The following is a 230,686-nucleotide window of genomic DNA, read 5'->3' as shown; positions in this document are numbered from 1 at the left end:
GCATGGTTATGCCTGTTTTTGCGTGTTTATGCGAGATTAGCCAAGGCTTTGCCCAAACACAACGCCGGCCCTGCGCATTGGCCGCCCGGGCCCAGGCTTGCTTTACTGAGGCAACCGGGGCGAATTCGTCCCGCCCACAAGTCATGGGGCACCCGGACGCCCATGAGTGAGGAGATAACGCGCGATGCAACGTCTCAGTGCCAAAGACTTCGCCCCCGAGCTGCTCGAGCTCTACGACTACTACGCCCACGGCAAGATCAGCCGCCGCGAGTTTCTCGACCGGGCGGCGGCCTTCACCCTGGTCGGGCTGACCGCCAGCGCCACCCTCGCCGCCCTGACACCGAACTACGCCCTGGCCGAACAGGTGTCGTTCACCGACCCGGCGATCGTCGCCGAATACATCACCTACCCCTCGCCCAAGGGCCACGAACAGGTCCGGGGTTATCTGGTGCGCCCGGCGAAGGCCGAAGGCAAGTTGCCGGCGGTGGTGGTGGCCCATGAAAACCGCGGGCTCAACCCGTACATCGAGGACGTCGCGCGGCGCCTGGCCAAGGCCGGTTTCATCGCCCTGGCCCCCGACGGCCTGACCTCCCTCGGCGGTTACCCCGGCAACGACGACAAGGGTCGCGAACTGCAACTGAAGATCAATCCGGAAAAGCTGATGAACGACTTTTTCGCCGCCGTCCAATGGCTGCTCGAGCACGACGCCAGCACCGGCAAGGTCGGTATCACCGGCTTCTGTTATGGCGGTGGCGTGGCCAATGCCGCGGCCGTGGCCTACCCGGAACTGGCGGCGGCGGTGCCCTTCTACGGGCGCCAGCCGGACAGCGCGGAAGTCGAACGGATCCAGGCGCCACTGCTGCTGCACTACGCCGAACTGGACACCCGCATCAACGAAGGCTGGCCGGCCTACGAGCAGGCGCTGAAAGCCGCGGGCAAGACCTACGAAGCCTACATCTACCCCGGGGTGAACCACGGTTTTCACAACGACTCGACCCCGCGCTACGACGAGGCGGCGGCCACCCTGGCCTGGGACCGAACGCTGGCGTGGTTCCACAAGTACCTGGTCCAGGCCAGCGGCTGACAGCGGTTTGCAGGCGACGGCGCGAGCGCGCCGTCGCTTGTGCTCGGCGGCTCAGCCCTTGTTCAGCAACGCGGTGGCGATCACCGTGCCCATGGGCGTCGGTTGCGGGTCGTTCTGGTGCGCGACCGCGTTCACCGCCCAGTCCTCCAACTGCACCCGGCCCTTCTGGAAGATCATCATGTGGGTCGAACCGCCGAACTCGAAATGCCCGATCTCGGTGCCACGGGTGATGTTCACCGGTGCCGCGCCTTGGTCGACGATGAACGGAGGCTCGATCACGCAGGTCGAGACCTCGACCATGCCGATGCAGATCAGCGCGACATAACCGCAGGTCGGGTGCTCGAAGACAAAGATCGCCCGGGCGGCGACATGCCCCAGGTACGGCTGCGACTCGGTGCCCTCCCAGGTGCCCTCGTCTTCGCCCTGGGCCGGACGCTGGGCGAAATAGGTGCCCGGCTGCACCCAGGAGCGCACCAGCTTGCCATCGAGCGGGGCGTTCCAGCGGTGATAGTGGGTCGCCGACAGGAAGCCCTGGTAAGCCTGCCCACCCTGGAACGGCGCGGCCCACTGCTCCTGGCCGCCGAACAGATCGAGCAGCGAGTAATTGACGTCCTTGATCCAGAACTCGGTCTCGAACGCCACATCGTTTTCGTACTGCCAGGGCGTGGTCTCGCAGCCGATATCGACCTGGGTCAGCGGATTGCCCTGGAACGGCCGCGCGCCGGGCACGAACCTGCGGATGAAAAACGCGTTCCAGGAATCGAAGCCGTAGCCGGGCAGGTTCGGGTCATGCTCCATCTGCGTCCAGACCCCGGCCTCATGGGCCGCCGCGGAGATCCACGAGCCCTCTTTTTCCGGGTCGTTGATGTCCAGCTTGTCGAGGGAAGCGCTGCTCTTGAGGAAGGCGTTCCAGGCATTGAGGACCTTCTTGAACTGCTGGTTGAAGGTCGTGTCATGGAACAGCGCGACACCCGCCTCGGTGCCCATCGACACCGCCAGGAAAGCGTTCATCGGCGTGCCGACCTGCGCCGTGGTGTTGAACGACGAGGAGGTGCTGATGATCTCGTTGAGAATCTCGAAGAAGCTGTCGTAGCCGGCGATCCACAGTGCATCGCCGTCCGTGCCCTTGATCTGCTCCTTGGTCGCCTCGTCCAGGGTCGCCACGTAGGCGTTGGACTGTTCGATCATCGAGTTGACCCACATGCGGTACACGCTGTTGTGGGTGACCCAGGTCTTGAACTCGATGATTTGCGTGCGCATCGGGGTCAGGGTGCCGGCCTTTTTCTTCTCGGCGATCAGGTTGCGCAGCGGCACCAGGAATTTGGCCGTGGCCCATACCCGGTTGGGCACCCAGAAGCCCATCTGGATCGGCCCGGCGTTGGCCAGCGTCAGGCGTTCGGCGCCGGTGCTTTCCAGGCGTGCCTGGCGCGACGGCTGTTTGGGGTTGTTGAGCTGTTTGTCGTACTGAGTCATGTCTTTACTCCTTTAAAGAGGCGGCGCCCGGGCTGCGATGGCCCGGGCGCGACCAGACCGCGATGAGGTACTGGCCAGCAAACGACTGCTCCAACAGGCGTTCATGTCAGGGGGCGACAAGGGTCTGGTACGGGGTTGAACGACACTCCGTGTCCTTCTCGCAATGCCGGTCCCGGGCAGAATGCGGCGGCCGAACGGCCATCTACAGGCGCGACTTGCCTGGACAAGTAAAGCTGCTCTGGCGGGTTTCTGGGGGGCGCCCAGAAAGTTCATGTAACCGGTCGCTTCACGCCCCCGGCTCGGCTGGCGATGGGCGCATGTTCGGCCATCAGCTCGGCGACCCAGTCGATAAACACCCGCAGCTTGATGCTGATATGCCGATTGGGCGGGAACGCCACGTAGATCGGCATCGGCTCGAGCCGCCAGTCCTCGAACAGACGCACCAGCTCGCCCCGTTCCTGATGCGCCCGGGCCATGTAGTCCGGCAGCCAGAGCACGCCCAGGCCCGCCAGGCCGGCGGCGAGGTAGGCATTGCCATCGTCGACCGCCAGCACATAGCGGCCCTTGATCTGCAGGCTCTCGCCGTGGCCGTGCATGGCATAGGGCAAGGCCTTGCCGGTGCGCGCCCAGAGAAAACCGACGATGCGATGCAACGAATCCTCCAGTTCGCGCGGATGCGCGGGGGCGCCGAGGCGCTCCAGGTAGCCGGGCGCCGCATACACGCCCAGCTGGAGGTCGCCGACCCGCCGCGCCATCAGCGACTGGTCCGTCAACTCGCCGCCGCGCACCACGCAATCCACGTTCTCGCCAAGCACATCGACGATGCGGTCGCTGACGCCCAGGTCGATCTGGATGTCCGGGTAGCGGGCGTGAAACCCGGGCAGCGCCGGCACCAGGATCATGCTCGCCAACGGGCTGGGCACATCCACCCGCAGGCGTCCCCTGGGCAGCGCCGAGGCACTGGACAGGCTGGTCTCGGCATCGTCGAGGTCGGCCAGCAGGCGCACCACACGCTCGTAATACACCGCGCCGTCGGCGGTCAGGTGGACCCGGCGCGTGGTGCGGTTGAGCAACTTGACCCGCAGGCGCGCCTCCAGCTGCTGCACCAGTTGCGTCACGCTGGTCTTGCTCATGTGCAGCGTGTCGGCGGCCTTGGTGAAGCTGCCCGCCTCCACCACCCGGGCAAAGGCCTGCATCGCATCAAATCGGTCCATTTCCACCCCGGCTAACCATTGGATTGTTTGGATTCCACAAACAGTGATGGCTACGGTTGCTGGTTTATCGGCCCGGCGCAAGTGCCTAGAGTCAGCTTCATCGTTCATTCCAGGTCGGCTTCGGCCCTTATCGATGGAGGCAACACATGACTCAGCGCGACGTGGTTTTTCCGCCCGAACGCCAGGCACTTTACCAGCGCAACCGCTACTCGCCGGCGATCCGCTCCAATGGCTTTCTGTTCGTTTCGGGGCAGGTCGGCAGCACCGCCGACGGCTCGCCCGAGCCGGACCTCGAGGCCCAGGTGCGCCTCGCGTTCACCAACCTCAACACCATCCTGGCGGCCGCCGGCAGCTCCTTCGAGGATGTGATCGATGTCACGGTGTTTATCGTCAATCCCGAAACCCGCTTCGAAACCATCTGGAAGGTGGTGCCGGAGTTCTGGGGCCAGGCGCCGCACCCGACGCTGACCGCCGTGGGCGTGACCTGGCTCTATGGCTTCGACTTCGAGATCAAGGTCATCGCCAGACTGCCGGAAAGCACCGCCGGCTGACTCACACCCCTCGACCGGGTCACGCCCGTGGCCCGGGATTCCACGGCCGGACCGGCCTCGCGGCTCCCATTCCCACGCCCATTCCCACGCCTGACCCAGCATCACCCATCTGCTGAGCAATGATCTTTTGTCAGCCCCGCGCGGCCGAGCGTTAACTCTCGTCCCGCGAAGTCCTTTGACGGACCCCGTCACAAAATCAATAAGAGGGTTGGCCGATGCAAAGCAATGGCGCGTTGCTGTGGGTGTTGTTAGCCGCGATCGTGATGATCGTGGTGTTGATTGTCAGGTTCAGGGTGCATGCCTTTCTGGCGCTGATCGCCGCCTGCGGCCTGGTCGGGTTGGGCTCGGGAATGCCCTTGAATGCCATGCTCGAATCGTTCCAGAAGGGCCTGGGCGATACCCTGGGGTTTCTCGCCGCGATCATCGGGCTGGGCAGTATCCTCGGCAAGATGCTCGAAGAGTCCGGAGGTGCCGAACGCATCGCCCGGACCTTGCTCGACACCCTGGGCGAGCGGCGCGCCTCCTGGGTGATGATGCTGGTGGGGTTCATCGCCGGCATCCCGGTGTTCTTCGAGGTCGGCTACATCCTGCTGATTCCGCTGGTGTACGTGGTGGCCAAGGCCACCCGCCTCAACCTGCTGCACCTCGGCGTGCCGCTGGCGGTGTCGCTGATGTGCGTGCACTGCATGCTGCCGCCGCACCCGGCGGCCATGGCCATTACCCACTTGCTGGGGGCCGACGTCGGCAAGGTGATCCTCTACGGCCTGATCGTCGGCCTGCCCACCGCCATCGTCGCCGGGCCGCTGTGGATCCGCCTGGTGGCGCGCAGCCAGGCCGAACCCTGGCAGGCGGCCTTCCTCGAGGAGCGCTGCGAGGCCCGTGGCGAACGAGTGCTGCCGGGCTTCTGGCTGACGTTGCTGACCATCCTGCTGCCGCTGCTGCTGATGATCGGCAAGACCTTCGCCAGCGCCCTGCCCGCCGGCTCGACGCTGTCCGGGCTGCTGTCGTTCTTCGGCAACCCGCTGGTGGCGCTGCTGATCGCCGTGGTCTTCGCCTACTGGTCCCTGGGGCTGCGCCGTGGCCTGGGCATGCAAGACCTGCTGGGGCACACCCAGAAAAGCCTGCCGCCGCTGGCCAGCATCCTGCTGATCATCGGTGCCGGTGGTGCCTTCAACGGCATCCTGATCGACAGCGGCGTGGGCAAGGTGCTGGCCGATTCCCTGACCCGGCTGGACATCAACCCCGTAGTCCTGGCTTGGCTGGTGGCGGGCCTGATGCACTTCGCGGTGGGCTCGGCGACCGTGGCCATGATGAGCGCCGCCGCCATCGTGCTGCCGACCCTGGGCGTCGACTCCGGCTACAGCAAGGAGATCATCGTGGTCGCCATCGGCGCCGGGGCCATCGGCTGGACCCACGTCACCGACTCAGCCTTCTGGGTGGTCAAGGAATACCTCGGGGTGTCGCTGACCGATGCCCTCAAGACCTTCACCAGCGCCACGGTCCTGGCCTCGGCGGTTGCCCTGCTGCTGACCCTGGCCCTCTCTCATTTCGTTTAAACCTTTGCCACAGGAAACTTCCCCATGATCGCAGGCCAGCCACTCGCTACCTGGACCCGCCGCTTCCCGCTGCTCGAAGAGCTTATCGCGTTGCGCGAAACTACCTGGTTCACCGCCACCCGCGCGCCCCTGGCCGATGGCCTGGGCGACGTGCCGCTGAGCGCCGCCGACGTGGCCGACGCCAGCGCGCGCCTTGCGCGTTTCGCCGCGTATTTTCGCGTGGCCTTCCCCGAGACCTTGGCCAACAACGGCATTCTCGAATCGCCGATCCAGCCGCTGCCGGCCTTGCAGGCGGTGCTGGCCGACCGCTATGGCCAGGCCCTGCCCGGCGCGCTGTGGATCAAGCAGGACAGCCACCTGCCGATCTCCGGGTCGATCAAGGCCCGCGGCGGTATCTACGAGGTGCTCAAGCACGCCGAACGCCTGGCCCTGGAGGCCGGCCTGCTGCGCCCGGACCAGGACTACAGCGTGCTCGACTCGCCCGAGGCCCGGGCGTTCTTCAGCCACTACCGGATCGCCGTCGGCTCCACCGGCAACCTGGGCCTGTCCATCGGCCTGATGGGCGCCCGGCTGGGCTTCCAGGTCACGGTGCACATGTCCGCCGACGCCCGCCAATGGAAGAAGGACAAGCTGCGCGCCCACGGTGTGAATGTCATGGAATACCAGAGCGACTACAGCATCGCCGTGGCCCAGGGGCGCCGACAGGCCAGCGCCGATCCGGCCTGCCACTTCGTCGATGACGAAAACTCCACCGACCTGTTCCTCGGCTACGCCGTGGCCGCCGAACGCCTGAGCCGGCAACTGGCGCAGGCCGGGGTCCGGGTCGATGCCGAGCACCCGCTGTTCGTCTACCTGCCCTGCGGTGTCGGCGGTGGCCCCGGCGGCGTGGCGTTCGGCCTGAAGCTGGCGTTCGGCGACGCCGTTCACTGTATATTTGCCGAGCCCACCCATTCGCCGTGCATGCTGCTTGGGGTGCACACCGGGCTGCATGACGAGGTGTCGGTGCAGGACTTCGGCATCGACAACCGCACCGCCGCCGACGGCCTGGCCGTCGGCCGCGCCTCGGGTTTTGTCGGCCGCGCCATGCAGCGGCTGATCGAGGGTTACTACACCGTCAGCGATGACGAACTGCATGCTCTGGTCTGGCTGATGGCCAAGCACCAACAGCTGCACCTGGAGCCCTCGGCGGTGGCCGGTGTCCCAGGCATCGCCCGGGTGCAGGCACAGCGTGACCAGTACTTGCAGCGCAGCGGCCTGAGCGCCGCGGCTTACGCCCGGGCCACCCACCTGGTCTGGGCCACGGGCGGCAGCATGGTCCCGGACACCGAGATGCAGGCCTACCTGGCGCAAGGCGCCCGGGTGCTGCAAGGCTCATAACCGACCCACAGGAGAAGTGCCGGCTTGTACAACCTACCGCCCCGACTGGACGCCAAGCTCAACAGCAGCCAGTTCTCGAACCTGTTCACCTTCCAGGTCGCGGCCCGCCACCTGAGTTTCAGCAAAGCCGCCGATGAGTTGTGCCTGACCGCCAGCGCGGTCAGCCATCGCATCGCCCGGCTGGAGGCGGAGCTGTCGATCCAGCTGTTCCGCCGGCTGACCCGGCGGGTCGAGCTGACCGAGGCCGGCGAACGGATTTTCGCGATCCTCCAGCAGACCCTGGGCGAGCTGTCCGAAGTCCTGGCCCAGCCGGTCGACGCCGACCTGGCCGGGCCGCTGACCCTGTACGCCCACCCGTCCATCGCCCATTCCTGGCTGGTGCCGCGCCTGGCCGAGTTCGGCCAGCGTTTTCCCGGGGTCAGGCTCGACCTGCGGGTGGGCAACGACCGCATCGACTTCCGCACCCGGCAGATCGACCTGGCGCTGTACTACGGCAATGGCGAGTTCCATGGGCTGGCGGCGCACAAGCTGATGCAGGAGCGGGTCGCACCGGTGTGCAGCCCGCAATACGCCGAACGCCATGGATTGACCGGCGTGGTCGAGCAACTGCAGCACTGCACCCTGCTGCATGACTCGCTGGCCTGGGACCATGCCACCTTCGATTCCGAATGGGCGCTGTGGATTCGCCAGCACGGCGATGATGTGGCCATGCCGAAGCGCGGGGTGACTTTCGATCGCTCGGACCTTTGCGTCACCGCCGCCATCCACCATGCCGGCGTGGCGATCGGGCGCGAGCATCTGGTCAGCGAGGCGATCGGGCAAGGCCAGCTGGTGCTGCCCTTCACCGGGTTTACCCGCAGCGGCGAATACGATTACTACATCGTCCACCCGGCCCTGGAGACCCTGCCGCGACGGGTCTCGGCCTGTATCGCCTGGTTACGCGAGTGTGCGGCGCAGACGCCGGGAACCTGAAGGCCGGCGCTGGAGGCCGGCTGGGGGGGAGATCAGCGGCTGGCGCCGCCGCCCTTCTTGCGCAGCGCCTTCAAGCGCTGGCTCGCCCGCTGCACCGCCGCCATCTTTTCCGGGCGCTTCATGCGCTTCCATTGGCGGATGTCGTCCTTGCTGCGCCCGCAACTCAGGCACAGGTCGCCGCTCAACTGGCAAACGGCGATGCAGGGGTTGTCGATTTCCTTGGCCATGCTTCAGCCTGGCTGCCGGTCGTCGCAGGTGCCGCCAACCATCAATGCTGCATCTTGCTGTGGTCGGGCATGTTCAGCGCGCGGGCCTGGGCCTCGACCTTGATCGACTCTTTTTCGCCCTTGGCATTTTCCACCACCAGGGTCAGCGGCACCTTGTCGCCTTCCTTCACCTGGGCCACCAGGTCGATCAGCATCACGTGATAACCGTGGGGGTCCAGGGCAACGGCCTTGCCGGCCGGCAACGCGACGAAGTCCGCCGGGCGCATGCTCATCACATCGTTGTGCATGCTCGACTGGTGAATCTGCACAATCTTGGCCACTGGCGACTCGACGCTGAGCAGCTTGCTGTCGTCGCTGGCGGTCAGGGTCATGAAGGCCCCGGTCGCCTGTTGCCCGGCGACGGTGGCGCGTACCCAGGCGTCGTCGACCTGGGTCTGGGCCGCGGCCTGGCCCGCCAGGCCCAGCAGGGACAGGCCGATCAGGATGCGTTTGGCGCGTTGGGCGATAGCGGTTTTATTCAGGGCCGGGTACATCAGCAGACCTCCATGACGGTCAGTAGATCTTCCGCGCACTCTTGCGCGGTAAGCGATTGGGACAAGCCAAGGCGCAACGTGCCCCGGGAGTCGTAGACAAAACTGGTGGCGGTGTGGGACAGGGTGTAGGTCGAACCGCTGGGGATCTTCTCGTAGAACACGTCGAATTCCTTGGCCGTGGCCGCGGTCTGCTCCAGCGTGCCGTACAGCGCGACGAACGACGGGTCGAAGGCCTTGACGTAGGCGTCGAGGACCTCCGGGGTATCCCGCTCGGGGTCCAGGGTGATGAAGATCACCTGCAGGCGGTCGCCGTCGCGGCCCATCAGTTTCTTGGCCTGGGCCGCGCGCGCCAGCGTCGTGGGGCAGATGGCCGGGCACTGGGTGAAACCGAAGAACACCATCGGCATCAGGCCGCTATAGCTTGAGAGCGTCCTGACGTTGCCCTCGGTGTCCTTCAGCTTGAAGGTACGGCCCATGATCTTGTCGCTCAGATCCTTGCCATATTTGTACGACAGCTGGCCCCGGGTATCGCAGCCGGCCAGAAGACCGAGACCCAACACCCCCATACCTGCAATCACCTCGCGGCGACTCAACAAAACACTCATTCGTTACCGCCCTTTGAGGAGCCGAAAGTCCAGACGACCCGCCAGGCGGCCCATCCGTAAAAGCCACGCATGGTAGCAAAACGCGGCACCCCGCTTCCTGCCAAATGGATGACAGGTTGTGTGCGACCTTGGTCGGGTGCGGCGTTTAGCCGCGCTTGCCAGCGGCGCTCAGCCCAGCCGCGCCAGGCGTTGTTGCCAGTTGCCGCCGTTGATGCGCTGGCACTGTTCTTCGCTGTCGTAGCGCACATGGGCCGCCAGCGCCTGCAACTCCACGCCGGCGTCATGCAGCGCCATGGCTGTCAGTTCGAGCATGCGCTCGCCCTGCCCGCAGGCCAGGGCCAGGGACTTGCTGGCCTGGGTGTCGAACACCCATACCACCCTCAGGCTGGCGGGAAACGCCGCGTAATCGACCACATGGGTCAGCCAGGAGAACCCGACGATTTCTGCCTTGGCGGTTTCGCAGGCGTCGGTGAGGCTGGCAGCCAGGCGGCGTTCGAGACGCGCCTGCTCGCGTTTGCTTGATGGCATGGAGGCTCCTTGGCTGCCCGGTATTAAGCGCCGAAGCCATGCAGTCTTGCCGCGAGCGCCCATCAATACAAGCCCCACGGCTGGCTGGCGCGGCTGTAATTCCGTAACATTCGCCGCCTTTCGACACTCCCTCGCAACCCCGGCCGCCCCTGGCCACCCTCTCAGGTAAACCATGAAACCCGCTCGCCTTCGCGCCGACGTCCTGGCCGGACTCACCACCTCTTTCGCCCTGGTGCCCGAGTGCATCGCCTTCGCCCTGGTCGCCCACCTCAACCCGCTGATGGGCCTGTACGGGGCCTTTATCATCTGCACCCTGACCGCGCTGTTCGGCGGCCGCCCGGGGATGATTTCCGGCGCCGCCGGGTCGATGGCGGTGGTGATCGTCGCGCTGGTGGTGCAGCACGGCGTGCAGTACCTGCTGGCCACGGTGCTGCTGGGAGGCCTGGTCATGATCGCCTTCGGCCTGCTGCGCCTGGGCAAGCTGGTGCGGATCGTGCCGTACCCGGTGATGCTCGGCTTCGTCAACGGCCTGGCGATCATCATTGCCCTGGCCCAGCTGGAGCACTTCAAGGCCGATGAACGCTGGCTCGGCGGCACGCCCCTGTGGCTGATGCTCGGGCTGGTGGCGCTGACCATGGCCATCGTCCATCTGCTGCCACGCCTGAGCCGCGCGGTGCCGCCGGCGCTGGTGGCGATCCTCGGGGTCGGCCTGCTGGTCTACCTGCTGGGCCTGCCGACCCGCACCCTGGGTGACATGGCCCATATCGCCGGCGGCCTGCCACGCCTGGTGCTGCCGGACATTGCGTGGAACCTGGAGACCCTGGGCATCATCGCCCCCTACGCGTTCCTGATGGCCATGGTCGGCCTGCTGGAAACCCTGCTGACCCTCAACCTCACCGACGAAATCACCGAGAGCCGCAGCTTCCCCGACCGCGAATGCGTGGCCCTGGGCGCGGCCAATATCGCCTCCGGCCTGTTCGGCGGCATGGGCGGTTGCGCAATGATCGGCCAGACCGTGATCAACCTCAGCTCCGGCGGCCGTGGCCGGCTGTCCGGGGTGGTCGCCGGGACGATGATCCTGCTGTTCGTGCTGTTTCTCTCGCCCCTGATCGAGCGCATTCCACTGGCGGCGCTGGTGGGGGTGATGTTCGTGGTGGCCCAGCAGACCTTCGCCTGGGGCTCGCTGCGGGTGCTGCACAAAGTGCCGTTGAACGACATGCTGGTGATAGTCGCGGTGACCATCATCACCGTGTTCACCGACCTCGCCATCGCGGTGCTGTGCGGCATCGTCATCGCCGCCCTCAACTTCGCCTGGCAGCATTCGCGCGAGCTGTACGCCGACAGCCATGAGGAAGCCGACGGCAGCAAGCTGTACCGGGTCCACGGCACCCTGTTCTTTGCCTCGACCACCTCCTTCCTCAACCACTTCGACCCGGCGGGCGACCCGGCCCAGGTGACCCTCGACTGCCGCCACCTGAGCTTCGTCGACTACTCGGCCATCGCCGCCCTGAAAACCCTGCGCGAACGCTACGGCAAGGCCGGCAAGCACCTGCGGGTGACCCACCTGTCCGAGCGCTGCAAGCAGTTGCTGAAACGCGCAGGCATCCAGCACGGCTGAGCCCTCAAGGTGGAGCCCTGCGCTCCACCTCGCCGACGCCACCGACATCACTGTGATATCATCACCACCTTTCCGGCCAGGGCCCGTGCAGCCCCATCCACCCCGGAAGACCTCATAAAAGAAGGCGCCACGATGCGCCTCCCGCCTGTCTTGCCTGCAAGAACCGACGACGCCCCGGAGCCTTTCCGAGCGCGCGCCGCTTTGCTGCGAACCTGCCGGATGCCGCGCAGGTTGTGCCTTTTGCCGCCACAAGGAACACAGTCATGCTTTTACGATCGATGAACATTTCCCGCCGTGCAGGCCTCAGTTTTGCCCTGATCGCGTTGCTCGCGGTTGCGCTCGGGGCGTTCTCCCTGCTGGAAATGCGGCGCATGAACGAGCAGTCGCTCGAGGTCGACAGGAACTGGCTGCCCTCGATCGTCGCGGCCAACGCCGTGGCCCTGACCAGTACCCAGATCCGTACCCTGACCCTGCGCCTGCTGGTCGTACGCGACAGAACCGAAGTCGAGGCCCTGCTGGACCGGATCAAGCAACTCGACGAGCAACTGTCGGCCCAGCAACTGGCCTACGAAAAGCTCAGTATCGCCCCCGAGGAAAAGGCTGCGTACGCGCGCTACCTGGGGGTCAGGGCGCTGTACCTCAAGGACCAGCAGCGCGTCCTCGACCTGGCGCGCCAGGGGCGCAAGGACGAGGCGATCGCCATCGTCGACGGCGGGCCGTTCCTGACCAATGCCGACGCCATGCTCAAGGAACTGCTGAGCGTGGTCGAGGTGAATACCCACGGCGGCGAAGTGGCCGCCACGCGCAGCAACGAAGTGTTCCAGAGCGCGGTCGGGCTGGTGCTGGCGATCCTGGCCATCGTGCTGGTGCTGACCGTCGGCCTGGCCATCGTGCTCACCCGCAGCATCGTGCGGCCGCTGAGCCAGGCCGTGGCAGTCGCCGAAACCATCGCCAGCGGCGACCTGTGCCATGCCATCAGCGTGACCGGCAACGACGAACCAGCGCGCCTGCTGCACGCCCTGCAACGCATGCAGAACAGCCTGCGCAGCACCCTGCAGAAGATCGCCGATTCCTCCAGCCAGCTGGCGTCGGCCGCCGAGGAACTGCATGCGGTGACCGAGGACTCCAGCAAGACCCTGCACCAGCAGAGCAACGAGCTGGAACAGGCCGCCACCGCGGTCAACGAAATGACCGCGGCGGTGGAAGAAGTGGCACGCAACGCCGTCAGCACCTCCGAAGCATCCCGGGAAACCGACGCCACCGCCCACCACGGCCGGCAGCAGGTGCAACACACCGTCGATTCCATCGGCGACCTGGCCGACGAAGTGACCCGCACCTGCGAGCAGGTCGAGCACCTGGCGGTGGATGTGCGCAATATCGGTCAGGTCCTGGAGGTGATCCGCTCGATCGCCGAGCAGACCAACCTGCTGGCCCTCAACGCGGCCATCGAGGCCGCCCGGGCCGGCGACGCCGGACGCGGTTTCGCCGTGGTCGCCGATGAGGTGCGGGCTCTCGCCCATCGCACCCAGCAGTCGACCCAGGAAATCGAAAGCATGATCAACACCATCGAAGAAGGCACCGAAGGCGCGGTCAGCGCCATGCGCCACAGCAACGAACGCGCCCACCTGACCCTGGAAGCCGCCCGCGCTTCGGGCCTGGCCCTGGACCAGATCACCCAGGCCATCACCTCGATCAACGAACGCAACATGGTGATCGCCAGCGCCAGCGAAGAGCAGGCCCAGGTCGCCCGCGAGGTGGACCGCAACCTGGTGAACATCCGCGACCTGGCGACCCAGACCTCGGCCGGAGCCAACCAGAGCAACGCCGCCAGCCAGGACCTGTCGCGCCTGGCGGTGGAACTCAACGGCCTGGTAACCCAGTTCAAGGTCTGACGGCCAACGGGCTCCCGCGCCTTGCCGCGCGGGGCCTTCAGTAGGCGTATTGAGCAATCACCTTGCGCACCCTTTCCAGTGCCACCCGCAGCTGATCCATATCGACCGAGCCCAGGGCCAGGCGAATCGCGTGGGGCACCGGCGCGGCGCTGACAAAGGGCTCGGCGGTGGACACCGAGACATTCTCCCGCAGCAAGGCCATGGCCACCTGATCGGCACGCACCTCCTCGGGCAGCGGCAGCCAGAGAAAATAGGACGCCGGATGCCCGATGTACGCCAGGCCGGCCAACACCTCCCTGGCCAGCGCCTGCCGGGCTTGCGCGTCCTGGCGCTTCTCGGTTTCCAGGCGCGCCACGGTGCCGTCGTCGATCCAGTTGCAGACCAACGCCGTCATCACCCCGGGAGTGTTCCAGGTGGTCGCGCGGATCACCCGTTCGATCTGCGGCACCCAGGCCGGCGGCGCGACGACAAAACCGACCCGCAGCCCGGTGGCGACATTCTTGGAAAAGCCCGACACATACACCGTCAGTTCCGGCGCCAGGGCTGCCAGCGGCGCGGGCGGATCCTCGGCGAGAAAGGCATAGGCGGCGTCTTCGATAATCAGCAGGCGATGCTGCCGGGCTATGTGCACCAGACGCTCGCGCCACGCCAGATCCAGCACCCAACCCATGGGGTTGTGCAGGGTCGGCATGGCGTACACCGCCCGCACCCGTCGGCTGCGACACAGCTGCTCGAAGGCCGCCAGGTCGGGGCCGTGCTCGGTCAGGGCAATCGACACCAGCTCCACGCCGTGGGCGTCGGCCACCACCTTGAACCCCGGGTAGGTCAAGGCATCGGTGGCGACCACATCGCCGGGCTTGAGCAGCGCCATCACCGTGGTCGCCAGGCCATGCTGGGCGCCGCTGACGATCGACACCTGCTCGGCGTCTACCCGCAACCCGCAAGAGACCAGATACCGCGCCACCGCGGCCCGCTCGTGGCTGCGACCACTGTGGGGCTGGTAGCGCAGCAGCGCCTCCAGGTCACCGGCGGCCGCCAGTTGGCGCAGGCCGCCGCGCAACACTTCGGCCTGCCCGGGCAACGCCGGATAGTTGAAATTCAGGTCCAGAGTGCCCGCCGCAGTGGCCTGCTGGTCGACGCCCTGGCCCGGCGGCAATGCGGTCTCGCGGACAAAGGTGCCGCGCCCGGTTTCGCCACTGATCAGGCCCATCGCCTCCAGCTCGGCATACACCCGCGAGGCGGTCACCAGGGCCAGCCCTTCCCTGGCGGCCAGCTCGCGGTGAGTCGGCAGGCGGGCGCCGGGCGGCAGGGCGCCGCCACGGATATCGGCGGCAAAAGCATCGACCAGTTGTTTGTAGCGGGCACGGGCCATAGCGAAATGTATCCATGACAATATTTTGATTGTATTGCTTAGCGCTCCTAGGATGGGGCCTGAGCAGCCCAGGCGCAATCCCGCCCTGTAGCGCGGCGCTTACCCTTGAACAGAGCTGAGCCCCTGAATGGAACGGACATCCCCCCTGCCACACCCCACCACGCAAAAGGCCGCGAGCGGCTGGCTCAACGGTTTTATCGGCGTGCTGATTTTCAGCGGCTCGCTGCCGGCCACCCGGGTCGCCGTGCTGGAATTCGACCCGCTGTTCCTGACGGTGGCCCGCGCCAGCATCTCCGGGGTCCTGGCCTTGTGCCTGTTGCTGCTGTTCAAGGAAAAACGCCCAAGTAGAAACCAGCTGTGGCCTCTGGCGATAGTGGCCCTGGGCGTGGTGGTGGGCTTTCCGCTGCTGACCGCGCTGGCCCTGCAGTATGTGACCTCGGCCCACTCCATCGTCTTCCTGGGCTTGCTGCCACTGGCCACCGCGGCGTTCGGCGTGCTGCGCGGCGGCGAGCGGCCGCGGCCGGTGTTCTGGCTGTTCTCGGTGCTGGGCAGCCTGCTGGTGGTGGGGTTTGCCCTGTCCCAGGGGCTGAGCGCCGCGCCGGCCGGAGACATCCTGATGCTGCTGGCGATCCTGGTCTGCGGCCTGGGTTACGCGGAAGGCGCCAAGCTCTCCCGCACCCTGGGCGGCTGGCAGGTGATTTCCTGGGCTTTGGTGCTGGCGCTGCCGGTCATGGCCGTGTTGAGCCTGTTGCGCGCCCCGCCGTCGTTTAGCAGCATCACCCTGCCCGCCTGGCTGAGCCTGGGGTACGTCGCGCTGTTCAGCATGCTGATCGGCTTTGTCTTCTGGTATCGCGGGCTGGCCCAGGGAGGGATCGCCGCCGTCGGCCAGTTGCAGTTGCTGCAACCGTTCTTTGGCCTGGCCCTGGCGGCCACCCTGCTGCATGAACAGGTCAGCCTGGGCATGCTGGGAGTGACCGTGGCGGTGATTCTGTGCGTGGCCGGGGCGAGGAAGTTTTCCAAATAGCGGTTCGGCCCGCCTCGGCGAGACGGGGCTGAGGTTTCCCCTCAGACCGGGGAGATGGTCGCCAGCAGACCGATCGCGATGGTCAGTGCCAAGAATCCAAACAAGAAAATCGCCATCTTCGCCATAAAGGCCTCCTGAACAATAGGTTTTCGCCAGCGCGAAAAGCAGAACGCAGCCTCAGGCTCCAGCCGGCGGACCGGTGCGCCTGAGGGGTGCGTTATTGTCAGGCCAGATCTGATCCCGATACAGACGCAGGTGACGAAGAAAAATACGGATCAGATGGCGGCGGACTCTGTCGGCCCATGGACCAAAGGTCCGGGTACATGAGGCAAAGCCGACATGCCTCGACCCAGGATCGCCGGCGCCCACGCCAGCATGGCAGCCCGGGCAACCGGCAATTGCGCGTGCCTTCCCCGGTTATTTGCGCGCCAGCTTGTAGCGCACGCAATCGTCGTAAAAACTCTGCCGCACCGTCGCCGGCTTGGCCCGCGAGGGGCTGTCGTAGGTCTGTTCGGTAATGCCCAGGGCCAGCATGCGCATCCAGCCCTTGCTGAACTTGTAGGTCTGCAGCTTCTGCCGCGCGGCATACAGCGAAACGCCCGACAGTTTCAGCTCCTGCGCCCGCGCCGCCGTCCCCGCGCCCCAACTGCACACATACCGGTCATTGGCCGGCAACTCCTTGCCCTCGGCCGCGACAGCCACGCTGACCAAGGCGAACGAGGTCAGCGTCATCCACACATTGCGCATTTTTCGATCTACCTAACCACCTGAAATTAAAGTGATTTTGGCGGTGATTAAGCGACCGCGGGGCCAGCATCGGACCTTATCGGAGAAGGCAATGTGCCTCTCTTTTACTGGCCACTTGTTCACTACGGGCGCCAGGCTCGGCAACAACCGCCGGTCCAGGTTCCTGGCGCAGGGGTTCTCGCCCCCTCCGGGCAGAAAATTACCCCTGCAAGCGTCTGGCTGGTATCGTGCGGCCCTGTGAAAACACGCCGCATGACTTGAGGAAATGGACGTTGAGCACTGAAGAAAAACTGACCGGGGATCTGTTCGAAGTCGACAAGCGCCTGGGGCTCAAGCCCGTGGTGGACTTCAACACCTATCTGCGCACGGCCTTCGGCGACGGCAAATGCACCTGCGGTCGTTGTGTCGCCAGCGCGGGTGTCGAGAGCGGTTATGCCTACCAGCACAGCTTCGACTTCGGCGGTAAAGTCACCCACCGCCGCTTCGCCACCACCGCCGGCAGCGACGTACTGCTGGTGCTGAAGAAGGCCTGGCTGTCCTACACCAAGGCCGAGCTGGAAACCAGCGGCAACCTGGCGCTGGACACCGTCAAGGAATTCGTCGAGCCGCAACTGCACCAGCGCCTGCTGCCCCTGCTGCTGGCCAGCGGGCTGGTCAAGGACATCGACGGCGACCTGCAGATACAGGCACAGGCGGCCTGAGGTTTTCCTTCTCCAACAATAAGAAAGGTAAGACACATGCACCCACTCTCCCTGCAAGACAGCACCGCGCCGGACGGCGTTTGTTTTGGCTGCGGCAGCCGCAACCCCCATGGCCTGCACATCAAGAGCCACTGGCATGAGGATGGGGTGCATGTGATGGCCGAGCACCTGCCGGACAGCCAATACTGCGGCTGGCCCGAGCTTGTATACGGCGGCCTGATCGCCATGCTGGTGGACTGCCACTCGAACTGGACCGCCATGGCCTACCACTACCGCGCTGAAAAACGCGCCCTGGACAGCCAGCCACGAATCAACTGCGTGACCGGCAACCTCGGCATCAAATTCATCAAGCCCACACCGATGGGCGTGCCCCTGACCTTGCGCGCCAGGGTCGAAGGTGAAGTCGGGCGCAAGAGCCGGGTGATCTGCGAGGTCTACGCCGGCGATGTGCTGACGGCGATCGGCGACTCGATTTTCGTGCGGGTCGATACCGAACAACTGGCCGCGGCGGCCCACGGCCGGGAAGCCTGAGCCGGATCAGGCTCGCTCACGATCTTGAAACCTTTGGGAACCACGATCCGAAGCAGGTAAAACCAGCTTACAAGGGGGACGCCTAGTTCTTGCTCGCGACGGCGGTTAACGATAACGCGTGTCGAGTGGATGAACGCGGCGCTCTCAAGTCCATCGCGAGCAAGCTCGCTCCTACACCAGCCCCACTCTCGTCCTTAACGGATCGGCATTAGCCAGAATCGTCCTGCTTGTCAGCCCGTAAAAAATAAAGACTCGCCCTTCAAACCTTTCAGATTCCTCCCAGAGTAATGCCTCGTCCTACCCAATAGGGTTGATGCCATCCCGCCTCCGGCTGGAAAACCGCAACGGATGGACAGGCAGAACCCTCGATGGCGCGCAACAGACTTCCCCCGATCAAGAATCCCCCTTCCGGCGACGGGCACCATGTCAGCTACCGAGACATGACCCCCAGCGAACGGGCGGAACAAGAGGCCAGGCAGAACGCCTATGAACGGATGCTGGTTCGCCAACAAGCCTACGCAGACAGCCTCGCCAGCCCACCCCGCAAGCAACAGGCGATGGCCGGCTGCACATTCACCAAATCCTGCAAGCTGCCCGACGGGGTCATGGACTACCTCAGCCCATCCGGGGCGATTCCCACCGACGCCATCAAGGACTATGGCGAGCTTGTCTTGCTGGGGGGCCGTGGCGCGAACGCGACGGGGAATATCCCGCTCAAGAAAATCAGCGGCACCCTTCCCCCCGTGCTGGGTAGCCTTGCGCTGGGTGGCGAGGCCGTGGCGTCCGCCGGGGCTAGCGTGGCCACCGGCGGGGTCGTCGCCGGTGCCCTGGCTGGCGTGGTGGCCATGCTCTGGCCGTCGAGCCTGGGCGACAGCGCCTTGTACACGCCAGAGCAACTCGACGCGCTGAAAGAAGGCCGCACCCGCGTGCGCCTGCATCTCGAACAACGGTCCGACGGCACGCTCAAGGGCTATGGCTACAACACGCAAAAGCAGCGTGGCTGGGAAATGGTCCCGGTGGTGCGCTTCGCTGCCAAAGGCCAGCAGCAAGTAGCCGACTTCGGCGACGGTGTCACCCTGATCTGGACACCCGCGGTGGACCCGTCCAGCACCTCCGGCATCCCCCCGCTGGAGGCCGCGCCCCAAGCCCCCCACATCTGGATCTTTCCGCCCACCGAACAGGCGGACACCCTCATCGTCAACCCGATCTACCCGCCGGAGTACAAGGACTTCATCCTGGTGTTCCCGCCGGGGTCCGGGGTTCGGCCGCTCTATATCGTACTGAGCGTGCGCAAGACGCCCGGTACGGTTACGGGTCGGGGGCAGGACGTAGAAGGTCTCTGGCTCGCGGGGGCCGACTCCGGGTTAGGTTCTCCGATACCTACAGGGATTGCTGATCAGTTGCGCGGGAGGGAGTTCAGAAGCTTTGATGCTTTTCGGGAGGAGTTGTGGAGGGCTGTAAGTGATGATCCAGAATTAGCTGCGCAGTTTAACAACAGCAACAAGGCACGAGTGCGAGACGGCATGGCTCCACGCGCAAGAGCCTCTGATACCGTTGGCGGGCGACGCTCCTTTGAACTGCATCACAAGATACCTATTTCAGAAAGCGGTGAGGTTTACGATTTAGATAACCTTGGTGTCGTCACGCCAAGACACCACATCGACTTGCACAGGAACAACAAACGATGATCAAGCTTGCAAGCTCTTTGTCCGAATACACCGAAAGTGATTTTCTTGAGCTACTCGAAGAAATATGCAATGCGGTGGGTACAGAGAAATATCAGGATGAGCTGTTAGAGCACTTTATTAAAATAACTGGCAATCCCGCCGCATCTGACTGGATTTACTATCCCGAGGATGGTGAAGACGATTCGCCAAAGGGAATTTTGAAAACAGTCCAAGACTGGCGTAAGGCCAATGGCTTGCCGGGTTTCAAGGAACCCTAAATCAATGGCCTCGAGGAGCCCTTTCAATGAACACATCAAAGCTGAATCAAGGACGATATGAATTTTTTCAGCCGTATCGCAGGTCTTTTTGACCGAACCCCCAAAGAGCAAATTACGGGCTATTCCCTGTCAGAACTCCAAGCGGTTTTCACCGACCCCCTTAAACACACTACTCCTGCCCTCCCCCTTCCACTACGCGCGGTTTCCTTGGAAGACACAGGCGTGCCGGCTTATTACGGGGCCTTGCTGATCGATGGAAGCGACAGGGATTCTTTCCAGGCACTTATCGAATCCAGTTTCACCCTGACCCACGAACGCAACTTCAACGACCTTCCCGTCAGGCAGTATGAAAACCTCCAAAACCACCAGCACCTGATCTGTTTTATCTCCACCCGGGAATTCAACGCCGTCACGGTACGCCTGGTAACCAACAGCACTGACTTTCTCGAAGCCATTCAGCGCCAGCGTTTCGCCGTTCCGCCGCCCTGGATAGCCTTCGAGGGTTACGACCCTGCATGGTGGGGAACGCAGTTGCAAGGTGCCCAGGGTTACTACAACGACCAGTACTTCCTGCCGTTTTTTACCGGTTTGAGTAAGGCAGAGAAGCTGGCTTATTACGCCCGCTACACTGCCAGCCAAGCGTGGGCTGCCAGCCTGATGTCAATCGGTGATGAGTGAGAGGAGCTGATGCCGCAGGCCGCGACCTCCTCCCCCCAACCACCTGGCCCGCTTGCCGAAAAGCGCAAGACTTCGCGCTGAAAAACCGGATAATGGCCGCCATTTCGTTTTGCTCGTTATTCGGTGTGCCCCATGGAAATCAAGGTCAACTTTCTCGACAACCTCCGACTTGAAGCCAAGTTCGATGACTTCACGGTGGTGGCCGATCAACCCATCCGCTACAAGGGCGATGGCTCGGCACCGGGTCCGTTCGACTATTTCCTGGCGTCATCGGCGTTGTGCGCGGCGTACTTCGTGAAGTTGTACTGCGACACCCGCAATATCCCCACCGACAACATTCGCCTGTCGCAGAACAACATTGTCGATCCGGAAAACCGCTACAACCAGATCTTCAAGATCCAGGTCGAGTTGCCGGCGGATATCTCCGACAAGGACCGCCAGGGCATCCTGCGCTCCATCGACCGCTGCACGGTCAAGAAAGTGGTACAGGCCGGGCCTGAGTTTGTGATCGAGGAGGTGGAAAACCTCGACGCCGATGCCCAGGCCTTGTTGATGCCGAGCGCCGAGGCACATACCACCTACATCGCCGGCAAGGACCTGCCGCTGGAACAGACCATCGCCAACATGTCCGGCATCCTGGCCGGCCTGGGCATGAAGATCGAAATCGCTTCGTGGCGCAATATCGTGCCCAACGTGTGGTCGCTGCATATCCGCGACGCGCAGTCGCCGATGTGCTTCACCAACGGCAAAGGCGCGACCAAGGAAGGCGCCCTGGCCTCGGCCCTGGGCGAGTTCATCGAGCGCCTGAACTGCAACTTCTTCTACAACGATCAGTTCTGGGGCGAAGAGATCGCCAACGCACCGTTCGTGCATTACCCGGACGAGCGCTGGTTCCAGCCAGGCCCCAACGACGAGCTGCCGAGCGAAATCCTCGATGCGTACTGCCTGAAGGTCTACAACCGCGAAGGCGAGCTGCGCGGTTCGCACCTGTTCGACACCAACTCCGGCAATGAAGAGCGCGGCATTGTTTCGCTGCCGTTCGTGCGCCAGTCGGATGGCGAAGTGGTGTATTTCCCGTCGAACCTGATCGAAAACCTCTACCTCAGTAACGGCATGAGCGCCGGCAACACCCTGGCTGAAGCCCAGGTGCAGTGCCTGTCGGAGATCTTCGAGCGCGCCGTCAAACGCGAAATCATCGAAGGCGAATTCGCCCTGCCGGATGTACCGGCAGAAGTCTTGGCCAAATACCCGGGGATTCTCGCCGGCATCCAGGGCCTGGAAGCCCAGGGCTTTCCGGTGCTGGTCAAGGATGCGTCCCTGGGCGGTGAGTTTCCGGTGATGTGCGTGACCTTGATGAACCCGCGTACCGGTGGCGTATTTGCCTCGTTCGGCGCGCACCCAAGCCTGGAAGTGGCGCTGGAGCGCAGCCTCACCGAGCTGCTGCAAGGCCGCAGTTTCGAGGGTTTGAACGATCTGCCGCCGCCGACGTTCGAAGGTCAGGCGGTCACCGAGCCGAACAACTTCGTCGAGCACTTCATCGACTCCAGCGGCGTGGTGTCGTGGCGCTTCTTCAGCGCCCAGTCGGATTACGAGTTCGTCGAGTGGGACTTCTCCGGCCAGGGTGAAGACTCCAATGCCCAGGAAGCCGCGACCTTGTTCGGCATTCTCGAAGGCATGGGCAAGGAGTCCTACATGGCCGTGTACGAGCACCTGGGCGCCACCGCCTGCCGCATCCTGGTGCCGGACTACTCGGAAATCTACCCGGTGGAAGACCTGATCTGGGACAACACCAACAAGGCACTGTTCTTCCGCTCCGACATCCTCAACCTGCACAGCCTCGACGAGGAAGAGTTGCAGGCGTTGCTCGAGCGCCTGATAGAAAGCGAACTGGACGACTACACCGATATCACCACCCTGATCGGCATCGAGTTCGACGACAACACCGCCTGGGGTCAACTGACCATCCTGGAGTTGAAGCTGCTGATCTTCCTGGCCTTGCAGCAATATGAAGAAGCCAAGGAGTGCGTGGAGATGTTCCTGCAGTACAACGACAACACCGCCGAGCGTGGCCTGTTTTACCAGGCGATGAATGCGGTGCTGGAGATGGAGCTCGACGAAGATCTGGACCTGGCAGATTACGAAGCCAATTTCCGTCGCATGTTCGGCAACGAGCGGATGGATGCGGTGATTGGCTCGGTGAATGGCGATGTGCGCTTCTATGGCCTGACGCCGACCAGCATGAAGCTGGAGGGGATCGACCGCCACCTGCGCCTGATCGACAGCTACAAGAAGCTGCACGCGGCGCGAGCCAGGGTGACGGCGCTGTCCAACTGATGGCCAGGCCGGGGATCAGCGCCCGCCGTTGAATCGACAGGCGCTGGCCCCACAGGCATAGGAAATGGCCCGGGCGATCAGCGGGCCAACCCGCCGGACCCACGCCGCTGCCGGCTCGAACCAGCTACTTCTCAGCGACCCTCCAACCCCTTCCCTGCTAGCCCCCGGCGACACCTTCCTCCCCCGGCGCCGTATTGCCGGCAATGGCAGCCCCGAGGAAGTACAGCATCCCGCCCGCGACGATAAACAGCATCAGCATGTAGAAGATGTATTGGGGCGGCTGCACCGCCAAGACCGTCCCGCACAGCACAGGCCCCAATGCCGCGCCCAGGTTGTTCAGGTTCTGCGCCCCGTAATACATGCCCCGCAAATGGCTGGGGGCGATGTTGTCGATGAACATGTATTCGGCGGGAAACACGATAATCTCGCCGAGCGTGAAAATGACCATGGCGCCGACCCAGAACACCAGGGTGGTCGACAGGGCGAAGCCCGCCAGCCCCAGGACAAACATAACCAGCCCGCCGGCGAGCCACAGGCTCAAGTGTTGCTGGGAGATTTTTCTGCCAATGAGGTATTGCAGGCTGATCACCGTCAGGGCATTGGTGGCCACGATGCTGCTGATAATCCGGTAGGCGGTTTCAGCTGTGGTGGTCACCACCAGGTACTGCGAGAGGTAGGCGCTGAACTGGCCGAAGACCACGGCGCTGAGCAGCCCGCCCAGGGTAAAGCACACCAGCCGGCGATCGCTCAGCAACAGCTTGCCCACGGCCAGGAATGGCGCGCGGGGCTGGCTTGGTTCAACGCCCGCCAAGCCCCTGTCGCCCCACACGAAGTAGACAAAAAAGAACCCTGCGCCCAGCCCCGCGGACAACAGAAAAGGCAGGCTGATATCCAGCCCGGCCAGCCCCGCGCCGAGAAAGGGGCCGACGGCATAACCGATATTGGTCAGCGTGTATTTGATCGAAAACACTTCGCCCCGGCCAGCGACGGGGAGCAGTCTGCCAAAACCCGATTTCACGGCAATATCGATGACCGCGTAGGCCAGGTTGATCGACACCAGGCACAGGTAGAACAGCCAGAGATCGCGCGCGACAAAGGTGCCGAGGAAACCCGCGGTGAACACGCCACTGCAGACCAGGATCAGCCTGTAGCTGGACATCCGGTCCACCAGGAACCCGCCATACAGGCTCAACAGCGAGCCAATGATCAGCGTGCTGCCGATGACCAGGCCGACATCGGCGATGCTCAAGTGGAAGTGGCCCGATAAGTAAATGACCAGATAAGGCAGGGTGATCGCGCGAGCGAGGGTCAGGATCAGGGACGCTGAAAGCAGCAGGTTTACCGTGGTCGGATAGTTTCTTAGCGTGGCCAGCATCCTTGCCTCATCGTTATTGCCATTATTTTTGTCGGGTTCGCGCTGTGGCAATCGCAGGAAAGCCGGCGCGGATCAAGCATACTGCTGAACCCAGTTCTCATTGCTGATGGTTTTTACCGGGTGCGTGGAGCCAGATTCACGAATAAGGAATGTCTATGTTTTCCTCCGAACGCTTGAAGGGCATCGATGTATTTGTCTGCGTGGCCGAGTCTGGCAGCTTCACGGCCGCCGCCGAGAAAATGCACCTGACAGGCTCCGCCGTCAGTAAAAGCATCGCGCGCCTGGAGGGCCGGCTGGGCACTCGCCTGCTGCATCGGACCACGCGACGCCTGGCGCTGACCGACGCGGGAATGACCTTCTATCGCACCTGTACCGGCGTGCTGGCCGACCTGGAAGACGCCGAGTTTGCACTGAAGGCCGAAGCCAACGAGGCCCGCGGCAGTGTTCGCATCGACCTGCCAGGGGCTTTTGGCCGCGCCCAGGTGCTGCCGATCCTGCTGCGCCTTGCCCAGGATCATCCAGCGCTGACGCCGCATATTTCCTTCTCCGACGGTTTCGTCGACCCGTTCAAGGAAGGCGTGGACATCGTTGTGCGTATTGGCGGCGCGGATGCCTGGCCCGATACGCTGGGGCAGCGTTGCCTGGCCCGCGAACGACACCTCTTCTGTGCCTCCCCCGCCTACCTGGCCAGGCAGGGCGTCCCGCTGACCGAGCACGATCTGCAGCAGCATCAGTGCATCGCCTATGGCTGGGTGGATGGCCGGATCAATCCCTGGAATTTCACCGACGACCAGGGCGCCACGACGCGCCGGCAGGTCGCCGCCCAGCTTGTGGTGGGCAATGGCGAAGGCATCGTGATGGCGGCCATGGCCGGTTGCGGTATCGCGCAGTTGCCGTCCTGGCTCATCCAGCGGCAGCTGGACGAAGGGACCTTGGTGGAGGTGCTTGCCCATCGGGCAAGCGAGGGAATGCCGATCAACCTGGCCTGGGTCAAAAGTCGTGAAACGCTGCCCAAGGTCAGGGTCCTGCTGGAGGCCCTGGTCACAGGGCTGACGCCGATAGACGACGGCTACCTGACCGCCAGCCCTGCCCGCTGACAGACAAGGATCGGCCAGCACCTGCCGCCGGCCGATAGCCCCCGCCCTGCCCTCAGAACTTCGTCAACACCCCCACCCGCAGCGTCCGCCCCGGCGCCGGCATGAAGCTCTGCGCCAGCGGGTCCAGGTAGTAGCGATCGGTCAGGTTCTGCAGCGATACGTTGAGGTGGGTGTGTTCCTTCAACTTGTAGTTGAGGAACAGATCGAACAGCGCCACCTCACGGTAGACCAGCTGCGGCGTGGTCGCGCCGGTCTGCCAGTTCTCGTCGGCCTTGACCGTCGGCCCCGAGCTGTAGGTGGCGCGCCCGCCGACGGTCAGGGACTGGTCAAAGAAGCGCAGGCCCGAGGTCAGGTTCGCCGAAAAGCGTGGCGGATTCTGGGTGTTGGAGTACGAGCCCATGAAGCTGCCCGGCGTGCAGTTCGGCGTGTTGCTCAAGTCCCGATAGCGATTGCTGCTGGCCCGCAGCCGTGCGGCGAAGGCCGAGTCGCAGGTTTCGGTCTTCAGGTAGTAGGTGGACGAAAAGTCCGCGAACACCCGACCCGCGTCGTAGTGCGATTGCAGCTCCAGGCCGCTGGTCTTGTAGCTGTCGGTATTGCTGAAGCGCATCTGCCCCATCAGGCCCGGGCTCGGGTCGTAGTAGCGGGTGATGTAGTGCTTGATGCTGTTGTTGAAGTAGGCCAGCTTGAGCGCCGCCGAGTCGTTGTCCAGCAGCAGGCCTTTGTGCAGCGTGCTGGCGCCGATTTCCCAGCTGCTGGAACGTTCGGGTTTCAGGCCTTTGCCCGGTGTGGTCTGCAACACGCCCTGGCTGGTTTCGAACAGCGAGGGCATGCGCAGACCCTGGGTGTAGGACGCATAGACGAAGGTGTCCGGCAGCACCTCGACATTGATGCCGAAGGCCGGTGCAAAGGCGCCGCCGCTGTTGCTCTGCTTGCCGGAATAGTCATAACCGCTGACCACCTCGCCCACCTGCGACGGATAGACCGTCGAGTCGGTCGCGCCGAAGTCGTTGTAGCGGATGCCCTCGAACGGAAAGTTGGTGTTGTTGAAGACAATGCCATTGTTCCGGCGCGGGTCCGTGGCGTCGGTGTACTGCCCGTTCGAATCCGGGAACCACAGCATGTTGCCGGAGGTGTCCGCGTTCGAGACCCGCAGGTACCTCAAGTCACGCTCCTCCCAGCGCGCCGTCGCTTGGGCGACGTGGTCCTTGCTGCGGTAATAGGTATAACGACCGCCGCCCCACAGGGTCAGGCTGTCGACCGGTTTGTACTCCAGCTTGCCGTTCAGGCTGAACTCCTGCCGTTCTCCTTCGCGCAGCATGCGGTTGGCGTTGATGTCGTCCTGGGTGGTGACCACGCCCTTTTGCGGGCGCAAGTCTTCGACCTGGAACGAGCCGCCCAGGTCCAGCTTGAAATCGCCATAGTCGCTCTGCAAATGCGAGGTGTTGGCCAGGTCACCGCCGATGCGGCGGTCGGCCTGCCGGCTCCATTTGCGGTCCGAGCGATAGGCTTGCGAAGCCGGCGCCGCTACCGAGGTCAGCTGGCTGGTTTGCGCGTCGGTCATCCACAGGCTGGCCGTCAGGTCCACCAGCGGATTGCCGTCCGGCAGGTAGTGGTAGCGCGCGGTGTAGGTGTCGATCTTGGTATGGCCCAGGGGGTACTGGTAGATGCCGCCGGTGCCGAAACGGAAAATGTCCGACGGCATGATTTCGCCGATGCGCCCGTCGTAGCGGCGGTAACCGAGGTCGAAAGTGTGACCGTCCGCCGGGCGCAGGGTGGTCTTGAGCAAGAGGGACTCAGTCTCCGAAGAGGAGTTCAGCACCTCCTCGCCGGCGTTATAGGTGGTGGCCACCGTCATGTCTTCACGGCCATGACGGTCATAGGTGCGATAACGGTCCTGGCCCTTCCTGCCGGCGAAATAGTTGCCCTGGTTGCGGTGGGCATAGGCCGCCACCACATCAAACAACTCATGGCTATAGGCGAACGCGGCACTGCCAGACTCGGCCTTCGAACCGAACAGGCCGCCACGGCTGCGGTGCGGTTCCGAGTACAGGTCCTCGGTCGAGGAGTGGCCGTCGCGGGAGGCGGGAGCGACGCCGTTGTTCCACAGGTCGCCCTTCAAGCGCAGGCCGATGTTCTTGCCGTCCTGCAGGATGTCGTCGACACCGAGGGTGCGCATCTTCACCGTGCCGCCGATGGCGCTGGAGGTCAGGCTCGGGCCCTTGTCGATGGCGATGTCGCTGATCAGGTCCGGGTCGATATAGCTGCGCTGCTGGGTGCCGGCATACCCGCGATAGACATCCAGCGCCTGTTGCGAGCCATCCACCGTGACCGCCACCCGACTCTGGCCCTGGATGCCGCGGATGTTCACATCCAGGCCGCCACCGTTGCGGCTGTCGCCGACCTGCACCCCAGGCTGGCCCTTGAGCACGTCGCCGACCGAGATCACGCCAAAGCGCTGCATGTCCTCGCCGGAGATATACAGCGAGGAGCGCGGCGCCGAGTACACCTCCTTCTGCTCCAGATCTTCGCCGACGACTTTCTGCGACGGCAGCACCATATCCCCGCCCGCCCGATACAACTCGAAGCTGCCGTCAACCTGGCGCTGATAGCCCAGGCCGGTTCCCGCCAGCAACCGCGCCAGGCCCGCCTCGGTGCTGAAATCGCCTTGCAGGCCCTGGCTGCGCTTGCCTTCTGTCAGCGTGGCGCTGCCCGCCATATTGATCCCCGCCTGCACGCCGAAACGCGACAGCGCCTGGTCCAGCGGACCGGCGTCGATGCTGTAGTGCTGGCGCTCGCCAGCCGCGAACACGGCCGCGCCGCACAGCGGCGGCAGGCTGAGGAAAAGCAGGCCAAAGGTGCGGGCACACAAGGCTCGGGCGGGGAAGATCATGCAAGGCTCCTAGGGGTTGGCACCCACCTGTCCCGGTGGGTCATACCTGAAGGCCAAGCCAGATCGAAAAAACTGCGCCCCGGGGAAAAAATATTTTCAGGCCGGCACCACGGTCACCCAATAACGGGTTCGTCGCTCGATGCGCACCGGCAGCGTATTGGCCACCAGCGCCAGCGCGGCATCGGTGTCGTCCAGCTGAAAACTGCCGGTCACGCGCAAGGCCGCGACCGCTGCGCTGCAACGCAAAAAGCCCGGGCGGTAACGCGAGAGTTCAGCCAGCAAGGTATCCAAGCGCATGCGTTCGGCCGGCAAGATGCCGCGCAGCCAGGCCTGGGCCATAAACGGATCAACGCGGCTCGGTGCCGCGACGCCCTGGCGGTCGACCCGGGTTTGCCAACCGGCCTGCAGCGGCACCGGTAGCCAATGGCGCCGCGCACTGACCTGCGCCAGGCCGCGCAGCACCGTGACCTGGGTGCCCTGGCGGTCGTGGCGCACCAGCAGATTGGCGCCGCGGCTGTACAGCACCGCGTCCGGGGTCAGCAGTTGCAGCGACGCCGATTCCGCCGGCGTATCCAGCGCCAGCTCGCCCTCGACCAACTGCACACTGCGCCGCTGCGCGGTCAGCTCCAGGTTCACGGCGCTGGCGGTGTTCAGCCACAGCGAGCCACCGTCCGCCAGGACCCAGCGCCGCCGCTCGCCGATACTCGTGCGGTAAGTCGCCAGGGCCGAACGCACCAGGGTGGAATCCGCGCCTTGCCAGGCAACCCCGCCGAACAGTCCCAGGGCGAGCAGACACTTGAGCACCTGCCGACGCCGCTGCGGATCGGCCCCGGCCGACTCCAGTGCCCGCCGCGCCGTGGCATCGGCCAACAGACTGGCCCCAGGCTGCAGCATCAGCGGCAAGCTGCTGACCCGCTGCCAGGCGTACTCATGCTCGGCGCTCGCCAGCCGCCACTGCTGCAAGGCCTGATGCTCGACATCACTCATCAACCCGGACTGTGCGCGGACCATCCAGTCGATGGCGCTGTCCCGCACCCGCGGATCAACCACGGCGCCACTCATTCAAAACGGCTCGCGTAACAGACACTGAACGCCTTGCCCATGGCCCGCTGCACCTGGGCCACGCTCAGGTTCAACCGCGCGGCGATCTGCGGGTAGGTCAAGCCGTCGAGCTGGGACAAAAAGAAAATCTGCCGCACCCGCGACGACAGCCCCACCAACAGCGAATCCAGCTGCAACAGGGTTTCGATCATCAAGTGCCGCTCTTCCGGCGAAGGCTCCTCGGCCACCGGCCGCGCCGCCAGCGCTTCCAGGTAAGCCCGCTCGATCGCCTGGCGCCGCCAGCGGTTGATCAGCAAGCCATTGGCAATGGTCGCGAGAAACGCCATGGGCTGGCGCAGCTCGCGCACATCCTCCTGCGAGCGCATCACGCGGACAAAGGTGTCGTGCGCCAGGTCCTCGGCATCGGCGCTGTGCCCCAACCGCCGATGCAACCAGCCGCGAAGCCAGCCGTGATGGTTCGCATACAACCGGGCGACGGGCGAGGCAAAGCTGTCGTCGTGCATGTCAGATCCACATTAATGATAATGCTTCTCATTTTAGAGTTTGACGCCAGGCGTTGTACAGCACTGAGGAAGTGGCTCGGGTTTTAGCAGAGCCCTGAAATGCCCTCGGCATAGCACATTTGCCCTATATGCCCCCCTCCAACGCCATGCTGAAATAAATCCCCCTATTGAGTCAGATTTAACAGGGGCCGGCCGTGCCAGATTCCCTGACTCCACGTTTTCTGACGTGCCCCGTTGAGGATCGCTGATAACCAGGGCGAAACACTATTAAGGAAGATATGCCATGAACAAAAACTACCTCTTTGCCCCCGCGTTACTGCTTCTGGCGGCTACCTTGGCCGGTTGCTCGACCAACCCCAATGTCTTGCAAATACACAAAGTCACCGCGGAAACGATCGGCCTGGCCTCCACCGACGAACTCACCATGGGCCCCGTCACCAAAGGCAAGGAAGACTTCCTCGGCGGCTCGGAACTGACCTTCAAAGCCACCACCGCCAAGGGCCGCGTCTTCAACTGCTCGACCTTCATGACCCCGGGGATCCTGCTCGATCCGCCGAAGTATTCACGGCTTACTTGTACTAACTGAGCGGGTTGCAGCGGCTTGAAGCAAAAGGCCCCGACTTGTCGGGGCCTTTTTGTTTTGAGCGAGCAGTAGATTGCCAGGGTTTCACTTAGCCTGATCTCAGGCCCGACTGTGCGGCGATCTGTGGGTAGGTGATGTTGCCCCAACTGGCCGCATTCAAAGGCGGATACAACGACCCACACCGCACCGTCTAGACTCCAACACTCCAGGGCCGAAGGTTCCTGGCCCCCAACGGCAGTCATTCCCACCGAGTCGACCCGAGAACACAAAATCATGTGTGAATCATGTGATTCAAACTCCGCCGCAAACACCCACGATCGTCGTCGTTTTCTTCGCTTCGCCGGACTGGGGGCAGGCGCCCTGCTGATAGCCGGCGTACTGCCAGACAGGCTGGTCCATGCCGCCGAAAAAACCGCCGCGCCGCCCAAACCACAGAACGCCATCAGCCCCGACCAGGCACTGCAAAGGCTGATCGAAGGTAATGAGCGTTATGTCAGCGGAAACTCAAAGACCCACGATTTCAAGGACGAGCGCGAAGCCCTGGTTTCCGGGCAAAACCCGTTCGTGGCGGTGCTCAGTTGCTCCGACTCGCGGATCGCTCCCGAATACGCTTTCGACACAGCCCGAGGCGATCTTTTCGCCATACGCGTTGCGGGCAACTTCGTAACCGGCGAAGGCCTGGCCAGCCTCGAATACGCCGTCGCGGTACTCGGCGCCCCGCTTATTCTCGTACTGGGGCATGAGAGTTGCGGCGCCATCGAGGCCGGCATAAAAGCCGTAAAAGACCACGCCGTTTTTCCTGGGCATATCCAGAAACTGACCGATGCACTCAAGCCTTCTATCGAGAAAGTGCTCAAGCAACCCGGGGCTCTTATGGAAAATGCCACGGTGCAAAACATCAAGGACTCGGTCGCCAGCCTTAAACAGGCCACGCCACTGCTCACCGATGCGCTCGACAAAGGCAGGTTGAAAATCGTAGGCGGCATCTACCGCCTTGCCACCGGTAAAGTCGAGTTGATTGCCTGAACCGGACAGTGCGCATCGCCTACCGATAAGCCGAGAAAGAGCCCTGCACACCGGCTGGGCTCTGCTGGTTTTCGCCGCCTGGATAAACGACCGGGCTTGCGCTGCCCGGCCGTTGGTTGTCGAGATTAAGCGTTCAGCGCCTGAGACTTATCGCCCAAGGTACGCAGCAGATCGCAGCCGTCGCTGAGCAGCAGGCCGATGGCAAAGCGGATCTGGGCGACATCTTGAGTGCCGGAAGCACAGTCGAGGATTTCCAGCAGATTGCGGGCAGCGCCGATACGTTGTTGGGCGCAGGTGTAGAGATCGGAGAGTGAGGCGTTGCCATCCAGGTAGAGGACGGGGTGGTCGGTGTCGTTGCGGGTGAGTGGAACGAGGTTGCAAATTTCTGTGCGGGTCATTGGTGAATCTCCATGAGTATTTAAGCCCTGCCCCACCCCGCAACCAAGCAGGGAGTCAGTTGATGGATGAGGCGCTATGCACATAGTTTTTGGCCCGCGATGACCAGTCATCAGTCAGCAATGACGTGCTGAACTATAGAAGCGGTATTCGCTTGAGGACAGTTTTTAGGTGGAAGATTGTTCGGTTTATCGTTTCAAAAATATGCCGTGATCAGCTTGTGAATGGCTACTTTCGGCCAAAATCGATCATTCGAAGACGCCTATGAATCCAAGAGCGATTAATTTTGTTAAAAAAACACCAAGACTACACCTGAGACGAAAGTGGAGACATAGGCCTGGTCATCGTTTCTGGTAGCTGCAGTCGGAAAAATCATCATAGGCATTCAAGAAATCTTCTTTTCATGTTATTCATAAAACTGCACCCATTGGTGTGCGGAAGCTGAACTAGTAAAATACGGAATAGATAAAAACCACGTAGGGACGGATTTATGATACCAATTTATGAGCAGGGGTCTGGCAACGGTATTGGCCATAGCGTTAAAACTTTTTTAGCCGAATTTGAAAAAATCGCTATTAATCATGTCGAAAAAGGCAGAGCGAAGTCTATCGCTTTCATTTTTTATGACTTTCAGGATCGCGATTTTAAGAGAGTTTTAAAAAGTGAAGGGGTGTTTACTCAGCTGGATAGACTTTCTGGGAAAGACCTAAGTATTTTCTATTTGCACTCAGGAAATGATCAGGTGCTTTCAAGTTTTAATTCTGTATTGCTCGCTGCCTTAGGCGCTGAAGCGGCTCGCAAACCGTGCGTTGTATTCTGTAAGGCGACTCAGGAAGGGCTTTCTGATATTTCTGTTGCTAATTTAGACAGCGCAGATTTGATTCATGGCTTTCATGAGCTCTACGGGGTGATTGAGTCGTTTTTAAATAGTCAGACTCCAGAAGTAAAGGCAATTGGCTGGGTTGCAAGTGGTGCAAAATTTCTATCGCTGGAAGTGGTTAAGGAGTTAATTAAGGCACTTATTAAAGCTGGTATGTTTTAATTTTTTGGTCTGCGCTGGTTACCGTATGCGGCTTAATTTTACGTGTTTGTTCAGTTGCTTCGACCCTTAGCTTCATAGGCCTCCTTATCGACTTTTTGATTGGGGCTAGCCACTCGTGAGCTTCCGCTCTGGCCGACTCCAGCCTGTCAACACCGGCAGGGGTCGGCCAGAAGCAGACTCTCACTAGACACTGCCTACTAGCCGAAAGATATGAGGTAGTGAATACTCCTCGAACTTATCCTTGATGATATAATTACGCAGACTTAGATTTAATTGAGGTTTGAGATGGAAGATTTTCCGCTAATTTTTGGCGTGGTAATGGGTGTGGCCCCAGCATTCCTTATACTTACGCTGATTAAAGGGCATGAGCCTTGGAGACTCACCTCGCTTTTAACAGGTATCATCTTGATTGTTGAGGCCACTTTAGTTTTAGGTATGATGACGGAATTTTCTTCGATATTTAGCTTTCTTAAAGACAGAGGGACAATGACAGAAGAAATGATTGAGCACGCCCAACGTAATAATTCACTGTGGACCGTAATGTTCCCAGCTATAGTTGGGGCAATCGGCGCGAACTATATAACCGCTTGGTTTCAGTCTAAGAAGCCATAGGCCAATCACTACATTAGCGACCAACTCTATGGATTGTGGATTCAATCGGCAGCATCAGACCGCAATCGACCCGCAGGCAATGATCCCGGCTTCACGCTAACGCAGCTCTGCTGCGACCTATCACATTAAGTTTTAGCGATTGAGAATTGTAACTAAGGATTATTTGTGGACAAGTCAAAATCTGGGACAAATGCCCTACTCTAAGATTTGAAATACCATAATTGAGGCGATGAGTTCGGCACCGTACTTCTGAATCACGGCACTATAAAATGTTGGTTCCACATGCTTCGCGAATGCCAGCCGCCCTTTGAGTGCATAGATATCTTCACCAGACAATTCGCCAAGTGAATACTTATGAATCAATGACCTGAAGTATCTTTTCCTCTCCCGACCTAGCGATACTTTGTTGTCATTTGTCAGCACAAGCCCAGTGATATGACGGTTATTTCCTTTTGATGAAAAAACAGTCTTGTCTGAATTTATTCTTAAAGTTGGGTAAGCGAGCTCGGCGCAGATCTTATTAACTATATCGAGAAGCCCAAACAACACGCCTTGAGTATTAGTAGTAAATGTAAGATCATCCGCATACCGAGTATATCTAACACCTATGCGAGCACATTCATCGAAAACCTTACAGTCAAATTCATACATCAAGGTGTTCGATATAAAAGGTGATGATGGTGCCCCAATACTAAGTCTGTGCAAAGGATCTTTCTTTCTAGCCCAGAAAAAGATCTTTTTTACTGCATATGCATCTTCTCGAGAAACACTTCCTCTATGTCTCTTTATGTGCGAAATAAGGTCGCTCGGGCTTATAGAAGGGAAAAAGTCTGAAAAATCCATTTTTAAAAGATATTTGCTATCTAGGTGCGCGGTAGCATTCTCCTTGATACTTACTCCATCTCTATATGCTGTGGCGCAATCATGGACAGGAAGCCCTTTCAAGTAGCTATCGAGAACCATGCGCTGCATCACTTTTAGCACCTCTGTAGGCTGCGCAATAATTCTTACCCCTCGACCGCTCCTTTTAGGGATTGTATATACCTTATATCGATAAGGCGCCGTATTCACAAAGGTTACTAATTCCGCTGTGCTAATCAGTAGCTTGCTTGCCAGCTCTTCTAAAATCAGCATCAATCCGCCCCCGCTGGTAAGATGACTGGCTCGGGAGCAGCTTTAGCGTAGGCCGACTGAATAACATGCATTCTTTTTGTCTCGCCATCATTAGTTGCATAATACTGCTGGGCTGCAAGCTTCACCTTAGTCGGTTCAAATTTACCCGCAAACTCCACCATAACTACATCGAGAGTAACATAATAATACTCGACATGCCCTCGCTTTGAACTGTCAATCAAGTTGAACTTACCAAGAAGAAAAAGAAGCCTTTTGAGCTTATCTCTTGAAATATTAATATCGATAGCCTGAAGATAAGCTTCAATCTCCATGAACTTTAAAGCCCTGAAAACTTTCACAACCTCATAGATTACAAAGGCGATATGTCCCTCATTATCTATATTGAACGCCTCTGAACCATCTCGGTTTGATATCGCACCTAAAATATCCTCTCTCATTTCTTTCAATGAGGTAGAAAGGCTTCCTGCCAGATCATCGTTATCCCATGGATATGAGCAGACGCTACTTTCCTTTACGCCTTGTAGATATCTTAACGGCCCAAGCCTTATGAAGGAGCTTTCCTCATAATGATCCTGTCTTACAAAAACTAGTATTTTATTTTTGAGCGCTTTGTTTTTCACGAACAGCCCCAGCTCAGCTAGCGCACCTGGACTTTCGAGAATTATAACTATCAGGGACGATATGTGAGCAATGTCACTCTCAAAGGCCAAGAGATCTTTATAAACAGCATCATGAATCCAGTCTTTAAAGTCTTCAGCAAGAGTAATACTGTCCGCGAGATGACATTGGGCTTTATGCAAATACTCAACAAGCGCCCCTCTAACAGAGATCGGCGCAGGCGATTTAATGTCGACCTGGCCGCCGCAGAGAAAAAGGATTGGATGAGTCAGGACGATACGGGAATTTTCGAGAGAAATATGCGCTAGCGACTCGAGCCTTTTATCGTCGAACTTCAAAGTCACTTTAGTCAACCCTAGTCCATGGCATTTGTTTGCGTCTCCAGGAGGTTCTCTTTACCAAGATATAGCGGCGAAGGCTCGCGTGGGCTTTGCGAGGAGTGCGAGGTACGAGTGCGACGAGTGAAGCCCACGCGAGCCTTCGTCGCAACTAATACCGTTCAATAAATTAGAGTCTGGCTATACACCGGACTAGAGCTCGAAAGCTCCTAAAACGCGTAAAGAGGACGCCATCTTATTAGGGCACGAGCTTTTGTCAAGCCTACTTTTCGGGTGATCCGTAGGCCTGTTCAATCAGCCTTGACGAGGTTCTAAGCACATTTTCCAGCGGGCGGCACGCTCTACAGCCCGTTCCGGACTCAAACGCAGAAACATGTCCATAACGTCTGCAGCGCCTTGGCACATATCCTCCGACTCACGTCCTCAGATTGCCTAACAGGTATGGTCGCAAACGGTCGCTCATGAACGTCTGCTATTGGCCGATTCTGTTGAAAAAGTCGGTCTGCCCAAACTGCCTGATCATTGACTGGTGAAAACGCCTTTTTTGCACGCTGCTACGTGAAATCCGAGTCCGGGAAGCCCTGCCAAAAGTAAAGATTTCAATCTCGGACGCGTACTTTTCTGATGCGCAAACCATGGCCGACTTTTTCAACAGAATCGGCCGGCAGCGAACGCTCCTCAACCAATCAGATATCTACATTACTCATCAGCATTCAAGAACCGAGAAATAGCTCAAGAGTGCCCCGTAAATCACAGCAGTGATGAGGGTAAGCAGCTATCAATAGCCGTTCAAGATTAAGAGAGTGCTTCAGAAGTTCGCCGGCGTATTCGCACTAATAATCTCCGCCTCATCCTGCCCAATATTCCGAAACTTATGCGGCAAGGTGGTCGGAAAATAATACCCATCCCCTGGGTTCAGCACGCTCACCTGCCCGTCCACCGTCAGTTCCACGGTGCCACGGGTGACAAGGCCGCACTCCTCCCCCTCGCTGTGCACGATCGGCTCGTCGCCGGAGCTGGCGCCCGGTGCGTATTGTTCGCGCAGAAAGCGCATCTGGCGTGTTGGCAGGGCGGCGCCGATCAGCAGCAGGCGGGCGCCGTCGCGGCCGAGGTCGGGTTGTTCGTTGGCGCGGAAGACGTATTGGTGTTCGCGCGGGGGCTGGTCGAAGGTGAAGAAGTCGGCCAGGGACATGGGGATGCCTTCGAGCAGCTTTTTCAGGGAGCTGACGGAGGGGCTGACGCGGTTCTGTTCGATCAGGGAGATGGTGGCGTTGGTCACGCCGCTGCGTCGGGCCAGCTCGCGCTGGGACAGTTTGTAGCTTTCGCGAACGAGTTTGAGTCGAGTGCCCGTGTCCATAGCAGCCTTGTGTGAGGTGTACGTGAGGGTGTTGCGCGTTGGAGTGCGGCCGGTGACTTTTAGTTGCGAAGTTCGCCGATCCAGTGGCCCCGGAACCTGAAAGGCGGCTATTAAATCACGTTTGTGGGTGGAGCTGTAGCGGTGGGCGACGCGGGTGACCGGCCTTGCCGTGGGCGGTGCCAGGCGTTGAAAACCGGCGGTGTTTTTTTCCGGCGCTGGAAGGGCCTACGGCCCTTATCGCAGCCTGCGGCAGCGGCTACAGGTGAAGCGGTTGCGGCGGCGAATTCGGCTGGAAAAAAGCCCGCGCGAACGCGGGCAAACGCAGGAACAGGGTCGCGATCAGATACCGAAACGATCGCGCAGTGCGTAGTACGCGGCGCCCATGGCGGTCAGCGGGGCCTGGAAGGTGCGGCCGCCGATCATCGGCATGTGCGGCAGCGAGGCGAAGGCGTCGAAGCGTTCGGCGTCGCCACGGATCATTTCGGCGATCAGTTTGCCGGCCAGGTGTGAGCAGGTGACGCCGTGGCCGCTGTAGCCCTGCATGTAGTAGGCGTTCTTTTCGATGCGGCCGAATTGCGGCATGCGCGACATGGTCAGCAGGAAGTTGCCGGTCCAGCGGTAGTCGATCTTCACGTCCTTGAGCTGGGGGAAGGTCTTGAGGATCTTCGGCCGGATCAGTTGCTCGATGTCGTTCGGCTCGCGGGCACCGTAGACCACGCCGCCGCCGTACAGCAGGCGGTTGTCGGCGGTGAGGCGGTAGTAGTCCAGCAGGTAGTTGCAGTCTTCGACGCAGTAGTTGTTGCGGATCAGGCTGCGGGCGACTTTTTCCGACAGCGGTTCGGTGACCACGATCTGCGAGCCGCACGGCATGCTCTTGCGGGTCACCCGTGGGTCGAGGTCCTGCTGCAGGTAGGCGTTGCCGGCGATCAACAGGTACTTGGCGCGCACCACGCCCTTGGCGGTGCGCACGATATTCGGTTCGCCGTAGGTGATTTCCAGCGCCGCCGACTGCTCGAAGATCTTGCCGCCCAGGCCGATGATGGCGCTGGCTTCGCCCAGGGCCAGGTTCAGCGGGTGAATGTGCCCGCCCTGCATGTCCAGCAGGCCGCCGACGTAGGCGTCGGAACCGACTTCCCGGGCGATCTGCGCCTGGTCCAGCAGCTTCAGGTTGTTATTGCCGTAGCGCTCCCAGCTGGCCTTCTGTTCGGCCAGGCCCTTGAGCTGCTTCTTGTTCATGGCGGCGAAGATCCCGCCCGGGCGGTAGTCGCACTGGATGTCGTAGTGCTGGATGCGCTGGCGAATGATGTCGGCGCCTTCGAAGATCATGCTGCCCAGCACTTCGGCGCTTTTTTCGCCGTAGCGCGACTCGATCACGTCGACATCGCGGCTGTAGGAGTTGACCAGTTGCCCGCCGTTGCGCCCGCTGGCGCCGAAGCCGACCTTGGCCGCTTCGAGCACGGTGACGCTGTAGCCCGCCTCGGCGAGGAACAGCGCCGAGGACAGGCCGGTGTAGCCGGCGCCGATCACGCAGACGTCGCAGTCGACCATTTCTTCCAATACAGGAAAGTCGGCGGTCTGGTTGCGGGTCGCGGCGTAGTAGCTGTTTACGTAGGTTTGCATCATGAAGTTCCCCAGCAGGTGCGGGTCGTAGCCCGCCCCGCCGTTGTTATAGGTGTTAGAGCTTGATCCAGGTCGCTTTCAGCTCGGTGTACTTGTCGAAGGCATGCAGCGACTTGTCGCGACCATTGCCCGACTGTTTGAAGCCGCCGAACGGCGCGGTCATGTCGCCGCCGTCGTACTGGTTGACCCACACGCTGCCGGCGCGCAGGCCACGGGCGAAGCGGTGGGCGCGGCTGAGGTTGCTGGTCCAGACCCCGGCGGCGAGGCCGAAAATGCTGTCGTTGGCGATCGTCAGCGCCTCTTCCTCGGTGTCGAAGCTGATCACCGACAGCACCGGGCCGAAGATCTCTTCGCGGGCGATGGTCATGGCGTTGGTCACGCCGTCGAAAATGGTCGGCTCGACATACAGGCCGCCGGTGCTTTCCAGGGTCCGCGCGCCGCCGGCCAGCAGTTGACCGCCCTGCTCCTTGCCGATGCCGATGTAACGCAGCACGTTCTCCAGCTGACGCTGATCCACCAGCGCGCCGACGCGGGTCGCAGGGTCCAGGGCATGCCCGGGTTTCCAGGCCTTGAGGGCCTCCACCAGCAGCGGAATGAATTGCTCGCGGATCGAGCGTTCCACCAACAGGCGCGAACCGGCGGTGCAGACTTCGCCCTGGTTGAAGGCTATGGCGCTGGCCGCCGCTTCTGCCGCGGCGCGCAGGTCCGGCGCGTCGGCGAATACCACGTTGGGGCTCTTGCCGCCCGCCTCCAGCCACACCCGCTTCATGTTGCTCTGCCCGGAATACACCAGCAGTTGCTTGCCCACCGCGGTGGAGCCGGTGAACGCCAGCACGTCCACCTCCATATGCAGGGCCAGGGCCTTGCCCACGGTGTGGCCGTAGCCCGGCAGCACGTTGAACACGCCCTTGGGGATGCCGGCATCCAGCGCCAGCTGGGCGATGCGGATCGCGGTCAGCGGCGACTTTTCCGAAGGCTTGAGGATGAACGAGTTGCCCGCCGCCAGGGCCGGGGCGAATTTCCAGCTGGCCATGATCAGCGGGAAGTTCCACGGCACGATGGCCGCCACCACGCCGGAGGCTTCGCGAGTCACCAGGCCCAGTTGATCGTGGGGCGTGGCCGCGACTTCGTCGTAGATCTTGTCGATGGCCTCGGCGTTCCAGCGGATCGCGTTGGCGGTGGCCGGCACGTCGATGCTCAGGGCATCGCCGATGGGCTTGCCCATGTCCAGGGTTTCCAGGAGCGCCAGTTCTTCCTGGTGCTCGAGGATCAAATCGGCGAAGCGGATCAGCACGCGCTTGCGCTCGGCCGGGGCCTTGCGCGACCACACGCCGGACTCGAACGCCTGGCGTGCCACCTGCACCGCCCGGTTGGCGTCGGCCTCGTCGGTGCTGGCAACGTTGGCCAAAAAGCGCCCGTCCACCGGGCTGATGCACTCGAAGGTGGCCGCGCTGGCGGCGTGGCAATACTGGCCGTCGATAAAGGCGCGCCCTTCGAGGGTCAAGGACTGGAAGCGCTGCTCCCAGTCGCTGCGGGATTTAGTCATGGCAAATACTCAACGCAGGAAAAGGAACGGCCATCAGACCGTGTGCAGGTACCAGTTGTATTCGAGGTCGGAGATCGAGTTTTCGAACTCGGCCAGCTCGCTCTCCTTACAGGCGACGAACACGTCGATGTACATCGGGTCGATGTACTTGGCCATCACCTCGCTGTCGTCGAGCACGCGCAGGGCGTCGCGCAGGTTGCTCGGCAGGCTCTGCTCGTTCTGCTCGTAGGAGTTGCCTTCCACCGGCGCGCCGGGCTCGATCTGGTTGGTCAGGCCGTGGTGAATACCGGCCAGTACCGAAGCCATCAGCAGATAGGGGTTGGCGTCGGCGCCGGCGACACGGTGTTCGATGCGTACGGCGTCGGAAGAACCGGTCGGCACGCGCACGGCCACGGTACGGTTGTCGATGCCCCAGCTCGGCGAGTTCGGCACGTAGAACTGCGCGCCGAAGCGGCGGTAGGAGTTGACGTTCGGGCAGAGGAAGGCCATCTGCGCCGGCAGGGTTTCCAGCACGCCGCCGATGGCGTGGCGCAGGGCGTCGTTGGTTTCCGGGTCGTCGCTGGCGAAGATGTTGTTGCCTTGCTTGTCGAGAATCGAGATGTGCACGTGCAGGCCGTTGCCGGCCTGGCCCGGGTACGGCTTGGCCATGAAGGTGGTGTCCATCTCATGGTCGTAGGCGATGTTCTTCACCAGACGCTTGAGCAGCACCGCGTAGTCGCAGGCTTTGATCGGGTCGGAGACGTGGTGCAGGTTGACTTCGAACTGCGCCGGGGCGCTTTCCTTGACGATGGCATCGGCGGGGATGCCCTGCTCTTTCGCGCCTTCGAGGATGTCTTGCAGGCAGTCGACATATTCGTCCAGGTCGTCGATCAGGTAGACCTGGGTCGACTGCGGACGCTTGCCGGAAATCGGCGAACGTGGCGACTGCGGGCGACCGTTCACGTTGTCCTGGTCGATCAGGTAGAACTCCAGCTCGAAGGCCGCGCAGATGGTCAGGCCCAGCTCGTCGAACTTGGCAACGACTTGGCGCAGCACTTCCCGCGGGTCGGCGAAGAACGGCTGGCCTTCGATCTCGTGCATGGTCATCAGCAGTTGCGCGGTCGGGCGCTTCTGCCAAGGCTCGACGCTCAGGGTGCCAGGGATCGGGTAGCAGATGCGGTCGGCGTCGCCGATGTCCAGGCCCAGGCCGGTGCTTTCCACGGTGGAGCCGTTGATATCCAGGGCGAACAGCGAGGCCGGCAGGTTGATGCCCTTCTCGTACACCTTGTGCAGGGCGGTACGTTCGATGCGCTTGCCGCGCACCACGCCGTTCATGTCTGCAATCAGCAGGTCGACGTAGAGGATCTCGGGATGGTTCTTCAGGAAGGCGTTGGCTTCGTTGAGCTGAACGGCACGCAGTGGGACCGACATGATGCACCTATGTGTTAATTATTATGTTCAAAGCGGTTTCGTGGCAGCAGTCAATCCGAAAGGAAAAGTGAAGTCAATAGCGAACACGGGGCCCACAGCGTTAAATATTTTGCCCTATATGGCCGCTCAAGCAGGCAATAGACCCATAGATACCGAATATCCGACGAACTGCGTTTAGAATTTTTTACACGAAAGTTGTTAATTAAAATCAACGAGGATAAGCTCTGGAAAAACTCGTTCCAGCGTGAATTTCGAGGTGATAAAAATGGCATTCAAGCCATTGATCGGCGTTACTGCGTGCGTCAAAGAGATCGGGCTGCACCCCTACCACGTCAGCGGCGACAAGTACTTGCGTGCTGTCAGCAGCGCGGCCGAGGGCCTGCCCCTGATCATTCCTTCCCTGGCGGACCTCATCGATACCGAGGCTCTGCTGCAGAACCTGGACGGCCTGCTGTTCACCGGCTCGCCGTCGAATGTGGAGCCCTTCCACTATCAGGGCCCGGACAGCGAACCGGGCACCGCCCACGATCCCCAGCGCGATGCCACCACCCTGCCCCTGCTGCGCGCGGCGATTGCCGCCGGCGTGCCGGTGCTGGGCATCTGCCGCGGCTTCCAGGAAATGAACGTGGCCTTCGGCGGCAGCCTGCACCAGAAGGTGCATGAGTTGCCGGGCTACCTCGATCACCGCGAGGCCGACCACCCGGACCTGGCCGTGCAATACGCCCCGGCCCATGCCGTCAGGGTGCAAGCGGGCGGCGTGTTCCAGGCCCTGGACCTGCCCCGGGAATTCCAGGTCAACTCGATCCACAGCCAAGGCATCGACCGCCTGGCCCCCGGCCTGCGCGCCGAGGCGCTGGCACCGGACGGGCTGATCGAAGCCGTGTCGGTGGAACACAGCACGGCCTTTGCCCTGGGCGTGCAGTGGCATCCGGAATGGCAGGTGCTGTCGAACCCGGTCTACCTGCGGATCTTCCAGGCCTTCGGCGATGCCTGCCGGCAACGGGCGGCGCAGCGCAACGGCCACTGACCAAAAGCCTCACCCACGAGATTGACTGCCACGCCCCCGGCCGGCGGCGGCGCGCCTTTGTGCGCCCGCCCCGGGCCGTGGGGCGGTTCAAGCCACACCCAGCACTACGAGAACCTGCTTTTAACAACAAGAACCAGCGTCAGGCCGCCAGGACGGCAGCGCCGAATAAACCCGCCCCCGCGGGTTTGTCATCCATCTATTAAGCCGGGCCGCTTTGGCCCGACGACTGACATCTGTTGGGAGTTCCACATGGCAAACGCCTCCAGCACGTACAGAAAGGCTCTGGAAGGTCACCCGCAACCGCAGAAGGTGCTGGTGAGAGTCGACCGCGTGACCAAGAAGTTCGATGAAACCGTGGCCGTGGACGATGTGTCCCTGGACATTCACCAGGGCGAGATCTTCGCCCTGCTCGGTGGCTCGGGTTCCGGCAAGTCCACCCTGCTGCGCATGCTGGCAGGCTTCGAGCGGCCGACGGAGGGGCGTATCTACCTGGACGGCGTGGACATCACCGACATGCCGCCCTATGAACGGCCGATCAACATGATGTTCCAGTCCTACGCGCTGTTCCCGCACATGACCGTGGCGCAGAACATCGCCTTCGGCCTCAAGCAGGACCGCCTGCCGGCCAGCGAGATCGACGCACGGGTGGAAGAGATGCTGCGCCTGGTGCACATGACCCAGTACGCCAGGCGCAAGCCGCACCAGCTGTCCGGCGGCCAGCGCCAGCGCGTGGCCCTGGCCCGCTCCCTGGCCAAGCGGCCGAAGCTGCTGCTGCTCGACGAACCCATGGGCGCCCTGGATAAAAAGCTGCGCTCGCAAATGCAGCTGGAACTGGTGGAGATCATCGAGCGCGTCGGCGTGACCTGCGTGATGGTGACCCACGACCAGGAAGAGGCCATGACCATGGCCCAGCGCATCGCCATCATGCACCTGGGCTGGATCGCCCAGATCGGCAGCCCGATCGACATCTACGAAGCCCCAGTCAGCCGCATGGTCTGCGAGTTCATCGGCAACGTGAACGCCTTCGACGGCACCGTCATCGAAGACCTGGAAGGCCACGCGGTAATCCACTGCCCGGAGCTGGAACAGCAGATCTACGTCGGCCACGGCGTCAGCACCTCGGTGCAGGACAAGTCGGTGACCTACGCCATCCGCCCGGAAAAGATGCTGGTCAGCACCAACCAGCCCGAGCACCGCTATAACTGGTCCCGGGGCAAGGTGCATGACATCGCCTACCTCGGCGGGCATTCGGTGTTCTACGTCGAACTGCCCGGCGGCAAGATCGTCCAGTCGTTCATGGCCAACGCCGAACGCCGCGGCGCGCGGCCGACCTGGGACGACCAGGTGTACGTCTGGTGGGAAGACGACAGCGGCGTGGTACTGCGCGCATGAATACCTCCAGCATGACTCTCAATCAGCGTTTGTCCCGTGTGCTGCCCAGCGGTCGCAAGCTGGTGATCGGCATTCCCTTCCTCTGGCTGTTCCTGTTCTTCATGCTGCCGTTTTTCCTGGTGATGAAGATCAGCTTCTCGGAAGCGGCCCTGGCCATTCCGCCCTACTCGGAGATCTACAGCTTCGCCGAACAGAAATTCCAGCTGCTGCTCAATGTCGGCAACTACGCGCTGCTGGTGGGTGACGAGCTGTACATCTCGGCCTACCTCGGCTCGCTGAAGGTCGCCCTGCTCAGCACCCTGATGTGTCTGGTGATCGGCTTCCCCATGGCCTACACGATCACCAAGGCCAGCAAGGAAACCCAGAACGTCTTGCTGCTGCTGATCATGATGCCGACCTGGACCGCGATCCTGATCCGCGTCTATGCCTGGATGGGCATCCTCAGCAACAACGGCCTGCTCAACGGTTTCCTGATGTGGAGCGGCCTGACCTCGGAGCCGATCGAGATCCTCAACACCAACACCGCGGTCTATATCGGGGTGGTGTACGCGTATTTGCCGTTCATGGTGCTGCCGCTGTACGCCAACCTGGTCAAGCACGACCAGAGCCTGCTGGAAGCGGCGTCGGACCTGGGTTCGAGCAACTTCAACAATTTCTGGAAAATCACCGTGCCCTTGGCCAAGAACGGCATCATTGCCGGTTGCATGCTGGTGTTCATTCCAGTGGTCGGCGAGTTCGTGATTCCCGAGCTGCTGGGCGGCCCGGAGACCCTGATGATCGGCCGCGTGCTGTGGCAGGAGTTCTTCAACAACCGCGACTGGCCGGTGGCCTCCGCCCTGGCGGTGGTGATGCTGGCGATCCTGATTATTCCGATCCTGCTGTTCAACCGCAGCCAGGCCAAAGAGATGGAGGGACGGGCATGAAACGTTGCGGATTTTCCAGCCTGATGCTGGTGCTCGGCCTGGTGTTCATTTACCTGCCAATGCTGATCCTGGTGATCTACTCGTTCAACGCTTCCAAGCTGGTGACGGTCTGGGGCGGCTGGTCGGTGAAGTGGTACGTCGGCCTGCTGGATAACCAGCAGTTGATGGGCTCGGTGGTGCGCTCCCTGGAGATCGCCTGCTACACCGCGATCGCCGCGGTGGCCCTGGGCACCCTGGCGGCCTTCGTGCTGACCCGGGTCACCCGCTTCAAGGGCCGCACCCTGTTCGGCGGCCTGGTCACCGCGCCGCTGGTGATGCCGGAGGTGATCACCGGCCTGTCGCTGTTGCTGCTGTTCGTGGCCATGGCGCAGATGATCGGCTGGCCGCAGGAGCGTGGCATCGTCACCATCTGGATCGCCCACACCACATTCTGCGCGGCCTATGTGGCCGTGGTAGTCTCCGCGCGCTTGCGTGAGCTGGACCTGTCCATCGAAGAGGCGGCCATGGACCTGGGTGCGCGGCCGTGGAAGGTGTTTTTCCTGATCACCATCCCGATGATCGCGCCGTCGCTGGCGGCGGGCGGCATGATGTCCTTCGCCCTGTCCCTGGACGACCTGGTGCTGGCGAGCTTCGTCTCCGGCCCGGGTTCCACCACCTTGCCGATGGAAGTGTTCTCGGCGGTGCGCCTGGGGGTGAAGCCGGAGATCAACGCCGTGGCCAGCCTGATCCTGCTGGCGGTGTCGCTGGTAACCTTCCTGGTCTGGTACTTCGGCCGACGCGCCGAAGCGGCCCGCAAGCGGGCGATCCAGGAAGCCATGGACTACACCGCCAACGAATCCTGGCAGCCAGCGGCCGCCAGCAAACCTGCTGCACCAGCGCCTGCGACGGCCTAGGCCATCGCGTTCACGACACACGCCGGCGCCTGGATCGCCAGCAAGCTCGCTCCTACAGACATGCACCGTCCCTGTAGGAGCCAGCTTGCTGGCGATGGCGCCCACCCTGACACACCGCATTGCGAATGCAGCAATTCTGCACAATAAGAAATGGAGTTGTAGTGATGAAAATGCTTGGCAGGACACTGTTCGCCAAAACCATGCTGACCCTGTCCTTGATGGGCACGATGGTGACCGGCGCTCAAGCCAGCGACAAGGAGCTGCGTGTCTACAACTGGTCGGACTATATCGCCCCGGACACCCTGAAGAAGTTCGAGGCCGAGACCGGCATCCATGTCATCTACGATGTCTTCGACAGCAACGAAACCCTGGAAGCGCGCCTGCTCACCGGCAAGTCCGGCTATGACATCGTGGTTCCGTCCAACAGCTTTATGGCCAAGCAGATCAAGGCCGGGGTCTACCAGGCACTGGACAAGTCGCGGCTGCCGAACTGGAAGAACCTCAACCCGGTGCTGCTGCAGAACGTCGCCGCCAGCGACCCGGACAACGCCCACGCCTTCCCGTACATGTGGGGCTCGATCGGCATCGGCTACAACCCGGACAAGGTCAAGGCGGTGCTCGGTAGCGACGCGCCGACCAACTCCTGGGACCTGCTGTTCAAGCCGGAGAACGCCGAGAAGCTCAAGGCTTGCGGCATCAGCTTCCTCGACTCACCGACGGAAATGCTCCCCGCCGCCCTGCACTACCTGGGCTACCCGGTGACCAGCAAGGACAAGGCGCAGATCCTCGAGGCCGAGGCGCTGTTCATGAAGATCCGTCCTTCGGTGACCTACTTCCATTCCTCCAAGTACATCTCCGACCTGGCCAACGGCAATATCTGCGTGGCCGTGGGTTACTCCGGCGACGTGCTGCAGGCCCGCTCGCGCGCCGAAGAGGCCGGCAACAAGGAAAAGGTCGCCTTCAGCATTCCCAAGGAAGGCGCCGGCAGCTTCTACGACATGATGGCCATGCCCAAGGACGCGGCCAACGTCGACAACGCCTACCTGTTCATGAACTTCCTGATGCGCCCGGACATCATCGCCGAGGTCACCAACAGCCTCGGCTACAGCAACGCCAACGCCGCCGCCACGCCGCTGGTGGACGAAGCCATCCGCAACGACCCGGCCTCGTACCCGCCGCAGGCCGTGCTCGCCACCCTGTACGCGGTGCCCGACCAGCCGATCGCCATCCAGCGCGTGATGAACCGTGGCTGGACGCGGATCAAGCTCGGCAAATGACACCCTCCGCGCCCGCCATCGCGGCGGGCGCCGCTGCCCTCTTCCGTTCAGTCGCGCCTTACCACCGCGACACCCCTGCGAACGGGCTCGCCTGGCTCCCTCGGTTCAGGTGACTCCTTGGCGCCCTCCTCGGGCGCCTTTTTTGCTTTTAGCCCCCACACAAAACCCTGTAGCCGCTGCCGCAGGCTGCGATCGACCCGAAGGGGCGCAACGATCTCAAGACCCATGAAGGCCCTGCGGGCCTTATCGCAGCCTCGCCGGCTCGGCAGCGGCTACAGGGCCGCTGCCAGGTTTCATGTAGCCGCTGCCGCAGGCTGCGATCGGCCCGAAGGGACGCAACGATCTCAAGACCCATGAAGGCCCTGCGGGCCTTGTCGCAGCCTCGCAGGCTCGGCAGCGGCTACAGGGCGCGCCCGGTAATGGGGCGTTTTCCGGGAAGAAACGATTCAGTGGCGTTTTTCCTTCTGTGGGTGCCGCTTTCAACCTTGCCCCTTCGTTCACTCTCTACGATTCTGTAGAGACCCCCTCGGGGCGGCGCCAGGCCGCCTTGGGCAAAACAACAGGAGCGCCCCATGAAGAGCGTCGCTGAAGTACTGAAGTTGAAGGCCAAGCACAACCAGCAAGTGCACACCATCGCGCCCCACCAGATGGTGCTCGAAGCACTGATGCTGATGGCCGAGAAGAACGTCGGCGCCCTGCCCGTGATGCAGAACGGCGAAGTGGTCGGGGTCATCAGCGAACGCGACTACGCGCGCAAACTAGTGCTGCACGGCCGCTCCTCGGTGGGCACGCCGGTCAGCGCGATCATGAGCTCGCCGGTGATCACCGTGGACTCGCACCAGAGCGTGGAGACCTGCATGGGTATCATGACCGACAGCCACCTGCGGCACCTGCCGGTGGTGGAAGACGGCCAGTTGCTGGGCCTGCTGTCGATCGGCGACCTGGTCAAGGAAGCCATCGCCGAACAGGCCGACCTGATCCGCCAGCTGGAACAGTACATTCGCGGCGAGTAAGCCCTCCCCTCACCACTACCATCCCCCCGCAGGAGCCGGCTTGCCGGCGAAGAGGCCCACCGGCCGGCTCCTGCACAGCCAAACCATTGCAGCATCCCGCCGACGCGGTTCGGCGCAATCGGGCACCCTAGCATCACCCCTCATCGGCTGTGGCAAGGCCAGGTTAGCGGCGTATACTTTGGCAAATTTTGTCAACAGTGGACAAAACCATGAGCACCATGAACATTTCCCTGCCAGAAGCCCTCAAGGCCTTCGTCGACGATCAGGTCAGCCAGCGGGGCTACAGCACCAGCAGCGAGTATGTACGGGAGCTGATCCGCAAGGATCAGGATCGACAGCACCTGCGCGGTCTGCTGCTGGCGGGTGCTGAATCGGCGCCTGGCGCTCCTGTGGATGATCGTTACTTCGACGCCCTTCGCGACAGGGTCCGTAAGGAATGAAGGCACAGCGGGTCATTCCAAGGGCCCTGGCCAATCAGGATGTAGAAGACGCTATCGATTACTACCTGGCTCAACAGGCCGAGCAGGCGGCCCTGGGCTTCATCGACGACCTGCAAGCCGCCTATGCGCATATCGCCCGGCATCCGGCCTCAGGCCTTTCCCGCTACACCCATGAGCTCGATTTGCCAGGGCTTCTCTACTGGCCATTGAGTCGCTATCCCTATCTGGTGTTCTACACCCGGCACGACGACCACATTGACGTGTGGCGCGTCCTGCACGCCATGCGGGACATTCCCGCCTCGCTGACGCAAAGCCCAGCACACTGAACGACCAGCAGCGTTCAATTGCACCGGCCTTGCCGGCTATCGCGAGCAATCGAGCGTCGACCGGCTGCTCCTACGGAGGCACGCCGCCGTTTACCCCGCGGTGAAAAACTGCCGCCCATCGCGCTTGAGCAAATCCAAAAGAAGCTGGGCCGCCGGCGACAGGTAACCTTCGGTCCGTACCAGTACCACGATGCTGCGGTGCATGCGGGTTTGCGCCAGCGGCACTTCCCGCAGGTGGGCGATGCCCTTGAAGTCGTCCAGGGTTTCCCGGGCCAGGAAGCTCAGCAGCCTGGTCTTGGCGATCAGCCGCGGCAGCAGGGAAATGGTGTTGGTCTCGATCTGCACCGACGGTAGTGGCAGTTGGTGGCTCTGGAACACGTTGTCGATCCAGCGGCGGGCCGAGACCCCGGTTCCCGGCAGTACCCAACGGTAGTCGCACAGGTCTTGCAGGCGCATCGGCGTGTCGAACACCGGATGGTCGCGGCTGGCCACCACCACGGCCTGGTCTTCGAACAGGGTGTGATGGCTCAGGTGCGGGTCACCCTCGGACAGCGGGCAAATCACCATGTCCAGGCGCCCCGAACGCAGGGACTCGCGGAGCACGTCGTCCTGGCCGATCACCAGGTTCAGGGTGATGTCCGGGGCGCGCTCCAGCAGGGTCGCGGTCATTTGCGGCAGCAAGTGCTCGGCCATGCTGGCGGCACAGCCCAGGCGAATATTGCCGAGCACGCCGCTGGCAAAATCGCGCACCTCGCGATGGGTCTCGGCGATGTTCTGCTGCAACTGCCGGGCGCGCTGTTGCAGCAACTGGCCCACCGCCGTCAGCTTGATCCGCCGCCCGTCACGCTCGAACAGCTTGGTGCCGAAGGACTCCTCCAGGCGCTGGATGCTCTTGGTCAGCGCCGGCTGGCTGCGATTGAGCTTCTGCGCCGCGCGCCCGAGGTGGCCGAGCTCGGCGATGGTTTCGAAATAGGTCAGGTCGCGCAGGTCCATAATCGATAAACCAGAGTTATTGGTTGATCACAATTAGAAACTGGACTTGATCAATTGCGCTATCAATAATTTGCTCCGAAGCGCTGGTAGCAACGGTCCCGCAACAGGAACGGCCAGCGCGCTGGAGAATGCCCTTGCCTCGTCCCTCGCCTTTGTCCCTGTCCGCCTGGCCCCTTGCCCTGCAATGGCTGGCGCTGCTGATCCTCGCCGGCAGCGCCGGGCAGTTGCTGAACCACTTCGAGGTGCCCGCCGGGCAGTTTCTCGGGCCGATGCTGGTGGCCATCGGTTTCGGCGTCAGCGGTGCCAGCATCCGCGTGCCACGCCAGGCCTTTCGCCTCGGCCAGGGTTCGGTCGGGGTCCTGGCCGCCCACTCCATGACCATGGCCGTGCTGGCCTCGATGGCCCAGTCCTGGCATGTGATGCTGTTCGCCACCGTGCTCACCGTCTGCCTCAGTGCCTTGGTCGGCCTGGCGCTGGTGCGCCTCGGCGGCCTGCCACCCAGCACCGCGGCCTGGGGCACCGCGCCGGGGGCGGCCTCGGCCATGGTCGCGATGGCCGACGACTTCGGCGCCGACTCGCGGGTGGTGGCCACCATGCAGTACGTGCGAGTGGTCTGCGTGGTGATGATCGGCGCCCTGGCCGGCCACTGGATCGGCGTACCGGCCGGCGGCAGCCAGGCCCACAGCACCGAGGTGGTCCTGCAGACCTTCACCCTGCTCAACCTCGGCCTGACCCTGGGCACCATCGTGCTCGGCGTGCTGCTCGGCTCACGGGTGCCGGCCGGGGCCCTGCTGGTACCGCTGCTGATCGGCGGCGCCTTGCAGATCTCCGGGCTGCTGCACATCACCCTGCCCGGCTGGCTGCTGGCCCTGGCCTATGGCGCCATCGGCTGCTACATCGGCCTGCGCTTCGACCGGCCGACCGTGCGCTACGTCTGGGCCCGCCTGCCGGCGATGATCTTCGGCGCGGTACTGCTGATCGCCCTCTGCGCGCTGTCGGCCTGGCTGCTGGCGCACTGGCTGGACAAGGATTTCCTCTCGGTCTACCTCGCCACCAGCCCCGGTGGCCTGGACGCCATGACGATCATCGCGGTGGACACCCACTCCGACGTCGGCCTGGTACTGGCCATGCAGACCCTGCGGCTGTTCGCGGTGATCGTCAGCGGCGCTTTTTTCGCCCGGCTGATCATCAAGTGGTCGCGCTGAATCCTGGAGCCGCGCGTCTTTAAACACTCTGAAATAGTAAATCCAAGCGCTATCCGCCCTTCCCTGGCCCCGCCGCCAGGCGCCTGAATACGGGCTTCAAGCCACCGTCCTGCAGCACCCCGGGCCGTTTCGCCAGCGACCCGGGAGCTTATTTCCTTCTCGAATAAGAAACGTCTTGCCGCCGGCTGTTGTTACCATGGCGCACATTTGCGTGAAGATTTAATGACTGGCAGGTTTTTCGTGAATTTCATCCGGCGTGTTTTCCATCATCCCCTGGCCCCCCTCGGCGCACTGCTGAGCCTGGTGCTGCTCGTGCCCCTGGTGGCGCGCGCGCTGCTCGGCTGGTCCGATCCCCTGGGCTATCTCTCCGACCTGGGCACCGCGGGCCTGTTGACCCTGCTGCTGTACCGCCGGCCCTGGTGGCTGGCCCTGCCGGTGCTGCTGGTGTGGAGCCTGCTGAGCATCGCCAGCGCCGAGCTGGTCAGCGCCGTGGGCCGCCTGCCCAATGCCTCCGACCTGCATTACCTGTTCGACCCGCAGTTCGTCGGCAACTCCACCGGCGGCGGCCTGGCCCATCCCTGGCTGGCGGCGGCGTTGCTGTCCGGGCTGGCGTTGTGGCTGGGCGTGCAATGGGCGGCCCGCGGCACCCGCGCCCCGCGCTTGCCGCGCCATGCCTGGACCGCCCCGGCGCTGCTGTGGCTGGCCCATGGCGGCGTGCAATACCTGAACCCCAGCGAAGCCGATCAATGGCGCCTGTTCAACCTGCCGCACCAGTTGATCGCGGCCGCCGCCGGCCAGGGCCAGGTACAGCTGGAGCAATGGCTGGAAGGCGATGTGCCCGAACTGCCGGTGCAGATGGCCGGCCTGACCCAGCTCGACCTCGACGGCGAGCCGCTGCTGGCCGCCCCGGGCCAGGCGCGCAACGTGCTGGTGATCACCCTGGAAGGCATTCCCGGGGCCTATATCAAGACCAACCGCGAGGCCCTGCACAGCCGCTACCAGGACAACCTGATGCCCAAGCTCAGCGCCTGGGCCGAACGCGGCATGAACACCCCGGACTACGTACTGCACAGCCACCAGACCATCCGCGGCCTGTACGCCATGCTCTGCGGCGACTACGACAAGCTCGACAACGGTACGCCCAAGGGCATCGAGCTGCTGACCCAGAGCCAGCGCAACCAGGCCTGCCTACCGGCGCAGCTGCGCAAGCAGGGGTTCAATACCCATTACCTGCAAGGCGCCGGCCTGCGCTTCATGGCCAAAGACAAGATCATGCCGCACATCGGCTTCGACTCGACCCACGGCCTGGAGTGGTTCAGCAACGCCAACTACCTGGACTTCCCCTGGGGCAAGGACGACAAGGCTTTCTTCGAAGGCGCGCTGGACTATGTCGGCCAGCTGAAAAAACAGAAGCAGCCGTGGATGCTCACCCTGCTGACCGTCGGCACCCACCAGCCCTACTCCGCGCCCGAGGACTACCTCAACCGCTTCGACACGCCCAAGCAGGCCGCGGTGGCCTACCTGGACGATGCCATCGGTGAGTTCATGGACCAGCTGGAGCGCCAGGGCGTGCTCAAGGACACCCTGGTGGTGATCACCTCGGACGAGTCCCACGGCATCGATGGCGTGCGCCTGGCCTCGTCCTGGGGCTTCAACCTGATGCTCGCCCCGGAGCAGGCGCAGTTGCCCAAACTCAAGTCCGGGACCTACGGTCATGTCGACCTGAGCGCCTCGGTGCTCGACTACTTCGGCTTCCAGGTGCCGGACAGCCTCAGCGGTCGCTCGCTATTTCGCGACTACGCCCTGGGCCGGGAGATCATGTCCTACACCAACGGCAAGCTGCGTTATCACGATGGCCAGGGCACCCTGACCGAGTGCGATTTCCAGCAGCGTTGCCGCTACTACTCAAGCACCGGCTTCATCGCCGACAGCGCCACCTTCAAGGGCCAGTACGGCGGCCTGCGGGCGCGCCAGATCAGCGCCCGGGCCGAAGGCCTGGACCGCACCCTGCTGCAATCGCCGCTGAACCTGCGCTACCAGTTCGGCAGCCCGGCGATCATCCCGCTGCAGGCGCAGATCAAGGATGACTGGGCCGACAACCTGATCGGCGCGCAGTACCTGGAAATGCCCAAGGGTTCGCTGACCCGCGTGCGCTTCACCGTGCGCTCGGCCGACCCGCAGCAGAACGCCTACATCCTGCTCAAGGGCAAGGAGCGCGAGCAGGACGTGGCCCTGGGCCTGCCGGAAGAGATGCTGGTCACCCCCGACCAGCCGCTGGAAATGGACTTCAGCTTCGCCAACCCGGAATCGCGCAAGGCCTTCTCCTTCCACCTCCTGGGCTACGGCCTGGGCGCGGTGGAAGTCAGTGACTTCAGCGTGATCACCGAACTGCCGGGGCAAGAGCAAGACAGCGAAGAACCCCAGGACGACAACCCGCACGCCTCCTGAATCGCCTCCCCGGGACGCTGGACGGCAGCACCACCGTCCAGTTCCCGCGCCCTTGTCTAAACTCCTCGTCAGGCACAAGGTATGGCCTCGCTGCGGTCCGCAGCGCCACCGCCGGAGTACGAGGACGCACATGACCGACACCCTGGACACCCCTCTGGAGCAGCTGCAGCGACTGATGGCCGAGCGCCCCTTCATGGTCCTCACTGGCGCCGGCATCAGCACCCCTTCGGGGATTCCCGACTACCGCGACAACGACGGCGTGCGGCGCGGCCAGCAACCGATGATGTACCAGGAGTTCCTGGCCGAACCCAAGGCCCGGCGCCGCTACTGGGCGCGGGCCATGCTCGGCTGGCCGCGGATCCGCCAGGCCCGGCCGAACGCGGCCCATGAGGCCCTGGCGCATTTACAGGCGCGGCAGAAAATCGCCGGCTTGATCACCCAGAACGTCGACACCCTGCACGACCAGGCCGGCAGCCGCGACGTGATCGAGCTGCACGGCAACCTGCACCGGGTGGTCTGCCTGGATTGCAACCAACGCAGCGATCGGCAGGCGATCCAGCAATTGCTGGAACTGCACAATCCCTACCTGGCCGGCGTCGACGCGGTGCAGGCGCCCGACGGCGACACCCTGCTCGACCCGGTGTTCGAGGAACGTTTCCAGGTGCCCCGCTGCCCTCATTGCGATGGCGAGCGGCTGAAACCGGATGTGGTGTTCTTCGGCGAAAACATGGCCCAGGCCACCGCGGCCAAGGCCCTGCACAGCATCGAGCAGGCTGCCGGCCTGCTGGTGGTCGGTTCGTCGCTGATGGCCTATTCGGCCTTTCGCCTGTGCAAGGTCATGGCCGACCAGGGCAAGCCGCTGATCGCCATCAACTTCGGCAAGACCCGCGCCGACGAGCTGCTGGACCTGAAGATCGCCGCCTCCTGCGAGCAACTGTTGCCGCTGCTGGCCGAGCGCCTGACCTCCTAGGCAACCCCCGACAGGCGCTCGGCCAGACCGGCCCCGCGCAGAATGTCGAACAGCGCCTGGGCCGCGCTGGACAGTTCATGCCCGGGGTTGGTCAGCACGCCGATGGCGCGTTCCACCACCGGGTCGCGCAGGGTGATGCAGCGCGCGCCCAGCTCGCGCATCTGTCCGGCGCACAGGGCCGGCACCGCGCTCACACCGAGGCCGCTGGCAACCATTCGCCCCACCGTCGCCAGTTGATGGCTTTCGAATTCCACCGGCAGTTTCATCTCCCGCGCCCGCAGGTGCTCTTCGAGCATCACCCGCACCGTGGACGGCCGTTGCAGGGTAATGAAGGGCTGTTCCAGCAGCGATTGCCAGTCGATGTCCTTCAGGTCGGCCAGGGGCGAATCGCTGGGCACCACGGCGACGAAGCGGTCGATGTACAGCGGGGTGAATTGCAGCGACGCGCTTTGCTGCGGCTCGAAGGCCACCCCCAATTCCACCTGGCGGTCGCGGACCATCTCCAGCACCTGCTCGTTGATCACGTCGTTGACCGTGACGTTGACCTGCGGGTAGCGCGCGCGAAAGGTCTTGAGAATCGGCGGCAGCAGGTTGCCGGCAAAGGACGGCATGGCCGCCAGGGTCACCCGCCCGCGCTGCAGGGTGAAGCGCTGGCGCAGTTCGTCCTCGGCGTTGTCCCAGTCGGCGATCAGGCGCCGCGCCAGGGGCACCAGCGCCTCGCCTTCCGGGGTCAGGGCGACGTTGCGCGTATTGCGGCTGAACAGGCGCCCGCCGAGGCCGTCCTCCAGGGCCTTGATGGTCAGGCTCAGGGCCGACTGCGACAGGTGCAGGCGTTCGCAGGCCACGGCAAAACTCAGGCTCTGGGCCACGGCCAGAAAGGCGCGGATCTGTTTGACGGTCATTGGAAGCTCCAAGAGAGACGCAGCTGCAAGCTGCAAGCTGCAAGCTGCAAGCTAGAAGCTAGAAGCTAGAAGCTAGAAGCTAGAAGCTAGAAGCTAGAAGCGGCTTGTGGCTTGTGGCTTGTGGCTTGTGGCTTGCAGCCAATTATCCTGTTTTATAAATCAATCAACCTTAAAAATAAACTTAACAAATGAATGCCTCGGCGCAACACTGCGGCTCACTCTCTTCATACGGCCAGCCAGCCGGCTGGCAACGCAAATACCAATAACAAGAGGATGTGCAGATGGCAGGTTTCGACAAGCGCGTAGCGTCCTATGAGGAAGCCCTCGAAGGTCTCAAGGACGGCATGACCGTGATCTCCGGCGGCTTCGGCCTGTGCGGCATTCCGGAAAACCTGATCGCCGAGATCAAGCGTCGCGGCACCCGCGACCTGACCGTGGTCTCCAACAACTGCGGCGTCGACGGCTTCGGCCTCGGCGTGCTGCTGGAAGACCGGCAGATCAGCAAGGTGGTGGCCTCCTACGTCGGTGAAAACGCCCTGTTCGAGAAGCAACTGCTGAGCGGTGAAATCGAAGTGGTGCTGACCCCGCAAGGCACCCTGGCCGAGAAAATGCGCGCCGGTGGCGCCGGCATCCCGGCCTTCTTCACCGCCACCGGCGTCGGCACCCCGGTCGCCGACGGCAAGGAAACCCGTGAATTCAATGGCCGCGCCTACCTGATGGAAGAGTCCATCACCGGCGACTTCGCCATCGTCAAAGGCTGGAAAGCCGACCACTTCGGCAACGTGGTCTACCGCCACACCGCGCAGAACTTCAACCCGCTGGCCGCCACCGCCGGCAAGATCACCGTGGTCGAGGTCGAAGAGATCGTCGAGCCGGGCGAGCTGGACCCGACGCAAATCCACACCCCCGGCATCTACGTCGACCGGATCATTTGCGGCACGTTCGAAAAACGCATCGAACAGCGCACCGTGCGCAAGTAATCGCCCGCCCAACGACTGACGGAGAATAAAAAATGGCTCTTACCCGCGAACAAATGGCTCAACGCGTCGCCCGCGAACTGCAGGACGGCTTCTACGTGAACCTCGGCATCGGCATCCCGACCCTGGTGGCCAACTACATCCCCGACGGCATGGAAGTGATGCTGCAATCGGAAAACGGCCTGCTCGGCATGGGCGCCTTCCCCACCGACGACGAAGTCGATGCGGACATGATCAACGCCGGCAAACAGACCGTCACCGCGCGCATCGGCGCGTCGATTTTCTCTTCCGCCGAATCCTTCGCGATGATCCGTGGCGGCCATATCGACCTCACCGTGCTCGGCGCCTTCGAGGTCGATGTGCAGGGCAACATCGCCTCGTGGATGATCCCCGGCAAGCTGGTCAAGGGCATGGGCGGCGCCATGGACCTGGTGGCCGGCGCGGACAACATCATCGTCACCATGACCCACGCCTCGAAAGACGGCGAGTCGAAACTGCTGTCGCGCTGCAGCCTGCCGCTGACCGGCGCCAACTGCATCAAGCGCGTGCTGACCGACCTGGCTTACCTGGAGATCGAGAACGGCGCGTTCATCCTCAAGGAGCGCGCCCCGGGCGTGAGTGTCGAGGAAATCGTCAGCAAGACCGCCGGCAAGCTGATCGTGCCGGCCCACGTGCCTGAAATGCAGTTCGCCTGAGGAGCAACCAGACCATGCAAGACGTCGTAATCGTTGCCGCCACCCGCACCGCGGTCGGCAGTTTCCAGGGTTCGCTGGCGAACATTCCCGCGGTCGATCTCGGCGCCGCGGTGATCCGCCAGCTGCTGGCCCAGACCGGCCTGGACGGCGCCCAGGTCGATGAGGTGATCATGGGCCAGGTGCTCACCGCCGGCGCCGGGCAGAACCCCGCGCGCCAGGCCGCGATCAAGGCCGGCCTGCCCCACGCCGTGCCGGCGCTGACCCTGAACAAGGTCTGCGGCTCCGGCCTCAAGGCCCTGCACCTGGGCGCCCAGGCGATCCGCTGCGGCGACGCCGAGGTGATCATCGCCGGCGGCCAGGAGAACATGAGCCTGGCCAATTACGTGCTGCCCGGTGCCCGCACCGGCCTGCGCATGGGCCACAGCCAGATGATCGACACCATGATCAGCGACGGCCTGTGGGACGCCTTCAACGACTACCACATGGGCATCACCGCCGAGAACCTGGTGGACAAATACGCCATCAGCCGCGAAGCCCAGGACGCCTTTGCCGCCGCCTCGCAGCAGAAGGCCGTGGCCGCCATCGAGGGCGGACGTTTCGTCGATGAGATCACCCCGATCCTGATTCCCCAGCGCAAGGGCGAGCCTGTGGCCTTCGCCACCGACGAGCAGCCGCGCGCCGGCACCACCGCCGAATCCCTGGGCAAGCTCAAGCCGGCCTTCAAGAAAGACGGCACGGTCACCGCCGGCAACGCCTCGTCGCTCAACGACGGCGCCGCCGCGGTGATCCTGATGAGCGCCGCCAAGGCCCGGGCTCTGGGCCTGCCGGTGCTGGCGAAGATCGCTGCCTACGCCAACGCCGGCGTCGACCCGGCGATCATGGGCATCGGCCCGGTGTCGGCCACCCGCCGCTGCCTGGACAAGGCCGGCTGGTCCCTGGAGCAGCTGGACCTGATCGAAGCCAACGAAGCCTTCGCCGCCCAGGCGCTGTCGGTGGGCAAGGAGCTGGGCTGGGACGCGAGCAAGGTCAACGTCAACGGCGGCGCCATCGCCCTCGGCCACCCGATCGGCGCCTCGGGCTGCAGGGTGCTGGTGACCCTGCTGCATGAAATGCTCAAGCGCGATGCCAAAAAAGGCCTGGCGACCTTGTGCATCGGCGGCGGCCAGGGCGTGGCATTGGCCATCGAACGCTAACGCTTACCGCGCACCACGGCCGGCCCTCGGACCCACGACATCCGGCGGCTGGCCGGCAATACGCCCGGCGCACCCCATGGTGCGCCGGGTTCATTTTGCGGCCCGGCAGACGCCGGACAGAGGCCGCTGGCAGCCACCCATCCGTCAGCTACATTCAACTCATGCGGCTGGCGAAACTCGTTTTCCGCTCCTTCCTGCCCACTGACTCACGGCTGAAACAGTCCAGGCCGGTGCGTGGAGCCTTATCCGTCGAAGCCGGATCACAGCGCTCAAGCCTGCATGGGCAGAGCCCGGTATGCCACCCAGTCCTTTGCCTGCTTCATCGACCCGATAACGAGGAGCGGAACATGCGCCCGATCAGATGCCTGCTCTACACCGGCTTTTGCATAGTGCTGGCGGGGCTGGCCAGCCTCCAGGCCAGTGCCGGCCCCTCCTTCGACGCGGACAGAAAAGGACTCGAGAAACTCTCGACCAACGCCGGCGCCGAGCTGCACCGAGGCTTGCAGAAATTCCACGAAATGCTGATGTACCTCGAACTGCGGGACACCCTGCATGCCACCGAGGCCAAGGCAGCGGCCCTGGAGCACTTCAACGAGTCGGTCGCCCTGTACAAGAAAGTCACTGCAAGCGCCCCCGAGCAGAAGATCCTCTACCAGCCCCGGGATGACAGTGAAAAAGACGCCATCAGCGCCTTCCAGAACCGCTTGCAAGAGTTGGATATCGCGGTGCCCGACACTGAGAAACAGCTGGCCAGCCTGGCCGTCACTGTGGTGACCAGGCATATCCATGTGCTGGAAAGGTCCAGCTTCAAGGCGACCAAGGCTGACTACCCATCCTTGCGCAAGGTCCTGCGCTCACAGGCCCTGTTGCTCGACCTGGGCATCCTCAGCTCGATTGTCTGGAACCTGTCGGCCGATCAGCCCGGCGGGAGCCATTAGCGCCTTGCCCCCCTGAGGCTGTCACTGCGACTTAGGCTTGCCCATCAGCAACAGCAGCGACAAGCCGGCAAACCCCGCTCCGGCGTAGAACGTCAGCGCCGCGCCATGGGCCTGCCACAGCCAGCCGGCGATCACGCTGGCCAGCAGCAGGGCCATTCCGCTCAACAGGTTGAACACACCGAAGGCCGTGCCCTTGAGGTCGGCGGGCGTGGTGTCGGCCACCAGGGTGGCGAGGATGCCCTGACTGAAGCCCATGTGCAGGCCCCACAGGGCGACGCCGAGCAGAACCAGCGGCACCGATTCGGCATAGGCCAGCACCAGGTCGGCGAGGATCAGCAACAGCAGGCCGACGCTGAGCAAGGCGCTGCGGTTGATGCGGTCCGACCATTTGCCGACCGGATAGGCCGAGACCATGTAGAACCCGGCCATGACCACCATCACCAGCGGCACCCAGGCGGCGGAGAAGCCCAGTTGCTGGGCCCGCAGCACCAGGAACGCCTCACTGAAACGGGCCAGGGTGAAGGCCGCGCCGATGGCCACCACCCACCAGTAATGCCGGGAAAACCGCCGCAGCGAGGCCAGCCGCAATGGCGACTGGAAGTGCCGGCTGCCAGGGGCGTGCTCGGGTTCGCGGATGGCGAAGACCAACAGGGCCACGGCCAGCGCCGCGGGAATCACCGCCAGCCACAAAACCTGGGCGATATCGTTGGCCAGCCATAGCATCAGGCCGATGGCCAGGATCGGGCCGAGGAACGCCCCCACGGTGTCCAGCGACTGGCGCAGGCCAAAACAGGCGCCGCGAATTTGTGCCGGGGCCACGTCCGCCACCAGGGCATCCCGTGGCGCGCCGCGAATGCCCTTGCCGATGCGGTCCAGCAGGCGCGCGCTGAACACCAGTTCCGCCGAGCTCGCCAGGGGGAACAGCGGTTTGGTCAGCGCCGCCAGGCCGTAACCCAGTAGCAGCAGTTCCTTGCGCCGGCCGATAAAGTCGCTGAGGGCGCCGGAAAAGACTTTCACGATCAGCGCCGTGGCTTCCGCCACCCCTTCGATGATGCCGACCGCCAGCATGCTGATGCCCAGGGTGCCGACCATGTACAGCGGCAACAGGCTGTGCACCAGCTCGGACGACACGTCCATGAACAGGCTGACGAATCCCAGCGCCCAGACCGTGCGCGGAATGCCGCGGCTCAGGGGCTTTCCGGTGTCGCTCATTGCAGGTTCCGACATGACAGACAGTCCTCAAGGGGTACAAACGCTACCGGTCGCTTCAAGCCTAGGCGCACAACGGCGGCCCTGCTGCCTTCACTCCCGTCGCAGCCGGCGCTCGAGGGCGGCGGCCAACACCGAGGCTTCCTGTTTCAAGGAGGCGCAGAAGGCCTCGACGAAAATCGATGACGGCCGGAAATCCGGGCGGATCAGCATGACCCGGTACGGCACCGACAACTGCAGCGGGCGGATCGCCAGGCCCCTGCCCGCCTCCTCCATGGCGCTCAGCGGGTTGATGATCGCCACCCCCAGTTGCTGGCGCACCATGGCGCAGACCGAGGCGGCATTGGTGGTCTCGATCACCACCCGGCGGTCGACGCCGGCCTGGCGAAAATGCTCGTCGAGGGTCTGACGATAAATGTCCAGGCCTGACAGGTTGATGAAATCCACCCCGCGAAAGTCTTCGCTGTGCAGCAGCGGCTTGGCCAGCAACGGGTGCCCTTCCGGCAGGATGCACACCATGTCGGCGCAAAACAGCAGTTCGCCCTGGGTGCCCCGTGGCAGGTGCTCGCTTTCGGTCAGGCCCAGGTCGTGGCGCTGGGCGCTGAGGGACTCTTCGAGCAAGGGCGATTCCTGGGCGGTGATGCTCAGGCCGATGCCGGCGTGTTGCTCCTGGAAGTGCTTGCACACCCGCGGCAGCAGGGTCTGGGAGAACAGCGGCAGGCAGGTCAGGCTCAATTGGCCGTGCTCGAAGCGGCGGATCGATTGCGCCACGCTGTTGATCCGCTCCAGGCCGACATAGGCGCGCTCCACTTCTTCCAGCAACAGCATGGCCTGGGCGGTCGGCAGCAGGCGGCCGCCCTCGCGGTCGAACAGGCTCAGCCCGGACAGGCTCTCCAGCCGCGCCAGCTCGCGGCTGACCGTGGGTTGCGAGGTGAACAGCAGGCGCGCGGCGCCGGTGACGCTGCCGGCCTGCATGATGGCGCGGAACACCTCGATATGGCGCAGGGAAATGTCCACCGCTCGCTCCTTGGTTTGAGACGTTGATTTACACAGTCCATATCAAAACTGAATCGAGACACAAAGAATAGATATTTTATTGAATACATCACCCTCGGCATCATGCAGGCCTCCCTCCTCGCCACAGACGATTGCCATGGCCATTCCCTTTTCTCCCGAGCAACTGACCGCCGCCGCCCGCCAGTACGGCACCCCGTTGTGGTGCTACGACGCGCGGACCATCAAGGTGCGCATCCAGCAATTGAAGGCCTTCGACGTGGTGCGTTACGCGCAGAAAGCCTGCTCCAACCTGCAGGTGCTGCGCCTGATCCGCGAGGCCGGGGTGCGGGTGGACGCGGTGTCCCTGGGGGAAATCGAGCGGGCCTTGCTGGCCGGTTTCAGCCCGCAAGGCGATCCGGCCGGCATCGTCTTCACCTGCGACCTGTTCGACACCGCCACCCTGCAACGGGTGGTGGAGCTGAACATCGAGGTCAACGCCGGTTCCATCGACATGCTGCGCCAGCTTGGTGAGAAATCCCCGGGCCACCGCGTGTGGCTGCGGATCAACCCGGGCTTCGGCCACGGCCATAGCCGCAAGACCAACACCGGCGGTGAAAACAGCAAGCACGGCATCTGGCACGAACAGGTCGGCGAAGCCCTGGCGGTGATCCGCCAGTACGGCCTGAAGCTGGTGGGCCTGCACATGCACATCGGCTCCGGCGTGGACTACGGGCACCTGGAACAGGTTGGCGCCGCCATGGTGGCGGCGGTCAAGTCCCTGGACCACGACATCGAGGCCTTCTCCATCGGCGGCGGCCTGTCCACCCCGTACCGCGTGGGCGATGAGCCGGTGGACGTGCGACGCTATGCCAATGCCTGGCGCCAGGCCCGCGAGGAAATCGAAGCCTGGCTCGGCCACGGCGTGCGCATGGAAATCGAACCCGGGCGTTTCCTGGTGGCCGAGGCCGGCTGCCTGGTCAGCGAAGTGCGGGTGGTGAAAGACGCCGGCAATCATCACTTCGTGCTGGCCGACACCGGCTTCAACGACTTGATGCGCCCGGCCATGTACGGCGCCTATCACGCCATGAGCCTGATCGACGCCAACGGCCAGGCGGTGCAGCGTCCACTGCGGCCCACTGTGGTCGGCGGCCCGCTGTGCGAGTCCGGCGATATCTTCACCCAGGACGACGAAAGCCTGACCCCGCAGTTGCTGCCCCAGGCCCGGGTCGGCGACCTGCTGGTGATCCACGACACCGGAGCCTATGGCGCCAGCATGTCCTCCAACTACAACAGCCGGCCGCTGCTGCCGGAGGTGCTGTTCGAGGATGGCCAGGTGAAACTGATCCGCCGGCGCCAGCCGCTGGCGGACCTGCTGGAACTGGAGATGGGGTTGTAAGGGCCTGAGACGCAACGTCACAGGTAAGCGGGGGACGATCTGCCTGTCCCCCCTTCCAGACATCGCCCCTTGATCGACGCCGGGACTTCGTGGCCAGACGCTGGAGTGCTGGCCACGCCAATCAAGAAGCCTGCCCCGACGCCGAGTACCGCCTGGCGCTAGCCCTCGACCACCACCAGGAACTGGCTGTAGCGATCGATGCCGTCCTTGGACAGCTCAAGCCCGGTCTCGCCCATGCGCGACATCCACTTGCCGTTGTCGCCACGCAGGGAAATCTGCCCGCTGGCGGTGTCGATGGCATAGGAGAACTGGCAGTACTGATCGATGCTGTCCTTGGACAGTTCAAGCCCCGTCGCCCCCATCCGCGACATGAACTTGTTGGTGTCGCCCTGCAATGCCAGCTTCTTGTCGTTACCGATCTGGATCAGGGTGACCCTGAACTTGCAGTACTGGTCGATGGCGCCCTTGGACAGTTCGAGCCCGGTCGCGCCCATCCGCGACATGTAGTTGCCCGAGTCGCCGCGTAGCGAGATGACAGTACCGTTTTCAATCACACGTTGAGGAAGAACGATCATGTTTGGCACTCCTTGCTGATTGGGTAGGTTCCTGGGTGTAACCACTGACGCAGCAATGCCTTGGCAACTCATGACCGTGCTCATCCCGGAGGGATATTCAACACCCCTGGATTGCCTGCCGCAGGCGCAGTGTAGTCGAGCGATTGCCGGCTCCCGGGACGCCCGGGAGACAACTGGACCAGCGGTTGCCGCGGCCCCGCCGCCCTCAGATCAAAGCGCTATGCACGGCCAGATGCAGACGCCACGAGGCTATAAAAAACCGCGGAGCGCCCATGCTCCGAAGAGCCAGGAGTCGAGTGCGGGGGCAGCTTCACAGCTGGGCTGTGAAGCCTGTCGGGGGGAAGGATTCAGTCTTGCTGGGGGTTCATGTACCGCGAGAAATTCTCGATGTAGTCGGTGAGGTTCTCTTCCATCATCAGGCGGAATTCCTCGACGAAATAATCCACCGCCTGCTGCTTGGCCGCCGCCAGTTCTTCGGCGTTGCGGCAACCGCAGGCGCTGACCCAGGCGGCGAAACGCGAGTTGGCGTACATCAGCGAGGCACTGGCCTTGCCGCGGCTGCTGTCGCCGATATGGGTGTTTGCCAGTTCGATGATCGCATCGGCGCGGTTGTAGAAATCCTGATCCGTTTCGTTGGCCAAGGGGCATTCCTCTTGAAAGTGGGCAGATGAGCGATAGGCGATGAAACATGAGCCTGAAGAAAGCCGGCGAGTATAAAAGCCTCGCGCCCAACCATCGACGGCTTTTGCTGCCTCGCGCCCTGCCGTATTCAGCCAGGCCAATGCCGCTCCAGCACCTGCGCCACCTGCGGGTGGCGGTCGATGCGCTCCAGCAGATCACAACACTCGGGGCGTTCGCGCCGCAGATGCTCGCGCGTGCCGCACCAGCGCGACACCACCGCCGCCTGGAAATCCAGGGCCGCCAGGGGTGAACCGCTGGCGTACAGCTGCGTGGCGAACTGATCGGCGAACACCTCCCAGTTGCGGTGCAGGCGCTCATGGGCCGCGTCCCGTACCCGCGCCCTCAGCGCTTCATCGGCGCCCTGCAGCCAGCGCTCCGGGTAATCGATCACGCTGATCGCCGAGTAGCAATTGGCGGCGATAAACACCAGGCCGCGAATGGCCTGCGCCCGGGCACTCTCATCCTCGGGCAGCAGCGCCGAGCGTGGATAACGCAAACCCAGCTCGATCAGGATCGCCGCGCTCTCGGTGAGGACACTGCCGTCCGGCAGTTGCAGGGTCGGGACCTGTTTCAGCGGGTTGAGCCGCGCCAGCTCATCGGCCCCGGGCGACGGCGCCCAGGACGAGGCTTCGACGATACGGTACGGCACCTGGCAACACTCCAGGGCGATCTCGACGATGGCCGAGCCGGAGCCTTGTGTCCCATAAAGTTGATACATGACCATCCCCTCGCTTGACTGGGCCTTACATCTGACGGGTGGCTTACGTGGGTTGTTCACTCCAGTGCTGGAAGTCCGCGAGGCGATAGGTCGGATGCTGGTGAACAGCCTCGGCCGGCACGCGCAGAACGCTTCCACGGTAGCTCAAAAGGTAAAGGCTCAGCGGCTCGGGAGCCCGCATGCGCCGCACCAGGAAATGGATCAAGCGATTGAGCATCCCAAAGCGTTCGATCTCCAGCCGCATCCCGGCCTTGACCTGTAAGAACTTGCCGCAAGCAGAGAACCGGGTCTGGTGATGGACAAGCTCAATGATGTAGGGATAGAACCTCGATGCGCAGCACCCCGTGAGCGCCCGTCGAACAGTCGATACGCACCGGTAAAAATGCCTCGATCACCCGGATATTGCTCTGCAGGTGCTCGCTCATGCGCGGGGTGGTGAAGCTTCCGCCGCCGGCCAGGGCCATGGGCAGCAGCAGTTGGTCCGCCAGGTGCTCGGCCACCGCCGCACCGGAATCCAGCCACTCGCGGGCCTGGTCGATGGCCCGATCGGCCACGCTTTCGGCCCGCAGGCTGCTCTGGCCAAAACCGCTGAACAGCTCGGTCAGGTGCTCGAAGACGAACTCCAGCAACAGCACGTTGCCCGGGCCGCATTGCTCATCCAGGCGCACCGGGCTCAGGTGTTCCCGAGGCAGCTCCAGGCGAGTGCCGACCCGGCGCAATTCGCGCTCCGCCACATGCTCCGGCAGGCCGGCGCTCAAGGCCCAGGCCCGACGCCCGAGCAGCTCGCCACGCTGTTCCAGGTGCAGGGGTTGCAGGGTCGAGGGCTGGATAAAGGCTTGCAGTTCGCCACCGCCGGCAGGAACGAAACCATGGCGCAGCAGCTGCAACTCCACCTGCCCACCCATGCGCCGCAGTTGCGGCAGCCAGGCCTGCTGGAGGAAATCCACCGGCGGCGCCAGCGGGTTGTGGGTGCCGCCGCTGATGCTCACGCGGCTGGGCTCCGGGGCTTGCAACAGGGCCGGCAGCAGGGTCTGCAACACCAGGGTGCAGCTGCCGGCGGTGCCGATGGCGAAACGGTAGTCGCCACCGCGAATCGGCCCCGGTTCGAAGGTCAGCGCCCGGGAACCCAGCTCGGCGCCCGAGACCCTGGCCGCGCAGACCTGCGCGGCCGCCAGCACCGCGGTCAGGTGCTGGCGCAGCAACCCCGGGCGACTGCGCCGGGCCCGTATGTTGTGGATGCGCAGGGTCTTGCCGGTGAGCATCGACAGGCTCAGGGCACTGCGCAGGACCTGGCCGCCGCCAATGGCGCCGTCCAGTTCGATGACTTCCTGTTTCATCACATTCCTCAGGCGTAGTGCCGGACGCTGTCTCGCAAGTAGGCGTCCAGCACAGCGTTGTCTTGATGGGTGCGCGCCAGCTTGGGCACCGGGCGCTCCAGTTCGGCGGCGATAAAGGCGTGCAGCGCCGGGCGCCGCGGCCCGTAAGCGGCCTCGTCGGCGCTGCGTTTCAAGGCCAGCAACTCATCCACTTCGTCCAGCAGTGGCCGATGGTCGACGGTGCCCAGCAGCTCGGCGAAGGTCATCGGTGGTCGGCCGCGCCCCTGATCGATCCAGCGCACCGCCAGCAACGGCCGGAGCACGTAGAAGTACTTCTTGAACCGCACGCTGTCGCCTTGCAGGTAGCCACGGAAGTTCTTCCTGGCCATCGACAGGTAATGATTACGGGCCGCCGGCGGACTGTAGAAGGCCTCCGCCAACTCTCGCAGGCGCGCGGTTGCCGCCGGCTCGCTGCGATACACCAGGGGCGAATCCAGCCACTCCAGCAGGGTCGGGTTGGACTTGCGCAGCAACCCGAGGGTCTTGCGCAATTCCCAGCCGCTGATGTCCAGCTCGTCGTCCAGCGGCCGCTCGATCACGTCCCGCCCGGTGTCCACCTGGATGAACCACTCGGGCTTCTCCACATAGACGAACCGCACATCGTAATCGCTGTCGGTGGAGGCAAAACCCCAGGCCCGGCTGCCCGATTCGCAGGCATACAACACCTGCACGTTACGCTCGCGCTCGATCCGCGCCAGCTCATCCAGTACCCGCTCGCGCATGGCGCTGCTCAGCGGGTAGCGTTCATTGAATTGCATGATTCCTTGTCCTGTTCAATCAACGATCGCCAGCACCTCAGCGCTGGCCTGATCGCCTTGTACATCGGTATTCACAACAGGCGCTTGAGCGATCCGCGAGGCACTTCACCGGCCTCCTCCATCGCCTGCAACCGCTGCGCCAGTGCTTCTCGCAGTGGCTTGGGGGTTACCGGGTCGAACATCGCGTAGCGGGCATCGCACCAACGGGCCAGGGCCTCGCGCCAATAAGCGGCTTCGCTGCCCGCCCGATCCAGGCGACACAGCAGGTATTGCAACTGGCGCCAGCCCGGCTTGAGCCCCAGCAAGGCCCAGCGACGCGCCTGCGGCAGCGCATGCCAGTGCTGGTCCAGACGCTGTTCCAGGGCCTCTTCGAACGCCGCCCAGGGCTGCTCGCGCAGCAGGCCGAGGGTGCAGTCGAAGACCTTGTCCGACGGATCGTCCAGGGCCGCCAGCTGCTGGGCCAGGCCACGTTCGCCGAGGGTTTGCAGGGCCAGCAGGCGCACCGTCAGCGCCTTGGAGGCCAGGGCTTGGTGCAGCATGGCGTCGGCCTGCGGCTCCCGCAGTTCCTTGACCAGCCCCAGCAGGCCCAGCCACTGGCGCTTGTTGCCCGGAGCCGGCTGCTGCAACCGGTCCAGCAGCACTTGCCGTGGGTCCAGCCCATGGCGTGGCGCGGCCCAATGGGCCAGGCAACGCAAGGCCCCCGAAGGGTCGAGCAGGGCCTGCGCCAGGTACCCGCGACAATCGGCCAAGCGTGACAACAGCAGCCGCAACGCCTTGACCCGCACACTGGCGCCACAGCTGCGCATCACCGCTTCCAGCAAAGGCACCGCCTGCTCGTCGGGCAGTTCGGCGCAGGCATCCACTGCCATCTGCCGCACGCTGACCTCGGGGTGGCGCAACGCCATGGCCAGCAGCGCCGGCCGGTCCTCGACGCCCTTGAGCAACAGCTCGAAGACAAAGCGCGCGGCCTTGCCCCGGCAATCGCCAAAGGCCCCTTGCACTTCGTCGCGCACCTGGGCCAGTTGCAACACCGTGGTGGCCCGCTCCAGAGTCGCGCCGTGGTCGGCCCGCTGCTTGCTGGTAAGGGCCAGCAACGGTGCCAGGGTCTGCAACAGCAGCCCGGCGTGCTCCGGCGCCCAATACGCCTCGACGGCCGCGGCCGCCTCCTGGCGAACCTGGGGCACCCAATCGTTGAGGCGTTCCAGCAAGGCGGCCAAAGCCTCGGCCGATGGCTGCGCGGACAACCCTCGCACCGCCGCCTGCCGCACGAACCCATTGCCGAAGCGGCTCAGTTCCAGCCAGGCGCTGTGCCTGTCCAGGGTGTCCAACACTTCCCGCACCCGGCGGGCTTCGTAGTCGCTCAGCTGGTAATGCCAGCTGGGCGGGGCCGCTATCACTGCGTCCATGTCGTGCATTGTTCTACCCCTTGACGCACACCACCTGACGCAGGGTGTGCAGCACTTCCACCAGCTCGCGCTGGGCGTGCATGACTTGGTCGATGTCCTTGTAGGCCATCGGGATTTCATCGATCACCGCGGTGTCCTTGCGGCATTCCACATGGGCAGTGGCGCGGATCTGGTCGGCCAGGGTGAAGGTGTTCTTGGCCTTGGTGCGGCTCATGGTGCGCCCGGCGCCGTGGCTGCAGGAGCAGAACGCCTCCTCGTTGCCCAGCCCGCGAACGATGAAGCTCTTGGCGCCCATCGATCCCGGGATGATCCCCAGCTCGCCCTTCTTCGCCGACACCGCGCCCTTGCGGGTCACCAGCACCTCTTCACCGAAGTGGCGTTCCTTCTGCACGTAGTTGTGGTGGCAGTTCACGGCCTCCAGCGCCACCTCGAAAGGCTTGTTGATCACCTTGCGGGTGGCCTGGATCACCAGTTGCATCATCAGTTCACGGTTGTGCCGGGCGAAGTCCTGGGCCCAGGCCACGGCCTCGACGTAATCGTCGAAGTGCTGGCTGCCTTCCTCGAAGTAGGCCAGGTCGCGGTCCGGCAGATTGGCGATGTGCTGGCGCATGTCCGCCTGGGCCAGGTGGATGAACAGGTTGCCGATGGCGTTGCCCACGCCACGGGAACCGCTGTGGAGCATGAACCAGACCCGGTTGGCCTCATCCAGGCAGACCTCGATGAAGTGGTTGCCGCCGCCGAGAGTGCCCAGGTGCTGGCGGTTGTTGCTGTTGGCCAGCGCCGGGTACTTGTCGGTGATCGCCTTGAAGCGTGGCTGCAAGGCCGCCCAGGCGTGGTCGGCCTGGCGCGGCACGTCGCCCCAGGCGCCCTTGTCGCGGCCGCTGCGCGGCGAGGTGCGGCCATGGGGCACCGCCTGTTCGATGGCGCTGCGCAAACCGTGCAGGTTATCCGGCAGGTCGGCTGCGGTCAGCGAGGTGCGGGCGGCGATCATACCGCAGCCGATATCCACCCCGACCGCCGCCGGGATGATCGCGCCCAGGGTGGGGATCACGCTGCCGATGGTCGAGCCCTTGCCCAGGTGCACATCCGGCATCACCGCCAGGTGCTTGAAGATGAACGGCATCTTCGCGGTGTTCATCAATTGCTGGCGGGCTTCGTTTTCCACGGGCACGCCCTCGGTCCACATCTTGATCGGCTTGCCGTTGGCGACTTCCAGCAGTTGGTAGGTCTTGTGTTCCATGTTCCTGACTCTTTTTTCTGTGGCTGAAAATCCAGCCTTGTTCGGTGGCCGGTGGTCCGGCATAAAACGGCGACCAGTGAAGGCGGAACATGCAGCGCGCTCTGCCACTGAGCTAGCCCCTTGCGGTTGGCGGGAATCGAACCCGCGACCACGCTGTCCTGTAGTTCCACCGGCATTCGCCGGGTCAATCGGTGCAGGCCAGGCCTGCAGGCAGCGACAAGAGAACAGGCACATGCGCTCTACCGACTGAGCTACAGCCTTGCGGCTGGCGGGGTTCGAACCCGCGACACGATGTAGTACCTGTGGCATTCGCTGCCATCCCGCTCGGGCGGGAGAAAAAACTGCGACGACAAGGGTCGATGAAACAGTGCACTCGTGTTCTGACCTTTGAACTACGGCGCCTTTTCAGGCACCGGCGGGACTCGAACCCGCATCACGAATCTGGGATGTAGTTCCATCAGCATTCGTCGCTGAAACCGCAAAAAAGGTGGCACGACAAATGAGGTGACTGATCGCCGGAATCGAACCGGCATAACCATGATGTACAGCCACTGGCATTCGTGCCTTCACAGGCCCTGACAAGATTTGCTGGGACGTCTTTGGATGTAGTCACAGCGGCATTCGGGGCCTATGAACAAAAATTCTTCGGCGTGCGCCGGGTGAGCGGCGCACGGTTTATCTCATGCCTTGCCGATCAGGGCGCCATCGCCTCGATCGCCTCGACCCAGTGCTGCGCACCGTAGTTGCCCGCGGTGAACTGCTGGATCACATCGAACACCGCGTCACTGAAACCGCCGACGTTGAGGATGTCCTCGCGGTCCGGCGCCTGGGTGGTGGCCCCGGGTTGCATATCGATGCACACCAGCCGCGCCTGCGGGTTGATGGCCTTGATCCGCTCCCACTGGCGCAGGGTTTCGGTGGCGCCATGGCGCCGCGCATCGATCCACGACTCGTTGTCCGAGACCAGGATCAGGGTGTCCACCTTGCACTTGGCGTTGGCCAGTTGTGCCAGGGGCGCCGAGCAGTTGGTCCCGCCACCGCCGATGGCCGCCAGTTTCTGCGCATTGCTCATCACGCTGTCCCGCGGGTTGAGGCGGATATCCACCACCCCGACCTCGAACGGCATGACCCGCGCCGCCGGCTGCTTGCGCAACACCGCTGCCGCCACCAGGGCCGCCACATCGATGCAACGCACCGCCGTGGTGGCGCCCTGGCGATAACCGGTGACCGGGCTGTGCATCGACCCCGAGACATCCGGGCACACCACCACCGCGCCTTGCAGCGCCGGCACGTTGGCCAGCGACAGCTCCAGGGCATCCTGCAACGCCTCGCGCACCGGTTGCGGCACCTCGTCCCCGGCCATGCGGTAGGCCGCCAGCAACTGGTACGGGTAGACCCGGGCCTTGGCCACCTCGGCGGCATCCGCCAGCCGCGCCGCCACATACTCGGTGCAACCCGGCACCTGGAACGCACCGTGGCGGGCCAGGGTATTGAGGTTCATGCGCAGCCCCTGCCAGCCCATATTGTGCGCCTGTTCGGCCCATTGCTCGCGGCTCAGGGTTTCATTGCCGAGCAACTGGAACGGCACCTGCGGCACCGCCGTGGTCGCACCGCTGCGAAAGGCCAGCAAGGCGCGGGTCAGCTCGGGCAACGCCTGCACCTCCACCGGCTTGCCGATCAACCAGGCGAAGAAGGCTGCGCGCCAGGCCTCGCCTGGCTTGGGGTGAACCATCTTGACCACGTCCGCCAGCGACGGCTGGTTGCCCACCGAGGCCTGCAACAGCTGGCGCTCGGTGGCGCTGTTCAACCAGTTCTGTACCAGACGCTTGGGCTGCGACCCCAGGGATTTACGCCCGGTCGCCCCGCTGCGCAGGATCTGCACGAAGTTGCGCAGCATCTTGCCGTTGTCCACCACCTGGGCGAACAGCTCCGGCACCAAGGCCGAGCGTTGCGCGGTCAGCGCCGCCAGCAGCAAGGCCGGCATGTCTTTCATATGACCCTGTTGCCGAGCGTAACGCGCGGCCTGGGCGACGAAACGGCTGTCGACTTCGTTCACCAGTTGCAGCACCGCTTCCAGCTGGCCTTCGGGCGAGGTGTAGAAAGTCGAGTTCAAGCAACCGGTCACCGCCAGTTGGGCCAGGCGGTGCTTGGCGTTGTAGGCATAGGCCGGGGCCTGGGCGGCGTTCAGGGTGTTGCTCGCTGGCGCTTTGGCCTGTTGGGTGTTGAACAGCTGGAAGTTGGCCATCTTGGCGTCTCGCTCTGTTGTCTTGTTCGTTGCCAGAGAGATTGCAGCCGCTGTGCCAGTTTTATTTTTCTCGGCGAATTATTTTTCAAATTATTGATTTATAACAATTTTATTTTTAAATGATTTTTCATTGGCGAGTCTTCGAGACAAAGCTGCTGATAATTTTATATCTTTGTTTATCGTTTTTTATCTTTAGGTATAAACATGTCAGGCAAGCCCACGGTCGCCATAGGTTTTGTCGGTTCCACCCTCGATCGCGTCGGCAAGGGCGCCAACCGCTGGAACCATTGGCGCCCCAGTGTCGGCCTGTGCCAGCAGCAGGACGTGCTGATCCACCGCCTGGAGCTGATCCACGGCATTGACGCCCGGGACGTCAGCCTGGCCGAGCGGGTGGCCAGCGACATTCGCCAGGTATCGCCGCAGACCGAGGTGCGCCTGCACTCCATGGGCCTGAAGAACCCCTGGGATTTCGAGGAGGTGTACGGCGCCCTGCACGACTTCACCAGCGCCTACCCCTTCGACACCGAGCGCGAGGACTACCTGGTGCACATCACCACCGGGACCCACGTGGCGCAGATCTGCTGGTTCCTGCTGACCGAGGCGCGCTACCTGCCGGCGCGGCTGATCCAGACCTCACCGGCGCGGCGCCGCGACCCGGAGCAGCACGCCACCGGCACCCACGCCCTGATCGACCTCGACCTGTCGCGCTACGACCGCATCGCCTCGCGCTTCGCCGGCAAGCGCCTGGAGGGCCTGGCCTTCCTCAAGTCCGGGATCGCCACCCGCAACGCCGCGTTCAACCGTTCCATCGAACAGATCGAGCGGGTGGCCCTGCGCTCCAGGGCACCGATGCTGCTGATCGGCCCCACCGGCGCCGGCAAGTCGTTCCTGGCCCGGCGCATCTATGAACTCAAGCGCGGCCGGCATCAGGTCCAGGGGCGTTTTGTCGAGGTCAACTGCGCCACCCTGCGCGGCGACGGCGCCATGTCGGCGCTGTTCGGACATATCAAGGGCGCCTTCACCGGCGCCCAGAACGCCCGCGACGGCCTGTTGCGGGCGGCGGACGGCGGCATGTTGTTTCTCGACGAGATTGGCGAACTGGGGCTCGATGAACAGGCAATGCTGCTCAAGGCCATCGAGGAGAAACGCTTCTTCCCCATGGGCTCGGACCAGGAAGTGGACAGCGACTTCCTGATCATCGCCGGCACCCACCGCGACCTGCGCGGCCGAGTCGCCCAGGGCCTGTTCCGCGAGGACCTGTATGCGCGGATCAACCTCTGGACCTTCAACCTGCCGGGGCTGGCCGGGCGGCGCGAGGACATCGAGCCGAACATCGATTTCGAACTGGAACGCCACGCCCGCGAGCAAGGGCGCCTGGTGCGCTTCAACCTCGAGGCGCGGCGGCGCTACCTGGCGTTTGCCAGTTCCAGCGAGGCGGCGTGGCTGGGCAACTTCCGCGAGCTGTCGGCGTCCATTACCCGCATGGCCACCCTGGCCGACAGCGGGCGCATCGACGAAGCCCAGGCCGAGGAAGAAATCGAGCGGCTACGGTATGCCTGGGGCTTGAGCCAGGAGCAGGATCCGCTGGCCACCCTGCTGGGCGACACGGCCGAACTCGACCTGTTCGACCGCCTGCAACTGCAGGCGGTGATCGAAGTCTGCCGCCAGGCCGACAGCCTGTCCGATGCCGGGCGCAAGCTGTTTGGCGTGTCCCGCCAGACCAAGGCCCAGCCCAATGACGCCGACCGCCTGCGCAAGTACCTGGCGCGCTTCGGCCTGGAGTGGAAGCAGATAGTTGCACCAGCGGACTAAGAGGGGTTGCCTGCGAGCGCTGCGCGCTCGATCGCAGCCTGCGGCAGCGGCTACACAAGCCCACTGCCCCTCCCGCCAACGGCACAGATCGCTTCCCCGGTAGCCGCTGGCGAAGCCTGCGATCGAGCGCGAAGCGCTCGCAAAAGCGCCCCACACACCTGCCCTCAGCCACCCGGCACCGCGAACACCGCGTTGGCCCTGGCCACTACCCGCTCGCCGACCTGTAGGGTGACGGTGGCAAAGGCCATCTGCCGGCCGCGCTTGGAATGTTCCAGGCGCACGTCGATCCACTCGCCGACCTGCACCGCGCCGAGGTAGTCCAGGTGCATGCTGGCGGTGATCAGCGGCAGCGGTGGGTCGCTGGCGAAGGCCATGGCGTAGCCCATGCCGATATCGGCCAGGGTGGCGAGGATGCCGCCGTGCACGGTGCCACGACCGTTGGCGTGACGGCGGTCGGCGCGCAGGCCGATCTCCAGCTGCAGGCCGCTGCCACGGCAATACACCGGTCCGATCAGCTCCAGCAGCGGGCTGCTGCGGGACAAGGGGGCATAACCTTCGGGTAACTCGAGCGAGCTCATGACGGGTCTCCGTTGCCGATGGCGATGACCGAGGCACGGGTCATCGGTCCCCGAGGTGTACCCCGAAGCGGTGCCCGCGCCCAGCCGAATCCATCCGGCAAATCCCTGGCGATAAGTCGCGGCGACACGACATCCGCCCCTCCCCGGGCAATCGACGATAAGATACGCAGCCGTCCCGCCTGCCCCGGGCACGATCATTTATTTCAAGGAGCGACCATGCACCCTCAGGACGACACCCCCACCCCGCTGCGCAGCCTCGCCGTGGTGCTGCTCAGCACCCTGCTGGCCGCCTGTTCCCCCAGCGATCGTTCGTCCTCGGTGGCGGTCGGCGGCGCCCAGGGCAAGGCCGGCGCGCAACTGGCCTATGAACATGAACTGAGCCTGTCGCTGCCCTCGGCGCAGATCGCGCCGCGCCTGGCCGCCACCCGCGAAGCCTGCGAAAACGCCCAGTTCGGCGCCTGCAATATCCTGCGTCTGCAACAAGGCCAGTATCACGCCCAGGTGATCCTGCGCATCGTGCCCGACGGCGTCGAACCGATAGTCGCGCTGGCCGCCCAGGGCGCCGAGATCGGTGAACGCATCACCAGCGCCGAAGACCTGGCCGACGCCGTGGCCGACGTGCAGCGCCAGCAGGAACGGCTCAAGGCCCAGCAGCAACGCCTCGACCAGTTGGCAGCGCGCAAGGACATCACCGTCAGCGACCTGATCGCCCTGAGCAAGGAACAGGCGAGCATCGAGAACGACCTGCAGGCCCTGGCCCAGGTCGCCGCCGGGCACCAGCGCCGGCTCGACACCAACCGCCTGACCCTGAACTTCGTGCCCACCGACAGCAGCCAGCGCGGCTCGAAACTGCAACAGGCCTTCGACAACCTGCTGGACAACCTCGCCTACGGCACCGCCGAAGCCCTGGAGAAAGGCAGCTATGTGCTGCCGTTCCTGATCCTGGCCTTCCCGCTGGTGATGATCTGGGTCTGGCTGTGGCGCCGGTTCGTGCGCCGTCGTTGAGTCGATGGAGCGCAACCCGATAAAAAGCCCGGCCTGATGTGCCGGGCTTTTTTATGTTGGCGTTTGGCAACGGCGGGGCCTGGGATTTTTATCGCGAGCAAGCTCGCTCCTACAGGTAACGCGCAAGGCATGAGACATGGGTGCTGGAGGATGCCGCCCTCTCTGTGGGAGCGAGCTTGCTCGCGATCCGCACCGCGGCCTGCCCTCCGAACTTGATGCGAGGCTCTATTCCAGGCCTTCCCGCAGCTATCATTGGCGTCGATGGTCACCATCGACCCAATGAAATTCTCAAAAAAAATCCGCCACGTAACATCTGCTCCATACCAACCAAACAACACCCCGGAGCACACCACCATGAAACGCCAAATTCTTCTCAGCATCGCTTTCTCGGTTCTTGCAGCAAACGCTTTTGCCGCGTCCTCGGCCTACCCGGTGGTCGCCGAAGGCGGCTCGGATCGCCTGATTGAAAAACGTCTCGCCGAAGGTGGCGCCGATCGCTTGATCGAACGCCGTGTAGCCGAAGGTGGTTCCGATCGCTTGATCGAGCGCCGTGTTGCCGAAGGTGGTTCCGATCGTCTGATCGAACGCCGTGTTGCCGAAGGTGGTTCCGATCGTCTGATCGAACGCCGTGTTGCCGAAGGTGGTTCCGACCGTCTGATCGAACGACGCGTCGCCGAAGGTGGTTCCGATCGTTTGATCGAACGCCGCGTTGCCGAAGGTGGCTCTGATCGTCTGATCGAACGCCGTGTCGCTGAAGGTGGTGCTGATCGTCTGATCGAACGTCGCGTTGCCGAAGGTGGTTCCGACCGTCTGATCGAGCGTCGCGCCGTATGATTGCGCGGTCCGCAGTACTCGAAAAAAAGCCCGGCCTTATCAGCCGGGCTTTTTTCATTTCAGGGCGTCGGGATTCCCCGATCGATCGCTATCACCCTCACCTCGCCATGCACCGCTGATACCGCTCGTCCACCCGTTTGGCGAACCAGGCGGTGGTCAGTTTGCGGGTGATCTTCGGGCTCTTCAGCTGGATACCCGGCAGGATCTGCCGCGGCAAAGCCTTGCCCTGGGCCTGATCGGCCAAGGCGAATACCCGCTTGTACAGCGTGGTGTCCTCGAATTCGAGGCTGTTGCCCTTCTCCAGCTGGTTGCGAATGGTCGGGTTGCGCATATCCAGGGATTTGCCCAGGGCGCGCACCGCCAGCTCGGTGCTGCCGGGCATGATCGAGTCGTAGCGGATCAGGTCGCCGTCCAGCGCCAGGGAAATCCCCGAGGCCACGCTCAGGGCGTTCTGGAACGCGGCATTGCGGCTGGAGTACCAGCCGGCGTTGAAATCGGCGAAGCGGTACAGCGGCTGCGGGTAATTCACCGGGTAACCGAGCAAGTGGGCGATGCCGAAATACATGCCGCCACGCCGGCTGAACACCTCGCGGCGGATCGAGCCGTCCACGCTATAGGGGTAATTGCGCGCCTGCTGCTCGGCGAAGTCGATGCTGACCTGCATCGGCCCGCCGGTGTGCACCGGGTTGAAACCGCCGAACAAGGTCTTGCCCATGGGCACGCTGCCGATGAAGTCGTCGAAGATCGTGCTCAGTTCCTTCTCCGTGCGCGCCCCGGCCAGGCGCTCGCTGTAGGACTTGCCGTTCGGCGAGCGCACCTGTAACGCCGCGCTGACCAGCATCGACGGCACATGCACCTTGGCCGCGCGGCGGTCGATTTCGCTGCGGGCGATCTTGCCCAGCCCCGGCACCGGCGGGTCGACCTGATAGGTGGACTCCTGCTCGGCCACCGCCAGCACCGCGCAGAGGTTGCTCTTGCTCGGCTCGATGCCCTGGGCGGTAAAGGCCACCTGGATATCCCGGGCCCAGCCCTGGCGATCGGCGACCTTGGCCGGCAGCAGGCGCGCCACCTGGGCCTGGACCTGGGCCGGGCTGGGCGCCGGCGCCTTTGAACCGAACTGACCGGCACAGCCGGCCAGGGCCAGCGAGGCCGCGACAGCGACCCAGCGAAGTGAATGCAGAGGTTTTATAGACATGGCTTCCCAGTAATTCCGAAGGTGGCCCGCGCTTGAAGTGCATGCGTCGCCGCGGATATCGACCCTCAAGGCGCCGCGCTGTTCCGTGCCAGCGACAGGCCATTTGAGCATTCCCCGTGACCGACGGCGAATTTCACCTAATCTGAAACCTCATCGCCCACAGAAAAACAACACAGGGGGCCCATCGTGAGCGTGCAACTCAACCACACCATTGTCTGGTGCCGCGACAAGCAAGGGTCGGCGGATTTTCTCGTGCAGGTGCTCGGCCTACCGCCGCCTGTGCCCTTCGGCCCGATGCTGGTGGTGCAGCTGGATAACGGCGTGTCCCTGGATTACTACGACAACGACCCGCCCATCGCCTCCCAGCACTACGCCTTTCTGGTCGCCGCCGACGACTTCGAACCGATACTGCAACGCATTCGCCAGCGCGGCCTGGCGTTCTGGGCCGACCCGGGCAAGCAGCGACCCAATGAAATCAACCGCCACGAAGGCGGACGCCGGGTGTATTTTGATGACCCCGACGGCCACCTGCTGGAAGTGTTCAGCCAGACCTGAGCGTCCTTTACCTGCCCTGGAGTCCCCTGCGCCATGCTCTCACCGGATTTTCTCATCACCTCGCTGATCGTCGTGCTGATCCCCGGCAGCGGCGTGATCCTGACCATTTCCACGGCGCTGGTGGCCGGCAAGCGCGCCAGCCTGTTCACCGCCATCGGCTGTACCGCCGGGATAGTCCCGCACCTGCTGGCCTCGGTGCTGGGCCTGTCGGCCATCCTGCACACCAGCGCGCTGGCCTTCCAGGGCCTGAAGTTCGCGGGGGTCGCCTACCTGCTGTACCTGGCCTACGCCACCTGGCGCGACCGCTCGGCCTTCGCCGTGGACACCCGCTTGCCCGCCACCAGCGCCAGCGGCCTAGTGCTCAAGGCCTGCCTGCTGAACATCCTCAACCCCAAGCTGACGATTTTCTTCCTGGCCTTCCTGCCGCAGTTCATCAGCCACGACGGCCCCTCGCCGGCCATGCAGATGCTCGGCCTGAGCGGTGTGTTCATGGCGATGACCTTCGCCGTATTCGTGGTCTACGGCCTGCTGGCCAACCTGTTCCGCAAGGCGGTGATCGAATCGCCCCAGGTGCAGAACTGGCTGCGCCGCAGCTTTGCCGCGAGCTTCGCCGCCCTGGGCCTGAACCTGGCGTTCGCCCAGCGCTGAAACCTGGTACACGAAACCGGCATGACATTGATCTCTCGACGAGGGCAAGGACATGAACCGCAGCGACGTACTGATCATTGGCGCCGGCCCCACCGGCCTGGTTCTGGCGCTGTGGCTGAGCCGGCAAGGGGTCAAGGTGCGCATCCTCGACCAGACCGCCGGCCCCGGCACCACCTCCCGGGCCCTGGCGGTGCAGGCCCGGACCCTTGAGCTGTACCGCCAGCTGGACCTGACCCAGGCGATCCTCGACCAGGGTCACCGGGTCCCGGCCGCCAACCTCTGGGTCAAGGGCGAACAGGCCGCCCACCTGCCCCTGAGCAGCATCGGCGCCGACCTGACGCCCTACCCCTTCCTGGAAATCTACCCGCAGGACCAGCACGAACAACTGCTGATCGAGCGTCTGCAGCGTTTCGGCGTGACGGTCGAGCGCCAGACCGAACTGCTGGGCTTCATCGACCACGGCCACCTGGTCAGCGCCCAGCTGCGCGGCCCCGACGGCCAGGAGGAAACCTGCCAGGCCTTCTACCTGGCCGGCTGCGACGGCGCCCATTCGACAGTGCGCAAGACCCTGGGCATCGACTTTCCCGGCGGCACCTATCAGCAGGTGTTTTATGTGGCCGATGTCGACGCCCGCGGGCCGGCGCTCAATGGCGAGTTGCACGCGGACCTCGACGAGGCGGACTTCCTCGCGGTCTTTCCGCTGGCCGGCGAAGGCCGGGCACGGCTGATCGGCACGGTGCGCGACGAACGTGCCGAACAGGCGCAAACCCTCAGGTTCGAGGACGTCAGCCGGCGCGCCATGGACAACCTCAAGGTCCAGGTCGACAAGGTCAACTGGTTCTCCACCTACCGCGTGCATCACCGGGTGGCCGAGCGCTTCTTCAGCGGCCGCGCCTTTCTGCTTGGCGATGCCGCCCATGTGCACAGCCCGGCCGGCGGCCAGGGCATGAACACCGGGATCGGCGACGCCATCAACCTGGCCTGGAAACTCGCCGCGGTGCTCAACGGCAAGGCCGAGGAACACCTGCTGGCGACCTACGAGTTCGAGCGCATCGAATTCGCCCGGCGCCTGGTGGCCACCACCGACCGGGTGTTCAGTTTCGTCACCGCCGACGGGCCGATCGCCAACCTGCTGCGCACCCGCCTGGCGCCGCTGCTGATCCCCAAGGTGACTGCGGTGGAAGCGGCGCGCGAGTTTCTGTTTCGCACGGTGTCGCAGATCACCCTCAACTACCGCGACATGCCCCTGAGCTGCGGCAGCGCCGGCCATGTCCACGGCGGCGATCGCCTGCCCTGGGCCCACGGCGCGGTCACCGACAATTTCGCCAGCCTCGACTACCTGGGGTGGCAGGTGCATGTGTACGGCGTCACCAGCGACGCCCTGCGCGCCTGGTGCGCCGAGCGACAAATGCCGCTGACGGTGTTCGACTGGGAACCGGCGCACCAGGCCGCTGGCCTGGCGCGCAACGGCTTCTACCTGCTGCGGCCGGACACTTACGTGGCGCTGGCGGAGAAATCGGCGGACCCGAAGGTGCTGGAACGGTATTTCGAGGAGCGCAAGATTACGCTGTGAGGGGGGCAGATAAATTCGTCGACGGGATTATGCAGCGCCTGGATTGACGTCATCGCGGGCAAGCCTCGCTCCTACAAAATCGGTAGGAGCGAGGCTTGCCCGCGATAGGGCCCTTGAGGGCGATACATTTACATCTGGAACACCGCTGGAGCGCGTCAGATCCCGGCGAGCGCCAGGTCCATGGCGAAGTAGGTGAAGATCAGGTCGGCGCCGGCACGCTTGATCGAGCCCAGGCTTTCGCGCACCACCCGCGCTTCGTCGATGGCCCCGGCCAGGGCGCCGAACTTGATCATCGCGTACTCGCCGCTGACCTGGTACGCCGTCACCGGCAGGCGCGAGGCTTCGCGGATGTCGCGGATGATGTCCAGGTAAGCGCCGGCCGGCTTGACCATCAGCGAGTCCGCGCCTTCCTGCTCGTCCAGCAAGGACTCGCGCACCGCTTCGCGGCGGTTCATCGGGTTCATCTGGTAGCTCTTGCGGTCGCCCTTCAACGCGCTGCCGCCGGCCTCGCGGAACGGACCGTAGAGCGCCGAGGCGAACTTGGTGGAATAGGCCATGATCGCGGTCTGGCTGAAGCCGGCCTCATCCAGGGCGCGGCGGATGGCCTGGACCTGCCCGTCCATGGCCGCCGACGGCGCGATCACATCGGCACCGGCGCGGGCCGCGGCCACCGCCTGCTTGCCGAGGTTGACCAGGGTCTGGTCGTTGTCCACTTCATGGCCGTGCAGCACGCCGCAGTGGCCGTGGTCGGTGTACTCGCAAAAGCAGGTGTCGGACATCACGATCATTTCCGGCACCGCGTCCTTGGCGATCCGCGACATGCGCGACACCAGGCCGTTGTCGTTCCAGGTGTCGCTGCCGTTGCTGTCCAGGTGGTGCGACACGCCGAAGGTCATCACCGACTTGATCCCGGCGCGGGCGTAACGCTCGATCTCCCCGGCCAGCTTCGATTCCGGAATGCGCATCACCCCCGGCATGCTCTTGATCGGCACGAAATCGTCGATCTCTTCCTCGACGAAAATCGGCAGCACCAGGTCGTTGAGGGTGAACTCGGTTTCCTGGAACAGGCTGCGCATCTGTTCGCAGCGGCGCAGGCGACGGGGACGGGCTTGGGGGAACTGGCTGGACATGGGATTTCCTCAGGGCAGGCCAAGTAAGACGAGGCTGGGTGCGAAAAGACCGCAGCCAAAAAGAGCGAAGCTTATGCCTCAAGCCCCGACCGGCACAAACGCCGCGTCGCCAAAACTGTGTTTGCGCTTTGGTAACAATGCCGTGAAAGCAGGGGGTTACGCCTGTCAGGCAAATGCTCCACGGCGAAACTGTGGCGTCGATTTTCGATCTAAATAAGACACGCAGAGCTGCGCAGGCCGGCCTTGAAGACCAGTGCCTGCGGCACTTGCTCGCCGCGTGTGCAGGACCTTGCGCCCGATAGAAGCAGGCCCGGGCGAATCATCTGCCGGGGACGATATCGAGGATTCCAGTCGAGCTCCCTGGCAGCACATTCGCGCGATGGTTGTCGCGGGCACAAGAACCGGGTTTGCAGGCTGTGAGCCCGGTTGTCGTTCTGTCGTGGCGGGTCGCCACAGGGACGTTCGCGGCCCGCCCCTTGACCCGGGAGGAGAGGCGAAAATGACCAACTCCGTGAAAAAAATGCCGATCCAGACTGAAGACAAGGCCACCCGGCGCTCGAGCATGAGCGACCTGTGGCAACCCCTGGAAAAACTGCGGCAACAGGTCGATCACCTGTTCGATGACTTCAATCGCGGCCCCGGCCTGTCACCCTTCAGCCGCGGGCTGTTCGATGTGGATCCGTTCTGGCGGCGCGAGCTGATCGGCCGCGGCATGCCTGCCGTCGACATCACCGAGAAAGACGAGAGCTTCGAAATCACTGCCGAATTACCCGGCATGGATCAGAAGAATATCGAGATCAAACTCTCTGACGGCAGCCTGATCATCAAGGGTGAAAAGCGCGAGGAAACCCAAGAAAACAGAAAGGGCTACCACCTGAGCGAACGTCATTACGGCTCCTTCGAGCGGGTGTTCAACCTGCCCAAGGGGGTCGATGCCGAAAAGATCGAGGCGAGCTTCAGCAAAGGCGTGCTGAGTATCTCGCTGCCGAAAAAACCCGCCGCCATGACGGCGGACAAGGTCGTGCAGATCAAAGGCGAATGACCCAGGCCAACCAGCCCCTTGCCGGGAAAACGGCAAGGGGCTTTTTTTGTTTGACGATGACTCCAGCCCGGCACTTCGCTGGACTGCGCCTAAGCCAGATACAGCAGGTTTATCAATCACTTAGACGATTTCAACATAGGCCGGTGCTTTCCGAAACCTGACCCGGCTTCCGGTCGCGTGGCGTTAGGCAAGAGCGTGAGAGGTCACGTTTTGTCGTCTTGTCTTATAGAGTCGGCACAGGGGTGCTGCCGTTCAAGGCTGGAATCTTTGAAAACACGTCAGCCATAAAATCCATGAACACGATAGCCCGCGTGGGAAGCAGTCTATTGGCGACATAAACCATCTGCACGGGGACAGGGGGAGCCGCATGGTGGGTGAGAATGACCTGTAATCTCCCGCTGTTCAGCCCGCCCTCAAACAGCCACGCAGGTCCTTGCGCCACACCCAGGCCTGCCGCGACCGCCGCACTCACAGCGTCGGGCGAGTTGACCCTGAGCCTGCCGGCAATCGGAATGTCCGCGTCCCGGAATCGCCAGGTCGCCCCGGACGACAGTAAGGTGTAGATGATGCAATCGTGGTCGCGTAGATCATCCGGGGTCTGCGGAACTCCGCGTTTAGCCAAGTAGTCCTTGCTGGCGACGAAGACCCGGTCGTACCGTCCAAGAGGCCGGGCGCGCAAGGTGCTGTCCTCCAGCTGTCCTATGCGAATGGCGAGTTCGGTGCCTTCATTGACCAGGTCTACGTATCGATCATTGAGTTGGAGATCCAAGATCAATTGAGGGTAGCACTCCAAAAAGGCCGGCACATGCGGCAGCACAAACGCGTGTGCGAGAGCTGTCGGACAGGCTACGCGCAAGAGTCCCGATGGCTCGACGTTGTTCCTGAAGGACGATTCGGATTCATCCACCGCATCCAGGATGCGCCGGATGTCCGCATAGTAGCGTTCGCCCTCCGGCGTCAAGGAGAGCTTGCGCGTTGATCGGTGGAGCAAACGCGTCTGCAAATGATCCTCCAGAGCCGCTACATAGCGGCTTACATTGGGTTGCCCCAGCCCTAGATCGCGTCCTGCCGCCGAAAAGCTCCCAGTTTCTACAGCACGCGCGAAGCATGTCATCAAAAGAAATCGGTCCACTTCTCCACCTCAATTCATGCCTGATTTACATGAATCATATGCGAATAGGCAGTCTTATCCGATACGGGGCATGAGCGCATATTTCTCCATGTCGACCGCGGTGGTCGTCATTCACCGGAGAATTCAAATGTCGCGCTTGCAAGGTAAACGTACGCTCATCACTGGCGGCACCAGTGGCATCGGGCTGGAAACGGCAAAGCAATTCCTGGCGGAGGGTGCTCGCGTAATCGTAACGGGTGTCAACCCCGATTCGATTGCAAAGGCCCAGGCCGAATTGGGCCCGGAAGTGCCGGTGCTGCGCGCCGACTCGGCCAGCGTTGCAGCACAAAAGGAGCTGGCACACGTCATCAAGGAACACTACGGCCAACTCGACGTTGCCTTCCTCAATGCCGGCGTATCCGTCTGGCTGCCCATTGAGGAATGGACGGAAGATATGTTCGACCGCTCTTTCGACATCAACGTCAAAGGGCCGTACTTCCTGATGCAGGCGCTGTTGCCGGTCTTCGCAAATCCTGCTTCCGTCGTGTTGACGACTTCCGTAAGCGCGCATGCAGGCGCAGATCGCTCGTCCGTGTATGCCGCAACGAAGGCCGCATTGCTGAACATGTCGAAGACGCTCTCGACCGAATTGCTGGGCCGTGGCATCCGTGTCAACGCAGTGAGCCCTGGCCCCGTCGAGACTCCGCTTTACGACAAGCTCGGTATTCCGGAAGCTTATCGCGAGCAGCTCAACAAAGAGATCGCGGCAACCATTCCGCTTGGGCGCTTCGGTACCTCCGACGAGGTGGCCAAAGCAGTGCTGTATCTGGCATCCGACGAGTCGCGCTGGACGGTTGGCTCTGAAATCGTCCTTGACGGCGGCCGCCTGCTGAATGGCTAAGCGCGCAGCTCAAGAATTGCGCGAATGCAACATCGCCTGGGCTGGGTCAATCAGGTCCTGAACGCCCGCCTCAGCACTTGGCGACGAACCAGTCCAATCCAGACTGTGCAAACAGCGGTACGCGGGAAACCTCTGCCGCTGTTTCCGCTTGATAAACCATCCACCAGATTTTCGACGGCCTTGCGCGCATTTCGGCTTGGCGTGAGGCGCTTGAGGCGCGCTCCAGCGTAAGGGATGCCGTTGTCGAAGACTATGCCGATCGTTTCCAAACGCATCTGCGCCAACAACGAGCGCTGATCGCTGCCGCTTAGCCGAAGCGATCAATCAACCCAAGCCTTTCGATCAGGAGTCGGGAACATGACGAATCCTTCAAAAAGCGCTCTGCTCATCGTTGAGTATGTCAACGATTGGCTGGCCCCAACGGGTGGACAAACGTGCATGCTTCGAAGGTGCCAAGATCCGACCTAAGTTACTGTTCCGTATAGGTGTATGGTTCAAGTCTGTGTGTGTCGAGGACTTGACACAGGCCCTTTTTTGCCGACCGGCACATCCGCTCAGCGCGTCGTATTGAGCGCCACGGCCGCCAGGATCAGCGCCTTCAAGGCGGCCTCGTCAAGCTTGTCACCCTCATGCAGATCGATCGCCCGCCGGGTATTGCCCTCGAGGCTGGCGTTGAACAGGCCTGCCGGGTCGTCCAGCGCGGCGCCCTTGGCGAAGGTCAGCTTGACGACGCTCTTGTAGGTCTCGCCGGTGCAAAGGATGCCGCCGTGGGACCACACCGGCACCCCGCGCCACTTCCACTCCTCGACCACCTGCGGGTCGGCCTGGCGGATCAGCCCCCGGACCCGGGCCAGCCTCTCGCCGCGCCAGTCGCCCAGCTCTTCGATGCGCCCGTCTATCAGCTGTGAAGCGCAACCGCTCTGCTCTGCCGGCGTGGCGTCGCTGCTCTGTTTCTTCATCCTGGTCATCCTCTGGAGGGGTCGCCCGACTTTGAGTATCGCTGACGGGCCATTTCCCTCCAGGTAACCGACGAGCGTCACACCGGTAGCCCGGTGCCCGGTTTGTTTTTTGGCATGGGGATTTCCGTCGTCAGGCGCCGCACGCCCTCGATGCGGGCTTGCTTCTGGCGTCGCTCGGATACGCTGGCGCCCCTGAGATTGAAGGCAGGAGGCAGTTGTCTTGACAGGAGGGCGTAGCGGGAATCGAGAGCCAGGCACGCCATCCATGCGCACCTGGTTTCTTTACAGCGGGGGGTGAATCAGTTCCACGGACGGTCGCCGTGCTCGTCCTTGACCCGGGTCGGCAGGCCCATCAGGTCCAGCGCCTTGAGGAACGGCTCGGCCGGCAGCTCCTCGACGTTGACCATGCGCTGCACGTCCCACTCGCCACGGGCCACCAGCAAGGCCGCGGCCACCGGCGGTACGCCCGCGGTGTAGGAAATGCCCTGACTGTCGGTTTCGGCAAAGGCTTCTTCGTGGCAGGCCACGTTGTAGATGAACACTTCGCGCGGCTGACCATCCTTGGTGCCCTTGACCAGGTCGCCGATGCAGGTTTTGCCGGTGTAGCCCGGCGCCAGCGAGGCAGGGTCCGGCAGCACGGCCTTGACCACTTTCAGCGGCACCACTTCCAGGCCTTCGGCGGTCTTGACCGGTTGCTCGGAGAGCAGGCCGAGGTTCTTGAGCACGGTGAACACGTTGATGTAGTGCTCGCCGAAGCTCATCCAGAAACGCACGTTGGGCACGTCGAGGTTCTTCGACAGCGAGTGCACTTCATCGTGACCGGTCAGGTACAGGTTCTGCGAACCGACCACCGGCAGGTCGTCGGTACGCTTGACTTCGAACATGGTGTTGCTGGTCCACTGGCTGTCCTGCCAGCTCCACACCTGCCCGGTGAATTCGCGGAAATTGATTTCCGGATCGAAATTGGTGGCGAAATATTTGCCATGGGAACCGGCATTGACGTCGAGAATGTCGATCGAATCAATGCGGTCGAAATACTGTTGCTTGGCCAGGGCCGCATAGGCGTTGACCACGCCCGGATCGAAGCCCACGCCAAGAATGGCGGTGACGTTCTTCTGCTGGCATTCCTCGAGGTGTTTCCACTCGTAGTTGCCATACCAGGGCGGCGTCTCGCAGATCTTGCCCGGTTCTTCGTGAATGGCGGTGTCCAGGTAGGCCACGCCGGTATCGATGCAGGCACGCAGCACCGACATGTTGAGGAAGGCGGAGCCGACGTTGATGACGATCTGCGATTCGGTCTCGCGGATCAGCGCCTTGGTCGCCTCGATATCCAGCGCATTGAGCGCATAGGCTTTGATTTCAGCGGGCTGTTTGAGGCTGCCCTTGGCCTTGACGCTGTCGATGATGGCCTGGCATTTGGAGATGTTGCGCGACGCGATAGCAATACGACCGAGTTCGTCGTTGTGCTGCGCGCACTTGTGGGCCACCACCTTGGCGACACCTCCTGCACCAATGATAAGAACGTTCTTCTTCAATTTCTTTATCTCTCCTTTCCGCCAGCTTACGAGAGGCTGGACAGGTAGTCTTCGAACCCAAATTCACGAACCACCTCGACACTACCGTCGAGTTGTTTCACTACGATGGACGGCATTTTCAGGCCGTTGAACCAGTTTTTCTTGACCATGGTGTAACCCGCCGCGTCAACGAACGACAGCCGATCGCCGATGGTCAGCGGACGATCGAATTGATACTCGCCGAAGATGTCTCCGGCCAGGCAAGACTTGCCGCACACCATGTAGGTATGTTCGCCCACGCTGGGCGCCAGCTTGGCGTTCAGGCGATAGATCAAAAGATCGAGCATGTGCGCTTCGATGGAGCTGTCGACCACCGCCAGGTGCTTGCCGTTGTAGAGGGTGTCGAGCACGGTGACTTCCAGCGACGCGCTCTGGGTGATCGCCGCTTCGCCCGGCTCCAGGTAGACCTGCACGCCGTACTTCTCGGAGAACGCCTTGAGGCGCGCGCAGAAGGCGTCCAGGTCGTAGCCTTCGCCGGTGAAGTGGATGCCGCCGCCGAGGCTGACCCATTCGACCTTGTGCAGCAGGTGGCCGAAGCGTTCCTCGATGGTGCCCAGCATCTGGTCGAACAGGCCGAAGTCGGCGTTCTCGCAGTTGTTGTGGAACATGAAGCCGGATATCTGCTCGATGACCGCCTCGACCTTCACCGGGTCCCACTCGCCCAGGCGGCTGAACGGACGCGCCGGGTCGGCCAGCAGGTAATCGGAACTGCTCACCTGGGGGTTGACCCGCAGACCGCGGACCTTGCCCGCGGACGCCGCGGCGAAGCGCTGCAGCTGGCCGATGGAGTTGAAGATGATCTTGTCGCAGTTGTCGAGCATCTCTTCGATTTCGTCGTCGGCCCAGGCCACGCTGTAGGCATGGGTCTCGCCGGCGAACTTCTGCCGGCCGAGCTTGAGCTCGTACAGCGACGACGAGGTGGTGCCGTCCATGTACTGCTGCATCAGGTCGAACACCGACCAGGTGGCGAAGCACTTGAGCGCCAGCAGGGCCTTGGCGCCGGACTGTTCGCGCACGTAGGCGATCTTCTCCATGTTGCCGAGCAGTTTCTGTTTGTCGATGAGGTAGTACGGCGTTTTGATCATTTCGAGGCCTCCGGCCAGGCCAGCCAAAAAAAGGATGCGCATTGTGCCTTCACTGAAGGCATATCGAAAGGGCGGACGGTCAGTTCGCTGAGTCAGGGCTTCGTCTCATGCTCGGAGCAAGCCGCCCGCAGGTCCGTTCCGGGCATCGCCGGGTACCCTCCGAGGACTGATGACAAATGCCCCGGTGGCAGGTCCGACCGGTCGAACCGCTTTGTGGCCCAGCTACGCAGACAGCCCGATGATTGGCGGTCATTTGCCGACTTGGGCAACCCTCCCCGGCCCCTCGCTTTGCGCGAACACGTATCTGTTTTTCCCCAGTTTCTTGGCCAGGTACATGGCCTGATCCGCGGCCCGTAACAGCTGATCCGCTTCCACCCCATGGGTCTGGTAGAACGCCGCGCCGAGGCTTGCGGAAACATCGGCCTTCACTCCCGAGATCATCAGCGGCTGGCCGACCACATGAATAATCCGGTCGAGAATCGGGGCCACTTCGTCGATCGATCCAAGGTCATCCAGGACCACAACGAACTCATCGCCGCCCACGCGTGCCAGAAGGTCACATTCCCTCAGACAGGACTGCAGGCGATCGGCGATGATGATCAGCAACTGGTCACCCGCCGCATGCCCCAGGTTATCGTTGACCAACTTGAAGCCATCCAGGTCCAGATAGCAGACCACCACCTTGGCGTTGCGCCCTTGCACTCTTTCGAGAATCGCATCGAGCTTCATGCCCAGCAGCCGTCTATTGGGAAGGTGGGTCAAGGGGTCATACATGGCGATTTCCTGCAGTCTTTTTCGCTGCTGGTCCAAGGTCGCCAGGGAGTAAGCGAGCCAGGCCATCAGCGTGGCCCCCAGCAGCACCAGAAAAGCCTGGAACAGCAGCAGACCGGTATTTCGCCAGTCGGCGATCCTGGAAACCCGAAGCTCCCACTGCGCCTCGTACAGGGTTACCGGAATGCGCGCGGCCGCCGCGCCCAAGGGCGCGGCGGATGCCTGGATCACCTCTTCCTGCCCGGTTTCCGGGTTCACCCCGGAAAACCTGTAGGCATAACCCAGCTTCTCCAGGGACGGTAAATCCGAGTCGGCAAAGGCATCCGGAAACTTCAAGGTCACGACCGTGTACCCCCAGAAGTACTTCCTGCCATTCGGTTCTTGCAGAAATACCGGCAACGTTCCTATCGCACCCTGCGGCCCCTGGATCAAGGTGAACGGCCCGCGGAACCGCAACTCGCCTTCGCGAACGTTCTTGATGACTTCGACCCGATCCTTGCCCTCGAAAAGATCATGGTTCTTGACCAGGATATTCGGAGCGGCCGGCTCTATTTGCCGAATCACGCCCTCCGGCGCCAGCGACAATGCAAAGGCGCCTTTGTACATGGGCAGCATGTAGCGCACCAGCCGGTTGAAATGCGGAACCTTGCCCTCCCCCTGATGAACCATGACCGCCAGGGTATGGGTCGATGACAAAGCGTGCTGTATGACTTTTTCGATCGAACTGGCGTAACTGCTGGCTACTTGAATGGTATGGGCCGAGTCAGCCTCGCGCGCGGCCGAATTCAATTTGACGACAACAAAAGCCCCCGCCAACAAACACAGGACAAACATCGACACCGAGACTTTTATCTTGTCGAAGCCAGAGAAAACCTTGGTTACCACTTCTTGCATCACCGGCACCCTGTTTTATTGCTATTGGTCGTAGGGATCTCGACTGGGGCAAAGGCGCTTGCCGCCCCGTCAGACACAGGAAATCATTCCTTATCCTTTGCTTCGGCCTTGAAGAACCCAAGCCAGGGCTGGGACATTACCGGGAAGTGCAGCCGTTGACCCTGGTAAAGTCCCTAGGTTCCATGCTCCATTTACCTATTCCAGCTCATTGCCGGGCGCCAGGCGCGCCGCACGATGCGGCACGACCTTACCCGGCTCCAGAAGCCTATCGCGGGGCCCGCACCGCTCAATCATCCTCTTGCAATTTGATGCCCCGGGCGTGCAGCAGGTGAGGCACCACCAGCACCAGCAGGGTCAAGCCGAGGAAGGCCGCGGCGATGGGTTGGGTGACGAAGATCGACCAGTCGCCCTGGCTGATGGACAAGGCGTTGCGCAGTTGTTTTTCCGCCATCGGCCCCAGCAGCATGCCGACGATCACCGGCGCGACGGGGAAGTCGAAACGCCGCATCAGCACCCCGCCCCAGCCGATCGCCAGCATCAGCAACAGGTCGAAGGACGAATGGCGCATGCCGTACACGCCGATGGAGGCGAACACCAGGATCCCGGCATTGAGGTACGGCCGCGGGATCTGCAGCAGTTTCACCCAGAGCCCGACCAACGGCAGGTTCAGCACCAGCAGGATGAGGTTGCCGATGTACAGCGAAGCCACCAGGGTCCAGACCAGCTCGCCCGAGGTCTGGAACAGCAGCGGCCCCGGCTGCAGGTTGTAGTTCTGGAACGCCGCCAACAGGATCGCCGCGGTGGCGGAGGTCGGAATGCCCAGGGTCAGCAGCGGCACCAGGGAACCGGTGGCGCTGGCGTTGTTGGCGGCTTCCGGGCCGGCCACCCCTTCGATGGCGCCCGGCCCTTTGCTGGCGGCAAAGTCCTGCGGGTGCTTGCTCAGCTTGCGTTCGGTGGAATAGGACAGGAAGGTCGGGATTTCCGCACCACCGGCCGGGATCGAACCGAACGGAAAGCCGATCAGGGTGCCGCGCAGCCAGGCGGGAATCGAGCGTTTCCAGTCCTCGCGGGTCATCCACAAGGACGTCAGGCGATGCCGGCCGGACGCTTCCTCCTTTTGATACAACAGGCTGTACAAGGCCTCCCCCACGGCAAACAGGCCGACCGCCACCAGCACCACTTCGATGCCATCGACCAGCTCGGGAACGCCCAGGGTGTAGCGGGCAATGCCCGAGGTCGAGTCGAGGCCGATCAGGCCAATGCCCAAGCCCAGCCCCAGGGAAGCGAATCCTCGCAGCATGGACGCGCCGAGCACCGCCGACACCGTGGTGAAGGACAGCACCAGGATCGCGAAATACTCCGCGGGGCCGAACTTCAGCGCCAGCATGGCGACGATGGGGGCGAACAGGGTCAGCAGCACCGTGGCGATGGTCCCGGCGAAAAACGAGCCGATCGCCGCGGTGGCCAGGGCCGGCCCGGCGCGGCCGTTGCGAGCCATGAGATTGCCTTCCAGGGCGGTGACCATGGACGACGACTCGCCCGGGGTATTGAGCAGGATCGAGGTGGTCGAACCACCGAACTGCGCGCCGTAATAGATGCCGGCGAACATGATCAGCGCACCAGTGGGATCGACCTTGGCGGTGATCGGCAACAGCAGGGCCACCGTCAGCGCCGGGCCGATCCCCGGCAACACGCCGATCGCCGTGCCCAGCAGGCAGCCGATAAACCCCCAGAGCAGATTGATCGGCGCCAGCGCCGCGGAGAAACCTGTCGCCAGGCTCAAGAGAATGTCCACCGTGTGACCTCCTTCGGGCCCGGTTCAGATCCAGGCGTTGACCAGGGGTGGCAGGGCCACGCCCAGCCCGGCATTGAACAGCCAGTAGATCGGCAGGGTCAGGGCGATGCCGATAGCCAGGTCACGCAGCGGACGCCGGCTGCCGAACCCCCGGGCCGAGCAGGCAAACAGCAAGCCGGCAGCCAGGACGAAACCGATCAGGTCGATCAGCACGGCCAGCGCCACCAGGCCGGCGGTGACCCAGGCCACGCCCAGCCTGCCACCGGGCAGGGCCTGGGCGGTTTCGTCGTCATGGGCGGCCAGTTCGCGGAAACCGCCGGTACAGGCCTGATAGCTCAGCAACAGGCCCACGGCGCCGAGGAAGGCGGCGACCGCGCTGGGATAGACATGGGCACCGAGGATGACGAAGCCCATCTCGGGCGGAAAGCGCAAGGCGCCGATGACCAGCACCAGGCTGATGGCGATCAGCCCCAGGCCAATCGCCAACTGCGACAGAACGACCCTGCTGCGCCCGGCCATCTCAAAGCAGCCCGACCTTGACCAGCATCGCTCGCAGGCGCAGGTGTTCCTCGTCGACGAACTGGCCGAACTCGTCATCGGTGAGGACGCTCGGCGACCAGGCGTTGGCTTTCACATTGTCCTGCCAGACCTTGCTGTGGGTGGCGGCCAGCACCGCGTCGGTGACTTGCTTGCGCTGCTCGGCGCTGAGGTTGGCCGCGCCATAGACACCGCGCCAGTTGCCGATGATCACGTCGTAGCCCTTCTCTTTGAGGGTCGGCGCATCGATGCCGGGAACGCGCTCCGGAGCGCCGATGGCGAGCAGGCGGAACTGCTTGGACTGCACGTACTTGGCCAGCTCGGCATAACCGCCGGTGATCACCGTGATGTGGCCGCCCAGGGTCGCGGCCACCACTTCGCCGCCGCCGGCGTAGGCGACGTAGTTCACCTTGTTCACCGGCACGTCCATCTTGCTCGCCAGCTCGGCGATGCCGATATGGTCGATGGAACCCTTGGAGCCGCCGCCCCACTTGATGCTGGCCGGGCTGGCCTTGAAGTCCTTGAGCAGGTCGTCGAGGGTCTTGTAGGGCGAATCCTCACGCACCGCCAGCACGTTGTATTCGGTGAACAGCCGGGCGATCGGCGTCACGTCCTTGAGGCTGATCTGCGGCTTGTTCTGCTCCACCGCCGTGACCATGATCGCCCCCACCACCAGCAGCGCATTCGGGTCGCCCTTGGTGCTGTTGGCGAACTGCGCCAGCCCCAGGGTGCCCCCGGCTCCGCCCTTGTTCTCGAAGGTCACGGACTTGGCCGTGCCGGCCTCGAGCAAGGCCTTGCCCAAAACCCGCGCGGTCTGGTCATAACCGCCGCCCACGGAGCCTGGGGCCATGAACTTGACCGTATCCAGGGCAAACGCCGGGGTTGCGAGGGTGAGCGTGGCGAGGCTGGCGGCAAGGGCCATGCCGCGGCTGAATCGACGCAGTGCTGTAAACATCAGGTTTCTCCCGAGACTATTGTTTTTGTTGATACCGGTTGAATGCGCCCAGGGCTGCCGCCCTGTGTGGCCTGCGGTTAAGTGTAGACGGCCGGCGCTTCGTGGCCGCCAGAGCAGCCTAGCTGAACAAAGCCCCCAGGGCCGGGTGCCGCCGCCAAGGGGCCGCCTGGGGAGGCTTGATTGGGAGGGGTTGGCCGGCATGGAGCCCGGCCGGCTGGAGGAAGGCCAGCCGCTTGTGCGGATATGGCCCGGTCATCAGTTATTACATATCAGGCCATGCAGCACGCCGAAGCGCAGCCCCGGTTCGGAAGGCGTCATATGGGTGACGCCAAACACCTTGAACGCCGCCAGCATCACCGCCAGGCCACCGGGCAGGATGCCCAGGCGATGGGATTGCAATCCGGCCAGCCGCAGGCGCTTGACATGCCCGGCCTCCAGCAGGCGCAACGACAGGCGCAACAGCCCGCCGTAGGTGATGCCGTCCTGGCCATAGTCGTTCAGGCCGTTGACCTTGAGCACCTTGGCCAGGAACCGGGCGGTGCCCGAGGAGCCTATGGCCTGCTGCCAGCCGAGCTGGCGATAACGCCGGGCGACTTTCTCGAACTTCAGGCTGGCCAGGTGTTCGGCTTCCTGCAGGGCATGAGCCGAGACCGCGCCTCCCGGAAAGTAGCGCGCGCCGAAGCTCCCGCTGCCAATGGCGATGCTCTCGGTCAGCAAGGGCTGGGCGCCCTGCCCGAGGATCAACTCGGTGGAACCGCCGCCGATGTCCACCACCAGCCGCATGCTTTCGCTGCCCGGCACGGTATGGGCGACGCCGGCATACACCAGCCGCGCCTCCTCATGCCCGGAAATGACATCGATGCGAAACCCCAGGTGGCGCTCCGCGCTGGCCAGGAACAGCGGCGCATTGTCGGCTTCGCGCACGGCGCTGGTGGCCACCGCCCGCACCCGCCCGGCCTCGAAACCGCGCAGCTTCTTGCCAAAGCGCGCCAGTGCCTGCCAGCCCCGGTCCAGCGCCAGCTCGTCCAGGGTGCCCTCCTGAAAACCCTCCGCCAAGCGCACCGGCTCACGCAGGGTCTTCACTTCCTGGATCATGAACCCGTGGCTGCGCCGGACCGGCTGGCCGATCATCAGGCGAAACGCGTTGGACCCAAGATCAATGGCTGCGAACAGAGAGGCGTCGCCTTTCATGGGGGGATTCCTGGCAGGTTCATCGACCGGCAGGCCGCGGCCTGTCGAGCACTCAAGACGGTTTGCGGCGATCTTGCCATGACGTCGATGACGCCAAGATGACAGCCGCCTGCCTTGATCCGCCCGGCAACCCAACTGGCGCCCACCCGCGACGGCCCCTGCCGCAGCCCGATAACGAAAGGCTTTTCGGCGGCAAGGGGACCGTCATCATTGGGTCATTTTCCGTGGCGATACTCGCGTTATCAGCAACGCGTGCTCTCCTTTAACGCTGCCATCTTGGGCGGCTTTTTTTTGCCCGAAAATCCTCGCGACAACCTTGCCGGATCGAGACAGCCTGCCTACCCATCAAGGGCTGCGACATCCACCGCCGCTGCTGCGACCGCGTCGGCACAAGGCTCGCCGCGATCGTCCAGGCGGCGGCGAGCGAACAGGGCCGCTGAACGCAGGGCTTGCCTGGCCGAACGCAAGTAGAACGCCTGCAACTGAAACACATGCCACCTCGCGGCATGCACTTCCAGGCGACAGGCCACGCCGCAGTGCAGCGCGCGCTCGGCCAGGCGTGTGGCGTCCGCCAGCAGCAATTCCTGGTCGCCCACCTGGATCAGCATCGGCGGCAGCCCGCGCAAGTCGGCGCTCAATGGACTGTGCAACGGGCTCTGGGCAGGCGCTGCATAGGCGCGCAGCCCTTGCTCGAGCCAATCGCGCCGCAGCATGGGATCGGCGTACTGGCGGGTAATGAGGGTCGGCCCGCTCAACGTCGTATCCGTCACCGGGGACAACAGCAGCAGGCCCGCGGCAAAGGGCTCGCCCCGCTGTTGCAGCGTCAGCGCCAGGGCCAGGACGAGAGAGCCACCCGCGGAGTCGCCGGCCAGCAGGATCTGCCGCGCCGAATAGCCTTGCGCCCGGATCGCCTGGTAACAGGCCAACGCATCTTCCAGGGCCGCGGGAAACGGCTGTTCCGGCGCCAGCCGATAGTCCGGGACCCAGACGGCCATCCCCGCGTCCCGGGCCAGGCGGCTGGTAACGCTGCGGTGAGTGGCAGGACCGCCCAGGCAGAAGGCACCGCCATGCAGATAAAGCATCACCCCACCCGCCTCGGCATGGCCTGGGGTCAGGATTCGCAGCGGTACGCCCGAGACCTGCGCCCGTGCCTGGGTCACGCCAGCGCAGCCCGGCATCAACCAGGACAGGCCGTTGACGATACGCCGCTGGGTGGCAATGCTTCGCGGCGGACCGATCAGCGCCCGGAAGCTCACCCGCAAGAGTTGGCGCAACACGCCGGCACTGAGGATTTCGAGGCCATCGCGGGGCTCGGCAATCACCCGCCCGTAGACCTGCCCCGACTCGCTGGCCAACGCCCTGGAAAAACCATAGGCGCGCAATGCCGAATAACGGGTCAGCCAGCGATAGGACAAGGTGAAGCCCGGCCAGTTGGTGCTGTTGTTGCCCGCTGCATCGACATACCAGCTCTTGCAAGCGCTCCACACGGAACCGGCCAGGCGACGCTGTATCCGTTGATGAAAACGCTGCTCAGCCCGGTCATCGACCTCGACGGTGGTGGCCGCAGCCTTCTGCATCGCGCGCCAGCAGCGCATGACATGGGATATCTGGCTTTCCAGCATGTAGACGATCGAGTTGTGCCCCAGGTTGGTATTGGGGCCATACAACATGAAGAAGTTGGGAAAGCCCGGCACCGCCAGCCCCAGATACGCGCGTGCGCCCTGCTCCCAGGCATGCTGCAGCTCCACCCCGCCGCGCCCGACGATCGTCATCGGTGCAAGGAACTGCGTCGCCGCGAACCCCGTGCCGTAGATGATCGCATCGACCTGGTGGTGCTTGCCGTCCAGCGTCTCGATGCCCTGCTCGGTGATGCGCCCGATCCCCTCGGTGATCAACTGCACATTGGGCCGGGCCAGGGTCTTGAGGTAATCGCTGGACAGCAGGATGCGCTTGCAGCCGATGGGGTAATCCGGGATCAGTTGCCGGCGCAGTTGCGGGTCACTGACCGACTGGTTCAACAAGCGGCGAAACGGCAGGCCGACCGCCCACTTCATCAGCCCCTTGAGGCGGGTAAAACCCAGGGCCCTGGATTCGTAGCGCAGATAAATGGCGGCGCGATGCAGCGCCATGCGCCACGGCCTCCTGGCGAACAGCTGCTTTTCTTCGTCGCTGTAGGCGCGATCGGGCCGGGGCAAGATGTAGGCCGGCGAGCGCTGGAATACCTTGAGCTGCGCCACCGGGTCGGCGATGGCCGGCACGAACTGGATCGCCGAAGCGCCCGTCCCTATCACCGCCACCCGTTTCCCCGCCAACGAGTAGCCGTGATCCCAGCTTGCGCAATGGAACACACGCCCCTTGAACGCCTGCATGCCTTCGAACGTCGGCAGCGCCGGCCGGCTGAGCTGGCCAGTGGCGCTGATCAGCAAGGCGGCGCGATGCTCCCGCCCACTGACTTCGGTGATGCACCACTGCGCGCTGGCCTCGTCGAATCGCGCCGCCCGCACTTCAGCGCCGAAGCGGATGTGCCGCTGCACCTCATACTTGCGTACGCAATGCTGCAGATACCCCTGTATTTCGGCTTGCGGGGCAAACATCCGCGTCCAGCCGGGGTTGGGTTCGAATGAAAACGAATACAGGTGCGACGGCACATCGCAGGCAGCGCCCGGGTAACTGTTGTCCCGCCAGACGCCGCCGACATCCTGCTGTTTTTCCAGAATGATGAAGTCCGTGACGCCGGCCTTGCGCAGCGCGATGGCCATGCCGATGCCGGCAAAACCGCTGCCGATGATCACGGCGGTGAGTGGCGCCGTCGATTGCAGGTCAGGTTCGAGTGGGGGCATGCAGCACCTCTTTTGTTGTTTTTTTCATGGGCAGGCACAGGTCTTCGCATGATCAGGTCCCAAGGCTTCCCGCTAATCCCGATCAGCGTAGCCTGCGCGCCCATGATGCTTGCCCGCCCTCGCCAGTCCCATGACGTAACGGGACAGATACTTTAGTATTCAGGCCAATTCCTTTCCCTGACCCGGGTAGCGAGCATGAACATGCTGGAGTTGTCGCGGGGACCGGCCAGTGCCCTGCTGATGGTGGATTTCGGCCGCGAAAGAGGCTTCTCGCCTGCGCAATTGCTGGCCGGTTCGGGCCTGTCGCTGGCCCGGCTGGCAGATCCCAACTTCGAGCTGTCATGCGCCCAGGAACTGCGCCTGATCCATAACCTGCTCAACCTGTCGGGACACCCGCAGGGGCTGGGCTATCAAGTGGGCGAGCGCTATCACTTCTCGACCTATGGGCTGTTCGGTTATGGCCTGATCAGCAGTGCGACCGCGGGTGACGCCCTGAAGCTGGCCCTGCGCTTCTTGCCGCTGACCTACGCGTTCACCCGGATCGCCTACCATGAGCAACCCCCGCTCGGCATCCTCACGTTCACCGAACCGGCGCTGACGGACGAATCGCTCAGAGACTTTGTGATCGAACGCGACATGGCCGCCGCCGCGGTGCTGCTCAAGGAAATAGCTGGCCGCGAGTTCTCGCTGGCGGGTTTTACCCTGCAAAAGAAACGCCCGGCCGATCAGGCGGCGGCCAGTGCCGGCAATATTCTTGGCGTGCGCCCCGCCTACCTCGCCGACCGCAACAGCCTGGCCTTCGATCGTTCGCTGCTGAGCCGCCCGCTCCCCCAGGCAAACACCGTCACCGTCGCGATGTGCGAGCAGATGTGCGCGCAATTGATGGAGCGCCGCAGCCCCCGCACGGGCACCGCCGAGTTGGTCCGCCAGTACCTGAACATCGCCCCCCTGGGCGTACCGCCAGACCTGCCGGGCATGGCCAGCCTGATCAATCTCAGCGAGCGGACCTTGAAACGACGCCTGCACGAGGAAGGCACCTGTTACCGACACCTGCTGGAGCAGTCGCGCAGCGCCGCGGCCCTGGAGTTGCTCGGCGACCCGACGCTGAAACTGACAGACATCGCCGAAAAACTGGGCTACAGCGACCTGTCGAGTTTCTCCCAGACCTTCAAACGCTGGTACGGCGTATCCCCCAGAAGCTATCGCCACGCGTCCAAGGCCACTTAGGCAACAGACAGGCCGGGCCTGACTGCAAAGCGCCCTCGCCTACAACGTCAGGCTGCCCTCGATACAGGTCACCACCGAGCCGCCGATCCAGATTTCATCGCCGACCTGCTCGACCTGGATGCGCCCGGCCCGGCCCATGCTCAAACCCTGGCTGACCACGTAGGACGCCGGCGCCAACCCAGCGCCCAGCAGCCATTGGGCGATGCCGGCGTTGAGGCTGCCGGTGGCCGGGTCTTCCGGCATGCCGTCGCCGGCGATAAAAGCGCGCACCTCGAACTGCGCCGCGTCGCCATCGCGCTCGGGGTTCCAGGGGGCGATCACTCCGACCGCAAGGCCCTTGAGCCGCGCATAGTCGGGTTGCAGGTCGAGCACCTGGCCGCGCTCGGCCAGCAGCACCGCCAGCCAGCCGGCGCCGTTGTCCACCCATTGCGCGTCGACGATGGCATCGGGCGCCAGCCTCAGGCCCTGGCGCACCTGCTCCAGCAATCCGTCATCGACCGGGCCGGACTTGAGCAACGGCGGCGCGAGAAACGCCAGCTCGGCGCCGTTGCGGCGAATTCGCACCAGGCCGACCGCGCACTCCTGGACGATCTCCTCGCCCTTGGGCACGCCGCCGGCTTCCAGCCAGGCATGGCAGCTGCCGAGGGTCGGATGGCCGGCGAACGGCAGTTCCTGCAGGGTGGTGAAGATCCGCAGGCGATAGTCGGCCCGCGGATCTTGGGGTTCAAGGATAAAGGTGGTTTCGCTGAGGTTGGTCCAGTTGGCGAATGCCGCCATGTGCGCGTCGCTCAACTCATCGGCGCCGAACACCACCGCCAGCGGGTTGCCCTTGAGCGGCTGGTTGCTGAAGACATCCACCTGCTTGAAATCGAATCGGCTCATTGCGGGTCCTTGTCTGAATGAACACGGCCAGGCCTGGAACCGGCCTGACCTGCAAAAAAGCATACCTGTAGCCGCTGGCGAAGCCTGCGATCGATGACGCAGTCATCGCAAAAGGACCCACGCGTTATGCCAGACAGAACGCGTCGTCAGGTTCTACGACGACTGCGTCGCCGAGCGCAGCCTGCGGCAGCGGCTACAGAGAAGGCAGTCAGACGGGCTTGGGGATTTCCAGGCCACGGATCACCGCCGGGCGCGCGAGGAAACGCTCGAGCACGCGCTGCACGTTGGGGAAGTCCTTGAAGCCCACCAGATCGCCCGCTTCATAGAAGCCGATCAGGTTGCGCACCCAGGGGAAGGTGGCGATATCGGCGATGGTGTAGCGCTCGCCCATGATCCAGTCGCGGCCTTGCAGGCGGCCCTCGAGCACGCTCAGCAATCGGCGCGATTCGGCGACGTAGCGGTCGCGCGGACGCTTGTCCTCGTAGTCCTTGCCGGCGAATTTATTGAAGAAGCCCAGCTGGCCGAACATCGGGCCGATGCCGCCCATCTGGAACATCAGCCACTGGATCGTCTCGTAGCGCGCCGCGGATTCCTGGGCCAGCAGTTGCCCGCTCTTGTCCGCCAGGTAGATCAAGATCGCCCCCGACTCGAACAGCGCCAGCGGCTGGTCGCCCGGACCGTGGGGGTCGAGGATCGCCGGGATCTTGTTGTTCGGGTTCAGCGAGAGGAACTCGGGGGACATCTGGTCGTTGGTTTCGAAACTGACGCGATGCGGCTCGTAGGGCAGCCCGATCTCTTCGAGCATGATCGAGACCTTGACGCCGTTGGGGGTCGGCAAGGAATACAGCTGAATCCAGTCGGCGTACTGCGCCGGCCATTTCTGGGTGATGGGGAATGCATGGAGATCGGTCATGACAGGCTTCCAATGACAGTCAGATGAAAGGCCGTGGCCCGGGGCCGGGCGCGACGGCGCTAGATTACAGGCATCGGTCCGCGGCGCGCATTCTTAAATTCGAAACATCCGGTGGTTAAGCTTCCCGGCAGCCAGACGGCGGTGCGGATAAAGTGACGGGCCCACGCTCGCAGCCCCACACCCGGATCGAACCAAAAGGCGTCCTGGGACTCTGAGCACTACCTCCGGGTAGAACACTCGTTCAACGACAGGGAAAACCACGCGAAGCGGGAGCTCGCCGTGGAAAGGTTTGTCAGCCTTAACCGATTGCGCTGAAGTACCGACGATCCATGAAGAATCTGCTGAGTTTCACCCAACGCCTGCAACGCCGGTCCTACGTGTTCTTCCCGGCGCTGCTGCTGACCAGTGCGCTGCTGCTGTCGCTGGAGTCCAGCGAAAGTCGCGCCCAGCCGGTGGACGGCACCCAGACCCTGGTCTTTTTGCGCCACGCGGAAAAACCCGCCGGCGGCCTCGGCCAACTCAACTGCCAGGGCCTGAACCGCGCCATCGACCTGGCATCCCTGCTGCCGGAAAAATTCGGCAAGGCCAACTACGTGTTCGCCGCCAACCCGACGCGCAATGTCGAGGAAGGCGAGCTCGACAACTCCTACAGCTACATCCGCCCGCTGATGACCATCAGCCCCAGCGCCATCAAGCTCGGCCTGCCGGTGAACATCGAGTTCTCGGCCAACGACACCAGCGAGCTGGCCGACGAGCTGCTGCATGACCGCTATCACAACTCGATCATCTACACCGCCTGGTCCCACGGCTACCTGCCGGAGCTGATCAACAAGGTGGCGCGCGAAGCCGTCGGCGAAAAACGCACCATCACCGACGACTGGGCCTCCAACGATTTCGACTCGCTCTACGTGCTGACCCTGACCTGGCACAACGGCAAGGCCACCCTCGACAGCCGCAGCTACAAGCAGGGCCTGGATAACGGCGAGGAAAACTGCCCGACCTGATGCGTCCGGCTCCCAGCTCCTGTAGCCGCTGCCGAGCCCGCGAGGCTGCGACAGACCCGCAGGGTCTCCAGCCCCCCACGAGCGTGCCGCTCGATCGCAGCCTGCGGCAGCGGCTACAGCAAGTTCAGCACCGACCGGGCCGCTGCGCTAAGATTCGCGACCTAACGTCATTGCCCGGAATCACTGTTCATGTCCAGCCTTGCCCCTGCCAGCCCCATCCGGGGCTGGTCGTTCTGGTGGAAACCCGCCCTGTTCGTCCTGGTGGCGTGCGTCGGCCTCTACTTCGTCAAGTGGTCGCCCTACTACGCCAAGGCCTTTATCGCCGCCGACAGCCACAGCATCGGCGCCTCGATCATCAACGATCAGCCCTCCTCGCCTCTGAACGCCGCCCTGGCCTACGCCCAGGTGTATTTCCTGGCGATCTGGAAGGCCGCGGTTCTGGCGGTGATCCTCGGTTCGCTGCTGCAAGTGCTGATCCCGCGGGACTGGCTGCTGCGCCTGTTCGGCCGCGCCGGTTTCGGCTCGACTCTGCGCGGCGGGCTGTTCGCCCTGCCGGGCATGATGTGTTCCTGCTGCGCCGCGCCCGTGGCGGCGAGCATGCGCCGGCAGAATGTCTCGGTGGGCGCGGCGCTGGCCTTCTGGATCGCCAACCCGGTGCTCAACCCGGCGACCCTGGTGTTCATGGGCTTTGTCCTGGGCTGGGGTTTCACCGCGCTGCGGCTGGTGGCGGGCATCGTGCTGGTGCTGGGAGTGTCGCTGGTGGCCCAGCGCATTGCCCGTCCCGAGCAACTGCCGGAAGCGGCGGTGGAGGCCGTGGTCGAGGCCAGCACGGGCAATGAAGGTGCGTTCTTCAGCCGCTGGGCACGCAGCCTGTGGCAACTGTTCTGGAGCACCATTCCGATCTATGTGCTGGCGGTGCTGGTGCTGGGCGCGGCGCGGGTCTGGCTGTTCCCCCATGTCGAGGGCGCGATTGGCGACAGCCTGCTGTGGCTGGTGCCGCTGGCGATTGTCGGCACGCTGTTCGTGATTCCCACCGCCGCGGAAATCCCCATCGTGCAGACCATGATGACCCTGGGCATGGGCACCGGCCCGGCGGTGGCCTTGCTGATGACCCTGCCGAGCATCAGCCTGCCGTCGCTTTTGATGCTGCGCAAGGATTTCGACGCGCGGGTGCTGATGACCGTCGCCGGCCTGACCATGCTGATTGGCGTGGTGTGCGGGTTGATTGGCGCGGCGCTGTTGTAACCAGAAGTTCGATGGCGTCCGCCCGGACGCCATCGCGAGCAAGCTTCGCTCCTACAGAAGCATCTGCAGGAGCGGCCGGTCGACGCTCGATTGCCCGCGATGGGGCCAAAGGCCCCGCCCTTCTACCGACTCAACCGCGCTGACGAGCCCGTTCGCGCAAATACTCCAGCACCGCCGCCTGCTCGCCGACGAACTCGATGCGCGCGCCCTTGCTTTCGCGCTGGAAGGCATACATCGGGTCGTAATATTCCTTGAGCAAGCCTTCGATCCAGGCCCGGTGCAGGTCCACGCTGCCGTTGCGGGCCTGCTCGGCCAGGGCGGCCTCCAGCAGCTGGTACAGGCGCTGGTGACGCTCGCCCCCCAGGCGCTTGCGGATGTTGTTCAGGCTTTCCAGCAGGCGCTCGGAAAACCGCGCGAAACCGTCCTCGCCATGCACCGCGACGAACTCCGCGCACAGGTCGATCACGTAGTCGCGCAGGATCCGCTCGACCCGCCCCTCCAGGCCATCCTCCAGCCAGACCATGGGGAAACGCTGCATGCCCTGGTACAGCGGCAACGGCAAGGCGCAGCTGCCAATCATGCGGTTCTCGTCTTCCAGCACGAACCCGCCGATGCCGCGCTCGCGCTTTTTCAGGATGTCCACCGCCAGGCGGTTCTCGAAGTCGATGTTCGACGGCTGGCCGCTGGCGCGCTTGCCGAAACTGGAGCCGCGATGGTTGGCGTGGCCTTCCAGGTCCAGGCCGTTGGCCAGTTGGTTGAGCACCTCGGTCTTGCCGATGCCGGTCATGCCGCCGAGCAGGACAAAATCACACTCGGCCACCGCTCCTTCGAGGGTGTCGAGCAGGAAGGTACGCATGGCCTTGTAGCCGCCGCCGACCCGCGGGTAGTCGATGCCGGCCTCGTCCTTGAGCCACTGCTGGACGATCTGCGAACGCAGGCCGCCGCGGAAGCAGTACAGGTAGCCGTCGGGGTGGGCCCGGGCGAAGTCGGCCCAGGCCTGGATGCGCTCGGCCTTGATCGCCCCGGACACCAGCTGGTGCCCGAGGACGATCGCCGCCTGCTGGCCCTGCTGCTTGTAGCAGGTGCCGACCCGCTGTCGTTCGTGGTCGGTCATCAGCGGCAGGTTGACCACGCCGGGAAAGGCGCCCTTGCTGAATTCGACCGGCGCGCGGGTATCCATCATCGGCCGGTCGTTGAGGAAGATTTCGCGGTAGTCGGTGATATCGATGGGCATCAGATCACCTCGACCGCGTTGCTCTGTCGTTCCACCAGCTCACCGATCGGCGCCAGTTCCAGGCCCAGTTCGGCGGCCAGCGCGAGGAAGGCCGCATTGCCTTCCGGGGTGACAGCGATCAACAGCCCGCCACTGGTCTGCGGGTCGCACAGCACCAGCTTGTGCAGGGCCTGGATACGCCCGAGCTTGTCGGCGTAGCTGTCGAAATTGCGCTGGGTGCCGCCCGGTATGCAGCCCTGGTCCAGGTAGTACTCGACCCCGGGCAGGCGCGGCACGCGATCGTAGTGAATGCGCGCGGTCAGGTTGCTGCCGTCGGCCATTTCCACCAGGTGCCCGAGCAGGCCGAAACCGGTGACGTCGGTCATCGCGGTCACGCCGTCGAGCTTGCCGAAGCGGCTGCCGGGTTTGTTCAGGGTGCACATCCAGTCGCGGGCCAGGCCGACGTCGGCGCTGCGCAACTTGCCCTTCTTCTCGGCCGTGGTCAGCACGCCGATGCCCAGGGGCTTGGTCAGGTACAGCAGGCAACCGGCGGTGGCGGTGTCGTTGCGCTTCATATGGCGCTTTTCCACCAGGCCGGTCACGGCCAGGCCGAAGATCGGCTCCGGGGCGTCGATCGAATGGCCGCCGGCCAGGGGGATGCCGGCCGCGTCGCACACCGCGCGGCCGCCGCGAATCACCTCGCGGGCGATTTCCGGTGCCAGCACGTTCACCGGCCAGCCGAGAATGGCGATGGCCATCAACGGGTCGCCGCCCATGGCGTAGATGTCGCTGATGGCGTTAGTTGCGGCGATGCGCCCGAAATCGAACGGGTCGTCGACGATCGGCATGAAAAAGTCGGTGGTCGAGACCACGCCGCGCTCTTCGTCTATGGCGTACACCGCCGCATCGTCGCGCGAGGCGTTACCGACCCAGAGTTTCGGGTCGAGGTTCTGCGCGCCGCTGCCGGCCAGAATCACCTCCAGGACCTGGGGAGAAATCTTGCAACCGCAACCCGCGCCGTGGCTGTACTGGGTCAGGCGAATCGGCTCGCTCATGGGGCACCTCTGGAAGTCGTGGAGCGGCGATTCTAGCAGAGCGACCCGAGCAGAACGTCAAGCACCCTTCCCTGCACTGCAGAACCAGCATCGAACGAACGCAGCCAGATAGTCAGCGAATATTCGACCCGAGGCCGCGAAGGTCGTTGGTTGCCATCACCTCGATGATTGAACGAGGGCGCATCGGCCCTGTGCCAGGCGCCAGCGCCTTCGCCCTTTCTTCGCGCACAACGCCCAGGCGCTGTGCAACGTTCTGACCGAAAAGACAGCTTATGGGTAGGTTTCACCTTTATTTCAATCAGATACTTCAAGTTGGTACAGCATATGCAAACGTTTGCGAGGTCAGCCTTCGAGAGCTTTCGCCGCCAGTTCGGCCAGGCCGGGCCACTCGGGCTTCAGAACCGCACGAACAGGGATTTTCAATGCACGTACCTTTCACCCCCTCCGCGTCCCGCCACACCTTGGTTGTTTCCTTGCTACTAAGCGCCGTTACAGGACTACTCAGCGCTACCGCCCAGGCCGAGGAAAAAACCCTCGACGACTCGGCCCAGGGCGAGAGCCTGAGCCCCGCCGCTGCGCCGGCGCAACCAGGCCCCTACCTGTCGGACTGGTACAACCAGGACCTGACTCTGATCGGCAGCAAGGACATCAGTTTCGGCCCGCAGCCGGCCGACGATATCTACCTGGAGTACGAGTACTTCGGTCGCAAGGGGCCGTTCGAGCTGTACGGCTACATCGATATCCCGAAGATCTTCAACATCGGCAACAGCCACGACAAAGGCGTGTGGGACCACGGCTCGCCGGTGTTCATGGAGCACGAGCCGCGGATCTCCATCGACTATCTGGCCGGACGCAGCCTGGCCATCGGCCCGTTCAAGGAGTGGTATGTGGCCTTCGACTGGATCTACGACCACGGCAGCAACAGCGCCAACCGCGCCAATACCCTGTACAGCGGTCTGGGCACCGACATCGACACCCATTCGCGGGTCAACCTGTCGGCCAACTTCTACGGGCGCTACCAGTGGGAAAACTACGGCGCCAGCAATGAATATTCCTGGGACGGCTACCGCGCCCAGCTCAAGTACATCGTGCCCATCAGCAAGTTCGGCAACGGCGCGTCGCTGACCTATATCGGCTTCACCAACTTCGATTTCGGCTCGGACCTGCACAAGGACAACCCGGCCCGTACGGCCAACGCCACGGTGGCCACCAACGTATTGCTGTATTCCTTTACCCACCTGCGGTTCACCCTGGTCGGCCGTTACTTCCACAATGGCGGCAACTGGCAGGACGGCAGCGAGCTGAATTTCGGCGATGGCGATTTCCGCGCCCGGTCCAATGGCTGGGGTTACTACGCCGGCATCGGTTATCAATTTTAAGAGCAGCTGCAAGCTGCAAGCTGCAAGCTGCAAGCTGCAAGCTGCAAGTCAAGAAGCATGGAGGTTTTATGAATGTGATGACCCGTCTGTCCCTGTCGGTTGGTCTGGCTGCCGGAACTCTGCTGTCCTGCGGCGCCTGGGCGAGCGAAACGGCTGCGGCACCGATCAAACCCAAGGTGATGCTGATCACCATGTTCGCCCCCGAGGCCCAGCACTGGATCGAGCGCCTGGAGCTGAAGCAGGAAGTGCGCGTACCCGGCCTGTCGGCGGAGTACCCGGCGATTCGTTGCAACACCAGGGACGTCTGCCTGCTGGTCACCGGCATGGGCCAGACCAACGCCGCGGCCTCGACCCTGGCACTGGCGCTGTCGCCGAAATTCGACCTGCGCAAAAGCTACTTCCTGGTCGCCGGGATCGCCGGCATCAGCCCTAAACACGGGACCATCGGCACCACTGCCTGGGCCCATTACCTGGTGGAATTCGGTACCCAGTGGGAACTGGATTCGCGGGACGCGCCCAAGGACTGGCCGACCGGCTACCTGGGCATCAATACCAAAGGCCCGAACGAGAAACCGCCGCTGGACTACAAGACCGAAGTCTTCGAGCTCAACCCGAAACTGCAGGCCAAGGCCTTCGCCCTGTCGCGTCGGGTAAGCCTGAGCGAAAGCAAGGAATCGGCGGCCTGGCGCCTCAAGTACCCGGCGGCCCCGGCCAACCAGCCGCCGGTGGTGACCCAGTGCGACACCCTGGCGGGCAACACCTGGTTCTCCGGCACGCGCCTGAGCGAGCGGGCCGAGGTCTGGACCCGCCTGCTGACCGACAACAAGGGCGAGTACTGCACCACCCAGCAGGAAGACAACTCGACCTACGAGGCCCTGCTGCGCGCCAGCCGCGAAGGCCGGGTGGACGTGCAGCGGCTGGCGGTGGTCCGCGCCGGCTCCGACTTCGACCGCCCCGAGCCGGGCGGCAGCGAGGTCGACAACCTGCTCAAGTACGCCGACCAGGGCGGTTTCGTCCCGGCCCTGGAAAACCTCTATCGCACCGGCAACCCGCTGGTGCAGGACATCCTGAAGAACTGGTCGGCGTGGGAGAAAGGCGTGCCGGGGGCGTAGTGAAACCGCCTGCGACTTTGGTTATGGGGTTGTCTGGGCTGACGCCCTCGCAAGCAAGGCCCCAGGCACGACACAGCCCCAACCTGTAGCCGCTGCCGCAGGCTGCGATAGGTCCGCAGGACCTCAGCGAACGCAAGATCGCCGCGCCCCTTCGGGGCGATCGCAGCCTTCGGCAGCGGCTACAACAAGCCACGCCAATCCTCTGCCCCGCACAAGACCCCGCCCTTACGGCAGCAAAATCACCTTCTCGCCGCTGCCCTTGTTCACCTCGTGATAACGCTCGACGCCCTGCTCCAGCGGCGATTCGAACAGCCCCTGCGGCAACGGTAACAGCCCCTCATCGAAGAACCGGCCGAACTGCTCGAGCATGGCCGCGCAGGCCTGCACGCCGTACAGCAACGAGTTGATCCCGACCACCGAACCGCCCTTGCGATACAGGCCCAGGGCCGGCAGTTGCACATGACCGTCCACCGGCGCGGCGATGATGGCGATGCGGCCGAACGGCGCCAGGGCCGCGACCGAGGCCGGCAGCCAGAAACCGGTGGTGTCGAAGACCACCTCGGCGCCGCCGGCGAACACCTCGTTGACCTGCGCCCCGAGGTCTTCCGGCTGGTCCAGTTGCACAGTCTGGAACCCCTGCGCCTGCAAGGCCTTGACCTGCTCCGGGCGCCGCGCGGCGGCCAGCAGCCGGGCTCCGCGAACCTTCGCCAGGGCCAGGGCGGCGCTGCCCACCGCCCCGCCGCCAATCACCAACAAAGTGGTGCCGGCGCTTACCCCGCTGCGTTCCAAGGCATCCCAGGCAGTGGTGTAAGGCACGCCCAGGCTGGCGGCCTGGGCGAAGCTCAGCTGCGCCGGCTTGTGCGCCACGCCCTTGGCCGACAGCGCCACGTACTGGGCATGGGAGCCGTCCGCATAGAACCCCAGCTCCTTGCCGGTGCCCCAGACCTCCTGCCCCACCCACTCCTGCGGCCCCTCCACCACCACCCCGGCAAAGTCCCGCCCGGGAATGCGCGGCAAGGTGGTGTAGGGAAAACGTCCGAGCACATTTTTCACGTCGCTGGGGTTGAGGCCGGCGGCCTTGATCCGCACCAGCACCTGATCGGCGGCCGGCACCGGGGTCGGCACCTCGACGTAGTGCAGCGACGACAGATCGCCGGTCTTGGAAAATTGCAGGGCGTGCATAAGCACCTCCATGGACAGGAACACATAAAAGAATCGAAAGGCCTCAGGACAACCAGTTGCTCACCAGCTGCCGGCCCATGGGCCACAGCTGTTCGCCGGCGAGCATGCCGAGCAGCCCGACCAGGGCGATGGCCGGCGGCGCCGGCGAACGAAAATTCAGCGCGCCATAAAGCAGGCCGACGCCGAGACCGATGGCCAGGGAGATGAGGTAATGCATGACGAACTCCAGGCAGTGCGCCGCGCCTCGGCGGCGGTGATTGGGCATGCCGGGAGTCTAGGGAACGCCGAACCGGGCAACCGGCCAAGCACTTCAGGATTTCGGCCAATCTGTGGGTATGAACGAGTAAGAGCGAAGCCTGGCTGCGATGGCCCCGACGTGGAATGTCTGGCATACCGCGTTATCGTTCATCGCGAGCAAGCTTCGCTCCTACGGGATTGCAGCGCCCACACACAATGGATGCCTGTCCGCCAAGCCCCCGTAGCCGCTGCCGAGCCGCGCGAGGCTGCGATCGACTGCGCAGCAGGCGCAAAGCCTGAGAATGCAGTGGGTCTGGATAAACGCGGTGGCCCGATCGCAGCCTCGCAGAGCTCGGCAGCGGCTACAGGGATGACAGGCACTCAGGCGCGGGCTTCGCCGGCCGCGTATTGCGACGGGGCCAGCCCCAGCTCGCGGCGGAACATGTCGCTGAAGCTGCCGGGGGAATACCCCAGCTCACGGGCGATAGTGCCGACCGGCACGCCCTGGATCAGCTCGGCGGCGGCCGTGGCCAGTTGCACCTGGCGGCGCCACTCGGCGAAGCCCATGCCCAGGCCGTCCTTGAACAGCCGCGCCAGGGTGCGCACGCTGGCGCCCGCCGCCTCGGCGTGGCATTCGAAGGGAATGTCCAGGGAAGGCGCGGCCATCACCGCCTGGCAGAGGCTGATCAGGCGCCGGTCGGAACTGTCCGGCAGGACGATCTTCAGCTGCGAGCGCCGGGCGCGCTTGAGCTCCAGCAGGGCCAGGCCCACCAGCGCGTCGTAGTACTCCGGCTGCGGCGCGCCGTCATGCTCCACCAGGCGCACGATCAGCTCGCGCAGCAGGTTGTCCACCTGCAACACCTGCACCTGGCTGTCGAGGGTCGCCGCCAGGCACGGGCGCAGATAGATATTGCGCATCTGCAGGTCGGTGACCACGCGGATCCCGTGGGGCACGCCCGGCGGCAGCCACACCGCCCGTTGCGGCGGCACCACCAGCGCCTCGTTCGGCGTCTCGACCCACATCACCCCGCTCATGGCGTACAGCAGTTGCCCCCAGGCGTGTTCGTGGGGCTCGATGAACAGGCCACGCGGATAGGTGCGCGCCAGGGGTTGCACCGGTACGTCGGTGTCGCTGAGGTCGGGAGGTGCGGCAAGGGCCATGGCCGGGCATCGTCGTCAAGCAAGGGGAGCCCATGGTAACCCCGCCGATCCGCCTGGAAAACCGCGAGGAAACATCCGAACGGGCGCCGCAGCGACAGGCAATAAGCCGTTCGAATGCTTGCCCGACTACTGCTCGACCGTTGATACCCTTGCTCGACAATCCGAGTGAATTTTTCCCTGCCCGCGCGGGTCACTAAACCATCACAGGGAGGATTGATAGCTCTATGAACAACGCAAAACTTTTCGTCATCGAATACACCCTGCACGGCACCCCCAAGTCCTTCATCATCCGCTCGGAGAAGATGGACAACGCCGAGGCGTGGCACTGGGCAAGCTGCGACGCCGGTGTCGGCCGCATCGGCCGCTTCGGCCTGGAACGGGTGAAAAAGACCAGCAAGCCCCTGGCGGAAAAATTCGGTATCGAGAACGTCACCTGGCGACCGTCGACCTGAGCCAAGCGAGGTCGATACCTTGTGCGGCGTGCGCTGCCAAAGCCACCGGCCAGCCGCCTGGCCAGCGAAACCGGTACCTGCACCTGCGCAATTGAAAGTGGAGCCACGACAGGCTCCACTGTTTTTTCGCCCCGCCACTGTTGCAGCACGTCAGTGATGCGCGCCCTTGGCGCAATCGCAGCCTTCGGTGGAGGCGCAGGGTTCGCCGTTGGCGTGGTGGCTGGCGCAGGCCTGGCAGCAGTAGTGCTTGCCGTGACGCACAATGGCATGGGCGCCGACCTTGCAGGTGCAGCCCGGACAGGCACAAGTCTCGTTGGACATAAGGTGACTCCTTTGTGGTGGTCGTCGACGACGCGGATGTTGCCGCGTCTCTAGCAGTGTAGTAACTGCCCATCGCCGCCATTGGCCCCTGGTCGCGGCGGCTTCAGTTCCAGCCTTCCAGGCGCAAGGTCGCCCGCACCAGGCGCTGCTCCTCGTTTTCGATCTCCCGCAGGTTGTCGCAGAGGCCCTGGATATGCGCGATGGCGGCCTTGCGCGCCTGCTCCGGCAGGCGGCCGGTGACGGCGTTGTAGAGCCGCGCGTGCTGGCGGTCGATCTGGCGCTTCTGCGCCTGGCGGTGGTAGAGGTTGTTGACCGAGGCGAACACCGAATTGAGCAGCAGGTCGGTCAACGAACGCAGGGTCTGCACCAGCACCGGGTTGTGCGAAGCCTCGCAGATCGCCAGGTGGAAAGCGTGATCCAGGCGCGCGTGGGCCGAGGCATCAAGGGCCTGGTCGTGGGCGTCCAGCAGCGCCTGGTAAGCACGGCCGATCAGCACGAAATCGGCCTCGGTGCCGCGCAACGCTGCCAGCCGCGCCGACTCGCCTTCCAGCAGGCTGCGCACTTCGAACAGGTCGTAGAGGGTGCGCGGCTGGGAACTGAACAGGTGCATCAGCGCCGAGGTCGTACCCTGCCCCGACAGTTGGGCGACAAACGAGCCCTTGCCCTGTTCGGTTTCGATGATGCCCCGCGCCCGCAGCAGCTTCAGGCCCTCGCGCAACGCCGTGCGCGACACCCCGAGTTTTTCCGTCAGGCGCCGCTCCGAGGGCAGCAGTTGGCCGGTCTTCAGTACGCCGTCGACGATCAGGCGCTCGATGCGTTCACACACCACATCCGCCACCTGGTGCCGGCCCGAATCGCTCCTGTGCATGCGCCCTCCACTGGTATGACCAGCTGTGAAGAAAAAACCCGATCAAGCGGACCGCCATGCCATCCTGCTGATATATCTGGCTTTTTATAAAAAACCCGGCATCGACGACAAAACAAACTGGTTCGACCAGCGCTCGGCCCCGTGGACAGTAAGGCCAGCCGGGCCAATGATGCAACTGAGCGGCCTGCCCCTGCCGGCCGCCTAATAAAAACAACTCAGGGTCGTCAGCCACCCATGAATATCCTCTACGACGAACGCGTCGACGGCGCGCTGCCCAGCGTCGATAAAGCGGCATTGCTCGAAGTACTGCGCCAGCGCCTGCCCGACCTCGACCTGCTGCACCAGACGGAAGACCTCAAGCCCTACGAATGCGACGGCCTCTCGGCCTATCGCACCACACCGATGCTGGTGGCCCTGCCGCGGCATATCGAGCAGGTGCAGGAACTGCTGCGGATCTGCCATGAGCGGCGCGTGCCAGTGGTCGCCCGCGGTGCCGGCACCGGCCTCTCCGGCGGCGCCCTGCCCCTGGAACAAGGCGTACTGCTGGTGATGGCGCGCTTCAACCAGATCCTGCATATCGACCCCGCCGCCCGCACCGCGCGGGTCCAGCCCGGGGTGCGCAACCTGGCGATCTCCCAGGCCGCCGCGCCGTTCGGCCTGTACTACGCCCCCGACCCGTCCTCGCAGATCGCCTGCTCGATCGGCGGCAACGTCGCGGAAAACGCCGGCGGCGTGCACTGCCTGAAATACGGCCTGACCGTGCACAACCTGCTCAAGGTGGAGATCCTCAGCGTCGAAGGCGAACGCCTGACCCTGGGCAGCGACGCCCTGGACGCGCCGGGCTTCGACCTGCTGGCGTTGTTCACCGGCTCCGAAGGCCTGCTCGGGATCATCACCGAAGTCACGGTCAAGCTGCTGCCCAAGCCGCAACTGGCCAAGGTGCTGCTGGCGGCCTTCGACTCGGTGGAAAAAGCCGGCCGCGCGGTGGCCGATATCATCGCCGCCGGCATCATCCCCGGCGGCCTGGAAATGATGGACAACCTGGCGCTCCGCGCCGCCGAGGACTTCATTCACGCCGGTTACCCGGTGGACGCCGAGGCCATCCTGCTGTGCGAGCTGGACGGTGTCGAAGCCGATGTCCACGACGACTGCGACCGGGTCCGCGCGGTGCTCGAACGGGCCGGCGCCACTGAGGTCCGCCAGGCCCGCGACGAAGCCGAACGGGTACGTTTCTGGGCCGGGCGCAAGAACGCCTTCCCGGCGGTAGGCCGGCTGTCGCCGGACTACTACTGCATGGACGGCACCATTCCGCGCCGCGCACTGCCGGGGGTGCTCAAGGCCATCGCCGCGCTGGCCGCCGAATACCAGCTGCGGGTGGCCAATGTGTTCCATGCCGGCGACGGCAACATGCACCCGTTGATCCTGTTCGACGCCAACCAACCCGGCGAACTGGACCGCGCCGAAGCCCTGGGCGGCAGGATCCTCGAGCTATGCGTGGCGGTCGGCGGCAGCATCACCGGCGAACACGGGGTCGGCCGGGAGAAAATCAACCAGATGTGCGCCCAGTTCAACAGCGACGAGCTGACCCTGTTCCACGCGGTCAAGGCGGCCTTCGACCCCGGTGGCCTGCTCAACCCCGGCAAGAACATCCCGACCCTGCACCGCTGCGCCGAATTCGGCGCCATGCATGTGCACGCCGGGCAACTGCCCTTCCCCGAGCTGGAGCGTTTCTGATGACGGCACACGCGGATAACGACGCCAGCGGCGAACTGCTGGAACAGGTCGGGCAGGCGCTGGCCGGCAATACCCCGCTGCTGATCCAGGGCGGCAACAGCAAGGCCTTTCTCGGGCGGATGAGCGCTGGAGAAGTGCTCGACACCCGCGGCCATCGCGGCATCGTCAGCTACGACCCCACCGAGCTGGTGGTGACCGTTCGCGCCGGCACGCCGCTTGCAGAACTGCTGGCCACGCTGGACGCCGCCGGGCAAATGCTGGCCTGCGAACCGCCGGCCTTCGGCGACGGCGCCACGGTCGGCGGCATGGTCGCCACCGGCTTGTCCGGCCCGCGGCGACCCTGGGCTGGCTCGGTGCGCGACTTCGTCCTCGGCAGCCGGGTGATCACCGGCACCGGCAAGCTGTTGCGTTTTGGCGGCGAGGTGATGAAAAACGTCGCCGGCTACGACTTCTCGCGCTTGCTGGTGGGCAGCTACGGTTGCCTGGGGGTGCTCACCGAGGTGTCGCTCAAGGTCCTGCCCAAACCCCGCCAGTGCCTCAGCCTGAGCCTGGAAATAGACAGCGCCAAGGCCCTGGCCCGCCTCGCCGACTGGGGCCAGCAACCGCTGCCCATCAGCGCCGCCAGCCATGACGGCCAGCGCCTGCACCTGCGCCTGGAGGGCGGCGAAGGCTCGGTGGCCGCGGCCCGCGACCGCCTGGGTGGCGAGCCGTTGGCGGCCGATTACTGGGCCAACCTCAACGAACAACGGCTGGCATTCTTCGACGAAGGCCTGCCGCTGTGGCGCCTGTCGCTGCCCAATAACACGGGACTTCTGGAACTGCCCGGCCAGCAGTTAATAGATTGGGCCGGCGCCCAGCGCTGGCTGAAATCCGCGGCGCCCGCGGAGCGCATCCGCGACCTCGCCAGCCGCGTCGGCGGCCATGCCACCTGCTACAGCCACGGCCTGGTGGACAGCCCGTTCCAGCCGCTGCCGGCGGTGCTGTTGCGCTACCACCGCCAGCTCAAGGCGCAACTGGACCCGCAAGGGATCTTCAACCCCGGCCGGCTCTACGCCGAGCTCTGAACGCAGACCCCAAGCATGCAAACCACCTTGAGCGAACAGGCGCGCCAGCTGCCCCGCGCCGCGGAGGCCGAGAGCATCCTGCGCACCTGTGTGCACTGCGGTTTCTGCAACGCCACCTGCCCCACCTATCAGTTGCTGGGCGATGAGCTGGACGGGCCGCGGGGGCGCATCTACCTGATCAAGCAGGTGCTGGAAGGCCACCAGGCCACGGCCAAGACCCAGCTGCACCTGGACCGCTGCCTGTCGTGCCGCAACTGCGAAACCACCTGCCCGTCCGGAGTGGATTACCACAACCTGCTGGACATCGGCCGCGCCGTGGTCGATGCCGCCGTGCCCCGGCCCCTCGGCCAGCGCCTGCTGCGCCAGGGCCTGCGCGCCCTGGCGCCGAACCCGGCGCTGTTCAAGGCGCTGCTCGGTACCGGCGCCACCTTGCGTCCGTGGCTGCCCGAGGCCGTGCAAGGCAAGCTGCCGCGCCAGGTGCAGCCGGCCAAGACACGTCCGGCCACGGCCCACGCGCGGCGTGTCTTGCTGCTGGAAGGCTGCGTGCAAGCCAGCCTGTCGCCCAGTACCAATGCGGCGACGGCGCGGGTCCTCGACCGCCTGGGCATCGCCGTGCAAGCCGTGAGCGAAGCCGGCTGCTGTGGCGCCGTGGATTACCACCTGGACGCCCAGGAGGCCGGTCTGGAGCGGGCCCGGCGCAATATCGACGCCTGGTGGCCGCACCTGGAAAACGGCGCCGAAGCCCTGGTGCAGACCGCCAGCGGCTGCGGCGCCTTTATCAAGGATTACGCCCACCTGCTGGCCCACGACCCGCGTTATGCCGCCCGCGCCGAGCGGGTCAGTGCCCTGGCCCGGGACCTGGTGGAAGTGCTGCGCGACGAACCGCTGGAACAGTTGCACGCCCACAGCGACCAGCGCCTGGCCTTCCACTGCCCGTGCAGCCTGCAACACGCGCAGAAACTCGGCGGCGCGGTGGAGGCCGTGCTCAAGCGCCTGGGCTTCGAGCTCACCGAGGTGCCCGACAGCCACCTGTGCTGCGGTTCGGCGGGCACCTATTCGCTGACCCAGCCCGAGCTGGCGCGGCAACTGCGCGACAACAAGCTCAATGCCCTGGAAAGCGGCCGGCCCGAAGTCATAGCCACCGCCAATATCGGCTGCCAGACCCACCTCGACGGCGCCGGGCGTACCCCGGTGCGGCACTGGATCGAACTGGTCGAGGCCGCCCTGCCACCCCTGAATGCTTCCCATCAATCAGCTACGCCCTGAAAGGAGCACGCCATGCACAGCAAAGCCGTACTGGGTCAGCGCGAAGTCCAGCGCATCCTGATCGCCGCACGGGACGAGGCCGAACGCAACCAATGGGCGGTGAGCATCGCCATCGTCGACGACGGCGGCCATCCGCTGGCCCTCGAACGCCTGGACGGCTGCGCGCCGGTCAGCGCCTACATCGCCGTGGAAAAGGCCCGCACCGCGGCCCTCGGGAGGCGCGAGTCCAAGGGTTATGAAGAAATGGTCAACGGCGGACGCACGGCGTTTCTCTCGGCGCCCCTGCTGACCTCGCTGGAAGGCGGCGTGCCGGTGGTGTTCGACGGCCAGGTGATCGGCGCGGTCGGGGTGTCCGGGGTCAAGTCCGGGGAGGATGCCCAGGTGGCGCGGTTCGCTGCCCAGGCATTGGATTGAGTCGCAACGGGCTTGCAAGGCGATGCAGCCGACCCAGGCGGGCCTGGGTCGGCTGCTGCACAGAAGAAAGCACTTCCGGGCGCCTATGCGTCTGGCCCCCAAGACAGAGGCGGCCCCCTCATCGTCAGAACCTGATACTGAGGCTTGCCTTCAGGCCGTGCTGACGCGTGCTGCCGGTGAACTGCCCGTCATAGGACAGGCCGAGACTGGTAGAGGGGGTGATCGCCACGTCGGCCCCCACTTCGACCAGCGCGGCGTTCTTGGCCAGTGGAGCGCCCGCGACGGTAAAGGCGTTGCCGGCCGAGAAGGCATGGGTCGACAGCGGCGTGGTATCGCCCAGGGCATGTCGCCAGCCCAGCGAGCCGCGGGCGGTGGTTTCGATCCCGGCGACATCCAGTTTCGTCGACGCCCTCAGGCCCAGCGTCGTGAACGTGGTATCGGTGCTCTGTGCCTTGCCATGGAGCGCCGCGGCCCCTCCTCGCTCGGAGAAACCTTTGCTGCGCTGGCGCGTATGCGCCAGGTTGACGAAGGGTTCGAGGGACACCGATGGCATGTCGATGCGGTAGCCCAGATCGCCAAAGGCCTGGAGCGTTCCAGCCCGGTAGTCGTCTTTCAGTTTGTCGGAGAAGCCGGGGAACGCAACCGAGCGGCTGGTCTCGATCTGATGCCAGGTATGGCTCAGACCGGTGCGCAGTCCCAGCGTGCCTTGCGGCAGGTTCCAGCGGGTGCCGGCATAGGCGCCCAGGTGGTAGTTGTCACTGTTGCCCGAGGAGGAGCGTTGCGCCACATCGGCACTGGTGCGGCTATAACCGGCGAGCACACCGAGTCGCCAGGTATCGAAGACCGGTGCATCGGCGCCCACCAGCATGCCTTTGGTCGAACGCTTGAGCGCCGCGGCATTGCCATCGCTGTCGGTGTGGCCCCAGGCGCCAAATCCCTGAGCCCAGGCGGCGGCGCGCTCGGTCGTCGGGCTGACCAGTTGCTGCTGCCCGTCTTCATAGGCAATGACCGGCGAAGAAGCGGCGGCCACATCGCCGAAGGCGGCACGCAGGCGATCGGTGGCGGCATCACGGACGATATGGCTTTCCTCGATGAGGGCCGACTTCATCGACGCATGGATTTCACCCGACAGTTGATCGAAGCTGCCGCGGATCAGGTCATGGTCGTCAGGAAGCTGTGCGATCGCATCGTAGACGGCGTGTCCGGCATCGAAGCCGATCGAGTCGATGGCGTTGGCCGTCGCGGTCTGGTTACGAGTCATGGCCACCGAGGCGAACGCCCGGTCCTTGCGGGTGAAGCTGAGGTCGACGGTCCCCAGGTCATAGTTGTAGAGCAGCTTGGGGTCCAGGAAAGCGAAGTCGGAAGTCACCTCGTCGAACGTACCGCCAAGCCCCTTGTCCGAGGCCAGGATGGTGTAAGTAGAGCGCAGCTTGTAGTTGCCTGTCGCGCCGATGTGGGCAACCGTGCCCCCGTCGAGCACGGTATTGCCGCTGACGTGGACCAGATCGGAGTCCTTGCTGTCCGGATCGACCTCGACGACGAAGCGCGAGCCCTTCTGGAAGACCAGGTCGCCATCGACTTTCAGCGTGCCGATCGAGTTGCCCGGCGACAGGCTGGCCGATTCGGCGATGGTGACGGTCGAACCGGCACCGGAGCCGATCGTGCCCGAGCCGGCCAGGGTGCTGCCCGCCAGTACCTGCATCGAGCCACCCAGCTTGCCATTCACCACCAGCTTGCCGTCTTCGACACGGGTCAGGCCGGTGAAGCCCGCGCTGTCTTCTTTCAGCAGCAGCGCGCCGCTGCCGCCTTTGACGAACAGGCCCGCACCGGACAGGGTGCCCGCATAGGCGGCATCGTTCTTCTGCTCGAATGCGAGGTGGGCGCCGGACGCGATGTCCGCGTTGCCGCTGAAACGCTCGGCCGCCGAGGCCAGGCCGCCCGAGCGGATCGACCAGTCGAGCGACGAATGTCCGCCGAGCGTCAGGTTGCCTGCGCCCTGCTTGACCATTTGCCCCTTGCTGTCGTCGAGCCCGGCGATGTTGCCAGCGAAGCCTGCGTCGCTGGCCTGGTCGAAGACCAGCGTGCCGGCATTGCCGATGTTTCCGGAAATCGAAGCGGCATTGCCGATCAGGGTGCCCGCCTGGACCAGGGTATCGCCATAGGCGTTGGCGGCATTGTCCAGACGCAGCGTACCCTCCCCGCGCTTGAGCAGGTCGCCGCTGCCCGAGACCTTGCCGGTCAGGCCAAGCACACTGGCGTCGGCCACGTCGAATTGCCCGGTCCGGGACAGGAGCATGCTGCGACCGGTGTCGAAACTGTCGGTCGTCTTGAGCGTACCGCCGGTGAACGTCAGGCCGCCGGCGGCATCGCCCAGGTTCGCGTCCCGTGCGACCTGCAAAGTGCCGCCCGCCAGCGTCGTGCCACCGCTGTAGCTGTTGTCGCCGGAGAGCAGCGTGGTGCCGCTGCCCATCTGGATCACCTGGCCCGTGCCAGAGATGGCGCCCGTGAACGTCAGGCTGTCATTGCGATTGAAGGCCAGTGCGCCGTGGTTGAGTACATCGCCAACGATCGAACCGGTGTTCCCGCCATTGCCGAGTTGCAAGGTGCCATCGGCAATGGTGGTCCCGCCGCTGTAGGTGTTGTCGGCCGAAAGCACCAGGGTGCCGAGCCCTGTCTTGGTCAGGGCCTTGCCGTTCCAGCCGGTGGCGGGGTTGGCGGCCTGGTCGGCCAGCGCGACACCGACATCGAAGGCATCCGTCAGGCTGGCGAGGGTGAACGTACCGTGGGCCAGGTTGTTGCCCGCGGTCCAGCTCAGGCCGTAACTGGCCAGGTATTGTTTCTGGTCGTCCGACTTGCGCGTATTGACGGTGAGGTAGTCCACCGTGCCATTGAAACCGCCCACCGTGATCTTGCCGAAGTCGCCGTCGATGCCGGTCCGGGTGTCTATCAGCACCTTGTCGAGCTGGCTCGCCTCGCTGATGCCGTTCAGATTGAACGTGACATCCTGGCCCAGCGTCATGTGCTGCGCCTGCACGGCGGGCTCCTGCGCATCGGCAGTAATGGACAGTACCGTCTGATCGGCCATTGCCAGGTCATATGCCAGGTCGAGGGTGGCAGGCCCCTTCACCGCGAGCGTGCTGCCCGCACCGCTGACCGAGAGATCGCCCAACTGGCTCTCGCGGCCCGAATTGCCGTCGCCGAACTGCAGGGTCCCGCCGGTCACCCGGGCCGATCCTCTTATCCGGTCCGCAATGACCAGCGTCCCATTGGATACCATCGTCATGCCTCTGTACTCGGCATTGTCGCCAGTCAGGCGGGTAACCCCTGCGATCTGATTCAACTCGGAGTAGCCGGCGTTCGTGGTGACGAGCTCGGCGCCGAACGTATGGTTCGTATCCGTATGATTGAAATTGATCGTCGCACTGCCCTTGCCGAACTTGACCTTGCCGGTATCCAGAATACCCGCCTGGGTCGCCGCCTCACCGGCCGCCGAGCCGATGTTGATTGTGCCGGAGGAACCCGCATCCCTCCCGAGATAGACAGCGTCGGCCGATACGACGCCACCGTCCACCAGATTGAGCGTGCCTTTGCCGACAAAACCGATGTTCAGCTCGTCGGTCGTCAACGAGGAATGCGCGCCGGCGACGGTGGCGGTACTGATGCTGCCGTCCAGGAGACCGATGTCTGTCCTGGCACTCGACACCCGGCCGCCCTGCTCGACGGTCAGCGTACCGTTGCCGGCCACGCCCACGTTCAGTTGGTCGTGAACCTCCAAACTTGCATTCGTGGTGACGTGGACCGCACCGGTGCCGCCTTTAGCGATACCGATGGCTGCATCATACTTATGGACGGAAACCTTGCCTTCGTTCTCGATCGTGAGCGTCCCGGTGCCACGGGTGCCAACTAAGAGGCTGCCCTCGTTCTCCAAGGCAGACCCTGGACCAGACACCCTGACCGTCCCTTTGCCGGTGGCCTCTCTGGCCACGTCGCCGCCCGCGCTGGTCACCTTGCCCCCGTTCTCGATGTCCAGGACACCTTCACCCTGACTGCCGACGTAGAGAGAGATCCGATTGGTCCAGGTCGATCCCGGCCCTGACACAGAAGCATCGCCACGGCTGCCCACGTCGGAACCGAGGACGCCAGTGAAACTGGTGACCGTGCCGCCATCGCGGATGTCCAGCCTTGCCTTTCCCTGACCTCCGACTAACAGATCGGAAGAGTTGTTCCAGAGCGAACCCTGGCCGGTCACGGTGACCGCACCCGAGCCTTGCGCATTGTAGCCAACGAAAGCGCGGTAGTTGGATACCCGACCGCCGTCCTCGATGAGCAGGGTCCCGGTGCCCGAGGAGCCAATGAGCAGCGAAACGGGCTTGCTGGCATCCTGCGGGTCGAGATTCGTCCAGCTCGAGCCCTGTCCCGACACCTTGACGGCCCCCTTGCTGCCCTCTGATACGCCGATGACGCCGTTCTTACTGACGACGCTGCCACCATCCAGGATGTTCAGCGTGCCGGTGCCGCCCCCTCCGATCTCAAGCCTTCCATCGTTACCGGAAGCGGTCATCGACCAGCTCGAGCCCTGTCCCGACACCTTGACGGCCCCCTTGCTGCCCTTTGATAGGCCGATGACGCCGTTCTTACTGACGACGCTGCCACCATCCAGGATGTTCAGCGTGCCGGTGCCGCCCCCTCCGATCTCAAGCCTTCCATCGTTACCGAAAGCGGTCATCGACCAGCTCGATCCTGGTCCGGACACCGTTGCGATGCCTTCGCTTCCAGCTTCGGCTCCAATGAAGCCTGGAAGGGCGCTGCTGACCTTGCTGCCTCCATCGACAATCAGCTCGCCCTGGCCGCGCTGGCCCACCCACAAGGCGGACGTTTTCCAGGTCGAGCCCCCCGTGATCCGGGCAAGGCCGAAGCTCCCCGCCTGGTCGCCAATACTGGCGAAGTCATTGGAGACCTGACCACCATCCTCGACATTCAGTGTTCCGTGACCTGCCGCGCCGATCATGAGATGGCCCGCATGGGTCCATGTCGAGCCGGCGCCGGCAATGGTCACGCTGCCCTGGCTTCCGCTCTCTGTGCCGATTCTGCTGGTAAAGCTGAACAGCTTTGCTCCGTCCCTGACGGTCAGGGTGCCGGCGCCCTGCTGGCCGATGTGAAGGACATCATAGACATTCCATTCCGTCACCGGCCCCGCGGGCAACGCGGGGGCGACATCACCGCTGCCCGTGATCGACGCGGCCAGGGCAAGTGTCGGGAGCGTTCCGAGAGAGGCGAATGCCATGACAGCAGCCGATACCGGTGTACGGACGGCCGGGCGGTGCTTGCGCGGAGATGAGCGGCCACCACGTTTTCCTTGCTTGCGAGTGTGCTCACCGACGACCTGCCAGAGGCCGAGGCCACGATTGAAAACGATACGATAGACATGATTCATGATGCTGTTCCTTTTCTGCTTTATCGCCCCCCCGAAAACAGGAACAGACTTGAGTCTTTCCCTGTTTTCAGAAGAAAAAAGCCCCACCCCGAAGTAATCTCGAGGTAAATACCGGGGCCACAATTGCTCCCCCATGAGGGAGTTATGGATGCACTATCGGATGGCGACAGAGGATGCCTGGGCAACTTGGCTGTCGCGTTCATTAAGGAGATGGCAAGGGGGACAGGCGAACCGACTTCAGATGTATGAAGCGGACTTTGCTGACACCGGGCCATATGACTTCATTGAGTCTGCCGGGCTGTTAAGTTGCTGGATCTGTGGCGGCAGAATCGATGAATACAAAGGGCTGACAGGCATATTTCAAGTTCATCAGCCCAACTAGCCATCCACGATCCATGAATGATGGGCGAGTTCAGTTTTATAATTGTTTCGCGCATTCCCTGACTAAGGACATAAGAAATTCCTTAAAAGAATATTCAGACACCTGTCGTCGGAGCACGCTGGGGCGCTACCCACCTGCAAGAACCCAAGTCCTCAAACGCAAGCAATAGCTATATAGAATCGGGGACAACCGTATGGAGGGTGCCAATACGAGCGAGCGGTATGCCGTCGCAATAACGGAATTTGTTTCAATATATGTGCAAAGAGTATCCGGCGTCGTAGCACGCCGAGTAGATATAACAAGTGATGGCAATCCGATACTAACCCAGCGATGAATGAGCCGATCAACAGGGTCAACTTGATATATCACACCACCGACTCTCCAACCCACTCAGCCCGGGTAGTTGTCGAAGAGCAAGTTGCGCCTGCCTGGCTCGACAAGAGAATGCCGAGAGTCGTAGTGCTGACGCAGACAATGAAGCGCTGAACTGACACTTGCTCTAGAACTTGCCACTCAGTTCAAGCATCGCGCCGAAATCCGTATTGCCTGTGGAAGTACTGCCTACCCAGAATGGGTTGGCATTGATCCAATGAAACCGGACATCCTGATATCGAGAACTTGGTGTATCGACACCTGATCGAGTCCGGCCTGACGACATCACTTGTATCTGGGCCCAAGGGCTGCTGTTTCACCTGGATCAAGGGCCCCCCACTTGCGGCTTACATCACCAACTGCGCGATCAACCAGGCGTTGGCGCCGCTGATAACGGCGAACAGGCTCCAGGCGAGGATGCGGGTCGGCCAACGGTTGACGAACACGCCCATCAACTGCGGGTCGCTGGTCATGCGGATCAACGGGTACAGGGCGAACGGCAGTTGCAGGCTGAGCACCACCTGGCTCAGCACCAGCAACTGGCCCACCGCGCCGTCGCCCATCAGCCACACGCCGACGAAGGCCGGCACCAGCGCCAGGCCGCGGGTGATCAGGCGCCGCTGCCAGCACGGCAGGCGCAGGTTCAGGTAGCCCTCCATGATCACCTGGCCGGCGATGGTGCCGGTGAAGGTCGAGCTCTGCCCCGAGGCCAGCAAGGCCACGCCGAACAGCACGCTGGCCAGCGCCCCGCCCACCAGCGGGTCGAGCAGGTGATAGGCGTCCTGCAACTCCACCACCTCGGTGTGCCCGGTGCCGTGGAAGGCCGCGGCGGCGAGGATCAGGATCGCTGCGTTGACCAGCAGCGCCAGGGCCAGGGAGCCGATGGTGTCGATGCGCGCCAGCTTGATCGCATCCCGCCGGCTGGCCTCGTCCCGGCCCACCAGGCGGGTCTGCACGATGGAAGTGTGCAGGTACAGGTTATGCGGCATCACGGTGGCGCCGAGGATACCGATCGCCAGGTACAGCGGCGCGGCTTCGCTGATTGCCGCCAGCGACGGCGTGAAGCCCCGCGCCACGTCCGGCCAGTAGGGTTTGATCAACAGCAGTTCGACGAAAAAGCACAGGCCGATGGTGCCCACCAGCACCAGCATGATCGCCTCCAGGCGGCGGAAGCCGCGGTTCTGCAGGGCGAGAATCAACAGGGTGTCGAAGGCGGTGATGACAATCCCGGTGGTCAGCGAAACGCCGAGCAACAGATGGAACGCCAGGGCGCAACCCAGGACCTCGGCCAGGTCGGTGGCGATGATCGACACCTCCGCCAGCAGCCACTGGGTGCGCGCCGTGCGGGTGCTGTAGCGCTGCCGGCAGAGCTGCGCCAGGTCGCGCCCGGTGGCGATGCCCAGGCGCGAGCACAGGCATTGCACCGCCATGCCCGCGAGGCTCGCCAGCAGCACCACGAACAGCAGGTTGTAGCCATACCGCGAGCCAGCCTCGATGGCGGTGGCCCAGTTGCCGGGGTCCATGTAGCCGATGGAAATCAGCAGGCCGGGGCCGGCGAAGCGCAGGATGCGCTTGAACAACGGCGCGCTGGGATCGACGACTATGGTGCCGGCGACTTCCGGCGGGCAAAAGGGGGCGGTACCGATTTTCGGGAGGGTGAATTTCACGCGGGCATCCGGAAGGCTGGAACGGTGGCCCAGCTTAGACGTTTCAGCGAACCGGCCCAAGCCTTGATAGCGCCCTGCTCCGGCCTTTTGCAGCCTGCCTCTGTAGGAGCGAAGCTGGCTCGCGATAGCGGCATATCAGTCACCACCACAGATGAGCCGGCCCCTTTTCCCAAACCACCCTGCACCGACCGGCCGCTCCTACAGCGCCAGTGTTTTCAGGCATGATGCGGGGCAGCCATCCGCGGAGCCGCGCCATGAACACTCCAGCCCAACCCACTGTCGCCCTGGCGATGCGTTCGTATTCCGGGCAGGTCGAGCTGCACCATCACGATTTTCCGCAGATCGTGCTGCCGCAGTCGGGGGCGATGGAAATCGAGGTGGACGGCCGTGGCGGCAAGGTCGATGCCAGCCAGGGCGTGGTGATTGCGCCGGGAGCCCGGCATAGCTTCCTGGCCGAGCGCCGTAACACCTTTCTGGTGCTCGACCTGGATAGCGCCGGCAACGAGGCGCCTCTGGCCGATAGCCGCTTCTTCGCCATCGACCCGCAGATCCGCCACCTGCTCGGCTATGCCAGCCACAGCGGCGCGTTGCTCAGCTCCTCCAGCCCGGTCGCCAGCGCCTGGAGCGCCCTGCTGCTGGCCTGCCTGGCCCGCCCGACGCCGAGCGCGCCGCAACGCCAGACGCTGGTGCGGGCCCTGACCTACATCGAGCAGCACCTGGGCAGCCCGCTGAGCGCCCGCGCCATCGCCCAGGCCGCGGGGGTCAGCGAGCGCAGCCTGTACCTGCTGTTCGAGCGGGACATGCACAGCACGCCTTTCGCCTACATTTCGACCCTGCGCCTGGACCGCGCCATCGACCTGCTCGGCCGTACCCTGCTGCCCATCAGCGAGATCGCCCAGCGGGTCGGCTACGCCGATCAGAGTGCCCTGACCCACGCCTTGAAGAAGGCGCGCAACCAGACCCCGGCCGCCCTGCGCAAGGCCGCTCGCGACGCCCAGGCGCAGGCTGCGACAAGAGTTCGGCAGGCCTGATCAATACCGCCGTCGCGGCGGCTTCTATGCTGGCCACACCGCCCTTGCCTCGGTGTGTCTATGACCGCGATCCACTCAACCCGCCTCGCCCCCTCCCGCAGCGGCGCCGCCACCGCCATCGGCGTGATCGCGGTGTTCCTCTGGTCATGCCTGGCGCTGCTGACCACCCTCACCGCCGGCATTCCCCCCTTCCAGTTGCTAGCCCTGAGCTTTGCCGTGGCCTGCGGCGCCAGCCTGGTATTGCTCGGCTTGCGGGGGCGCGCCGGTTTTCGTGGCTGGCGCCAGCCTTGGCCGGTCTGGGCCCTGGGGTTCGGCGGGATCTTTGCCTACCACGCGCTGTATTTCTTCGCCCTGAAAGCCGCGCCGGCCGCCGAGGCCAGCCTGATCGCCTACCTCTGGCCGTTGCTGATCGTGTTACTGGCGGCCAGGGCCGGCGGCGAACCGCTGCGCGGCCGGCAACTGACCGGTGCCTTGCTGGGGCTGGCCGGCACCGCGTTCATCATGCAGCAGCGCGCTTCCAGCCAGGTCGGCGCGATGCCGGTGGCGGGTTACCTGGCGGCGTTCGGCTGCGCCCTGGTGTGGTCCGGCTACTCGGTGCTCAACCGCCGTTTCAGCAGCGTGCCCAGCAGCCTGATCGGCGGCATCTGCGGGCTGGTGGCGCTGGCCGGGCTGCTCTGCCACCTGATGTTCGAAAGCCCGGTGCAACCGGACCTCAAGCAATGGCTGGCGATCCTCGGCCTGGGGCTGGGCCCGGTCGGCCTGGCCTTCTTCGCCTGGGACCACGCCACCAAACACGGCAACCTGGCCACGCTCGGCGCGCTGTCGTACCTGGCGCCGTTGATCTCCACCCTGCTGCTGATCGTCATCGGGCAAAGCCCGGCCAGTGTGTGGCTGCTGTTGCCGGCGTTGCTGATTATCGCCGGGGCGGTGCTGGCGACGTCGGGGGCGCGTTCTGCCCAGGGTTGAGGAGCGTCCGATAAGCCCCACGAAGCCGCGCCCGCGGCCTTTTATCCGAAATTTCGCGCCACCGCATATCCCGCTGGAGTGCCCCGCGACAGCCATGGGAAGATGCGCGCCCCAACGCGCTCACTCTGGAGAATCTGCATGTCCCTGTTCGGTAAACACGCCGCGGTCCTGGTCCTCGCGGCGCTGGCCGGTTTCAGCACCCTGGAGGTGTCCGCGGCCCAGCCGACGAACAACAAGGCCAAGGTCGAGACCGTCTCGATGCTTGGCGGCAAGTTCAAGTTCAGCCTGCCCAAGGGCTTCATCGCCAACCCGCTGCCGGCCGGCGACGAAGCCAGCGGCACCGCCGGCGCCACTGGCACTATGTACACCAACGCCAGCACCAAGACCGTGGTCATCGCCGCACAGAACCTGATCCCCGATGCGGTGCAGGCCAAGGACAACGACGCGCAGTTCCTCGACAGCGCGGTGTCGGGCTTCCTCTCGCAACAGGCGGCGGCCCTGCCGGACTTCAGCAAGCAGAGCGAAAAAAGCATGACCCGCGGCGGCCTCGGCCTGCGCCAGATCGACAGCACCGCGACCCAGGGCGGCGGCATGACCCAGAGCTCCACCCTGCTGGCCGGCTCGGGCAACCGCATGGCGGTGGTGCAGGTGATTTCGCGGATCGGCGACAAGGCCAATCACGACAAGCTGGTCAGCCAGATCGTCGGCAAGTAAGCGCAGCGGCACAGCGGCCGCGGCGGGTTCACGGCTTCAAGGGTTGAGGCTGAGCAACCAGCGGTTCAGGTCCTGGAGCTCGGTGTCGCTGATGGTATGGCCGATGCCCGGGTAGGCATGGAATTGCGGAGTCAGGCCCAGGCCGCGCAACAGGCTGTCGGCCTCGGAGCCGTCGCTGTAAGGCAGGCGCATGTCCGCGGTGCCATGGGCGATGAAGATCGCCAGCCGCTCCAGGCCCGCGCCGCTCTTGAGCTGCGAGCGCAGCACCGGCAGGATCTTCCCGCTCAGGGCGGCAATCCCGCGGACCGCCTGGGGATGGCGCAGGCCCAGCTCGTAGGCCATGATCGCGCCCTGGCTGAAACCCACCAGGAACACCCGGTCGGCGCGGGTGTGGTACTTGGCGAGCGCCTGCCGCACGAACTCGTCGATCAGCTTCGCACTGTCGGCCAGCTCGGCGGTCACCCCGTCGTAAGCGCCTTCGCCCTGCTTGTGAAACCACTGGTAACTGCCCTCTTCAACGGTCTGCGGCGCCCGTACCGAGAGGTAGGTGTAATCCGCCGGCAACCCATCCTTGAGGCCGAACAGGTCCTCTTCATTGCTGCCGTAGCCATGGAGGAAAATCACCAAAGGCCGGTCGCGGGAATCGGCCGGGGCCTGTTCCAGGTAGCGCAGCGGCAGGTCGTCGTGCAGCACCGTCTGCGCCTGGGCAGTGGCACCCACACACAGCAGCAACAGGGCCAGAAACTTGAACATGGGACGTCCTTGCGGGTGAGAGGGGCTCGCGGTCACCAAGGGCAAAAGCGTTGCCTGGTGGTCTGGCCGCGGAGCGGCCATCGCGAGCCAGCTCGCTCCTATAGTGAGGAGCAGTGAGGAACAGTGAGGAGCGGTTCGCTCAATCGTTGGTCAGCTTGCCGCTGCGGATCGGCTCGCGGCCGGCGACCTTGGCCTGCCAGATGCCCGGCTCGGTGTAGCGGCTGCGGTCCAGGGCGAACAGCACGCCGCTGGTGGCGGCGCGCACCACGCTGACAATGTCGTTCAGCGGGTCGACCACCTCGAAGATCGCATCGCCCCGCTCCACCCATTCGCCAGCCTCACGCAGGAAGCTGACCACCCCATGGTGCGGGGCGAACAGGTATTGGGTGCCTTCGAACGGCATGCCCTCGCAGCAGGCGTCCGGGGTCGCCGGCCATTGGCCGTCGATAAACCCTTGCTCGGCGAGAAAACCGAGGATCGCTTCACAGTTGGCCTGGGCCTGTTCGACCCGGGTGTCGCCCATGCTGCCCAGCTCCAGGGTGGTGGCGAGGTTGGCCGGGGGAATCGCCGCCCGCGGGAAGTCGCGGGCCAGGCGCAGCCAGGGCGTGGAGCAGGACTCGTCGAACGAGCTGCCGCCGGAGTCTTCGCAGAGCAGCGCCACGCCGGCCTTCAGCCGCGCGGCCAGGGGCTGCCACTGCGGCCAGTGCTGGGGCAACGCGTACAGATGGATCGCCGCTTCGAAATCGCAGTGCAGGTCGAGGGTGATGTCGGCGTCGCAGGCGTGGCGCAGCAGCAGGCGTTGCAGGGCCTGGAGTTGCGAGGTCGGGGCCGGCAGAGCGTCGAGGACGTCGCCCATGGTCTGGCGGATCAAGGCGACGTTGGCCGCCGCATCGCTGCCCAGGCGGTCACTGATCAGGTCGCCCACCGGGCCACTGAGTTCGACGAAGGCGCGGTTGAAGTTCTTCCCGCTGCCGCTTTCGAAACGTCCCAGGTGGCTGCTTTGCAGGTGCTGGTCGAGGCCGATGGGGTTGGCCACCGGCACCAGCTCGATCACGCCCTTGAGTTGCCCCTGGGCTTCCAGTTCGCTCAGGCGTTTTTTCAGTTCCCAGGCGGTGCGCATGCCCGGCAATTCGTCGGCGTGCAGGCTGGCCTGGATATAGACCTTGCGGCTGCCGCCGCCAAAACGGAACACGCTGAGCTGGCGCTGGGTGCCCAGGTGGCTCCAGGGCAGGGAATGGTCGATGCGTTGCATGAAGGGCTCCGGAAGAAAAATGGAGTTCGGCGGGGGCCGTAGCCTGAGGCATTTGCGCGGCCGTGAAAAGGTCGTCGTCCGCTGCCGGGTGGCGCGGGCTTCTGTAGCCGCTGCCGCAGGCTGCGATAAGGCCGAAGGCCTTCAGCGATCTCAAGGTCCCTGCGCCCCCTGCGGGGTCGATCGCAGCCTCGCGGGCTCGGCAGCGGCTACAGGAGCGCCCCATCGCACGGGGTAAATAGCACTCATGAAAAAGGCGGCCCCGGTAAACGGTAGCCGCCTTCTTCAGCGCAGCAGCGAATTACTCGCCGTAGACGTCGAACTTGAAGTACTTGTCCTGCACGGCCTTGTACTTGCCGTTGGCGCGGATCTCAGTAATGGCGGTGTTGAATTTCTCGGCCAGGGCGGTATCGCCCTTGCGCACGGCGATGCCGGCGCCGCCACCGAAGTACTTCGGATCGTTGTACTCGGGACCGACGAAGGCGAAGCCCTTGCCGGCGTCGGTTTTCAGGAAGCCATCGTCGAGGTTGACCGAGTCGGCCAGCAGCGCGTCGATGCGACCGGACACCATGTCCAGGTTGGCTTCCTGCTGGGAGCCGTAACGCACCAGGTTGATCCCGGCCGGCACCAGCACCTCGGTGGCGAAACGGTCATGGGTACTGGCGCGCAGCACCCCGACTTTCTTGCCCTTGAGCTCGGTCAGCGGGTCCTTGACCTCGGTGCCTTCCTTCATCACGAAGCGCGCTGGGGTGTGGTAGTACTTGATGGTGAAATCGACGTTCTTCTTGCGGTCGTCGGTGATGGTCATGGACGACAGGATGGCGTCGATCTTGCGCACCTTCAGCGCCGGGATCAGGCCGTCGAATTCCTGCTCGACCCAGGTGCATTTGACGTTCATCTGCTCGCACAGCGCGTCGCCGATATCCACGTCGAAACCGGTGAGCTTGCCGTCGGGGGTTTTCATCGAGAATGGCGGATAGCCGGCTTCGATACCGATGCGGATCGGCTTGGCATCGTCAGCCACGGCGGTCAGGGACAGCATGGACAGTGCCAGGGCACCGAACAGTACAAGCTTCTTCATTTATAACTCCCGTAGACGGAGGCTTTTATTGGCAGAAAGGTTCGATTGGGGGAAATCGAAGTGGCCAGCAGTCTAGAGCGGCGTCCGGGAGGCAAATTGTGTTTATGCGACAAATACTTATATAAAATCCACGTCCGCATTCAGGCGTCGGGCAAGCCGCCCTGCTGCCGCCGTCGGCGTACCGCGAACGGTTCGGGCGTGGGGAGAAGGTGGTCGCCGAGTGATGGGCCGAGCGGGAGAACGTCATCGCGGGCCAGCCTCGCGCCTACAGAAGCCTGTTTCGTTGGCGTGACTGAAGGGCTGCTCCCGTAGGAGCGAGCGGGCGGCGATCCGACTTGCCCGCGAAAGGGCCAGCTCAGCCCCCCTCAATCCTCCGGCTTGCGCAACAGGTAGGTGTCCATGATCCAGCCATTGGCCTGCCGCGCCGCCTTGCGCACTTGCTGGATCTGCCCCGCGACCTCCTTGAGCCGGCCGGCGATCAGGATTTCCTCCGGCGTGCCGAGGTAGGCGCCCCAGTAGATCTCCAGGTCCTGGTCCGCCACCTGGCGATAGGAGTCCTCGGCGTCGAGCATCACCACCAGGCTGTCGGCATCGCTCACCTGCCCCGCCGCCAGTCGCCGGCCGGTGGTGATCTCGACCGAGCGGCCGATGCGGTTCAACGGCACCTTGTGCTGCGCCGCCAGGGCCTGGACGCTGGTGATGCCGGGGATCACCTCGAACTCGAACGCACAGCGACCGCTGGCCAGGATCGCCTGCAAGATGCGAATGGTGCTGTCGTACAGCGCCGGATCGCCCCAGGCCAGGAAAGCCCCGGTTTCGCCGTCCGCCAGTTCCTCGTCGATCAGCCGCTCGAAGGTGCGCTGCTTGTCGCGGTTCAGCTCGGCGACGCTGGCCTGGTAATCCACCTCGGCGCCGCGCAGCCGCTCCGGGCTTTGCGCTTCGACAAACCGGTAGCCGGGCCGCTCGATGTAGCGCTCGCAGATTTCCCGGCGCAGGTCGATCAGCGCGTCCTTGCTCTGGCCCTTGTCCATCAGGAAGAACACGTCGCAGCGATTGAGCGCCTTGACCGCCTGCAGGGTGATGTAGTCGGGGTTGCCGGCGCCGATGCCGATGATCAGGAGGGTTTTCACGTGGGGCAGGTCTCGATGGCGAATCGGAAATGGAGTATGGCCGGGTTGTCGCGGCGCGTCACAAAGCGGCCGCCGGGCGGCCTATCGCGAGCAAGCTCGCTCCTACAAGGGGTTGCACTGTCTTTGCAGGAGCGAGCTTGCTCGCGAAAAAATCCCCAGGCCACGCCGAGCCAAGCCCGCTAATCGCGCTGCTCCAGGCGCAAGCGCCAGCGCCCGTTGAAGCGCAGTTCGACCTGGGCCAGCGGCTCGACATCGATGGCATTGAAACTGGCCAGCGGGCACTGCATGACGTGCACCAACGCCGCGCGGATGACCAGCGGATGGGTCACCGCCAGCACATGCCCGGGCTGCTCGCACAGCGACGCCAGCCACGCCGCGACCCGCTCGCACAGCTGCGCCACCGACTCGCCGCCATGGGGCGCCAACTGGCTGTCTGCCAGCCAGGCTTGCACGGCCTCGGGCTGCTCGCGCTGCAGAGAGTCAATGGACAGGCCCTGCCAGCGGCCCATGTCACAGTCGCGCAACGCCGGCACCGCCTCCACGCTGGCGCCATACAGGGCGGCGGTCTGCCGCGTCCGTTGCTCCGGCCCGCTGAGCAGCCGCGGCGCCCCCTTGAACGCGCCGGCCCGCGAGCCCGCCAGCGCCTGCCAGTCCATCTCCAGCGGTTCGTCCAGCGGGAAACGCGCCAGCTTCTGGGCGACGGTCCGGGCATGGCAGATCAGGGTCAAGCGGGTGGCCGGCACGGGGAATCTCTCGACGTTGAATGGACGCAGTGGGCAATGTGGCTGCGTTTGTATCATGGGCCGCCGAGGGATTCCCAACTTGTCGCAGCCGAACCTAGGCGCTGGCGATCCCCGGCCGGGCCAGGTACAGCACCTCGTAGCGTTCGGCGCCGCGTGCGCTGTCGGGCGCGCTGGCCGACAGGGTGAAGCGCACCAGCTCCCAGGCCTGCAGGTCGAGGGCGACGAACACGGCGAAGGTGTCCGGGTCATCGGCCAGCCGCTGGTTGTGTTCGACCTGCTCGGCCAGCAACCTGGCCCGGTCCGCCAGCGGATCGATCGCCAGCGCCTCGCGATAGAGCGTCCGTGCCTGGTTGGCGCGCCCGCGACGCCAGTCCAGGGGCAACCAGGACTCGATATGCGGGCGGCCGAAGGAGTCGATCACGCTGTCGAAACCGCTGCCCATGAGAAACCGCGCGGCGCCCGCCGGGTCGGCCCAGAGGTAGATCGAGGCGTACAGGTTATGCCGCGCGCCGTGCACGCCCCGCTCCTGCCCGGCGAAGACCTTGAACAGCAGCCCGTCGACCTCGTCCCACAAGGGCCCGCGATCTGCGGCTCGGTGGCGGATCACGCCCATGTCGTAATCGGCGGGCAAGCGGTGTGAATACTGTTTGGCCAACATGGCGGTGCTCCTGTGCTTGAGGGTGTGGCCAGCTTGCGCGGGGCCAGCCATTACAACAAGATATCGGTACATATATCTGCGATAAGCATTCGATATGAGCGAACCCGTCAAGCCGCTGGACATCGACACCGTGCACGCCTTCGTGCTGATCGCCGACTTCGGCAGTTTCACCCGCGCCGCCCAGGCGCTGGACACCTCCCAGGCCGCCATCAGCCTCAAGCTCAAGCGCCTGGAGGAACGCCTCGGCTATCGCCTGCTGGAGCGCACGCCCCGGCATGTGCGCCTGACGCCGGTCGGCGAGCAGTTCATGCAGGCCGCCCGCGACCTGCTGCGCGCCCATGAGCGGGCCCTGGGCGACATGCAGGCGGCGCCGGCGCGACGGCTGATCATCGGCATCAGCGACCACGTGGCCGGCGCGGAACTGCCGCACCTGCTGAGCCGCATCGCCGCCTACGATCCGCTGCTGATCATCGAGGTGCGCATCGCCTCCTCCCGGGACCTGACGGCGGCCTTCGACCGTGAGGAACTGGACGCGGTCATCGTGCGCAACGAAGGCGCGCGCCAGGACGGCGAAGTGCTGGTGGCCGAGCGCTTCGGCTGGTTCGCCGCGCCGGCCTGGCAGCAGGCTCCGGGCACCCCGCTGCGGCTGGCGACCATGGCCGCGCCCTGTGGCGTGCGGCATGTCGCCGTGCGTGTGCTGGACGACGCCAGTATTGCGTGGACCGAAGTTTTTATCGGCGGCGGCGTGATGGCCGTGTGCGCCGCGGTCAGCGCCGGGCTCGGGGTCGCGGCGCTGGCCCATCGGGTAGCGCCGGCCGGCGCGGTGGAAGTCGGAGAACGCCTCGGGCTGCCGGTGCTGCCGGTCAGTGAAATCATCTTGCTCGCGCGGCCCACCGACGCCCGCTCCGAGGAAACCTTGCGCGCCCTCAGCGCCGCTTTTCGCGGCACCCTGCCGCGCTGACGGCGCGCCCCAAAAAACCTCGAACCCCCAATAAAACTGGGCTTTCACGCTCCCTTTTGGCGCATATCAGGGCGCCTTTATTTTTCACTGGACATGTAGCGTAAATTACATAAATACTGTTTTCACTTTCAGTGAAACAAAAACGACATCCACTTGCGAAGGCGTTTTCATGCCGTCTCTCAGAGACCAGATCACCGACCCGGCCCTCGACCTCACGCCTTCGGAGCGCAAGGTCATCCGTGCCCTGCTCGACCATTACCCGCGCAACGGCCTGGGGCCCATGTCGCGGCTGGCCGAACACGCCGGCGTCAGCGACCCGACCATCGTGCGGCTGGTGAAAAAACTCGGTTTCGGCGGTTATGCGCAGTTCCAGGAAGCGCTGCTCAGCGACATGGACGCTCGCCTGCGTTCGCCCAGCACCCTGTTGCAACCGCGGGCCCAGGTGCCCCGGGACGATGCCTGGAGCCATTACCTGCAAGGCAGCCTGCGCAGCCTGGAACAGACCCAGGCCCTGACCCAGCCCGAAGACGTGCGCATCCTGGTCGACTGGCTGCTGGACAGCCGGCACGCGCTGTACTGCTACGGCGGGCGCTTCAGCAACTTTCTCGCCAGCTACCTGCTCAATCACCTGCGCCTGATGCGCCCCGGCTGCGTGGCCCTGGACGACAACGCGCAACTGCCCGACCGCCTGTATGACGTGCAGCGCCAGGACATCGTCCTGCTGTTCGACTACCGCCGCTACCAGAGCCAGGCCCTGCGCGTGGCCAGCGCGGCCAAGGCGCGGCACGCGCGGGTGGTGCTGTTCACCGACATCTATGCCTCGCCCCTGCGGGAGCTGGCGGACCTGATCATCAGTGCCCCGGTGGAGTCGGCCTCGGCCTTCGACACCCTGGTGCCGGCGCTGGCCCAGGTCGAGGCGCTGGTCGCCAGCCTGACCCTGCGCAGCACCGACCTGGACCGACGCCTGGAGGGCATCGACGCCCTGCGCAACGAATTCGCCACTCACCTGCTGGAGGACAAATAAGGATGGTCTGCCTTCCCCACCAATCGCCCCGCGACCTGCCATTCACCCTCGATCGCACCGCCCTGCTGCTGGTGGACATGCAACGGGCCTGGCTCGAGCCGCAGCTGGATCCGCATTTGCAGGTGCCGGACGCCGAGTACTTCCTCAAGCGCACCCGCGAGCAGGTGATTCCCAACCAGCAGAAGCTCCTGGCGGCCATGCGCGGCGCCCGGCAGAACGTGCTGCACACCATTATCGAAAGCCTGACCGCCGATGGCCGCGACCGTTCGCTGGACCACAAGCTGTCGGACATGCACCTGCCCAAGGACAGCCCGCAGGCGGCGATCATCGATCCGCTCGCGGCGCGGGAGAACGAAATCGTCCTGCCCAAGACCTCCTCCGGGGTCTTCAACTCGACCAACATCGACTACGTGCTGCGCAACCTGCAGACCCGTCACCTGATCGTCGCCGGCATCGTCACCGACCAGTGCGTCGACATGGCGGTGCGCGACGCCGCCGACCGCGGTTACCTGGTGACCCTGGTGGAAGACGCCTGCGCCACCTACACCGACGCCCGGCACCAGGCCTGCCTGAACGCGATCAAGGGCTACTGCTGGATCACCGACACCCAGACCGTGCTCGGCCGCCTGCGGGAGATGCAGGCATGAGCCGCAACAGCGAACCGTTGCGGCCGGTGGCCATGACCACCCTGCTCACCACCGACCTGATCGGCGTCAGCCGTGGCCGCTCGTTCCCCAGCGACGAACTGGACAGCTACACCAGCGCCGGCTGCGGCTGGGTGCCGGCCAACAGCGCGCTGACCCCGCAGGACATCATTGCCGAGCCCAACCCCTGGGGCGCCCGTGGCGACCTGCGGCTGATCCCCGACCTGGCCAGCCGGGTGTATGTCGGCAACGGCCCGGACGCCAGCGCCTCGCCGCTGGACTTCATCCACGCCGACATCCGCGAGACCGACGGCCAGCCCTGGGCCGCCTGCCCGCGCACCCTGCTGCGCAACGAGGTGCAGCGCTACGCCAGCGAGCTGGGGCTGCAGGTCACCGCGGCCTTCGAGCACGAATTCAACCTGCACAGCGCCACCGCGCAACCGGAACGCCTGGCCTTCTCCCTGCAGGCCCAGCGCCAGGGCGCGGACTTCGGCGGCTGGCTGCTCAGCGCCTTGCGCGCCGCGGGCGTCGAGCCGGAAATGTTCCTGCCCGAATACGGCAAGCACCAATACGAAATCACCTGCCGCCCGACCCAGGGCGTGGCCGCCGCCGACCGCGCGGTGAACGTGCGCGAGATCACCCGCGAGATCGCCCGGCAACTCGGCCATGGCCTGAGCTTCGCGCCCAAGACCGCGGAGCACGCGGTGTGCAATGGCGTGCACCTGCACCTGAGCCTGCAGGACCTGGACGGCGCGCCGGTGCTGTACGACCCGCAGAGCGCCGATGGCCTGTCGCTCCTCGGCCAGCGCTGGGCCGCAGGGGTGCTCAAGTACCTGCCGGCGCTCTGCGCCTTTACCGCGCCAACGCCGATTTCCTACGCGCGCTTGCAGCCCCATCACTGGAGCGCCTCCTACGCCTGCCTGGGCCAGCGCAACCGCGAAGCCTCGCTGCGCATCTGCCCCACCGTGAGCCTCGGCGGCAAGCCGGTGGCGCCGCAGTACAACCTGGAATTCCGCGCGCTGGACGCCACCGCCTCGCCGCACCTGGCCATGGCCGCGGTGCTGATCGCCGGACGCCTGGGCATTGAACACAAGCTGATCCTGAGCGCCACCACCGACGAAGTGCCGGACGAACTGAGCGCGCAGCAGCGCCAGGACCGCGGCATCGTCGCCCTTCCGGCTTCGTTGCCCCAGGCGCTGGACTGCCTGCGCAACTGTCCGGAACTGCTGCAAGCACTGCCAGCCCCGCTGCTGGACACCTATTTCGCCGTCAAACACAAGGAAGTCGAACTGACCGAGCACCTGACCCCTGCCCAACTCTGTGAGCACTATGCACACCTGTACTGAAACCGCTGAACTGGGGCTGTACACCCGACCGGCCTACCAGCTGCTGCGGGAAGATTCCGCGCACCCGCTGATCCTCGTCTGCGAACACGCCAGCCGTTATATCCCGGCGCAACTCAACGACCTCGGCCTGGACCCGGAAGCGGCGCGTGAACACATCGCCTGGGACCCCGGCGCCCTGGAGCTGGCGCAAAGCCTGTCGCAGACCCTCGGCGCCACCCTGCTGACGGCCAACTATTCGCGGCTGCTGATCGACCTCAACCGCCCGTGCCAGGCCCACGACAGCATTCCGTTGCAGAGCGAGATCTACCAGATCCCGGGCAACCAGCACCTCGACGAAGCCACCCGCGAGTACCGCCGCAAGCAGCTGTTCAGGCCCTTTCATGCGCGCCTGAGCGGGCTGATCGACGCACGCCTGGCCGCGGGCCGGCCGGTGCGGGTGGTGGGCATCCACAGTTTTACCCCGCTGTACTACGGCCAGCGCCGCACGCTGGAGATGGGCGTGCTGTTCGACCGCGCCGAGGGTTACGCCCGGCGCCTGCTGGAAGGCATGTCGGTCCACGACGTGAAGATCGCCGGCAACGAGCCGTACAAGATCGACGCCCTGGGCGACATGACCGTGCCGGCCCACGGCGATGCCCGCGGGCTGGATTCGGTATTGATCGAGGTGCGCAACGACCTGCTGCGCACCCCGCAGGCCATACAGTGCTGGACGGATTATCTGGCACCGCTGTTGTAGAAAAAGCTGTACATCAGGATCGAGCTGTCGTTGTAAAAAAGCTGTTTGCTGTACCGGTACAACAACTATAAAAACCGCCGTGGCGTGTCTTTAAACCTGCCAGGTTCAAATACATTGCCTGCCGCTGCAGGTCGTCCTTCGACCTCAGCGACAGGCTCCCGCCCCCCCTTTGGCTGACAAGGAGAACCTCTTCATGGAGATTGAAGAATTCGGCTACAAACAGGAACTCAAGCGCGGCCTGACGCTGCGCGACCTGGTGGTCTACGGGATGATTTTCATGATCCCCATCGCCCCGTTCGGGGTCTACGGCTATGTGAACCAGGAAGCACCGGGCATGGTGCCGCTGGCCTACATCATCGGCATGCTGGCGATGCTTTTCACCGCCCTCAGCTACGGCAGCATGGCCCGCGCCTTTCCCATCGCCGGCTCGGTCTATTCCTACGCCCAGCGCGGGCTCAACCCCCATGTCGGCTTCATCGCCGGCTGGCTGATGCTGCTCGACTACCTGCTGATTCCGCCGTTGCTGTACGTCTACGCGGCCATGGCGCTGAACCACCTGTACCCGGACATTCCCAAGGTCGGCTTCATCCTCGCGTTCCTGGTCAGCGCCACCTTCGTCAACCTGCGCGGCATCACCTTCACCGCGCGGATGAACATCGTGTTCCTCCTGGCGCAACTGGTGGTGCTGGGGATCTTCCTGTTCTACGCCTGGAACGCCCTGCACGGTGGCGCCGGTAACGGCCAGCTGACCCTGGCGCCGCTGTACCACCCGGAAAATTTCCACTTCGGCATGCTGATGCAGGGCGTGTCGATCGCCGTGCTGTCGTTCCTCGGTTTCGATGCCATTTCCACCCTGGCCGAAGAGATCAAGAGCGAGCCAGGCAAGAGCGTCGGCCGCGCCGCGCTGATCACCCTGCTGGTGATGGGCGCGATCTTCGTGGTGCAGACCTGGATCGCCACCGACCTGGCCGCCGGCATGGGCTTCAAGTCGGCCGACACCGCCTTCTACGAGATCGCCGAAATCGCCGGTGGCAGCTGGCTGGCGACCCTGACCGCGGTGGCCACCGCGCTGGCCTGGGGCGTGGCGGTGGCCATCACCTCGCAAGCGGCCGTGTCGCGCCTGCTGTTCGGCATGGCCCGCGACGGCAAGCTGCCGAAAATCCTGGCCAAGGTCCATCCCAAACACAACACGCCACACGTCAGCATCTACCTGGTGGCCGTGCTGTCGCTGCTGATCTGCTACCTGTTCATCAACTCGGTGGACACCCTCACCTCCCTGGTGAACTTCGGCGCCCTCAGCGGTTTCATGCTGTTGCACCTGACCGTGATCAATCACTACTGGCGTCGCAACCAGTCGGCCCAGGTACTGCGGCATCTGATTTGTCCGGTGATCGGCTTTCTAATTGTCTGCGCGATCATGTACAACATGGGGGTCGATGCGCAGAAACTCGGTTGCATCTGGATCGCCATCGGCCTGGTCTACCTGTTTTTCCTCAACAAGCTGGGCGCCGATACGGCGCTGGCCGATCCACTTTAATCAACACCCCCGGCCGCCGCGGCACCATGAAGGTGCTCCGGCGAATCCGAGTGGGCGCCGACAGGTGCCTGCGTGCCACCGCCCGCCCATGCGGGCAGTGGCAGTAATGCGTGGAAACCGACAGTGATTGTCAGGTTCGGCGCCCCGGGTTTCGCGACCAGGCGTCGATCATTTTGATACAGGAGTGCATCCATGCTGGTCTTACGCCCAGTTGCGCCAGACGATTTGCCGGAGTTGCAACGGCTGGCCCGTGAAAGCCTGGTGGGGGTGACGTCCCTGCCGGACGATCGACAACACCTTTTGGACAAGATTCTCGATTCCTGCGCCTCCTTCGCCGCCAACGTGCAGGCTCCGGGGCCGGAGAACTATTTTTTTGTCCTGCACGACCCGGCCAGCGGCCAGTTGCGCGGCTGTTCGGAAATCCTCGCCATGGCCGGGTTTTGCGCGCCCTTCTACAGCCTGCGCAACCGGCCCTTCGTCAGCAGCTCGCGGGAGCTGAACGTGCAGCACGGCGTGCCGACCCTGTCGCTGTGCCAGGACCTGAGCAACCACAGCCTGCTGCGCGGCTTTCATATCGACCCTGACCTGGTGGGCACACCCATGGCGGAGCTGCTTTCCAGGGCCCGCCTGCTGTTCATCGCCGCCCATGGCTCGCGCTTCGCCGACACCAGCATCACCGAGATCGTCGGCTACAGCAGCGACGACGGCCATTCGCCGTTCTGGGATGCCCTGGGCAAGCACTTCTTCGACCTGCCCTATGTCGAGGCCGAACGCCTGTGCGGCCTGCAAAGCCGCAGCTTCCTCGCCGACCTGATGCCGCAGTACCCGATCTACATCCCGATGCTGCCCAAGGCGGCCCAGGACTGCATCGGCCAGGTCCACCCGCAGGGTCGCGAAGCCTACGAGATCCTGCTGCGCGAGGGGTTCGAAGCCAACCACTATGTCGACCTGTTCGACGGCGGCCCGACGCTGTACGCCCGCCACAGTGGCGTCCGCTCCATCCGCCAGAGCCTTATCGCCAACGCCTGCCCGGGCCCGCAGAGCGGCAGCGGCCGGGCCTGGCTAGCGAGCAACGAGCGGCTGGGGCAATATCGGGCGGCCCTGGTGCACCTGGACCAAGCGCCGGGCGACCTGGTCAACCTTGACCCGCAAACCTTCCAGGCCCTGCACCTGCAAACCGGCGACCCGGTACGGCTGGTCGCCCTATGAAGAACCCCGGACACGTTTGCATTCGCCGCCTGAACAGGCGCGCAGAAGGAGCTGCATCATGATCGTTCGCCCGGTACGCGTGACCGACCTGCCCGCGTTGATGGCCCTGGCCCGGCGCGCAGGCCTGGGGCTGACCAGCCTGCCGGCCAACCAGGAGCGCCTGACCCACCGGATTCGCTGGGCCCAGCGGACCTTTGCCGAACAGGTGGAACGGGCCGACGCCGACTACCTGTTCGTACTCGAGGACGACGACCAGCAAGTGATCGGCATCAGCGCCCTGACCGGCGCCGTGGGCCTGCGCGAACCCTGGTACAGCTATCGGGTCGGCATGACCGTCAATTCGGCGCCGCACCTGGGCATCCGGCGGCAGATCCCGACCCTGTTCCTGAACAACGAGATGACCGGCCAATCGGAACTCTGCTCGCTGTTCCTGCGCCCCGACCAGCGCCGTGACACCAACGGCCGCCTGCTGTCCCTGGCGCGCCTGCTGTTCGTCGCCGAGTTCCCGCACCTGTTCGGCGACAAACTGATCGCCGAGCTGCGCGGCAAGGGCGACGAGAACGGCTGCTCGCCGTTCTGGAACAGCCTGGGCCGGCACTTTCTGCAGATGGATTTCGTCCAGGCCGACCACCTGTCCAGCCTCGGCCACAAACCCTTTATCGCCGAACTGCTGCCGCGCCAGCCGCTGTACACCTGCCTGCTCAGCGAACCGGCCCAGGCCGCGATCGGCCAGGCCCACGAAAACGCCGAGGCGGCGCTGGCCATCCTGCGCCACGAAGGTTTTGCCCATCAGGGCCATATCGACATCTTCGACGGCGGGCCGGTGATCGAGGCCGAGCTGAGCAAAGTCCGCGCGGTGCGCGAAAGCCAGGTGCTGCCGCTGCTGGTCGGCACCCCGGACGACGACGCGCCGACCTGGCTGATCCACAACCGCCGGCTGGAAAGCTGCCGCGTCACCCGCGCCCGCGCTCGCCTGGTGTCCGGCTGTCTGCTGGTGGATCGCCTCAGCGCCAAGCGCCTGCAAGTGCAGCCCGGCGACCTGGTGCGCGCCGTGCCGCTGCTGGCCACCCAGGCCAAGGCGGCCGCGGCCGAAAACTCAAGGACGGCGCTGGCCGATGCCTGAGCGGCGCCAAGGGCCGCATCAGGCTCATTCGAGCTTGAACCCGTCATCCAGCGGCACCCGGTAGCCGTTGGCCAGGCGATTGGTTTCGTTGGCCATGCCGATCACCGCCTGCAATTCACCGAACATCGCCTCCGTCATCCCTGCCTTGCGCGCCGCGGCGGTGTGCGAAGCGATGCAATACGGACAGTTGTTGGTGACGCTGACCGCGACGTAGATCAGCTCCTTGGTCAGCGGATCCAGCGCCCCCGGCGCCATGATCTCCTTGAGGCTGTCCCAGGTACGCCGCAAGGTCGGCGGATGGGCTGCCAGGCATTTCCAGAAGTTGTTCACCTGGTCGACCCGGCGGGTACGCATGATGTCGTCGAACACCGCCCGCACTTCCGGGCTGGCGTCGACGTATTCGGTGAGGTGGTTGCTCATTGAAGGCTCCGCTGTGGGGGACGAGGCCTTCGAGTATAGGCAGGGGGATCGCAGGCGCCCGCAGCCATTCCCCTGTAGCCGCTGCCGAGCCTGCGAGGCTGCGATAGGACCGCAGGTCCTCAAGCGGTCTCGAGATCCTTGCGCCTGCTGCGCAGTCGATCGCAGCCTCGCGGGCTCGGCAGCGGCTGCAGGGTCCGGCCATGCAGAAAATGCAGTGCGTCTGTTCCTGCAATCAATGCTTGGCCGACAGCTCCATGATCATCCGCGCCAGCAGATAGATCCGTGGCGCCACGCTCTCGACTTCGGCGTACTCCTCGGGGGTGTGGATATTGCCACCGACGATGCCGAAGCCATCCAGGGTCGGCGTGCCGACGCCGGCCGACAGGCTGGAGTCCGCCGCCCCGCCGCTGCCCTCGATGGTCAGCTTGCGCCCCAGTTCGCCGTAGATGCCCTGGGCCATGGCCACCAGCACATCGGACTTCTCGGTCTGCGGCATCGGCGGCAAACCGCGCTGCAAGGTGGTCTTGACTTCGGTGTCGGCGATCAGCTTGTTGGCCGAGACCCGCGCCAGATCTTTCTCGATGCGGTCGAACTCCTCCGGCACCGCCGCCCGCACATCCGCCTTGGCGGTGGCCTGGTCGGGAATCACATTGGTCCGGTCGCCGGCCTTGAGCACGGTGAAGTTGATGGTGGTTTTCTTCTCTTCATCCCCCAGCTTGCCCAGTTGCAGGATCTGGTGCGCCGCTTCCATCGCCGCGTTGCGCCCCTGCTCCGGTGCGACGCCTGCGTGAGCCGCCTTGCCCTTGACTTCGACCAGCGCCGTGGCGCTGCCCTTGCGCCACACCACCAGGCCATCGGCCGGGCGCCCCGGTTCCAGGTTCAAGGTCACGTCGTGGGCCTTGGCGGTTTTCTTGATCAGCTCGGTGGCGATCTCGGAACCGGTTTCCTCGCTGGCATCGAGCAGGAAGGTGATCTGTGCGTAGTCCTTGAACTTTAGGTTATCCAGGACCTTCAGCGCATAGATCCCGGCGACGATGCCGCCCTTGTCGTCCATCACTCCCGGGCCATAGGCGCGACCGTCCTGGATACGGAACGGGCGCTCGGCCGCAGTGCCTTCCTTGAACACCGTGTCCATGTGCGCCATCAGCAGGATCCTGGCCTTGCCGGTGCCCTTGAGTGTGGCCAGCACATGGCTGCCGCCGGCCGTGCCGTTGGGGACTTTTTCGATGCTGGCGCCAAGCTTCTTCAGCTCGGCGATGGCGATGTCGCTCACCTGGTCCAGCCCCGCCTCGTAGCCGGAGCCCGAGTCGATATTCACCAGGCGCTCCAACAGTTTCAGGGCGTCGCCCTGGTATTGCTGCGCATCGTTCTGCACTTGTGGGTGGGGGGCGGCGCTGGCGTGGGTAGCCAGCAGGCCAAGGGCGAGGGTCAGGCCGATACGGGCGGCCAGCAATGAGCGAGGGGAAGTCTGCGTCATGAATCGGTCCTTGTTTCGTGTCGGAAGGTGCCCGCCCACCCTACCTGACAAATTCGCCCCCCTCCATGCTGGCGCAATGCTCTGCGAACGGCCTTACAAGGAGTTCAGCAGGACCTTTGGCGAGCGGTCGCCGCGGCCGCAGCTGACCTTGTTGCGGCCGGTGGTCTTCGCCTCGTACAAGGCCTGGTCGGCATCGTTCAACCAGTCCAGGGCATCGCTATGGTCCGGGGAATAGGCGGCCAGGCCGATGCTCAGGCTGACCTCCAGGGCCGGGCTCTGCTCATAGCCCAATCCGCCGAAACGGCAACGCAAGGCCTCCATCAGTTCGGCGGCATGCTCCAGCGGCACGTCCGGCAGGATCACGCAGAACTCGTCGCCGCCATAACGCCCGGCCAGGTCGCTGATCCGCAGGTTCTGCTTGAGCAGCTTGCTCAGCTGGCGCAACACGATGTCGCCGGCGACATGGCCGTAGGTGTCGTTGATGGCCTTGAAATGATCGATGTCGATCAGCGCGATGGCGCCGCCCTGGTTCGGGTTCGTCCCCTGGCGCCGGCAACGTTGGAACTCGATTTCCAGCTGGTCCTTCCAGGCCCCGTGGTTGAGCAGGCCCGACAGGCTGTCGGTGCGGCTCAGGGCCAGCAATTCGCGTTTGTGCCGGGACAGGACATTGGCCTGCTGGTAGCAGATAAACCCCAGGGCCAGCGGATACAGGGTCAGCATCGGCAAGCAGGCATAAAGTTGCAGTGCACTGGTCTGGGCCTCGAACTCGATGCCAAACAGCAGCAGCCCCACAGCGATCCCCAGCGCTTGCGCCAGGCAACCGGCCAGGAAAAAGGGCACGCCACCCAGGGCGATATTGTTCATCGCCATCAACGACAGGGTGGTGGTGGTCGGCAGCGGATTGAAGTGCATGGCCGCCACCCAGAACCCGCCGAGGAAGGCATCCACCAGCAGGTTGCGATGCTCGCCGCGAAACGGCACTGGCGAGCAGCGCGCCCACTGATACGCCAGGTGCGGCCAGATGAAAGCGTTGAACGACATGAACGCCCAGACCCAGGGCGATGGATGCAGCGGGTACATGCCCGCGGACACGCAAAGGAAACCGAGGGCCAGCCCCAGAATTCGCGTTTTGTATAGCCTCCTGGCCAGTGAAAGTCCCTTTCCTCCATTGTGCGGCGTCAAGGCCAAGTCGCCTCCGTTGAACGGTACGCAAGCCATGGGATGCGGTGGTGTTCAGAAGTCTATCAGCGCAACGGCAAATCGCCATCACCGCTCAGCCCCCGGAAAGCACTGCGGGTTGCCTGAGTGAAAACCAGCGGATGCCATCGGTCCAGCTGCACGTAGCCACCCTGCCCGCCTGCATTCATTTGCAGAATGAAGTCCGGAAGAAACTTCGTTTGTCAGCACACCCCGCGCCAACCAGAATCAGGTCCAGCCAACACCGCTACCCTCTTTGTCTCACTACGCCGGGAATCCTTGTTTATGAGCCTGCAGAGCTTCGTCAGCCCAGACCTGATCCGCCAACGTTTTTCACGGGCGATGTCGGACATGTACCGCGAGGAAGTGCCGCTGTACGGTGCCCTGATGGAGCTGGTGACCCAGGTCAACGCCGGGGTCCTGGGCAGCGACGAGAGGATCGCCCGCCAGCTGCGCAGCACCGGCGAAATCCAGCGCCTGGACCTGGAACGCCACGGCGCCATTCGCGTCGGCACCGCCACCGAACTGGCGACCCTGGGCCGCCTGTTCGCGGTAATGGGCATGCAGCCGGTGGGTTACTACGACCTCACCCCGGCCGGGGTGCCGGTGCATTCCACGGCCTTTCGCGCGGTGCATGAAAGCGCCTTGCAGGTCAGCCCGTTCCGGGTCTTCACTTCGCTGCTGCGCCTGGAACTGATCGACAACCCGCAATTGCGTAGCTTCGCCGAATCGGTGCTGGCCCGCCGGAGCATTTTCACCCCGCGCGCCCTGGCCCTGATCGAACAGGCCGAAACCCAGGGCGGCCTCGACGACCGCGCCGCCGGGGAATTCGTCGAGCAGGCCCTGGAAACCTTCCGCTGGCATCACAGCGCCACGGTCACGGCCGGGCAGTACCAGCAACTGAGCGCCCAGCACCGGCTGATCGCCGACGTGGTGGCGTTCAAGGGGCCGCACATCAACCACCTGACGCCGCGCACCCTGGACATCGACCAGGTGCAAGCGCTGATGCCCGCCCACGGCATCACGCCCAAGGCGGTGATCGAAGGCCCGCCGCGCCGGGAATGCCCGATCCTCTTGCGCCAGACCAGCTTCAAGGCGCTGGAGGAAGCCGTGGCCTTCACCGACCAGCCCGACAGCCGCGGCAGCCACAGCGCGCGCTTCGGCGAGATCGAACAGCGCGGCGCCGCCCTCACTCCCAAAGGCCGGGCGCTGTACGACCAGCTGTTGAACGCCGCCCGCGACGCCCTGGGGGACTTTCCCAACGAAGCCAATGCCCAGCGCTACAACACCCTGATGGCCGAACACTTCCGCGCCTTTCCCGATGACCACGAGGCCATGCGCGAACAGGGCCTGGCGTACTTCCGTTACTTCGTCAGCGAACAAGGCCTGGCCGCGCGCCAACAGGCGGATCGACCGACGAACCTGGAGGCGCTGATCCACGCCGGGCATGTGCGGGCCGAGCCGCTGGTGTACGAGGACTTCCTGCCGGTCAGCGCCGCCGGGATCTTCCAGTCCAACCTGGGCGACGATGCGCAAAGCCATTACACCGGCCACTCCAACCGGCAGGCTTTCGAGCGGGCCCTGGGGCGCCCGACCATCGATGAACTGCAGCTGTACGCCGACACCCAACAGCGCTCGCTCCAGGCATGCGCCACGGCGCTGGGCCTGCCGGCGCTCTGATTTTCCGTCCCACAGCATCAGCCAGAACGGCTGATGCTAACCCTTTCCAGCAGCCACCACAGGGCAATGGCTACAGGGTGTTTCGGCAGCCCTGATCGACAACATGCCGATACGAAACAGCCCGCCTCGCCCACTCCTCTCCTGCTTACCTTTCCATGACCCCTTCAAGCGCACCGTCAGTCGCCCGAGGGTCATCACTTCTTTCAATCTTGTCTCTATATGGATACAGTAACTCATGGATTACGAGATCCTGCAGACGCAGGCCTTTGCCCGATGGCAACAGATCCGGACCCTTACTAACCGTTATTATCAATTTTATTCTTACAATTCAATTCCTTACTGCTTGTAACTATTTATAAATTTTTCGGGGTGCGTATTCTAGTGAATTCAGCCAATGGCAAGGACCTGCATGGCGCCACTCGAAATGCTGCTTCCTTCATCGGCAGCAGTCGACGCAAAGCCGCCGGTCATGACGGACAGCAATCGGCTGTGGATTCAACCGGTCAACGCAACACAACTAAATTCTGTGTAAGCAGAAGGAGTGTTGCAGATGAAGCAGAGACCTCGAATCTATTACACCGAAAGCCAGAAAAAACTGATGTGGGATCGCTGGCAGAAAGGTGACTCTCTCCAGCAGATCGCCCAACTGTTTGAACGAAACCACTCATCGATACTGAATCGCCCTGGTTTCTCTAGACACCCTGAAAGCTCATTGCATGACGCGCTTCCACCGCTCCCGGTGAATACTGACGACTGGGTGCTCGATCAGACCTTACAAGTCGTAATCCATTGCACGAACGCTTCGCTAAGCAATGGTGCCGAGAAAAAGTTGCCCTAGCCGACCTCATAGCCTTGGGCCTTGAGAATGTTGTGCTGAATTGCGTGCTCAATACCTTCGGCCACAACGTGCAAAAAAAACCCTTTCAAATTCAGATACCCATCTACGCTAGTAATGTCTATTTGACATTAGAAGATAGGAAGGAGCTCTATGCGCAAAATCGACCATCCGTGGCCATCCTCACAACCACCCCATAAGCCCCTGTGGTGACTGTACTTGATAATGGCCACATATACGTACTGTCAGACGCTGCGGCCGATGCCGATGGGGCGCCTAATGCCGACGTCATCGATGAACACGGGCAATTGGACACTTCACTACGTCGAAGCTGAGGTTGGCGCGGAGAGGGGGAATACGTGAATGCTTTGACCATCCCCTACTTTGTTTTACCAGGCAATTGGAAGGAGGTAACCGGCATCAAGTGCAACCTGGGGGACATTGCCAAACTATCGGTGAACGGGGCTTCGGTCTTTGCCATCTACGCCGACGTAGGTGGCGATGACAGTATCGGTGAAGCGTCGGTCCGGGCGATTGTTGAGCTGGGCGGCGACCCTTGGAGAAATCACAAGATCAAGGTAGGCCTGGGTTACGGCGTCACCTACGAGATCATTCCGGACTCCGCGAATTTGGAAGCTACTCGTTCCTTTGATGAAATTCAACAGTATGGAAGTGTGTTGTTTTCTTAAGCGATCGATTCGCCACAAACAACCAAAGCTACAGGGAGGCCAAATGGCCAAGCTTACGAGATCGAGTTTGATGTTGGCCGCTGGCCTGATTTCTGGCTGCGTAAACCCCTACCCTCTGCCAATCGTGAACGTATCCGAGCAGGAGGCCATCACGAGAGACGGCAGTAACGTTCGCATAATGAATCCAAACTGGATGAAAGGTGAGTCCTCCTTAGGGTTGAATACTGCTAAAAATCTGCCCGACTTTCGACTCAACCTGGAGATCTACCACAAGCTATATACCGCGCAATACGAAGGCCTGGTGAATACGATGAATGTCGGCGACGGAGCGACAGTTCTTGGAGGCTTATGGGGTGTTGCCGGCGCCTTATCCGGTACAAAGGCATGGATTTATCAAGGGGCAGGTTTGGCGGGGGGGTCGAACATTTACACTGATCACTATCAGATCAAGGTTCAGTCGGAAAACTACTTCAAGGCTAAAGAGGCCATTCGATGCATGTATGGGGTAGTGGGCGAAATACCTGATGGAATAGAGCTGTCAGCTTCAGGATTACGTAATATCAACATTGCTCTCAACGACGTCATCGCAAAGCTTTTGCGCGTCCAACGAGACGTTGTCTTAGCCCAACCGGATCTCGAGCAATTGAAAAAAGCATTAGCGAACACGCTTCAATCTGCTGCAGGCCAGGCCGAGATGCTGGTCTATACACCTGCCCAATTAGATGCAGACGTAGTTCCCAGGGTCCAAACCTGTGCAAAGGAATTTTAGGGGAAGCGATCGAAAAGACTACCAGTATCAGCTCTCTGTATTACTGCCCCCTTTGACTGGGTGAGGTATCACGCTGCCCCTGAAATCTTCTGTTCCAGCCACAACGTGGCCCCCTAGTTAACCTATGGTTAAAGGTAGTTTGATAACCACGAGCCCGTATGAAAATTAAAACCCTAACCATTTTGATTGGCATGATGGCGAGCCCAGTGTTCGGGAGCCCTGAGAGAACCCAAATACCCTGCCTTTACGACCCTGAGTCTTTGCCATTCAATGGAGACGCGGTAAGCCAAGCGTCATGTCTATTAAGGGAAGTCCTTTTTTGGGGTCATATTTCATCCGCAAAGGTGTCTCTACCAGATGTTTTTTTGGTCGAGTCGGTCAGAAAGTTTTACTAACCGCCCCTCAACTTAGGAACTACCTGGCCGCGCAGCAGATTAAAGAGAAGGATATCGGCGGCAACCTCGATCTACCCGTTTCGCAGGCCGAGACTCATAAAAATGGCCAGTTTCCCGCTAAGTATTTTGTAGTTCACGACACCAGTACTCCAATCCTCCTCAAGGCCCCTTTCCCAAAGGACATGGGTACCGTTACCTGGAAGCACAACGATGTGTCTGTTTGGCAGAAGGGTGAAAAGTCTAAAGCGCACGTTTTTATCAGCCGTCACGGACAGTCGGTTACTGCGATGCCTTTTGAGCGAGGCTGGCGCTCAACGAAGTTTGAGTTAACTTACAACAAGCGTTACCCGCACGTACCAGATGAAGAGGTTCGAGGCCGATTTCTGCATGTTGAGTTAGTGCAACCTAGGCGATCTGCCCCAGTGACAGACAAGAATGCATCAGAAAAGAAAATCAAAAACGGTGCGGTTGCCCCAATTCCCGGATTTACTGTTTCCCAATATCGTCGTTTAGCACTCGTTTACATTGCTGCCAGTCTGAGAGCCGGAGAGTGGCTCATACCAGCATTCCATGCGGACCTGGATTTGGGGATCGATGATGCCCATGATGACCCGCAAAACTTCCAGCTCAATCTCTGGGCTGATGAATTGCAAAGCTTGCTGAATGAAATTGAGAGCTGACCCGAGCTTTTTCCCTACCTGGCCCCCTAAAAGACATTTGCCCAGCGAAGGACAAGATTTCCGAATTCACCGCTGCAGATGTAGCGCTGAGTCAAGTGCGCCCTTTGTTGGCCAGGAATACCAAGCGCGGGCTGATCGTTTTCGATGTGAACACGGGAGACGAGTTTGGTAAGCATGGGGCGAGGTCACTTCGTCACTCGTTGTATTAGAGACCTTGAGCATCTTCGACTGAAGTGTTCAAGGGTCTGAATCAGTGGAATAATACTTCCCGCCCGAATCTGATTGTCCGTTCTTTTAAGGAATGGCAATATGCCAAGGCAATGCAGAGAGCACACAGGCACAATCAAATCGACAAATATCCACTCGCGACTGAAGTTGATGAGGTAATCCTTTTAAAACAAGGTGAGCTCGTAACGGTCCTCCTAACCTGCATCAAGGGAGCCCTCCGCAATTGAATGGTCAAAGAACCCGCTGCCCTTGCCCAAAGTTTTTCCAAAGGGATGAACGACGAATCGTTATTGCGTTAGTTCTTCTTATATCTCGGTACTTTAACCTCCAAAACTTGAGATTAAAATGCCGCGCCAATTGAGCCGTGCCACCATCGTCCAAAACCATTTTCGCCCCCGATGGTTGATCATCTAAATCGGCCGCAATAAATACCCACCCCCTACCCTTCGCCGTACAGCTACAACATCGCCATAATTTATGGACTAGCTTTATTTAGCTGTCTTCTCTTTCAACCACAAACTCAGGAGCACTTTGATGAATTCATCTGACCTCATATCAGTTCCCGCTCGTGCTCCCCCATTAGAAACACCACCTAAATATCCCGGAACCTCGCAATATACGGCTTACAAGCCTCAACCTGCTTCGCGCGTCCAGCAAGCAGTGTTACAAGCCTGCAACAATGGTTCATTCGTGTCTCGCTGCCTTAGGGTTATTTCACGTGATGGACAATCAAAGAACTTTGAAACCATCACCGGGCAAGATGGCCTTACGTTTGGCATCACCGACTTTGCGACCAACGGTGGTGTAGCAGAATTCATGGAACTTATTTACGCAAGCTCCCCAGAGTTATTCAACAATACCTTCAATGAGCACGTAGATAATTTGCTAGACCTGAATTGGATAAAATCCAACAACGCCGGCGGTAAAGGTAAAGCGGCTAACGACAACGGGCTTATCAAGTTAGCGTGGTTACGCAAAGGGTTGGACTTAATATTGACCAATCCTGTACTGCGGCCTGTTCAGCTGGAAAACTTCCGTAGGGGTAAGGTATCACCAAGCCTGACCACGTTTCAGGACAAGGGGTATGTCCAAGAGTTCACACTGACCACCATGATCGGTATCGCGAATAGCTTTGGTGTTTTAGGCATGCGTAAGGCTCTTGAATCCACCATTGAAGAGGTTGGAAACTTTGGCGATAGAACTGAAGCCGCGGTTGCTAGAGCCCTACTTGAACGGTACGTTTTGGGAGATCCACATCCTGGGATGAACGACACAAAGCTGATCAATGCCGCCTATAGAAATGCACAATTACCGGCTGAGTCTGGTCTGGGTCATCGCGGCAGAAGGGCCTACTGGCTCCTTAAGGTGTTTCCTCCGGCCTTGAATATGCCATTCACGGATCTGGGTGAGTTCTCGGCTACTCATAATCAATGAAAATATCCACTGTGACAGAAAGCAAAATATTAAGGGGAGGGTACACCCTGCCCCTTCCTTTTACTTGATACCACTGCATAGCTTACAAAGCCCCACACCGAGAGCCAAGAAGTTCTTGATATCGCTAATCAGGATTTGGCTCACCCTCTATAACCACGAACGCATTAGGTATGAGCATCTTTCCTTTTTCAGGAAAATTAACAACGTAATTTTTTAGGTCCTCTATTAGCGAAATGACCCTGCGCCTACTTGGTTTGAAATCAATTTGCTCAGTGGCATTAGGCAAAGTTGTGCACGGATTTAAGCAGCCGACACTAGACAGAAATCCCGAGCCGGGGTGTATGATGATTCCATATCGCGCACCTGTCTCGCCTAATAATATGCCTGGCTTTAGCTTAACTGATGGATTCAGTGAATCGGTGTAGTTGAAGGTAACAAATTTTCCGCTTCTTTGGGTGTACAATGGATAACGCCCCTCCTCCACTCTTCGATAATTGTCTTTTGGATAATTAGCCCCTGGGCCCCGCGTCTCTGCCATGCTTCCCGACATATCATTTTCGGATTGAGCAATTCCATCATGATAGACTTGATAGCTTCCAACAGTTCGACGGTTTCCTTTTGAGTTGGCTTGCTCAGTATGTCGAATTATATGTAGCTCCCAACCTGCACCTATTATAGGCATGGGGTCACTCCTTAATCGCAGTTAATAACTTCAGCTTGTCGATTTCATGTTTGAGTTTTTTATTAATAACGCCCGATCAATGACTGACAGACCTTGTGTCTTGATTTCCGATAGACCTTTGAAGCTAGCACCCTGCGACGCTTCAATACATCGAGAAAAGCGTGAGATGGACACCCTGCATGCAGTAGTCTGTTTGGCACCGTGAAGCTAAGAATCATGGCAATTATCGGCACAGGCACCCCCTGACGGGTTCTTTCGTCACTGTGCAGCAACTTGGTTCAGGGGTAACTCCCTCAGTTGTGCATGCAACATTTGTAGCAAAGTTGAGCATGGCTCGCTGCAATGCCACCTCTCCGGTACTACCGCATCCAGTAGCGGAGGAACCTTCCGCGGGCAATTGCGAGGGTGAGCCATCAAGGTCTAAACAAGACTTGTTTTTTACAATGACAGATACGTTGCATGCGTCGTCTGTAGGGGGTGCAGTCCAACCTCCCGGGAGCGTGGTATTTGTACGGCATTGGCTAAGAGGGCCTTCCCGTTTCTCACGCTCTGCTGTGGCTTCCTCTGGTGGCTGTCGAAGGCACCAGGTCAAATGCCCCTCATAGGAAACGGTCCAGCGTGCTCCTGTAAGGCCGCACCCTCGCGCGACCGACTCTTCTGCCAGCTCAACAGCATCCCGCGCATATACATCACACCGAGTTGCGTCTGGGTCTCCTTTACAGGCGCCAAGTTTGGCGCGTCGAATGCTTTGCTCGCTTTGCGCATACACATCGGGGACGCCAAGGCACCATTGCAGGTGCACATCGAGGTTATCTTGCCACCGTGCACCAAAGAAACCGCAGCGCCCAGATAGGTTTGAGCGCTGGTCGCCAACTGCGCTTTGCGCGTATCGACTGCAGGCGACAGCTTTAGTGTCGTCCTGACACACTCTGAGTTGATTAGCGCGGAATTCTGTTTCGCTTTTCAGCCATTGAGACGGCGCATTGCGGCACCATTGGTAATGCGCGTCGAAGTTGGCCTGCCACCGGGCATCCGCGAGATGGCAATTCAGGCTTTCATTCTGACGGAATGCTTCGACCGCTCCTTGTGCGTATTGCCGACATAGGGCGTCACTCTCCGCCAACGCAATGCAACTCCAAAGCAGGGCTACCAATACGGTATCTACTTGAGCTGCCACATAAATAATTGGCATGTCACTCGATGAACTGATAGCGGATGATTTCGCGGTCCACCTTGCTTTAACTCGAATCAACTCTCGTTTTAGTTCCTCGAGTGAGATGACCATCCTCTTTCCTCCAGTGTACACAGCGCTTCTCTTTCAGACCGAGTCCATCAGAAAGGGATACGGCACCACTCCGAACTGACTCAGTTCAGACTGAAAGTGAAAGCTGCTCACTGGAAAAAATACCCAAGGCTAAACAAGCCTCCAGTCTCGCCCGCGCTTGGAACGCTGTATCCCCGGCAGTCACTTTAATATCTAACGTAGCGAGGTATCGATTTCGGGCGAGTTGCTGGAGGTCTCGCACCGGCATTCCGTATGCAACCATACTGCTTTGCCCCGAACGCCAGCAAGCGTGGGCTCAGGAGGCTTAAGGAATTGATAAGGGTAGCGCAGGCCGCCAGCCTCCTAAGATGAAATCGAAAATGCTCCAATAGCCAAAAACGATTATCTATGAATTACGCGACCAATCAGGTGCATTAAGGCCAAGTAGCTGCGTAAGGATGAATGACCGCTTTTGGCCGATTCTGTTGAAAAAGTCGGCCATGGTTTGCGCATCAGAAAAGTACGCGTCCGAGATTGAAATCTTTACTTTTGGCAGGGCTTCCCGGACTCGGATTTCACGTAGCAGCGTGCAAAAAAGGCGTTTTCACCAGTCAATGATCAGGCAGTTTGGGCAGACCGACTTTTTCAACAGAATCGGCCGATTTCTGCCAGAGTCCGCCAAGAGCAGGCTGTGGACACAGTGACGGCAGTCTGATGATGTGGGTGCCGTGTGCGAGTCTAAAATGTTGGCTGCATTGCCAACACTGGAGTCGGCGCTGAGTCACCTGATAAAAGCAGCCCGCCTGTAAGCCCTCTAGAAGCGCTCAACAGACCTGCCAGCTCCGGCTTTATCACAGGCGCTGGAATTACGTCGTAAAGGCTTTATAAAGGCTCATCGGGCCTTTCTTAACGCGAGGCCGGGCTTGAAAAGGAGATAGAAATGAGCCAGTTGAACAAAATGGAACAAGAGGTTGTTTACCTATCTGCTGTAAATGAGCTGCTGCAGTCAATGGTCAACTATGAACTGATTACGCTGGGCGGAGAGGGAGAGCGTCAAAGCATCCAGTTCAAAACGATGACGCATCAGCAATTTTTCTTTATCGCACTTGTGGATTTCTTATCCATGACAGACGAGAAAGCACTAGTTCCGTCGACGCCCTATTTACGTGCGTTAAGGTCTATCACCGAAGCGCCATGCTTCGAAAAAAACGGCTCTGTTCTTGATCTAAAAAAAGCGGTGGACGCCTTCACCAAATGGCTTCATGTAGAAATTGCCGTCGAGCTTTGGTTGCCTTCGATAATTCTGGAAGTCGAAATACGTGTTCCCAGATACCTAGTACTGAAAATCGTTGGGAATTTATCCAAGCACAATTCTTTGCGCTCTGTTGGTGTAGCTGAGGAGCTACAACGTCTCATAAGGAAGGCGGGGCCTGCAGTTGAGTTGTACCAAGCAATGCTAGTCCAGGAGGAAATATATGACATCCTCCATGATGACGTTTGCGCGTATCACGCCAGCACTATCGCTGAGTTTTTGAATACGCTCTCATGGGGGATTCAAAATTACTTGATGCCTGAGTACTCTCGTAGTTTTACTCCCAATATCGATGGTTCCTCACTCTACGAATTTAAGTATCCACCGGCACTTGAACATCAATATGCGAAAATCTGCTATTGGAATCTAATGAATCAGGTTCGCTCAGCTCCGATTTTCAAACCATTCACTGTGATGGAAAACCTGAAAGGACGATACTGAATCGCCCCTGATTTCCTAGAAGCATCCGACGCCTGCTTGTGGCCGTTCTCTGCCGATCATGGTTGGAAAGCGCGCTGGTCAAATCCGATGCAATCGATGGTCAGAACGAATGCAAATGACTGGTCAGGTCGAATGCAAACGGGTGGTCAAGTGGAGTGCAATTTCGCAGCAGCAACCGCCCCATGAGCGACATTCGAGGAGCCCAAGTCGACACATTGATTTCCGCTGTGGACTTCCGTGCCCGTTCCATTCCATACATCCGCAGAGAGGTGCCGCCCGCCCAGGTTTACATCGCCATTTCCTAAATCAAAAGGCAGGAACAATGTTCAGGTCACGATTCGGATTTGATCAGGCATTAACAGCTTGCTTTCAATGAGTTCATCTCGTGCCCCTTCTGGGTCGGCTGTGAACAGCAAGACACGCAGATCCTCCTTCGCGCGGGAGAACGAGACATACGCGAGCTTCTGAGTTACGGAGCGTTGCCGGTCGGAGGGCTCGCCGGCAGTAAGCGGCGTTAGGGTCTTACTAAAGCTGTACTGGTTCCATGCTGCCTCGACATCGTCATAGACGACCAAGACTTTTGCGTACTCCTCGCCCTTGACCCCATGCTGGGTACTATAGGCCGTATTGTTGTTAAGATAATCGGCATAGCGAGAGACCGTCCAGGGCGTCATTTTGAACAGCGAGTCTGCGAGCCAATCTCCTTTGTCGAGGCCATGAAGATCCTCATCGAACGGCTCAGCCCGAGGGGCCCGATCAAGATGCTCGCGCAGCCTTTCGGAAGGTTGGATGATCTGCTTGTCAGTACAAAAGCGAAGAATCGCTCCGATCGTCTCGGTATCCCACAAATTCTGCAATTGGCCAACCAAAGCCTTCGAAGTCTCAATCATCAACTTCAGTGACTTTTCCGCGTTTAATCCATCGATCGCGAAAGCCGGGCTATCGCGACGAAGCAGATTGATAATTTTTCGATCGTCACCTTGGTTTTGAGCAGTGATAAGAGGGCAAATCGTCGAAAGAAATGGTTTGAGAAGGAAATGCACACCTTCCTCAAAGGCATCTTGTGCGCGAGACGATGCATAGTCGCCTGTGAAGAGACGGTTGAGATCCGCGAAGCCAAGCCGCCGCGCAATCATTTGACGTGCGAGGAAGAGCCTCATGACATCGTTGCGCCCTGCCCAGCCCCAGTCTTCGACTGCAGCATCCATACGTGCCAGCGCCCGCTCAATCTGCTCCTCTGAATAGCGCTTGCGTGGCTCCGTTGGATCTTCCGCTTTGACCAGCAGGAATTCGACACTACCTTCACATGCCGCATTTTCGCCAGCGGCATATTGCTCAACATCCCCACGATAGGCGTTGAGAAGCCGAATAACACTCTTTGAACAGCGGAAATTCTCAGCTTTCTTGATGACCTCACCGCCGTCGGGTGGCGCAAAATTCCCGGCACTCCGGTCATAAATCTGCTGCCAGGGGTCACCGAAATAGCCGATCACGGGAAGTTCAGCGCCGGCGCAGACGAGATTGAGCCCTGCGACGATACCCTCAAATGTGTCCTGTGCTTCGTCGACGAAGATATAAGGGAAACGTAGGCCGATGATCCGCCTGAGAGTTTCATTATTTGCAAGCAGATAGGTTGCAATCTCTATGACGTCATCGTGACCGATCTGTCCTTTGCCATAATCACTGAAGCTCGTGTCGGCATACTCAAAACGCTTGACTGATTCGAGGAGGGCAAGCTGCTCAGTCAGCCGTTTGATTTTTGCGCGGGCCTTCTGTGCCTTTTTGCTCTTACCCCCGTTATCGTCTTCCTTGGCCTTTTCTATAAGAGTCGGAATGCGACTTTCGCACAGCGCTTGCCGAATATCTTCGTGGAAGCGGCTGATCTGTCCCCACAGAAATCCGTGAAGAGTTGAAACTAGATATAGCTCGTCGAATCCCAGCCTTGCCTTGATAACCTCAACTGCGCGTTTGGTGAAGGTAATACAGGCAATGCGCTGACCATGCTTTCTAAGGGCATTTCCCTCGTGATCGCGAACCCGGCTAAGAGCATCGCCCAGTGAACTCGTCTTGCCCGCCCCCGCGCCGGCGATCATCGCGAAGCTGCGACGGCCATCTAGGCATTTGCGGACTAGAACATCCGCTTCACTTTCCACCCATGCAACCATGCTATGCCTCCGTCACGACATTGACTTCTGTTTCCGCTACTGCGGCGAGTGGTGGCGATAGGCGCGACTCAAGCCAACTCAATCCCTCGGCAATGTAGCCAGGGACGATCCATTCCTCGGTGCAAGCCAAGAGGTCCATGGCAAAGTCGGTCTTCTTGAAACTATCCGACCGAACCCGGTCGTAGACGTCCTGATAAGCGTCATTGAGAAGCGCTGGGACGGTGATACCGATGGATAACGCGCCGGACCGGAGCAGCCCGAAATTCTCGTAGACGATTGCCTCCTCCAAAGTGCGCGGGCGCAATGTTTCATTGGCAGCGCCATCCGCCACCAAAATATCCGTCTGGAAAGCAATACAACGATCCTTCTCGATGTGCTGTTTCTCAGCGGAGGTCAACGCGATCAGATCGGCGATTGTGGTCTGTCCGCACAGTTTCTTGAGAGAAGCATTGGAGGTTCTTGCTCCGACGACATCCGCCCGACAGGCACTGGGATAGCCGGTGGGCGCGACGGAATCGAGATCAGTGATAACAAGATAGGGGATGTGGAGGAAGCTGAGCAGACCCTCGAAGCGGTGGGCATAGGCGCCCCCCACCTCCAAGATTGTGAGATATACAGTCCGCAATCGCCCAGCGGCACGCTCGATCATGGACGGCATTAGCAGCTTTTCAACGGCGCCTTCAACGAGGATGGCAGCATCAGCAAAGAACAGATCACAGTGGGTTAGGCGTAAATAGCGTTTTAGGAAGGCCAGCGATTCTGACGGTGGGACGAGCCTGTCATCAATCGTCTCCGCTTCCGGCTGGAAGGCCCGAAGGCTGCGGACCACTGACGCATTGCGAATACCCGTCGCTACCGTCTCGCCCTCGATATGGCAGCGCTGGAAATAGCGGACTTTCTCGAAGTCCACGGCTTCCATGATATGAGAGGAGTGGGTGGTGACAACGAGTTGCGGCACGAGGTCAGGTTCGCCAGCCGCCTCGGCGGATTGGTTGATCACCTGCCAGATGTTGGAGATGAAGGTCTGTTGCACCTGCGCGTGAAGGTGAACCTCAGGCTCCTCAATAAAGATCATCAGGCATAAAGGCCTGTTCTCGGCGGTCATCACCCATTGAGAATGGAAGTGCCGAGCCTGAATAGCCATGTATATTAGGTTTTTGAAGCCAAGACCGTTATAAAGCTCAGGCAGCTCATGCTGCCGGCTGGGGTCAATGTAGAGCAACTCAGTGTTCCCGCGCAGCGCAGTTTCAGGGCTAAGCGAGGAGATGATCCGTAATTCTCGATCATTAATGGATGGCACGCCAAGGTGCTTGATGAGCGTGATCAGCGGATCAAACTGCTTGGCGTAGTGATCGGTCAGCTGTTTGTTGTTCGCATCGATCACGCTGTGAGCATCGGCGGCATGGCCGACCTGCTCAAGATTCTTCCGGTAGAAGGCGGCAAAGGCCGACGAAAGCCGGTTACTGCGGCTGCTGTCATCGTCGTTAATGTTGCGCTGCGCGTCGACGAACTCCACCCGTATGAGATGCTTCAGAAGCCGTTTGCCTTCGTCAGGATCGAGCTGACTCGTTAGGATCTCAGGAGATGCTCCGTCCTGGGACTTCTCGTCGAGTGAGGAGTAGCAAACCGCAAAATGTCGGCCAAGATTTCCGTCGAGCGCCAGATATTGCGACAGCGCCTTGGCTCGCGTTTCATCTTCCTTTAGCGGATAGGCGGCGTCGTAATGCTCGCGTAACCTCTTTGCGTCCGCGACCTCATACGACAGTCGAATTCCTACGCGCGTGAAATCCAAAAGTTTTGGCAGCAGTGTGAACACCCTGCCGAATGCGATGCTTTCAGGGTCGATGGTGAACCACAGGTCAAGACTAATCTTGGGGAGCTGCTCGGCATCCCCGGTTGTGGCAAATGCGTCGAAATCTGCCATTCGGGCGACCGAGAAGTCGTGAATCTTAAAATCGCGCCCACCAAGAAAGCAGCGAAAAATTGCGGTGGCAGAAGTCTTGCCGCTGTTGTTGGGGCCAACAAAAATGGATTCTCGCTCTTCAATGTCAATCTGAACATTTTCCAGGCGACGGAAATTCTGGATTGCAATACCGCTGACCCTCATAAAATCCTCCTCCCTGACGCATTGAGAGAGCAATCAGAAGCTGGTGCCGCTCGGCCCGCTTGAAATCCTAGCCTATCTGCTGACAGCTTGGATCCTTTTTATCCTTTCATATTCATCATAAGTCTGGGGTGGGCTCTCCTTCGTTTTTTATCTGTCTCAGACCTGCCGTTCGCCTACGTCTGGGATGGCTGTTCGCTGCTCGTCGCGATAGGTCGGAAGCGGTCGCTCTTGAACGGCTGCTCTTGGCCGATTCTGTTGAAAAAGTCGGGGTGGTTTTCACAGCAGAAAAGTACGCGCCTGAGATTGAAATCTAGAATCAGCGCAGAGGTATTCGGACTTGGATTTCACTTATCCGCGCACAAAAAAAACGTTTTCATCGATCGGCCTTTTGGCAGTTTGAGAAAAACGACTTTTCCAACAGAATCGGCCGTTCTCTGCCGCTCGCAGTTCGCCGAAATGAGGCATAGCCTGATGTGAGGCGACGCGTGTGAGAACGCAATTGCGAACGCCTGCCCGATCAGTTCGCCGGATCGGGCAAACGCCGGTATGGCGGATCCACTAGTGGCAGACAGTCCTGGAACTCCGCATAGACCTTGGCCATCTGCCCAGCCTCCGGCGGGACGCCGGCCAGGATGAGCAAGAGGTTGCCTGCCATGCCGAGCAACCCATTCGAGTGCCGGACCAGCGTCAGCACTAGCTCCTGGGGAAATCCCTGTCCATGCCGATTGATCGCATGGATCCCACCGTGAACGAATGAGCTCAACGGCCGCCAGGAGTAATGCTTGAACTCCTTCAGGTGTGCCAGCGGAGCATGCGGAGCTTTCTGCTCGATCTCTTCGAGCATCTCGCTTAGCATCGGGATCCGTTTCGCCTTCTTCGCGCTTTCGTGGGTGAGCTCGGACACCATCAGCTCCGTCTGGTTGTCGGTCGCCACGTACAGGATCCACAGAGCCCTGACCAGCGACTCGTATTGAACGCGCAGCAGCGCCGCGGCAGAGGTATACAGCCCAGCGGCGATCAAGTGCTTAAAGCTCTGCGCATGCTCGAATCCCAGGCTTGCCAACATCTGGCTGGCCTGTAGTCGGCTGGACGAATCGACCAGAGGCAACGCGAAAAAGCCCCCTAACATCTGCTGCAGCGCGGCCGATCGGGACAAAAGCTTATCCAGTGTCATGTGCGTACCTAGCATGTAAAAACTGAATTGCCGAAGACTCTATCGACACTTTGCAGCTTCTGCCGTTGGCCGATCTCGGCCGGCGGACCGCGCATAATTGGCGGTGTCATTGGAGCATTATCAGTAGCGGGTTTACAGAATGACTGCTGTCGGGATTACGTCAAATTATACACGGGGCCAGATCGACCACCTTGGAGTCGCTCTGCTTTGCCTTTAGAACTCGGTTCTCGGCTATCAAAACCTCGTTGATGGAGGCGAGGCTGGCGACCTTAGCACGCAGTTCCTCTATCTCCTGGCGAAGTGCGCGATTCTTCTCACGCTCCGCACGGAGATCCTGGTGCTTCACATCGCGTTGGGCGCGACTGGAGCGCCCCTGAGCATCGCGGATCGCCTCGGCGATTATAGGGTAGTGGTTGTGGATTAGCGCCGTCGAAACGCCTGCCTCTCGCGCCACAGCGGCGATAGTGACCTTGGTTTCCCCGGTATGTGCCCGACCACGCTGGATACGGGCGAGCGCGAGTTGCAGATCCCGCTCGCGGGCGTCCGAGGGCTTGCGTTTGGTCGTCATGCTAGGTTCGTCTCCGGGTTGTATCCAAGCTGCACGAGCACGTCACGGCAGCGCTCCAGGTCGCGCAAGATGCGCTGGCGGCCACCGTCACCAATGTCGTTGCAATCCAGCAACCCCTTCAGGTTGTCGTAGAGATGCTGATATATGCCAATGTGGCTGCGCCCAATCACGGCGTTGTGGCAATCGCCGCAGCGAGTCCGCTCTAATGTGTTGCCGACGCAACGGTCGTCGCTGGCGGTACACCAGGCGTGGCCATTGCTGCGGATCGCGGTGCTCTCGGCAATTGAGGTCACCATTGAGGCATGGCTCTTGAAGATGGCGAGGTTCGTCGGATCGCGCCGCCAGCGTTTGATCGAGTGACCGTAGCCTCCGGCCAGAGGTTCGTCCCCCATCCAAGTATCAACGACGCCGAACTTGATGTCTTCGAGTTCGGCCTGGATGTCATTGTACAACTCAATGTCGAGGTGCTGGCCCCAGTCATGGTCCATGGCGTAGCCCAGCGTCATGTCCATGGACCAGTGTGCATAGTGCTCGCGCAAGTAGCGCAGGTCGCCGAACTGGCTGTGCGCCGCGTAGTTGGCGAATTTGCGGCGGAATTGATGGCTGGCGAGGTTCCAGTCCAGCCCACCGCCCTGCGCGAACGCCTTGAGGGCATCGTTCCATGTGATGCCCGACAGGGTGCGAACCTGATTGCCCTTTGCAGGGCTTGCCCCGAGAAAGAGCGCATGGTGATGTTTATGCGCCTTGGCGATCTCTGGGTCGCGCGGGTTGACCCTTCGCCGCTCGGCAATCTCGGCAGCGATCATAGCTTGATACGGCTCGGCCCAGCGCTCCATCAGGCGCAACACTCGCACGGCGACCTCGGGGATCATCCAGTCGTGGACCCCAGTGTCGGTCTTATCCGACCTAGAACGCATCCAGTGATAGATCGTTCCCTCGTCGTCCTCAGTGCGGTGGTGCGCGCCCGACTGGACGTTGGCCAGTTCGTGGTTGCGGCAACCTGAGGTGCTGGCCAGCACGATGTAGCAGGCGGTTCGTAGATCAAGGATCGCCTGATTAAATGCCCCCAATCCACCCTCCCGACCCAAAGTGGCGAGGTGGCGGTTTTTAGCCTCTATGACTGTTCTAGTAACCTGCTTTCTCCGTTCTGCTGCGACGGCATCGAGGGCATCGCGTAGATCGAGTAGCGCCTTGCCATGTTGAACCTGCTCATAGGCCCTCTCGAACAGGGTGCAGAACACCTCATCCGGCATCAGCGGTGTTTTGCCGCCCTGCCTGCCAGCCGTGCCGCTGCCGGCCAGTGCATTTGCCGAGGTATCAGGCCAGGGATGCTGAGGGACCGGGTCGTGGGTGTACTGACTCAGCTCATGAAGCGCCTCGACTGCCATGAAGCGACGCTCAAGGGTGCTCTGAGACAGCGGCTTACCCTGGTTTCGACGCGTCTGCCGGTACGCCCGACACTCGGCAACGTAATTCGCGCAGACCATGGGGGTCACCGCGCTGAAGTGACCGAGCTTGAGCGCGTTTAGATGCCGTAGGAAGGGCAGCGCATTCTCAAAAAAATTGCGCAAAGTGCTCGCCCTGGGCCGCTTCTGCCCCGCGCGGCCGCGCCGCAGGTAGCGGTACAACAGGGCCTTCATCACTTCCTTAAATGCACAGGGCACGCGGCTGAAGTCCTGGTGCCGCAAGTTGTCTGGCACGTTGCTGGCAAAGCCGTCCAACTGCCAAATATCGTCGCCATAGCGGCTGAGGATGACCCAGTGTCCATCGACCTGGATGGCGCTCACGATGAGTGCATCGCGGTCGCTCTCGGGTAGCTCGCGTACTTCTCCCGGCTGTGACTCGATGTTCGCCCAAGACAGCGTGACCAAGTTGTTGTCGCTCATGCAAAGATCTCCAGCCTCTCCACCACATCGGAAGACCAGAACGGGTGCGGCTCGCGGCGCGCACGCTCGCGGGCGGCTTCAACGGCCTCCGGCTTGAAAGTCCCGCGCCGCAGCCCCTCGGCCACAATGTAGTCGTCAATCAATCGGGGTATGTGCGCGTATTCCCGCGTCCAACGCCACTTGTCCATGCGCGTACGCTCCGCGAATACACGGAAGTAGAAGCTGAATAGGCGGTGCAGATCTTCCGCCGTCACTGCGTAATGCTTGCAGCGCAGACAGTTGAGGAATGAGAAACACGCTGCCCCTTCACGTTTCGGTGCGTACTGGCCATTTACCGGGTCGCCACAGCGACCCATAGGGGTCGTCTGGTAGGTCGCGCCGATGGTGCGGGTCAGTAACTCTTGAACCAGTATCTCGCCCATGAACTGCCAGTTGCGCCTCGCGTCACCGCTAGGTGCCAAATAATTTCTCCCGGCGACCCGCGGCGTATTGCCAAGTGCGAAGGCCGTGGTCGCCAAGTCGCCCGCTAGTAACTCGAAAATTCGGTTGGCGAACGTTTTGCGTAGGCGAGAGACGTTGATGCGCAGCGGCTGACCGTCGATATCGGTGAGCCCGTGGTCGGCCACGAGTTTCTTGATCGCCAGCTTCAACGTCCCGTTAGTCAGTGCAATGACCCTGCCGCGGCCTGGGCCGCGGTGCACGCGATACAACCACACACGCCCCTTGAGGTCGTCCGGGGCCTCCGCGCGCAGCGATTCGCTGTGGGCAAGGACGCGCCGGATCAGGCGCTCGACATTGGTCTTGACGGTTGGCGTGGACTCCAACAAGTGTGCAGCAGCGCTCTCGGCACGCAGCGTCACCTTGTGGCTGGTGTGCCCGCGGCGCTTCCAAAGGACTAGGAATACGCTGTTGTCCTTGGGATGGGCGCGCAGGCAATCACGCTCCATCTCCAGCAGCGGTGTGGAGTTGCGCCCGGTGTGCAGCGCTACAGTCAACAGGGCATAAGCCAGCAACTCGCCGGTCACCGGGGTGTCGTCGCTCCAGATCGGCATGCTCACCTGCCTGAGCGCGGTGGTGAACGACTGCAGCTGGCGTTTCGGCAGCGGCGCTTCGCCCCTTTGCTTGCCGCTGTTCGGGAATGGGTTTCGTGGAAAAGTCGCATCGTCACCAGTGGTGACCAGCGAAATCAACCCACGCAGACCCAACGCGTGAAGGATGGATTTTGTGCTGGTGTAATGACTCCTCTGACTAAAGGTGGTAATGCCCAGTCCGGCGAGGTGGCCAAGAAAGCCGTCAATTACGCCACGATCAATGTCAGCCAGAGTCTGTCCGCGCCTGAGCGCGGTTGCGCGCAGTACTAAATAGTTGAGGAAGTGACGTAAACCACCTCTACAGAGGCTCACTACGCTACTGGCCTCGATCCCGCCGTCCTGCCGAGCCAGAAAGCGCTCGATCTGCCGCTGGCAGGCGTAGGTGATCGGATCGATGCCCGTGCCGTACCAAGGTGCGAAGTCGAAGGTCCGAGAGGCTGTGGCGTTGCGACCGAAGGCGACCGTAGTCATGGCCGGCGGAATTGCTTCGGGAAGAACGACGACACGACCCGCCGCGTCGCGGCAATGCTCGACCTGCGGGACGTTGAGGTCGGTCCTGTTGAATACCTTGCGTTTGCCCATCAGACCGCTCCCACCCCTTCGTTCAACTCATCGTCGTAGGCTAGTACCGCGTCGTCAGCCAGTTCGTTGACTAGGTGCAGGTACACCATCGTCGTCTGAATGGAGCTATGGCCGAGCTGCCGCTGCACGAACACCAGCGGATCCACGCTGCCGCGGTTGCGCTGGAGCGTGACTAGGGTATGGGTGGCGTAGGTGTGGCGCAGCATGTGGGTATGGACCCTGATACCGGCCCGCTTGCCGATTTCCCGGACGATGCGCGCGATGCTCTTGCCATCATCGGCGAAAGGCTCACCAAACTGGTTCAGGAACAGCGGCTCGTGATTGGTACGGGGGCGGCTCAATGAGGCCCGCTCACCGCGAACCTGCACTACGTAGCGATGCAAATCGGCTAGGAAGCGGCGACTGATGTAGATGTCGCGAGGCTTGCTGCCCTTGGTGCGCATGCCATGGCCATCGTGTGGATCGAGGTGAATCCGAATGTTGCGCTCGCGCCTACCGGCTTTATCCGGATCGAAGATGTAGGCAAGCGGGAAAGAGGCGATTTCCTCTCGGCGCAGTCCAGTCTGGAGGCTGAACCGAATCATCATTCGGTGATGCGGATTTTCCTGCGTCGCCAGCAACGCCTTGATCTCATCCATGCTCAGAAACTTCGGCAGCGCTCGATGCTTGCGCGGCATGATGTCGTTCACCATGGCCTTGCCGCCGCTGGCATCGACGTGGGCAAGGAAACCGGGGGCGCGTTTGACCATCCGTTCCTCATAGCCAAACGGCAGTCTGCTCACCCATCCCTGCTGCTGTGCATACTCGTAGAACTTGCACACATAGTGCAGCCGTTGACGGGTTGTTGATAGGGCCAACTTGCACTCCACCAGGCAGTAGTCCCGGTAGGCCGCTACAACACTCTTGGCCTCGCCACGGTCCACGTCACGCCAGTCAAGGCCATGCGCCTGGAGGAAACTAAAAAAGTCGTACAACGCACGTCCCGTGCTTGGCCATGACTTCCGTGACCCAATAGCTCCACGCAACAGGTAGTGGCGAAAGAATTCATTGGTGGGGACGCAACTATCCAGCGTGTCCCAAAGCAGGATCGGAAAGCCTGGGTAAGGACGACCGGCAATCACCAAATCCTCGGTAGCCCACACAAGCTCCATCACCCTCCCCCCAGCCTCTGACCTAACCCTATTGTGTCTAAAGCTATTTTTAGATCTTTTTTTTAATCATTACTTTATAAAGCTACTTAATTCCTAACCTTTAGCAAGCCCCGGAACACACCACGCTACGGGACCTGCGCGCCAGGATAGCCATCGCTCGGCGTATCGAGCGGGCTTCGGCGGGCAACCTGGGCGATGTGAAAAACCTCGGCGGCGGTCTCTCGGAAATGCGCGTGAATATGGGCGCCGGCTACCGCATCTATTTCACGCTTCGCGGCAATACGCTGATCGTCCTGCTGCTGGGCGGCGACAAGTCCACCCAGCCTGCCGATATCTGCCAGGCCCGTTCCCTGGCCAAGGAGTTCTGACATGTCCGACACACTGCTTGCCTTCGACATCGCCACCCTGCTCGACAGCGACCAGGCGATCAGCGAATACCTGTCCCAGGTCCTGGCCGATGGCGATACCGATGAACTGATCCGCGCCCTGGGCCATGTCGCCAGGGCGCGGGGCATGACGCAGATTGCCAAGGCCACCGGCCAGGGACGGGCCAGCCTCTACAAGGCTTTTGCCCCGGGCGCCAAGCCGCGCTTCGATACCGTGGTCAAGGTCATGCGCGCGCTGGGCCTGCAGCTGTGCACCACCGTGTCCCGAGGCTGAAGCCGACCCGGGCGGCAGGCAATGAAACAACAGGCTGTGTCGGTAAAGAGTCTTGCTGGAGAGAGCCGAGAGTGCTTGGCAACCGCTGGCAACAGGCGTCGAACCTGCGCGAGTCGCATGAACGCAATGGCGGAAATGGTGGGGCAGAAACCCCGAAGAGGGTGTTCGCCCAGTGCTCTGGCCTGGCAATCCATGCACCGGTAAAGAGCCCTTGCACCGGGCGAACGAGAACTATTTTAATCGAACAGGAAAAGAAAGTCCGTGCACATATTCTGAAGAATTCTGAACACAAAGCTGGCGGAATTTTTTTTATTTCGCTCACCTTCGTTCAACTCCCCGCACGGACCTCCCGAGATCCGCGCGCCGGCCGCCACAACGACCAGCGCCCGGTCTCAATCAACCTTCGTGCTGGGTCGTAACTTGCAACACGTCGGTATAGGTCACCACCACGCTCTGGCCGACCTTGAGGTCTTTCAGCCGGGCCTGGACTTCCGGTTTTTCCACGGCCAGGACCTTCTTGTTACCCGCCGGCCCCTGGAACGTCAGCTGGTTGTTCTTCAGGTCGATGTCGGTGATCTTCAGTTGCACCTGCACCTGGCGATAGGCTTCGCCGCCCGGGTTGGGGTTGTCCTTGGTGGCGCGAATCACCCCGGTGCGCTCAGCGGAATCCGGCAGGCCTTTTTCCACATTGGTGTCCAGCACCGCCACCACCGCGTGAGTGACCCGCACATTGACCTGGTCGCCCACCTTCAAATGCCCCAGGTCCTTGGCCTGATCGCTGAGTTGCACATGCACCGGTTGGCCCTGCGCGCCTTCCAGCACCACGCGATGCTTGGCGGCATCCACGGAGAGCACTTTGGTCACCAGTTCATCGGCCTCCACGGTACCGGCCAACGGAATGTCGGCGGCGTAGGCATGCAGGCTGGCAGCAGACAACAGAGTGGCCAAGGCAACGGCTTTGGCCAGAGAGTGAAGCGGCTTCATAGAAGTTCATCCCTGTAATTGAAGACAAGACCCGCGCCGTTCAGGCGCGCGGTGCCGCTTGAGCATAGACGCGGTCCGGAACGACGTTGGTAACTTCAATCGATTTGTTGCACGCAGCCAGTCTCAGTAACCGGTCATTTCCAGATAACCGCTGCCGGCATGGCTGCCGCTCAATTGCACCGGCCCTTCCCAATAAGGAATGCGCAGGTTCATCCAGGCCTTGGGGTTGAGCGCCTCGGCATTGATATCCAGGCCGCGACCGGGAATGCGCAAACGCCAGCGGGTGGGCAATGTGCGCCCCGCCACCTTGGAGTCCGCCAGCGGGGTGAGCTGGATATCGTCCTTGTGCAGGGTCTGGGTGCGGCCGTCGGGCTCGATCCAGGTGCCGGTGATGTAGGGCGGTTTGTGGTTTTCCCGCACGCGGAACAGCATCAGCCGTTCGCCGCTGTCCAGGTGCAGGGAGAACCAGTCCCACCCGCTCTGCCCGGCCGCCAGGGGCTGGCTGCTCCATTCGCGGTCGAGCCAGGCCGGGCCGCTGACCTGATAGGTCTGGCCGTCGATCTGCAGGCTGCCCTCGGCCTGGAAAAACGGCTGGCTGTAGTAATAGGACGCCTGGCCCTGCTCGGACTTGCGGCTGTAGCCCGCCTCGCCCTGGAGTACCAGGGACCGGTCGCTGCGCAGTTGCAAGCGGTAGGCGAAACCCGCGCCGCTGGCTTGCAGTTGCATGTGCGCCAGCGGGTCGGCGTCGGCGGACTGGCTGCTGAAACTCCAGTCGTCGATCCAGGCCTTGAACGGCTGCGCGGTCACCCCGGCCTGCCCCACCCCGCCGCGGGCGTAACGTTCGGCGGCGTGATGGGCAGTGGCCGAAGTCGCCGCGGCGTGGCCCAGCCAGACATTCGGCGCCTGCCAGCCGGGCTGGTCGGGTTCGGCGCGCAAGGCGCTGCGAAACAGCGTCCACTGCACGCCGAAGCGCTGGCCGTCGCTGGCCCTGAGGTCGGCGGTGAGGTACCACCATTCGATGCGAAAACCGTCATGCACGCCATGGTCCGCCGGGAAGCTGAACACCCGCCCCGGCACCACCTGGGTGAACGCCGCGGCGTCCTCGCCCAGGCCGGCGAAACCTTGCGCCGGCTCGTCGCCTTTATCGCAACCGCACAGGGCCAACACCAGCAACAGGCCAGGCAGCCGTTCAATCTTCATGGGCGAAAGTCCTGAGCAGATCCGCCGGTTGGCTGCGATACAACCGCAGCAACGGCCAGGCCGAGGCAAGCAAGGTGGCCAATACCGCCAGGGCCAGCAGCTGCACCAGTTGCAACGGAAACACCCGCAACGGCAGGCGCCAGCCGAAGGCCTGGACATTGATCACCGTGTCCAGGCACCAGGCCAGGGCAATGCCCAGGGGCAGCGCCAGGAGCAAGGTCAGCAGCGCCAGCAGCCAGGTCTGCCCGAGGTTGAGCAGCATCAGCTGGCGCCGGCTCACCCCCAGCGCCCACAGCGGCGCAAGCTGGCCCAGGCGGCTCTGGCTCTGGGTCAGCAGGCTGATAAACAGCGCCACGCCGGCCACCCCCAGGGTCAGGCTGTTGAGCGCGGCGGTGGCGGCGAAGGTGCGTTCGAATACCTGGCTCGACCAGCCCTTGAGCTGCGCCTGCTCGACCATGCGGCTGTCGTCGAGACCGAAGCGCTGCTGCAAGGCACTGACCAGCGGCGCCACGGCGGCTGGCTCGATGCGCAGATTAAAGCGGTTGGGCGTCAGCTGCGGCCAATGCGCCAGCAGGTGCTCGGCATTCACCAGCAGATGGCCCCTGGGGTTGCCGTAGTCGGCATAGATCGCCACCACTTGCGGCGCCCAATGCCCCCCGGGCACAGGGATATCCAGCCGATCGCCCAGCCGCACCTTGAGCCGGCGCGCCGTCTGCTCGCTGAGCATCAAGGTGTCGGCGCTGGCCAGCTGGGTCCAGGGCTGCTCGCCCAGGGCTTCGAGCAAGGGCCAGTGCTGGCGGTAGCTGGCATGCTCGATCACCCCGTACAGGTCCGCCGGCCAACCTTGCAGTTGCAGCGCCACCTGCCAGACCGGCAGCACCGCGGCAACGGCAGGCTGCTCGGGCAGCCAGCCTTGCAGCTCCCGCGCCTGCGCCGGGGTCTGCGGGTTGATGTACAGCTCGGCGCTCAGGCGCTGGTCGAGCCAGTCGGCGAAGGTCTGGCGAAAACCGGCGGTCATGCTGCCGGCGCCGATATTGGCGGCGAGCGCCAGCAGCAGCGCCATCAACGCCAGGCTCAGGGCCGGCAACTGCTGCCGGCAATCGGCGAGAAACCACTGCCCGAGCACCGAGCGGCTGCGCCCGAGCAGCGCGCTGAGCAACCCGTTGAGCAACACCGGCAGGCCCAGGGCCGCGCCCAGCAGCAAGCCGGCCATCAGCACGAAACCGCTGCCCAGGCTGTCGCCCCAGGCCCAGGCCGCGCCCGCCAGTACGATCAGGGCCGTGGCGACCCAGGCCTGACGCCGCAGCCAGCGTGCATGCGCCTGATGCCAGGCCTGGGGATCGGCCAGCGCCAGCAATGGCAAACGCGCCGCCCGCAGCAAACTGTTGGCGCCCGCCAGCAAGGCGCCGAGCAGGCTCAGACCGATGCCGCCCAACCACCACCCGGGGCTCAGGCTCAACTGCCCCGCCACCTCGGCGCCATACAGGCCGCGCAGGCTGGCGGCGACATCCGGCAGCAGCACGCTGGCCAGCAGGTAGCCGCTAAGCACCCCGGCCAGGCCACCGAGCAAGGCCAGGCCACCGAGTTCGACACACAGGCAGACAATCAGCATCCGCGCGCTGACCCCGCAGGCGCGCAGGGTCCGCAGCAGGCCGCGCCGCTGCTCCAGGGCCAGACCGATGGCCGCGTGGACGATAAACAGGCCGACCAGGAACGACAGGAAACCCAGGGCATCGAGGTTCAGGTGAAAGCTCTCGGTCAGGCGCGCCAGATCGTTTTCCTCACTACCGCGCTTGAGCACCAGCAGGCTCTTGAATTCATCGGGCAAGGCCGGCGCGCTGGCGGCGAAATCCGCCGGCAACAGCAGCCGTGAGATCTGCTGCGGCAAGCCCAGCAGCGGCTGGGCAAAACCGATATCCACCAGCAGCAGCCCCGGCGCCATGTCCGCCTGGCTGTGCAGCGGCGGCAGTGACTGGCCGCTCGCGGTCACCGGCCGATCGCCTTCGCGGTAGCCGAGGGCTTCCAGGGTTTGCGGGGCGATCCAGGTGCTGCCCGGTGGGCTGACGAATTCGACCATGCGCGCGGAGTCCAGCACCTGGCCGGCGACCGCCGCACCGGCCGGCAACGACAGCGGCTCGATCCCGAGCAATTGCAGGCGCTGCTGTGCATGGCTCTTGAGCGTCAGCCGGCCTTGCACCACCGGCGACACCGGCCAGCCGGCCCGGCGCAGGCCGACGAACAGGTCCTGGGAAAACGGCGCGCCGTTGGCCGTGGCCAGGCTGGCCTGGGGCGCGCCGCCGATCAACTGGCTGGCCTTGGCGTAACTGTCCCGCGCCTGACTGTTGAGCGCCTGCACCCCGGTCAACAGGCTGGTGGCCAGCCACAGCCCGGTCAGCACACTGAAGAACTGCACCGGGTGCCGCCGCCAATGGCTGAGCAGCGCCCGCAGGCTGTGCCAGAACACCCGCACCTCAGCGCTCGCCCGCGCCGGCCAGCCGCCCGCCATGCAGCAGCGCGATCCGCCCCAGGCGACTGGCGACGCGTTGGCTGTGGGTGACCATCAACAGGCTAGTGGGGGTCTCGGCCAGCAGCTCCAGCAACAGCTGCAGCACATCGTCGCTGGTGGCTTCGTCGAGGCTGCCGGTAGGTTCGTCGGCCAACAGCAGCCGCGGTTTGCCGGCCAGGGCGCGACCCAGGGCCACCCGCTGTTGCTGGCCGCCGGACAGTTGCTCCGGGTAGCGCCGCAGCAGATCCCCCAGGCCCAAGCGCTCCACCAACTGCGCCTGCCAACGCCCATCGAAACGCCCGGCCAGCCGCGCCTGGAACCCCAGGTTGTCCTCCACCCGCAGGCTGCCGATCAGGTTGAACTGCTGGAACACCAGCCCGACTTCGGTGCGCCGCCAGTTGGCCAGCTGGTTCTCGTTCATCCGCTCCAGCTGCTGCCCGCCGATGCGGATGCTGCCGCCATCGACCTTGTCCAGGCCGGCGATCAGATGCAGCAAGGTGCTCTTGCCACTGCCCGACTCGCCCATCAGCGCCAGGCTGCCGCCCTGCTCCAGGTGCAGGTCGACCCCCTGCAACACCATCAACGGGCCCTGGGGCGTGGCGTAGCTTTTGCGGACGGCGTGTACATCGAGCATGGGTGGGCTCTGGCAACGGAAGGAAGGCTCAAGGATAGCGCTTGTCAGAGCACGAGGGTTTGCGGCGCACCACCCCGCTCAGGGATATCGATAGGTAACACGGACTGTTCGAGGCGGGGATGGGCAGTGGCTGCCCATCCTGGCTAAAAGCGACCCCATGGAAGTGACTGCGACGCCGCGGCGGCCTGCTGGGTGAACCCTGTCCGGCGCAGCGTCGTTCCCGCAGGCCTGCTCCGCGAGCAAGCCTTAGTCGGTGGTCGTTACTTCGGTTGCTCCACGGTGCGCAGATAGGGCTTCAACGTCTTGAAGCCTTGCGGGTATTTCTTCCGGGCGTCCTCGTCGGATACCGAGGTAGGAATGATCACATCCTCGCCCGGGCGCCAGTTCACCGGGGTGGCGACGGTGTGCTTGGCATTCAGTTGCAGGGCATCGAGCAGGCGCAGCACTTCATCGAAATTGCGCCCGGCGCTCATCGGGTAGACCAACATGGCCTTGACCTTCTTGTCCGGGCCGATGATGAACACCGAACGCACGGTGGCGTTGTCCACGGCGGTGCGCGCGCCGCCACTGGCATTGGGGTGGATCATGTCGTAGAGCTTGGCCACCACCAGGTTTTCGTCACCGATCATCGGGTAGTTGACCGCATGCCCCTGGGTCTCCTGGATGTCGCCGACCCAGGCCTTATGGTCGCTGACCGGGTCGATGCTGAGCCCGACAATCCGGGTATTGCGTTTGTCGAACTCCGGCTTGAGCCTGGCCATATAACCGAGCTCGGTGGTGCACACCGGGGTGAAGTCCTTGGGGTGCGAGAACAGGATTGCCCACTTATCGCCGATCCACTCGTGGAAGTGCAGCGGACCTTCGGTCGTGTCGGCAGTGAAATCGGGTGCTTCGTCGCCAATGCGGATTGCCATGTTTGGTCTCCTTGCAGTGACTGGGAGGGGTAGTTGTCAGGGAACTGACGGCTGTTGCGGCGGCGTTCGGGTACGGCTGAACCTGTCGGCGCGAATGAGTATAGGAGACACATCTGGCAAGGCGAGCGCAGACAAAAAAGCCCGGCAGTCTCGCACTGCCGGGCTTTGGTCTCAGGGTAGGCCTTCAAAACCGGTAGTTGGCGCTCAGCTCCAGGGTCCGTGGCGCGCCCGGCGTGATCAGGTCCACCGAGCCATGCGCCGAGGCGTAATAGTCCTTGTCGAAGACGTTACGCAGGCGCAGGGCCATGTCCCATTTCGGCAGGTTGTACAGCAAGGCCGCGTCCACCGTGGTGTAGGCCGGCATGACCACCTGATTGTCCAGGGCGGTGTAACGGTCATCGACATAGTTCGCCCCCATGCCGACACGCCACTCCTGGGTCAAGGAACGCACCAGCCACAGATTGGCGCTGTGGCGCGGGGTCAGGGTCGGGGTCTGGCCTTCGTTGGCGACCCCGTTGGTGCGGCTGTTGGACTTGGTGATCTCGGCATTCAGATAGGCGTAGCCGGCATAGACCTGCCATTTGTCGCTCAACTGCCCGCTGGCGGTCAGTTCCAGACCATCGGTACGCTGCTCACCCGCCAGCACCAGCTTGCTCGGGTTCGCCGGATCGGTGGTTTTCATATTGGTGCGTTCCAGGCGGAACAGCGCCGCGGTCAAGGCCAGGCGACTGTCGAACAGGTCCCACTTGCCGCCGATCTCGAAGTTGGTGGTTTCTTCCGGCTCCAGGTCCTGGTTGCTGGTACTCAGGGCGAACATTTCCGCGGACGGCTGGTAGGAACGGCTAACCGAGATGTAATAGGACTGGATCGAGTCAGGCTGATAAACCAGGCCGACGCGCGGGCTCCAGGTGGTGTCCGTCCGGGACAGGCTGCTGTGGGTCAGATCGTCGGAATACTCCTGGTCGAACACGTCATAGCGCACGCCCACCAGGGCTTTCCAGTGTGGCGTCAGTTCGATCAGGTCCTGCACGTAGAACCCGGCGGTGTCCTGGGTGTTGCTGCCCTTGGCGGTCTGCCGGTTGGCCTGGAACGGCACATCGACCAGGGCATCGCGATACACCGGCACCTGCGCCACGTTGGATTGGCTGAACACCGACTGATCCTTCACCTGGCGCCCCAGCTCCACCCCATAGAGCAGGCTGTGGTTCATCCCGGCGAGCACGGCCTGTTGCTTGAGCTCGGTCTGGTTGAACCAGCCGTCTTCCTTGCGCTGCACATTGCCGCGGTTGAGCTTCACCAGCAGTTCGCCATTGGGCGCGGTGACAAAGCGGGTCGGGCTGGAGTCGGCCAGCGTGTTGTTGCGATCCAGATCGTAGTGGTAGTAGCGGCTGGTGTTGCTCAGGCTGAAATCGTCGTTGATGCGGTAGTCGATACCGGCCGTGAACGAGAACACCTCGCTGCGGGTGTAGTCGTCATCCGGGTCGGCGGAACCGAAGCGCTTGTCGCGGTCCACATCGACCGGGCGGTTGCCGCGCGCCGGAATGCCGAAGTCGATCAGGCGCTTGTCGTACAGATAGGTAGCGCCCAGGTTCAGCTCCAGATCGTCTGAGAGCTTGAAGTAGGCCGACGGCGCGATGGCCTTGCGGTCGATATAGCCGTCATCGCGGAAGGTGTCGCTGTTCTCCAGCGCCCCGGTGACACGAAAAGCCTTGTCGTTGTGCTGCTGGTCGGCCCAGCCGGCGTCGAACTGCGTGCGCTTCTTACCCTCGCTGTCGAAGCTGCCCCCCACTTCCTGCTTGGGGGCGAAGTTGGGCTTCTTGCTGATGCTGTTGATCAGGCCACCGGATGAGCCGCGACCATAAAGCACCGCCGCGGGCCCCTTGATCACTTCCACCCGCTCGACATTGGACAGGTCGCGGAAATACAGGGCGTCGTCGCGAATGCCATCGACGTACATATCGCCAATGGCGCTGAAGCCGCGGATGGTGACCTGATCGCGCTGGCCGTCGCCGTTGGACAGGCCGACCCCGGGGACATTCTTCAGCACGTCCTCCATCGACTGCGCGCCCTGATCCTTGATCACGCTCTGGGGGATCACGTTGACGGTTTGCGGGATATCACGCAGCGGCGCATCGATCTTCAACGCACTCCTGCTCTCGGTCGGCATGTAGCTCTGCTCGCTGTACTCACTGTTCACAGCGGTGGCCGGAAGGGTTAGAGCAGACTCCGTTTCTGCCTGTAGATCAGGGACGACCAGAATGCCCAGCAACGACAGAGAGGCCGGGTAAATGCGCGATGAGACCACCATGGATACCTTTTTTGTAGGAATTATCTGAAGATCGCGCGAATGATAACGATTATCTTTTGTAAGTAAATACAAACGATTACAATTTTAAATATTGACAGCGTTTGGGACGGGCGTCTCGATTTGGCGGGGGCGCTGTTCAGCTTCAGCTCGTGCTGGTACGGCGCTTATTGCATAGGCAGGAAACTCATTGGTGGCAGGCTTTGCGCGTGGTTCAGGCCGAGGCGCCGGTGGTGTTCGTCGCAGCCCTGCCGGCTGAAACCCTCGAGGCCCAAAGGCAGCCCATAAGCCAGCGCCGTCCCTATCGGCCAGGGGCAACGAACTATTAGTATTGCGGCCCTTTTCTTCATCGCAGGACGCACAGATGAATTACACCCAGGCCCAACTGAAATACCGGCTGGCCATCGCCGCAGGCGCACTGCTGTTTACCGGCGCCTTGATCTCCACCGTGTTTTCCACCCTGAAAATGCTCCACTGGCGCCTGGACAGCTACACCACCGCCGCGGCGACCATCAACCGCCCGATCAAGAACTTCATGTTCACCGTCTACGAAAACACCCGCCCCCTGGACTGGTTCTGGGACAACAGCCCAACCCCCGACTTCATCCGCCTGAGCAACCCGCCCCATTGGAAATTCCTGGTGATCTACCTGCTGATCTTCATCGGCGCGGCCCTGTTCACCTGGGGCCGGACCCTGATGCGCAAAGTCGAGGAAGTCGAACCCCTGATCCAGGCCCGGCTCAATGCCCCAGCGGAGGAAGGTGTCGCGGTCATGACGTTGCAGCAATTGGAGGAGTCGACTCCGGTGGAGGCTGTGCCTTCGTTTTTTTCGCAGGTTCGGGTGCTTTGTGTGCTGCCGGTGGGGATAGGGGTGGTTTATTTGGGAGTGTTGTGGATGTTGCGGATTTTGTGAGCCTAGAGGTTGTGGCGCGAACTCCTCTGTACTTGGTGATAGATGTCCTTGGGTTGTGCCAAATCAAGGATGAACTTTTCAGAGCGCTTCTAATGTATGAAGTCGCCACGGGAGTAAAACCACAAAGTGATCCATATGCGGCAATTTTCATAATCGGCAGCAAAGGGCCAGAAGCGGATACTCGACAAGGGACAGCTTCAGGCGTCCAATGGTCATTGAACACTACGATAAAACATTTACCACCCCATCTACTCATGATGAAACTGCAATCTAGCGAAACTATTTATTTCTCCTATGAGTATCCAGAATGCCTATAAGTAAGATCTGGTCGAATGACATCAAGGGATACAATACAGATATAGCCGATGAGAAACACCTTAGACTTCGAAAGCTAAATCTTCTTATTGGCCCAAACAACAGTGGAAAAAGTAGGCTTCTTCGGACATTATTCTCAACTCCCATTAAGAGCCTACGCATCGGACTTGGGATCGAACTTCAAGACACTTTCAAAAATATCTCTAGCATTCTCAGAATCATTGAAAAGCGAGAGACTATTCTGGGGTTCGATTGCAATAAATTCATGGAGATATATAATGAAAATTGTGAAAGCACCGAAGAAATAAAAAAAATCATTGACAGCTTTTCGAAATTATTGGGCGACGCCGCCAACCCTCACATAACTTTTAGTGGTGGTGCGAATCTTAACTATTTTTATGAAATTCAACGAATAGTTAGAACATATTTTCCTGACGATGAAATCAGTCTAATTAAAAAGCTTGCCTATGAAGCCAGTGATTCAAAAAGGCATTACATCCCTATACTTCGAGGAATGAGACCATTAGGAGACAGCTCTGACCTTTATCTCGATCGCACATTCAAGGACTACTTCTCAACCTCACCGAAAGATTCATTAAAAATTGTGACAGGCTTTGACCTTTATAACTTATTAGCACGTTTCCTATTAGGACAACCTGATGAACGTGAACGAATCAGAGAGTATGAGCGAATACTAGGCAATGAGTTTTTTGGCGGCAGAGAAATAACTTTAATCCCACAATATAGTAAAGATACAGTTGCAGTAAAAATTGGAGCTGATGATCAATTTTCTATATATGATTTAGGCGATGGCCTACAGCAAGTAATCATTATTACCTCTGCTGCATATCTAGAGCAAAGTCCTTCTATCTTCTTTATTGAGGAGCCAGAGTCATGCCTACATCCCGGCCTTCTCAGAAAATTGGCGCTATTTCTGCTTAATCATACAGGCCACCAATATTTGGCCACGACCCATTCAAATCATTTGCTCGACCTTGCTGAAACTATTAAGGATGTCGTGATTCACAAGGTATCCAAGAGCAATCACGAAGAACACCCCAGCTTTCAGATCCAAGAGTGTACAAGGGATAGAGAATTATTAGCGGAGCTTGGCGTGCTGGCCTCTTCAGTTTATTTGGCTAATTCTACTATTTGGGTTGAAGGTATAACTGATCGGCTTTACCTAAAAGCATTCATGAAGAAGTACCTAGAAAATTTAAGCGACTTGATTTTCAAAGTAAAGCTCGAGGGACTACTAGAAAACTTTCATTACGCCTTCGTTGAGTATCAAGGTGGCACACTTGGCCATTGGGGCTTTGACGATGGAGATGTTACGGACAGGTTAAATGCATCAAAACTTTGTTCAGCAGCTTTCCTGATCGCAGATGGAGATATTTTAGGCAAGGGAGATAGATCCAATATATTGGAAGACGAACTAAAAGAAAGATTCCACCTACTACCAAGCAAGGAAATTGAGAACTTACTACCACCAAAAATCCTAGAAGAAACAGCCAGAAAAATATTCCAGCGAAAAAAAGCCAAGACAACCAACGAACTAAAAATTACTGATCTAACAAAAATATTGGACCGAGATATATCATCATCCGCTTATGGCATCGGATATCATTTAGATAAATGCCTTGGCTTAAAAGGAAAGGGAAAATCCACCCGACGGGTTTTTGCAGATGAAAGCGGAACCATAAATGAAAAAGTAAAATTTTGTCGAGAAGCCATTGAAGTAATGAGCGCAGAAGAGTGGACATTACCTGATGCAGTTAAAGAATTATGCGAAAAAATTTATGCCCATATTATAAAATTTAACAATTAGGTCCTTTATGGAGTGCTGAACCTCCTCTGGTTCCTGTCCGATGGGCGAACATCCGCTTTTGGCTGTGGACTCAACCGGTCGGTTCAGTTTCTGACTTACATACTCATACACATCATTCGGAGGTGTGTACCTCGACTGGCGGTAGCCGCAACTGGGACTCTTGCCGGAGACGGGGCTTTCTATCAACACGCCAGTAGCATTCCACATGAGTCTCAAAGCTCTGTTTCTGCCACTTTGCGCAGAAGATCCCCAAGTTTTGGGTGGCTAACCCCCACGTAAACGGTTGCTGAAGTCAGTGCAACTACCCCCACCGCCGTCGCTGCTAACGCTCCGACACAACCACTCAAATATCTCCACCAATGCGCAGTTGCACCGCTCAGGCAGCGCCCCTATAGTTCGCGCTCGCGGCAAAATCCGCGAACGACCTTGGCCGGTCGAGCATAGGAACGCTTCAGCGTCCAAAACACCATTGCAGGCGCTTTTTTTGTGCCTGCGATTTTGTGTCATGGCGGCTGTGCGTGGGACACCTTCGGGTGTGCCGGTGTCCTATGCCCGGTCGGCCAACCCGCGTACAGCTGCCACCCTTACTCGCTTGGCCGCGAAAGGTGGTTGCTCTATTCATAGGAGCTGCACCGATGATTGACCATCAAACTTCCCGCTTTACCCCCGTCGATACCCACGACGCCGACGCTCCCGTTTTCTACCTCGATACCGACGCGCCCTTGAGCGATCTGGCGGCTTGCGCAGCCCATCGTTTCACCGTGGTGCGCGACCTGATGGACAGCCTGTCCACGCTTAACCTGAAAGACATTTCCGACTGCGATCTGGTGCGAGTGACCCGAGGGGTGCATTTGCTGACCCGGGAAGGCTGTGCGGTGTTGGAGGTGATTCAGTGGCGCACGGCGCAGGAGCCCTGAGCGCTATTGAGCCTGGGAGGCTGTTTGTAGCCGCTGCCGAAGGCTGCGATCGACTGCGTAGCAGACGCACATTCTGCCTCCCGGATTTATCTGTTGCACCGCGTCGCCCGGTTTGGCGGGCGCTTCGTCGGAATGCCGCCCAACCCGATCGCAGCCTCATTCTTCGGCAGCGGCTACAGGGAGCGTCAACCCCAAGCCGCCGACTCAGCCTTCGCACCTTATGAGGAGATCCCCGTGCACTATCCCATCTGCATCGAGTGGGGCGACGAGCACACGGCTACCGGCATCCAGATTCCCGACATTCCTGGCGCGGTCACCGCCGGCGACACCTTCGAGGCCGCGTATAGCGCCGCCATCGAAATCGCCCACGTCATGCTCGAAGAACTGGCCCGCGAGGGGCAAGCCATCCCCCTGCCCTCGCCCACCGGCACACACCGCGCCAACCCCGACTTCGAAGGGATGGGCTGGGGCATGCTGGCTATCGATATCACGCCTTACCTGGGCAAAACCGAGAAGGTCAATGTGACCCTGCCGGGCTACGTGATTCAACGCATCGACCGCTTTGTGCGCGAGCACAACATCAAGAGCCGGTCGTCTTTCCTGGCGGATGCCGCGATGGAAAAGCTGGGGCGTTAAAAACCGAAAAGCTCCCTACACACAGCCTTCGACAGTGGCTACAGAGAGCACCCCCAACCCCAGGCCGGCCGGCAGGCCGCCGTCTTGCTCTGCTCTTGCTTTGGCTTTTGATCTGAAAGCCCCGTTAACCACGATGGCCGAACGCAGGCATTGAGCCGTGGGTAACCCGGCAAGGATGCCGGGTTAGCCGCCCCAGGCCATGGATGGCCTGTGGCGGCGGCCCACGGATCAATGCCGGAGTGAGGGCATGCCGAGCCTAGGCGAGGCACCAAGTGGTGGGGCAAAGCGTTTTGGTTACTTTGGCGCTCTTCCAAAGTGACCCGCCGTAAGGGCGGAACCCTAAGCAGCCATTACCGCAGCAACGGATATGCCCCCAAGACAATCGCGACCTACAACCTTCTCACTGCACCGGCAAAAAGTTCATCAACAACAAACTCTGCGCATAATTCAACCCAATCCGCCGATAACGCTCATCCAGCATCTGCGTCAACAAATCCAACCGCGCCACAATCTTCCCAAACTCCACCGCAAAACTCAGATTGCTGCCCTCTTCCGAAATCTCATTGGAAAACAGCAACAACTCCCCATTGGCCCCCTGCCGCTGGCTGAGCATCCAAGTGGCCTTTTCAATATTGCGCGCCGCGTTACTGACAAACTGCGGATCGATAGTGTCGGTCATGAAAAACTCGGTGCGCCCACCATGGGCGGTCACCAGCATGCTGCCAATGGCATAGATAAAGGCACCAACCCGGTCGCCACGAAACTCCGGACTCAGGGCATAACTCAACGCAGCCAGGTCGCGACGGTTGCCCAGGGCCGGCAAGGCCTTCTGCTGCTCGATAGCCTGACGGATATCCCGCGCGGCGCTGGTGGCGTCGGTATACCCCCACTCGCGCCACTGGTTGGGGTTGCGCAGGTAGAGCTTGTTCATCAGCAGGTACAGGCTTTGCAGGTTATCGCGCATGCTCAGGGTGGCCATACGGTCGACGCTGGTCTGGAAGAACTCCTGGGGCTTGCCATTGCTGAACTGGTGGACCATGTCACGCCCCTGCTGCTGGCTGCAGCCACTGGCGCAGAGCATCAAGACAGCGGCCAGCCACAGTGGCTGGCGCGGCATACGCAGGCAAAATACGCGCAAGGAATAACGAGAAAGCGGATAAACCATCGGCACCATTCTGGACTCTGGCCGCGCGGGGAGTCGGCGCGGCCTGGCCCTGAATAGAACCGCAAAAACGCAAAAAGTGCGGTGGCCGGGCCAACCGTGTATCGCAGGCCAACCCCGCCGAAGCCCTGGCCGGTAGCGTGCAGGCTCGCCCCAAAACACCATCAAGGCGCCGACGCCAGCCCGCCAATGGCCACGCGCGCCACCCCGCCCATGGCGGCTTGCCGATACGGCTTCGACGACTGATGCAAAACCGGCGGCGGCCTTGCATACTGCGCGCCCCGCACACTGCCCAAGGAAGAAACGTGTTGGCGCCCGCCCCCTCTTTGTCGAACCTGCTTATCCGTCGCCTGTTCACCCTGTGCTCATGGATCAACGCGCTCCTGAGCGGCATCGCCGTGGCCGCCCCGCTGGCGGTGATGGTGATCACCGACCTGCAACTGATCGTCCCGCGGGACGTCAGCGGCACGCTATTTGGTGGGGCCATGGGCTTTCAGCTGTACCTCGGAATCTGGCTCCTCTGCGCCCTTGGCCTGGGCCTGGCCCTGCTCACGCGCATGCCCGGCGCCCGCCTGGCCTGGATCGTCGCCGGCCTGGTGCCGCTGCTGCTGGGCGCCTGGTGGCGGATCAATTACCCGGACGATGCCGACGGCAACCTGATCTTCAGCCCGCAATCCTGGGAACTGGACTACGCCATGGCGATCGGCTGCGGCCTGGTCTTCAGCGGGCTGTACTGGTATCGGCGCGGGCGCCTCAAGCCCCGGCCAGCCGCCACCAGCGCGGATGTACTGTTGCCCCGAATCGTGGGCGCGCTGATCCTGGCCGGCGTGTTCATCCTCCCGGCGCTGAATTTCATCAAGCAGCCCTTGCCCACCTGTGCGTTCAACAAGGCCGGGCAACAAATGAGCGTGTGCCTGAGCGATGACCCGAACGAGCGGGTGATTGTCGACTGAGGGACGGCGCTAGCCCCTCCGGCAAATTGCATTGCATCGCCTGCCGTCGCAGGATGTCGCCCTGACCCACAACCGCTCAAAAGGACGTGCTGATGACAATTCGTGCTGTGGTTTTCGATTTTGGTGGCGTGCTGTTCGACTGGAACCCGCACCACCTGTACCGCCAACTGATCCCCGACGATGCCCGCCGCCAATGGTTCCTCGAGACCATTTGCACCCAGGCCTGGAATACCCAGCAGGACGCCGGGCGGCCACTGGCCGAAGCGACCCGCAGCCTGCTGGCCGAACACCCGGAGCATGCGCCGCTGATCGAGGCCTATTACGGGCGCTGGCCGGAAATGCTCCGCGGCCAGCTGGATGACGGCGTGGCCTTGCTGGAAGAGCTGCACCAGGCGCAGATGCCGCTGTTCGGGCTGACCAACTGGTCCCAGGAGACCTTCCCCTACGCCTGGGACAACTATCCGTTCCTCCAGCGTTTTCGCGACATCGTGGTGTCCGGGCAAGAGCGGCAGATCAAGCCTGACGCCGAGATCTACCAGACCACGCTGCAGCGCATTCGCGTGCACCTGCCAGACGTGGCGCCGCAGGAGTTGGTGTTCATCGACGACCACGCGCCGAATATCGTCGCCGCCAAGGCCCTGGGCTGGAATGCGATTGAGCACCGGTCGGCGGCAGAGACGCGGCGGCAGTTGCAGGTCTTGGGGTTGGCAGTTTGAACTGACGCAGGCGCGCCAGCCTGTCAGGTCGCAGGCTGGTAGCGCGCGCGGTAGCGTCCGGGGCTTTCACCGGTCCATTTCTTGAACGCGCGGTGGAAGGCGCTGGGCTCCTGGAAGCCGGTGCGCTCGGCGATTTCGCCGATGCTCGCGCGGCTCTGGCGCAGCAGTTCGACGGCCATGGCGCGGCGCACTTCGTCCTTGATCTCCTGGTATGACACGCCCTCGCGTTCCAGGCGCCGACGCAGGGTGCTGGGGCTGACCTGCACCTCGCCGGCGAAGGCTTCCAGGGTCGGCCACTGGCTGTAATGACTGCGACGCAGGCGTTGATAGACCTGGGTCGCCAGGCCGTGCTGGTTGCGAAAACGGATCACCAGCCACTGCGGCGCGCTGCGCAGAAAGACCTTGAGCGAGGCCAGGTCCTGGACCACCGGCAGGCGCAGGAAACGGCTGGCGAATTCGATTTCGGTGCGCTCGGCGCCGAAGGTCAGGTTCGGCCCCCAGAGCAAGGCATCGTCGCTCAGGGACAGGCGCGGATAACGAAAGTCGGCGCGGTCGATGGCAATGCGCCGCCCGCCGAGCCAGCACAGCAGGCTGATCATCAGCACCAGGAAGGTCTCTTCGCCAAAACGCCCGGCGGCGTCATCGCAAGGCTGGCTGTCGAGGCTCAGCACCGCGCGCTTGCCGCGCACGCTGAGGCTGCCACGGAAGTCGCGCAGGAACAGGCCGAAATTGGCCAGGCACTGGCGCAGGGCCTTTTCCAGGGTCGGCTCCTGGATCAGCCCGCGGCAGATCAGGGCGAACGCCCCCGGCGGCAGGCCGTGGGAATCGAGCTGGAAAAACTCGTCGCCCAGCTCGCGGATCTGGATCAGCCACAGGGCCGCGAACGCGCTGGCCGGCACCCGCGCCTCGGGCTGGCCGAGCAAGGCCGGATCGATGCCCGCTTCGGCCAGCACCGCGGCCAGGCGCTCGGGCCGCTCACGCAAGGCGTGGACCATGACCTGCACGAAGTAGACCGCGACCGAATCCTTTTCCCGCATGGAATGACTGCTCTCTGTGGCTGTGGACATGGCAAAAAACGCCAGCGCGGCTGAGCGCTTTTGGCATAGGCCGGGGTCGGCGCGAGCACTAGACTCGCGCCTCGAAGGTTGCATTGCAAGACGCGCTCGCGCTGCGCTGCGACACGTCCGGACGAAGAAAGAGAAGCCAAGATGAATCTGCAGAATATCGGTGTGATCGGCGCCGGCACCATGGGTAACGGTATCGCCCAGGTCTGTGCCCAGGCCGGGTTCGAAGTGACCTTGCTGGACATCAGCGACAGCGCCCTGCAAAAGGCCCTGGCCACCGTGGCCAAGAACCTCGACCGGCAGATTGCCAAGGGCAGCCTGGACGAAGCACAGAAACAGGCGACCCTGGGGCGCATCCGCACCAGCACCGACTATGCCAGCCTGGTCGACGCACAACTGGTGATCGAAGCGGCCACGGAAAACCTCGAGCTGAAACGGCGGGTGCTGCAACAGATCGCCGCCCAGGTTGCCAGCACCTGTGTCATTGCCTCCAACACCTCGTCGCTGTCGATCACCCAGCTCGCCGCCAGCGTCAGCGCGCCCGAGCGCTTTATCGGCCTGCACTTCTTCAACCCGGTGCCGGTGATGGGCCTGATCGAAGTGATCCGCGGCCTGCAAACCAGCGACGCGACCCACACCCTGGCCCTGGACATGGCCACCCGCCTGGGCAAGGTCGCGATCACCGCCGGCAACCGCCCGGGCTTCGTGGTCAACCGGATCCTGGTGCCGATGATCAACGAGGCGATCCTGGTATTGCAGGAAGGCCTGGCCAGCGCCGAGGACATCGACGCCGGCATGCGCCTGGGCTGCAACCAGCCGATCGGCCCGCTGGCCCTGGCCGACCTGATCGGCCTGGACACCCTGCTGGCGATCCTTGCGGCCCTCTACGATGGCTTCAACGACAGCAAATACCGGCCCGCGCCGCTGCTCAAGGAAATGGTCGCCGCCGGTTACCTGGGGCGCAAGACCGAACGCGGCTTCCACCGCTATGGCTGAGCGTTGCTCGCGTTTTGCCGAAAGCCGCGACAAGGCTCTGGAGCTGTTCGCCAGCAAGGGCTTCGGCCAGGTCGGCATGCGCGAGCTGGCGAGCCATCTGGGGCTGACCCCGGGCTCGCTGTATCACCATTACCCGAGCAAACAGCACCTGCTGCTGGACCTGATCGAAGAGTTCTACGACGAACTGCTCGGCACCCTGGGGCGCATCGAACGGCGGCGCAAGGCGCCCGACGATCGCCTGCGCACCCTGATCCGCGCCCACCTGAAACTGCACCGGGAACTGCCCCGGCATTTCCGCCTGGTGGAGCGCGACAGCGGCTGCCTGAACCAGGACCAGCAGCAGCGCGTGCGCCAGCTGCGCGAGCAATATGAACGCCGCCTGCTGATGCTCCTCGGCCCGCTGCCGCGGCTCGGCGACGCGGCGTTGCTGGCCACCGGGCATGCCATCGCCAGCCTGCTCAACAGCGCGCCCGGCTGGCTGGACGAGCAGCCACTGACCGAGCACGAGCGCGAAACCCTGCTGGAACACCTGCTCAGCGGCGCCCTGGAACGGCTGTTGAACAGCGCGCCGCAGAGCGCCGTGGCCTGAACCGCGGCGCAACACCAATCGCCGCCCACCCCACCGCCAAATCACCGCCCCTGCGACCATCGGCTGCCGACCGCATTCCCACAGACAACAACCGCCCCTGTAGCCGCTGCGCATTACCTCTGGCGAAAAACAACCTCCTGTAGCCGCTGCCGCAGGCTGCGACAAGGCCCGCAGGGGCTTCGGCGTCCGTGAGTTCGCCGCGAGCCTGCGGCTCGATCGCAGCCTTCGGCAGCGGCTACAGGGTGATGCAGATGGTGGGGTACAAAAGGAAACTGCGGTTTCTGCGCGGCTATCGTCACCGCACCGCATTACCTCTGGCGAAAAACAACCTCCTGTAGCCGCTGCCGCAGGCTGCGACAAGGCCCGCAGGGGCTTCGGCGTTCTTACATTCGCCGCGAGCCTGCGGCTCGATCGCAGCCTGCGGCAGCGGCTACAGGTGAGCGGATGGCTGGGCATGTAAGTGGTGGTGCCTGCTTGTATTCATTCCTTGTAAGCGGTGGGTCGTTGATTGCCAAACGCGCTATAGGGCCGCGCCAGTTCCTTGTCCTGCCTGGATATATTTTTTCCCGATAACGGCTATTCAAAGTTATTTGTTCCCCCTCGCGTTTGCCCCGTGCCCGGCCTGCTTAACTGCAAAAGCTGCCGGATAGCGCAGTCTCTGCAACCTCCCACGGAAGGCAACGCCATGAGTTCATCCTCGCTCCACCCCGTCACGCCTTATGGCGTGGCGATTCAAGAAGCAATCTCCCTCGGCAACCTGCCGCAGATGAAGTCCCTGCTCAAACAACGCGATACATCCCAGAAAGAATCCAAGGATCTGAGCAGCGCTTACGAGCAGTTGGCACAGGAAGTCGCCCGTCTGGAACGGCGCTAACGCCGTTTCCATTTTCTAATGCACTGGAGGCAATCATGTCCGGTTCCACTTCGTCCAATCTTGGCTTGTTTCCCCTCAGCTACCGGATCGGCACTTCGATCCCCGGCGCGCCGAGCCTCACCCTCGACCTGCTGGTCTACACCCCCGAGCAGAGCGTGCGCGGCACCTCGCTGGTGACCCAGGCCACCAACCCGCCGCTGGAGCTGCAGTCCGATGTGTGGGGGCAATACACCTACCTGACCGTCATGCCACCCAGCACCAGCAAGATCCTGGTCACCGCCCAGGGTAACCAGGGCGGGCCGGGCTCGAACTCGATCATCACCTTCAAGATTCAACTGGTGGTGGATCACGACTGGAAGAACGGCATCGCCAACTACCAGTACTACAACGGCCAGCGCTGGGTATCGGTGGAGAACGTTCCCGCCCACCTCGTCGAGTCGGTGCCCTCCTACGCCTTCTCAGCCTTGCCGATACCGCTGGAGCCCGGCCCGGTCCTGCTGCCCTATCCACCGATCACCCCGCTGTATGCCGCGCCGATCCATGGCGCCATCGCCAGCGGCGACCTGGCCCAGATGAAGAGCCTGGCCAGCCTGGCCCAGCAGCAACTGGAGCAGTTGCCCCAGCTGCGCAGCGCGCTGGACGCGGCCAAGGACGAGATCGGCCGGCTCGAGCGGCGCTGACCATGGCGCGCCAACCCATCCGGCTTCCCTGAACAAGAACAAGGAGTTGCACCATGCAAACTGGACTGTTCCATACCCGCATCCAAGCCACCACGGGGCTGTTGGGTGCCCCGGTTCTGACCCTCGACCTGTTGGTCAACACCGTGCAGAAAAAAGTCAGCGGCGTGGCCCGAGTGTTCAAGAGCACCTACCCGCCGGTGAACTTCTTCGCCGACGTGTGGGGCGACTATTCCCAGTTACAGCTGCACCCGTCGACCGAAGGCCACATCATCCTGAGCCTGACCGGCAACCCCAGCGGCCCGACCAGCCAGATCGCCGCGACCTTCCAGCTGCACGGGATTCTCGGGCTCGACTGGGCCAGTGGTTTCGCCAGCTACAAATACTGCTACCAGGGCAACTGGCAGGACGTGCAGCACGCCACGGTCAGCCAGGCGTCGATCCCGCACCCCGAGCCCGTGCCTCATCACCCCGTGCCACTGTATGCGGTGGCGGTGCAGCAGGCGCAAAGCAGCGGTGACCTGGCGCAGCTCAAGGCGGTCGTCCGCCAGGGCGAGCAGCAACTGGCCAGCGGCGATGCGCTGCGCAGCGCCTTGCAGCAGCTGAACGCCGAGATCGCCCGCCTCGAAGCTCGCTGAAAGGTGGCGTCCGGGCCTGGCCTTCCTCAGAGCCAGGCCCGGGTCCCCACTGGCAAACCCTTTGTCCGCCCGGGCCGGCATCGCCAGGGACGGCGCGGACATCCGCCAGGTTCGTGCCGCGCGCCTGTGTGCGCGCAAAGGACTGTCCATGTCAGCCAATCGCCCCGCCCGCTACCTCAGCGAAACCGACCTCAAGCGTTACGTACCGGTGCATGTGGTCTGGGAAATCACCCTCGCCTGCGACCTCAAATGCCTGCATTGCGGCTCGCGCGCCGGCCACCGACGCCCCAATGAATTGAACACCCAGGAATGCCTCGACGTGATCGACGCCCTCGCCGCCCTCGGCACGCGGGAAGTCACCCTGATCGGCGGCGAAGCCTATTTGCGCAAGGACTGGACCCGCCTGATCCAGGCCATCCACGACCACGGCATCTACTGCGCGATCCAGACCGGCGGGCGCAACCTGACCCCGGCGAAAATGCAGGCCGCGGTGGAGGCCGGGCTCAACGGCGTAGGGGTTTCGCTGGACGGCCTGGCGCCCCTGCATGACGCCGTGCGCAATGTCCCAGGCTCCTTCGACAAGGCCGTGGACACCCTGCGCCGGGCCAAGCAGGCCGGGCTCGCGGTCAGCGTCAACACACAGATCGGCGCGGCCACCCTGCCCGACTTGCCGGAGCTGATGAACCAGATCATCGAACTGGGCGCCACCCATTGGCAGATCCAGCTGACGGTGGCCATGGGCAACGCGGTGGACCACCCGGAACTGCTGCTGCAACCCTATCAACTGCTGGAAGTGATGCCGCTGCTCGCGCGCCTCTACCGCGAAGGCCAGGAACGCGGCCTGCTGATGAACGTGGGCAACAACATCGGTTACTACGGCCCTTACGAGTATATGTGGCGCGGCTTCGGCGACGAGCGCGTGCACTGGAGCGGCTGCGCCGCCGGGCAAACGGTGCTGGCCCTGGAAGCCGACGGCACGGTCAAGGGCTGCCCTTCGCTGGCGACGGTGGGGTTTTCCGGCGGCAATGTGCGCGACATGAACCTGCACGACATCTGGCACTACAGCGAGGGCATGCATTTTGGCCGCCTGCGTTCGGTCGACGACCTCTGGGGTTATTGCCGCACCTGCTACTACAACGACGTGTGCCGCGGCGGCTGCACCTGGACCTCGCACTCGCTGCTGGGCAAGCCCGGCAACAATCCGTACTGCCACTACCGCGCCCTGGACCTGCAGAAGAAGGGCCTGCGCGAACGCATCGTCAAACTCGAGGACGCCGCCCAGGCGTCGTTCGCGGTCGGTCGCTTCGACCTGATCACCGAACGCATCGACACCGGCGAGACGGTCAGCAGCGTCAGCGACAGCGGCCAGGTGATCAAGCTGGCGTGGATCAACCAGGGGCAGAAATCCCCCGAGGAAGGACGCCTGCCCACCCAGCTGGCGCTGTGCCGCGGCTGCTGGCAGTACATCCATGCCCACGAAACCACCTGCCCGCACTGCTCGGCCGATGTAGCCAGCGCCGAGGCCGACTACCTGGCCGACCGCGCCCGGCAACAGGCGATCATGGACCGCCTGACCGGCCTGCTGGGCATGCCCCAGACCCGGCTGGTGTAGCCACCAGCCTAGGCTCGCCGCCAACCGGGCGGCGGGCCTGACAGGGGGTGCCCCAAGGGTGATAACCCGCCACGGGGCCATGAGAAATCCGTCTAAAAACAAGCCCACTGCCACACAGGTTTAGGCTTTGCTAGTGAAGGCCTCACCCCATCAGCTTTTGCCAGCGGGCCGGCTCACCCGGCGCGCCCGCGGCCCCTGCCATCCGGGAGTCCCAGCATGAAAATCAACCCCTACCTGATCTTCAACGGCGATTGCGCCGCCGCCTTCAAGTTCTACGCCCAGTGCCTGCAAGGCACCCTCGAAGTGATGATGACCTTCGGCGAAAGCCCCGCTCGCGACCATGTTCCCGCCGAGTGTCACGACCGGGTCATCCACACCCGCCTGCTGGTGGGCGACCAGGCCATCATGGGTTCGGACAGCACGCCCGACCGGCCATATTCGGGTATCCACGGCTGCTCGATATCGCTGAATGTCGACAGCATCGCCGAGGCCGAGCGGGTGTTCGCCGCGCTGGCGGACCAGGGCACTGTGCAGATGCCGCTGGAGGCCACCTTCTGGGCGGCGCGCTTCGGCATGCTGGTCGACCGCTTCGGCGCCTCGTGGATGGTCAACTGCGAAAAGGACCAGTGACAAGCGCCTGTCGTTAAGCCAAGGGGGCCGCGGCGATTCGCGGCCTCTCAGGCCTCGCCCTCGGCCTCCATCGCCTGCAGCGCTCCCAGGCGCTGACGTATGCCTTCGCCGGCCATCGGCCCGGCCTGGACCGTGCACGCCTCCAGCGGCACCGGGCGGCCATCGGCCAGGTCGGCCATCATCGGCCGCACCGGCCGGCCGGTGGCGCGCTCGACGATCTGCACGCTTTCCCCTTCCGGCGCGTAATGGCGATTGCCCCAGGCGACGAACGCCATCAGCACCACACGAAAATCCTCGCCCCGGGCCGTCGGCACATATTGGTAGCGCAACGGCCGCTGACTGTAGGCCTGACGCTCCAGCAAGCCGTCCTCGACCAGCGAATTCAAACGCCGGGTGAGCATGTTGGGGGCGATCTGCAGGCTGCGGGAAAACTCCTCGAAACGCCGCAGGCCATGCAGGGCGTCGCGCATGATCAGGATGCTCCACCACTCGCCCACACGCTCCAGACTGCGGGCAATCGGGCATTCGTCGTGAAGGAGGGTCTTGCGTTGCATGGCGGTTCCTCGAATTTCGCAGTTGCGTATTTGTGGTCCGGGCATGTTACTTTCATGATGATAGTGACGTCCATAGAGCGACACACCCTATACGAGATGAAGGAGCACAAAGGTCATGAACAAACGCATTGTCGTCACCGGCATGGGCGCATTGACCCCGCTGGGCTGCGGTGTCGAACAGGTCTGGCAACGCCTGCTGGCCGGGCAGTCGGGTATCCGCCGGCTACCGGAAGCATTGATCGGCGACCTGCCGATCAGCATCGGCGGCCAGGTTCCCGACCGCACCGAGGACCCGCAGGCCGGCTTCGATCCGGACGCGCTGCTGGCGCCCAAGGAACAGCGCAAGATGGACCGCTTCATCCTGTTCGCCCTCGCCGCCGCCCAGGAGGCGCTGGCCCAGGCCGGCTGGGCGCCGCAGACGGCAGAGGCGCAGGAACGTACCGCCACCATCATCGCGTCGGGCGTGGGCGGCTTCCCGGCCATCGCCGACGCCGTGCGCACCACCGACAGCAAAGGGCCGCGCCGTCTTTCGCCGTTCACCATTCCATCCTTCCTCAGCAATATGGCCGCCGGTCATGTGTCGATCCAGCATGGCCTGAAGGGGCCGCTGGGCACGCCGGTGACGGCCTGCGCCGCGGGCGTCCAGGCCATCGGCGACGCCGCGCGGATGATTCGCGCCGGGGAGATCGACGTCGCGGTCTGCGGTGGCACGGAAGCCACGATTCACCGGGTCAGCCTGGCCGGTTTCGCGGCCGCGCGCGCCCTGTCGAGCGATTTCAACGACACGCCGGAACGCGCATCGCGGCCCTTCGACCAGGCGCGCGACGGCTTCGTGATGGGCGAAGGCGCCGGGCTGCTGGTGATCGAGGAGCTGGAACACGCCCTGGCCCGGGGCGCCACGCCGATCGCCGAACTGGTGGGCTACGGCACCAGCGCCGACGCCTATCACATGACCGCCGGGCCGGAGGACGGCGACGGTGCCCGCCGCGCCATGCAGCAGGCGTTGCGTCAGGCCGGCGTCGAGCCGTCCCAGGTCCGGCACCTGAACGCCCACGCGACCTCGACCCCGGTGGGCGACAAAGGCGAGCTGGCGGCGATCAAGAGCGTGTTTGGCAACCACAGCGACCTGGCCATCGCCTCGACCAAGTCGGCCACCGGCCACCTGCTGGGCGCCGCCGGCGGGATCGAAGCGATCTTCACCATCCTGGCGCTGCGCGACCAGATCGCCCCCGCCACCCTCAACCTGGAAAACCCGGATGCCGGCGCCGAAGGCCTCAACCTGATTCGTGGCCAGGCCCAGCCGCTGGCGATGGAATACGCCTTGTCCAATGGCTTCGGCTTTGGCGGGGTGAATGCCAGCGTGCTGTTCCGGCGCTGGGGGTAAGCCGGAAAATTCTCGTCGCACAGGAAGGAGGTTTCAGCACCGCTTCGCTGAAACCTCAAGGGCCCGGCGCAGTAAACGGCTGCGGGGCCCGCCTCACGGTAACCAAACTGTAATAAACCCAGATTTGTTGCGGCTTGATCCGCCTTTTTCCAGGACGATCGTGCCAATACCCGGCTGCCCGACCCACGCCTTCCAGACGAATGAGTAGCTTGGGCGCAGATTCCGGAGCGCGCAGTCACCAGGCTCCGAAATCCGAGCGAAGAAGAACAAGAAGACTTCAGCTCTTGTTTTTGTTCATGACTTTTTAGTTTGTGAGGGAAAACGAACCATGGCGATATTCGACTACAAGGGCCAAGACGGCCGCGTGCTGATTTCAGATGCCTGGAACCTGGCCACCTACACCAGCGGCGTAGCGACGGTAGGCGCGCTCTACCACTTGCCCGGGGCGGTCCTGGGCGAAGGCAACACCTTTGTCCTGCCCAAGGGCTGGCGCGAGATCAGCGCCAGCGACCTGGGCATCGACGGCAGCCACCTCGACCTGACAGGCAGCTTCAAGGGCGAAAACGTATCCGGCTCCCAGGCCAAGGTATTCGGCCAATACGATGAGAGCGGCAAGCTGGTCAAAATGGGCTTTTCGATTGCCGGCACCAACTCGCCGATGGACTTGCTGGGATACCCGGCAATGATCGACAACTCCTATATCCACGGCTACGACTACCTGCTCGACTCGATCAAGAACTACGCCACCAGCCATAACCTGACAGGCAAGGATGTGCTGGTCACCGGCTACAGCCAGGGCGGCTCCGTGACCAACAGCATGTACCAGGGCAGGGAAAACCTGGCCGACGGCTTTTTCAAGGATTCGGACTACTTTGGCATGGCGTCGCCAAAGGCCAGCAACAGCGACGGCATCTTCAACTTCGGCTTCGAAAACGACATCGTGCACCGGCTCATCGGCGAACAGACCGACCTGAGCGGCGCCATTCTCGCGGCCCTCAAAGGCAGTGACGCCAGCTACACCTCGACCACCGACAACATCGTGCTGTTCGATACGGTCTACGCTTTGCCCACCTGGCCCAACGGCCCCTTCTCCGTGATCAATCCCAACGGTTGGGTGGCGCACCTGGAAGGCGTTTTCATCAACCCCATCCAGCGCATCGGCCAGTCGACGTTCTACGACTACATCGAGCGTGACAGCACCATCGTCATCAGCAACCTCGACCCGGTCAGCCGCAGCTTTACCTGGGTCAGCGACAAATACTCCCCCACCTCCAACCACTTCGGCACACCGGCCTTTCTCCTCGGCACGGACAGCGCGGACAAGCTGCAGGACGGCAGGAACGACGACTTCCTCGACGGTTTCGCCGGCAACGACAGCTTCAAGGTCAGCACCGGCACCGACATCGTCGCCGGCGGCGTGGGCGACGACAAAGTCTTCCTGCAGGGTACGGTCACCAGTTACGAAGCCGTGCGCCTGAGCGATGGCAGCCTGTTTCTCAACGACACCAACGGACGTTACGGCCTCAAGGAGCTGCACGACGTCGAGCATGTCGAGTTCGAAGGCCTCCTGGGCCAGGCCTTGACCCCAGCCTTTACCGTGACCGGCAGCAAGCTCGATTTCGAAGGCCTGTTCGGATCGGACAAGAGCTACGCCAAGGCCACCGAAGGCACACAGTTGGCAGACCTGCTGAAGGGTACCGCCTCCCGCGACCTGATCTTCGGCCAGGGCGGCGACGACCTTATCGAAGGTGGCGCGGGCAATGACCTGCTGCACGGTGGAAACGGCAACGACACCCTGCTCGGCGGCAATGGCAACGACGCACTCTACGGCGGCGCGCACAACGACATCCTGGTGGGTGGCCTGGGCAACGACACCCTCAGCGGCGGTGTGGGCAGCGATCTGTTTGTCTTCGACGTGGGCGGCTTCGGCCATGACGTGATCAGCGACTTCAACGTTCACCAGAACGGCTTCGATCAGTTGGTGTTTTCCAAGTCCTTGTTCGCCTCCACGGCCGCCGTCCTCAGCGCCACCAGCCAGCAAGGCAGCGACAGCCTGATCGTGGCGGGAGACAGCAGCATCACCCTGGTCGGCTTCAACCCCGCGCAACTGAGCGCGGACATGATCAGCCTGGTCTGACGCTCGATGGGCACACCCTCCGCTCATATGGGGGTGTTGCCCTGACTGACCTGGCCATTGCAGAAACAAAAAGGGCCCACCTGGCGGTGGGCCCTTTTCTATTCTGTTGATTCTGTACGGGGCTGCTGCGTGGAGCAGGCATCTGCACCGATACCCTGCCCGTTAACTACGTTCAGGCCAGTAGCTGCCTCCCGGCCTACCGGTATACCCATACGCTGACGCACTACAGCAACCAGAGTGCCGGATCGAGTGTCCGGTGTTTCGAGAACGGTGTGTAGACCGGTACCGTTCTGGACGCCGAACCCGGATCAAGGATGTACTTGCAATAGGTCGAGAGGGTTCCGGAAGGGCTGACATCCACATAGAGGTTGGGGCCCTCTTGCTCCAGGATTGCCAGGGTTTCCTTGAAATGAATCGGCTCTCTGAGCACCGCATCGAAATGATCGGCCTCATAGGTGCGGATGATCGCTTTTTTCTGGCAGGAGAACACCGGCACCAACGGGTGACCGGGTGCACTGTTTCCATAATGCTCGCGCAGTGCCGAGCGGGCAGGATCGATGGCCGATGAGTGGAAACCATACTCGACCGGCAAGCGGCTGGTGATATGGTTGCCCGCCTTCAGATACGCCTCGACCCGCTCTATCGATGTGCTTTTTCCGGCGATTACGAAGTGCCTGTCAAAGGAAACCGATGCCATCTCGCAGTTCTCGTGCAACAGCCGGTCTTCGTCGAACAGCGCTGGCGGTGCAAAGACCGAGAGCATCCCTCCTCGCTCGCAGGTCCGCGCCAGCACCCGGGAGCTGAACGCCAGCAGGTCGATGCATTCTCTGGGGCTCAGCGCCCCGGACACCGCGGCACACACGACCTCCCCCAGGCTCGCACCCAACAGCACATCGGGATAGATACCCCGCGATAACAGGGATTGGGTCAAGGCATATTCAAAACAGAAGACCGCCTGATTGGAGTAAAGGGTGGTGTCGAACGGGATCAGGGCGCTGACCTGGTCGTTGAACACATATTCAATGATCGACCCACCGATCTCGGCCGTCACCCAGAGATCCAGGCGCTTGAGACTGTCACGAAAAACGGGGTCGTGAACAAACAGGGTCTTGCACATGTGAAAGTACTGACACCCTTGTCCTGGGTACATGAAAATGGTTTTGCGTTGGGTCATGGGTTCTGACTCCTCAAGAAACACATAAGCCCGGCAGCTGGCATCTAGGCTGATCGGGCCAAAAAGGTGAAGTCGACAAAGTGTTCGCTGACCAGGGGACATATGCGACGCAGCAGAAGATGCGGGGCGCGCTTCCCATGCCCCGCGCAGCACACGGCGGCCACATGAGTGACGTTCGGCTCGAGCAGGCTGAAATGCCAGCCTGTGGCCTGTTGCCCGGGGTCATCGAACCGGCATTCGATTCGCTCCTCGTCAATCATATGGAAACCGAAGCAGTCGAACGCCGTCGCAAGGCCCGCCCCCGTGGCTTTGACATAGGCTTCTTTCAGCGTCCAGTAGCCGACATATCGCTGCCATCGTTGCACCGGCGCCAGACGATCGAGGGCCGAGACCTCGTCCGCGCGAAAACAGCGCTGGCCGATGGCGACAAAATCATCGCGTCGCTCATAGGACTCGGTGTCGATCCCCAGCTGGCCGCCTCTCATCACCCCGACCAGCACCACTCCCGCGCCATGGGAAATGTTGAACGACAGCTCACGCTCCTCATCGGACGGGCACAGAATCGTCGGGCGGCCGTGCGCCGTCTTGCCGAACCGCCAATCCGCCGCGGCCCGCAGGCTGTAGCGCGAAAGTACACAACGCACCAGGGCACGGGTGATCAGGTATTGCCGACGATCATGGGCAAAATGAAAGGTCGACTCGATCGCCCTCTCCTCTTCGCAGAGCAACTCCTGGCGATAGCGTTCAAACAGCGCCGGCTCGATTTCGCTGCACGTTGCCATCCATAAGTGGATCTGCCCCCGGGGCAATTCCAGCCGCTCATGCAGGGCATCGACCTGACCGATATGCCTCATACCGTGACCGAAGATTGTGGTCCTTGAGCCAGCAAGGCCAGCAACCGCGGCAGAAACCGGCTGCCGAGCGCCAGTGCCCGTTGCTCCTGGACAACCTCCTGGAGTATCGACGCAGTCGTCAGCGGGTTTGCCAGCACCACGCGCAAGACACTGATCGAGCGGTTTGCCCAGCGCTCCGGCGTCAACCGGGTACGCGAGACAAAGGAGCGTCCGGCATCCCGTTGCCGCTCCTGGATATCGTCGTTCAGCGCATCCAGGCATTCCTGCAAAGCGTCCACCTTTGCAGCGTCAGCCTTGTGCAAGGCCTGCATGACCGGCGACGGGACATAACGATAAGTCAGCAGGCAGAGTTGCGGTTCGCTGAGCAGCTCGAAGTCGTCCTGCTGCTTGATCAGGTCGGCAAAGTAACGGGCGTTGTCGACGCCGTGATCGATCAACTGCTCATATCCCTGACGCCCAAGAAGGTGCAGGTTGGCGTACAGCAACATCGCCATCGCGCTGCGCGAGCCTTCCAGGGTATGGCGCCCCAGGTCCTTGGAGCCCTTGCGCACGATGTAATTGGCATGTTGGCTGATCGCGGCGGTCAGCGTCGGCTGCCTGAAAAAGACCAGGCCGGCCCCCATCGGCACATACAGCTGCTTGTGCGCATCGATAACCACCGAGTCGGCGCGTTCTATTCCCTTGAACAAGGGGCGTTGTCGATCCGACATCAGGCTCGCGCCCCCCCAGGCCGCATCCACATGGAAATGACAACCCGCCTGCGCGGCCACATCGGCCATGGCATCGAGATCGTCGATAGCCCCGGTTTCGGTGGTCCCTGCGATCCCTACAAGCGCAAGCGGCTTGATATTGTCCAGGCGCAACCGCTCAAGGCAGCGTTGCAAGGCATCGATGCGAATACGCTCGGCGCCATCGGTGGGCACGGCAATCAGTTGGTCCTGGCCAATGCCGAGAAGATCGGCCGCTTTTTTCAATGAATAATGACCGCGCTCGGACACCAGCAGGGCCAGGCCATCGTAACCGTAGTGCTTGAGCCCCTTGGCCAGCCCCTCCCGGGCAACGCCCGCGAACCCCTTGTCGGCGGGCAGCAGGTTATTGCGACTGGCCCACAGGGCCGTGATGTTGGCGGTGGTCCCACCTGCGCAGAATGCCCCCAGGGCATGCTCGCCGCTGTGCAACGTCTGTCGGTAGAAATCCTCGTCATTGCCATAGATCAGCCGGTGCAGCATCCCGAGTACCTGACGCTCCAGCGGCGTGAAGGCATTGGAGGTTTCCAGCTTCACCGGGTTCTGATTCAGCGCCGTCATGATCTTTGCCAACGGCAGCAGATACGACGGCAACGCGGAAGTCATGTGGCCGATGAATGACGGCGAGGCCGTCGGCGTGGCGCGGCTGAACACCTGGTTCTGCAGGTACTGGACATGCTCGTCGAGGCACACGGGCGACTCCGGGAGACAGACGCTGGAGAACGCCGACTCCAGCCCCCCCCGAGCGTCACTCCCGAACCCTGGGTTGCTGAAGTAGCCGGCTGGATGTCCCGCGATAGTGCGCTCCAGCTCCTCCAGTACCCTACCGTTGTTCGCAGAGGGACCGAACAGGCGTAGCAGCTGTTGCAAGCGCGGCGACATCGGCTCGCCCTGCCGCACCCGGCCAGGCACGCTTCGCTCAAACCCGTGCTCTAGCTGCGTCATAGTATTTTCCCAACGAGCTTGGTCAGCACGTCGCCCGGGCCGACCTCCTTGAACCGCGTGACACCGGCTGCCCGCATGTTCAGCACCGAATCCCGCCACATCACCGAACTGCACAGCTGCGCGGACAGCCGCTCCACCAGGTTGCTGTCGCTATAAAAACCGCCATCGACATTGGACAGTACCGGAACCTGCAACGGGGAAAACCCGATACCCCTCAGGAAATCGGCGAACGCTTCCTTGAGCGGCGCCATCTGGCGGGAGTGGAATGCCGCGCTGACCTTCAGGGGGACGTAGACGATGCCCTGCTCGTCAAACAAGCCATAGGCTGCTGCCAGGTCGGGTTGCAGCCCCGCGATCACAATCTGCGAGTCCGAGTTGTAGTTGGCCACGTCGATACCATCCAGCCCCCCCTGGTTCAGGCAGGCACGGAGCCTGTCGATGTCGCAGTTGATCACCGCCGCCATGCCGCCACCGGAAGCACTGCTCATCAGTTGCGCGCGTTTATGGACGATGCGCAGACCATCATCGAAACCGAATGCTCCAGCGGCTAGAAGCGCGTTGTACTCCCCCAGACTATGACCGGCCAGGCATGCCGCGGGCGTGGGGTCGTCCTGAATGGCTTTCAGGTAACACAGCGTATTGACGGTAAACAGTGCCGGTTGGGTGTAGAGCGTGTTGTTGAGTTGGCGCTCCGGGTCGTTCAGGCACAACTCCTTGATCGAGTAGCCGAGGATGTCATCCGCCATGCGTGTATAAAAATCGAACTCGTCGAACAACTCGCCACCCATGCCCTGGCTTTGCGACCCTTGGCCGGGAAAAATGTAGGCTTTCATTTCCATGCACTCCTTTTCATTAGGGACCGCCGATTGGCGGCTCAGGCCTCGACCGATTGCGCCGACAGGTTTTTTGTCGACCCGGGCGTTACCCTGTCGGTCTTGGCATACAGCCCTTGGCAATAGCTGCCGATCTGGTCCAGGGCCGGTTGCGTGGACAGCATCAACATGTGACACAACGCATCCACCTCGACGACTTCAAGGCTCGGCATCTGCTGCTTCCAGCCTTGTGCGTAGTCGTCCTGCCCCAAGGCACTGTGTTCCCCGCGCACGAACAGATACGGTTGCAGACCACCGAAGTAATTGCCGCCACGGTTGTGCAGGTAATGGCATCGAACGGCCGCGGGATGAGGCAAGGGCAGTATCTGGAAGTTCGTGCTGTCGTAGGCCGACTGCACCTTGGCGTTATGCCGGATACGCTGCATCAGCTGGCCGACCGAAACATCCGAACTGTGCTGGCAGGCCTGCTCGGCGAGGGCCTGCAGGAAGTCATCGTCGCTGACGTCACTGTCGATCCGTTCCTGGTGAATCATGTTCTCCAGCGCCTGTTCCAGGTCGTCGCCATACGAGGCGCCGATGGCGATATTGGCGCTCTGCAGATAAAGCGTCTTGGTTGAAACCCCCGCCCCGCTCATGGCGTGACTGTCCAGGCTGTCGACCATCACCAGGCTGTCCACCGTTTCACCGAGCTCCTGCAACTGCCGCGTCACTTCATAGGCCAGGGCTCCGCCGAGGGAGTAACCGCCCAGGGAATAGGGACCGTCCGGCTGCTGCATCAGGATCAGGTGGCAGTAATAGGTCGCCATCGCCTGCAAGCCCTGGAGTGGCGCACGTTCACTCATGTAGCCGCGGGCCTGGATACCGAAGAACGGGCGCTCGATGCGCTGTGCCAATGCCTGGTAAGCCTCGACACCACCGATGCCGGCATGAATCCAGAACACCGGGCGCCCGCTACGGCCCTGGTTGAGCGCAACCAGCTCCGGGTAACGCCGGCTGAGGTGGCGTACCGGATGCGACTCGATCGAGGCAACCGGCTGTGCGTCCAGCAGGCGAACGATGTCGTTCAGCGTCTGGCACTCACGCAGATCGGCCAGCGCGAACTCGCCGAAGCTCGCACTCAGCCGCTGGTAAAACAGAATGAAGGTCGCGGAGCCCAGGCCGTACTCGCTCAACGCCCGGTCCTCGCGCCAGGTGGTCGCCGGCAGTCCGGTCACTTCCGCGAGGATCCGCCGAATCCTCTCCAGCAGCGGCCCTTGCAGCTTTTCCTCGGCCCATGGCTGCGGCCCCGCTTCTGCCGCCGACGGCGCCGCGCCGACCCAGCAGCGGACCTTGTCGAACGGGTAAAGCGGCAAAGCCACCGGGCGATGACAGTCACTGCCGTCCAGACGTCGCCAGTCGATATCAATACCGTTCGCCCACAGCGCCGCCAACGAGAGCAGATGCTTTTGCCCGACGGCGTCGTCGATCAGGCTGTCGGTGGTGCGATCCTGTGCCAGAGCTTCCAGCAATCGGCTATCGGGCGTCTCGACAGCCCCTGTAAAACCGACACCATCACGTTTCGACCAGTCCTCGGGGTCCGCGCAAAAAGCCTGCAGGCTCCGCATCAGTTCGCTCACGTCGGACACCACCATCGCCAGCCGGAAGTCCATGGCCTCACGCTGTTGGCGCAGGGCGCGCGCATAGTCGACCAGGCTTGTGGCCAGGCCCGAGCCCAGGGACTGCAGGTGAGCCGTCGCCAGGGACAGCAACGACGAGGGACTAGCGGCGGACAGCACGATCAGTTGCTCTTCGGTGGCCAGCGGTACCGGTGCCGGGCACTGCGGCTGCGCAATCTCGAACGCCTCGACGATGACATGCGCATAGGTTCCGCCTGCGCCAAACGAGTCGATGGCCGCCCGCCTCGGTACGCGACATTCCTTGCCATCGACCGTGAGGATCGGTTGTGGCCAGTCGCGCAGCGTCGATTGCAGTTCAAAAGGCGCCTGCCGCCAATCGATATCGCTGTTCATCTGGCCGATGCCCGGCGTTGGCAGCCACTTGCGATGCTTGAGTTGCAATAGCACCTTGGTCAGTTGCGATAGGCCGGAAGCGGCCTCGGCATGCCCGATGTTGGATTTCACCGTACCAATCGCACAGGCCACCCCAGGCTCGCTGAAGACCTTGCGCAGCGCCAGCATTTCCACGGCATCGCTGAGCGGGGTGCCGTTGGCGGCGGCTTCGATGTAACTGATGCTGTTGGCCGCGACGCCGGCCTTTTCCAGGCTTTCCCGGATCAGGGCCGTCTGCGCCTTGACGTTCGGCGTGGCGTAATGGCTGGCCCCGCCGCTGTGACTGACATGGGTCGAACGGATCACCCCCAGCACTTCGTCCTGGTCGCGCAAGGCATCGCTTAACGGCCGAAGCAGCACGGCGCCCACTCCCTCGCACGGCAGATAGCCGCTGCCGTCGCTGAAACTGCGACTGTCGGGCGCGCTGCCCAACATGTTCGATGCCCCCAGGCCGATGTATTTCTTGGGGTGCAACGACAGATTGACACCACCCACGATGGCACCCGTGCATTCGCCCCGCAGCAGGCTTTCGTGGGCGTAGTGCAAGGCCACCAACGACGATGAACACATGGTATCAAGCGCAAGGCTCGGCCCGCGCAGATCAAAAACATGGGAAACGCGGTTGGCGATCGAGCTGTAGGAGGAAATCGATACCAGCGACTCACTGAGCAGATCGCTGTCCACGGCGCTGTATTGCTGGTACATCGCGCCGACGAACACCCCCAGCTTCGACTGGTAACGCTCGGCGATACGCTGACGGGTCAGACCGGCGCTGTCGAAAAGGTGTTGAACCGTCTGCAGGAACAGGCGCCCGTTCGGATCGAGAACGCTGGCCTCCCGCGGCGTCAACTTGAAAAACGCCGGATCGAACGCCGCGACCTCTTCCAGGAAACCGCCCCACTTGCAGGTGCTCTTGCCCAACATCGGCGTGCGGGCATAGAAGTCGTCGGCATTCCAGCGCTCGGGCGGGATCTCACTGATGCCGTCGTAACCTTCGGCCAGGCACTTCCAGAACTCATCCACCGAGTCAGCACCGGGATAACGCCCCGCCACCGCCACAATGGCGATCAACGGCGGCTGTTCGGCGTCACCGGCCAGCCCATGCACGGACGCCTCGACACTACGCGGTGCCGGAGGCTGAACCGGCAATGCGGGCGCGTCGGCGCAAACCGCGTCCTTGACCTCTCCTTGTGCAACCTGTCCCGGCGCAACCTGTCCCGGCACAGGCCAGCGACGGGCCACGACCTCGGCATGCTGCGCCACAAAAAAATCGGCCAGTTCCGCCAGCGTCTGGTACTCAAAAAACAGTGTTTTGGGCAAGGAACCGAAATCACTTTCCAGCTGCGCGATCACCCTCATCATCATGACCGAATCGATACCGTACTTGCTGAGCAAGGCATCGACCTGAATCCGCTGTTCGGCAAGCCCCAGTTCCTGCGCCACCAATCGGGTCAAGTGCGCCAGCAGTGCAGAACGCGACCCGGCCCCGGTCTCTCCCCGAGCCACTGGAGTCGCCAGCGGTGTGACGTCCGGAGCTTCGGCCAACGGACTGAAACCATGCAATGTCGTCGCCACCTGACGTATGCGCCGGACATTGCCCTCGACCACCAACACCTGCTCATCGCCCTGGGCCAAGGCCTGATAGAAAGCCTTGAGGGCGTTTTCGGTGGACAGCGCACGCAGGCCGCTTTCCTGCCACATGCGCTCCACCTGCCGTGGCTCCATGCGCATGCCACCGTCCTGCCAATAGGGCCAGTTGATCGACACCGATCGGCCTGTCCCCTGCCCGGAACGCACCCGTTGCGCACGCAGCCGGGCGTAACCGTCCATAAAACCATTGCCCGCGGCGTAATCGGATTGCCCGGCATTGCCCAACACGCTCGATAGCGAAGAGAACAAGGCAAAGAACGACAACGGCAGCGTCCGGGTCGCCTGGTCCAGATTCACGGCGCCACGAACCTTGGGGGAAAGCACCTGTTCGAACTCACTGACTGACTTGTTCAGCAACAGGTTGTCGCGAATGATCCCGGCGCAATGGATCACCCCGTCCAGCCGGCCACAGGTCTCCAGTACCCAACCGATCAAGTTATCGACTTGCTCCGGATCGGCGATATCGGTACGCCGGTAACTGACCAGGACACCGGCACGCGCCCAGGCCTCCAGTTGTTTGCGCGCCTGTTCGTCCACGCTGGAGCGCCCGACCAGGATCACCCGGCTGTTGAACCCCTGGGCCAGAATTTCCTCGATCAACAGGCGCCCTACCGCGCCCAGCCCGCCGGTAATCAGATAGACATGCCCGGCCCTCCAAGGGCTGGGGCAATGATCGAGCAGCGTCAATTCCTGCCAGTCCAGCGCATACCGCTGGTCATCGCGATAAAGGATTTCCACATGGCGATCGCCCGCCTGCGCGTTGCCGCGCAACTTCGCCGTGAGCGTTGCCAGGCTCTCCTGGGCATTGACCGCGATCACCTGCCCGCGAAAGCCGGGGTATTCACTGGCAATGGTGCGAAACAGGCCGGCAATGCCGGAGCGCTGGGCAAACTGCTCCTCGCTGAGGATCACCTGAACCAACGGCAGCTGCTTGTCGCCACGGCGCAAGCATTGATGGACCTGCTCCAGCAACGCCACGGACAGGCGTTCAAAGGACTGCGCCAGGGCAGCGGATGCCCCGTCGCTGAAGTCATGACACTGGGCATCGGGGTAATGCGCGCTCAGGGCGGTGAACGGCAATGAAGCCATGTGGCAAAAATAAATCTGGTGAGCTGAATGCTGCATGTTTTGTCCCTCGGACTTCAAAGGTTGGCCAGCGTCCACCGGGGACTCAGAATCACCAGTGCGTCGTCTTCCAGAGATGGCGTGGCATCGGCGGGCAATCCACGGGTTACCAGGCCGCGCAGCGACAGGCACAGGCCCCCGGCCTGGTCGTACACATCGATATCGGTTTTCGGCCCCAGGGCGTTGAACGCCGGTTGTCGCCGCAGATGCGCCCACAACGTGCCGCGACAGGCCGCGAACAACTCGATGCTGTCCGCCGCGAAAGGCAAGGCTATCGACGGCTGTGGCCCGGCGGCCGCCGCCGGCTCGAACAGGGCCAGTGCCTGCAGAACCCCATCGAGCACACCGGGATCGATCACATAACGCGCATCGCTATAGGCCTGCGGATCTGCGCTCAGGCCCACCAGCAAGCTGTCCGGCTTGCTCCCCAGCCAAGTCAGGGTACGCAACGACGCGCCGTACTCCAGGCCATGCTCGGCCAGTCTTTGGTAGAAATCGGCGGCGCCGAGCGCCAGCGGCGGATAGGCATCGCGCAGGCTGTCGAGATCAACCACGCTCCGGGCCTGGGCTTCAGGGAAGTCGATGCTGCCTTGACAATGGAAGGTCCCCTCGGCCGCAGAGATCGACTGCCCGAGACAGAATTGCAGGTCCGTGGCGGTGCGCTTGAGCACCAACTCCAGGCTCAGCGGCTGCTCGCCGCTGACCGGTGTCACCCACGCGAGGTCCCGTAGGCGCATGGGCATCACGCTATCGACCGCCTGCCCCAGCGCCGAGGTGGCCGCGCAACGAATCATTTCCACCTGCGCGGCAGCCGGTAGCAGACGTTGCCGGGCAACACGGTGATCCCTGAACAGGGGCTCGGAGCCATTGAAATGACTCACATAACGAACGCCCTCCAGGCCAGAACGGTTTTCCTGCAACAGCGGATGCAGCTGCGCGGGCGCCGCCAGTGACGGCAACAGCGCGACCGCCTGCGCCCCCAGGTCGAGCCAGAAGAACTCCTTGGCGAACGGATAGGTCGGCAAGCTCACGCGCCGACCCGGCCGCTCGGCATAAAAGCGCTGCCAGTCCACCTGCAAGCCCTTGACCCATAGGGCCAACAACTTGCCGAACTTGCCCTTTTCAAACCAGTGATCGATGGTCTGGCGCAGGTCCTCATCGCCCTGCAACAGGCCCATGGCCTCGCGGTGATCCTGCACGGAGCCCTGGAACAGCTCGCCCCGCTCGACATCGCGCCCTTCGACAAACGCCTTCAGGGTTTCGCAGACCGCTTCCCGCGTCGAAGCGCCGAACGCCAGGCGATGCTCCATGGGTTCGCGCCCCACCTGAAGGGTGTAGGCCAAATCCCGCAGATCGACCTGAGCACCGCTTCCCTGCAAATGCGCCAGCAAACGTTCGGCGCGCTGACGCAACTGGGGAGCCGACTGCGCCGACAACAGGATCAATACCACGCCGGATGCAATGGGAGTCCGCGGTCGCAGGTCCTGGTACTCCTGAATGATCAGATGGGCGTTGGCCCCGCCGGCCCCGAATGATGAAATGCCCGCACTGCGCGCTACGGAGTGCATCTGGCCGTCCACCTCCACCGACAGGCGTTGCCACTCCTGCGCGCTGAGTTGCAGCTTGAACGGTGTGCGCGCGAAATCGATACGCGGGTTGCTGCGCTCGCTATGCAGCGTCGGCAACAGTGTGGAGTGCTTGAGCTGCAGCAGCACCTTGGTCACGCTGGCGATGCCGGCGGCGCTTTCGCAGTGGCCGATATTGCTCTTGACCGAACCCAGGGCGCAGAACTGACGCTCGTTGCCAGCGTCGGCAAATGCATCGCTGAGGCCTTTGATCTCGATCGGGTCACCTAGCGGCGTACCGGTCCCGTGCGCCTCGACATAGCTGATCTGGCGCGCGGGAACTCCGGAGCGCCGCAAGGCCTCGCTCACCACCGCGGTCTGCGCCGCCGGGTTCGGCACCGTGAAACCGCTGGTGCGACCTCCGGCATTCATCGCACTGCCCTTGATCACCCCGTAAATGTGATCGCCAGCGGCCACCGCGGCCGACAGCGGCTTGAGCAGAATCGCGCCCACCCCTTCACCGTCGACGAAACCATCGGCGTCGGCACCGAAGGCCCGGCACTGATCGCTCTCCGACAACATCCCCATCAGGGACAGCCCCATGTAGTGGGTCGGACTCATGATCAGATTGACCCCACCGGCAATCGCGCTGTCGCACGACCCCGACAGCAGACTGTCGATTGCCAGGTGAATGGCGCTCAGGGACGAGGAGCACGCCGTGTCGACCGCCAGGCTCGGCCCCTTGAAGTCGAACAGGTAGGAAACCCGATTGGCGATCGACCAGTAGCTGGCGCCGTTGACGTAGTCGGCGTTCATTGCCCCGACAAACACCCCGACCCGGTTTCCGTTCGATAACGTACCGGGGGTGTAACCGGCCTCCTCGATGCAGGCATACGCCTGTTCGAGGAACAAACGGGACTGTGGGTCCATACGCTCGGCTTCGGTCGGCGATATCTGGAAAAACAACGGGTCGAACGCGTCGATATCGCGGATGAATCCGCCCCATTTGCTGTAGTGCTTGCCCCACTTGCCACGCTGCTCATCGAAATGCTGGCGCCAGTCCCAGCGTTTTGGCGGAATTTCGCTGATGCAGTTGCGCCCCTGGGACAGGTTCTGCCAGAACTCTTCCAGGTCGTCTGCCTGGGCATACCGCCCGCTCATCCCGATAACCGCGATGTCACAGGCGCTGCTCCGGGGATCCGTAACAGCGCTCGGCGCCTGCGGCCAAGCGGCCAGCGGAATCGGCGCCGGTGCTGCGAACGCTGGCGCCGGCGCGACGTCCGACGGCGTCGGCTGCACCCCCAGCAATGTCTCCAACTCGAGCCGATGTTTGTTGATGAAATGCATCACCAGGGCGCGGATGTTCTGTACCTCGAAAAACAGTGTATTGCTCACATCGGCGAAGGACTGATTGAGGATCGCGACCAGCCGTACCGAATAGATCGAGTCGATGCCATAGCTGTCCAGCGGTTCGTCGACGTCCAGGCGCTCCACGGGAATCCGCAGCTCCTGCGCGATCAGGCGCTTGAAGTGGACCAGAGCGGCGTCGAGCAGTTGCCCTTCGTGTACCTGGGCGGTCTGAGCCGTCACCGGCGGCTGGCTCGCCTGCGGCGCGTGTTGTGCGTTGGCTGGCGAACGCAACGGCTGACGAATGACCCCATCGCTGACGGCTTCCAGCACCTCGCCGCTGACCGTATCCGACAGCTGCCCCATCACCTTGAAGCCTTCCCGATGCAAGGCCAGGCGCAGCTCGTCGGTGCGTCCATGGCTGGCGACCAACAAGCTTCCCTGGCGTTTGAGCAACACCTTGATGTGGCGCAACGTCAGCCGGAAATCTCCAGCCGCTTGCGCCAGGGCAATGACGAGATCGTATTCCCCCGGTTTCAGGCCTTGCCCGGCGATGTCACATTGCGGGTCGAAAGCCACCGCTTGCAGTCCGCCAACCTGCCCTTCCAGCCCGGCGATCATCAACCGCTCGGCATCGCCATCGTGGCTGCACACATACCGCTGCATGGCTTGCAGATGCTCCAGCACATCGCCGCGCGCCGCGAAACAGCCCCCTATGTCCAGTATCGATACGGCGGCACCCGGGGTGGCGGCCCACTGGCGCCAGCGCTCGACAACGCTGCCATCGGGGCGGGCAGCCTGGTCCGAGTCATGGCCAGGCAGCCCGGACTGTGCCGCCAGCACCGTCAACTGTTCGTCGGAAGGAATCAGCGCGGGCGGGTTGCGGACCTTGTCCGTGACCTTGAGCAACGCCAGCTGATCGAGGTCGTCGCCAAACAGGTAGTTCAACGCTTCCATGCCATCCACCGGCTCGATGGAGGCAATGCCGTTACGCGCCATGAGTTCACGGTAGTGTGCGGAGGCCGCGATACCGGTATTGCCCCAGAAGCCCCAGTTGATGACTTTGACCCGGCTCGGCAACTCCCGCGCCAGCTGCTCCGCCAGGGCATTCTGGAACAGGCACCCGGCGCTGTAGTTGGCCTGGCCCGGCGGCGGGGTGAACACCACGGTCGAGGAGAAAAACAGCAGGAACTGCGGGGGCGCCTCTCGCAGTGCGATCCCCAGGTTGAGGCTGCTCTGGAGCTTGGCGAAGTACACCCGACGCAGTGTCGCCTCATCCATATTCGCCAGCGTGCTGTCTTCGAGCAGCAACGCCGAATGGATGACGCCATGGATGCTGCCGAAACGCTGGCGAACCTGCTGCAGGCACGCCTGCAGAGCCTCCAGATCGCAAGCGTCGGCCTGGTAATAGACCGGCGCACGCCCTGCCTGGGCACAGCTGTCTATCTGTCGTTGAATATCGGCATCGAGCGCCCGCCGCCCCAGCCATATCACCTGCGCATTGCAGTGGCCAATCGCGTATTCGCTCCACGCGGTGCCCAGCCCGCCTGCCCCGCCGATCACCACATAGACACCGTCCTGGCACAGGTAGTCGCCGCGTGGCGGCTGCTGGAACTCGGTCTTGAGCCATTGGCGGACGTACCAGTGGCCGTTGCGCCGCACTCGTTGCAGGCCCAGAGGGTCACAAGGCTGGCGGAGGATATCCCTGAGGGCTCCCACGCTGTCGCGCTCGATGTCGACGCTGCGGACCCGCCAGCGCGGCGACTCCTTGGCCATGGTACCGACCAGGCCATGCACGCCTGCCTGGGTAAAATTGCTCGCCCGCCCGTCGAAGCTGCTGGTCTCGTACTGCACCACGGTCAACTCGAACACCGTGCTGGCAACCGGCATCTGCTGCAAGGCCTTGAACAAGTTGAACAGGAACATCACCCCGCCCTGCTGCGCCTGCAGGATCGCGGCCTGGTCGAAAGGCGAATGCCTGCCGCTGGGGGCCAGCCATATCAGATGCTCGATATCCCGACCTTCGAGCAAGGCCAAGAGCTCGGCACTGCCGCTGTCGGGGCTGACTTGCAGGCAGACCGCATCAGGCTGGCCTTCGACGATTCGCGCAAGGTCTTCCTGCCGGCTCCCCAGGATCAACAGGCGCCGCAGATCATGGGACAACGGACTGTACTCAGGCTGCGCCAGGGTCCACTGCGGCAACAGATAGACCTTCTGCTCGGCCTCGGTCGTGGCGCGGCTGGCCAGGGTGTGCGGGGTTGAGCCGGGGGTGGTCATCGTGGGCCCGGTCGTATCGCCCGACTTGAGCCGTAACGAGCTGAACCCCTTGATGGCGACACAGACATTGCCCGCGCGATTGCACAGATCGATGTCGAACCGGGTGATCGCTTCGCTCTGCGCCGGCTGACGCCGGACGTACGCCCACAGGGTGTTCTCACAAGGGCCGTACAGTTCCAGGCTGTCGATGGCGAACGGCAGGGCCACCGAGAAACCGGCGGGCGCGCCGGGCAGCATCAACCCCGCGCTCGCCTGCAACGCACCGTCCAGCAACGAGGGCGGCACATCGAACGGTTTGGCCTGGCTCGCCTCTCGGGCCTGCGGCATATGCAGTTTGGCAATCACATAGTCATCGCTACCCCACAGCGTCTCGATGCTCTGGAAAGACTCGCCATACTCATAACCGGCCTCCCGGTAGCCTTGATACAGCTCGGCGCCGCTCAGATGGCGACTGCAGCCGGCGATCAATTGCTCGACGTCATGCCGAAGCGAACGCGATGGGCAATCGGCGACAGTGGCCTGGCAATACACACGCTCAGGGTCTTGAGCGTCGACACACCGCAGGTGCCAGTCAGCGGTATCGGGCTCACCCTGTACCTCGATGTCCAGCCGCAGTTCAGCCGTGCGCTGCCAGATCGGCTGCAGCCAGGCCAGTTGGCTCAGGCGTAGCGCAGAACCACCGCGCCCCTGGCGATGACTGAGTTTCGCCGCCGCCGTGAACATCTCGATGGATGCCGCGGCAGGCAAGAGTTTCTCCCCGTTGATGCGGTGTTCGTCGAGAAAAAACTCACGGCCATCGAAGCGGCTGCTGAAGCGTTGCAGGCCGACGCAGGAAGTGTTGCTCTGTACCAGCGGATGCAGTGGCCGTGTTGTCGGCCATTGGCCGGCGCGACCGGCATCGGCCAGCATGGCCGCCTCGACCTCGTCCTCGACCCAATAGCGCTCACGGGCGAACGGATAGGTCGGCAGACTGACTTTTTGCGGGTACGGCTGTGCATACGCCGTACGCCAGTCCACCTCCTGACCCGCGACCCAGGCCGCGACGGCGGCTGGCAGATCGGTCGCGGCGACACTCGGCCCACTGGCCGACGCGGCGCTGACCGTTGCACTTAACAGGCCCGCCGCAACCTTGTCGCCTTGCAACCAGGCCTCCAGTCGAGTCCGCAGCTCCTGGTGAGAGCTCACGCATAGCGCCAGGCGTTCGCTCATCGCTTCGCGTCCGACCTGCAGGGTAAAGGCAATGCCAGACAGGTCCGCTGACGACAATGCCGGGCTGGCCAGCGCCGCCGCCAGCCGCTGCACGGAAAGATGCAGGGCGGTTGCGGTTTTTGCCGAAAGCACAATGGCCACGGGCATTGACCTCGCCGTATGCGGCGGCACGCTCGAAGGCAGGTACTCCTCGATCAACAGGTGGGCGTTAGCCCCTCCCGCCCCGAAAGACGAGATCCCCGCCAAGCGGGGCCAGGTCTTTTCAACGGCGTGCTCACTCAGCGTCGGACGCTGCCACGGCGTCAGGCTGCGCTGCACATAGAATGGGCTGCCGGCGAAATCGATGTTGGGGTTGAGGGTCGCCGAGTGCAGCGAAGGGGCCAGTTGTCCGTGCCTGATCTGCAGCAGCACCTTGCTGATCCCGGCAATCCCGGCAGCACTCTCGCAGTGACCGATATTGGACTTCACCGAACCGATGGCACAGAAGCCCCGGTCCTGGGTTTGCCGGGCAAATGCCCGGGACAGCCCGGCGATTTCAATCGGATCGCCAAGTGGCGTGCCTGTGCCATGGGCCTCGATGTAACTCACCGCACGCGCCGGAACCCGGGCCTGGGCCAACGCCGCCGAGATCAGTTCGGCCTGGGCCAGTGGATTGGGGACCGTGTAGCCATTAGTCTTGCCACCGTGGTTGAGCACCGAAGCCTTGATGACGCCGTAGATCTGGTCACCATCGGCAATGGCCTGACGTTTGCGCTTGAGCAATACCGCACCCACCCCCTCGCCCGGCACATACCCCTCGCCACCTTCACCGAAGCTCTCGCAGCGGCCCTTGGCCGACGCGAAGCCACCCTGGCCCAGCATCAGATATTTGTTGGGATGAATGGACACATTAACGCCACCTGCCAACGCCATTTCGCACTCGCCGTCGCGAATGCTGCGACAGGCCAGGTGCAAGGTGGTGATGGAGGACGAGCACATGGTATCGAGCGCGATGCTCGGGCCTTGCAGGTTGAAAATGTAGGACACCCGATTGGCGATCGAGGCCGGATGCCCCGGAACGGCAAAGGGGTAACCGCGCTCAGTCGATTGAGCGCCGAACAGCTGGTACTCCTCGTACATGACCCCGACGAACACCCCGACACTGCGTCCCTTGCCGCCGCCCGGCGCCGCCGGAAGGCTGCTGCGGGTGTAACCGGCATCCTCCAGCGTCTCATAGGCGCACTCCAGGAACAGGCGCTCCTGTGGCTCCATGCCAATGGCTTCACGCGGCGAGATGCCGAAGAACAAGGGATCGAACTTGTCGACATCATCGATGAAGCCACCGTGCTTGCAGTACGTCTTGCCGATGGTGTTCTTGGCCGGGTCATAGAAGCGCTGGTGGTCCCAACGCTCGGCTGGAATTTCACGGATCATGTCCTGGGCGTTCGCCAGGCAGCTCCAGAACTCCTCCATGTTGCGTGCCCCAGGATAGCGCCCCGCCAGACCGATGATCGCGATCTCCTGATCATCGTCTTCATTGGCGGAGCGCATCGGTGCCGGCGCTTCGGACGCGACCACCGAGGCAGGAGTGACGCCGACTGCCGCGGGGGGTGGGGTCTGGGTTTCCGGCTCCAGTATTCCTTGCAGTACCGCTGCATGCTCGGCCATGAAGTAGTCCGTCACTTCCCCCAGCGACTGGTACTCGAAGAACAATGTCTTGGACAAACGCCCAAAGGTCTTTTCCAGCTCATCGGTCAGGCGAATGATGATGATCGAGTCGATACCGTACTGCTCCAGTTGCACCTGCTCCTGGATGTCGTCTTCGTTCAGACGCAGGATCCGCGCGAACTGCTGGCGAAAGTAGGCGAGCGCCGCGTAGCGCAGATCCCCGGCCGGCGCGGGTGCGGGTGCGGCAGGGGCTTGCGCCGGCCCTGTGGAAGCAGTGCTGCTGGGGGCCAGCACGCGCGAGGCCAATCCGTGCAACAGCGCCACGGGCTCGCCCTCGGCGTCGAACAGATCGATATCGATCAACTGCAATGCTGCCGAACTCCCGGCTCCCGGCTGTGGCCGCAGCCAGGCCCAGCATGGCGGCGCCGATGCGCGCAGCAGTTCGAAGTGCGCAAGAGCGAAGGGAACGCTCGCCTGGCCCGCGCCCGACACCTGCATATTCAGCCCCAGGGCCGCTTGCAGGGCCGAGTCGAATACTCCCGGATGGACCAGAAAGTCCTCCTGCGCAGGCTCGGTGAGCTCAGGCGCGCGGAGCTTGACCAGGACACCGAAGTCACCGACCCACAGACGCTCCATACACTGGTGGCCAGGACCGTACTCCAGCCCCATGGCGGTCAGTTGCGGATAACACTCGGCTCCTGTGAACTGGCTCTTGGCCTGTTGCTCAAGCGCCGGGATGTCCAGGCGGCTGGCCGTTCGCAAGGGAGCGCAGACCTCAGCCTTGCAGTGCACCACCCATTGACCGTCAGCCGCTCGCGAGCGGACCTCGAGCTGTTGCCCACGCTCGCCCCCCGCCCGCAGAAGCACCTGCAGATCGATCCCGGCGGCATCCCCCCACATCGGTTGCAACCAGAGCAGGTCGCGCAACTGAAAGGGCGCGGCCGGTTGCCCCGCGGCGCGCAGCGCACGGCTCAACAGTTCGATGTACATCATGCCTGGCAAAATCGCCCGGCCATTGAGTCGATGGTCAAGCAGGAAAAACTCGTTGCCGCTCAAATGCGCGTGATGCGTGACTCCACCTTGAGGCTCGGCCTGGGCGAGCTGTTCCGGCTGCGCCCAATGCCGTTCACGTTCGAAGGGGTAACCCGGCAGGCTGGTCCGGCGTACCGCTTGCCCGGCCCAGAGCCCGGCCCAGGGTAGCGTGACTCCGTCGACCCAGGCCCTGGCCAGGGACTCATGGCTGGCCTCGCGGGATTGCTCGACGCTCCATTGCTCGACCCGGGCGCGCTCGGCAACCCCGCTCCAGAACGGTGGTTCAAGCGCTTCGGGCGACTGCACATAGTCCTGGAGCCGGGCAATCAACTGCGTCATGGACACCGCCAGCAACACCAGACGGTGCGGCAAGGCTTCGCGGCCGACCTGGAGCGTATAGGCAATATCGGGCAGCGCCAGATCCGGCCGGCCGAGCACATGCTCGAGCAACTGTTGCGCCAGTACTGGCAGAGTCTGCGCTTGCAACGCCGAAAGCACGATCAGTTGGTCATCACGATCATTCATCAGCAGATTCCTTTGAGAATTCTTCGAAAAGCAGGTGAGCGTTGGTTCCACCGATACCGAACGAACTGAGCCCGGCCATGCGTGGACGCGTGGAGTCGATCAGCCAGGGACCGCTGTCCTCGAGCAGATAGAACGGGCTGTCCTGCAAGTCGATGTAGGGATTGGTGCGCGCACAATGCAGGTTCTTCACCAGCGTTTTGTGCTTGAGGCACAGCAACAACTTGATTGCACCGGCGATCCCGGCGGCGGCCTCGAGGTGGCCGATATTGCTTTTCAAGGCCCCCAGGGCGCAGCGCGCCCCGGATGCGGGCTGATACCCGCCGCGCTGCCAGGCTTCCTTCAGCGCGTTGATTTCAATCGGGTCGCCAATCGGAGTCCCCGTGCCGTGGGTCTCGATGTAACTCACCTGATCCGGGCTGATCCCCACACGCTGGTACAACTGGTGCACCAGATCGGCTTGTGCCTGGGGATTGGGGGCGGTCATCGAATTGGCACGACCACCGTGATTGACCGCACTACCGCGAATGACGCCATGGATCTGATCGTTATCGGCCAAGGCCTGCTTGAGCGTCTTGAGGACCAGCACTCCGGCCCCCTCGCCTCGCACATAACCATCGGCATCGGCGGCAAAGGTCTTGCAGCGCCCCTCGGGGCTGAGCATCTTGGCCTTGCCCATGGCCAGCGTGATGCGCGGCTCGAGCAAAATATTGACCCCACCCACCAGGGCCCAGCGGCAATCGCCATTGCGAATGGCCTTGACCCCCTCGTGAATCGCCACCAACGAACTGGAGCAGGCGGTGTCGATCGCCACGCTCGGCCCCGTCAGGTCGAGCAGGTAGGACACTCGGTTGGCCAGCATGCTGTGGCCATTACCGAAATTCGCCAGCGGATCGACCTCGCCGTTGATCATCAGCTTGCCGGCGTAATCCATTGAACTGACCCCGACAAACACGCCCACCTCACGCTCGGGCAATGTACGCGGCGCATAACCGGCATCTTCCAGGGCATGCCAGGCCGACTCGAGGAACAAACGGTGCTGCGGGTCCATGAATTCGGCCTCCAGCGGCGACAGGCCGAAGAAACCGGGGGAAAACTTGTCGACATCGTTGATAAACCCGCCCCAGCGCAAGGCGGCGCCCCCCGGCTGGTCGGCATAGTCCTGCCAACGCCAGCGGGCAGCGGGGGTTTCGCTGACCAGGTCGTTCCCCTCATACAACTGCTGCCAGAAACGGCCCAGGTCATCGGCGCCGGGGAACACCCCGGCCATCCCCACCACCGCGATAGGTTCATCGAGGGCCGCCGAGGTCGGTACAGGCTCACGAGCCTCATCACCGGAGGGCAACGCCAGGCTGGCCAGCCACTTGCGCGGCGTGCCATGGCGATAGAAGTCCGCTGGTGAGCTGTTGACGCCAAACGCAGTGTTCAAGGCGTCGGCCAGGAGTACGAAACGGAATGAATCAAAGCCCAGTTGGTAGAAGTCCTGGTCAAGGCTGAGCTCGCTGGCCGCCACCTGCAGGACTTGCGCAATGGCCTGCAGCAGGCGCGTCGCGTTATCGCTGCCGATTGCCGAGTCCGGGCCGCCAGGCTCGTGTTGCGCGTCGTAGGGCAGCAAGCGAGCCCCCGCCGCCGAGAGGCTCAACCGGTCGACTTTGCCACTGGCCAGTCTCGGCAGTTGCGCCAGCTGATAGAAGCGATTGGGGATCATGTGCCGCGGCAAGATCCGGCCAAGGTGCTCACGCAGGGTGCGACCATCGAGCGCTTCGCTCAGCGTCAGAAACGCTTCCAGTCCCGAGTCTTCACCGACCTGCTTGACCAAGGCTTCCAGGACACCGGCATGCTCTCGCAGCGCGGCTTCAATCTCGCCGAGCTCGATTCGCTGTCCCTTGACCTTGACCTGCTGGTCATGGCGCCCCGAAAGCACCATCTCACCATTCGCCAGCCGATACCCCAGGTCGCCACTGCGAAAGTACCGCCGGGGCCCCGTGGCATCGAGATCCAGCAGCGCAAAACGCTGTTCGTGTTCGTCATCCTGGCCGATGTAACCCAGGGCCAGGGCATCTCCGGCGACCAGCAATTGCCCTGTGACGCCGATGGCGCAGTGACGATCCTGCTCGTCGACGATGACCACGCTCACGTTGTCCAGCTCACGGCCGATGTTGATCTGCTCTTCAGCCCCCGGTGTGACGCGCTTGAAGGTCGCGTCCGCGCTCATTTCGCTGGAGCCGTAGATATTGATCAGTTCGGACTGCGGGCAAAGAGCGAAGAAGGTTTTTGCCAGATCCGCCGACAAGGGTTCGCCGCTACTGAAGCAATAACGCAAGCTGCCGAGCGCCGTAGCGGCCGAAGGCTCCTGCAGCATCGCCCGCAGCAACGACGGGATCACCACCATCCGAGTGATCCGATGCCCCTCGAGAGCCTGGAGAAAAGCCGCCGCGCCACGTTCGCGCAACCAGTGGTCGGGAAGAACCACACTCGGTACGCCCTGCAGCAACGGAGCAAAAAGCTCTGCCACATGGTCGACAAAATTCAGTGAGGTCTTCTGGCAGCAGCACTCCTGTTCTCCATAGGGGAAGGTGTTCCAGCCCCATTGCAGACGGTTGAGCGTGCCACGCTGGCTGCCCTTGACGCCTTTGGGACGGCCACTGGAGCCGGAGGTATAGATCACGTAGCAGAAATCCTGAAACCGGCTGCTCACGCCATCGCTGACATCTTGAGCGTCGATCTGCGCCTGTCGGGCATCAAGGTCCAACTCTGGCACGGCCCATTCCAGGGTTCCCTGCAAACGCTGTCGGGCGGCCCCGTGACTGACCACCAGCAGGCAGCCACTGTCGGCGACCATGTAGGCCAAACGGCTGGTTGGCAGTGCCGGGTCCAGCGCCAGATAGGCCAGGCCGAGTTTCCAGACGGCCAGCGCAGCGGCGACAAACGCCGGCCCCGGCTCCAGCAACAGGCCGATCACGGCCTCCTGTTCGCCATAGGCTGGCAGCGCTTGCCGGATCTCGCGGGCCAGTTGATTGGCGCGCTGATTGAGTCGCTGGTAGTCAAGCTGCTGGTCGTCGCAGATCAATGCCACCTGATGAGGCGTCAGCGCCGCTTGCCGTTCGAACAGCGCCGCCAGGCTGGGTTGTGCCGCTGGCGCCACGGCTTGGGGAATACCCTGCGCCGCGGCCAACGCTGGCAGCGTGGCCAACAGCTCCAGGTACTGCCGTTGCAGTTCCTGCATCATCGCCGGCGGATAAATCGCCGCGTCGAAATGACAGAACAGCGTACTCCCCTCCTCGCCTTCGAAAACCTCGAACGCCAGCGGGAAATCGACTTGCTGCTGGATCTGCAGCATGGGCTGCAGGTGTCGTCCACTCGATGCCAGTCGACGCTGGGTCGAGCGCACCCAGTTCTGGTACATGAACACCGCGTCGTAAAGCGGCTGTCCCGGACGCGCCAGTTCCTGGTGCAGGCGCGGGTACGGATAATGGCCATGCTCCAGTGCCTCGAGCAGCTCCTGCTGCAAGGTCGGCAACCAGTCCCCCAGCGCGGACTCCTCGGGAACATCCAGGGGCATCACCAACAAATTGACGAAGTAGCCCACGAGGTCTTCGAACTGCGTATGCGGACGGCCGAAAAAAGGAGTCGCTACACGCAGTTGCCTGGTCGCCCCCAGACGTCGCAACAACAGGCCAAAGGCCGCCAGCATCAAGCTGTAGCTACTCACGTTGTGCTGTTCGGCCATCCGTGCCAACCCTTCAAGGGTACGGGCCGGCAACGCCACCTTGAGCATTTCGGGCTGCCTGTCGCGCCCTTCGCCTGGCTGCTGGCCACGCAGCGCCAGCGGCATATGCGGGGTACTCAGCCGCGAATGCCAGAAGCGACCGGCGCGCACGCCCTCCTCACTGAGCAGCCAGCGCTGCTGCCACTCGACAAAGGCGGAATAATTGCTGCGCGGTGCCGGTACGTCGGCCTCTGGACCTTGTTCGTAAAGCGCCAGGAAGGTGCCCAGGAAGATCGGCAACGAGCTGCCGTCGAACACCGAGTGATGGAACGTCAACATCAGGACCGTGCTGTCCTGGTCGGGTGCCTGGACAAACAGATCGACACGCAATAACGCATCGCTCTCCAGCTTGAACGGCTTTCTGGCAATCGCCCGCATGGACGCTTCCAGTGCCTGATCGTCGGCGCCCTGGTACTCATGAACCGTGCATTGCGGACGTGGGTGGGCGTTGTTACGAACCCACAGGCTCTCGCCTCGCAACTCGAAATTTGCGCCCAGCAAGCTGTGGCGGGCGACGGTTTCTTCGGCGGCAGCGAACAGCCGTCGGGCGTCCACCCGGCCATCAAGCCGGAACGCATAGGGGATGTTGTATCCGGCCTGTTGTGCGAAATACCGTTGCTCGGTCCACAGACCTTGCTGGCCGACACTCGGCGGATGCTCGGCCAGCGCCGACTCGCGAGGTTGAACAGCGACCGTCGCCGGGACCTGGGGCAAGCTGCGGGCCAGCTCGGCGAAATTTCGACAGTTCAACAACTGCGGCAGCCCGGGCCGGATCCCGTAGTGCTCGAAAATCCGGTTCTGCAACATCACCGCGGTCAGCGAGTCGACACCGTACTGCGCAACAGGCCGCTGAAAATCCAGCTCATCGGGTTCCAGTTGCAACAAGCTGGCAAGCATCAGCCGCAACTGAGCTTCGGCGTCCTGCGGCGCGGCGCCGTCATGCCTTACCCGCTCGGCCTCTCTCGGCGCGGCGGCACGGCCTGGGGCCGACAGGTTCGGCATGCTGAAGCCGTCCGTGTGGGCGGGCAGTTTGCAGATGCGTTCATCAAAGACGTAGGCCGGTAGTCGCAGCCCAGGCTGCTCGCTCAGGGCCGGATCAATGTCCATGGCCACGCCGCAGCACCACAGGCTCGCCAGCCGAGGGTAATCGCGCTGCTCACGCACCCCCTGCAACAATGCCGCGCCCGAGGGGCTTTCAAGCAACTCGTGCAGGGCCGGCGAACGGTTGCTCTCATCACCATAATGACAACCCGGCAGAGGCCCCGCTTGTCCCGGCTCGCTGGCAACAAAAGCACGCAAGTGGGTGACGGCTTCCTGAAGATCGCTCACGACCATCGCCAATCGCACCGGCAACGCGGTCTTGCGCCAGAGGGCGGCGGCCAGTTGCGCCAGGTCCAGGGCTGCGTTGTTTTCCAGAAAGTCCAGCAGCGCTGCCGCACTGCGACGCAACGCCGGGTCCTGCTTGGCACTGAGGACCAGCAACTGCCGCTCGCCTGCCTGGCTTGGCCACGCGCTGGGTTCATGGACATATTCTTCAAGCACGGCAAATGCATTGACCCCACCAAAACCGAAGCTGTTGACCCCGGCACGGCGTGGGTGGCCGCTCGCCGGCGCCGGCCAGTCGCGCGGCTGCGCGGCAATGCTCAAGCGACTATGGGCCAGCGACAGGTGCTCGCTGGCCTGCGAGAAACCGGGAACCCCCGGGCGCAGGCGGTTGCGCAAGGCCAATGCGGTTTTTATCAGCGCACCGATCCCCGAAGCGATTTCGGCGTGGCCAATCACCGGCTTGAGACTGCTCAAGACGCAATCTTCCGGCGCCGCCCCATCGTCGAGGGTCGACTTCAGCGCTTGAATCTCAATGCTGTCGCCGATTTCCGAGGCAATGCCGTGGGTCTCGACATAGGACAGGGAGCCGGGCTCCACGCCAGCACGGTCCAGCGCCTGGACGATTGCCTCCTTCATGCCCTGGGCATTCGGGGACGTCAGCGAAACCCCTTTGCCGCCGTGGGCCACCCCACTGCCCTTGAGCACCGCGTAGATATCGTCCCGGTCGGCGATCGCCTGTTCCAGGGATTTAAGTACCAGTACCCCCACGCCTTCGGAACGGACAAAACCGTCCGCGCCGGCCTGGAATGAACGGGACTGGCCATCGCTGCTGAGAAAGCCCACGGCCCCCAGGTTGATCGCGCCCAGGGGCGACAACACCAGTTGTACCCCGCCGACCAGGGCCTGCTCGCACTCACCGTTGGCCATCGCCACCAGTGCCCGGTGCAGAGCCACCAGCGAGGACGAACAGCCGGTGTCGTAGTGCTCGCTCGGCCCGCGCAGGTTGAACAGGTGGGAAATCCGGTTGGCGACCATCGCCGATGAAATCGACGACGCCACCAGTGGATTGCCCACCGGCAATTGCACGGTGTACGCATACTCGGATGCCCCGACCGCCATGAACACACCGGTTTTCTTCGCGGCAAACCGCTTGAGCGCGACACCGGCATCCTCGATCGCCAGCCAGGCGTGCTTGAGCAGCAGGCGCTGCTGCGGGTCCATCAATGCCGCTTCATAGGGCGACAATTCAAAGAACAGCGGATCGAAGTGGTAGACATTGTCGATAAAGCCGCCCCAGCGTGACTCGGTGCGGGGGTTCGCGCCGTCGCTTTTACCAAAGAACTGCCGCCAGTCCCAACGCTCCTCCGGGATCTCCTGGGTGCAGTCGATTCCCTCCTCGATGTTGTTCCAGAACGCCGACAGCGAATTTGCCCCGGGAAATTGCGCGCTCATGCCGACGATGGCGACATCATGAGGGCGAGGCTTGTGGCTCGGCGTCAGCACTTGGGCCGGCTGCTGGAGAACCGGCGGCGCGACAGCGGCGCAAACCGGCTCGACGGCAGGCGCAGGCGTGACCCTCGACTCGGGCAACAAGCCGGCTACGTGGCTGGCCAGCAGGTTCAGGGTGTTGAACTCGAACAGAACCCCCGCCACCAGCTCCACGTTCAGTTGGGCATTGATCTGCTGTACCAGCTTGACCCCGATGATGGAGTCCAGACCGTAATCGCCCAGAGACTCGTCGCCATCGATATCACTGGTGGGAACCCCCAGGGCCTGGCTGAAGACCTGCGCCAGGGTGCTGCGCACCTGAGCGAACGCCGACGATACGGCCACCTGCGCCGGAGCGGCCTGGCAGGCAACGGTACGTGCCAGCGCCGCACCTGGGCTGGCTGCCGGGGCATGGGGCTGTGCCGGGGCCGTAGCTTCGGGCGCCTGCACCGATGTCCAGCGGCGCGGGGACTGCGGACCGAGACCGAACCCGCTGCTGCGGCCGACGACTACCTGCAGGTCGCTGCGCTTGAGGGCTGCACAGGGAAAGCTGACGCGATCGAAGGCTTGATCCAGCAAGACGCTGCGCCAGCTCGCGGCCGACAATGCCGGGCCATAAGGCATCCGCAACTCAGGATCGGTGAAGCGCCACCAGCCCTCAAGCAAGCCGAACGTCAGGTGGGAGAACAGTGAGTTTTCAGTCAGCTCCAACAGCAGGAACTGACCATGAGTCTTCATCAACGACTGGATATGGCGCACCGAGGTGCGAATGTCCTGAGTCGCGTGAATCACGTTGGCGGCGATCACCACATCGTAGTGTTCAGGCGTCATCCCCTGGGCTTGCGGCTCTTTCTCGGCGTTGAAAATCCGCGTGGCCAGGTACGGATGCTCGGAGCGGTAGCGACGCTCGGCTCGCTGCAGGAACAACTGCGACAGATCGGTGAAGCAGTATTCGCTGATATTTTCGGCAAACGGCTTGAGAGCGGCCAACACATGCTCGGTACAACTGCCGGTGCCGGCGCCCACTTCCAGCAGGCGAATCCTGGCGTCCGGTTGTCGAGCCACAATCGCCTCGATCTGGGCCGCGACCAGCTTGCCGACCACCGAACCGTAGTAGTGGACGACGGGGTTTTCCTTGTAGATGGACTCCACCAGTGCCATCGAACTGTTGGAAAAAAACACGTCGGTGGCTTTCTTGCGCGAGCCCAGCACATCGGGAGTGGCTTGCAGCGCCACGTCGATAAAACGGCTGACCGATGCCAGGAACGGATCTTTTTCCAGCTCGGCCTTGACTGTCTGCCAACGCTCCCAGCTGCTGTCGACCCGATCTTCCAGGGCGCTGGACAGTATGATTTGATCGCCTGAAAGGGTGATTTCCTCGCGGTCTTCGAGAATGCGCAGGCTGGCGTTGAGCCAACGCAGCAGGTAGTGACCGTCGCTGAGCGCCGATTGCAGGTGCTTCAATGAATAGCGGCCGCGACGGTTGCCCGAAGTCAGACCCGCTTCGCCAAGGAACAGGTCGATCTGTCGCCACATCAACGCCCGTAGCAGCGGTGCGATTTCATCCAGCTGGCCATAGGTGATTTCAATCAAGCGTTGCGCCTGGTCCAGCTCGAGCGTCGTCGCAGGCACCACGTCGGCAGCACAGGCCTGCTGCTTGGCGTACACGCCGAAACCGCTGAAGTTCAGCTGTTGCAGCTTGGTTTCACTGGTCAGCCGCAAACTGGCCATGTGCGTGAACGGCTGCGCCAGGAAAGTTTCGAGCTGGGCCATGCCTTGCTCGACAGGCAACACCCCGAACCCCAACCGTGCCAGGTGCTGCCGGACACCCTGGGAGTCCTCGCGCAGTTGCGCGGTCTCCCAATGCGGCCAGTAGACGACTTTCGCGCAACGATCCCTGCGCTGATTGAGCTGGTCGGCCAACGCGCCGATGAAGCTGCCTCCGGCGGCGTATGCACAACTGTTGGGGGCCAGGTAGAAGGCGTTGATCGATGAGAAAAACAACAGGAAATCGAGAGGCTCCTCGCTGAACAGCTGTGCCAGGTTCAGCGCGATGGCAACCTTGGTATTGACCTGACGTTCGAAGTCTTGCGCCGTCTGCTGCTGCAAGACCTGATTCTCACGCACCATCGCCGAGTGCACGACACCGTGAATCCGGGGAAAGCGCTGGCGAATGGCGTCACAGGCCCGCTGCAATTGCTCCAGGTCCGTCGCATCGGCCTGAACATACAGCGGCGCGGGGCCCAGGGCCGCCAGCCGCTCGATGCTGGCCTGCACTTGTGCGTCTGCCGCGCTGCGACCGATCCACACCAGTTGCGCCTGATAGTTGCGCAGCAGGTAAGCGCTCCAGTCCTGCCCGATAGCGCCGGCGCCGCCCACGATCACATACACCCCACCCTGGCGGTACGTCGACCCGGCAAGCCGATCGGGGCCGCCCAGGCTGTCGTCCAGCAGGTGCAACGAAGGCCGGAACCAGTCACCCGCGCGGTACGCCCAGGGCCTGCCGCTACGCTCGAAGGGCAATGCGGCGAAGGCTGTCGTCCACACCACGCCAAGGTCCTCGACATCGACAATCCGCGCCTGCCAGTGCGGGTGTTCCTTGACCACCGTCCCGACCAGTCCATGGGCCCCGCTGTGGGTGGCCACCAGAGGGTCCTGGTCGAAAATCGCCACGCTGCGCCGGGTCACCACCGTAAACTTGAGCGCCTTGCCGTGGTAGCTTCCCCCCAGTGCCTGCAGCAAGGTGGCGCCCCATAACACCCCTCGGTGCTGCTCGGCCTGCATGCCCGCCAATGTACCGATACGGTCCTCGGGCAGTAGCCAGATCAGGTGTTCAAGGTGCGCGTGCTGTTCGAACAGTGTCGCCAGGGCGGCCTGGTCGCTGAAGACCCGAGGGTCGATGTGCAGCATCTCGCCTGGTGCGCCGGGCAAGTCGAGCGCGTCGCAAACGATCGCCGTCCTGCCGCCCTGCTGCGACTCGCCAGCGGGTGAAGGCTCGCGGACCCAGCAGACGGCGCCCTGCAGGGCATGGCTGGCCGTTCCGGCCGGCGGCGCGGGAACGGGCTCGACAGTGTTCTGCAAAGTGGTCGGCATACTGTGCCTTTCGCGGTCAGTGATGAAGGGATAAGTCGGGAGGTGAATGCGCCGTGGCGGTCTGTCGCCGGTTGGCGCTTGGTAGCCCTCGAGGTGGCCACCCTGGACCCAGTGCAGGGCAAGTCTGTGTACGTCGCTCGCGGCGGAGGCGAGCCCTTCGCGGGCGGCCAGCTGGCGACTCGCCCGCCCTCGATGCAACGCATCGTCGGCACGCCCCTCGATACAGTTCGCCAGGGTGCGGCAGAGCTCGTTACGGTCGCTCACAACCATGGCAATACGCTGCGGCCAGGCTTTGCGGCCGACTTGCAGGGTGTAGGCGAGATCGCCGAGATCGAGTGAGGGAGCGCTGTTTTGCACAAAGGCCAGCAACTGCTGCGCGGCCACCCGGCACTTGTCCTCGGTCTTGGCCGACAGCAACACCAGATAAGGGCCCGAGCCCACGGACGCCGGACGCGCGGGCAAGTCGTCGGCGCTGCGGAACAACGCATGGGCGTTGGTACCGCCCACCCCGAAGGAGCTGACGGCCGCGTGCCGTGGTCGCCCCGGCTGCGCCGGCCACGGCCGCAAGCGGTCCACCAGAAAGAACGGCGAGTGCTCAAGGTCGATCTGCCGGTTTGGCGAGTCGATATGCAGTGTCGGTGGGATCTTCTGGTGGGCCAGGCTGAGGATGGCCTTGATCGAGCCGGCGAGCCCCGCAGCCGTGTCCGTGTGCCCGATGTTGCTTTTCACCGAGCCCAGGCCACAAAACCGTAGCGCTCCGGCGCTGCTGGTGTAGGCGTCGCTGAGCGCGGCGAATTCCACGGGGTCGCCCAGCGCGGTGCCCGTGCCGTGGGTCTCGATGTAACCGACCTCTTGCGGCTCGACCCCCGCCTTGTCCAGCACGCGGCCGATGACCGCCGCCTGTCCCGCGACGCTGGGGGCAAAAAAACCGGCCTTGAGGGCCCCGTCGTTATTGACCTGTACTTCCTTGAGCAAGGCGTAGGTCGGGTCGCCATCGGCCAGCGCCAGGCTGGCGCGCTTGAGCAAGAGCATGGCGACACCCTCACCGCTCACCATGCCGTCGGCTTCGGCATCGAATGCGCGGCACTGGCCGCTGCTGGAAAAGTTCAGCCCGGGCTGATGGAGATAACCGGCCATCGACACCGGAAATACCGTTGCCGCGCCCACCAGGGCGTAATCCGCGGCGCCGCTGCGGATACTGTCCAGCCCCGCCTGCAATGCCACCAGCGACGACGAACAGTTGGTCTGCAGGAATACGCTGGGCCCCGACAGGCCGAGCTTGTAGGAGATCATGGTCGGAATGCTTCCGCCCTGCCCCATCAGCCAGCGGACATACTCATCGGCGTCTTCGATAAAGTACGCCGCGTCCGCCGCTCCCTGCTGGCCGCTCATGCTCTGCCCGGCCGAGATATATACCGCCGTGCTCGGGGTCTGTTCAGGGATATAACCGGCATCTTCGAACGCCCGCCAGGCATGCATCAGCAGGTGCTTGAACGCCGGACTCATGAAGCCCGCGTCCCTGGGCGAGAGTCCGAAGAAGGTCGCGTCGAACGCATGCTTATCGTCCAGGATCGCCTTGACCGGAACGAATTGCGGGTTCCGGATCATGGACTCCGGGACGTTCAGCTCACGCAATTGGGCATCGCTCCAACGGGTGACGCAGGCGCGGCCCTGGCAGAGATTGTCCCAGAACGCCTCCAGGTCCACGCTTTGTGCAAACTGGCAGGACATGCCGATGACCGCCGCGGCCCCCTCCAGCGCGTCCGGCAAGCGTTCGGGCGCCTGGGTCAGGCTTGCGTCCGCCATGCTCGGCGCGCCATCGTCGCTCAGGACCGGTGCCAGTTGATTCAGCGCCGCCCCCAGAAGGCTCACCGTTGGGTATTGAAACAGCAGCGTCACCGCCACCTTGTGCTGCAACCGCTCACTCAGCAGCTGTGCGACCTGCACCGCGCTGACCGAATCACCGCCGAAATCGAAAAAGCCGGTCTCGTCATCCTCCACGGGATAACCCAGTACCTGCTGCCAGGCCTGCCGGACCTGCTCTGCCCTCTGCGGCTGGCTGACTGGCGGTGCTGTCGCGACAACCTTGTCCGGCGCCTTTGGCAACATCCGCGCCATCAGCGCCTTGCGGTCGACCTTGCCGTTGGCAGTCATGGGCAGCGCCTGCTCGCAGACAAAGCGCTGCGGCATCATGTACCCGGGAAGGTGTTTGCCCAGCTCGGCCTTGACCGTTGCGATCAGTTGCTGCTGGTCGATAGCAGCACTGTCGGCCTGCAGGTAGGCCACCAGCATCGAGGCGTGCTCACTCGCCTGATGCAGTACGACGACCGCCGACCGCACCGGGCACTGCGCGACGATGCAGGTCTCGATTTCCTCGACATCGATCCGATGCCCCCGCACTTTGACTTGCAGGTCCTGGCGTCCCAGACAGCGGATCTCGCCGTCCTCCAGGCGCAACGCACTGTCGCCGGTAAGGAACATTCGCTGCCCCGGGCGAAACGGGTCGGCGACGAACTTGTCCGCCGTTTGTTCAGCCAGTCGATGGTAACCCGTTGCCAGCCCGGCCCCGGCAATCGCCAGTTCACCCGGCACGCCTATCGGCTGCAGGCGTCGATACTGATTGAAAACATGCAGCTGGGTGTTTGCGATCGGGCCGCCGATGGTCACGCCCTTGGCGTGATCGAGACGCTTGGCGCTGGACCAGATCGTGGTTTCAGTCGGCCCATAGAGATTCCAGACCTGCGCCGACGACGCCTGAAAGCGTTGGAACAACGCCACCGGCATCGCTTCTCCGCCGCACAGCACTTTCAACCGCGAGGAAGGCTGCCAGCCGACCTGGAACAGCAATTGCCAGGTCGTCGGTGTCGCCTGCATCAGGCTTGGATCGCTGTGCTCGATCAACGCCTTGAGGCGCTCGGCATCACTGGCCACGGCGGCATCGCAGAGGACACATTCGGCACCGCGAACAAGCCCGAGAAACAGCTCCAGCCCCGCGATATCGAAACTGAAGGTGGTCACGGCCAGTAAACGGTCGCGCTCATCGACCTGCAGCATCTCAGCCATGCCGTGGAGGAAGTTGTTCAGCGCGCTGTGGGGCACCATCACGCCCTTGGGCTTGCCGGTGGAGCCCGAGGTGTAGATCAGGTACGCCAGATCGCTGTCACTGCGGACCTTGAGTTGCGGTACCTGGCTGTCGGCATACTCTGCGATGCGGGCGCGCTGCTCGTCCAGGCACAGGACGTCACAAGGCACGGGCCAGTCGCGGGTGATCGTCGACTGGCTCAACAACAGACTGGAACCGCTGTCTTCCAGCATGTAGCGCTGGCGTTCGCCGGGATAAGTCGGGTCCAGGGGGACATAGGCCGCGCCGCTGTGCAGGACACCCAGGATGGCCAACGGCAGATCCAGCGAGCGCTCGACACAAATCGCAACCTTCGCCCCCGGCCCGATCCCCCGTGCGTTCAAGAAGTTGCCCAGCGCCTTCGCGCCTTGCATCAGCGCGCGGTAACCGAGCTTGTGTTCCTGATACCGAAAGGCTGTTTTTTCCGGGTCACGCTCGGCCTGTTGCTGCACCCATTCCAGCAGGCTCGCGACCGCCGGCACCTTCAGGTCAGTGTCGTTACAGCGTTGCAGCAGTGCCCGCTCCTGCGCCGCCACAATGTCGTGGTCCGCCAGCGAACGCTGCGGGTCGGCCAGGACCCCTTCCACCAACTGCAGGTAGTGCACGAGCATCCGTTCGATGCGTGCCGGTTCAAACAGAGCGGTGGCGTATTTGAAGTTGATCAGCGCACCCTCGGCGCTTTCGATGATCTCGAGCTCCAGCTCGTATTCGCCTTCCTGGCGCAACTGCTCGACCATCGTGATGCCCAGCGGCGTGGTGTATTGATGCTCGAGGTGCTGCAGCCAATGACTGCTGGCGAAGTTCTGATGGGCGAACGCGATGTTGAACAGCGGGCGCTGTCGATGGTTGCGGGGCACCTTGAGTGCCTTGAGCAGCGTCGGGAAAGGATAATCGCTATGGTCGACGGCATCGATCATCGTCTCTTGCAGGCGTCGCAAATAGTCACACGCGCTACCGCTTTCGATATCGCGGCTGCGAATCGGCACCATGTTCATGAAGTAGCCGATGCTTTGCCCAAAACACTCTTTGGGGCGCCCCAGCGTCGGCATGCCGACAACGATGTCCTGTTGCTGGGTGTACCGGCTGAGCAACCCATTGAAGACCCCCAGGAAAAATACCGCCCTGGTCAATCCATGTTCGGAGCAAAAGCACTCCAGACGTGCATTCAGTGCCTCAGGCACCGGCTGGCGAAGACTGCTGCCTTCGAACGACACCGTGCTGCTGCGGGCGAAGTCCGTCGTCAGCTCCAGGGGCGGCGGTACTTGTTCCAGCGCGCCTTGCCAATAGTCGAGCAACGGCTGTGCGGCAGGCCCCGCGAGCATTTCGTTTTGCCAGGCGACAAACTCAGCGAAGTGCGCGGACGGTTGCTCGACGCGCGGCGGCAGGCCGCTGACAAGACTCTGGTAGGCATCGAACAAGTGATTCAGAAACAGCAAGGCAGAAGTGCCGTCGAAGACAATGTGATGAACCCGGAACAACCCCCACCATTGCTCGTCCGCCTGGAAGACATGACCATCGATCAACGCAGTCCCTTCCAGCGGCAGGGGCTGTTTGCTCAACCCGTGCAACCTGTCCAGCACCTGTGGCGTGGGCATCCCGCGAACGTCCTCCAGCACCAGGCCGAACCGTGAAACCGCCTGCGGTCGCAGGCTCGGCTGGCCCTGCACCTCATGCAGAACGCTGGTCAGCAACGGATAGCTGGTCAGGACACGCCGGTAAGCCTGTTGCAGCGCCTCGAGGTCCAGTGCTCGGTCGCAACGGAAACACAAGGGAATCTGATAGGCCGTGATGTCCGGCAACGTCTTGTGCAACGCCCACAACCCTTTTTGCCCGGCGGACAGGGGCATGGGTTCGGCGGCAAATAGCAGACTCTTCAATTGTGCGGTCGAAATTTCTCCCGCTTTGTACGCGGCCAGAAGCTGTTCTTTAGTGGCGACTGCATTCATTTCAACAGTTCCTTAACGTCGTCCAGGGATTTCTCGTTTTGGATAATCTGATCGAGCATCGCGATGACTTGTGCATCCTGAAACGGCGCAACCTCGCTCCCGGCCCCATGGGCGAAGTCGGGGTGCTGCTGGATATGCGCATTCAGCGCCGCCAGCGATGGGTTCTCATGAAAGGCTCGCGCGGAAAGTCGCACCTGGAAACGCTGCTCCAGGGCGTGGGCGAGCTTGATGGCCAGAACCGAGTCCATGCCGTACTGGCGCAGCGGTTTGTCCACCACCAGTTGCGCAGGGCTCAGCCCCAGGTGTTGTTCGAGGAATGCCAGGATGAAGGCATGGACATCCTCGTTAGCCTGGCGGGAAGGTTCCGCTCGCACAGGCTGGGCGATCGGGTCGGGCAAGGTATTGGCCGACCAGCACGGGGTCCGCAGGAAAGCGGTCAGGGGCAACGAGATGCGCCGGCCTTCAAGCGCAGGGCGAGCCGGCATCGGTGTTCCCTCCACCCAAGCCGCGGCCAAGGCATGCAGAGCGTCACTGCTCGGCGAATCGGGCCAGGCCGCGGGCGCCAGAGACTCCAGCACCGGGTTATGGCCGCGATACCCCAGCGATACGTCGTCGAAACCGGCCAATACCGTGCGCAATTCGTCAAGCGAATGCACCACCCAGGCGGCACGACACTCCAGCGGCTCGCGGCCCTGCATCAAGGTGAACGCAACGTCCTCGAGCCGCAGCTCAGGGTTATCCGTGATCTGCTGCAACAAACTCTCGGCGAGTTGCGCCAGGCGCGGTGCATCCGGCGCAGACAGCAGCACCAGGTGCGCTGTATAGGCTGGCGCGGGTGCCGTCTCGCAAGGCTGTGGGGCTTCCTCGATCAGGACACAAGCATTCGAACCATTGATCCCGGTGGTGCTGACCAGGCCGCGGCGACGCTCTCCTGGTGCCACCTGCCAGGATTGCCGGCTGAGTACCGGAGCAATGCCGGACCGGTCGAAGCCAATGTATTCGTTGACCTGTCGCAAGCCTTGCAACGCAGGCTTACAGGCATGCCGCAGCGCCATCAACATGGCCAGCAGGTCCACGACCCCCGATGCGGCGAAGCTATGGCCCAACCCCGGTTTTATCGAGCTCAGTGAACAGGGCTGCCGGTTGTCCTGAGCAAATACCTGCTGCAACGCCTGTACTTCGACCGGATCGCCCAGGTGCATGCCGATGCTATGGGCCAGGACCAGCTGGATCTGCCCTGGCTCAAGCCCTCCGGTGGCAAGGGCCTGAGCGAAGAGTTCGGCCTGACGGGCCGGATTCGGCGCCAGAATGCCGTTGGTACGCCCGTCGTAGTTCACCGCACTGCTGCGAATCACGCCGTAAACCTGATCGCCATCGGCCAGCGCCTGGCTCAACGGCTTGAGCACCACGGCAGCCACCGCTTCGGCCGGAACCAGGCCGCTGGCGTCCTGATCAAACACCCGGCACACAGGCTCCTGTGCCAACGGCATGACATCGGCCAATACCCCCAGCTCCCTGGATGAAATCATCAGGCTGACGCCACCAGCCAGGGCGATGGTGCACTCACGGTTATGCAAGGCGCGGCACGCCTGATGTATCGCCATCAGACCGGAGGAGCATGAAGAGGTCAGGCTGTAGTTGGGGCCATTGAGGTCCAGAGCGTAGGCAATTCGCGCCGACAAGGTGGCATTGCGGTTAGCGTTGATGCGGCCTGCATCTGCCAGTTGCTCGCCGTAGAAACTCTCTTCGGCACCGACAAACACACCACACTGGCTGCCACGGATCGAAGCGCCGAGGTAACCGGCGTCCTCGAACGCATGCCAGGCGGCTTGCAGGAACAGACGTTGCTGGGGATCGATCACTGCCGCTTCATGGGGCGAGAGTTCGAAGAACAGCGGGTCGAACGCCTCCACGCCATCGATAAAACCTGCGTAGAGCCGGGACTGCGTGGCAAAACCGGCGCTCTCGGCCCGCAAACCGCGACACGCCGAGGCGGCTTGAATCGCCGATGTGCCCTCGACCCAGTTCCGCCACAACTGCTCCACCGAATCCGCACCGGGGAAACGACCGCTGACGCCGATGATCGCGATCGGCTCATAGGTTTCGGGCGTGTTCGACGACGCCGATTGCGGCGCCATGTGCGGCTTGTCTGCCGGGACAACTGGGGGACTCTGTGGCGCCGGGTCGCGCGTCAGGAAAGCCAGCAGATCATCGACGCTCGGATTAGCAAAAAAGGTCGCGGGGGTCAGTGCGCAGCCCAGTCGTTGCGACAGTTGCTTGCCCAGTTGAGCCAGCTTGATCGAGTCGAAACCCAGCTCTGTCCAGTTCAGGCTCGTCCGGACACGCTCCGCCGGCAGCTTTATCTGCTCTTCGATAGCCTCGAACACCCATTGGCGCACCTGCCGCGCGTCGACCGGGGCCGACGACGGTTGAACCGGTATGGAAACGCCCGGTGCAGGCTCCGCTGCCGGCGCATGGCCCGACAGGCGACGCTGCAATGGGTTGTTGCCACCTACCAGAACGATCGCCTGAGGCACGGCCGAGGCGAGAATCTGCTCGAAAAGCGCCAGGCCGTCGGGGGTCTCCAGATAGTCCTGGCCACTACCGTCCAGGTAAAAGCGTTCTTCGCGGCGGCTGTTGAGCCCCATTGCCCCATCGCGCCACAACGGCCAGTTGATGACGATGTGGCGCGTCTGACTGTCGAGGTTCTTGGCCAGGGCAAATGCGCTCTGGTAACGGTTCGCCACGGCATAGCTGCAGGAACCGAAGTCCCCCAGAATCGCGGACGACGACGAAAACTGCACATGCCAGGTCAGCCCTTCAGGTTCGAACACCCGGGACAGGACGCGCGTTCCTTCGACCTTGGCCGCGAGCACGCGCTGGAAGTCAGCCAGGTCGATCGCCTCCAGCGTGGTGGTCGGTGCAGCCCCCGCCGCATGGATGACCCCATGAACCTGCCCAAAACGCGCTTTGGCTTGCTGTACGGCGCGACGCAGGCTGATTTCATCGCTGACATCGGCCTGCACATAAAGCAGGCGCCCGACACCTCGATCCAGCGCCTCGATGTCCCTGACGAGGGCCGGTGTCAGCGCTGAACGCCCGGTAAGGACCAGGTTCGCTCCCTGGGCATGCAGGCGACGCCATAGAAGCTGCGCCAGAGCCCCCATCCCGCCGGTGATGAACCAGGTCTTTCCCGCCTGTTCGACCCGGGGGCTGTCGACCAGCGCCAAGGCCTCGGTAACAGCCACATGGCGAATGCCATCCCGATAGAACACGCTGTCCTCTTCAGCGGCCAGCGCCTCTGGCAACACATGAAGGGCGAACCAGTCCGCCATCGACAATGCACCTGTGCCGGGGGTGTCCTGGCAGGCCAGCAGGCTGACCCGCGTCTGCGGCATGACCATCGGCAGCGAACGCACAAACCCCATCCAGCTCTCGACCTGGGCCTGCAACCTCGGCAGTGGATAACGAGCCAGCAGGAACAGTCGATGGACCGGTAACTGTGCCGCCATCATTGCCTGGATGCTGTACAGCAATCCTTCATAACGCTCGCAGTAATAGAGATCGCAGGCGCCCAGTGCGTGGTAGCAGATATCCACGTCGGACCAGCGTTGGCGCACCTGTTGAAAGGCCGCGGTGAAGCCCTCCAGGTCGTCACGGGCGAGCGCCACCCCATTGCTCAGGCCAGTGGCTTCGCCGTCGCAGACCAGGAACATCACCGTGCAACCCGGGTGCGCCTGTTCGATGACCAGGTTCAGCGCCTGGCCGCGCTCCGCACGATCGACCAGACACAGGACTCGCCGCACCTGCGCCGACGAATGACGGCTCTGCCGTTCCTGTGGCTGCCAGACTTCCCGGTAAGTCAGCACCGGTTGCTTGGCACGCGACTCCACCTGCGCGCTTTCCCTGAGCGGTGAAGACGAGTTCCCCACTGCCGTCGGAGTCAGGCGGCGCAGGTCATGGCTCGGTGCAAGCCAATAGCGGTCACGACGGAACGGATAACCGGGCAAACTCAGGCGTTGCGGTTGCCGGACATGGCACTGCGCCCAATCCACCGGGTCGCCCTGCACCCAGTTGTCGATCTGCTGTTGCAGCGCCTGGCTGGTCCATGGCGCTGCGCTATGCACCGGCGGCAACGTGGGCTTGCTGCGGGGCGGAGTATCGCCGATGGCCAGCCAGGCCAGTTGCGACCAGTCGGTATCCAGTATCTGGCCCAGGCATTGGCTCAAATGGGCCATGTCCCGAACGACGAACCCCAGGCGCCACTCCAGGGTCTCGCGGCCTGTCTGTAATGTGAATGCCAGACGACTCAGGTGAGTGTCGTCGAGCCTTTCGTTGTGCAGGTGCCGCGACAGATCGTCGACGCGTTGCCGCAGTTGTTCACGGCTTTGCGCCGACAACACAATCGCACTCACGACAGCGCCAGGCATGTGGGCTGGGGCCTGATCATCCTCGGCGATCAACAGATGGGCATTGGCCCCTCCTGCCCCGAAGGAGGACAGGCCGGCAATCCGCGGCACCAGCCAGGTCTGGCCGTCCTGTTGCCTGGTCCGACGCTCCCAGGCTTGAGCCGTCTCCACGAGGTGCAACGGCGTCTGGCTGAAATCGATACGCGGGTTGCACGGGTGGGCATGCAGGGTCGGCGCCAGCATGCCGTGTTTCATCTGCAGCAATATTTTGCTCAGGC

At 62.8% G+C, this 230,686-nt stretch carries 178 protein-coding genes, 1 tRNA gene and 3 pseudogenes (2 of these 182 only partly in view); 90 read left to right on the top strand and 92 right to left on the bottom strand.

Translation table 11 applies throughout. From position 1 onward, the window contains the following. Positions 1 to 4, bottom strand: partial view of a DeoR/GlpR family DNA-binding transcription regulator gene (locus CXQ81_RS13725; RefSeq protein ID WP_101337491.1) — the start only. It extends 785 nt beyond the left edge of the window; only the first 4 of its 789 coding nucleotides appear in the window; the start codon lies at positions 2 to 4; its stop codon lies beyond the left edge, outside the window. A gap of 180 nt (positions 5 to 184) precedes the next feature. On the opposite strand from CXQ81_RS13725, the gene yghX reads away from it, so the two are divergent. Continuing rightward, positions 185 to 1,084: a YghX family hydrolase gene (gene yghX / locus CXQ81_RS13720; RefSeq protein ID WP_101337490.1), complete on the top strand. Its 900-nt coding sequence runs from the start codon at positions 185 to 187 to the stop codon at positions 1,082 to 1,084. Positions 1,085 to 1,135: 51 nt separating this feature from the next. On the opposite strand, the gene CXQ81_RS13715 is transcribed toward yghX, so the two are convergent. Together CXQ81_RS13715 and CXQ81_RS13710 are read right to left on the bottom strand one after the other, a co-directional pair. Beyond that, the gene (locus tag CXQ81_RS13715; protein WP_101337489.1) at positions 1,136 to 2,557 is read right to left on the bottom strand and encodes a phosphatidylserine decarboxylase family protein; all 1,422 of its coding nucleotides are present in this window, start codon (positions 2,555 to 2,557) and stop codon (positions 1,136 to 1,138) included. Positions 2,558 to 2,826: 269 nt separating this feature from the next. Next, positions 2,827 to 3,771 (bottom strand): LysR family transcriptional regulator, encoded by a 945-nt coding sequence (locus tag CXQ81_RS13710; RefSeq protein ID WP_101337488.1) that lies wholly within the window; start codon positions 3,769 to 3,771, stop codon positions 2,827 to 2,829. 146 nt (positions 3,772 to 3,917) lie between these two features. Between CXQ81_RS13710 and CXQ81_RS13705 the strand changes: the two genes are divergently transcribed. The 4 genes from CXQ81_RS13705 to dsdC all read left to right on the top strand — a co-directional run bounded on the left by CXQ81_RS13705 (position 3,918) and on the right by dsdC (position 8,227). Next, positions 3,918 to 4,322 carry a RidA family protein gene (locus CXQ81_RS13705; RefSeq protein WP_101337487.1) on the top strand — a complete coding sequence of 135 codons (405 nt, stop codon included), beginning with the start codon at positions 3,918 to 3,920 and terminating at the stop codon, positions 4,320 to 4,322. A 215-nt stretch (positions 4,323 to 4,537) separates the two neighbouring features. Next, positions 4,538 to 5,878, top strand: coding sequence for a gluconate:H+ symporter (locus CXQ81_RS13700; protein WP_101337486.1), 1,341 nt, complete (start codon positions 4,538 to 4,540; stop codon positions 5,876 to 5,878). A gap of 24 nt (positions 5,879 to 5,902) precedes the next feature. Further along, positions 5,903 to 7,255, top strand: a complete 1,353-nt coding sequence (locus CXQ81_RS13695; protein WP_101337485.1) for a D-serine ammonia-lyase — start codon at positions 5,903 to 5,905, stop codon at positions 7,253 to 7,255. 24 nt (positions 7,256 to 7,279) lie between these two features. Next, positions 7,280 to 8,227 (top strand): DNA-binding transcriptional regulator DsdC, encoded by a 948-nt coding sequence (gene dsdC / locus CXQ81_RS13690; protein WP_101337484.1) that lies wholly within the window; start codon positions 7,280 to 7,282, stop codon positions 8,225 to 8,227. Positions 8,228 to 8,259: 32 nt separating this feature from the next. Here dsdC and CXQ81_RS13685 read toward each other — a convergent pair whose 3' ends face one another. From CXQ81_RS13685 to CXQ81_RS13670, 4 genes are all read right to left on the bottom strand, one after another. Next, positions 8,260 to 8,454 carry a DUF1289 domain-containing protein gene (locus tag CXQ81_RS13685; protein ID WP_007924891.1) on the bottom strand — a complete coding sequence of 65 codons (195 nt, stop codon included), beginning with the start codon at positions 8,452 to 8,454 and terminating at the stop codon, positions 8,260 to 8,262. Between the two features lie 41 nt (positions 8,455 to 8,495). After that, on the bottom strand, positions 8,496 to 8,987 hold the full coding sequence (locus CXQ81_RS13680) for a copper chaperone PCu(A)C (protein WP_007924890.1): 492 nt from the start codon (positions 8,985 to 8,987) through the stop codon (positions 8,496 to 8,498). Further along, entirely contained in the window at positions 8,987 to 9,592 is a 606-nt protein-coding gene (locus tag CXQ81_RS13675; RefSeq protein WP_007924889.1) for an SCO family protein, read from the bottom strand. Before CXQ81_RS13675 ends, CXQ81_RS13680 begins: the two co-directional genes overlap by 1 nt. Before the next feature lie 168 nt (positions 9,593 to 9,760). Beyond that, the gene (locus tag CXQ81_RS13670) at positions 9,761 to 10,120 is read right to left on the bottom strand and encodes a hypothetical protein (RefSeq protein ID WP_101337483.1); all 360 of its coding nucleotides are present in this window, start codon (positions 10,118 to 10,120) and stop codon (positions 9,761 to 9,763) included. Positions 10,121 to 10,292: 172 nt separating this feature from the next. Here CXQ81_RS13670 and CXQ81_RS13665 point away from each other — a divergent pair, with 172 nt between their 5' ends. The 3 genes and pseudogenes from CXQ81_RS13665 (at position 10,293) to CXQ81_RS31740 (ending at position 13,630) form a co-directional block, all read left to right on the top strand. After that, the gene (locus CXQ81_RS13665) at positions 10,293 to 11,738 is read left to right on the top strand and encodes a SulP family inorganic anion transporter (RefSeq protein ID WP_101337482.1); all 1,446 of its coding nucleotides are present in this window, start codon (positions 10,293 to 10,295) and stop codon (positions 11,736 to 11,738) included. 263 nt (positions 11,739 to 12,001) lie between these two features. After that, a pseudogene (locus tag CXQ81_RS31745) lies at positions 12,002 to 12,772 on the top strand (MCP four helix bundle domain-containing protein); the annotation flags it as partial. Further along, positions 12,767 to 13,630, top strand: a complete 864-nt coding sequence (locus tag CXQ81_RS31740) for a methyl-accepting chemotaxis protein (RefSeq protein WP_370686802.1) — start codon at positions 12,767 to 12,769, stop codon at positions 13,628 to 13,630. The pseudogene CXQ81_RS31745 and the gene CXQ81_RS31740, both read left to right, overlap by 6 nt. A 37-nt stretch (positions 13,631 to 13,667) precedes the next feature. Here the strand turns inward: CXQ81_RS31740 and CXQ81_RS13655 are convergent, their stop codons facing one another. Then, complete coding sequence (locus CXQ81_RS13655; protein ID WP_101337480.1) at positions 13,668 to 15,002, bottom strand: PLP-dependent aminotransferase family protein; 1,335 nt, start codon at positions 15,000 to 15,002, stop codon at positions 13,668 to 13,670. A 127-nt stretch (positions 15,003 to 15,129) separates the two neighbouring features. On the opposite strand from CXQ81_RS13655, the gene CXQ81_RS13650 reads away from it, so the two are divergent. Beyond that, positions 15,130 to 16,026, top strand: a complete 897-nt coding sequence (locus CXQ81_RS13650; RefSeq protein ID WP_101337479.1) for a DMT family transporter — start codon at positions 15,130 to 15,132, stop codon at positions 16,024 to 16,026. Positions 16,027 to 16,443: 417 nt separating this feature from the next. Here CXQ81_RS13650 and CXQ81_RS13645 read toward each other — a convergent pair whose 3' ends face one another. Next, positions 16,444 to 16,773, bottom strand: coding sequence for a hypothetical protein (locus CXQ81_RS13645; protein ID WP_007924875.1), 330 nt, complete (start codon positions 16,771 to 16,773; stop codon positions 16,444 to 16,446). 272 nt (positions 16,774 to 17,045) lie between these two features. Here CXQ81_RS13645 and CXQ81_RS13640 point away from each other — a divergent pair, with 272 nt between their 5' ends. From CXQ81_RS13640 to CXQ81_RS13615, 6 genes are all read left to right on the top strand, one after another. Continuing rightward, the gene (locus CXQ81_RS13640; protein ID WP_087088203.1) at positions 17,046 to 17,474 is read left to right on the top strand and encodes a hypothetical protein; all 429 of its coding nucleotides are present in this window, start codon (positions 17,046 to 17,048) and stop codon (positions 17,472 to 17,474) included. Positions 17,475 to 17,510: 36 nt separating this feature from the next. Then, positions 17,511 to 18,005: a PaaI family thioesterase gene (locus tag CXQ81_RS13635; protein WP_007924872.1), complete on the top strand. Its 495-nt coding sequence runs from the start codon at positions 17,511 to 17,513 to the stop codon at positions 18,003 to 18,005. Positions 18,006 to 18,373: 368 nt separating this feature from the next. Beyond that, on the top strand, positions 18,374 to 19,693 hold the full coding sequence (locus CXQ81_RS13630; RefSeq protein ID WP_101337478.1) for an S-type pyocin domain-containing protein: 1,320 nt from the start codon (positions 18,374 to 18,376) through the stop codon (positions 19,691 to 19,693). After that, positions 19,690 to 19,950: a bacteriocin immunity protein gene (locus tag CXQ81_RS13625; protein ID WP_007924870.1), complete on the top strand. Its 261-nt coding sequence runs from the start codon at positions 19,690 to 19,692 to the stop codon at positions 19,948 to 19,950. Before CXQ81_RS13630 ends, CXQ81_RS13625 begins: the two co-directional genes overlap by 4 nt. A gap of 57 nt (positions 19,951 to 20,007) precedes the next feature. Then, positions 20,008 to 20,628 carry a hypothetical protein gene (locus CXQ81_RS13620; protein ID WP_101337477.1) on the top strand — a complete coding sequence of 207 codons (621 nt, stop codon included), beginning with the start codon at positions 20,008 to 20,010 and terminating at the stop codon, positions 20,626 to 20,628. Positions 20,629 to 20,760: 132 nt separating this feature from the next. Beyond that, on the top strand, positions 20,761 to 22,962 hold the full coding sequence (locus CXQ81_RS13615; protein WP_101337476.1) for an OsmC domain/YcaO domain-containing protein: 2,202 nt from the start codon (positions 20,761 to 20,763) through the stop codon (positions 22,960 to 22,962). 157 nt (positions 22,963 to 23,119) lie between these two features. Here the strand turns inward: CXQ81_RS13615 and CXQ81_RS13610 are convergent, their stop codons facing one another. Beyond that, positions 23,120 to 24,337, bottom strand: a complete 1,218-nt coding sequence (locus CXQ81_RS13610; RefSeq protein WP_101337475.1) for an MFS transporter — start codon at positions 24,335 to 24,337, stop codon at positions 23,120 to 23,122. A gap of 155 nt (positions 24,338 to 24,492) precedes the next feature. On the opposite strand from CXQ81_RS13610, the gene CXQ81_RS13605 reads away from it, so the two are divergent. Next, positions 24,493 to 25,434 (top strand): LysR family transcriptional regulator, encoded by a 942-nt coding sequence (locus tag CXQ81_RS13605; RefSeq protein ID WP_101337474.1) that lies wholly within the window; start codon positions 24,493 to 24,495, stop codon positions 25,432 to 25,434. A 52-nt stretch (positions 25,435 to 25,486) separates the two neighbouring features. Here the strand turns inward: CXQ81_RS13605 and CXQ81_RS13600 are convergent, their stop codons facing one another. The 3 genes from CXQ81_RS13600 to CXQ81_RS13590 all read right to left on the bottom strand — a co-directional run bounded on the left by CXQ81_RS13600 (position 25,487) and on the right by CXQ81_RS13590 (position 29,889). Further along, positions 25,487 to 28,324: a TonB-dependent receptor gene (locus CXQ81_RS13600; protein WP_101337473.1), complete on the bottom strand. Its 2,838-nt coding sequence runs from the start codon at positions 28,322 to 28,324 to the stop codon at positions 25,487 to 25,489. 96 nt (positions 28,325 to 28,420) lie between these two features. Beyond that, on the bottom strand, positions 28,421 to 29,386 hold the full coding sequence (locus CXQ81_RS13595) for a FecR domain-containing protein (protein ID WP_101337472.1): 966 nt from the start codon (positions 29,384 to 29,386) through the stop codon (positions 28,421 to 28,423). Further along, positions 29,383 to 29,889, bottom strand: coding sequence for a sigma-70 family RNA polymerase sigma factor (locus CXQ81_RS13590; RefSeq protein WP_007922932.1), 507 nt, complete (start codon positions 29,887 to 29,889; stop codon positions 29,383 to 29,385). Before CXQ81_RS13590 ends, CXQ81_RS13595 begins: the two co-directional genes overlap by 4 nt. A gap of 283 nt (positions 29,890 to 30,172) precedes the next feature. On the opposite strand from CXQ81_RS13590, the gene CXQ81_RS13585 reads away from it, so the two are divergent. Further along, a complete protein-coding gene (locus CXQ81_RS13585; protein ID WP_053260562.1) occupies positions 30,173 to 30,475 on the top strand; it encodes a hypothetical protein in 303 nt (100 codons plus the stop codon). A 270-nt stretch (positions 30,476 to 30,745) separates the two neighbouring features. After that, positions 30,746 to 31,498 (top strand): carbonic anhydrase, encoded by a 753-nt coding sequence (locus CXQ81_RS13580; RefSeq protein ID WP_101337471.1) that lies wholly within the window; start codon positions 30,746 to 30,748, stop codon positions 31,496 to 31,498. Positions 31,499 to 31,623: 125 nt separating this feature from the next. Here CXQ81_RS13580 and CXQ81_RS13575 read toward each other — a convergent pair whose 3' ends face one another. Beyond that, a complete protein-coding gene (locus tag CXQ81_RS13575; RefSeq protein WP_101337470.1) occupies positions 31,624 to 31,896 on the bottom strand; it encodes a hypothetical protein in 273 nt (90 codons plus the stop codon). Positions 31,897 to 32,384: 488 nt separating this feature from the next. Between CXQ81_RS13575 and CXQ81_RS31050 the strand changes: the two genes are divergently transcribed. Together CXQ81_RS31050 and CXQ81_RS13570 are read left to right on the top strand one after the other, a co-directional pair. After that, a complete protein-coding gene (locus tag CXQ81_RS31050) occupies positions 32,385 to 32,936 on the top strand; it encodes a hypothetical protein (protein ID WP_146021813.1) in 552 nt (183 codons plus the stop codon). A 285-nt stretch (positions 32,937 to 33,221) separates the two neighbouring features. After that, positions 33,222 to 33,548, top strand: coding sequence for a hypothetical protein (locus CXQ81_RS13570; protein ID WP_101337469.1), 327 nt, complete (start codon positions 33,222 to 33,224; stop codon positions 33,546 to 33,548). Between the two features lie 195 nt (positions 33,549 to 33,743). On the opposite strand, the gene CXQ81_RS13565 is transcribed toward CXQ81_RS13570, so the two are convergent. The 6 genes from CXQ81_RS13565 to CXQ81_RS13540 all read right to left on the bottom strand — a co-directional run bounded on the left by CXQ81_RS13565 (position 33,744) and on the right by CXQ81_RS13540 (position 41,571). Beyond that, entirely contained in the window at positions 33,744 to 34,682 is a 939-nt protein-coding gene (locus CXQ81_RS13565) for a retron St85 family RNA-directed DNA polymerase (protein WP_101337468.1), read from the bottom strand. Beyond that, positions 34,682 to 35,644 (bottom strand): retron St85 family effector protein, encoded by a 963-nt coding sequence (locus CXQ81_RS13560; RefSeq protein ID WP_256593483.1) that lies wholly within the window; start codon positions 35,642 to 35,644, stop codon positions 34,682 to 34,684. Before CXQ81_RS13560 ends, CXQ81_RS13565 begins: the two co-directional genes overlap by 1 nt. Before the next feature lie 802 nt (positions 35,645 to 36,446). Further along, a complete protein-coding gene (locus tag CXQ81_RS13555; RefSeq protein ID WP_009043206.1) occupies positions 36,447 to 36,995 on the bottom strand; it encodes a cupin domain-containing protein in 549 nt (182 codons plus the stop codon). Positions 36,996 to 37,334: 339 nt separating this feature from the next. Then, positions 37,335 to 38,618 (bottom strand): FAD-binding oxidoreductase, encoded by a 1,284-nt coding sequence (locus CXQ81_RS13550; protein WP_101337466.1) that lies wholly within the window; start codon positions 38,616 to 38,618, stop codon positions 37,335 to 37,337. Between the two features lie 52 nt (positions 38,619 to 38,670). Continuing rightward, complete coding sequence (locus CXQ81_RS13545; RefSeq protein ID WP_101337465.1) at positions 38,671 to 40,161, bottom strand: aldehyde dehydrogenase; 1,491 nt, start codon at positions 40,159 to 40,161, stop codon at positions 38,671 to 38,673. Positions 40,162 to 40,194: 33 nt separating this feature from the next. Then, positions 40,195 to 41,571 (bottom strand): glutamine synthetase family protein, encoded by a 1,377-nt coding sequence (locus CXQ81_RS13540; RefSeq protein WP_007922908.1) that lies wholly within the window; start codon positions 41,569 to 41,571, stop codon positions 40,195 to 40,197. A 265-nt stretch (positions 41,572 to 41,836) separates the two neighbouring features. On the opposite strand from CXQ81_RS13540, the gene CXQ81_RS13530 reads away from it, so the two are divergent. The 8 genes from CXQ81_RS13530 to CXQ81_RS13495 all read left to right on the top strand — a co-directional run bounded on the left by CXQ81_RS13530 (position 41,837) and on the right by CXQ81_RS13495 (position 48,862). After that, positions 41,837 to 42,598, top strand: coding sequence for a gamma-glutamyl-gamma-aminobutyrate hydrolase family protein (locus CXQ81_RS13530; protein WP_101337463.1), 762 nt, complete (start codon positions 41,837 to 41,839; stop codon positions 42,596 to 42,598). Positions 42,599 to 42,847: 249 nt separating this feature from the next. Further along, the gene (locus tag CXQ81_RS13525) at positions 42,848 to 43,990 is read left to right on the top strand and encodes an ABC transporter ATP-binding protein (protein ID WP_087088242.1); all 1,143 of its coding nucleotides are present in this window, start codon (positions 42,848 to 42,850) and stop codon (positions 43,988 to 43,990) included. Positions 43,991 to 44,031: 41 nt separating this feature from the next. Beyond that, positions 44,032 to 44,913: an ABC transporter permease subunit gene (locus CXQ81_RS13520; RefSeq protein WP_178081100.1), complete on the top strand. Its 882-nt coding sequence runs from the start codon at positions 44,032 to 44,034 to the stop codon at positions 44,911 to 44,913. Continuing rightward, positions 44,910 to 45,806, top strand: coding sequence for an ABC transporter permease subunit (locus tag CXQ81_RS13515; protein ID WP_101337461.1), 897 nt, complete (start codon positions 44,910 to 44,912; stop codon positions 45,804 to 45,806). Before CXQ81_RS13520 ends, CXQ81_RS13515 begins: the two co-directional genes overlap by 4 nt. Positions 45,807 to 45,970: 164 nt before the next feature. Further along, positions 45,971 to 47,083 (top strand): polyamine ABC transporter substrate-binding protein, encoded by a 1,113-nt coding sequence (locus tag CXQ81_RS13510; protein WP_101337460.1) that lies wholly within the window; start codon positions 45,971 to 45,973, stop codon positions 47,081 to 47,083. Between the two features lie 572 nt (positions 47,084 to 47,655). Beyond that, positions 47,656 to 48,096 (top strand): CBS domain-containing protein, encoded by a 441-nt coding sequence (locus CXQ81_RS13505; protein ID WP_007930897.1) that lies wholly within the window; start codon positions 47,656 to 47,658, stop codon positions 48,094 to 48,096. A 209-nt stretch (positions 48,097 to 48,305) separates the two neighbouring features. Further along, complete coding sequence (locus CXQ81_RS13500) at positions 48,306 to 48,536, top strand: type II toxin-antitoxin system ParD family antitoxin (protein WP_007930895.1); 231 nt, start codon at positions 48,306 to 48,308, stop codon at positions 48,534 to 48,536. Further along, positions 48,533 to 48,862: a type II toxin-antitoxin system RelE/ParE family toxin gene (locus CXQ81_RS13495; RefSeq protein WP_087088248.1), complete on the top strand. Its 330-nt coding sequence runs from the start codon at positions 48,533 to 48,535 to the stop codon at positions 48,860 to 48,862. Before CXQ81_RS13500 ends, CXQ81_RS13495 begins: the two co-directional genes overlap by 4 nt. A 90-nt stretch (positions 48,863 to 48,952) precedes the next feature. Here the strand turns inward: CXQ81_RS13495 and CXQ81_RS13490 are convergent, their stop codons facing one another. Beyond that, positions 48,953 to 49,855: a LysR family transcriptional regulator gene (locus CXQ81_RS13490; protein ID WP_101337459.1), complete on the bottom strand. Its 903-nt coding sequence runs from the start codon at positions 49,853 to 49,855 to the stop codon at positions 48,953 to 48,955. A 128-nt stretch (positions 49,856 to 49,983) separates the two neighbouring features. Here CXQ81_RS13490 and CXQ81_RS13485 point away from each other — a divergent pair, with 128 nt between their 5' ends. The 3 genes from CXQ81_RS13485 (at position 49,984) to CXQ81_RS13475 (ending at position 54,478) form a co-directional block, all read left to right on the top strand. Then, positions 49,984 to 51,060, top strand: coding sequence for an AbrB family transcriptional regulator (locus CXQ81_RS13485; protein ID WP_101337458.1), 1,077 nt, complete (start codon positions 49,984 to 49,986; stop codon positions 51,058 to 51,060). Between the two features lie 240 nt (positions 51,061 to 51,300). Then, positions 51,301 to 53,508, top strand: coding sequence for an LTA synthase family protein (locus CXQ81_RS13480; RefSeq protein ID WP_371860885.1), 2,208 nt, complete (start codon positions 51,301 to 51,303; stop codon positions 53,506 to 53,508). A 130-nt stretch (positions 53,509 to 53,638) separates the two neighbouring features. After that, positions 53,639 to 54,478 (top strand): NAD-dependent protein deacetylase, encoded by an 840-nt coding sequence (locus tag CXQ81_RS13475; protein ID WP_007920585.1) that lies wholly within the window; start codon positions 53,639 to 53,641, stop codon positions 54,476 to 54,478. Here CXQ81_RS13475 and CXQ81_RS13470 read toward each other — a convergent pair. After that, the gene (locus tag CXQ81_RS13470; protein WP_101337456.1) at positions 54,475 to 55,380 is read right to left on the bottom strand and encodes a LysR family transcriptional regulator; all 906 of its coding nucleotides are present in this window, start codon (positions 55,378 to 55,380) and stop codon (positions 54,475 to 54,477) included. The genes CXQ81_RS13475 and CXQ81_RS13470 overlap by 4 nt on opposite strands. Before the next feature lie 281 nt (positions 55,381 to 55,661). On the opposite strand from CXQ81_RS13470, the gene CXQ81_RS13465 reads away from it, so the two are divergent. The 4 genes from CXQ81_RS13465 (at position 55,662) to CXQ81_RS13450 (ending at position 59,183) form a co-directional block, all read left to right on the top strand. Then, positions 55,662 to 56,360, top strand: coding sequence for a CoA transferase subunit A (locus CXQ81_RS13465; protein WP_007920583.1), 699 nt, complete (start codon positions 55,662 to 55,664; stop codon positions 56,358 to 56,360). Between the two features lie 32 nt (positions 56,361 to 56,392). Continuing rightward, the gene (locus tag CXQ81_RS13460; RefSeq protein ID WP_007920581.1) at positions 56,393 to 57,052 is read left to right on the top strand and encodes a CoA transferase subunit B; all 660 of its coding nucleotides are present in this window, start codon (positions 56,393 to 56,395) and stop codon (positions 57,050 to 57,052) included. A 14-nt stretch (positions 57,053 to 57,066) separates the two neighbouring features. Continuing rightward, positions 57,067 to 58,245, top strand: a complete 1,179-nt coding sequence (locus tag CXQ81_RS13455; RefSeq protein ID WP_009043190.1) for an acetyl-CoA C-acetyltransferase — start codon at positions 57,067 to 57,069, stop codon at positions 58,243 to 58,245. 347 nt (positions 58,246 to 58,592) lie between these two features. Beyond that, entirely contained in the window at positions 58,593 to 59,183 is a 591-nt protein-coding gene (locus CXQ81_RS13450; RefSeq protein ID WP_101337455.1) for a hypothetical protein, read from the top strand. 21 nt (positions 59,184 to 59,204) lie between these two features. On the opposite strand, the gene CXQ81_RS13445 is transcribed toward CXQ81_RS13450, so the two are convergent. After that, positions 59,205 to 60,395, bottom strand: a complete 1,191-nt coding sequence (locus CXQ81_RS13445) for an MFS transporter (RefSeq protein WP_371860884.1) — start codon at positions 60,393 to 60,395, stop codon at positions 59,205 to 59,207. A 90-nt stretch (positions 60,396 to 60,485) separates the two neighbouring features. Further along, a complete protein-coding gene (locus CXQ81_RS13440) occupies positions 60,486 to 61,409 on the bottom strand; it encodes a LysR family transcriptional regulator (RefSeq protein ID WP_007932667.1) in 924 nt (307 codons plus the stop codon). 136 nt (positions 61,410 to 61,545) lie between these two features. On the opposite strand from CXQ81_RS13440, the gene lysA reads away from it, so the two are divergent. Continuing rightward, positions 61,546 to 62,784, top strand: coding sequence for a diaminopimelate decarboxylase (lysA, locus tag CXQ81_RS13435; protein WP_087088269.1), 1,239 nt, complete (start codon positions 61,546 to 61,548; stop codon positions 62,782 to 62,784). Between the two features lie 158 nt (positions 62,785 to 62,942). On the opposite strand, the gene CXQ81_RS13430 is transcribed toward lysA, so the two are convergent. The 10 genes from CXQ81_RS13430 to CXQ81_RS13390 form a co-directional block, all read right to left on the bottom strand. Next, positions 62,943 to 63,359, bottom strand: coding sequence for a hypothetical protein (locus CXQ81_RS13430; protein WP_007932660.1), 417 nt, complete (start codon positions 63,357 to 63,359; stop codon positions 62,943 to 62,945). Between the two features lie 347 nt (positions 63,360 to 63,706). Further along, complete coding sequence (locus tag CXQ81_RS13425; RefSeq protein WP_007932658.1) at positions 63,707 to 64,000, bottom strand: DUF3144 domain-containing protein; 294 nt, start codon at positions 63,998 to 64,000, stop codon at positions 63,707 to 63,709. A gap of 128 nt (positions 64,001 to 64,128) precedes the next feature. Further along, the gene (locus tag CXQ81_RS13420) at positions 64,129 to 64,758 is read right to left on the bottom strand and encodes a glutathione S-transferase family protein (RefSeq protein ID WP_062826179.1); all 630 of its coding nucleotides are present in this window, start codon (positions 64,756 to 64,758) and stop codon (positions 64,129 to 64,131) included. A gap of 43 nt (positions 64,759 to 64,801) precedes the next feature. After that, positions 64,802 to 65,002: a hypothetical protein gene (locus CXQ81_RS13415; RefSeq protein WP_256593471.1), complete on the bottom strand. Its 201-nt coding sequence runs from the start codon at positions 65,000 to 65,002 to the stop codon at positions 64,802 to 64,804. A 61-nt stretch (positions 65,003 to 65,063) separates the two neighbouring features. Then, complete coding sequence (gene rtcA, locus CXQ81_RS13410) at positions 65,064 to 66,095, bottom strand: RNA 3'-terminal phosphate cyclase (RefSeq protein WP_101337453.1); 1,032 nt, start codon at positions 66,093 to 66,095, stop codon at positions 65,064 to 65,066. 8 nt (positions 66,096 to 66,103) lie between these two features. Further along, positions 66,104 to 66,892: a nucleotidyltransferase domain-containing protein gene (locus CXQ81_RS13405; RefSeq protein WP_007932649.1), complete on the bottom strand. Its 789-nt coding sequence runs from the start codon at positions 66,890 to 66,892 to the stop codon at positions 66,104 to 66,106. Between the two features lie 71 nt (positions 66,893 to 66,963). Next, positions 66,964 to 68,307, bottom strand: a complete 1,344-nt coding sequence (locus CXQ81_RS13400; RefSeq protein ID WP_101337452.1) for a PBS lyase — start codon at positions 68,305 to 68,307, stop codon at positions 66,964 to 66,966. Positions 68,308 to 68,311: 4 nt separating this feature from the next. Beyond that, positions 68,312 to 69,538 carry an RtcB family protein gene (locus CXQ81_RS13395; protein WP_101337451.1) on the bottom strand — a complete coding sequence of 409 codons (1,227 nt, stop codon included), beginning with the start codon at positions 69,536 to 69,538 and terminating at the stop codon, positions 68,312 to 68,314. Between the two features lie 124 nt (positions 69,539 to 69,662). Then, positions 69,663 to 69,799, bottom strand: a tRNA-OTHER gene (locus CXQ81_RS31045). Positions 69,800 to 70,232: 433 nt separating this feature from the next. Beyond that, the gene (locus CXQ81_RS13390; protein WP_101337450.1) at positions 70,233 to 71,783 is read right to left on the bottom strand and encodes an RNA-binding protein; all 1,551 of its coding nucleotides are present in this window, start codon (positions 71,781 to 71,783) and stop codon (positions 70,233 to 70,235) included. 204 nt (positions 71,784 to 71,987) lie between these two features. On the opposite strand from CXQ81_RS13390, the gene rtcR reads away from it, so the two are divergent. Further along, positions 71,988 to 73,595, top strand: a complete 1,608-nt coding sequence (gene rtcR / locus CXQ81_RS13385) for an RNA repair transcriptional activator RtcR (RefSeq protein WP_101337449.1) — start codon at positions 71,988 to 71,990, stop codon at positions 73,593 to 73,595. A 164-nt stretch (positions 73,596 to 73,759) separates the two neighbouring features. Here the strand turns inward: rtcR and CXQ81_RS13380 are convergent, their stop codons facing one another. Beyond that, positions 73,760 to 74,173 (bottom strand): PaaI family thioesterase, encoded by a 414-nt coding sequence (locus CXQ81_RS13380; RefSeq protein WP_007932643.1) that lies wholly within the window; start codon positions 74,171 to 74,173, stop codon positions 73,760 to 73,762. 216 nt (positions 74,174 to 74,389) lie between these two features. On the opposite strand from CXQ81_RS13380, the gene CXQ81_RS13375 reads away from it, so the two are divergent. Then, entirely contained in the window at positions 74,390 to 75,178 is a 789-nt protein-coding gene (locus CXQ81_RS13375; protein WP_101337448.1) for a DUF4349 domain-containing protein, read from the top strand. Positions 75,179 to 75,532: 354 nt separating this feature from the next. Continuing rightward, entirely contained in the window at positions 75,533 to 76,012 is a 480-nt protein-coding gene (locus CXQ81_RS13365; RefSeq protein ID WP_101337446.1) for a phage infection protein, read from the top strand. A gap of 97 nt (positions 76,013 to 76,109) precedes the next feature. On the opposite strand, the gene CXQ81_RS13360 is transcribed toward CXQ81_RS13365, so the two are convergent. Further along, on the bottom strand, positions 76,110 to 77,207 hold the full coding sequence (locus CXQ81_RS13360; protein ID WP_101337445.1) for a DUF1615 domain-containing protein: 1,098 nt from the start codon (positions 77,205 to 77,207) through the stop codon (positions 76,110 to 76,112). Positions 77,208 to 77,393: 186 nt separating this feature from the next. Here CXQ81_RS13360 and CXQ81_RS13355 point away from each other — a divergent pair, with 186 nt between their 5' ends. From CXQ81_RS13355 to CXQ81_RS13345, 3 genes are read left to right on the top strand one after another with little or no spacing between them, the layout of a single operon-like run. Beyond that, positions 77,394 to 77,762, top strand: coding sequence for a VOC family protein (locus CXQ81_RS13355; protein WP_101337444.1), 369 nt, complete (start codon positions 77,394 to 77,396; stop codon positions 77,760 to 77,762). A 33-nt stretch (positions 77,763 to 77,795) separates the two neighbouring features. Beyond that, on the top strand, positions 77,796 to 78,410 hold the full coding sequence (locus CXQ81_RS13350; protein ID WP_101337443.1) for a LysE family translocator: 615 nt from the start codon (positions 77,796 to 77,798) through the stop codon (positions 78,408 to 78,410). A gap of 52 nt (positions 78,411 to 78,462) precedes the next feature. Continuing rightward, positions 78,463 to 79,983, top strand: coding sequence for an FAD-dependent oxidoreductase (locus CXQ81_RS13345; RefSeq protein ID WP_087088298.1), 1,521 nt, complete (start codon positions 78,463 to 78,465; stop codon positions 79,981 to 79,983). A gap of 155 nt (positions 79,984 to 80,138) precedes the next feature. On the opposite strand, the gene hemB is transcribed toward CXQ81_RS13345, so the two are convergent. After that, the gene (gene hemB, locus CXQ81_RS13340) at positions 80,139 to 81,113 is read right to left on the bottom strand and encodes a porphobilinogen synthase (RefSeq protein WP_101337442.1); all 975 of its coding nucleotides are present in this window, start codon (positions 81,111 to 81,113) and stop codon (positions 80,139 to 80,141) included. A 499-nt stretch (positions 81,114 to 81,612) separates the two neighbouring features. Here hemB and CXQ81_RS13335 point away from each other — a divergent pair, with 499 nt between their 5' ends. Next, positions 81,613 to 82,155: an Hsp20/alpha crystallin family protein gene (locus tag CXQ81_RS13335; RefSeq protein WP_007932635.1), complete on the top strand. Its 543-nt coding sequence runs from the start codon at positions 81,613 to 81,615 to the stop codon at positions 82,153 to 82,155. A 223-nt stretch (positions 82,156 to 82,378) separates the two neighbouring features. Here the strand turns inward: CXQ81_RS13335 and CXQ81_RS13330 are convergent, their stop codons facing one another. Further along, positions 82,379 to 83,287, bottom strand: coding sequence for a LysR family transcriptional regulator (locus tag CXQ81_RS13330; protein WP_101337441.1), 909 nt, complete (start codon positions 83,285 to 83,287; stop codon positions 82,379 to 82,381). A gap of 127 nt (positions 83,288 to 83,414) precedes the next feature. Here CXQ81_RS13330 and CXQ81_RS13325 point away from each other — a divergent pair, with 127 nt between their 5' ends. After that, entirely contained in the window at positions 83,415 to 84,167 is a 753-nt protein-coding gene (locus CXQ81_RS13325; RefSeq protein WP_101339410.1) for an SDR family oxidoreductase, read from the top strand. A gap of 554 nt (positions 84,168 to 84,721) precedes the next feature. On the opposite strand, the gene CXQ81_RS13315 is transcribed toward CXQ81_RS13325, so the two are convergent. The 9 genes from CXQ81_RS13315 to CXQ81_RS13275 all read right to left on the bottom strand — a co-directional run bounded on the left by CXQ81_RS13315 (position 84,722) and on the right by CXQ81_RS13275 (position 96,768). Further along, complete coding sequence (locus tag CXQ81_RS13315) at positions 84,722 to 85,126, bottom strand: DUF1801 domain-containing protein (RefSeq protein ID WP_101337440.1); 405 nt, start codon at positions 85,124 to 85,126, stop codon at positions 84,722 to 84,724. A gap of 299 nt (positions 85,127 to 85,425) precedes the next feature. Next, a complete protein-coding gene (locus CXQ81_RS13310; RefSeq protein WP_062822877.1) occupies positions 85,426 to 86,661 on the bottom strand; it encodes a saccharopine dehydrogenase family protein in 1,236 nt (411 codons plus the stop codon). 26 nt (positions 86,662 to 86,687) lie between these two features. Further along, on the bottom strand, positions 86,688 to 87,785 hold the full coding sequence (nspC, locus tag CXQ81_RS13305) for a carboxynorspermidine decarboxylase (RefSeq protein WP_101339409.1): 1,098 nt from the start codon (positions 87,783 to 87,785) through the stop codon (positions 86,688 to 86,690). Positions 87,786 to 88,034: 249 nt separating this feature from the next. Further along, positions 88,035 to 89,450, bottom strand: a complete 1,416-nt coding sequence (locus CXQ81_RS13300) for a sensor domain-containing diguanylate cyclase (protein WP_101337439.1) — start codon at positions 89,448 to 89,450, stop codon at positions 88,035 to 88,037. Between the two features lie 286 nt (positions 89,451 to 89,736). Beyond that, entirely contained in the window at positions 89,737 to 91,245 is a 1,509-nt protein-coding gene (locus CXQ81_RS13295; protein ID WP_101337438.1) for a tripartite tricarboxylate transporter permease, read from the bottom strand. A 24-nt stretch (positions 91,246 to 91,269) separates the two neighbouring features. Further along, positions 91,270 to 91,764: a tripartite tricarboxylate transporter TctB family protein gene (locus tag CXQ81_RS13290; protein WP_101337437.1), complete on the bottom strand. Its 495-nt coding sequence runs from the start codon at positions 91,762 to 91,764 to the stop codon at positions 91,270 to 91,272. A gap of 1 nt (position 91,765) precedes the next feature. Next, the gene (locus CXQ81_RS13285; RefSeq protein ID WP_101337436.1) at positions 91,766 to 92,737 is read right to left on the bottom strand and encodes a tripartite tricarboxylate transporter substrate binding protein; all 972 of its coding nucleotides are present in this window, start codon (positions 92,735 to 92,737) and stop codon (positions 91,766 to 91,768) included. A 255-nt stretch (positions 92,738 to 92,992) separates the two neighbouring features. After that, positions 92,993 to 93,928, bottom strand: coding sequence for a Ppx/GppA family phosphatase (locus CXQ81_RS13280; protein WP_101337435.1), 936 nt, complete (start codon positions 93,926 to 93,928; stop codon positions 92,993 to 92,995). A gap of 338 nt (positions 93,929 to 94,266) precedes the next feature. Continuing rightward, the gene (locus tag CXQ81_RS13275; protein ID WP_101337434.1) at positions 94,267 to 96,768 is read right to left on the bottom strand and encodes an alpha/beta hydrolase fold domain-containing protein; all 2,502 of its coding nucleotides are present in this window, start codon (positions 96,766 to 96,768) and stop codon (positions 94,267 to 94,269) included. 195 nt (positions 96,769 to 96,963) lie between these two features. Between CXQ81_RS13275 and CXQ81_RS13270 the strand changes: the two genes are divergently transcribed. Continuing rightward, positions 96,964 to 97,995, top strand: a complete 1,032-nt coding sequence (locus CXQ81_RS13270) for an AraC family transcriptional regulator (RefSeq protein ID WP_101337433.1) — start codon at positions 96,964 to 96,966, stop codon at positions 97,993 to 97,995. Between the two features lie 39 nt (positions 97,996 to 98,034). On the opposite strand, the gene CXQ81_RS13265 is transcribed toward CXQ81_RS13270, so the two are convergent. Both CXQ81_RS13265 and CXQ81_RS13260 read right to left on the bottom strand, forming a co-directional pair. Next, positions 98,035 to 98,877 carry a PhzF family phenazine biosynthesis protein gene (locus tag CXQ81_RS13265; RefSeq protein ID WP_101337432.1) on the bottom strand — a complete coding sequence of 281 codons (843 nt, stop codon included), beginning with the start codon at positions 98,875 to 98,877 and terminating at the stop codon, positions 98,035 to 98,037. 208 nt (positions 98,878 to 99,085) lie between these two features. Next, entirely contained in the window at positions 99,086 to 99,790 is a 705-nt protein-coding gene (locus CXQ81_RS13260; RefSeq protein WP_009043146.1) for a glutathione S-transferase family protein, read from the bottom strand. 329 nt (positions 99,791 to 100,119) lie between these two features. On the opposite strand from CXQ81_RS13260, the gene CXQ81_RS13255 reads away from it, so the two are divergent. After that, entirely contained in the window at positions 100,120 to 100,794 is a 675-nt protein-coding gene (locus tag CXQ81_RS13255) for a hypothetical protein (protein ID WP_007932610.1), read from the top strand. A gap of 189 nt (positions 100,795 to 100,983) precedes the next feature. Beyond that, on the top strand, positions 100,984 to 102,039 hold the full coding sequence (locus CXQ81_RS13250; protein ID WP_101337431.1) for a permease: 1,056 nt from the start codon (positions 100,984 to 100,986) through the stop codon (positions 102,037 to 102,039). Positions 102,040 to 102,169: 130 nt separating this feature from the next. Here the strand turns inward: CXQ81_RS13250 and mnmH are convergent, their stop codons facing one another. Both mnmH and selD read right to left on the bottom strand, forming a co-directional pair. After that, positions 102,170 to 103,273, bottom strand: coding sequence for a tRNA 2-selenouridine(34) synthase MnmH (mnmH, locus tag CXQ81_RS13245; RefSeq protein ID WP_101337430.1), 1,104 nt, complete (start codon positions 103,271 to 103,273; stop codon positions 102,170 to 102,172). Then, positions 103,273 to 104,307 carry a selenide, water dikinase SelD gene (gene selD, locus CXQ81_RS13240; RefSeq protein ID WP_087088329.1) on the bottom strand — a complete coding sequence of 345 codons (1,035 nt, stop codon included), beginning with the start codon at positions 104,305 to 104,307 and terminating at the stop codon, positions 103,273 to 103,275. The genes mnmH and selD overlap by 1 nt, the downstream gene beginning before the upstream one ends. Before the next feature lie 422 nt (positions 104,308 to 104,729). Here selD and CXQ81_RS13235 point away from each other — a divergent pair, with 422 nt between their 5' ends. Beyond that, positions 104,730 to 105,686, top strand: a complete 957-nt coding sequence (locus CXQ81_RS13235; RefSeq protein ID WP_101337429.1) for a nucleoside-specific channel-forming protein Tsx — start codon at positions 104,730 to 104,732, stop codon at positions 105,684 to 105,686. Between the two features lie 68 nt (positions 105,687 to 105,754). Beyond that, on the top strand, positions 105,755 to 106,798 hold the full coding sequence (locus CXQ81_RS13230; RefSeq protein WP_087088331.1) for a purine nucleoside permease: 1,044 nt from the start codon (positions 105,755 to 105,757) through the stop codon (positions 106,796 to 106,798). 225 nt (positions 106,799 to 107,023) lie between these two features. On the opposite strand, the gene CXQ81_RS13225 is transcribed toward CXQ81_RS13230, so the two are convergent. The 3 genes from CXQ81_RS13225 to CXQ81_RS13215 form a co-directional block, all read right to left on the bottom strand. After that, a complete protein-coding gene (locus tag CXQ81_RS13225) occupies positions 107,024 to 107,980 on the bottom strand; it encodes a zinc-binding alcohol dehydrogenase family protein (protein ID WP_101337428.1) in 957 nt (318 codons plus the stop codon). 43 nt (positions 107,981 to 108,023) lie between these two features. Beyond that, a complete protein-coding gene (locus tag CXQ81_RS13220; RefSeq protein WP_007930748.1) occupies positions 108,024 to 108,197 on the bottom strand; it encodes a DUF1427 family protein in 174 nt (57 codons plus the stop codon). Between the two features lie 401 nt (positions 108,198 to 108,598). Then, entirely contained in the window at positions 108,599 to 109,378 is a 780-nt protein-coding gene (locus CXQ81_RS13215; protein ID WP_101337427.1) for a helix-turn-helix transcriptional regulator, read from the bottom strand. 224 nt (positions 109,379 to 109,602) lie between these two features. Here CXQ81_RS13215 and CXQ81_RS13210 point away from each other — a divergent pair, with 224 nt between their 5' ends. After that, positions 109,603 to 109,830, top strand: coding sequence for a DUF6555 family protein (locus CXQ81_RS13210; protein WP_007930743.1), 228 nt, complete (start codon positions 109,603 to 109,605; stop codon positions 109,828 to 109,830). Positions 109,831 to 109,980: 150 nt separating this feature from the next. Here the strand turns inward: CXQ81_RS13210 and CXQ81_RS13205 are convergent, their stop codons facing one another. Beyond that, on the bottom strand, positions 109,981 to 110,151 hold the full coding sequence (locus tag CXQ81_RS13205; RefSeq protein WP_007930741.1) for a metallothionein: 171 nt from the start codon (positions 110,149 to 110,151) through the stop codon (positions 109,981 to 109,983). A gap of 103 nt (positions 110,152 to 110,254) precedes the next feature. After that, positions 110,255 to 111,019 (bottom strand): transcriptional regulator GlcC, encoded by a 765-nt coding sequence (gene glcC / locus CXQ81_RS13200; protein WP_053260496.1) that lies wholly within the window; start codon positions 111,017 to 111,019, stop codon positions 110,255 to 110,257. 25 nt (positions 111,020 to 111,044) lie between these two features. Between glcC and CXQ81_RS13195 the strand changes: the two genes are divergently transcribed. Genes CXQ81_RS13195 through CXQ81_RS13175 form a run of 5 tightly spaced genes read left to right on the top strand, consistent with a single transcriptional unit; the run spans position 111,045 to position 115,497 of the window. Continuing rightward, complete coding sequence (locus tag CXQ81_RS13195; protein ID WP_101337426.1) at positions 111,045 to 111,224, top strand: hypothetical protein; 180 nt, start codon at positions 111,045 to 111,047, stop codon at positions 111,222 to 111,224. A gap of 29 nt (positions 111,225 to 111,253) precedes the next feature. Then, positions 111,254 to 112,753, top strand: coding sequence for a glycolate oxidase subunit GlcD (gene glcD / locus CXQ81_RS13190; protein ID WP_101337425.1), 1,500 nt, complete (start codon positions 111,254 to 111,256; stop codon positions 112,751 to 112,753). Beyond that, positions 112,753 to 113,817, top strand: coding sequence for a glycolate oxidase subunit GlcE (glcE, locus tag CXQ81_RS13185; protein WP_101337424.1), 1,065 nt, complete (start codon positions 112,753 to 112,755; stop codon positions 113,815 to 113,817). The genes glcD and glcE overlap by 1 nt, the downstream gene beginning before the upstream one ends. Before the next feature lie 15 nt (positions 113,818 to 113,832). Further along, positions 113,833 to 115,083, top strand: a complete 1,251-nt coding sequence (glcF, locus tag CXQ81_RS13180; protein WP_101337423.1) for a glycolate oxidase subunit GlcF — start codon at positions 113,833 to 113,835, stop codon at positions 115,081 to 115,083. A 12-nt stretch (positions 115,084 to 115,095) separates the two neighbouring features. Continuing rightward, positions 115,096 to 115,497 (top strand): heme-binding protein, encoded by a 402-nt coding sequence (locus CXQ81_RS13175; protein ID WP_009043124.1) that lies wholly within the window; start codon positions 115,096 to 115,098, stop codon positions 115,495 to 115,497. Positions 115,498 to 115,621: 124 nt separating this feature from the next. Here CXQ81_RS13175 and CXQ81_RS31340 read toward each other — a convergent pair whose 3' ends face one another. Together CXQ81_RS31340 and CXQ81_RS13165 are read right to left on the bottom strand one after the other, a co-directional pair. After that, a complete protein-coding gene (locus CXQ81_RS31340; protein ID WP_218244947.1) occupies positions 115,622 to 120,931 on the bottom strand; it encodes an autotransporter domain-containing protein in 5,310 nt (1,769 codons plus the stop codon). Between the two features lie 1,101 nt (positions 120,932 to 122,032). Further along, positions 122,033 to 123,352 (bottom strand): Nramp family divalent metal transporter, encoded by a 1,320-nt coding sequence (locus CXQ81_RS13165; protein WP_101337421.1) that lies wholly within the window; start codon positions 123,350 to 123,352, stop codon positions 122,033 to 122,035. A gap of 254 nt (positions 123,353 to 123,606) precedes the next feature. Here CXQ81_RS13165 and CXQ81_RS13160 point away from each other — a divergent pair, with 254 nt between their 5' ends. The 3 genes from CXQ81_RS13160 to CXQ81_RS13150 all read left to right on the top strand — a co-directional run bounded on the left by CXQ81_RS13160 (position 123,607) and on the right by CXQ81_RS13150 (position 126,063). Beyond that, on the top strand, positions 123,607 to 124,383 hold the full coding sequence (locus tag CXQ81_RS13160) for an AraC family transcriptional regulator (RefSeq protein ID WP_101337420.1): 777 nt from the start codon (positions 123,607 to 123,609) through the stop codon (positions 124,381 to 124,383). 60 nt (positions 124,384 to 124,443) lie between these two features. Further along, a complete protein-coding gene (locus tag CXQ81_RS13155; RefSeq protein WP_101337419.1) occupies positions 124,444 to 125,349 on the top strand; it encodes a DMT family transporter in 906 nt (301 codons plus the stop codon). A gap of 138 nt (positions 125,350 to 125,487) precedes the next feature. Continuing rightward, entirely contained in the window at positions 125,488 to 126,063 is a 576-nt protein-coding gene (locus CXQ81_RS13150; protein WP_101337418.1) for a hypothetical protein, read from the top strand. 36 nt (positions 126,064 to 126,099) lie between these two features. On the opposite strand, the gene CXQ81_RS13145 is transcribed toward CXQ81_RS13150, so the two are convergent. From CXQ81_RS13145 to CXQ81_RS13120, 6 genes are all read right to left on the bottom strand, one after another. After that, positions 126,100 to 126,816 (bottom strand): alpha/beta hydrolase, encoded by a 717-nt coding sequence (locus tag CXQ81_RS13145; RefSeq protein ID WP_101337417.1) that lies wholly within the window; start codon positions 126,814 to 126,816, stop codon positions 126,100 to 126,102. A gap of 139 nt (positions 126,817 to 126,955) precedes the next feature. Continuing rightward, positions 126,956 to 128,068, bottom strand: coding sequence for a succinylglutamate desuccinylase/aspartoacylase family protein (locus tag CXQ81_RS13140; protein ID WP_101337416.1), 1,113 nt, complete (start codon positions 128,066 to 128,068; stop codon positions 126,956 to 126,958). A 298-nt stretch (positions 128,069 to 128,366) separates the two neighbouring features. Further along, positions 128,367 to 129,146 (bottom strand): ABC transporter substrate-binding protein, encoded by a 780-nt coding sequence (locus tag CXQ81_RS13135; protein ID WP_007932592.1) that lies wholly within the window; start codon positions 129,144 to 129,146, stop codon positions 128,367 to 128,369. Positions 129,147 to 129,511: 365 nt separating this feature from the next. Continuing rightward, on the bottom strand, positions 129,512 to 130,276 hold the full coding sequence (cobF, locus tag CXQ81_RS13130) for a precorrin-6A synthase (deacetylating) (RefSeq protein WP_101337415.1): 765 nt from the start codon (positions 130,274 to 130,276) through the stop codon (positions 129,512 to 129,514). Between the two features lie 179 nt (positions 130,277 to 130,455). Continuing rightward, entirely contained in the window at positions 130,456 to 131,019 is a 564-nt protein-coding gene (locus CXQ81_RS13125) for a histidine phosphatase family protein (protein WP_101337414.1), read from the bottom strand. Between the two features lie 94 nt (positions 131,020 to 131,113). Beyond that, complete coding sequence (locus CXQ81_RS13120; RefSeq protein ID WP_087088361.1) at positions 131,114 to 131,677, bottom strand: DUF4865 family protein; 564 nt, start codon at positions 131,675 to 131,677, stop codon at positions 131,114 to 131,116. A 94-nt stretch (positions 131,678 to 131,771) separates the two neighbouring features. On the opposite strand from CXQ81_RS13120, the gene CXQ81_RS13115 reads away from it, so the two are divergent. The 8 genes from CXQ81_RS13115 to astA all read left to right on the top strand — a co-directional run bounded on the left by CXQ81_RS13115 (position 131,772) and on the right by astA (position 140,257). Next, entirely contained in the window at positions 131,772 to 132,638 is an 867-nt protein-coding gene (locus CXQ81_RS13115; protein WP_101337413.1) for a LysR family transcriptional regulator, read from the top strand. A gap of 169 nt (positions 132,639 to 132,807) precedes the next feature. Next, positions 132,808 to 133,662, top strand: coding sequence for a MurR/RpiR family transcriptional regulator (locus CXQ81_RS13110; RefSeq protein ID WP_007932586.1), 855 nt, complete (start codon positions 132,808 to 132,810; stop codon positions 133,660 to 133,662). Between the two features lie 2 nt (positions 133,663 to 133,664). Further along, a complete protein-coding gene (locus CXQ81_RS13105; protein WP_101337412.1) occupies positions 133,665 to 134,309 on the top strand; it encodes an isochorismatase family cysteine hydrolase in 645 nt (214 codons plus the stop codon). Further along, positions 134,306 to 135,652 (top strand): glutamine synthetase family protein, encoded by a 1,347-nt coding sequence (locus CXQ81_RS13100; protein WP_101337411.1) that lies wholly within the window; start codon positions 134,306 to 134,308, stop codon positions 135,650 to 135,652. The genes CXQ81_RS13105 and CXQ81_RS13100 overlap by 4 nt, the downstream gene beginning before the upstream one ends. Further along, positions 135,636 to 136,388 carry an N-formylglutamate amidohydrolase gene (locus CXQ81_RS13095; protein ID WP_101337410.1) on the top strand — a complete coding sequence of 251 codons (753 nt, stop codon included), beginning with the start codon at positions 135,636 to 135,638 and terminating at the stop codon, positions 136,386 to 136,388. Before CXQ81_RS13100 ends, CXQ81_RS13095 begins: the two co-directional genes overlap by 17 nt. Before the next feature lie 193 nt (positions 136,389 to 136,581). Further along, positions 136,582 to 137,925 (top strand): APC family permease, encoded by a 1,344-nt coding sequence (locus CXQ81_RS13090; RefSeq protein WP_101337409.1) that lies wholly within the window; start codon positions 136,582 to 136,584, stop codon positions 137,923 to 137,925. A 192-nt stretch (positions 137,926 to 138,117) separates the two neighbouring features. Then, positions 138,118 to 139,134, top strand: coding sequence for an arginine N-succinyltransferase (locus tag CXQ81_RS13085; RefSeq protein ID WP_101337408.1), 1,017 nt, complete (start codon positions 138,118 to 138,120; stop codon positions 139,132 to 139,134). Positions 139,135 to 139,192: 58 nt separating this feature from the next. Then, positions 139,193 to 140,257 (top strand): arginine N-succinyltransferase, encoded by a 1,065-nt coding sequence (gene astA / locus CXQ81_RS13080; RefSeq protein ID WP_101337407.1) that lies wholly within the window; start codon positions 139,193 to 139,195, stop codon positions 140,255 to 140,257. Between the two features lie 24 nt (positions 140,258 to 140,281). On the opposite strand, the gene CXQ81_RS13075 is transcribed toward astA, so the two are convergent. The 3 genes from CXQ81_RS13075 to CXQ81_RS13065 form a co-directional block, all read right to left on the bottom strand. Continuing rightward, the gene (locus CXQ81_RS13075) at positions 140,282 to 140,677 is read right to left on the bottom strand and encodes a carboxymuconolactone decarboxylase family protein (protein ID WP_101337406.1); all 396 of its coding nucleotides are present in this window, start codon (positions 140,675 to 140,677) and stop codon (positions 140,282 to 140,284) included. 232 nt (positions 140,678 to 140,909) lie between these two features. Further along, positions 140,910 to 142,154 (bottom strand): M20/M25/M40 family metallo-hydrolase, encoded by a 1,245-nt coding sequence (locus CXQ81_RS13070; protein ID WP_101337405.1) that lies wholly within the window; start codon positions 142,152 to 142,154, stop codon positions 140,910 to 140,912. A gap of 93 nt (positions 142,155 to 142,247) precedes the next feature. Next, positions 142,248 to 143,372 (bottom strand): diguanylate cyclase, encoded by a 1,125-nt coding sequence (locus CXQ81_RS13065; protein WP_101337404.1) that lies wholly within the window; start codon positions 143,370 to 143,372, stop codon positions 142,248 to 142,250. A gap of 264 nt (positions 143,373 to 143,636) precedes the next feature. Between CXQ81_RS13065 and CXQ81_RS13060 the strand changes: the two genes are divergently transcribed. The 6 genes and pseudogenes from CXQ81_RS13060 (at position 143,637) to CXQ81_RS13035 (ending at position 150,061) form a co-directional block, all read left to right on the top strand. Then, positions 143,637 to 145,031 carry a VOC family protein gene (locus tag CXQ81_RS13060; RefSeq protein ID WP_101337403.1) on the top strand — a complete coding sequence of 465 codons (1,395 nt, stop codon included), beginning with the start codon at positions 143,637 to 143,639 and terminating at the stop codon, positions 145,029 to 145,031. A gap of 550 nt (positions 145,032 to 145,581) precedes the next feature. Next, a pseudogene (locus tag CXQ81_RS13055) lies at positions 145,582 to 145,704 on the top strand (IS30 family transposase); the annotation flags it as partial. Positions 145,705 to 146,225: 521 nt separating this feature from the next. Beyond that, on the top strand, positions 146,226 to 146,555 hold the full coding sequence (locus CXQ81_RS13050; RefSeq protein WP_157832249.1) for a glycoside hydrolase family 75 protein: 330 nt from the start codon (positions 146,226 to 146,228) through the stop codon (positions 146,553 to 146,555). Between the two features lie 43 nt (positions 146,556 to 146,598). Continuing rightward, on the top strand, positions 146,599 to 147,324 hold the full coding sequence (locus CXQ81_RS13045; RefSeq protein WP_101337401.1) for a hypothetical protein: 726 nt from the start codon (positions 146,599 to 146,601) through the stop codon (positions 147,322 to 147,324). A gap of 295 nt (positions 147,325 to 147,619) precedes the next feature. Then, the gene (locus tag CXQ81_RS13040) at positions 147,620 to 148,399 is read left to right on the top strand and encodes a hypothetical protein (protein WP_101337400.1); all 780 of its coding nucleotides are present in this window, start codon (positions 147,620 to 147,622) and stop codon (positions 148,397 to 148,399) included. A gap of 762 nt (positions 148,400 to 149,161) precedes the next feature. After that, the gene (locus CXQ81_RS13035; RefSeq protein ID WP_157832248.1) at positions 149,162 to 150,061 is read left to right on the top strand and encodes a hypothetical protein; all 900 of its coding nucleotides are present in this window, start codon (positions 149,162 to 149,164) and stop codon (positions 150,059 to 150,061) included. A gap of 124 nt (positions 150,062 to 150,185) precedes the next feature. On the opposite strand, the gene CXQ81_RS13030 is transcribed toward CXQ81_RS13035, so the two are convergent. Beyond that, positions 150,186 to 150,743 (bottom strand): hypothetical protein, encoded by a 558-nt coding sequence (locus CXQ81_RS13030; RefSeq protein ID WP_101337398.1) that lies wholly within the window; start codon positions 150,741 to 150,743, stop codon positions 150,186 to 150,188. Positions 150,744 to 152,947: 2,204 nt separating this feature from the next. On the opposite strand from CXQ81_RS13030, the gene CXQ81_RS13015 reads away from it, so the two are divergent. Beyond that, a complete protein-coding gene (locus tag CXQ81_RS13015) occupies positions 152,948 to 153,760 on the top strand; it encodes a hypothetical protein (RefSeq protein ID WP_101337396.1) in 813 nt (270 codons plus the stop codon). 326 nt (positions 153,761 to 154,086) lie between these two features. On the opposite strand, the gene CXQ81_RS13010 is transcribed toward CXQ81_RS13015, so the two are convergent. From CXQ81_RS13010 to CXQ81_RS12975, 7 genes are all read right to left on the bottom strand, one after another. After that, positions 154,087 to 155,925, bottom strand: coding sequence for a UvrD-helicase domain-containing protein (locus CXQ81_RS13010; protein ID WP_101337395.1), 1,839 nt, complete (start codon positions 155,923 to 155,925; stop codon positions 154,087 to 154,089). Between the two features lies 1 nt (position 155,926). Then, on the bottom strand, positions 155,927 to 158,032 hold the full coding sequence (locus CXQ81_RS13005; RefSeq protein ID WP_101337394.1) for an ATP-dependent endonuclease: 2,106 nt from the start codon (positions 158,030 to 158,032) through the stop codon (positions 155,927 to 155,929). A gap of 517 nt (positions 158,033 to 158,549) precedes the next feature. Then, positions 158,550 to 159,206 carry a hypothetical protein gene (locus CXQ81_RS12995; protein ID WP_101339407.1) on the bottom strand — a complete coding sequence of 219 codons (657 nt, stop codon included), beginning with the start codon at positions 159,204 to 159,206 and terminating at the stop codon, positions 158,550 to 158,552. A 160-nt stretch (positions 159,207 to 159,366) separates the two neighbouring features. Beyond that, positions 159,367 to 159,774 (bottom strand): TetR family transcriptional regulator, encoded by a 408-nt coding sequence (locus CXQ81_RS12990; protein WP_101337393.1) that lies wholly within the window; start codon positions 159,772 to 159,774, stop codon positions 159,367 to 159,369. After that, positions 159,771 to 161,660: an integrase gene (locus CXQ81_RS12985; protein ID WP_101337392.1), complete on the bottom strand. Its 1,890-nt coding sequence runs from the start codon at positions 161,658 to 161,660 to the stop codon at positions 159,771 to 159,773. Before CXQ81_RS12985 ends, CXQ81_RS12990 begins: the two co-directional genes overlap by 4 nt. After that, complete coding sequence (locus CXQ81_RS12980; RefSeq protein ID WP_101337391.1) at positions 161,657 to 163,333, bottom strand: hypothetical protein; 1,677 nt, start codon at positions 163,331 to 163,333, stop codon at positions 161,657 to 161,659. Before CXQ81_RS12980 ends, CXQ81_RS12985 begins: the two co-directional genes overlap by 4 nt. Continuing rightward, complete coding sequence (locus CXQ81_RS12975) at positions 163,333 to 164,484, bottom strand: tyrosine-type recombinase/integrase (RefSeq protein WP_101337390.1); 1,152 nt, start codon at positions 164,482 to 164,484, stop codon at positions 163,333 to 163,335. The genes CXQ81_RS12980 and CXQ81_RS12975 overlap by 1 nt, the downstream gene beginning before the upstream one ends. Before the next feature lie 116 nt (positions 164,485 to 164,600). Here CXQ81_RS12975 and CXQ81_RS12970 point away from each other — a divergent pair. Both CXQ81_RS12970 and CXQ81_RS12965 read left to right on the top strand, forming a co-directional pair. Then, positions 164,601 to 164,852, top strand: a pseudogene (locus tag CXQ81_RS12970) (type II toxin-antitoxin system RelE/ParE family toxin); the annotation flags it as partial. A gap of 1 nt (position 164,853) precedes the next feature. Continuing rightward, positions 164,854 to 165,144: an addiction module antidote protein gene (locus tag CXQ81_RS12965; protein WP_007923531.1), complete on the top strand. Its 291-nt coding sequence runs from the start codon at positions 164,854 to 164,856 to the stop codon at positions 165,142 to 165,144. 396 nt (positions 165,145 to 165,540) lie between these two features. Here CXQ81_RS12965 and CXQ81_RS12960 read toward each other — a convergent pair whose 3' ends face one another. The 6 genes from CXQ81_RS12960 to CXQ81_RS12935 all read right to left on the bottom strand — a co-directional run bounded on the left by CXQ81_RS12960 (position 165,541) and on the right by CXQ81_RS12935 (position 173,690). Continuing rightward, positions 165,541 to 166,128: a hypothetical protein gene (locus CXQ81_RS12960; RefSeq protein WP_007923530.1), complete on the bottom strand. Its 588-nt coding sequence runs from the start codon at positions 166,126 to 166,128 to the stop codon at positions 165,541 to 165,543. Between the two features lie 123 nt (positions 166,129 to 166,251). Beyond that, positions 166,252 to 167,328 carry a lipocalin-like domain-containing protein gene (locus CXQ81_RS12955; protein WP_101337388.1) on the bottom strand — a complete coding sequence of 359 codons (1,077 nt, stop codon included), beginning with the start codon at positions 167,326 to 167,328 and terminating at the stop codon, positions 166,252 to 166,254. Further along, positions 167,318 to 169,834, bottom strand: coding sequence for an FtsX-like permease family protein (locus CXQ81_RS12950; protein ID WP_256593470.1), 2,517 nt, complete (start codon positions 169,832 to 169,834; stop codon positions 167,318 to 167,320). The genes CXQ81_RS12955 and CXQ81_RS12950 overlap by 11 nt, the downstream gene beginning before the upstream one ends. Beyond that, on the bottom strand, positions 169,800 to 170,468 hold the full coding sequence (locus CXQ81_RS12945; RefSeq protein WP_101337387.1) for an ABC transporter ATP-binding protein: 669 nt from the start codon (positions 170,466 to 170,468) through the stop codon (positions 169,800 to 169,802). The genes CXQ81_RS12950 and CXQ81_RS12945 overlap by 35 nt, the downstream gene beginning before the upstream one ends. A gap of 260 nt (positions 170,469 to 170,728) precedes the next feature. Next, positions 170,729 to 171,382 carry a peroxiredoxin gene (locus CXQ81_RS12940; RefSeq protein ID WP_007923518.1) on the bottom strand — a complete coding sequence of 218 codons (654 nt, stop codon included), beginning with the start codon at positions 171,380 to 171,382 and terminating at the stop codon, positions 170,729 to 170,731. A gap of 184 nt (positions 171,383 to 171,566) precedes the next feature. Beyond that, positions 171,567 to 173,690, bottom strand: coding sequence for a TonB-dependent siderophore receptor (locus tag CXQ81_RS12935; RefSeq protein ID WP_101337386.1), 2,124 nt, complete (start codon positions 173,688 to 173,690; stop codon positions 171,567 to 171,569). A gap of 361 nt (positions 173,691 to 174,051) precedes the next feature. Between CXQ81_RS12935 and CXQ81_RS12930 the strand changes: the two genes are divergently transcribed. The 4 genes from CXQ81_RS12930 (at position 174,052) to CXQ81_RS12915 (ending at position 178,296) form a co-directional block, all read left to right on the top strand. After that, complete coding sequence (locus tag CXQ81_RS12930) at positions 174,052 to 174,600, top strand: YniB family protein (protein WP_101337385.1); 549 nt, start codon at positions 174,052 to 174,054, stop codon at positions 174,598 to 174,600. 307 nt (positions 174,601 to 174,907) lie between these two features. Continuing rightward, the gene (locus CXQ81_RS12925) at positions 174,908 to 176,743 is read left to right on the top strand and encodes an AAA family ATPase (RefSeq protein ID WP_101337384.1); all 1,836 of its coding nucleotides are present in this window, start codon (positions 174,908 to 174,910) and stop codon (positions 176,741 to 176,743) included. Positions 176,744 to 177,378: 635 nt separating this feature from the next. Then, complete coding sequence (locus tag CXQ81_RS12920) at positions 177,379 to 177,660, top strand: hypothetical protein (RefSeq protein ID WP_101337383.1); 282 nt, start codon at positions 177,379 to 177,381, stop codon at positions 177,658 to 177,660. Positions 177,661 to 177,894: 234 nt separating this feature from the next. Then, positions 177,895 to 178,296 carry a type II toxin-antitoxin system HicB family antitoxin gene (locus tag CXQ81_RS12915; RefSeq protein WP_101337382.1) on the top strand — a complete coding sequence of 134 codons (402 nt, stop codon included), beginning with the start codon at positions 177,895 to 177,897 and terminating at the stop codon, positions 178,294 to 178,296. Between the two features lie 400 nt (positions 178,297 to 178,696). On the opposite strand, the gene CXQ81_RS12910 is transcribed toward CXQ81_RS12915, so the two are convergent. After that, positions 178,697 to 179,413, bottom strand: a complete 717-nt coding sequence (locus tag CXQ81_RS12910) for a hypothetical protein (RefSeq protein ID WP_256593469.1) — start codon at positions 179,411 to 179,413, stop codon at positions 178,697 to 178,699. Positions 179,414 to 179,763: 350 nt separating this feature from the next. On the opposite strand from CXQ81_RS12910, the gene CXQ81_RS12905 reads away from it, so the two are divergent. Both CXQ81_RS12905 and CXQ81_RS12900 read left to right on the top strand, forming a co-directional pair. Continuing rightward, positions 179,764 to 180,411 carry a hypothetical protein gene (locus tag CXQ81_RS12905; RefSeq protein ID WP_101337381.1) on the top strand — a complete coding sequence of 216 codons (648 nt, stop codon included), beginning with the start codon at positions 179,764 to 179,766 and terminating at the stop codon, positions 180,409 to 180,411. A gap of 92 nt (positions 180,412 to 180,503) precedes the next feature. Further along, a complete protein-coding gene (locus CXQ81_RS12900; protein WP_101337380.1) occupies positions 180,504 to 181,127 on the top strand; it encodes an HAD family phosphatase in 624 nt (207 codons plus the stop codon). A gap of 23 nt (positions 181,128 to 181,150) precedes the next feature. On the opposite strand, the gene CXQ81_RS12895 is transcribed toward CXQ81_RS12900, so the two are convergent. Next, positions 181,151 to 182,164 (bottom strand): AraC family transcriptional regulator, encoded by a 1,014-nt coding sequence (locus CXQ81_RS12895; RefSeq protein ID WP_007923555.1) that lies wholly within the window; start codon positions 182,162 to 182,164, stop codon positions 181,151 to 181,153. A gap of 171 nt (positions 182,165 to 182,335) precedes the next feature. Between CXQ81_RS12895 and CXQ81_RS12890 the strand changes: the two genes are divergently transcribed. From CXQ81_RS12890 to CXQ81_RS12860, 7 genes are all read left to right on the top strand, one after another. Further along, on the top strand, positions 182,336 to 183,187 hold the full coding sequence (locus CXQ81_RS12890) for a 3-hydroxybutyryl-CoA dehydrogenase (RefSeq protein WP_101337379.1): 852 nt from the start codon (positions 182,336 to 182,338) through the stop codon (positions 183,185 to 183,187). Further along, positions 183,180 to 183,776 carry a TetR/AcrR family transcriptional regulator gene (locus tag CXQ81_RS12885; RefSeq protein WP_062822931.1) on the top strand — a complete coding sequence of 199 codons (597 nt, stop codon included), beginning with the start codon at positions 183,180 to 183,182 and terminating at the stop codon, positions 183,774 to 183,776. The genes CXQ81_RS12890 and CXQ81_RS12885 overlap by 8 nt, the downstream gene beginning before the upstream one ends. 685 nt (positions 183,777 to 184,461) lie before the next feature. Next, entirely contained in the window at positions 184,462 to 184,650 is a 189-nt protein-coding gene (locus CXQ81_RS12880; RefSeq protein ID WP_007932306.1) for a DUF1843 domain-containing protein, read from the top strand. A gap of 35 nt (positions 184,651 to 184,685) precedes the next feature. Then, entirely contained in the window at positions 184,686 to 185,330 is a 645-nt protein-coding gene (locus CXQ81_RS12875; protein WP_101337378.1) for a DUF1842 domain-containing protein, read from the top strand. A gap of 53 nt (positions 185,331 to 185,383) precedes the next feature. After that, a complete protein-coding gene (locus tag CXQ81_RS12870; RefSeq protein ID WP_087088417.1) occupies positions 185,384 to 185,965 on the top strand; it encodes a DUF1842 domain-containing protein in 582 nt (193 codons plus the stop codon). 148 nt (positions 185,966 to 186,113) lie between these two features. After that, on the top strand, positions 186,114 to 187,577 hold the full coding sequence (locus CXQ81_RS12865) for a GDL motif peptide-associated radical SAM/SPASM maturase (RefSeq protein WP_101337377.1): 1,464 nt from the start codon (positions 186,114 to 186,116) through the stop codon (positions 187,575 to 187,577). A 216-nt stretch (positions 187,578 to 187,793) separates the two neighbouring features. Further along, positions 187,794 to 188,207 carry a VOC family protein gene (locus CXQ81_RS12860; RefSeq protein WP_053260434.1) on the top strand — a complete coding sequence of 138 codons (414 nt, stop codon included), beginning with the start codon at positions 187,794 to 187,796 and terminating at the stop codon, positions 188,205 to 188,207. Between the two features lie 47 nt (positions 188,208 to 188,254). On the opposite strand, the gene CXQ81_RS12855 is transcribed toward CXQ81_RS12860, so the two are convergent. Next, positions 188,255 to 188,761, bottom strand: coding sequence for a helix-turn-helix domain-containing protein (locus CXQ81_RS12855; protein WP_101337376.1), 507 nt, complete (start codon positions 188,759 to 188,761; stop codon positions 188,255 to 188,257). A gap of 115 nt (positions 188,762 to 188,876) precedes the next feature. Here CXQ81_RS12855 and fabF point away from each other — a divergent pair, with 115 nt between their 5' ends. After that, a complete protein-coding gene (fabF, locus tag CXQ81_RS12850; protein WP_101337375.1) occupies positions 188,877 to 190,145 on the top strand; it encodes a beta-ketoacyl-ACP synthase II in 1,269 nt (422 codons plus the stop codon). A 328-nt stretch (positions 190,146 to 190,473) separates the two neighbouring features. Further along, positions 190,474 to 192,282 carry a calcium-binding protein gene (locus CXQ81_RS12845; RefSeq protein ID WP_101337374.1) on the top strand — a complete coding sequence of 603 codons (1,809 nt, stop codon included), beginning with the start codon at positions 190,474 to 190,476 and terminating at the stop codon, positions 192,280 to 192,282. Positions 192,283 to 192,505: 223 nt separating this feature from the next. Here CXQ81_RS12845 and CXQ81_RS12840 read toward each other — a convergent pair whose 3' ends face one another. The 8 genes from CXQ81_RS12840 to CXQ81_RS12805 form a co-directional block, all read right to left on the bottom strand. Then, entirely contained in the window at positions 192,506 to 193,456 is a 951-nt protein-coding gene (locus tag CXQ81_RS12840) for an acyltransferase domain-containing protein (RefSeq protein WP_157832247.1), read from the bottom strand. A 44-nt stretch (positions 193,457 to 193,500) separates the two neighbouring features. After that, positions 193,501 to 194,310: a 4'-phosphopantetheinyl transferase superfamily protein gene (locus CXQ81_RS12835; RefSeq protein ID WP_101337372.1), complete on the bottom strand. Its 810-nt coding sequence runs from the start codon at positions 194,308 to 194,310 to the stop codon at positions 193,501 to 193,503. After that, positions 194,307 to 196,001, bottom strand: coding sequence for a pyridoxal-dependent aspartate 1-decarboxylase PanP (gene panP / locus CXQ81_RS12830; RefSeq protein ID WP_218244946.1), 1,695 nt, complete (start codon positions 195,999 to 196,001; stop codon positions 194,307 to 194,309). The genes CXQ81_RS12835 and panP overlap by 4 nt, the downstream gene beginning before the upstream one ends. Further along, positions 195,998 to 196,834: an ACP S-malonyltransferase gene (gene fabD / locus CXQ81_RS12825; RefSeq protein ID WP_007920500.1), complete on the bottom strand. Its 837-nt coding sequence runs from the start codon at positions 196,832 to 196,834 to the stop codon at positions 195,998 to 196,000. Before fabD ends, panP begins: the two co-directional genes overlap by 4 nt. A gap of 41 nt (positions 196,835 to 196,875) precedes the next feature. Next, positions 196,876 to 201,657, bottom strand: a complete 4,782-nt coding sequence (locus CXQ81_RS12820) for an SDR family NAD(P)-dependent oxidoreductase (protein ID WP_101337370.1) — start codon at positions 201,655 to 201,657, stop codon at positions 196,876 to 196,878. A 17-nt stretch (positions 201,658 to 201,674) separates the two neighbouring features. Then, positions 201,675 to 211,259 (bottom strand): SDR family NAD(P)-dependent oxidoreductase, encoded by a 9,585-nt coding sequence (locus tag CXQ81_RS12815; RefSeq protein WP_101337369.1) that lies wholly within the window; start codon positions 211,257 to 211,259, stop codon positions 201,675 to 201,677. Then, complete coding sequence (locus CXQ81_RS12810; RefSeq protein ID WP_178081056.1) at positions 211,252 to 225,930, bottom strand: non-ribosomal peptide synthetase; 14,679 nt, start codon at positions 225,928 to 225,930, stop codon at positions 211,252 to 211,254. The genes CXQ81_RS12815 and CXQ81_RS12810 overlap by 8 nt, the downstream gene beginning before the upstream one ends. 65 nt (positions 225,931 to 225,995) lie before the next feature. Then, positions 225,996 to 230,686, bottom strand: the 3' portion of a protein-coding gene (locus CXQ81_RS12805) for an SDR family NAD(P)-dependent oxidoreductase (RefSeq protein ID WP_101337367.1). It continues 6,046 nt past the right edge of the window; only the last 4,691 of its 10,737 coding nucleotides appear in the window; its start codon lies beyond the right edge, outside the window; the stop codon is at positions 225,996 to 225,998.

The sequence above is a fragment of the Pseudomonas sp. 09C 129 genome (assembly GCF_002843625.1).
Taxonomy (GTDB): Bacteria; Pseudomonadota; Gammaproteobacteria; order Pseudomonadales; family Pseudomonadaceae; genus Aquipseudomonas; species Aquipseudomonas chlororaphis.
Note: the sequence above shows the minus strand (reverse complement) of the source record. Positions and strands in the feature narration are given on the sequence as shown.

What these genes read in the sequence shown, in the direction of transcription:
- CXQ81_RS13300 (WP_101337439.1), bottom strand. Translation starts at nt 89,450, where the DNA reads ATGCAAGAAGTGGTAACCAAGGTTTTCTCTGGCTTCGACAAGATAAAA.
- CXQ81_RS13675 (WP_007924889.1), bottom strand. Translation starts at nt 9,592, where the DNA reads ATGAGTGTTTTGTTGAGTCGCCGCGAGGTGATTGCAGGTATGGGGGTG.
- CXQ81_RS13280 (WP_101337435.1), bottom strand. Translation starts at nt 93,928, where the DNA reads ATGAAAGGCGACGCCTCTCTGTTCGCAGCCATTGATCTTGGGTCCAAC.
- CXQ81_RS13110 (WP_007932586.1), top strand. Translation starts at nt 132,808, where the DNA reads ATGCCGTCTCTCAGAGACCAGATCACCGACCCGGCCCTCGACCTCACG.
- CXQ81_RS12920 (WP_101337383.1), top strand. Translation starts at nt 177,379, where the DNA reads ATGATTGACCATCAAACTTCCCGCTTTACCCCCGTCGATACCCACGAC.
- glcF (WP_101337423.1), top strand. Translation starts at nt 113,833, where the DNA reads ATGCAAACCACCTTGAGCGAACAGGCGCGCCAGCTGCCCCGCGCCGCG.
- CXQ81_RS13705 (WP_101337487.1), top strand. Translation starts at nt 3,918, where the DNA reads ATGACTCAGCGCGACGTGGTTTTTCCGCCCGAACGCCAGGCACTTTAC.
- CXQ81_RS12960 (WP_007923530.1), bottom strand. Translation starts at nt 166,128, where the DNA reads ATGAAGCCGCTTCACTCTCTGGCCAAAGCCGTTGCCTTGGCCACTCTG.
- CXQ81_RS13270 (WP_101337433.1), top strand. Translation starts at nt 96,964, where the DNA reads ATGAACATGCTGGAGTTGTCGCGGGGACCGGCCAGTGCCCTGCTGATG.
- CXQ81_RS13650 (WP_101337479.1), top strand. Translation starts at nt 15,130, where the DNA reads ATGGAACGGACATCCCCCCTGCCACACCCCACCACGCAAAAGGCCGCG.
- CXQ81_RS13600 (WP_101337473.1), bottom strand. Translation starts at nt 28,324, where the DNA reads ATGATCTTCCCCGCCCGAGCCTTGTGTGCCCGCACCTTTGGCCTGCTT.
- CXQ81_RS13565 (WP_101337468.1), bottom strand. Translation starts at nt 34,682, where the DNA reads ATGCTGATTTTAGAAGAGCTGGCAAGCAAGCTACTGATTAGCACAGCG.
- CXQ81_RS13415 (WP_256593471.1), bottom strand. Translation starts at nt 65,002, where the DNA reads ATGCGGCTGGAGATCGAACGCTTTGGGATGCTCAATCGCTTGATCCAT.
- CXQ81_RS13100 (WP_101337411.1), top strand. Translation starts at nt 134,306, where the DNA reads ATGAGCCGCAACAGCGAACCGTTGCGGCCGGTGGCCATGACCACCCTG.
- CXQ81_RS13395 (WP_101337451.1), bottom strand. Translation starts at nt 69,538, where the DNA reads ATGGAACACAAGACCTACCAACTGCTGGAAGTCGCCAACGGCAAGCCG.
- CXQ81_RS13540 (WP_007922908.1), bottom strand. Translation starts at nt 41,571, where the DNA reads ATGTCGGTCCCACTGCGTGCCGTTCAGCTCAACGAAGCCAACGCCTTC.
- CXQ81_RS13710 (WP_101337488.1), bottom strand. Translation starts at nt 3,771, where the DNA reads ATGGACCGATTTGATGCGATGCAGGCCTTTGCCCGGGTGGTGGAGGCG.
- CXQ81_RS13120 (WP_087088361.1), bottom strand. Translation starts at nt 131,677, where the DNA reads ATGTTGGCCAAACAGTATTCACACCGCTTGCCCGCCGATTACGACATG.
- CXQ81_RS12845 (WP_101337374.1), top strand. Translation starts at nt 190,474, where the DNA reads ATGGCGATATTCGACTACAAGGGCCAAGACGGCCGCGTGCTGATTTCA.
- CXQ81_RS13680 (WP_007924890.1), bottom strand. Translation starts at nt 8,987, where the DNA reads ATGTACCCGGCCCTGAATAAAACCGCTATCGCCCAACGCGCCAAACGC.
- panP (WP_218244946.1), bottom strand. Translation starts at nt 196,001, where the DNA reads ATGACGCAGCTAGAGCACGGGTTTGAGCGAAGCGTGCCTGGCCGGGTG.
- CXQ81_RS13060 (WP_101337403.1), top strand. Translation starts at nt 143,637, where the DNA reads ATGAGCCTGCAGAGCTTCGTCAGCCCAGACCTGATCCGCCAACGTTTT.
- CXQ81_RS12875 (WP_101337378.1), top strand. Translation starts at nt 184,686, where the DNA reads ATGTCCGGTTCCACTTCGTCCAATCTTGGCTTGTTTCCCCTCAGCTAC.
- CXQ81_RS12900 (WP_101337380.1), top strand. Translation starts at nt 180,504, where the DNA reads ATGACAATTCGTGCTGTGGTTTTCGATTTTGGTGGCGTGCTGTTCGAC.
- CXQ81_RS12820 (WP_101337370.1), bottom strand. Translation starts at nt 201,657, where the DNA reads ATGCAGCATTCAGCTCACCAGATTTATTTTTGCCACATGGCTTCATTG.
- CXQ81_RS13510 (WP_101337460.1), top strand. Translation starts at nt 45,971, where the DNA reads ATGAAAATGCTTGGCAGGACACTGTTCGCCAAAACCATGCTGACCCTG.
- CXQ81_RS13670 (WP_101337483.1), bottom strand. Translation starts at nt 10,120, where the DNA reads ATGCCATCAAGCAAACGCGAGCAGGCGCGTCTCGAACGCCGCCTGGCT.
- lysA (WP_087088269.1), top strand. Translation starts at nt 61,546, where the DNA reads ATGGCCATTCCCTTTTCTCCCGAGCAACTGACCGCCGCCGCCCGCCAG.
- CXQ81_RS13700 (WP_101337486.1), top strand. Translation starts at nt 4,538, where the DNA reads ATGCAAAGCAATGGCGCGTTGCTGTGGGTGTTGTTAGCCGCGATCGTG.
- CXQ81_RS13230 (WP_087088331.1), top strand. Translation starts at nt 105,755, where the DNA reads ATGAATGTGATGACCCGTCTGTCCCTGTCGGTTGGTCTGGCTGCCGGA.
- CXQ81_RS13485 (WP_101337458.1), top strand. Translation starts at nt 49,984, where the DNA reads ATGCCCTTGCCTCGTCCCTCGCCTTTGTCCCTGTCCGCCTGGCCCCTT.
- CXQ81_RS12860 (WP_053260434.1), top strand. Translation starts at nt 187,794, where the DNA reads ATGAAAATCAACCCCTACCTGATCTTCAACGGCGATTGCGCCGCCGCC.
- CXQ81_RS31740 (WP_370686802.1), top strand. Translation starts at nt 12,767, where the DNA reads ATGCAGAACAGCCTGCGCAGCACCCTGCAGAAGATCGCCGATTCCTCC.
- CXQ81_RS12910 (WP_256593469.1), bottom strand. Translation starts at nt 179,413, where the DNA reads ATGCCGCGCCAGCCACTGTGGCTGGCCGCTGTCTTGATGCTCTGCGCC.
- CXQ81_RS13040 (WP_101337400.1), top strand. Translation starts at nt 147,620, where the DNA reads ATGTCTATTAAGGGAAGTCCTTTTTTGGGGTCATATTTCATCCGCAAA.
- CXQ81_RS13215 (WP_101337427.1), bottom strand. Translation starts at nt 109,378, where the DNA reads ATGGCCCTTGCCGCACCTCCCGACCTCAGCGACACCGACGTACCGGTG.
- CXQ81_RS13090 (WP_101337409.1), top strand. Translation starts at nt 136,582, where the DNA reads ATGGAGATTGAAGAATTCGGCTACAAACAGGAACTCAAGCGCGGCCTG.
- CXQ81_RS13210 (WP_007930743.1), top strand. Translation starts at nt 109,603, where the DNA reads ATGAACAACGCAAAACTTTTCGTCATCGAATACACCCTGCACGGCACC.
- CXQ81_RS12980 (WP_101337391.1), bottom strand. Translation starts at nt 163,333, where the DNA reads ATGGGCAAACGCAAGGTATTCAACAGGACCGACCTCAACGTCCCGCAG.
- CXQ81_RS13630 (WP_101337478.1), top strand. Translation starts at nt 18,374, where the DNA reads ATGGCGCGCAACAGACTTCCCCCGATCAAGAATCCCCCTTCCGGCGAC.
- CXQ81_RS13315 (WP_101337440.1), bottom strand. Translation starts at nt 85,126, where the DNA reads ATGAAGAAACAGAGCAGCGACGCCACGCCGGCAGAGCAGAGCGGTTGC.
- CXQ81_RS13715 (WP_101337489.1), bottom strand. Translation starts at nt 2,557, where the DNA reads ATGACTCAGTACGACAAACAGCTCAACAACCCCAAACAGCCGTCGCGC.
- CXQ81_RS12855 (WP_101337376.1), bottom strand. Translation starts at nt 188,761, where the DNA reads ATGCAACGCAAGACCCTCCTTCACGACGAATGCCCGATTGCCCGCAGT.
- glcE (WP_101337424.1), top strand. Translation starts at nt 112,753, where the DNA reads ATGACGGCACACGCGGATAACGACGCCAGCGGCGAACTGCTGGAACAG.
- CXQ81_RS13470 (WP_101337456.1), bottom strand. Translation starts at nt 55,380, where the DNA reads ATGACCGTCAAACAGATCCGCGCCTTTCTGGCCGTGGCCCAGAGCCTG.
- CXQ81_RS13605 (WP_101337474.1), top strand. Translation starts at nt 24,493, where the DNA reads ATGTTTTCCTCCGAACGCTTGAAGGGCATCGATGTATTTGTCTGCGTG.
- CXQ81_RS13275 (WP_101337434.1), bottom strand. Translation starts at nt 96,768, where the DNA reads ATGCCCCCACTCGAACCTGACCTGCAATCGACGGCGCCACTCACCGCC.
- CXQ81_RS13610 (WP_101337475.1), bottom strand. Translation starts at nt 24,337, where the DNA reads ATGCTGGCCACGCTAAGAAACTATCCGACCACGGTAAACCTGCTGCTT.
- CXQ81_RS13325 (WP_101339410.1), top strand. Translation starts at nt 83,415, where the DNA reads ATGTCGCGCTTGCAAGGTAAACGTACGCTCATCACTGGCGGCACCAGT.
- CXQ81_RS13145 (WP_101337417.1), bottom strand. Translation starts at nt 126,816, where the DNA reads ATGTTCAAGTTTCTGGCCCTGTTGCTGCTGTGTGTGGGTGCCACTGCC.
- nspC (WP_101339409.1), bottom strand. Translation starts at nt 87,785, where the DNA reads ATGATCAAAACGCCGTACTACCTCATCGACAAACAGAAACTGCTCGGC.
- CXQ81_RS13375 (WP_101337448.1), top strand. Translation starts at nt 74,390, where the DNA reads ATGCACCCTCAGGACGACACCCCCACCCCGCTGCGCAGCCTCGCCGTG.
- CXQ81_RS13575 (WP_101337470.1), bottom strand. Translation starts at nt 31,896, where the DNA reads ATGACCCGCACAGAAATTTGCAACCTCGTTCCACTCACCCGCAACGAC.
- CXQ81_RS13590 (WP_007922932.1), bottom strand. Translation starts at nt 29,889, where the DNA reads ATGCACGACGACAGCTTTGCCTCGCCCGTCGCCCGGTTGTATGCGAAC.
- CXQ81_RS13495 (WP_087088248.1), top strand. Translation starts at nt 48,533, where the DNA reads ATGAAGGCACAGCGGGTCATTCCAAGGGCCCTGGCCAATCAGGATGTA.
- CXQ81_RS12985 (WP_101337392.1), bottom strand. Translation starts at nt 161,660, where the DNA reads ATGAGCGACAACAACTTGGTCACGCTGTCTTGGGCGAACATCGAGTCA.
- CXQ81_RS12835 (WP_101337372.1), bottom strand. Translation starts at nt 194,310, where the DNA reads ATGAGGCATATCGGTCAGGTCGATGCCCTGCATGAGCGGCTGGAATTG.
- CXQ81_RS13570 (WP_101337469.1), top strand. Translation starts at nt 33,222, where the DNA reads ATGGAAGATTTTCCGCTAATTTTTGGCGTGGTAATGGGTGTGGCCCCA.
- CXQ81_RS12815 (WP_101337369.1), bottom strand. Translation starts at nt 211,259, where the DNA reads ATGAATGATCGTGATGACCAACTGATCGTGCTTTCGGCGTTGCAAGCG.
- hemB (WP_101337442.1), bottom strand. Translation starts at nt 81,113, where the DNA reads ATGTCCAGCCAGTTCCCCCAAGCCCGTCCCCGTCGCCTGCGCCGCTGC.
- CXQ81_RS13500 (WP_007930895.1), top strand. Translation starts at nt 48,306, where the DNA reads ATGAGCACCATGAACATTTCCCTGCCAGAAGCCCTCAAGGCCTTCGTC.
- CXQ81_RS13010 (WP_101337395.1), bottom strand. Translation starts at nt 155,925, where the DNA reads ATGGTTGCATGGGTGGAAAGTGAAGCGGATGTTCTAGTCCGCAAATGC.
- selD (WP_087088329.1), bottom strand. Translation starts at nt 104,307, where the DNA reads ATGAGCGAGCCGATTCGCCTGACCCAGTACAGCCACGGCGCGGGTTGC.
- CXQ81_RS13030 (WP_101337398.1), bottom strand. Translation starts at nt 150,743, where the DNA reads ATGCCTATAATAGGTGCAGGTTGGGAGCTACATATAATTCGACATACT.
- CXQ81_RS13220 (WP_007930748.1), bottom strand. Translation starts at nt 108,197, where the DNA reads ATGCATTACCTCATCTCCCTGGCCATCGGTCTCGGCGTCGGCCTGCTT.
- CXQ81_RS12840 (WP_157832247.1), bottom strand. Translation starts at nt 193,456, where the DNA reads ATGACCCAACGCAAAACCATTTTCATGTACCCAGGACAAGGGTGTCAG.
- CXQ81_RS13035 (WP_157832248.1), top strand. Translation starts at nt 149,162, where the DNA reads ATGAATTCATCTGACCTCATATCAGTTCCCGCTCGTGCTCCCCCATTA.
- CXQ81_RS12965 (WP_007923531.1), top strand. Translation starts at nt 164,854, where the DNA reads ATGTCCGACACACTGCTTGCCTTCGACATCGCCACCCTGCTCGACAGC.
- CXQ81_RS13390 (WP_101337450.1), bottom strand. Translation starts at nt 71,783, where the DNA reads ATGGCCAACTTCCAGCTGTTCAACACCCAACAGGCCAAAGCGCCAGCG.
- CXQ81_RS13615 (WP_101337476.1), top strand. Translation starts at nt 20,761, where the DNA reads ATGGAAATCAAGGTCAACTTTCTCGACAACCTCCGACTTGAAGCCAAG.
- CXQ81_RS13430 (WP_007932660.1), bottom strand. Translation starts at nt 63,359, where the DNA reads ATGATCGTTCTTCCTCAACGTGTGATTGAAAACGGTACTGTCATCTCG.
- CXQ81_RS13400 (WP_101337452.1), bottom strand. Translation starts at nt 68,307, where the DNA reads ATGCACGACATGGACGCAGTGATAGCGGCCCCGCCCAGCTGGCATTAC.
- CXQ81_RS13250 (WP_101337431.1), top strand. Translation starts at nt 100,984, where the DNA reads ATGTCCAGCCTTGCCCCTGCCAGCCCCATCCGGGGCTGGTCGTTCTGG.
- CXQ81_RS13335 (WP_007932635.1), top strand. Translation starts at nt 81,613, where the DNA reads ATGACCAACTCCGTGAAAAAAATGCCGATCCAGACTGAAGACAAGGCC.
- CXQ81_RS13015 (WP_101337396.1), top strand. Translation starts at nt 152,948, where the DNA reads ATGAGCCAGTTGAACAAAATGGAACAAGAGGTTGTTTACCTATCTGCT.
- CXQ81_RS13525 (WP_087088242.1), top strand. Translation starts at nt 42,848, where the DNA reads ATGGCAAACGCCTCCAGCACGTACAGAAAGGCTCTGGAAGGTCACCCG.
- yghX (WP_101337490.1), top strand. Translation starts at nt 185, where the DNA reads ATGCAACGTCTCAGTGCCAAAGACTTCGCCCCCGAGCTGCTCGAGCTC.
- CXQ81_RS13455 (WP_009043190.1), top strand. Translation starts at nt 57,067, where the DNA reads ATGCAAGACGTCGTAATCGTTGCCGCCACCCGCACCGCGGTCGGCAGT.
- CXQ81_RS13490 (WP_101337459.1), bottom strand. Translation starts at nt 49,855, where the DNA reads ATGGACCTGCGCGACCTGACCTATTTCGAAACCATCGCCGAGCTCGGC.
- CXQ81_RS13595 (WP_101337472.1), bottom strand. Translation starts at nt 29,386, where the DNA reads ATGAGTGGCGCCGTGGTTGATCCGCGGGTGCGGGACAGCGCCATCGAC.
- CXQ81_RS13505 (WP_007930897.1), top strand. Translation starts at nt 47,656, where the DNA reads ATGAAGAGCGTCGCTGAAGTACTGAAGTTGAAGGCCAAGCACAACCAG.
- CXQ81_RS12880 (WP_007932306.1), top strand. Translation starts at nt 184,462, where the DNA reads ATGAGTTCATCCTCGCTCCACCCCGTCACGCCTTATGGCGTGGCGATT.
- CXQ81_RS12975 (WP_101337390.1), bottom strand. Translation starts at nt 164,484, where the DNA reads ATGGAGCTTGTGTGGGCTACCGAGGATTTGGTGATTGCCGGTCGTCCT.
- CXQ81_RS13530 (WP_101337463.1), top strand. Translation starts at nt 41,837, where the DNA reads ATGGCATTCAAGCCATTGATCGGCGTTACTGCGTGCGTCAAAGAGATC.
- CXQ81_RS13140 (WP_101337416.1), bottom strand. Translation starts at nt 128,068, where the DNA reads ATGCAACGCATCGACCATTCCCTGCCCTGGAGCCACCTGGGCACCCAG.
- CXQ81_RS31050 (WP_146021813.1), top strand. Translation starts at nt 32,385, where the DNA reads ATGATACCAATTTATGAGCAGGGGTCTGGCAACGGTATTGGCCATAGC.
- CXQ81_RS13005 (WP_101337394.1), bottom strand. Translation starts at nt 158,032, where the DNA reads ATGAGGGTCAGCGGTATTGCAATCCAGAATTTCCGTCGCCTGGAAAAT.
- rtcR (WP_101337449.1), top strand. Translation starts at nt 71,988, where the DNA reads ATGTCAGGCAAGCCCACGGTCGCCATAGGTTTTGTCGGTTCCACCCTC.
- CXQ81_RS13685 (WP_007924891.1), bottom strand. Translation starts at nt 8,454, where the DNA reads ATGGCCAAGGAAATCGACAACCCCTGCATCGCCGTTTGCCAGTTGAGC.
- CXQ81_RS12870 (WP_087088417.1), top strand. Translation starts at nt 185,384, where the DNA reads ATGCAAACTGGACTGTTCCATACCCGCATCCAAGCCACCACGGGGCTG.
- CXQ81_RS13115 (WP_101337413.1), top strand. Translation starts at nt 131,772, where the DNA reads ATGAGCGAACCCGTCAAGCCGCTGGACATCGACACCGTGCACGCCTTC.
- CXQ81_RS13450 (WP_101337455.1), top strand. Translation starts at nt 58,593, where the DNA reads ATGCGCCCGATCAGATGCCTGCTCTACACCGGCTTTTGCATAGTGCTG.
- CXQ81_RS13360 (WP_101337445.1), bottom strand. Translation starts at nt 77,207, where the DNA reads ATGTCTATAAAACCTCTGCATTCACTTCGCTGGGTCGCTGTCGCGGCC.
- CXQ81_RS13135 (WP_007932592.1), bottom strand. Translation starts at nt 129,146, where the DNA reads ATGAAGAAGCTTGTACTGTTCGGTGCCCTGGCACTGTCCATGCTGTCC.
- CXQ81_RS13695 (WP_101337485.1), top strand. Translation starts at nt 5,903, where the DNA reads ATGATCGCAGGCCAGCCACTCGCTACCTGGACCCGCCGCTTCCCGCTG.
- CXQ81_RS13065 (WP_101337404.1), bottom strand. Translation starts at nt 143,372, where the DNA reads ATGGCTTGCGTACCGTTCAACGGAGGCGACTTGGCCTTGACGCCGCAC.
- CXQ81_RS13620 (WP_101337477.1), top strand. Translation starts at nt 20,008, where the DNA reads ATGAATTTTTTCAGCCGTATCGCAGGTCTTTTTGACCGAACCCCCAAA.
- CXQ81_RS13665 (WP_101337482.1), top strand. Translation starts at nt 10,293, where the DNA reads ATGAAACCCGCTCGCCTTCGCGCCGACGTCCTGGCCGGACTCACCACC.
- CXQ81_RS13260 (WP_009043146.1), bottom strand. Translation starts at nt 99,790, where the DNA reads ATGACCGATCTCCATGCATTCCCCATCACCCAGAAATGGCCGGCGCAG.
- CXQ81_RS12925 (WP_101337384.1), top strand. Translation starts at nt 174,908, where the DNA reads ATGCCTATAAGTAAGATCTGGTCGAATGACATCAAGGGATACAATACA.
- CXQ81_RS13380 (WP_007932643.1), bottom strand. Translation starts at nt 74,173, where the DNA reads ATGAGCTCGCTCGAGTTACCCGAAGGTTATGCCCCCTTGTCCCGCAGC.
- CXQ81_RS13265 (WP_101337432.1), bottom strand. Translation starts at nt 98,877, where the DNA reads ATGAGCCGATTCGATTTCAAGCAGGTGGATGTCTTCAGCAACCAGCCG.
- glcD (WP_101337425.1), top strand. Translation starts at nt 111,254, where the DNA reads ATGAATATCCTCTACGACGAACGCGTCGACGGCGCGCTGCCCAGCGTC.
- CXQ81_RS13070 (WP_101337405.1), bottom strand. Translation starts at nt 142,154, where the DNA reads ATGACGCAGACTTCCCCTCGCTCATTGCTGGCCGCCCGTATCGGCCTG.
- CXQ81_RS13655 (WP_101337480.1), bottom strand. Translation starts at nt 15,002, where the DNA reads ATGGCCCGTGCCCGCTACAAACAACTGGTCGATGCTTTTGCCGCCGAT.
- CXQ81_RS13555 (WP_009043206.1), bottom strand. Translation starts at nt 36,995, where the DNA reads ATGGACACGGGCACTCGACTCAAACTCGTTCGCGAAAGCTACAAACTG.
- CXQ81_RS13420 (WP_062826179.1), bottom strand. Translation starts at nt 64,758, where the DNA reads ATGTATCAACTTTATGGGACACAAGGCTCCGGCTCGGCCATCGTCGAG.
- CXQ81_RS12930 (WP_101337385.1), top strand. Translation starts at nt 174,052, where the DNA reads ATGAATTACACCCAGGCCCAACTGAAATACCGGCTGGCCATCGCCGCA.
- CXQ81_RS13445 (WP_371860884.1), bottom strand. Translation starts at nt 60,395, where the DNA reads ATGAGCGACACCGGAAAGCCCCTGAGCCGCGGCATTCCGCGCACGGTC.
- CXQ81_RS13290 (WP_101337437.1), bottom strand. Translation starts at nt 91,764, where the DNA reads ATGGCCGGGCGCAGCAGGGTCGTTCTGTCGCAGTTGGCGATTGGCCTG.
- CXQ81_RS13635 (WP_007924872.1), top strand. Translation starts at nt 17,511, where the DNA reads ATGCACCCACTCTCCCTGCAAGACAGCACCGCGCCGGACGGCGTTTGT.
- CXQ81_RS13580 (WP_101337471.1), top strand. Translation starts at nt 30,746, where the DNA reads ATGTGTGAATCATGTGATTCAAACTCCGCCGCAAACACCCACGATCGT.
- CXQ81_RS12865 (WP_101337377.1), top strand. Translation starts at nt 186,114, where the DNA reads ATGTCAGCCAATCGCCCCGCCCGCTACCTCAGCGAAACCGACCTCAAG.
- CXQ81_RS13460 (WP_007920581.1), top strand. Translation starts at nt 56,393, where the DNA reads ATGGCTCTTACCCGCGAACAAATGGCTCAACGCGTCGCCCGCGAACTG.
- glcC (WP_053260496.1), bottom strand. Translation starts at nt 111,019, where the DNA reads ATGCACAGGAGCGATTCGGGCCGGCACCAGGTGGCGGATGTGGTGTGT.
- CXQ81_RS13225 (WP_101337428.1), bottom strand. Translation starts at nt 107,980, where the DNA reads ATGCACGCCCTGCAATTTTCCAAGACCGGCGATCTGTCGTCGCTGCAC.
- CXQ81_RS31340 (WP_218244947.1), bottom strand. Translation starts at nt 120,931, where the DNA reads ATGAATCATGTCTATCGTATCGTTTTCAATCGTGGCCTCGGCCTCTGG.
- CXQ81_RS12935 (WP_101337386.1), bottom strand. Translation starts at nt 173,690, where the DNA reads ATGGTGGTCTCATCGCGCATTTACCCGGCCTCTCTGTCGTTGCTGGGC.
- fabF (WP_101337375.1), top strand. Translation starts at nt 188,877, where the DNA reads ATGAACAAACGCATTGTCGTCACCGGCATGGGCGCATTGACCCCGCTG.
- CXQ81_RS13645 (WP_007924875.1), bottom strand. Translation starts at nt 16,773, where the DNA reads ATGCGCAATGTGTGGATGACGCTGACCTCGTTCGCCTTGGTCAGCGTG.
- CXQ81_RS12895 (WP_007923555.1), bottom strand. Translation starts at nt 182,164, where the DNA reads ATGCGGGAAAAGGATTCGGTCGCGGTCTACTTCGTGCAGGTCATGGTC.
- CXQ81_RS13350 (WP_101337443.1), top strand. Translation starts at nt 77,796, where the DNA reads ATGCTCTCACCGGATTTTCTCATCACCTCGCTGATCGTCGTGCTGATC.
- CXQ81_RS13160 (WP_101337420.1), top strand. Translation starts at nt 123,607, where the DNA reads ATGAACACTCCAGCCCAACCCACTGTCGCCCTGGCGATGCGTTCGTAT.
- CXQ81_RS13075 (WP_101337406.1), bottom strand. Translation starts at nt 140,677, where the DNA reads ATGAGCAACCACCTCACCGAATACGTCGACGCCAGCCCGGAAGTGCGG.
- CXQ81_RS12885 (WP_062822931.1), top strand. Translation starts at nt 183,180, where the DNA reads ATGGCTGAGCGTTGCTCGCGTTTTGCCGAAAGCCGCGACAAGGCTCTG.
- CXQ81_RS13150 (WP_101337418.1), top strand. Translation starts at nt 125,488, where the DNA reads ATGTCCCTGTTCGGTAAACACGCCGCGGTCCTGGTCCTCGCGGCGCTG.
- CXQ81_RS13205 (WP_007930741.1), bottom strand. Translation starts at nt 110,151, where the DNA reads ATGTCCAACGAGACTTGTGCCTGTCCGGGCTGCACCTGCAAGGTCGGC.
- CXQ81_RS12990 (WP_101337393.1), bottom strand. Translation starts at nt 159,774, where the DNA reads ATGACGACCAAACGCAAGCCCTCGGACGCCCGCGAGCGGGATCTGCAA.
- rtcA (WP_101337453.1), bottom strand. Translation starts at nt 66,095, where the DNA reads ATGAAACAGGAAGTCATCGAACTGGACGGCGCCATTGGCGGCGGCCAG.
- mnmH (WP_101337430.1), bottom strand. Translation starts at nt 103,273, where the DNA reads ATGCCCATCGATATCACCGACTACCGCGAAATCTTCCTCAACGACCGG.
- CXQ81_RS13550 (WP_101337466.1), bottom strand. Translation starts at nt 38,618, where the DNA reads ATGATGCAAACCTACGTAAACAGCTACTACGCCGCGACCCGCAACCAG.
- CXQ81_RS12995 (WP_101339407.1), bottom strand. Translation starts at nt 159,206, where the DNA reads ATGACACTGGATAAGCTTTTGTCCCGATCGGCCGCGCTGCAGCAGATG.
- astA (WP_101337407.1), top strand. Translation starts at nt 139,193, where the DNA reads ATGATCGTTCGCCCGGTACGCGTGACCGACCTGCCCGCGTTGATGGCC.
- CXQ81_RS13585 (WP_053260562.1), top strand. Translation starts at nt 30,173, where the DNA reads ATGAACAAAAACTACCTCTTTGCCCCCGCGTTACTGCTTCTGGCGGCT.
- CXQ81_RS13175 (WP_009043124.1), top strand. Translation starts at nt 115,096, where the DNA reads ATGCACAGCAAAGCCGTACTGGGTCAGCGCGAAGTCCAGCGCATCCTG.
- CXQ81_RS12940 (WP_007923518.1), bottom strand. Translation starts at nt 171,382, where the DNA reads ATGGCAATCCGCATTGGCGACGAAGCACCCGATTTCACTGCCGACACG.
- CXQ81_RS13465 (WP_007920583.1), top strand. Translation starts at nt 55,662, where the DNA reads ATGGCAGGTTTCGACAAGCGCGTAGCGTCCTATGAGGAAGCCCTCGAA.
- CXQ81_RS13625 (WP_007924870.1), top strand. Translation starts at nt 19,690, where the DNA reads ATGATCAAGCTTGCAAGCTCTTTGTCCGAATACACCGAAAGTGATTTT.
- CXQ81_RS13405 (WP_007932649.1), bottom strand. Translation starts at nt 66,892, where the DNA reads ATGCAATTCAATGAACGCTACCCGCTGAGCAGCGCCATGCGCGAGCGG.
- CXQ81_RS13475 (WP_007920585.1), top strand. Translation starts at nt 53,639, where the DNA reads ATGACCGACACCCTGGACACCCCTCTGGAGCAGCTGCAGCGACTGATG.
- CXQ81_RS13545 (WP_101337465.1), bottom strand. Translation starts at nt 40,161, where the DNA reads ATGACTAAATCCCGCAGCGACTGGGAGCAGCGCTTCCAGTCCTTGACC.
- CXQ81_RS13045 (WP_101337401.1), top strand. Translation starts at nt 146,599, where the DNA reads ATGGCCAAGCTTACGAGATCGAGTTTGATGTTGGCCGCTGGCCTGATT.
- CXQ81_RS13255 (WP_007932610.1), top strand. Translation starts at nt 100,120, where the DNA reads ATGAAGAATCTGCTGAGTTTCACCCAACGCCTGCAACGCCGGTCCTAC.
- fabD (WP_007920500.1), bottom strand. Translation starts at nt 196,834, where the DNA reads ATGAAAGCCTACATTTTTCCCGGCCAAGGGTCGCAAAGCCAGGGCATG.
- CXQ81_RS13345 (WP_087088298.1), top strand. Translation starts at nt 78,463, where the DNA reads ATGAACCGCAGCGACGTACTGATCATTGGCGCCGGCCCCACCGGCCTG.
- CXQ81_RS13365 (WP_101337446.1), top strand. Translation starts at nt 75,533, where the DNA reads ATGAAACGCCAAATTCTTCTCAGCATCGCTTTCTCGGTTCTTGCAGCA.
- CXQ81_RS13155 (WP_101337419.1), top strand. Translation starts at nt 124,444, where the DNA reads ATGACCGCGATCCACTCAACCCGCCTCGCCCCCTCCCGCAGCGGCGCC.
- CXQ81_RS12945 (WP_101337387.1), bottom strand. Translation starts at nt 170,468, where the DNA reads ATGCTCGATGTACACGCCGTCCGCAAAAGCTACGCCACGCCCCAGGGC.
- CXQ81_RS12950 (WP_256593470.1), bottom strand. Translation starts at nt 169,834, where the DNA reads ATGGCGGGCGGCTGGCCGGCGCGGGCGAGCGCTGAGGTGCGGGTGTTC.
- CXQ81_RS13285 (WP_101337436.1), bottom strand. Translation starts at nt 92,737, where the DNA reads ATGTTTACAGCACTGCGTCGATTCAGCCGCGGCATGGCCCTTGCCGCC.
- CXQ81_RS13095 (WP_101337410.1), top strand. Translation starts at nt 135,636, where the DNA reads ATGCACACCTGTACTGAAACCGCTGAACTGGGGCTGTACACCCGACCG.
- CXQ81_RS13105 (WP_101337412.1), top strand. Translation starts at nt 133,665, where the DNA reads ATGGTCTGCCTTCCCCACCAATCGCCCCGCGACCTGCCATTCACCCTC.
- CXQ81_RS12955 (WP_101337388.1), bottom strand. Translation starts at nt 167,328, where the DNA reads ATGAAGATTGAACGGCTGCCTGGCCTGTTGCTGGTGTTGGCCCTGTGC.
- CXQ81_RS13515 (WP_101337461.1), top strand. Translation starts at nt 44,910, where the DNA reads ATGAAACGTTGCGGATTTTCCAGCCTGATGCTGGTGCTCGGCCTGGTG.
- CXQ81_RS12890 (WP_101337379.1), top strand. Translation starts at nt 182,336, where the DNA reads ATGAATCTGCAGAATATCGGTGTGATCGGCGCCGGCACCATGGGTAAC.
- CXQ81_RS13235 (WP_101337429.1), top strand. Translation starts at nt 104,730, where the DNA reads ATGCACGTACCTTTCACCCCCTCCGCGTCCCGCCACACCTTGGTTGTT.
- CXQ81_RS13085 (WP_101337408.1), top strand. Translation starts at nt 138,118, where the DNA reads ATGCTGGTCTTACGCCCAGTTGCGCCAGACGATTTGCCGGAGTTGCAA.